General features: G+C 48.3%; 196 protein-coding genes, 1 pseudogene, 2 riboswitches and 3 other annotated features. Of the genes and pseudogenes, 58 read left to right on the forward strand and 139 right to left on the reverse strand.

Features of this window, described 5'->3' with window-relative positions; all coding sequences use genetic code 11:
- Positions 1-155: 155 nt before the first annotated feature.
- Positions 156-389, reverse strand: coding sequence for a hypothetical protein (locus PMI05_RS11055; RefSeq protein ID WP_007721226.1), 234 nt, complete (start codon positions 387-389; stop codon positions 156-158).
- A 225-nt stretch (positions 390-614) separates the two neighbouring features.
- On the opposite strand from PMI05_RS11055, the gene PMI05_RS29970 reads away from it, so the two are divergent.
- Together PMI05_RS29970 and PMI05_RS11065 are read left to right on the forward strand one after the other, a co-directional pair.
- Positions 615-707, forward strand: coding sequence for a YjcZ family sporulation protein (locus PMI05_RS29970; protein ID WP_017250455.1), 93 nt, complete (start codon positions 615-617; stop codon positions 705-707).
- 173 nt (positions 708-880) lie between these two features.
- Positions 881-1,993 carry an aminopeptidase gene (locus PMI05_RS11065; protein ID WP_007721233.1) on the forward strand — a complete coding sequence of 371 codons (1,113 nt, stop codon included), beginning with the start codon at positions 881-883 and terminating at the stop codon, positions 1,991-1,993.
- Between the two features lie 57 nt (positions 1,994-2,050).
- Here the strand turns inward: PMI05_RS11065 and PMI05_RS11070 are convergent, their stop codons facing one another.
- Positions 2,051-2,584, reverse strand: a complete 534-nt coding sequence (locus tag PMI05_RS11070) for a helix-turn-helix transcriptional regulator (RefSeq protein WP_007721235.1) — start codon at positions 2,582-2,584, stop codon at positions 2,051-2,053.
- Between the two features lie 399 nt (positions 2,585-2,983).
- Here PMI05_RS11070 and PMI05_RS31350 point away from each other — a divergent pair.
- Positions 2,984-3,244 (forward strand): annotated as a pseudogene (locus PMI05_RS31350) (trypsin-like peptidase domain-containing protein); the annotation flags it as partial.
- A gap of 79 nt (positions 3,245-3,323) precedes the next feature.
- Here PMI05_RS31350 and PMI05_RS11080 read toward each other — a convergent pair.
- The gene (locus PMI05_RS11080; protein ID WP_007721237.1) at positions 3,324-4,397 is read right to left on the reverse strand and encodes a YheC/YheD family protein; all 1,074 of its coding nucleotides are present in this window, start codon (positions 4,395-4,397) and stop codon (positions 3,324-3,326) included.
- A gap of 201 nt (positions 4,398-4,598) precedes the next feature.
- Between PMI05_RS11080 and PMI05_RS11085 the strand changes: the two genes are divergently transcribed.
- From PMI05_RS11085 to PMI05_RS11095, 3 genes are all read left to right on the forward strand, one after another.
- Entirely contained in the window at positions 4,599-4,919 is a 321-nt protein-coding gene (locus PMI05_RS11085; RefSeq protein WP_007721239.1) for a helix-turn-helix domain-containing protein, read from the forward strand.
- Positions 4,920-5,031: 112 nt separating this feature from the next.
- On the forward strand, positions 5,032-6,483 hold the full coding sequence (locus PMI05_RS11090) for a recombinase family protein (RefSeq protein ID WP_007721241.1): 1,452 nt from the start codon (positions 5,032-5,034) through the stop codon (positions 6,481-6,483).
- Between the two features lie 22 nt (positions 6,484-6,505).
- Positions 6,506-6,784, forward strand: a complete 279-nt coding sequence (locus PMI05_RS11095) for a S1C family serine protease (RefSeq protein WP_007721243.1) — start codon at positions 6,506-6,508, stop codon at positions 6,782-6,784.
- Between the two features lie 30 nt (positions 6,785-6,814).
- Here PMI05_RS11095 and PMI05_RS31060 read toward each other — a convergent pair whose 3' ends face one another.
- Together PMI05_RS31060 and PMI05_RS11100 are read right to left on the reverse strand one after the other, a co-directional pair.
- Positions 6,815-6,961 carry a hypothetical protein gene (locus PMI05_RS31060; protein ID WP_007721244.1) on the reverse strand — a complete coding sequence of 49 codons (147 nt, stop codon included), beginning with the start codon at positions 6,959-6,961 and terminating at the stop codon, positions 6,815-6,817.
- 65 nt (positions 6,962-7,026) lie between these two features.
- On the reverse strand, positions 7,027-7,308 hold the full coding sequence (locus PMI05_RS11100) for a DUF2325 domain-containing protein (RefSeq protein WP_007721245.1): 282 nt from the start codon (positions 7,306-7,308) through the stop codon (positions 7,027-7,029).
- Between the two features lie 329 nt (positions 7,309-7,637).
- Between PMI05_RS11100 and PMI05_RS11105 the strand changes: the two genes are divergently transcribed.
- The 3 genes from PMI05_RS11105 to PMI05_RS11115 all read left to right on the forward strand — a co-directional run bounded on the left by PMI05_RS11105 (position 7,638) and on the right by PMI05_RS11115 (position 10,085).
- Complete coding sequence (locus tag PMI05_RS11105; protein ID WP_007721247.1) at positions 7,638-8,237, forward strand: IMEF encapsulin system ferritin-like cargo protein; 600 nt, start codon at positions 7,638-7,640, stop codon at positions 8,235-8,237.
- A 37-nt stretch (positions 8,238-8,274) separates the two neighbouring features.
- Positions 8,275-9,123, forward strand: coding sequence for a family 1 encapsulin nanocompartment shell protein (locus PMI05_RS11110; protein WP_007721249.1), 849 nt, complete (start codon positions 8,275-8,277; stop codon positions 9,121-9,123).
- Positions 9,124-9,266: 143 nt separating this feature from the next.
- Complete coding sequence (locus PMI05_RS11115) at positions 9,267-10,085, forward strand: alpha/beta fold hydrolase (RefSeq protein ID WP_007721251.1); 819 nt, start codon at positions 9,267-9,269, stop codon at positions 10,083-10,085.
- A gap of 56 nt (positions 10,086-10,141) precedes the next feature.
- Here the strand turns inward: PMI05_RS11115 and PMI05_RS11120 are convergent, their stop codons facing one another.
- The 5 genes from PMI05_RS11120 to moaC all read right to left on the reverse strand — a co-directional run bounded on the left by PMI05_RS11120 (position 10,142) and on the right by moaC (position 15,351).
- The gene (locus PMI05_RS11120; RefSeq protein WP_007721253.1) at positions 10,142-11,350 is read right to left on the reverse strand and encodes a PLP-dependent aminotransferase family protein; all 1,209 of its coding nucleotides are present in this window, start codon (positions 11,348-11,350) and stop codon (positions 10,142-10,144) included.
- Positions 11,351-11,545: 195 nt separating this feature from the next.
- Positions 11,546-12,016 carry a hypothetical protein gene (locus PMI05_RS11125; RefSeq protein ID WP_007721255.1) on the reverse strand — a complete coding sequence of 157 codons (471 nt, stop codon included), beginning with the start codon at positions 12,014-12,016 and terminating at the stop codon, positions 11,546-11,548.
- A gap of 151 nt (positions 12,017-12,167) precedes the next feature.
- Positions 12,168-13,349, reverse strand: a complete 1,182-nt coding sequence (locus PMI05_RS11130; protein ID WP_007721257.1) for a pyridoxal phosphate-dependent aminotransferase — start codon at positions 13,347-13,349, stop codon at positions 12,168-12,170.
- An 83-nt stretch (positions 13,350-13,432) separates the two neighbouring features.
- Positions 13,433-13,547: riboswitch (SAM riboswitch) on the reverse strand.
- 61 nt (positions 13,548-13,608) lie between these two features.
- A complete protein-coding gene (locus PMI05_RS11140; protein WP_007721261.1) occupies positions 13,609-14,865 on the reverse strand; it encodes an MFS transporter in 1,257 nt (418 codons plus the stop codon).
- A 3-nt stretch (positions 14,866-14,868) separates the two neighbouring features.
- On the reverse strand, positions 14,869-15,351 hold the full coding sequence (gene moaC, locus PMI05_RS11145; RefSeq protein WP_007721262.1) for a cyclic pyranopterin monophosphate synthase MoaC: 483 nt from the start codon (positions 15,349-15,351) through the stop codon (positions 14,869-14,871).
- A gap of 172 nt (positions 15,352-15,523) precedes the next feature.
- Between moaC and PMI05_RS11150 the strand changes: the two genes are divergently transcribed.
- From PMI05_RS11150 to PMI05_RS11170, 5 genes are all read left to right on the forward strand, one after another.
- Positions 15,524-16,063, forward strand: a complete 540-nt coding sequence (locus PMI05_RS11150; RefSeq protein ID WP_007721265.1) for a methylated-DNA--[protein]-cysteine S-methyltransferase — start codon at positions 15,524-15,526, stop codon at positions 16,061-16,063.
- Entirely contained in the window at positions 16,056-16,769 is a 714-nt protein-coding gene (locus tag PMI05_RS11155; RefSeq protein WP_007721267.1) for a 2OG-Fe(II) oxygenase, read from the forward strand. The genes PMI05_RS11150 and PMI05_RS11155 overlap by 8 nt, the downstream gene beginning before the upstream one ends.
- A gap of 12 nt (positions 16,770-16,781) precedes the next feature.
- A complete protein-coding gene (locus tag PMI05_RS11160; protein ID WP_007721269.1) occupies positions 16,782-17,600 on the forward strand; it encodes a radical SAM protein in 819 nt (272 codons plus the stop codon).
- A 103-nt stretch (positions 17,601-17,703) separates the two neighbouring features.
- The gene (locus PMI05_RS11165; RefSeq protein WP_007721271.1) at positions 17,704-18,411 is read left to right on the forward strand and encodes a molybdenum cofactor biosynthesis protein MoaE; all 708 of its coding nucleotides are present in this window, start codon (positions 17,704-17,706) and stop codon (positions 18,409-18,411) included.
- 4 nt (positions 18,412-18,415) lie between these two features.
- A complete protein-coding gene (locus PMI05_RS11170) occupies positions 18,416-19,441 on the forward strand; it encodes a ThiF family adenylyltransferase (protein WP_007721273.1) in 1,026 nt (341 codons plus the stop codon).
- 62 nt (positions 19,442-19,503) lie between these two features.
- On the opposite strand, the gene PMI05_RS11175 is transcribed toward PMI05_RS11170, so the two are convergent.
- The 3 genes from PMI05_RS11175 to PMI05_RS11185 are packed head-to-tail and all read right to left on the reverse strand — an operon-like array spanning position 19,504 to position 22,994.
- Complete coding sequence (locus PMI05_RS11175) at positions 19,504-20,562, reverse strand: cell wall metabolism sensor histidine kinase WalK (protein ID WP_007721275.1); 1,059 nt, start codon at positions 20,560-20,562, stop codon at positions 19,504-19,506.
- Complete coding sequence (locus PMI05_RS11180) at positions 20,559-21,233, reverse strand: response regulator transcription factor (RefSeq protein ID WP_007721277.1); 675 nt, start codon at positions 21,231-21,233, stop codon at positions 20,559-20,561. Before PMI05_RS11180 ends, PMI05_RS11175 begins: the two co-directional genes overlap by 4 nt.
- A 3-nt stretch (positions 21,234-21,236) precedes the next feature.
- Positions 21,237-22,994 carry an ABC transporter ATP-binding protein gene (locus tag PMI05_RS11185; protein WP_007721279.1) on the reverse strand — a complete coding sequence of 586 codons (1,758 nt, stop codon included), beginning with the start codon at positions 22,992-22,994 and terminating at the stop codon, positions 21,237-21,239.
- Between the two features lie 290 nt (positions 22,995-23,284).
- On the opposite strand from PMI05_RS11185, the gene acnA reads away from it, so the two are divergent.
- From acnA to PMI05_RS11210, 5 genes are all read left to right on the forward strand, one after another.
- On the forward strand, positions 23,285-26,014 hold the full coding sequence (acnA, locus tag PMI05_RS11190; protein ID WP_007721281.1) for an aconitate hydratase AcnA: 2,730 nt from the start codon (positions 23,285-23,287) through the stop codon (positions 26,012-26,014).
- A 208-nt stretch (positions 26,015-26,222) separates the two neighbouring features.
- On the forward strand, positions 26,223-27,404 hold the full coding sequence (gene alr / locus PMI05_RS11195) for an alanine racemase (RefSeq protein ID WP_007721284.1): 1,182 nt from the start codon (positions 26,223-26,225) through the stop codon (positions 27,402-27,404).
- 79 nt (positions 27,405-27,483) lie between these two features.
- Positions 27,484-29,076, forward strand: coding sequence for an alkaline phosphatase family protein (locus PMI05_RS11200; protein ID WP_007721286.1), 1,593 nt, complete (start codon positions 27,484-27,486; stop codon positions 29,074-29,076).
- A gap of 109 nt (positions 29,077-29,185) precedes the next feature.
- The gene (locus tag PMI05_RS11205; RefSeq protein ID WP_007721288.1) at positions 29,186-29,992 is read left to right on the forward strand and encodes a DUF2785 domain-containing protein; all 807 of its coding nucleotides are present in this window, start codon (positions 29,186-29,188) and stop codon (positions 29,990-29,992) included.
- A 72-nt stretch (positions 29,993-30,064) separates the two neighbouring features.
- The gene (locus PMI05_RS11210; RefSeq protein ID WP_007721290.1) at positions 30,065-30,388 is read left to right on the forward strand and encodes a DUF3892 domain-containing protein; all 324 of its coding nucleotides are present in this window, start codon (positions 30,065-30,067) and stop codon (positions 30,386-30,388) included.
- Between the two features lie 60 nt (positions 30,389-30,448).
- Here PMI05_RS11210 and uvrA read toward each other — a convergent pair whose 3' ends face one another.
- The 3 genes from uvrA to PMI05_RS11225 form a co-directional block, all read right to left on the reverse strand.
- Positions 30,449-32,890 carry an excinuclease ABC subunit UvrA gene (gene uvrA, locus PMI05_RS11215; protein ID WP_007721292.1) on the reverse strand — a complete coding sequence of 814 codons (2,442 nt, stop codon included), beginning with the start codon at positions 32,888-32,890 and terminating at the stop codon, positions 30,449-30,451.
- Positions 32,891-33,188: 298 nt separating this feature from the next.
- Positions 33,189-33,692, reverse strand: a complete 504-nt coding sequence (locus PMI05_RS11220) for a DUF4188 domain-containing protein (RefSeq protein WP_007721294.1) — start codon at positions 33,690-33,692, stop codon at positions 33,189-33,191.
- 9 nt (positions 33,693-33,701) lie between these two features.
- Positions 33,702-34,334, reverse strand: coding sequence for a TetR/AcrR family transcriptional regulator (locus PMI05_RS11225; protein ID WP_007721296.1), 633 nt, complete (start codon positions 34,332-34,334; stop codon positions 33,702-33,704).
- A 181-nt stretch (positions 34,335-34,515) separates the two neighbouring features.
- On the opposite strand from PMI05_RS11225, the gene PMI05_RS11230 reads away from it, so the two are divergent.
- Positions 34,516-35,481 carry an NAD(P)-dependent alcohol dehydrogenase gene (locus PMI05_RS11230; RefSeq protein WP_007721298.1) on the forward strand — a complete coding sequence of 322 codons (966 nt, stop codon included), beginning with the start codon at positions 34,516-34,518 and terminating at the stop codon, positions 35,479-35,481.
- A gap of 71 nt (positions 35,482-35,552) precedes the next feature.
- Here PMI05_RS11230 and PMI05_RS11235 read toward each other — a convergent pair whose 3' ends face one another.
- A complete protein-coding gene (locus PMI05_RS11235; RefSeq protein WP_007721300.1) occupies positions 35,553-36,299 on the reverse strand; it encodes an IclR family transcriptional regulator in 747 nt (248 codons plus the stop codon).
- Between the two features lie 218 nt (positions 36,300-36,517).
- Here PMI05_RS11235 and PMI05_RS11240 point away from each other — a divergent pair, with 218 nt between their 5' ends.
- Positions 36,518-37,264: a YheC/YheD family protein gene (locus tag PMI05_RS11240; RefSeq protein ID WP_369751199.1), complete on the forward strand. Its 747-nt coding sequence runs from the start codon at positions 36,518-36,520 to the stop codon at positions 37,262-37,264.
- A 55-nt stretch (positions 37,265-37,319) separates the two neighbouring features.
- Here the strand turns inward: PMI05_RS11240 and PMI05_RS11245 are convergent, their stop codons facing one another.
- The 19 genes from PMI05_RS11245 to PMI05_RS11335 all read right to left on the reverse strand — a co-directional run bounded on the left by PMI05_RS11245 (position 37,320) and on the right by PMI05_RS11335 (position 64,300).
- Positions 37,320-38,144 carry an aldo/keto reductase gene (locus tag PMI05_RS11245; RefSeq protein WP_007721304.1) on the reverse strand — a complete coding sequence of 275 codons (825 nt, stop codon included), beginning with the start codon at positions 38,142-38,144 and terminating at the stop codon, positions 37,320-37,322.
- A 78-nt stretch (positions 38,145-38,222) separates the two neighbouring features.
- Positions 38,223-39,860, reverse strand: a complete 1,638-nt coding sequence (locus PMI05_RS11250; RefSeq protein ID WP_007721309.1) for a hypothetical protein — start codon at positions 39,858-39,860, stop codon at positions 38,223-38,225.
- 36 nt (positions 39,861-39,896) lie between these two features.
- Positions 39,897-41,996: a phage tail protein I gene (locus PMI05_RS11255; protein WP_238543288.1), complete on the reverse strand. Its 2,100-nt coding sequence runs from the start codon at positions 41,994-41,996 to the stop codon at positions 39,897-39,899.
- A 33-nt stretch (positions 41,997-42,029) separates the two neighbouring features.
- Positions 42,030-44,273 (reverse strand): putative baseplate assembly protein, encoded by a 2,244-nt coding sequence (locus PMI05_RS11260; protein ID WP_007721312.1) that lies wholly within the window; start codon positions 44,271-44,273, stop codon positions 42,030-42,032.
- Positions 44,274-44,314: 41 nt separating this feature from the next.
- On the reverse strand, positions 44,315-47,365 hold the full coding sequence (locus PMI05_RS11265; RefSeq protein ID WP_007721313.1) for a putative baseplate assembly protein: 3,051 nt from the start codon (positions 47,363-47,365) through the stop codon (positions 44,315-44,317).
- A 48-nt stretch (positions 47,366-47,413) separates the two neighbouring features.
- Entirely contained in the window at positions 47,414-47,815 is a 402-nt protein-coding gene (locus PMI05_RS11270; RefSeq protein WP_007721314.1) for a GPW/gp25 family protein, read from the reverse strand.
- A gap of 16 nt (positions 47,816-47,831) precedes the next feature.
- A complete protein-coding gene (locus PMI05_RS11275; protein WP_007721327.1) occupies positions 47,832-48,557 on the reverse strand; it encodes a phage baseplate assembly protein V in 726 nt (241 codons plus the stop codon).
- Positions 48,554-49,669 (reverse strand): phage late control D family protein, encoded by a 1,116-nt coding sequence (locus PMI05_RS11280; protein WP_007721330.1) that lies wholly within the window; start codon positions 49,667-49,669, stop codon positions 48,554-48,556. The genes PMI05_RS11275 and PMI05_RS11280 overlap by 4 nt, the downstream gene beginning before the upstream one ends.
- Before the next feature lie 7 nt (positions 49,670-49,676).
- Positions 49,677-50,312, reverse strand: coding sequence for a hypothetical protein (locus PMI05_RS11285; protein WP_007721332.1), 636 nt, complete (start codon positions 50,310-50,312; stop codon positions 49,677-49,679).
- Positions 50,313-50,369: 57 nt separating this feature from the next.
- On the reverse strand, positions 50,370-54,308 hold the full coding sequence (locus PMI05_RS11290; RefSeq protein ID WP_007721334.1) for a hypothetical protein: 3,939 nt from the start codon (positions 54,306-54,308) through the stop codon (positions 50,370-50,372).
- Positions 54,309-54,341: 33 nt separating this feature from the next.
- Positions 54,342-54,806 (reverse strand): phage tail protein, encoded by a 465-nt coding sequence (locus PMI05_RS11295; RefSeq protein WP_007721335.1) that lies wholly within the window; start codon positions 54,804-54,806, stop codon positions 54,342-54,344.
- A 5-nt stretch (positions 54,807-54,811) separates the two neighbouring features.
- Positions 54,812-55,003 (reverse strand): DUF6760 family protein, encoded by a 192-nt coding sequence (locus PMI05_RS11300; protein ID WP_007721336.1) that lies wholly within the window; start codon positions 55,001-55,003, stop codon positions 54,812-54,814.
- Entirely contained in the window at positions 55,000-55,377 is a 378-nt protein-coding gene (locus PMI05_RS11305) for a hypothetical protein (RefSeq protein WP_007721338.1), read from the reverse strand. Before PMI05_RS11305 ends, PMI05_RS11300 begins: the two co-directional genes overlap by 4 nt.
- Before the next feature lie 86 nt (positions 55,378-55,463).
- The gene (locus PMI05_RS11310) at positions 55,464-55,895 is read right to left on the reverse strand and encodes a phage tail protein (protein WP_007721341.1); all 432 of its coding nucleotides are present in this window, start codon (positions 55,893-55,895) and stop codon (positions 55,464-55,466) included.
- 37 nt (positions 55,896-55,932) lie between these two features.
- On the reverse strand, positions 55,933-57,693 hold the full coding sequence (locus PMI05_RS11315; RefSeq protein WP_007721344.1) for a phage tail sheath subtilisin-like domain-containing protein: 1,761 nt from the start codon (positions 57,691-57,693) through the stop codon (positions 55,933-55,935).
- A 182-nt stretch (positions 57,694-57,875) separates the two neighbouring features.
- On the reverse strand, positions 57,876-58,682 hold the full coding sequence (locus PMI05_RS11320; protein ID WP_007721346.1) for a hypothetical protein: 807 nt from the start codon (positions 58,680-58,682) through the stop codon (positions 57,876-57,878).
- Positions 58,682-59,254, reverse strand: a complete 573-nt coding sequence (locus PMI05_RS11325; RefSeq protein WP_085972481.1) for a DUF4255 domain-containing protein — start codon at positions 59,252-59,254, stop codon at positions 58,682-58,684. Before PMI05_RS11325 ends, PMI05_RS11320 begins: the two co-directional genes overlap by 1 nt.
- 114 nt (positions 59,255-59,368) lie before the next feature.
- Positions 59,369-61,525 carry an ATP-binding protein gene (locus PMI05_RS11330; RefSeq protein WP_007721350.1) on the reverse strand — a complete coding sequence of 719 codons (2,157 nt, stop codon included), beginning with the start codon at positions 61,523-61,525 and terminating at the stop codon, positions 59,369-59,371.
- 18 nt (positions 61,526-61,543) lie between these two features.
- The gene (locus PMI05_RS11335) at positions 61,544-64,300 is read right to left on the reverse strand and encodes an adenylate/guanylate cyclase domain-containing protein (protein WP_007721353.1); all 2,757 of its coding nucleotides are present in this window, start codon (positions 64,298-64,300) and stop codon (positions 61,544-61,546) included.
- Positions 64,301-64,470: 170 nt separating this feature from the next.
- On the opposite strand from PMI05_RS11335, the gene PMI05_RS11340 reads away from it, so the two are divergent.
- The 3 genes from PMI05_RS11340 to PMI05_RS11350 are packed head-to-tail and all read left to right on the forward strand — an operon-like array spanning position 64,471 to position 67,988.
- A complete protein-coding gene (locus tag PMI05_RS11340; RefSeq protein WP_007721356.1) occupies positions 64,471-64,857 on the forward strand; it encodes a DUF4280 domain-containing protein in 387 nt (128 codons plus the stop codon).
- 18 nt (positions 64,858-64,875) lie between these two features.
- The gene (locus tag PMI05_RS11345) at positions 64,876-66,549 is read left to right on the forward strand and encodes an MORN repeat-containing protein (protein WP_007721359.1); all 1,674 of its coding nucleotides are present in this window, start codon (positions 64,876-64,878) and stop codon (positions 66,547-66,549) included.
- A 2-nt stretch (positions 66,550-66,551) separates the two neighbouring features.
- Entirely contained in the window at positions 66,552-67,988 is a 1,437-nt protein-coding gene (locus tag PMI05_RS11350) for a DUF4157 domain-containing protein (protein WP_007721363.1), read from the forward strand.
- Between the two features lie 54 nt (positions 67,989-68,042).
- On the opposite strand, the gene PMI05_RS11355 is transcribed toward PMI05_RS11350, so the two are convergent.
- From PMI05_RS11355 to dpaL, 9 genes are all read right to left on the reverse strand, one after another.
- On the reverse strand, positions 68,043-68,681 hold the full coding sequence (locus PMI05_RS11355; protein WP_007721366.1) for a pyridoxamine 5'-phosphate oxidase family protein: 639 nt from the start codon (positions 68,679-68,681) through the stop codon (positions 68,043-68,045).
- A 73-nt stretch (positions 68,682-68,754) separates the two neighbouring features.
- The gene (locus tag PMI05_RS11360) at positions 68,755-70,095 is read right to left on the reverse strand and encodes a YjiH family protein (RefSeq protein ID WP_007721368.1); all 1,341 of its coding nucleotides are present in this window, start codon (positions 70,093-70,095) and stop codon (positions 68,755-68,757) included.
- Positions 70,096-70,166: 71 nt separating this feature from the next.
- Positions 70,167-71,441, reverse strand: a complete 1,275-nt coding sequence (hutI, locus tag PMI05_RS11365) for an imidazolonepropionase (RefSeq protein WP_007721369.1) — start codon at positions 71,439-71,441, stop codon at positions 70,167-70,169.
- A gap of 5 nt (positions 71,442-71,446) precedes the next feature.
- A complete protein-coding gene (gene hutU / locus PMI05_RS11370) occupies positions 71,447-73,117 on the reverse strand; it encodes a urocanate hydratase (RefSeq protein WP_007721370.1) in 1,671 nt (556 codons plus the stop codon).
- A 163-nt stretch (positions 73,118-73,280) separates the two neighbouring features.
- A complete protein-coding gene (locus PMI05_RS11375; RefSeq protein ID WP_007721371.1) occupies positions 73,281-74,777 on the reverse strand; it encodes a helix-turn-helix domain-containing protein in 1,497 nt (498 codons plus the stop codon).
- Positions 74,778-74,874: 97 nt separating this feature from the next.
- Positions 74,875-75,432, reverse strand: coding sequence for a signal peptidase I (gene lepB / locus PMI05_RS11380; RefSeq protein WP_007721372.1), 558 nt, complete (start codon positions 75,430-75,432; stop codon positions 74,875-74,877).
- 100 nt (positions 75,433-75,532) lie between these two features.
- Entirely contained in the window at positions 75,533-77,314 is a 1,782-nt protein-coding gene (locus PMI05_RS11385; RefSeq protein WP_007721382.1) for a sigma-54-dependent Fis family transcriptional regulator, read from the reverse strand.
- Positions 77,315-77,388: 74 nt separating this feature from the next.
- On the reverse strand, positions 77,389-78,549 hold the full coding sequence (locus tag PMI05_RS11390) for an ArgE/DapE family deacylase (protein ID WP_007721385.1): 1,161 nt from the start codon (positions 78,547-78,549) through the stop codon (positions 77,389-77,391).
- On the reverse strand, positions 78,546-79,784 hold the full coding sequence (gene dpaL, locus PMI05_RS11395; RefSeq protein WP_007721388.1) for a diaminopropionate ammonia-lyase: 1,239 nt from the start codon (positions 79,782-79,784) through the stop codon (positions 78,546-78,548). The genes PMI05_RS11390 and dpaL overlap by 4 nt, the downstream gene beginning before the upstream one ends.
- A gap of 759 nt (positions 79,785-80,543) precedes the next feature.
- Between dpaL and PMI05_RS11400 the strand changes: the two genes are divergently transcribed.
- Entirely contained in the window at positions 80,544-81,764 is a 1,221-nt protein-coding gene (locus PMI05_RS11400) for a hypothetical protein (protein WP_039960639.1), read from the forward strand.
- A 139-nt stretch (positions 81,765-81,903) separates the two neighbouring features.
- Here the strand turns inward: PMI05_RS11400 and PMI05_RS11405 are convergent, their stop codons facing one another.
- From PMI05_RS11405 to PMI05_RS11435, 7 genes are all read right to left on the reverse strand, one after another.
- Entirely contained in the window at positions 81,904-82,293 is a 390-nt protein-coding gene (locus tag PMI05_RS11405) for a hypothetical protein (protein WP_007721391.1), read from the reverse strand.
- On the reverse strand, positions 82,287-82,730 hold the full coding sequence (locus PMI05_RS11410) for an SMI1/KNR4 family protein (protein ID WP_007721393.1): 444 nt from the start codon (positions 82,728-82,730) through the stop codon (positions 82,287-82,289). The genes PMI05_RS11405 and PMI05_RS11410 overlap by 7 nt, the downstream gene beginning before the upstream one ends.
- Before the next feature lie 662 nt (positions 82,731-83,392).
- Positions 83,393-83,806: a VOC family protein gene (locus PMI05_RS11415; protein WP_007721395.1), complete on the reverse strand. Its 414-nt coding sequence runs from the start codon at positions 83,804-83,806 to the stop codon at positions 83,393-83,395.
- Positions 83,807-83,884: 78 nt separating this feature from the next.
- Positions 83,885-84,637 (reverse strand): RNA polymerase sigma factor, encoded by a 753-nt coding sequence (locus PMI05_RS11420; protein ID WP_007721396.1) that lies wholly within the window; start codon positions 84,635-84,637, stop codon positions 83,885-83,887.
- 133 nt (positions 84,638-84,770) lie between these two features.
- Complete coding sequence (locus tag PMI05_RS11425; protein WP_039960640.1) at positions 84,771-85,628, reverse strand: putative RNA methyltransferase; 858 nt, start codon at positions 85,626-85,628, stop codon at positions 84,771-84,773.
- Between the two features lie 321 nt (positions 85,629-85,949).
- On the reverse strand, positions 85,950-86,411 hold the full coding sequence (locus PMI05_RS11430) for a dihydrofolate reductase family protein (protein WP_007721399.1): 462 nt from the start codon (positions 86,409-86,411) through the stop codon (positions 85,950-85,952).
- A gap of 54 nt (positions 86,412-86,465) precedes the next feature.
- On the reverse strand, positions 86,466-86,819 hold the full coding sequence (locus PMI05_RS11435; protein ID WP_007721400.1) for a helix-turn-helix domain-containing protein: 354 nt from the start codon (positions 86,817-86,819) through the stop codon (positions 86,466-86,468).
- Between the two features lie 263 nt (positions 86,820-87,082).
- Here PMI05_RS11435 and PMI05_RS11440 point away from each other — a divergent pair, with 263 nt between their 5' ends.
- A complete protein-coding gene (locus PMI05_RS11440; RefSeq protein WP_007721401.1) occupies positions 87,083-87,622 on the forward strand; it encodes an NAD(P)H-dependent oxidoreductase in 540 nt (179 codons plus the stop codon).
- Between the two features lie 439 nt (positions 87,623-88,061).
- On the opposite strand, the gene PMI05_RS11445 is transcribed toward PMI05_RS11440, so the two are convergent.
- From PMI05_RS11445 to PMI05_RS11525, 17 genes are read right to left on the reverse strand one after another with little or no spacing between them, the layout of a single operon-like run.
- Positions 88,062-89,021, reverse strand: coding sequence for an ATP-grasp domain-containing protein (locus PMI05_RS11445; protein ID WP_007721402.1), 960 nt, complete (start codon positions 89,019-89,021; stop codon positions 88,062-88,064).
- Entirely contained in the window at positions 89,022-90,293 is a 1,272-nt protein-coding gene (locus tag PMI05_RS11450) for an alanine racemase (protein WP_007721405.1), read from the reverse strand.
- Positions 90,286-91,458 (reverse strand): DegT/DnrJ/EryC1/StrS aminotransferase family protein, encoded by a 1,173-nt coding sequence (locus PMI05_RS11455; protein ID WP_007721407.1) that lies wholly within the window; start codon positions 91,456-91,458, stop codon positions 90,286-90,288. The genes PMI05_RS11450 and PMI05_RS11455 overlap by 8 nt, the downstream gene beginning before the upstream one ends.
- Positions 91,455-92,486 carry a GNAT family N-acetyltransferase gene (locus tag PMI05_RS11460; RefSeq protein ID WP_007721409.1) on the reverse strand — a complete coding sequence of 344 codons (1,032 nt, stop codon included), beginning with the start codon at positions 92,484-92,486 and terminating at the stop codon, positions 91,455-91,457. The genes PMI05_RS11455 and PMI05_RS11460 overlap by 4 nt, the downstream gene beginning before the upstream one ends.
- A complete protein-coding gene (locus PMI05_RS11465; RefSeq protein ID WP_007721410.1) occupies positions 92,455-93,102 on the reverse strand; it encodes a sugar transferase in 648 nt (215 codons plus the stop codon). The genes PMI05_RS11460 and PMI05_RS11465 overlap by 32 nt, the downstream gene beginning before the upstream one ends.
- Positions 93,086-94,096 (reverse strand): polysaccharide deacetylase family protein, encoded by a 1,011-nt coding sequence (locus PMI05_RS11470; RefSeq protein WP_007721411.1) that lies wholly within the window; start codon positions 94,094-94,096, stop codon positions 93,086-93,088. The genes PMI05_RS11465 and PMI05_RS11470 overlap by 17 nt, the downstream gene beginning before the upstream one ends.
- Positions 94,063-95,301: a glycosyltransferase family 4 protein gene (locus tag PMI05_RS11475; RefSeq protein WP_238543290.1), complete on the reverse strand. Its 1,239-nt coding sequence runs from the start codon at positions 95,299-95,301 to the stop codon at positions 94,063-94,065. The genes PMI05_RS11470 and PMI05_RS11475 overlap by 34 nt, the downstream gene beginning before the upstream one ends.
- The gene (locus tag PMI05_RS11480; protein WP_039960619.1) at positions 95,261-96,463 is read right to left on the reverse strand and encodes an O-antigen ligase family protein; all 1,203 of its coding nucleotides are present in this window, start codon (positions 96,461-96,463) and stop codon (positions 95,261-95,263) included. The genes PMI05_RS11475 and PMI05_RS11480 overlap by 41 nt, the downstream gene beginning before the upstream one ends.
- Positions 96,464-97,180: an NTP transferase domain-containing protein gene (locus PMI05_RS11485; protein ID WP_007721414.1), complete on the reverse strand. Its 717-nt coding sequence runs from the start codon at positions 97,178-97,180 to the stop codon at positions 96,464-96,466.
- Positions 97,137-97,952 (reverse strand): CDP-alcohol phosphatidyltransferase family protein, encoded by an 816-nt coding sequence (locus PMI05_RS11490; protein WP_007721415.1) that lies wholly within the window; start codon positions 97,950-97,952, stop codon positions 97,137-97,139. Before PMI05_RS11490 ends, PMI05_RS11485 begins: the two co-directional genes overlap by 44 nt.
- Before the next feature lie 15 nt (positions 97,953-97,967).
- The gene (locus PMI05_RS11495) at positions 97,968-99,365 is read right to left on the reverse strand and encodes a flippase (protein ID WP_007721416.1); all 1,398 of its coding nucleotides are present in this window, start codon (positions 99,363-99,365) and stop codon (positions 97,968-97,970) included.
- Between the two features lie 23 nt (positions 99,366-99,388).
- On the reverse strand, positions 99,389-100,084 hold the full coding sequence (locus PMI05_RS11500) for a CpsD/CapB family tyrosine-protein kinase (RefSeq protein WP_007721417.1): 696 nt from the start codon (positions 100,082-100,084) through the stop codon (positions 99,389-99,391).
- Positions 100,059-100,811, reverse strand: coding sequence for a YveK family protein (locus tag PMI05_RS11505; protein WP_007721418.1), 753 nt, complete (start codon positions 100,809-100,811; stop codon positions 100,059-100,061). Before PMI05_RS11505 ends, PMI05_RS11500 begins: the two co-directional genes overlap by 26 nt.
- Complete coding sequence (locus PMI05_RS11510; protein ID WP_007721419.1) at positions 100,804-101,892, reverse strand: LCP family protein; 1,089 nt, start codon at positions 101,890-101,892, stop codon at positions 100,804-100,806. The genes PMI05_RS11505 and PMI05_RS11510 overlap by 8 nt, the downstream gene beginning before the upstream one ends.
- Entirely contained in the window at positions 101,889-103,784 is a 1,896-nt protein-coding gene (locus PMI05_RS11515; RefSeq protein WP_007721420.1) for a nucleoside-diphosphate sugar epimerase/dehydratase, read from the reverse strand. Before PMI05_RS11515 ends, PMI05_RS11510 begins: the two co-directional genes overlap by 4 nt.
- Before the next feature lie 40 nt (positions 103,785-103,824).
- The gene (locus PMI05_RS11520; RefSeq protein WP_007721422.1) at positions 103,825-105,105 is read right to left on the reverse strand and encodes a nucleotide sugar dehydrogenase; all 1,281 of its coding nucleotides are present in this window, start codon (positions 105,103-105,105) and stop codon (positions 103,825-103,827) included.
- Positions 105,098-106,081, reverse strand: a complete 984-nt coding sequence (locus tag PMI05_RS11525) for an NAD-dependent epimerase (RefSeq protein ID WP_007721424.1) — start codon at positions 106,079-106,081, stop codon at positions 105,098-105,100. Before PMI05_RS11525 ends, PMI05_RS11520 begins: the two co-directional genes overlap by 8 nt.
- 192 nt (positions 106,082-106,273) lie before the next feature.
- On the opposite strand from PMI05_RS11525, the gene PMI05_RS11530 reads away from it, so the two are divergent.
- Positions 106,274-107,812, forward strand: a complete 1,539-nt coding sequence (locus tag PMI05_RS11530; protein WP_007721426.1) for a glycosyl hydrolase family 28-related protein — start codon at positions 106,274-106,276, stop codon at positions 107,810-107,812.
- Between the two features lie 56 nt (positions 107,813-107,868).
- Here the strand turns inward: PMI05_RS11530 and PMI05_RS11535 are convergent, their stop codons facing one another.
- Both PMI05_RS11535 and PMI05_RS11540 read right to left on the reverse strand, forming a co-directional pair.
- A complete protein-coding gene (locus tag PMI05_RS11535; RefSeq protein WP_007721428.1) occupies positions 107,869-108,264 on the reverse strand; it encodes a hypothetical protein in 396 nt (131 codons plus the stop codon).
- A gap of 111 nt (positions 108,265-108,375) precedes the next feature.
- Complete coding sequence (locus PMI05_RS11540) at positions 108,376-111,327, reverse strand: DNA translocase FtsK (protein ID WP_007721432.1); 2,952 nt, start codon at positions 111,325-111,327, stop codon at positions 108,376-108,378.
- A 169-nt stretch (positions 111,328-111,496) separates the two neighbouring features.
- On the opposite strand from PMI05_RS11540, the gene PMI05_RS11545 reads away from it, so the two are divergent.
- A complete protein-coding gene (locus PMI05_RS11545; protein WP_007721434.1) occupies positions 111,497-112,771 on the forward strand; it encodes a hypothetical protein in 1,275 nt (424 codons plus the stop codon).
- A gap of 64 nt (positions 112,772-112,835) precedes the next feature.
- Here PMI05_RS11545 and cysC read toward each other — a convergent pair whose 3' ends face one another.
- The 9 genes from cysC to PMI05_RS11590 form a co-directional block, all read right to left on the reverse strand.
- A complete protein-coding gene (gene cysC / locus PMI05_RS11550) occupies positions 112,836-113,441 on the reverse strand; it encodes an adenylyl-sulfate kinase (protein WP_007721437.1) in 606 nt (201 codons plus the stop codon).
- A 39-nt stretch (positions 113,442-113,480) separates the two neighbouring features.
- Positions 113,481-114,620, reverse strand: a complete 1,140-nt coding sequence (gene sat / locus PMI05_RS11555; RefSeq protein WP_007721439.1) for a sulfate adenylyltransferase — start codon at positions 114,618-114,620, stop codon at positions 113,481-113,483.
- A gap of 41 nt (positions 114,621-114,661) precedes the next feature.
- A complete protein-coding gene (locus PMI05_RS11560) occupies positions 114,662-115,378 on the reverse strand; it encodes a phosphoadenylyl-sulfate reductase (protein ID WP_007721441.1) in 717 nt (238 codons plus the stop codon).
- A gap of 15 nt (positions 115,379-115,393) precedes the next feature.
- Positions 115,394-116,914 (reverse strand): uroporphyrinogen-III C-methyltransferase, encoded by a 1,521-nt coding sequence (cobA, locus tag PMI05_RS11565; RefSeq protein WP_007721443.1) that lies wholly within the window; start codon positions 116,912-116,914, stop codon positions 115,394-115,396.
- Between the two features lie 56 nt (positions 116,915-116,970).
- Positions 116,971-117,210, reverse strand: coding sequence for a DUF3906 family protein (locus tag PMI05_RS11570; RefSeq protein WP_007721445.1), 240 nt, complete (start codon positions 117,208-117,210; stop codon positions 116,971-116,973).
- Between the two features lie 37 nt (positions 117,211-117,247).
- On the reverse strand, positions 117,248-118,864 hold the full coding sequence (locus PMI05_RS11575; protein ID WP_007721447.1) for a nitrite/sulfite reductase: 1,617 nt from the start codon (positions 118,862-118,864) through the stop codon (positions 117,248-117,250).
- A complete protein-coding gene (locus tag PMI05_RS11580) occupies positions 118,830-119,642 on the reverse strand; it encodes a sirohydrochlorin chelatase (RefSeq protein WP_007721449.1) in 813 nt (270 codons plus the stop codon). Before PMI05_RS11580 ends, PMI05_RS11575 begins: the two co-directional genes overlap by 35 nt.
- 157 nt (positions 119,643-119,799) lie before the next feature.
- A complete protein-coding gene (locus PMI05_RS11585; RefSeq protein ID WP_007721451.1) occupies positions 119,800-120,693 on the reverse strand; it encodes an alpha/beta hydrolase in 894 nt (297 codons plus the stop codon).
- A gap of 26 nt (positions 120,694-120,719) precedes the next feature.
- Positions 120,720-121,478, reverse strand: a complete 759-nt coding sequence (locus PMI05_RS11590) for an arylamine N-acetyltransferase (RefSeq protein ID WP_007721454.1) — start codon at positions 121,476-121,478, stop codon at positions 120,720-120,722.
- Positions 121,479-121,626: 148 nt separating this feature from the next.
- On the opposite strand from PMI05_RS11590, the gene PMI05_RS11595 reads away from it, so the two are divergent.
- Positions 121,627-122,508, forward strand: a complete 882-nt coding sequence (locus PMI05_RS11595; protein ID WP_007721456.1) for a LysR family transcriptional regulator — start codon at positions 121,627-121,629, stop codon at positions 122,506-122,508.
- A 76-nt stretch (positions 122,509-122,584) separates the two neighbouring features.
- Here the strand turns inward: PMI05_RS11595 and PMI05_RS11600 are convergent, their stop codons facing one another.
- The 6 genes from PMI05_RS11600 to PMI05_RS11625 form a co-directional block, all read right to left on the reverse strand.
- Entirely contained in the window at positions 122,585-123,358 is a 774-nt protein-coding gene (locus PMI05_RS11600; protein ID WP_007721457.1) for a potassium channel family protein, read from the reverse strand.
- A gap of 147 nt (positions 123,359-123,505) precedes the next feature.
- Positions 123,506-123,943: a DUF350 domain-containing protein gene (locus tag PMI05_RS11605; protein ID WP_007721459.1), complete on the reverse strand. Its 438-nt coding sequence runs from the start codon at positions 123,941-123,943 to the stop codon at positions 123,506-123,508.
- Positions 123,944-123,964: 21 nt separating this feature from the next.
- A complete protein-coding gene (locus PMI05_RS11610; RefSeq protein WP_007721461.1) occupies positions 123,965-125,206 on the reverse strand; it encodes a glutathionylspermidine synthase family protein in 1,242 nt (413 codons plus the stop codon).
- Positions 125,207-125,216: 10 nt separating this feature from the next.
- Positions 125,217-125,477 carry a hypothetical protein gene (locus PMI05_RS11615; protein WP_007721463.1) on the reverse strand — a complete coding sequence of 87 codons (261 nt, stop codon included), beginning with the start codon at positions 125,475-125,477 and terminating at the stop codon, positions 125,217-125,219.
- Between the two features lie 11 nt (positions 125,478-125,488).
- Positions 125,489-125,935 carry a hypothetical protein gene (locus PMI05_RS11620; RefSeq protein WP_007721465.1) on the reverse strand — a complete coding sequence of 149 codons (447 nt, stop codon included), beginning with the start codon at positions 125,933-125,935 and terminating at the stop codon, positions 125,489-125,491.
- A gap of 145 nt (positions 125,936-126,080) precedes the next feature.
- Positions 126,081-126,857, reverse strand: coding sequence for an inositol monophosphatase (locus PMI05_RS11625; protein WP_007721467.1), 777 nt, complete (start codon positions 126,855-126,857; stop codon positions 126,081-126,083).
- A 112-nt stretch (positions 126,858-126,969) separates the two neighbouring features.
- Here PMI05_RS11625 and PMI05_RS11630 point away from each other — a divergent pair, with 112 nt between their 5' ends.
- Positions 126,970-127,347, forward strand: a complete 378-nt coding sequence (locus PMI05_RS11630) for a hypothetical protein (protein ID WP_007721469.1) — start codon at positions 126,970-126,972, stop codon at positions 127,345-127,347.
- Positions 127,348-127,394: 47 nt separating this feature from the next.
- Here PMI05_RS11630 and PMI05_RS11635 read toward each other — a convergent pair whose 3' ends face one another.
- Positions 127,395-127,883 carry a PaaI family thioesterase gene (locus tag PMI05_RS11635; RefSeq protein ID WP_007721471.1) on the reverse strand — a complete coding sequence of 163 codons (489 nt, stop codon included), beginning with the start codon at positions 127,881-127,883 and terminating at the stop codon, positions 127,395-127,397.
- A 221-nt stretch (positions 127,884-128,104) separates the two neighbouring features.
- On the opposite strand from PMI05_RS11635, the gene ilvD reads away from it, so the two are divergent.
- The 3 genes from ilvD to PMI05_RS11650 all read left to right on the forward strand — a co-directional run bounded on the left by ilvD (position 128,105) and on the right by PMI05_RS11650 (position 131,896).
- Positions 128,105-129,781, forward strand: coding sequence for a dihydroxy-acid dehydratase (ilvD, locus tag PMI05_RS11640; RefSeq protein WP_007721472.1), 1,677 nt, complete (start codon positions 128,105-128,107; stop codon positions 129,779-129,781).
- Between the two features lie 135 nt (positions 129,782-129,916).
- A complete protein-coding gene (locus PMI05_RS11645; protein ID WP_007721474.1) occupies positions 129,917-130,519 on the forward strand; it encodes a winged helix-turn-helix domain-containing protein in 603 nt (200 codons plus the stop codon).
- Between the two features lie 120 nt (positions 130,520-130,639).
- Positions 130,640-131,896, forward strand: coding sequence for an MFS transporter (locus PMI05_RS11650; protein ID WP_007721475.1), 1,257 nt, complete (start codon positions 130,640-130,642; stop codon positions 131,894-131,896).
- A gap of 139 nt (positions 131,897-132,035) precedes the next feature.
- Here the strand turns inward: PMI05_RS11650 and PMI05_RS11655 are convergent, their stop codons facing one another.
- Positions 132,036-132,536, reverse strand: coding sequence for a C40 family peptidase (locus PMI05_RS11655; protein WP_007721477.1), 501 nt, complete (start codon positions 132,534-132,536; stop codon positions 132,036-132,038).
- 449 nt (positions 132,537-132,985) lie between these two features.
- Between PMI05_RS11655 and trmB the strand changes: the two genes are divergently transcribed.
- On the forward strand, positions 132,986-133,630 hold the full coding sequence (gene trmB, locus PMI05_RS11660) for a tRNA (guanosine(46)-N7)-methyltransferase TrmB (protein WP_007721479.1): 645 nt from the start codon (positions 132,986-132,988) through the stop codon (positions 133,628-133,630).
- A gap of 345 nt (positions 133,631-133,975) precedes the next feature.
- Here the strand turns inward: trmB and PMI05_RS11665 are convergent, their stop codons facing one another.
- From PMI05_RS11665 to PMI05_RS11700, 8 genes are all read right to left on the reverse strand, one after another.
- A complete protein-coding gene (locus PMI05_RS11665) occupies positions 133,976-134,674 on the reverse strand; it encodes a DUF977 family protein (RefSeq protein WP_007721481.1) in 699 nt (232 codons plus the stop codon).
- A complete protein-coding gene (locus PMI05_RS11670; protein ID WP_081496816.1) occupies positions 134,652-136,307 on the reverse strand; it encodes a sensor histidine kinase in 1,656 nt (551 codons plus the stop codon). The genes PMI05_RS11665 and PMI05_RS11670 overlap by 23 nt, the downstream gene beginning before the upstream one ends.
- Positions 136,308-136,385: 78 nt before the next feature.
- Entirely contained in the window at positions 136,386-137,693 is a 1,308-nt protein-coding gene (locus PMI05_RS11675; protein ID WP_007721485.1) for a CitMHS family transporter, read from the reverse strand.
- Positions 137,694-137,975: 282 nt separating this feature from the next.
- Entirely contained in the window at positions 137,976-138,842 is an 867-nt protein-coding gene (locus PMI05_RS11680; protein WP_007721486.1) for an ABC transporter permease, read from the reverse strand.
- Positions 138,814-139,776: an ABC transporter ATP-binding protein gene (locus PMI05_RS11685; protein ID WP_007721488.1), complete on the reverse strand. Its 963-nt coding sequence runs from the start codon at positions 139,774-139,776 to the stop codon at positions 138,814-138,816. Before PMI05_RS11685 ends, PMI05_RS11680 begins: the two co-directional genes overlap by 29 nt.
- A gap of 89 nt (positions 139,777-139,865) precedes the next feature.
- Complete coding sequence (locus PMI05_RS11690; RefSeq protein ID WP_007721490.1) at positions 139,866-141,041, reverse strand: anti-sigma factor; 1,176 nt, start codon at positions 141,039-141,041, stop codon at positions 139,866-139,868.
- Positions 141,038-141,637, reverse strand: coding sequence for an RNA polymerase sigma factor SigX (locus PMI05_RS11695; protein WP_007721491.1), 600 nt, complete (start codon positions 141,635-141,637; stop codon positions 141,038-141,040). Before PMI05_RS11695 ends, PMI05_RS11690 begins: the two co-directional genes overlap by 4 nt.
- 46 nt (positions 141,638-141,683) lie before the next feature.
- Positions 141,684-142,394, reverse strand: a complete 711-nt coding sequence (locus PMI05_RS11700; protein ID WP_007721493.1) for an AAA family ATPase — start codon at positions 142,392-142,394, stop codon at positions 141,684-141,686.
- A 96-nt stretch (positions 142,395-142,490) separates the two neighbouring features.
- Between PMI05_RS11700 and PMI05_RS11705 the strand changes: the two genes are divergently transcribed.
- Positions 142,491-143,915 (forward strand): L,D-transpeptidase, encoded by a 1,425-nt coding sequence (locus PMI05_RS11705; RefSeq protein WP_007721496.1) that lies wholly within the window; start codon positions 142,491-142,493, stop codon positions 143,913-143,915.
- A 146-nt stretch (positions 143,916-144,061) separates the two neighbouring features.
- Here PMI05_RS11705 and PMI05_RS11710 read toward each other — a convergent pair whose 3' ends face one another.
- From PMI05_RS11710 to tkt, 4 genes are all read right to left on the reverse strand, one after another.
- A complete protein-coding gene (locus PMI05_RS11710; RefSeq protein WP_007721497.1) occupies positions 144,062-147,379 on the reverse strand; it encodes a collagenase in 3,318 nt (1,105 codons plus the stop codon).
- 306 nt (positions 147,380-147,685) lie between these two features.
- Positions 147,686-148,036, reverse strand: a complete 351-nt coding sequence (locus PMI05_RS11715) for a hypothetical protein (RefSeq protein WP_007721499.1) — start codon at positions 148,034-148,036, stop codon at positions 147,686-147,688.
- A gap of 101 nt (positions 148,037-148,137) precedes the next feature.
- Positions 148,138-150,654, reverse strand: a complete 2,517-nt coding sequence (locus PMI05_RS11720) for a transglycosylase domain-containing protein (RefSeq protein ID WP_007721501.1) — start codon at positions 150,652-150,654, stop codon at positions 148,138-148,140.
- A 170-nt stretch (positions 150,655-150,824) separates the two neighbouring features.
- Positions 150,825-152,831 carry a transketolase gene (gene tkt / locus PMI05_RS11725; protein ID WP_007721503.1) on the reverse strand — a complete coding sequence of 669 codons (2,007 nt, stop codon included), beginning with the start codon at positions 152,829-152,831 and terminating at the stop codon, positions 150,825-150,827.
- Between the two features lie 128 nt (positions 152,832-152,959).
- On the opposite strand from tkt, the gene PMI05_RS31065 reads away from it, so the two are divergent.
- Both PMI05_RS31065 and PMI05_RS11730 read left to right on the forward strand, forming a co-directional pair.
- Positions 152,960-153,115 (forward strand): hypothetical protein, encoded by a 156-nt coding sequence (locus PMI05_RS31065; protein ID WP_007721505.1) that lies wholly within the window; start codon positions 152,960-152,962, stop codon positions 153,113-153,115.
- A 15-nt stretch (positions 153,116-153,130) separates the two neighbouring features.
- Positions 153,131-153,589 carry an NUDIX domain-containing protein gene (locus PMI05_RS11730; RefSeq protein WP_007721507.1) on the forward strand — a complete coding sequence of 153 codons (459 nt, stop codon included), beginning with the start codon at positions 153,131-153,133 and terminating at the stop codon, positions 153,587-153,589.
- Between the two features lie 63 nt (positions 153,590-153,652).
- Here PMI05_RS11730 and PMI05_RS11735 read toward each other — a convergent pair whose 3' ends face one another.
- The 10 genes from PMI05_RS11735 to PMI05_RS11780 form a co-directional block, all read right to left on the reverse strand.
- Positions 153,653-155,173, reverse strand: coding sequence for a glycerol kinase GlpK (locus PMI05_RS11735; RefSeq protein ID WP_007721509.1), 1,521 nt, complete (start codon positions 155,171-155,173; stop codon positions 153,653-153,655).
- A 24-nt stretch (positions 155,174-155,197) separates the two neighbouring features.
- A complete protein-coding gene (locus PMI05_RS11740) occupies positions 155,198-156,667 on the reverse strand; it encodes an amino acid permease (RefSeq protein WP_007721511.1) in 1,470 nt (489 codons plus the stop codon).
- 24 nt (positions 156,668-156,691) lie between these two features.
- Positions 156,692-157,462, reverse strand: coding sequence for a DeoR/GlpR family DNA-binding transcription regulator (locus PMI05_RS11745; RefSeq protein ID WP_007721514.1), 771 nt, complete (start codon positions 157,460-157,462; stop codon positions 156,692-156,694).
- A gap of 19 nt (positions 157,463-157,481) precedes the next feature.
- On the reverse strand, positions 157,482-157,946 hold the full coding sequence (locus PMI05_RS11750) for a CoxG family protein (RefSeq protein WP_007721516.1): 465 nt from the start codon (positions 157,944-157,946) through the stop codon (positions 157,482-157,484).
- A 27-nt stretch (positions 157,947-157,973) separates the two neighbouring features.
- Positions 157,974-158,813 (reverse strand): NAD(P)/FAD-dependent oxidoreductase, encoded by an 840-nt coding sequence (locus PMI05_RS11755; protein ID WP_007721518.1) that lies wholly within the window; start codon positions 158,811-158,813, stop codon positions 157,974-157,976.
- A complete protein-coding gene (locus PMI05_RS11760) occupies positions 158,810-160,225 on the reverse strand; it encodes an NAD(P)/FAD-dependent oxidoreductase (protein WP_007721520.1) in 1,416 nt (471 codons plus the stop codon). Before PMI05_RS11760 ends, PMI05_RS11755 begins: the two co-directional genes overlap by 4 nt.
- Before the next feature lie 166 nt (positions 160,226-160,391).
- Positions 160,392-162,434, reverse strand: coding sequence for a methyl-accepting chemotaxis protein (locus PMI05_RS11765; RefSeq protein ID WP_007721523.1), 2,043 nt, complete (start codon positions 162,432-162,434; stop codon positions 160,392-160,394).
- Between the two features lie 214 nt (positions 162,435-162,648).
- Positions 162,649-163,236, reverse strand: coding sequence for a DedA family protein (locus PMI05_RS11770; RefSeq protein WP_007721525.1), 588 nt, complete (start codon positions 163,234-163,236; stop codon positions 162,649-162,651).
- Positions 163,237-163,426: 190 nt separating this feature from the next.
- Positions 163,427-163,633, reverse strand: a complete 207-nt coding sequence (locus tag PMI05_RS11775) for a YqgQ family protein (protein WP_007721527.1) — start codon at positions 163,631-163,633, stop codon at positions 163,427-163,429.
- Complete coding sequence (locus tag PMI05_RS11780; protein WP_007721529.1) at positions 163,630-164,028, reverse strand: hypothetical protein; 399 nt, start codon at positions 164,026-164,028, stop codon at positions 163,630-163,632. Before PMI05_RS11780 ends, PMI05_RS11775 begins: the two co-directional genes overlap by 4 nt.
- 184 nt (positions 164,029-164,212) lie before the next feature.
- Here PMI05_RS11780 and PMI05_RS11785 point away from each other — a divergent pair, with 184 nt between their 5' ends.
- Positions 164,213-165,388, forward strand: a complete 1,176-nt coding sequence (locus PMI05_RS11785; RefSeq protein WP_007721531.1) for a tetracycline resistance MFS efflux pump — start codon at positions 164,213-164,215, stop codon at positions 165,386-165,388.
- 64 nt (positions 165,389-165,452) lie between these two features.
- On the opposite strand, the gene abc-f is transcribed toward PMI05_RS11785, so the two are convergent.
- The 6 genes from abc-f to PMI05_RS11820 all read right to left on the reverse strand — a co-directional run bounded on the left by abc-f (position 165,453) and on the right by PMI05_RS11820 (position 174,439).
- Positions 165,453-167,378, reverse strand: coding sequence for a ribosomal protection-like ABC-F family protein (gene abc-f, locus PMI05_RS11790; RefSeq protein ID WP_007721533.1), 1,926 nt, complete (start codon positions 167,376-167,378; stop codon positions 165,453-165,455).
- A gap of 456 nt (positions 167,379-167,834) precedes the next feature.
- Complete coding sequence (locus PMI05_RS11795) at positions 167,835-168,632, reverse strand: stalk domain-containing protein (RefSeq protein WP_007721536.1); 798 nt, start codon at positions 168,630-168,632, stop codon at positions 167,835-167,837.
- A gap of 99 nt (positions 168,633-168,731) precedes the next feature.
- On the reverse strand, positions 168,732-169,670 hold the full coding sequence (locus tag PMI05_RS11800; protein WP_007721538.1) for an AEC family transporter: 939 nt from the start codon (positions 169,668-169,670) through the stop codon (positions 168,732-168,734).
- Positions 169,671-169,683: 13 nt separating this feature from the next.
- A complete protein-coding gene (locus PMI05_RS11805) occupies positions 169,684-170,085 on the reverse strand; it encodes a hypothetical protein (RefSeq protein WP_007721540.1) in 402 nt (133 codons plus the stop codon).
- A gap of 749 nt (positions 170,086-170,834) precedes the next feature.
- On the reverse strand, positions 170,835-172,379 hold the full coding sequence (locus PMI05_RS11815) for a 2-isopropylmalate synthase (RefSeq protein WP_007721543.1): 1,545 nt from the start codon (positions 172,377-172,379) through the stop codon (positions 170,835-170,837).
- 65 nt (positions 172,380-172,444) lie between these two features.
- Positions 172,445-172,679 (reverse strand) — a binding site (T-box leader).
- A gap of 41 nt (positions 172,680-172,720) precedes the next feature.
- Positions 172,721-172,990 (reverse strand) — a binding site (T-box leader).
- An 81-nt stretch (positions 172,991-173,071) separates the two neighbouring features.
- Entirely contained in the window at positions 173,072-174,439 is a 1,368-nt protein-coding gene (locus PMI05_RS11820) for an MFS transporter (RefSeq protein WP_007721544.1), read from the reverse strand.
- A gap of 149 nt (positions 174,440-174,588) precedes the next feature.
- On the opposite strand from PMI05_RS11820, the gene PMI05_RS11825 reads away from it, so the two are divergent.
- Positions 174,589-175,470, forward strand: coding sequence for a LysR family transcriptional regulator (locus tag PMI05_RS11825; RefSeq protein ID WP_007721551.1), 882 nt, complete (start codon positions 174,589-174,591; stop codon positions 175,468-175,470).
- A 48-nt stretch (positions 175,471-175,518) separates the two neighbouring features.
- Here PMI05_RS11825 and PMI05_RS11830 read toward each other — a convergent pair whose 3' ends face one another.
- Together PMI05_RS11830 and PMI05_RS11835 are read right to left on the reverse strand one after the other, a co-directional pair.
- Complete coding sequence (locus PMI05_RS11830; RefSeq protein WP_007721553.1) at positions 175,519-175,698, reverse strand: hypothetical protein; 180 nt, start codon at positions 175,696-175,698, stop codon at positions 175,519-175,521.
- A gap of 21 nt (positions 175,699-175,719) precedes the next feature.
- Positions 175,720-175,950, reverse strand: a complete 231-nt coding sequence (locus PMI05_RS11835) for a YneF family protein (RefSeq protein WP_007721554.1) — start codon at positions 175,948-175,950, stop codon at positions 175,720-175,722.
- A 161-nt stretch (positions 175,951-176,111) separates the two neighbouring features.
- On the opposite strand from PMI05_RS11835, the gene PMI05_RS11840 reads away from it, so the two are divergent.
- Positions 176,112-176,900 carry an N-acetylmuramoyl-L-alanine amidase gene (locus tag PMI05_RS11840; RefSeq protein WP_007721555.1) on the forward strand — a complete coding sequence of 263 codons (789 nt, stop codon included), beginning with the start codon at positions 176,112-176,114 and terminating at the stop codon, positions 176,898-176,900.
- Between the two features lie 14 nt (positions 176,901-176,914).
- Here PMI05_RS11840 and PMI05_RS11845 read toward each other — a convergent pair whose 3' ends face one another.
- The 7 genes from PMI05_RS11845 to PMI05_RS11875 all read right to left on the reverse strand — a co-directional run bounded on the left by PMI05_RS11845 (position 176,915) and on the right by PMI05_RS11875 (position 182,471).
- Positions 176,915-177,739 (reverse strand): metallophosphoesterase, encoded by an 825-nt coding sequence (locus PMI05_RS11845; RefSeq protein ID WP_007721556.1) that lies wholly within the window; start codon positions 177,737-177,739, stop codon positions 176,915-176,917.
- 173 nt (positions 177,740-177,912) lie between these two features.
- Positions 177,913-178,542: a response regulator transcription factor gene (locus PMI05_RS11850; RefSeq protein ID WP_007721557.1), complete on the reverse strand. Its 630-nt coding sequence runs from the start codon at positions 178,540-178,542 to the stop codon at positions 177,913-177,915.
- Positions 178,543-178,549: 7 nt separating this feature from the next.
- Complete coding sequence (locus tag PMI05_RS11855; RefSeq protein WP_007721558.1) at positions 178,550-179,698, reverse strand: sensor histidine kinase; 1,149 nt, start codon at positions 179,696-179,698, stop codon at positions 178,550-178,552.
- A 13-nt stretch (positions 179,699-179,711) separates the two neighbouring features.
- Positions 179,712-180,602, reverse strand: coding sequence for a cell wall-active antibiotics response protein LiaF (gene liaF, locus PMI05_RS11860; protein ID WP_007721559.1), 891 nt, complete (start codon positions 180,600-180,602; stop codon positions 179,712-179,714).
- Positions 180,603-180,616: 14 nt separating this feature from the next.
- On the reverse strand, positions 180,617-181,195 hold the full coding sequence (locus tag PMI05_RS11865) for a class I SAM-dependent methyltransferase (RefSeq protein ID WP_007721560.1): 579 nt from the start codon (positions 181,193-181,195) through the stop codon (positions 180,617-180,619).
- 94 nt (positions 181,196-181,289) lie between these two features.
- Positions 181,290-181,985 (reverse strand): PspA/IM30 family protein, encoded by a 696-nt coding sequence (locus tag PMI05_RS11870; RefSeq protein ID WP_007721561.1) that lies wholly within the window; start codon positions 181,983-181,985, stop codon positions 181,290-181,292.
- Positions 181,986-182,069: 84 nt separating this feature from the next.
- Positions 182,070-182,471: a hypothetical protein gene (locus PMI05_RS11875; RefSeq protein ID WP_007721562.1), complete on the reverse strand. Its 402-nt coding sequence runs from the start codon at positions 182,469-182,471 to the stop codon at positions 182,070-182,072.
- A gap of 319 nt (positions 182,472-182,790) precedes the next feature.
- Positions 182,791-182,930, forward strand: a riboswitch (cyclic di-AMP (ydaO/yuaA leader).
- A 4-nt stretch (positions 182,931-182,934) separates the two neighbouring features.
- Here PMI05_RS11875 and PMI05_RS11880 point away from each other — a divergent pair.
- The 3 genes from PMI05_RS11880 (at position 182,935) to PMI05_RS11890 (ending at position 185,775) form a co-directional block, all read left to right on the forward strand.
- Positions 182,935-183,456 carry a C40 family peptidase gene (locus PMI05_RS11880; RefSeq protein ID WP_007721563.1) on the forward strand — a complete coding sequence of 174 codons (522 nt, stop codon included), beginning with the start codon at positions 182,935-182,937 and terminating at the stop codon, positions 183,454-183,456.
- 213 nt (positions 183,457-183,669) lie between these two features.
- A complete protein-coding gene (locus tag PMI05_RS11885) occupies positions 183,670-184,389 on the forward strand; it encodes a response regulator transcription factor (protein ID WP_007721564.1) in 720 nt (239 codons plus the stop codon).
- The gene (locus PMI05_RS11890) at positions 184,390-185,775 is read left to right on the forward strand and encodes a cell wall metabolism sensor histidine kinase WalK (RefSeq protein ID WP_007721565.1); all 1,386 of its coding nucleotides are present in this window, start codon (positions 184,390-184,392) and stop codon (positions 185,773-185,775) included.
- A 190-nt stretch (positions 185,776-185,965) separates the two neighbouring features.
- Here PMI05_RS11890 and PMI05_RS11895 read toward each other — a convergent pair whose 3' ends face one another.
- The 3 genes from PMI05_RS11895 to PMI05_RS11905 form a co-directional block, all read right to left on the reverse strand.
- Entirely contained in the window at positions 185,966-187,306 is a 1,341-nt protein-coding gene (locus PMI05_RS11895; protein WP_007721566.1) for a cytochrome P450, read from the reverse strand.
- A 110-nt stretch (positions 187,307-187,416) separates the two neighbouring features.
- Positions 187,417-187,980: a biotin transporter BioY gene (locus PMI05_RS11900; protein WP_007721567.1), complete on the reverse strand. Its 564-nt coding sequence runs from the start codon at positions 187,978-187,980 to the stop codon at positions 187,417-187,419.
- Between the two features lie 94 nt (positions 187,981-188,074).
- Positions 188,075-188,647, reverse strand: a complete 573-nt coding sequence (locus tag PMI05_RS11905; RefSeq protein WP_007721570.1) for a hypothetical protein — start codon at positions 188,645-188,647, stop codon at positions 188,075-188,077.
- A gap of 96 nt (positions 188,648-188,743) precedes the next feature.
- On the opposite strand from PMI05_RS11905, the gene PMI05_RS11910 reads away from it, so the two are divergent.
- Positions 188,744-189,109: a hypothetical protein gene (locus PMI05_RS11910; protein WP_238543286.1), complete on the forward strand. Its 366-nt coding sequence runs from the start codon at positions 188,744-188,746 to the stop codon at positions 189,107-189,109.
- 117 nt (positions 189,110-189,226) lie between these two features.
- Here the strand turns inward: PMI05_RS11910 and yhfH are convergent, their stop codons facing one another.
- The 3 genes from yhfH to PMI05_RS11925 all read right to left on the reverse strand — a co-directional run bounded on the left by yhfH (position 189,227) and on the right by PMI05_RS11925 (position 191,670).
- Positions 189,227-189,388: a protein YhfH gene (yhfH, locus tag PMI05_RS29990; RefSeq protein ID WP_007721579.1), complete on the reverse strand. Its 162-nt coding sequence runs from the start codon at positions 189,386-189,388 to the stop codon at positions 189,227-189,229.
- A gap of 181 nt (positions 189,389-189,569) precedes the next feature.
- Complete coding sequence (ilvA, locus tag PMI05_RS11915) at positions 189,570-190,817, reverse strand: threonine ammonia-lyase IlvA (protein ID WP_007721582.1); 1,248 nt, start codon at positions 190,815-190,817, stop codon at positions 189,570-189,572.
- Between the two features lie 99 nt (positions 190,818-190,916).
- Positions 190,917-191,176: a binding site (T-box leader), on the reverse strand.
- A gap of 152 nt (positions 191,177-191,328) precedes the next feature.
- Positions 191,329-191,670: a hypothetical protein gene (locus tag PMI05_RS11925; protein WP_007721585.1), complete on the reverse strand. Its 342-nt coding sequence runs from the start codon at positions 191,668-191,670 to the stop codon at positions 191,329-191,331.
- A gap of 345 nt (positions 191,671-192,015) precedes the next feature.
- On the opposite strand from PMI05_RS11925, the gene rlmD reads away from it, so the two are divergent.
- Together rlmD and PMI05_RS11935 are read left to right on the forward strand one after the other, a co-directional pair.
- Entirely contained in the window at positions 192,016-193,398 is a 1,383-nt protein-coding gene (gene rlmD / locus PMI05_RS11930) for a 23S rRNA (uracil(1939)-C(5))-methyltransferase RlmD (RefSeq protein WP_007721587.1), read from the forward strand.
- Positions 193,399-193,557: 159 nt separating this feature from the next.
- The gene (locus PMI05_RS11935) at positions 193,558-194,673 is read left to right on the forward strand and encodes a GTP pyrophosphokinase family protein (protein ID WP_007721589.1); all 1,116 of its coding nucleotides are present in this window, start codon (positions 193,558-193,560) and stop codon (positions 194,671-194,673) included.
- Between the two features lie 213 nt (positions 194,674-194,886).
- Here the strand turns inward: PMI05_RS11935 and PMI05_RS11940 are convergent, their stop codons facing one another.
- The 4 genes from PMI05_RS11940 to PMI05_RS11955 all read right to left on the reverse strand — a co-directional run bounded on the left by PMI05_RS11940 (position 194,887) and on the right by PMI05_RS11955 (position 197,524).
- Positions 194,887-195,468 (reverse strand): type 1 glutamine amidotransferase family protein, encoded by a 582-nt coding sequence (locus PMI05_RS11940; RefSeq protein WP_007721591.1) that lies wholly within the window; start codon positions 195,466-195,468, stop codon positions 194,887-194,889.
- Positions 195,469-195,574: 106 nt separating this feature from the next.
- Positions 195,575-195,907 carry an AzlD domain-containing protein gene (locus PMI05_RS11945; RefSeq protein WP_007721594.1) on the reverse strand — a complete coding sequence of 111 codons (333 nt, stop codon included), beginning with the start codon at positions 195,905-195,907 and terminating at the stop codon, positions 195,575-195,577.
- The gene (locus PMI05_RS11950; RefSeq protein WP_007721596.1) at positions 195,898-196,632 is read right to left on the reverse strand and encodes an AzlC family ABC transporter permease; all 735 of its coding nucleotides are present in this window, start codon (positions 196,630-196,632) and stop codon (positions 195,898-195,900) included. The genes PMI05_RS11945 and PMI05_RS11950 overlap by 10 nt, the downstream gene beginning before the upstream one ends.
- 82 nt (positions 196,633-196,714) lie before the next feature.
- A complete protein-coding gene (locus tag PMI05_RS11955) occupies positions 196,715-197,524 on the reverse strand; it encodes a TrmB family transcriptional regulator (RefSeq protein ID WP_007721598.1) in 810 nt (269 codons plus the stop codon).
- 195 nt (positions 197,525-197,719) lie between these two features.
- Between PMI05_RS11955 and PMI05_RS11960 the strand changes: the two genes are divergently transcribed.
- From PMI05_RS11960 to PMI05_RS11995, 8 genes are all read left to right on the forward strand, one after another.
- Positions 197,720-198,427: a DNA alkylation repair protein gene (locus PMI05_RS11960; protein WP_039960633.1), complete on the forward strand. Its 708-nt coding sequence runs from the start codon at positions 197,720-197,722 to the stop codon at positions 198,425-198,427.
- Positions 198,428-198,644: 217 nt separating this feature from the next.
- Entirely contained in the window at positions 198,645-199,349 is a 705-nt protein-coding gene (locus tag PMI05_RS11965) for an ABC transporter ATP-binding protein (protein WP_007721603.1), read from the forward strand.
- A 2-nt stretch (positions 199,350-199,351) separates the two neighbouring features.
- Positions 199,352-201,676 (forward strand): ABC transporter permease, encoded by a 2,325-nt coding sequence (locus PMI05_RS11970; RefSeq protein ID WP_007721605.1) that lies wholly within the window; start codon positions 199,352-199,354, stop codon positions 201,674-201,676.
- Between the two features lie 145 nt (positions 201,677-201,821).
- Complete coding sequence (locus PMI05_RS11975; protein ID WP_007721607.1) at positions 201,822-202,262, forward strand: hypothetical protein; 441 nt, start codon at positions 201,822-201,824, stop codon at positions 202,260-202,262.
- A 158-nt stretch (positions 202,263-202,420) separates the two neighbouring features.
- On the forward strand, positions 202,421-202,813 hold the full coding sequence (locus tag PMI05_RS11980) for a DUF1259 domain-containing protein (protein WP_007721609.1): 393 nt from the start codon (positions 202,421-202,423) through the stop codon (positions 202,811-202,813).
- A gap of 148 nt (positions 202,814-202,961) precedes the next feature.
- On the forward strand, positions 202,962-203,762 hold the full coding sequence (locus tag PMI05_RS11985; RefSeq protein WP_039960635.1) for a TatD family hydrolase: 801 nt from the start codon (positions 202,962-202,964) through the stop codon (positions 203,760-203,762).
- Between the two features lie 509 nt (positions 203,763-204,271).
- The gene (locus PMI05_RS11990) at positions 204,272-204,802 is read left to right on the forward strand and encodes an RNA polymerase sigma factor (protein ID WP_007721613.1); all 531 of its coding nucleotides are present in this window, start codon (positions 204,272-204,274) and stop codon (positions 204,800-204,802) included.
- Complete coding sequence (locus PMI05_RS11995; RefSeq protein ID WP_007721616.1) at positions 204,789-205,868, forward strand: hypothetical protein; 1,080 nt, start codon at positions 204,789-204,791, stop codon at positions 205,866-205,868. The genes PMI05_RS11990 and PMI05_RS11995 overlap by 14 nt, the downstream gene beginning before the upstream one ends.
- 99 nt (positions 205,869-205,967) lie before the next feature.
- Here the strand turns inward: PMI05_RS11995 and PMI05_RS12000 are convergent, their stop codons facing one another.
- The 4 genes from PMI05_RS12000 to PMI05_RS12015 form a co-directional block, all read right to left on the reverse strand.
- Positions 205,968-206,429, reverse strand: coding sequence for a GNAT family N-acetyltransferase (locus PMI05_RS12000; RefSeq protein WP_007721618.1), 462 nt, complete (start codon positions 206,427-206,429; stop codon positions 205,968-205,970).
- Positions 206,430-206,469: 40 nt separating this feature from the next.
- On the reverse strand, positions 206,470-207,213 hold the full coding sequence (locus PMI05_RS12005; protein WP_007721620.1) for a suppressor of fused domain protein: 744 nt from the start codon (positions 207,211-207,213) through the stop codon (positions 206,470-206,472).
- Between the two features lie 174 nt (positions 207,214-207,387).
- Entirely contained in the window at positions 207,388-208,584 is a 1,197-nt protein-coding gene (locus tag PMI05_RS12010) for an MFS transporter (RefSeq protein ID WP_007721622.1), read from the reverse strand.
- Positions 208,581-209,408, reverse strand: coding sequence for a MerR family transcriptional regulator (locus tag PMI05_RS12015; RefSeq protein WP_007721623.1), 828 nt, complete (start codon positions 209,406-209,408; stop codon positions 208,581-208,583). Before PMI05_RS12015 ends, PMI05_RS12010 begins: the two co-directional genes overlap by 4 nt.
- 115 nt (positions 209,409-209,523) lie before the next feature.
- Here PMI05_RS12015 and PMI05_RS31785 point away from each other — a divergent pair, with 115 nt between their 5' ends.
- The 4 genes from PMI05_RS31785 to PMI05_RS12035 form a co-directional block, all read left to right on the forward strand.
- A complete protein-coding gene (locus tag PMI05_RS31785) occupies positions 209,524-209,895 on the forward strand; it encodes a GNAT family N-acetyltransferase (RefSeq protein ID WP_157230882.1) in 372 nt (123 codons plus the stop codon).
- A 39-nt stretch (positions 209,896-209,934) separates the two neighbouring features.
- Positions 209,935-210,726 (forward strand): nucleotidyltransferase domain-containing protein, encoded by a 792-nt coding sequence (locus PMI05_RS12025; protein ID WP_007721626.1) that lies wholly within the window; start codon positions 209,935-209,937, stop codon positions 210,724-210,726.
- 32 nt (positions 210,727-210,758) lie between these two features.
- Positions 210,759-211,727 carry a phosphotransferase family protein gene (locus PMI05_RS12030; RefSeq protein ID WP_007721627.1) on the forward strand — a complete coding sequence of 323 codons (969 nt, stop codon included), beginning with the start codon at positions 210,759-210,761 and terminating at the stop codon, positions 211,725-211,727.
- 121 nt (positions 211,728-211,848) lie between these two features.
- A partial coding sequence (locus PMI05_RS12035; RefSeq protein WP_007721628.1) for a GNAT family N-acetyltransferase occupies positions 211,849-212,288 on the forward strand: 440 nt, incomplete at its 3' end.

Below are 212,288 nucleotides of genomic sequence, written 5' to 3' on the forward strand. Positions count from 1 at the left end.
GTTCCGACTGGGTAGGCGTTGTCAAGGTCTACGAGCCCTGTGCTTTTTCTTCTCACCAGCTTTATTGGCACATCGGTACCTTACTAAAAAATGAAAGAAAAAAGACGATGCCAACAAGCAGCATCATCTTTCTTTTAACGATCAAACTTTCAATCTCACGCATAGATGGCGTTTACTTTTTCACAATGCGGACAAACAGCGACTTTCCCCGCTTTTCCGTCTTCATCTTCTACACGGTAGCCGGTAATTTGCTCGGAGAAACAAAAGAGACACTCTGTATTGAAGTCCATATCGTACTGCGCTTTCCACACAATGGATTTAAATTCTTCTCCAACATTAATCGTAATTTGGACCAGATCATGCTGCAGGCTCGATAATGATCTTTGCATCACATAAACATCCTTTCATACTTGCAAAGTCTTTTGGTATCCTCTAGCTTTTCCTGCTTTTCAGAATAATAAACATCGAGAACTGCAAGAGTATGAAAAAGAGAGATTCCCCAAACAATTTTCTTAAAAATGGGCGGATGCCCGGTTCGGTCCTATGCCATCACCCATATGTTGTAGATGTAAGCACAAGAGGCTTAACACACATATGAGGAGGATGTTTATTCGATGAGCGGCATCTTTAATGGAGAATTCGACGGATTCACTCTGGTTTTGATTCTTTTCATCCTGCTGGTTATTATCGGGTGCAGCTGCGACTAATCTTTCTTCCCCGAAGATATAGCCATATTTAGCAGGCCGTTGCATATACATGAAGTACCGAATCCTTCAAGCGCGTTTCCTCCGCAAGCTACCCTCGCCAGTGGGTAGCTTTTTTCTGTTTGAGTTGTGTACAATGGAAAAGAATGATATGGAAAGCGAGGGATCCCCTTCCTATGAAAGATCCACGAATTGAAAAACTGGCTGACGTCCTCGTCAATTATTCGGTGACTGTCAAGCCAGATGAAAACGTTTTAATTTACTCCATTGGCAACGTTACCGATCTGACAAAAGCTGTCATTACCAAGGTATACGAAGCTGGGGGAAATCCGTTTGTCCAACTGATCGACCAATCCGTTCAGCGCGAACTCTTGATGGGTGCCAACGAAACACAATTGGGTATCATGCGTGAAGCAGATGTGGCTTTCATGAAGCAAATGGATTGCTACATTGGCATCCGCGGCGGAGACAACATCAGTGAGCTCTCTGATGTGCCTGGAGACAAAATGCAACTGCACTCCAAGCTGCTAGCGCGTCCTGTACTGGATATTCGTGTACCGCATACCAAATGGGTCGTGCTTCGCTATCCAAATGCCTCCATGGCTCAGTTGGCTAACATGAGCACCGCCGCTTTCGAAGATTTCTATTTCAAAGTGTGCACGCTTGATTACGGCAAAATGGATAAAGCCATGGACAGCTTGGTCGAGCTGATGGAGAAAACCGACAAGGTACGTATCGTAGGGCCAGGCACCGATCTGACCTTCTCCATCAAAGATATTCCGGCAATCAAATGTGCAGGTGAAGCCAACATCCCTGACGGAGAAGTATTTACTGCTCCTGTCCGTGATTCCGTCAATGGTACGATCGCGTACAACACGCCATCTCCTTACCAAGGCTTTACATACGACAATATCAAGCTGACCTTCAAGGATGGCAAAATCGTCGAGGCAACTGCAAACGATACAGAGAAGATCAATGAAATCTTTGATACAGATGAAGGTGCCAGATTCGTTGGGGAATTTGCGATTGGTGTGAATCCGTACATTCAAAACCCGATGAAAGACATCCTCTTCGACGAAAAAATCGATGGAAGCTTCCACTTTACACCAGGACAGGCTTACGATGAAGCATTTAACGGAAACAAATCCTCCGTGCACTGGGATCTGGTTATGATTCAACGTCCTGAATGGGGCGGTGGAGAAATTTGGTTCGACGATCGCCTGATCCGCAAAGACGGACGTTTCGTTGTACCTGAGCTCGAATGCCTCAATCCAGAAAACCTTAAATAAATGAAAATAAGCGAAGGGCTCATTGTTCATAAGACATGAGCCCTTCGCTTTATGTGGCTAAACGGAATAAGCTGGTTGTTTCAATAAGGAAGTCATTTTTTGTTCCATAAAGGAAATCGTTGACTCCAGATGATGAATGGTATACTCCCAGCAAAAACGTTGATATTCGTCAAAATTCATTTCCAGCTTTTTATAAGAGGCCTTACTTTGTTGGAGCAATTGACGTTGTGTATCCAAACAGCCCTCTAACAAATCCTTTTGTTCGTCGATCGAGCGGCTCTTGCCGAAGAAAATCTTAACCAGCATGTCTGAACGCAATACTGGCGGCAAGATAGGCGTCTGGATTTCTTGACGGAAAGATTGTTTTCCGGCTTCTGTAATACGGTACAAAATCTTGTTAGGCTTGCCAGACTGAATGATTTCTTGCTTCGTTACGAAGCCTTCTTCCTCCAGTTTGCGCAATGCTGGATAAATAGCACCAAAGCTAGCGTCATAAAAGAATCCAATGCTGTTTGTAAACGCTTGCTTAATATCGTAGCCACTCATTTCCCCATAGCTCAAGAAACCCAGTATGATCGTTTTAACATCCATCTCTTCGCATCCTCCGTTACCGTTCTTTTTCTCTCTCTAGCGGCTAGGACTTAGCCTTTATGTTCAAAATATTCTTTAACTACATGTTATTATAAAGGCATTCAAATAATTATACCAATGCTATTTCTTTATTATATCAATCAAAATTAATGATATATCGATACACTCGACTAGAAATTGGGCGTCCCTTCCCCCTCCGCTCCCCATAAGATGATACATACCTATCTGCTGTAGGGGGAGAGATCGGTGAAAAGTAAAAAATGGTCCCAATATACGCGGGTAAAGTACCCTGTGAGCAGCAGCAGTCTGCACCCATTTAATTTCTTCGTTCCCATTGTCGAGCGAGTTCAAGAGGGAGTAGTCTCCATCGTGACCGAAGATGCTCCCCATTCCAAAGACGTGGATTCGTTAATTCGCAGCCTCATTGATCATGAAGATAATTCTCCACCCACGGAACGAAGCTTTGGCTCCGGATTTCTTTTTCATCCGAAAGGGTATATCTTGACGAGCGAGCATGTCATCGGCAAATCCAAAAACATTTTCGTGAAGCTATATAACGGTAGAGTGTTTGAAGCCAAACGCATTATAGCTGATCGAGTCCGGGATTACGCCGTCATCAAAATTGATGCAGACTGCAAGCTATATCCGCTGCCACTAGGCAACTCCTCTCATACAAAAGTAGGAGAATGGGTCATTAGCGTCGGATCTCCACCTGTGTTCAAAGAGACAAAAAACAAGCCTAGTTCCGAGCCAAATACAGCGCAAATTGAACGGGACGAGCTATCGCCTTTTTGTATAGCGCCATGTCACCCATCTGGCGAAAAACCTCTCTCCCCGGCTTGGGGTTCACTTCGATTAACCACGCACGTCCGTCCACATCCACCCCAATGTCCAGTCCGAATTCCATCATGCGGCCGAAATAGTCCTCGAGCGTGTTTGCTACATCAAAAGCAAGCCGATAACATTCCTGTTTGATCAGCTCTCCCCGCTCCCCTCCAAATCGCCTGGACATAAACCAGTCAAAGGGAATCGCATTGCCTCCCCCATGCAAATTGGAAGTAGCACTGCCGTTCTCTCCCATGCGTACTGCACAGCCTGTCACCGCCCACTCCCCACGCTCGTCTTTTTGAATCAATAGCCGTACATCGACGACATGCTTGCGTAGCAGTCCCAGATCCAATCCTTGCTGCACCAGGAAATTACCATCGCGAATACGCTGTTCCTCCACCCACGTTTTGACCCATTTTTCCACGCCTTCCACCGTAGCAATCCGGGCCACATGATGCTTATGCTTTTTGTCACGTCCAGAGAGGCTATACTCCTTGCCGATGCTCTTCACTCTGAGGATGCTTCTTCCCCCTGTGCCATTGCCTGGCTTGATATAGACGAGCCGATGGCGTGCGAGCATGTTTCGGACCAAACCTTTGTCGTAGACATGCGTCTCCGGAATCCAGTGTTTGACGCGCTCATCGGAAGCGAGCAGATTCGTCACCCTCCATTTCTTGCTGAACGGACTGTTAGCAAAGAAAAACAGATCGCTATTTCGCAGCCGGATATACTCCTTTACCCTGCGTCGGTACCTATCGATTACAACTTCTGGCCAAGGGAATGATTTACTCATCCAGCCCCCATTCTGTTTAGGGATGTAGCCCTTGATCTTTCTGGCAGGAACATTGACGTCCTGATGCGAAAACAGGTAGATTTCTGCGCCTAGCTTTCGCCCTGTTTGAACCAGCCTTCGCAAATAATCCGGTTCCTCAAAGCGTACACCCTCCCGCCAGGTTAAAATGCCGATTACCCGTTTTGGAAGCATCGTAACACCCTCTTCGCTTCTTTTCTTTCGCGATTAGTGTATGTGTGGACACCTTATAGGGAAACATTTGTCCATGAAAACGGGCTTGATTTCTCGGCCATTGACAAAGTGTCATTCCAACTTTTCGTTACTTACTTTTTTCAAGCTTATCTGTTAGAATAAAGGGCAACAATAATGCTGCTAGATAGAGGTGACGCCGATATGAGTCAAGATTATTCTGGCGAACACATGTGTCCAAAATATGAATGTGCAATGAACGTCCTTGGAAAACGCTGGACCGGCCTGATTATTCATGTGTTGCTACGCGGGACTGTACGATTCAAAGATATCCGAGAAATGGTTCCACATATGAGCGACAAAATGCTCTCTGAAAGGCTGAAGGAGCTGGAGGAGCTCGAGATTTTGGAGCGCAAAGTGTACCCGGAGATTCCGGTTCGCATTGAATACGAATTGACCAAAAAAGGAAAAGCCCTACGTCCTGTTATTGATTCCATTCACGAATGGGGCCAAAATTGGATGTAGCATAGCCCCACTTGTCCAAGACGGATAAGCGGGGTTTTTTATTTGCGGTCAGGCATAAGCTCCTCCCTTTTGCTGTAGACTCTAGCAACCCGAGATGAAGGGAGGACGGGCGATGCGAACGGCCGTCTACATTCGTGTCAGTACGGAAGATCAGGCACGTGAAGGATTTTCGATCCCTGCTCAAAGGGAAAAACTGCTCTCGTACGTTCACTCCCAAGGTTGGGAAGTCCATGCAGTTTACGCAGATGAAGGCGTAAGTGCCAAAGATACCAATCGCCCCGCACTCGGTCAGCTCCTGCAGGATATTCGAACGGGGGAAATCGATGTCGTCCTCGTCTATCGACTCGATCGGCTCACTCGCTCTGTCCTTGATCTGTATCAGCTCCTGCAGGAGTTCGATCGACATGCGGTACACTTTAAAAGCTGTACCGAGGTATACGATACGACTACGGCAATCGGACGACTGTTTATTACACTAGTGGCTGCCCTCGCACAATGGGAACGGGAAAACTTGGCGGAACGGGTCAAGCTGGGCATGAGCCAGATGGCAAGAGAACGAAAACGACCAGGAGGACCTGCACCATTTGGATACAATCTGGTGCGAGGAACGCTAGTCGTGAATCAAAGGGAAGCAGATGGCGTACGCGGCATGTTCGAGCGCTATGATCGAGGCGAATCTCCTCGCCAAATCGCTGAATGGGCGAATCATTCTGGATTGCGCGGCAAAAATGGCGCTTCATGGAGTGCAAGTGCCGTGCTTCGCTTGTTAAAAAATCCAGTCTATCATGGCGCGTTGCGTTGGAATTACACCGACGCCGATCAACAACGCAATGACCCGGAGGAATGGATTATCGAAGAGGCAACTCACCCGGCCATCATCGATCAGCCATGTTTCTCGCGGGTGCAGGAGCGGATGAGTACTCGCGGCACAAGCCATCCCCGCGTTCTCAGCTCCCGCTACCTCTTTTCCGGATTGTTGTACTGCTCGCGTTGCGGCTCCTCTATGCGCGGGAAAACAACCACAATCACGGGAAAAGGGGAAAAACGTTACACGCACCGCTACTACTTATGTAAAAACAAGCTGGCTGGTACGTGTGAGGCTCCTGCCATACGTGAGGATCGCTTGGAAAAAGCCATTGTGCACGAGCTGATGCACCATTCGCCAGAGTCAATCGCTGCGTTGAAGGAAGTGTATCAGACTGTGTTGCAGACGAATTCCCGCGCTCCCACGAAAGAAACCGAGCAACAGCTGCAAATTCGAAGGCAGCGCTGGGAACAAGCTTATGAAGAGGGATTCCTTACTCTCCCTGCCTTACGAGAGAAAATCAGTGGGTTGGAGCTGGCTGCAAAAGAACGGGAACGGACTTCCTCTGCTTTTTCAAAAGGACAACCGCTTGATCTAGATGTGCTTTCCAATTGGCATCTCATTTGGACGCATGCAAATGAAAAAGAACGGCGAGTACTCGTGTGCACACTCATCCAACGTATTGACGCGGAAGCAACTGACGCTGCCTCTGGTCAGAAAAATCGAGAGGTCTGCCTGCATCTGTTGTCTTTTCACTGAAATCGCCCCTAATTTTGCCTGTATGGCGACAGGTGGTTCCCCACTTGGTTTGGAAAATTCTGTGACAGCGGGGATCATCAGTGCCAAAAACCGCCGCTTACAGGTTGCGAAGCGAATGTACGAAGAAATTTTTCAGACGGATGCTGCCATTAACCCAGGAAATAGCGGAGGTCCACTCATTAATTTGAATGGGGAAGTCGTTGGTCTCAATGCATTCATCATTCAATCCAGCCAATGCTTGGGCTTCGCCATCGGAATTGACGCCCTCAAAATGCAATTGGAGCAATACGTATTCAAGTGAGAAGCACACGTTTCAATAAAAAAACCCCGTCTAGGAGGACGGGGATTGCTTCTCTAATGCAATAAGATATACATTTGGACCTTCTGTGTTGATTTGTTCTTCTGCCTGTTTTAATTGTTGCAGCTGAGCGGCCGTAAGCTGTGCGATAGGCATTTCACTCAAACGATTCTGTTCCATACGCATCATTCCTCCGTTGGTGTCAGACTCACGATCGTAGTCTGCCCTACCGGGAGAGTATGTATTTACGCAGTGAGATCAAAAGCTTTGGCAATCGCAGAACACGAACGCTTGCAGAAAACGATGGGTAGCTCGCGATCTTTAGCTTGGTTTTTCACGGTTTTGGCCAAGTTGTGATTGACGAAATCAGTTAACACCAGAATCATGTGGATACCAGCTGGAATTTTCACCCCGGTTTGCGAGCTTTTCCGTCCAGTTACGTGGTGAATATCCTTGAAGCCTTGCCCTTGCAGAAATTCGATAATATTGCCCAGGCGATCTCCGCCAATTACTAAAATGGATGACATAACTTGTTACCTCCTTAAATTTAGGTGATTGTAGAATTTATGTTTTCTTCTCAGAATGCTAATTGATAATGAATATCACTCTTATTGATAAATATTATCATTCCCAATAGCCTTTGACAATACTCTCCATGATAACTTTTTTGTCAAAAAACAAAACTAGAAACGAAGCCGATAGGCAAAGCCACGACGCTCTAGCGTTCCCGCCCTCTTTTCCAAATTACACCGCACCATATTCTTCGTAATCATAGGAAATTGTACATAGGTGTTGCCCGGGTGTTTTTTCCAACGGTATAATGAAAAAATAGATTGTGAATGAGGAGGTGGCGTAGGTGCAAGAAATTACACAGCTGCACGCCATTTTTGATCGCACCAAAGGTTATATCAACAGCTTCATGGGCGTTATCCAGCCGATTATCGACGCGGCAACGGACGAGCATACTCGTCTTTACTACCATCACATTTTGGAAGAAGAAGAACAGCGCATGGATCGCTTGCAGGAATTGGTTCCTTACCTGGAGAAGCTATCCTCAGGAAAAAGCCTGGATCAGCTAAGTGATCGCGACCTCTCGCAAATGCTGTCCGATGTGAATCTGGAACGTTTTGGACTGCACAATTTCCGCGAGCATCTGGAGCTCTCTCTGTATGAGTTCAAGGATGACGAAACACGTCAGCTCCTGGATGGCATGCGTGAAAAGACGCATACAGACTATTTGACTGTCAAAGAGATCATGGCGAACATGAGTCAGCGATTCTCTGATGCGGCTCATCCTGATCTCACTGATCACGATGAGGGGCACGACATTCACCAGGTAGATCATTTGAAAGCTTCGGCTTCCGCTCCTCACGGTGTTGCTTCCGTGATCAAGCATTCCGCCCCTGCAGCTTCTGGCAAAAAAGGGCTGACAGTTGGTAGCTTGAAAGGAATGTAAAGAACCGGAAATCCTGAAATGACATGGAGGTTACACTATGGACAAGCTTCGTAAATACCCAGACTCTCCCTTGACGACTGAAGAATGGAACCAGCTGGACGCAACTGTCGTTGACATGGCTCGCCGCCAGCTGGTAGGACGTCGTTTTATCGATATTTATGGACCATTGGGTGAAGGCATCCAAACCATTACCAACGATGTATATGAGGAATCTCGTTTTGGCGGTCTCTCCCTGCGTGGAGAATCACTGGAAATGACACAGCCTAGCCGCCGTGTCAGCATGACGATTCCGATCCTGTACAAGGATTTCATGCTCTACTGGCGCGATGTTGCCCAAGCACGCACACTGGGCATGCCTTTGGACATGAGCGCGGCTGCCAATGCAGCTGCTGGCGGTGCACTGATGGAAGACGATCTGATCTTCAACGGTGCTGCGGAATTCGACCTCCCAGGTCTGATGAACGTAAAAGGCCGCCTCACTCATCTGAAGAGCGATTGGATGGAATCTGGCAATGCATTTGCCGATATCGTGGAAGCACGCAACAAGCTGTTGAAAATGGGCCACAGCGGTCCGTATGCACTGGTTGTTTCTCCTGAACTCTACTCTCTCTTGCATCGCGTGCACAAAGGCACCAACGTGCTTGAGATCGAGCATGTTCGCAATCTCGTTACAGATGGTGTCTTCCAATCTCCTACCATTAAAGGCCGCTCCGGCGTATTGGTAGCGACTGGCCGCCACAATCTCGACCTGGCGATTGCAGAAGACTTCGACTCCGCATTCCTCGGAGACGAGCAAATGAACAGTCTGTTCCGTGTATATGAGTGCGTTGTATTGCGGATCAAGCGTCCAAGCGCAATTTGCACCTTGGAAGAAACAGAAGAATAGGAAGTCCTTTGACACACCCATTGACGATTCTCGTTGTGGGTGTGTTTTTTCATCCTTGTAATATTTAACATATGACATATAATAAGAACGTACGTTCCAAACTTTCGAAACAATCTGACACAAATGTCGTTGGGGGGCTTTTTATGAGATGCGAGGTCAATGGCGTCAACCTTTATTATGAGGAGATCGGAAGCGGTTTTCCTGTCGTGATGATTCACGGTTTTTCACTTGATCACCGCTGCATGACTGGTTGTCTGGAACCAATTTTTGAGAAACGCTCAGGATATCGACGACTTTACATAGACCTGCCTGGAATGGGACAAACGGAAAACTATGAACATATCCACACCACGGACGATATTCTGGAAGTTGTCCTTGCGTTCATCGATCAGCTCATTCCAGGTGAGCCCTTTTTCATTGCAGGTGAATCATACGGCGGATATCTTACACGAGCAGTTATCGAGAAGCGCCGGGATCAAGTGAAGGGCGCCCTTCTCATCTGCCCGAACGTCATTCCTGATAAAGATAAGCGCACACTGCCGGATAAACCCATCTTAGTAAAGGAGCCTTCTCTCTGGGAGCAGTTGAGTGAGACGGAACGAGCGGAGTTTGAGTCGATGGCGGTAGTAGCTACCGATTATACGTGGAATCGCTATAAAAAAGAGATTGTCGACGGCTACATGCTGTCTGACCCTTCTTTCCTCAGTAAAATCAGACAGTCATACGGCGTGTCCTTCCCATTGGATACGGCCCCCTTCCCCCATCCGAGTCTTTTTGTTGTGGGCAAACAAGATCATTCTGTCGGCTATCGCGATATTTGGCATATCATCGAAGGCTATCCCCGCTCTTCATTTGCCGCACTCGATTGTGCCGGACACAACTTGCAGATTGAGCAGCCGCTTCTGTTTACAGAGCTTGTGAATGAATGGCTAGATCGGGCACAAAGAGAGCATTCCCTGTAAGACATAAATCAAAAAAGACAACCAGCTCAATGGCAATGGTTGTCTTTTTGCTACTATTAAACATTTGTCACCAGAGATTCGCTGTACGCGTGGAATGCTTTGCCCAGTCGTGAAATCGCAAGCTCCGTGTCTTCCCTGTTCAGAAGTGTATAGTTCAAGCGCATCGTATTCACTTGCGGCTCAGCTGCATAAAACGGCTTCCCTGGTACGAATGCCACACCTTCCTGTACGGAACGGGCCAGCAGCTTCTCAGCATCGATGTGCTCAGGAAGATTCACCCAGAGGAACATCCCGCCTCTTGGTTTTTCCCACTGTACGCCCTCCCAGTTTTGCGCTACCAAGAGCTCATGCATCCATTCCATGCGCGCCTTGTAGGACTCGCGGATTTTATCAATGTGGCGCTCCAGATCAAAGCGGGACAAAAGCTCATACAGCGCGTACTGGTCGATTGTGCTCGACTGCAAATCAATTGCTTGCTTCGCCTTCACCATCATTTGAATCACGCGTGTATCTCCAATGGCCCATCCGGTACGCAAGCCTGGCGCGACAATTTTGGAAAAGGTACTGGTGTACACCACACAGGAATCGGTCGGATGCTCATCCAGTGAGAAGATCGAGCGATACGGTGCTTCCCCATCGAATTGGATCTCTCCATATGGATCGTCTTCCAGGATGAGAATGTTTTGCGCCTTACATTGACGAAGCAAGCCGAGACGGCGTTCGAGGCTCCATACCTTTCCTGTCGGATTGGCAAAGGTAGGAATGACGTACACCATTTTCGGGCGATACTGGGCTATTTTTTTCGCCAGATCGTCCATATCCATCCCATCAGCATCACCGTCTACGGGAATCGCTTTGATTCCCCGGAATTGGAACAACTGAACCGCTGCCAAATAAGTAGGGTTTTCTACGAGAACGACATCGCCTTCGTCTAAATATACACGGCACAACAAGTCTACTGCTTGCTGAGAGCCCGTAGTGATGATCATATTATCTACACCGACGTTCATATGCTTTTGCTTCATGCGGGATGCAATCCACTCACGAAGCGGCAAGTATCCATCAGTCAATCCGTACTGAAGAGCTTTTGCTCCTTGTTCGAATGCGCGGTTGAACGCTTCGCGCATCTCTGCGATTGGAAAAGAATCCTCTGCTGGCAGTCCACCTGCGAGCGAGAGCACTTGATTGCCTTGGGTCAGCTTCAAGATTTCCCGGACAGCCGAGGAGGATAGTGCTTCAACAGCTTTTGAAAATGAGTACTCCATGTTCCGTTCCCCCTTGATTTTGCTTATCCTTGTTTTATCACTCTCCCTCTCGTAAGTCCAATCCTTGGTAGCTATGAGCGGATAGGTTTTGACTATGTCGAGCGGTTGTTCAATCGTTAGTCTTCGCACACTGCATGCAAAAAACCCCTCTTCGTATCAAACGAAAAGGGGTCCATATGTATGGGCTATATCTTCCTAGGCGATTCGGAACACACGTGGTTTCTCTGTGTGTGGGAGAAAAGAGAGGTCTACATGCGTGGACGCTTCTTCCATGCCAATATCACTTGCCAACAGCAATGCCTCTTCTTGGAAGGTTGGCGTACAGCTGCCTTCATTTAGTTCACAGAGACGCTTCAACCGCTTCAATCTCTCTGCGGATTTCTCCACTCTCATGCATTCGTTCGTCAGCTCACAAACGTTGACGTGACGAGCATCAGCGATCATGCTGATATCATTCACATGGACAATCAGTCTTTTGCCTTCTTCTGTAACAAATCCGATCGAGCAAAAATGCGCACCTGACATTTCCAAACGAGTGAGAACAGCATTGGCGTAAATTTCTCCCGTCCGCAAGCGAATCTGGCCTGCTTCAATGGCTCCGCCGATTTTTCGCTCGTTGGCGATCACCGTATACATATCCGTGTAACCGTTAATCTGATAGCGCATGGTACCCTCCCGCTCTTGCTGAGACTAATTATCATTAACAATGTCATCGTATAATGAAAATCATTATCTGTCAATAATGAGAATGATTTTTATTCTAGAATAAAAAAGCCACACTCCATTTGTATGGTAGTGTGGCCAAATTGCCTCGCTTTTATTTTGTTTTCGTAAACAACCCCAACCGCTCAATCCGTTGGACCGCTTCTGCGAGACGATCTTCATTGGATAACAAAGCCGCTCGCACATAACCCTCACCTGTCGGACCAAAACCATTTCCCGGCGCTACGACGACATGCGCTTTTTCCAAAAGCAGGTCAGAGAACTCCATAGATGTGAAGCCACTTGGAACAGGAAGCCAAGCAAAAAACGAACCTTGAGATGGTGGTGCCTGCCAGCCAATCCGATGCAAATTGGAGTACAAGGCATTGCGGCGGCTTTCGTAAACAGCGACGAGATCGCGAACGCACTGCTGCGACTCCGTCATCGCTTTGGCTGCCGCCATCTGTATCGCTCCGAACAGACTGACGAAGTAATGATCCTGAATGAGATTGATCAGACGAACCAGCTCGCGGTTTCCTACCATGGCACCAACACGCCAGCCTGCCATGTTGTATGTTTTGGACAGGGTATAAAATTCTACGCCCACTTCTTTTGCTCCCGGGACCTGCATGAAGCTGACCGGCTTTTTCCCGTCATAGCTGATCGCCCCGTAGGCGAAGTCATGGCAGACGACGATTTCATGTTTTCGGGCGAAGCGAATCGTTTCCTCATAAAACTCGAGTGGTGCGTTGACCGCTGTCGGATTGTTCGGATAGTTGAGAAACATCAGTTTCGCTCGATCCAAATCAGCTTGGGAGAGCTGGCTGTAGTCTGGCAAGAAGTCATTTTCCGCCTTCAGCGGCATCATGACCATCCGTCCGCCTACGACTGCAACCCCCGACCAATAATCCGGATAGCCTGGGTCTGGAACCAGTGCAACATCGCCTGCGTTCATGAGTACTTGGCAAATCTCTACAAGACCGGTTTTGCTGCCGAACAATATCGCTACTTCTTCCTCCGGATCGAGGTCTACATCAAATTCTTGCTTATACCAATGAGCCACTGCCTGCTTCAGTTCCACGCGTCCCTGAAAAGGCGGATATTTGTGATGGAGTGGTTGTGCCGCTTGCGCCTGTAATTCTTCAATAATGTGCGGCGGTGTCGGCAGATCGGGATTGCCCTGCCCCAGGTTAATGACGTCATGGCCTTGCGCAATGACCTTGTTTACTTTTGCCACCAGGGTCGCAAAAAACTGGGTAGGGAGTCGATCAATCATGTCGGAGGGTTGAATACGCATCTTTCTTCCATTCCTTTCTTGGGCCCAATACAGTAAAACCCCCTTTTTCCATACAGAAAAAGGGGGAGATCAGCTTGGTCACGTCCTTATCTGTCAGGAAAAAATCCTGCTGGAATTGGCACAGCATCTGTCCATCACATGGAACAGATCCGCTGCCGGGCTTCATAGGGCCAGTCCCTCCACCTCTCTGAATAAGTCAAACACACGGAATATACTGTTTTTTCGTCTATATCATACTAACTTGAGCACGTAAATCGTGTCAAGATGCTTGATTCTGTACCGGCACTTGATGCCTTCTTTTTTGAAAAGAGGTGTGGAAGGCAAAGAATGCCACAGACAACAGACACAGGCCTGCCATCACAAACAATAGTCCTTGCGCATGAATCGATTGGAAAATGAAGGCGCCCAGCAGTGGTCCGAGCATCCGCCCTGCTGATCCAGTTCCTGCAATCAGACCTTGAATGAAGCCTTCTCGCCCCTCTGGCGTAAACTGTGCAGCTACTGCCGGTACCGCTGGCCACACGAGCATTTCTCCTAGCGTCATGACGAACATGCCTGCCACAAAGCCTGCATAAACGGTTGATTGCGACAGAATCAGCATCGACAAGGCAAAAATATAAGCGCCCAAGAGCATTTGTGCTTTTAGCGTACGGGCAAAGCGTCGAATGACCCAAGCAATCAATGGCTGACCAAACAGGATCAAACCTCCGTTCAGCGTCCACAACAAACTGTATTGACGGAGTGAAATGCCCAGGGATTGCATGTAGGTCGACAGCACCGTCGTCCATTGTACATAGACAATCCAGCTAATTAATAGCCCCCCGCATAATAGCAGCAATGCTCCCCATACAACCTTTGGCTCTTGCTGTGGTAGTTGCAGCGCATCACCAGTTGCTTGCTCAGACATCCTTTGTCCAGTCGTCGAGTTTTCGCGTTGTTGTTCTAGCATTTTTAATTGACGCGGCAAAATGAGCATGAACATGGCGAGCACAATCAGTTGCGAGATCGCATTACCGAAAAACGTCCAGGCAAACGAAACACTTGCCAAGAAGCCGCCCAGCGCAGAACCGGCAGCTACCCCCACATTGAGGGAGACATAAATCAGATTGATTCCTTTACGCCCTCCGTCCGGCCATAACACTACTGCCAGTGCATTCATCACAGGAGAAAGTGTTCCGTAAAACAATCCATTCAGTAGAAGCAAGACAACATAAATCGTAAAATCTTGCGTAACACCTAAGCCGATCGATATCAGAATAACGCCGATGGAACCGACAATGATGGTGCGCATTTTTCCCCAGCGGTCAAACATCATCCCGCCAACAATACTCCCGATCAAGAATGCGCCTTGATTTAAAAGCAACAAGAAGCCGGCTACAGTCAGCGGCTTTCCGAGATGGTTGTGAATATAGATCGTGACTAGCGGCCAAATACACGCCATTCCTGTAGAAAAAATGACGGCAGCAATCGCCAATAAACGAATGCTGCTCGGATAGGATTCCCACTTTTGCCTCATGGCTTACTTCTCTCCCCGATGGAAATCGCCGCTTTTTCCGCCTGTTTTGGATTGCAGACTGGTTGGACCGATTATCATTTCTTTATCCATGGCTTTGCACATGTCATACACCGTCAAAGCCGCTACGCTGACAGCGGTCAAAGCCTCCATCTCGACGCCTGTTTTCCCTGTCGTCTTCACGGTTCCTGTAATCGCAAGCGTCGTTTCATCTACAAAAGCAAATTGTATGTCGATGCCAGTCAATGGCAGCGGATGACACATCGGGATGATTTCCCACGTCTTTTTGGCAGCCATGACACCTGCTACCTGCGCAACTGCGAGTACATCGCCCTTTTCGATCCGACCTTCGCGGATTCGGGCGAGTGTTTCGGGTTTCATGCTGATTTGGCTCTCGGCTAAAGCCACCCGTTTTGTGACGTCCTTCTCAGACACGTCCACCATCCGAGCTCGATTTTGTTCATTAAAATGTGTTAATTGATCAGTCATACTAGTATCGTTCCTCCTCTATCTCCTCCTACCTTACTCCCGCCGCTGGATAAAAGCAATGGGAATGTAGATGACATTGTTTCGTTATCTTGCTCATCCACTCTTAAAAACGTACGAAGAACAGGTGCTGGAGGTATACTGTGCGTACACAGCTCAAAGGAGGCGTATAGAAATGGAAACGAGTAAGGATCAGACGGTACGTTGGTCAATGCTGAAGCATGGTGATTGGGCCATTTACTTGGCTGCAACGGCTGCCGGGCTTTGTTATGTTGGCTCGGTCAACCAGCCTTTTGCTGAATTGGAAGCGTGGGTTGAAAAGCATCGTCCACAAAGTGCACTGGTGAAAGACGATCCATGGCTAAAGCCTTTTGCAACAGAACTGATGGAGTATTTGCAGGGAACCCGCGAGCATTTTTCCATGGATTGCGACCTATCTGGAACGCCTTTTCAGCTCGCTGTCTGGGAGGCACTACGCCAAATCCCATACGGTCAAACGGCATCGTACACCGACATTGCGAACATCATTGAAAAGCCCGCTGCTGTTCGTGCCGTCGGTGCTGCAATCGGTGCCAATCCGGTTCTCATTACAGTCCCCTGCCACCGCGTTGTCGGTAAAAACGGTTCACTGACTGGCTATCGTGGAGGACTGCCCATGAAGACAACTCTGCTTGATCTGGAGAAAAAGACAAATCGGGGTGTGAAGCATGGCTAGTTCACTGACAGAAAGGATCGCTGCGCTTGACTGGCATTCCATGCAACAGGAGCTGGACGAACAAGGGTATGCTGCTTTTCCTTCCTTAATAAGCGCGGATGCGTGCGACGAATTAATCGCTACGTATGGACAAAATGACTTTTTTCGCAATACGATCCAGATGGCACGGTACCGTTTCGGCGAAGGAGAGTATCGTTATTATCAGGCTCCCCTTCCCTCGCTTTTGCAGGAGCTTCGCGAAGGCATTTATCCGATGCTTGCGCAGACTGCGAATCGGTGGCTGGAAATGCTTGGGCGTGAAGCCATCTATCCCGCTACCCTCCCTGAATTTTTGGCGCAATGTCACGATCAGGGTCAGCTGCGCTCCACTCCATTGATTTTGAAATACGAAACGGGTGGCTATAATTGTTTACACCAGGATATGTACGGCGAGGTGTTCTTCCCGTTTCAAGTTGTTTTTGCCTTGAATCAAAAGGAGAAGGACTACAGGGGCGGAGAATTTCTGCTGATGGAGCAACGACCGCGCGCGCAGAGCCGAGGACATGTGATAACCTTGGATCAGGGCGCTGGCCTGATTTTCCCAACATCCTATCGTCCTGTACAGGGAACGCGAGGCTACTATAAAAACACGCTGCGCCACGGTGTCAGCACGATTACCTCAGGCACCCGCTATAGCCTCGGGATTATTTTTCATGATGCAAAGTGAGGAACGCCCAATATGAAATGCATCCTTTCCTATAAAATGCCGAAAACCCTCCTCAATAAAGGAAGCGGATTTCTTGCGGATTACACCCACTCGCTCAATCCGTATACAGGCTGTTCTTTCGCCTGCTCCTATTGCTATGTTCGGCAAATGCCTGTCTCTTTGTTTCGCAACGAGCAATGGGGCACGTGGATTGACATTAAGCAGCAAGCTGCCGATTTATTACGCAAGGAGCTAATGCGGGCAAAGAAAAAAGGAAAGGTGACCATCTTCATGTCTTCGAGTACAGACCCGTACCAGCCCATTGAACAAACGGAAAAGGTAACGAGGTCTTTACTCGAAGTCATGGTAGAGAATCCACCCGATTTTTTATTGGTGCAGACGAGAAGCCCCTTGGTGTGGCGGGATGCCGATTTGTTGCTCCTGCTAGGTGATCGCGTCCGCGTCAGCATGACCGTCGAGACCGATTTGGAGGAGATTCGCAGGCACTTTAGCCCGCAAGCTCCCCCCATTCAAGCGCGGCTCAAAACACTCCAGCGCTTGGCGGAAGCAGGCATCCCTACTCAAGCAACGATTGCACCTGTTTTGCCAAGTAGTGAGTCATTCCCGGAGATTTTGCGCCCCTTGGTCACACGTGTCTGTGTCGACGATTTTTATATGGGAGATGGTAGCGGCGGTAAACGAACGAAAAGAAACGGCATTCCCGCTCTCTATGAACAGCTTGAACTGGAACAATGGTATGATCCTTCCGCCTATCGGATCGTCTATGATCGGCTATTACGTGTTTTTCCCCCGGACCAGATCTATTTGAGTCAGGAAGGCTTCGCCCCTTAGAATCAACTGCTGATTGAAACACCCCATTCATTGGCAACTTTGATCGGTTTATGATATCGTCTAGCCTAGAGAGTAGTATCATCCAGGGAAATGAGGAATTGTCTTGACCATTACGATCTTGTTATTTGCCGGACTCGCTGAACGTGCGAATGCCCGGGAAGTACAGTTGACCCTATCTGAAGGCGCGACCGTTAGCGATCTTCTGCAAGCAGTGGAAAAAGAATATCCTGCGCTCTCTGCGCTTTTGGGCAGTTGCTTTGTCTCCATCAATCATGAATATGCGGCGAAAAATCTGGTCATTTCAGCCAACGACGAGATTGCCCTCTTACCTCCTGTAAGCGGCGGAGAAGAAGACCCGCGCTTTGCCATTACCGAGGAGCCCATTTCTGCGGACAAGCTGGTTCGCCTGGTGAGCAACCCGCATGCAGGCGCGGTCCTTACTTTTGTCGGAACTGTTCGGGAATTTACTCATGGTCAGCGCACGGTGTATTTGTCCTATGAAGCTTATGCCCCTATGGCTGTTGAAAAAATGAAGCAGGTCGCAGCAGAGATCGAGGAACGCTGGCCGGGAGCGCAAGTCGCGATGCACCATCGTATCGGTAATTTGGCTGTGGAAGAGATTGCGGTTGTTTGTGCCGTTGCAACAGCGCATCGCAATGAATCGTTTGAAGCAGGCCGTTATGCCATCGAGCGACTCAAGCAGATCGTTCCCATTTGGAAAAAAGAAATGTGGGAAGATGGAAGCGAATGGAAGGGGCATCAGCAAGGACCGTGGAATCCGCTTGCGATGCCAGAAGGAAAGGTGGAGTAACGCCTTGGATACTCGCTATTCCCGTCAGATATTGTTTCATCCAATCGGGCGCAGTGGACAAGAAAAGCTCGGGCAAAGCCGTGTAGCGATCGTCGGCATGGGAGCGCTCGGAACTGTTCTCTCCAATCATATGGTCCGTGCTGGAGTAGGTTTTGTCCGCATCATTGACCGCGACTTCGTCGAGCCGAGCAACCTGCAGCGTCAAATGCTCTACGACGAATCCGATGCAGCCGAACATTTGCCAAAAGCCATCGCCGCTCACGCCAAGCTGACAAAGATCAACTCAGCCGTCACCATCGAACCGATTGTCGCAGACCTCACCGCTTACAATGCGGAGGAATTGCTGGCAGATGTCGATCTTGTTCTGGATGCGACGGATAATTTTCAGGTGAGATACCTCGTGAACGACGTTTGCGTAAAGCATAGTATCCCGTGGGTGTACGGTGGCGCAGTGAGTGCGACCGGAACATTTACCGCGATTCGTCCGGGAATCACGCCTTGCTTGCGCTGTCTTTTCCCTGAAGCGCCAAACCCGGGTGAGATGCCTACCTGTGACACGGCTGGCGTCATCGGACCAATCATTCACATCGTCGCCTCCTATCAGGCAACAGAAGCATTCAAGCTGTTAGTGGACGCAACCGGTGAGCTCAATCCGAATTTGGAGCACTTTGAGATTTGGCATAACCGCCATCAGCAAATCAAGGTGGTCAATGCCCGCCGAGACGACTGTCAAACATGTGGGCACAAGCAATTTTCGTTTTTGCAGCCGGATACCCAGGATGGACAAGCCGTTTCGCTTTGCGGTCGAGACACCGTACAAATCTCGCCCGCCACTGCAATGACACTTGATCTGAATACATTGGCTGATAGACTTTCCCCTTTGGGACAAATCGAGCAAAACAAGTTTTTGCTGCGTTTCCGTGTCGATACGTACACGCTCGTCATTTTCCCAGATGGTCGCGTCCTCGTGCAAGGCACAGATGACATCAGCCTGGCACGTTCGCTCCATGCCAAGTATATCGGCGCGTAACTGGTTTACTCGTCATGAAAAAAGCTGTCCCAGACCGTCATCGGTACGAAGGGGCAGCTTTTTTATGCTGTTTGAACAAATGTAATCGTAAACGTGGTACCTGTCCCTACTTCACTCTCAACGGCGATTGTGGCATGATGCAAATCGATTATTTTTTTCACGATTGCCAGTCCCAGGCCACTGCCCGAATTGGCTCGGTTCCGCGATGGGTCCGCCTTGAAAAACCTTTCGAAAATGCGCTCCTGATTTTCCTTGGATATCCCGATACCCGTGTCGATTATTTTCACGAGCAATTCTCCGTTTACCCTCTCTAGCTTTACGCTGATTTTCCCGCCTGCCTTCGTGAATTTGATGCTGTTGCCAAGCAAGTTGGTCCAGACTTGACTCAGCATATCTTCGTCAGCGACGATTTCGACTTTTTCCAAGTCTATGTCCATTTCAATCTCTTTCCCCATCCATTGCGGCTCGCATGCGAGGATGATTGCGCGTAGCTGCGTGTCCAACCGATACCGCTTCCGCTCTAAATCATGCTGGATGCCCTCTAGCGCAGTGAGCTTAAGCAGGTTGTCACTGATCTTGGACAGCCGCTTGCTTTCCGACTCGATAATCTCCAAGTAACGATGACGCTCTTCTGAGCTAAGTCTTTCATTATGCAGGGCACGAGCAAACCCGCTGATCGACGTCAAAGGCGATTGAATTTCGTGGGAAACATTGGAGATGAACTCCTGCCGTAGCTTCTCCATCTCATTTAATTGCTCCGCCACGTGGTTGATGCCATCCACCAGCTCCCCCCATTCGTTTGCCAGCTTGATATCGAGATTAACCCGAAAATCCCCCATGGCAATCCGTCTGAGCGCATCAATCAATGGTTGAAACCTGCCCCGATGCCTTGGCATGGTGAAGAAAGATATGATCATGCCTACCCCGATGAACAGCATGCAGTTCAAAACGGAATGGACCAACACTTTTACAAAATCATTGGGATGATAGCCCATATAGCCATAGAAGAGCGTGGTAATCCCGTATGCACCTAGTCCGCACAAGGCAAAAACAGCACATATGCCCACCACGCCTACGAGTTTCAGCAAAGCATGGGAATGTTCTTGTCGCCTCTTTTTCATACGACAATCTCCAATCGATAACCAAGTCCCCGGACCGTTCGGATCAAAAAGCCGTACATCGCTTCTGGAAAACGCTCCCGCAAGCGGTTGATATGCACGTCTACCGTACGCTCATTTCCTTCAAAATCATAGCCCCATATTTGTTCGATCAGCTGCTCGCGGGAAATGGTCTGTCCGGGATAGCTGGCCAGCTTGAACAACAGCTCGAACTCCTTTAGTGGAATGGTCCATGTTTTCGTGCCACTGGCGACTGCAAACGTTTTACGATCAAGCAACAGTTTCCCTGCATGAACCTGATGCGAAGCGGCAATCCGGTAACGCTTGAGCAGCGCTTTTACCCGAACGACCAGCTCCTGCGGATCAAACGGCTTCACCAAATAATCGTCTGTCCCTAGCTCGAAGCCTTTGATTTTTTGCGATGTCTCACCCTTTGCAGTCAGCATGAGCAAGGGAAAATCATAATGCTTGCGAAGCTTTCGACACAGCTCCCAGCCATCCATGTTCGGCATCATGATGTCAAGAATCACCAGTTGTGCGGCAACCGATTCCAGTTTGTCCAGTGCCTCCTGTCCGTCTGTCGCTTCCACTATCGTAAAGCCTTCATTGCGCAAGAAGACGCTGACGAGCTCGCGAATATGCGGATCGTCGTCGACTACCATAATCGTGGTCACGTTCTACACCCTCTCTTTTACAAGCAATTGCTGACTAGCCAATTCGCGGTACATCTCATGGGTTTGAAAAAGTTCTTCATGTGTACCCATACCTGTGATTTTTCCCTTTTCCAAAAAGATGATTTGATCTGCTTCCACTACAGTCGACAAGCGATGGGCAATCACGAGGGTGGTACGTCCCTTCATCAAATTTTGCAACGCCTTCTGGACGATCATCTCGGAATTGCTGTCCAAACTAGAGGTCGCTTCATCCAGCATCAAGATTTGCGGGTCCCGAAGCAGTGCACGAGCAATGCCGATTCGTTGGCGCTGTCCACCCGATAGCTTCATGCCTCGCTCCCCTACTTCTGTCTCATAGCCATTCGGCAATTCCTCAATAAATTGATCGGCATAGGCCATCTTTGCCGCCTCTTTCAGTTCCTCCTCGCTAATCGTCCGTGAAATCCCGTAGCAAATATTTTCTCGGATGGTTCCGGCGATCAATGGACTTTCCTGGGACACGTAGCCGATTTGACTTCTCCATGACTTCAAGGAAAAATCCGTGATGGGATCATTGCCCAGCCTGATTTCTCCACTTAGTGGCTGGTAATACCTTTCAACCATTGAAAACAACGTCGTTTTGCCGCTGCCACTCGGTCCAACAATCGCATTTACTTTTCCGGCCCCAATCGTAAAGCTGACATCATCGAGAATCGTTTCCCCGTTCTCATATGCAAAGCTCACATGGTTCAAATGAATGGACAGGCCAGCGTTTTCAAGCGTTCGTCCTGTCAAAAGATCTTCTTCTTCGGCGTCCAGAGTTGTAATGATTCTTTCTGTTGCCCCCATGGCTTTTTGTAAAGAGGTGAAAAACTGTGTGAATTGCCCCAGCGGTATGACGATTTGCACTAGATACAAAATAAACGCGACGAGTTCACCAGCTGTCAATGCTCCTGAGGACACGCGCATGCCACCATAGCCGATGACAACCACGAGCAGCACCATCAGGATAAAGGACATTAACGGTCCAATGACGGCTTGGACTCTTCCTTCTTTCAGCCCGAATCGGAACAAATTCCCGATTGCCTTTGTTCCCATCCCCAGTTCGTGTGTTTCGGCATTGGAAGATTTGACGAGCCGCATCTCTTGGAGCACTTGATTCATAATCGTCGTAAAGCTGGCGGTCTCATCTTGCAGTCCTTTCGAAATTTTGTACATCTGACTGCCAAGCGGAATGAGAATCCCGACGCACAGCGGCACAGCAACGAGCATTGTTAACGTCATTTGCCAATCGAGGTATAGCAAAGTCACCACAGAACCAACGATCGTGATCAATCCTGTGAAAAAGCTGGACAGCTGATCACTAATCAGGCTTTTCACGACGCCTGTATCGTTGGTCATTCGACTGATCGTCTCACCCGTCCGGTTGTTATCGTAATAAGAAATCGGCAGGACGAGCAGCTTTTTCCAGAGTCGTTCACGGAGTGAGGCCACCACACTCTCGCCGACATGATTTAATAAGTAGATGGACAACCCTCCCACAATGGCTTGTGCGATAAAGGCAACGATCAATAAAATGATTTGTGGTGTCGTGATCGTAGATAGGGAAAAGCTGTCCACCAAATCTTTCGTAAACAGCGGAATCACTAAGCTAACCAGTGTGGTGGCGATGCTCATGAACAACGCGACACCGATTTTTAGTTTGGATGGCTTTGTTTCCCTTATTAATCGAAAGAAAGGTCGCCAGTTTCCCCATTTCGCTACGCTATTGGTCTGTTCCATTCGTCATTTCTCCCCTTTTTCCTCCACTCATTTTCACTTGCAAGAGATAAGATACTGCATGAATGTAAACGAAATATAAACGGGATAATAATTGAAGTGCGTGCAATTTTCTTCTTTATAATAAGAAGACGTTCGTGATCCAATTTTCTTTACCTATGATTTTTGTATATAAATGATGAATTTGGGGTAGAAGCCGGGAAACAAATCGTATATAATAGGTTCGTAATGAAGAAACGAAACAAGGTTTCACTAGATGAAACTCCAAGTTATTACTAGGGAGGTTGTATACATTGGCTAACAAAGATGCTTACAAAGTAAAGTCTTCCCTGCAAGTAGGCGACAAGTCTTTTGCTTACTATCGCCTGCAAGGGTTGGAAGAACAAGGATTGGGCGATGTTTCCAAACTGCCGTTCTCCATTAAAGTTCTGCTCGAGGCTGCTGTACGTCAGTTCGACGGCCGCGCGATCACTAAAGAACACGTACAACAATTGGCGACCTGGACAAAAGGCCGCGACGTAAACCAAGAAGTACCTCTCATGCCAGCTCGTATCGTTCTGCAAGACTTCACCGGTGTACCGGCTGTAGTTGACTTGGCAGCGATGCGCATCGCTATGAAGCGCGCTGGTGGAGATCCAAAACGAATCAACCCATTGGTTCCAGTTGACCTCGTTATCGACCACTCCGTCATGGTTGACGATTTCGGTAACGCGTCCGCTCTGGACAACAACATGAAATTGGAATTCGAACGCAACCAAGAGCGCTACCGCTTCCTGCGTTGGGCACAAACTGCGTTTGACAACTTCCGTGCGGTTCCTCCAGCTACTGGTATCGTTCACCAAGTAAACTTGGAGTACCTCGCAACTGTAATCGCTACTCGTGAAGTAGATGGCGAATTGGTTGCTTTCCCTGACTCGCTCGTAGGTACTGACTCCCACACCACTATGATCAACGGTCTTGGTGTTCTTGGATGGGGTGTTGGTGGTATCGAGGCAGAAGCAGGAATGCTCGGCCAACCTCTGTATTTCGTAACTCCAGAAGTAGTTGGTTTCAAACTGACTGGCACACTGAATGCTGGTGCAACTGCAACCGACCTCGCTTTGACTGTTACGCAAATGCTGCGTAAAAAAGGCGTTGTAGGTAAATTCGTGGAGTTCTACGGACCAGGCCTGTCCAACATCTCGCTGGCTGACCGCGCTACCGTAGCAAACATGGCACCTGAGTACGGCGCTACAATGGGCTTCTTCCCAGTAGATGCTGAGACAATCAACTACATGCGTCAAACTGGTCGTGAAGAAGACCTCATCTCCTTGGTTGAAACTTACACCAAAGCACAAGGCCTCTTCCGTACTGACGAGACTGTTGACCCAGTATTCTCCGAAACATTGGAACTGGATCTGTCCACTGTCGTACCTAGCTTGGCTGGTCCAAAACGTCCTCAAGACCGCGTAGAACTGACTGCTATGAAGGAATCCTTCAATAACAGCCTCGTGACGCCGATCGACAAAGGCGGATTTGGTCTCTCTGAAGAGAAAATCGCAGCTAGCGCACCAGTTGCTTATGCAAACGGTGAAAAAGCTACGCTGAAAACTGGTTCGGTTGTAATCGCAGCGATCACTTCCTGTACCAATACATCAAATCCTAGCGTAATGCTGGGTGCAGGTATCCTGGCGAAAAAAGCTGTGGAAAAAGGCCTGAAAAAGCCTCCTTTCGTAAAAAGCTCCCTGGCTCCAGGTTCCCGCGTAGTTACGCAATACCTGACTGACGCTGGTCTGATTGACTCCTTGGATGCTATCGGATTCAACGTAGTAGGTTATGGTTGCACCACTTGCATCGGTAACTCCGGTCCATTGCCAGAGGAAACCAGCAAAGCTATCGCAGACGAAGATCTGACAGTTGCAGCGGTACTCTCCGGTAACCGTAACTTCGAAGGTCGTATCCATGCACAGGTAAAAGCGAACTACCTCGCTTCTCCTCCATTGGTTATCGCCTATGCACTGGCAGGTACTGTAGATATCGACCTGACTACAGAGCCAATCGGTACTGGCAATGACGGTCAACCTGTATTCTTGAAAGACATCTGGCCATCTCCACAAGAGATCGCAGCTGCAATGGACAAAGCTATGAATCCTGCTCTGTTCCGTGCTGAGTACGGCCAAGTGTTCACGCAAAACGAAGCTTGGAACAAAATCGACGTTCCAACTGGCGACCTGTACGAGTGGGATGAAAAATCCACGTACATCCAAGAGCCGCCATTCTTCCAAAACCTGGCTGGAGAAATCGCTAAAATCGCAGACATCAAAGCAGCGAACACCATCGCACTCTTCGGTGATTCTGTGACGACTGACCATATCTCCCCAGCTGGTAACATCTCGCCAACTAGCCCAGCAGGTCTGTATCTGCAAGCAAACGGCGTAGAGCGCAAAGACTTCAACTCCTACGGTGCTCGTCGTGGTAGCCACGATGTAATGATGCGCGGTACATTTGCAAACATCCGTATCCGCAACCAAGTAGCTCCTGGAACTGAGGGCGGCGTAACCAAATACTTGCCAACTGACGAAGTAATGTCCATCTACGATGCTTCCATGAAGTATCAAGCAGACGGTACTCCACTCGTTGTACTGGCTGGTAAAGAGTACGGTACTGGTTCTTCCCGTGACTGGGCAGCAAAAGGTACATTCCTCTTGGGTATCAAAGCGGTTGTTGCTGAGAGCTTCGAGCGTATTCACCGTGCTAACTTGGTTGGTATGGGCGTTCTGCCTCTGCAATTCGCTGGTGACCAAAGCTGGAAGTCCCTTGGCATCGACGGTACTGAGTCCTTCAACATTGTGGGCCTCTCCGATGATGTTCAACCTGGCCAACGCGTAAAAGTAGAAGCAACGAAAAAAGACGGCAGCACTTTCGAATTCGAAGTAATCGTGCGCCTCGATTCCATGGTAGACGTAGACTACTACCGCAATGGTGGTATCCTGCAAACGGTTCTGCGTCAATTGCTGGATGAAGGTAAACCAGTAACTGCGTAAGCAAACGAATAAAAAATAAGTTCGTATCAGCACCCACCCAACGAAAAGGGCAGACTCCGAGTATCTCGGCAGTCTGCTCTTTTTACGTTTGCAGGCCACCGTGGTCTGCTTTTTGTTATCTCTTCCTGATGGGCCACGCTTAAGTGGAAGATGCAGTGAATACGCATGGAAGAGGGAAACGTTTCCCAGAAAAAGGGAGGGATTCGTGATGAAACAGTTTTTTCGCGAAACCTGGATTGAGGTAAATCTCGATGCCATCAAGAAAAACATTCGGGCGATACGCCGACATATTCCTAAACGGACGAAGATCATGGCGGTTGTAAAAGCGAATGCCTATGGCCATGGTTCTGTTGGAGTAGCCCGCCATGCCCTCGAGTACGGGGCTACTTCCCTCGCTGTCGCCATTCTGGAAGAAGGCATCGTCTTACGAAAGGCGGGAATTGTAGCCCCTATTCTCGTTCTGGGATTCACGCCTCTTTCACGTGTCAAAGAGGCGGTTGCTTGGAATATCGATCTGTCTGCTTTCCAGACCGATTGGATCAAAAAAGCCGATAAAATTGTCAAAACAACGGCTTTCTCCAATCGTCTGAACATCCATATCAACATAGATACAGGTATGGGACGATTGGGCGTACGGACAAAATCTGGGTTGCTTTCAGCCGTGAAGGCGTTAACGTCAAGCTCTTCCCTTGCATGGACCGGAATCTTCACTCATTTTTCCACTGCAGATGAACCTGATCACACATTGACCAAAGCGCAGCATGAGTTATTTGTTCAGTATCTCAGCTATCTGAAGGAAAAAGGATTCGAGCTTCCGACCGTACACATGTGCAACACCGCCGCTTCTATTGCGTTTCCCGAATACAGCGCCGATATGATCCGCCTCGGAATCGGTATGTACGGGCTGTATCCATCCGCTTATATCCGACAGCTCCATCGCGTCAAGCTCGTTCCGGCACTCAGCTTGAAATCGCGCTTCTCCTATGTAAAGACAATGCTGACACCACCGTTTACCATCAGTTATGGTGCTACATACACAGCAAAGCGCGGAGAGGTCATCGGGACGGTTCCAATTGGTTATGCTGACGGTTATTCCCGCGCACTTTCTAACCGGGGATTTGTTCTGTATCAAGGCAGACGGTTGCCAATCGCAGGGCGAGTGACAATGGATCAGATGATGGTTAGCTTGGGAGAAGGCAGTGGAAACCAAGGCGATGAGGTCGTGATTTACGGCAAGCAAGGAAACCGCGAGATTCCTGTCGATGAGATTGCCGAAATGCTCGGGACGATCAACTATGAAGTCGTTGCCACCCTCAGTAATCGCATCCCTCGTTTGTTTTTAGAAAATGGGGTGGTTGTAGAGATCTCTCATCTGTTGCCGGAAGGTTAAATGAGGCAGACTTGGGGAATAATTTTTTTGCGAAAACAAAAAATAGGGAAAACCAAATTCGCAAAAAAGGAATGGAAACATGAAGTCGCGATTCACATACGCTATCCTTCTCCTGTTGACGCTGAGTCTGACTGTAATCAGCTGTAAGCCAGACTCAGCTTCCCAAATCCGTCAGCATAGCCTCAAGGCTCAACCCTCAGCTGAGAGAAATGAATCGCAAAAGCCTGTCCTGTTCATTCTCATTGATTCGTTAATGGACAAACCACTGCAAGAAGCGATCCGCCAAGGCCGTGCTCCCGCTTTGGGTTATTTGCTTGCAAACGGGCGCTATTACCCGCAAGTTGTGAGCTCCTTTCCCACCATGTCGGTAACTATCGACAGCACCCTCCTTACAGGGACGTATGCCAATGAGCATCATGTACCGGGATTATCCTGGTTCAGCAACAAGGAAAAGCGGATGATTTATTACGGGTATGGTCCCAAAGAAGGTCTGAAGATCGATCAGCCACAAGTGCTGCTAGATATCCTTCATCAATTGAACCTGGTCCAGCTCAATCCGCAAACGAAAACCATCCATGAAGAATTGGCGGAAAAAGGCAAGGATACTGCTTCCATCAATGCGATTCTATGGCGCGGCAAAACGCCGCACTCCTTACAAATCCCCCGTCTCATTGATTTCGGCACGCGTTTGCCTGGCGAACTGAATGTGACTGGACCAAAACTGATGTCGTATGCAGCATTTGCCCAGCTTGATCCGAATCAAAAGAGTGAAAAGCGCATGTGGCGAAAATACGGGATGAATGATGAGTTTTCCGCGCAGGAGGCTGCCTATCTCATCGCGAACAAGAAGCTCCCCCCTCTTACCATCACCTACTTGCCGGAAAATGATATGGAAGTACATAGGAAGGGACCCGCTACGATTGAAGGGATTGAAAAAGCGGATAAAGCGCTTCAAGCCGTACTCGATGCATTTGGATCTTGGGATAAGGCAATCAAAGAAGCACGGTGGATCGTCATGGGAGACAGTGCCCAGAGCGCTGTTCTGGATGATCGCAAGACCGCAACCATTGACGTGCGCAGCTTATTGACCGACTATCAAATAGCCAAAATCAGTCAGCCTGTGACCCCTACTGACCAAATCGTAATTTCGACCAACGAACGGATGGCCTATATTTATGCCTTGAACTCGCGTATTTCGTTATCCGATATCGTAAAACGTTTGCAGCGTGAACCGACGCTAGACATCATAGCAAGGAAGGAAAACAAAAAGATTGTCGTTACAGCAGGCAAGATCAACCGTGAGTTTGCCTATCAACCAAACGGTCCCTTTACCGATCCATATGGTCAAACATGGGCCTTCAGCGGTGATCCGCGTCTGCTCGATATCACCATTAACAAGGACCGGATCACGTATGGGAAATATCCGGACGCTTTGGCGAGGCTCTACGGCGCGATGAATTCGCATGAAGGCAGATATGTGGTCGTTACTGTTCAGCCAGGGCATGAGCTCATTACCGAAAGCTCTCCCACTCATATAGGGGGAGCGGCACACGGTTCCTTGCACGAGGTGGACTCACTCGTTCCCCTGCTAGTAACCGGGACCACTACGGGGCCCAAAACTTTGCGTATCGTTGACTTGAAAGACTGGCTGCTGCACCTGACAACCGAATGAGTGGAGCAGCTTTTAGAGAGGGCAGGTATCGGCAAATCTGCCCTCTTTTCTTTTTATTCCGTCGTGGCCATCATTGTTGTAAAATTAGGAAAATAAAGGAGCTGAGAAGATGTCATTAAAAGAAACCTTGCTCGCGATTCGAGCGAATAGCTTTCTGGCGCCACCACATGCTTTTGATTTGGCGCTCGAAATGGTTACGCACATCGGTTCACCCGATCCCCAACTACGTGATGAGCTCATCTATTCTACGTTCTCTCATTGGATAGAGGAAGGTGTGCTCTCCCCTGAACAGCTGCAAGAGCTGCTAGCGATTGCACTCGACGACCAGCATTTATTTTATCGCATAGGTGAAAGTGGGACTGACTCGGTATTCACGCGCTCCTTTTCCGTTTTATTGCTTCCCCTTATCCTGATCCTGCATCGGAATCATCCTTTTCTTGCCAAAGAAGCGATCCTTTACGTGAAAGACAAACTTTTCTCTTACATACGGCAAGAAACAGACCTGCGAGGCTATGTGGAAGAAAAAGGCTGGGCGCATGCTACCGCTCATGCTGCAGACGCTCTCGATGACCTGGCCCAATCCAGTGAACTGGATCAGACTGACCTGAAGCAAATTCTCGGAGTCATCCGCGAAACAGTCGCAGGGGCAAAATCAGTTTATACGTACGAAGAAGATGAGCGCTTGGTGACTGCTGTCCTTTCAGTCTGGAATCGAGATGAACTCTCCTTGGATGAGATCGATGGATGGGTTCGGAGTTTTGCGAATCGTTTGGATAGTGGCTATTCGATCGAAGCGTATACGGGGCGAATTAATGTGAAAAACTTTTTGCGGAGCCTGTACTATCGCATCCATGACCAGGAAAAGTATAAGCGGATAGCAGCGACCTTACTTCCTCTAAGTTCACAGCGAGCATAGTTCCCGGAAGCAAAAAACGAATACATGTTCTCCTCCTTTTTAGACACCCTATTAGAGGAGGAGGGATAATACATGGATCAACGGAGCTTTGAACAAATTTATGAAGCCTACAAAAATGAGGGAGAACAACAGGCGATCCAGGAAAATGATGATAACAGTCCACTGACGAATACAGGGAAAGAGCAAATCGTGGCCGTCAGAAAAAACGACGATGGAGACTTGATCGCTTTTAAAACAGACTCTGGTCGTGAGCTCGACTATATCACCGCACTCAACGACGCAAAGGCTGGCAAGCTGGCCCATGTAGACGTGTTTCACAAGTATGGGAGAGACATACTGCGGAGTGAGCCAGACGGAATCAAGGAAAACAATTTGGATCGTCTACCTGACTTTTGACGGCAAAAAGGTCGCCCACAGCAGAATCGGGGCGACCTTTTTGTATCGACGCGTATTGGATTAGTGGATAAACTTTCCAGTAATCGACTCTTTCGTGGCTGCCACTTCTTTTGGTGTTCCGCTCGCAACCACGGTCCCTCCAGAACTACCTCCTCCAGGTCCCATATCAATCACCCAGTCTGACGCAGCGATCAGTTCTGTGTTGTGCTCGACCATAATCACGGTATTTCCCGCATCGACCAATTTGCTCAAGAGTACATGGAGCTTCTCGACGTCAATCGGATGCAATCCTGTCGATGGCTCATCCAGTAGATACAGCGTATGCCCTGTCGAAGATGCACTCAGCTCCCTAGCCAGCTTCAACCGTTGTCCTTCACCACCTGACAAGGTCGTCACGGACTGTCCCCATTGCAAGTAGCCGAGTCCTACCTCACACAGCAGGGTCAGCAATTGCGTCATCTTCTTTTGCTCGCTGAACAAGGAGAGGCTCTCCTCAATACTAAGCAGCAAGATATCGGAAATGGAATAGCCTTGGTACGTTACCTCCAAGACCTCTGAACGAAATCTTTTTCCGCGGCAATCTGGGCAGACGACCTGCAAGTTGGATAGAAAATGCATGTCCACTTCCACTCTCCCCAGTCCCTCGCAGCGCTCACATCTTCCGCCCGGCGTATTGAATGAAAAGTGCTTGGCATCCAAACCACGCTTTTTGGCTGCTGGTAAGGCAGCGTATATTTTCCGCAACAGCGTATACAGGTCGACGTACGTGGAGACATTGGAGCGCTGCATGCGTGATAGCGCCGACTGATCCACTGTAATGACACTTTGAATGGCTTCAAGTCCTGTAATCGCGCGACACCCTGTTGCTTTTCCGGTTCGCTTCTCGGCAGCGGCTGCCAGCAAATCGTAGACGAGTGTCGATTTACCCGAGCCAGAGACACCTGAGACTGCAACCAGTCTTCCCAGTGGGAACGATACGGTCACATCGCGCAAATTGTGCAACGTGGCCCCTTCAATCCTGATCCACTCACCTGTTCCTTTTCGCTCTTTGGACGACAGCATTCTCTGTTCTTTCAAGTAGCGGCCTGTGACAGAATGCGGCTGGTTTAGCAATTCTTTCAGCGAACCTTGCCCGACAATTTCGCCGCCAAAACGTCCTGCTCCTGGCCCCACATCAATCACGTGATCCGCTTCTTGAATCACTCGTTGGTCATGCTCGATGAGCAGCACCGTGTTGCCTAAATCACGCAGCTCCTTCATGACCTTCACGAGTCCATCCGTGTCCTTTGGATGCAAACCCGATGTTGGTTCATCCAGCAAATAAAGAACACCAGTCAAGCCAGAGCCTAGAATGGAAGCGAGCCGCAATCGCTGTGCTTCACCGCCAGAAAGAGAGATAGCCTGTCGATCTAGGGTCAAATAGCCCAGCCCCACATGGATGACGCGCTTGATCTTGATGAGCAAATCATGGAGGACGGCCTCCAAAATCGTATCTTCTTCACGGGCAGCTCGTACATGCACACTCTCCACCCAATCCCCTAGCTCCTCCAATGAGCTCTTCGATAGGCTCGGCAACGTCCTGCCCTCTACTGTAACGAGGCGACTCTCCTCCTTTAACCTCTCACCATGGCAGTCGTGACAAGGTTGGGTAAGAAAGTAAGCAGCTTCACCCGATTGTCCATCTTTTTCCCTATAGCGTTGCCACATGCCTGTGATGACCCCTTTAAACCTTCCCTTTCCTACGGTTTTCGGGGGCTGAACAGAAGGGAAGTGTCGAGAAAACTCCTCGCTCTCCACGCCATATTTGAGCAGATCCCACTGCGCTTCGTTGTACTCGTTCAATGGCAGATTCATCGTCAAGCCGTAATGTTTTCCTGCCGCCGCAAGCACGCTAGCCTGATATTCATTAATCGCCTCGTACCAAAAGGTAACCGCTCCTTCTTGAATGCTCTTTGTTTCATCAAACACGGCTTCCACATCAATATCGACGACCGTTCCCAATCCACTGCAAGTCGGGCAAGCACCTTGGGGCGTATTAAACGAAAAATCTGCTTTGGTCAGAGGGAGATGGACATAGGCACATACCGGGCACGTGACGGCTTCTATTTCTCCGCCATTGGCAGCAGGTGCTATTGATGCGCGACACTTCTGGCAGCGTCTCTCCCCCTTCTTTTCATAGACTGTCCGCAAATAGGTATACATGTCTGTGACGGTTCCAACTGTCGATCTGGGATTACGGTTGGTCACATGTTGACTGATCGCAATGGAGGGAGACAGTCCTTCGATCGAATCCACACGAGGCTTCGCTAGTGATTCAGATGACATTCCACTGGACTCCATATACTGTCGTTGGCATTCTCGTTGCAGAATATCAAGCGCAAGCGTCGATTTACCCGATCCAGATGGTCCGGTTACCACCACGAGACGATGCTTGGGAATCTCGAGAGAAATGTTCTTCAAGTTGTTTTCTCTTGCTCCCCGAATGCGAATCAAGTCTTTCATGCAAAAAACCTCCTTCATAATTGAAATGTCAGTCCCTTTCGCTTACGAAGACTGACCTGCTTGATCAACTATACAACATTCATGCAAGTGCCAAGGTTATTCCAAAAATGCCCCTTTGACTACCGTTAGATATAAAAAACATCCCGTCATGGAGCTTTAACGTTTTTCTCGAACAAAACGGCCCTCTCTTCCTTAGACCTTGCAGCAGTTGGACAGACAATCCAATGCTGTATCGCTCTAAAAAGAAGAAAGGGCCGCTTGTTTGCGACTGGATGTATAGCTTTCGAGGTATCTTCTCTTATTGTGTAGGAGTAGGGACTGCTGGCTCGTTCTCACCGCCCAATCGGCGGCGTGCCGTCTCCCTTTTTCCAACTGCCGGTAAATGCTCACCTGCCCTGGCCAATCCCCAAACAGGCATATTTCCGTAAAGGCATTCGTATTTTCCCGCATCGACCAAGTACGTCTCGTGAAAAATCCCCACCGTTCCATCCGTTCCTACCGCTTGGTTGAACTTCCTCCACGCGCTCAGATGATTGTGGCTATTTCTCGCGTAATTTTCCAGATGCTCATAGGATCGCCAATACTGGATTTGGGTGATTTCACGCAGATTAAAATGCGAAGTGTGACTCAACAGTCCGAGCTCCGGGTGCTGATACAATTCTCGCATCATGCCTCCCATTGCATTGGCTACTGGCATCCACTTGTGAACCGCAAGCATTCGGTTGATTCGCATCCCAATGATAAATACGACGAATGATCCTTCCATTTGTGCTGTAAAACGTCCCGGAACTACTTTTGCCATCCGACTCCCCTACCTTATCAAAGATTTGAAGTGCAGCTCGTAACACGCCATATAATCAGACACATGAAACAAATGTGCAGTCAGATAGGCTCCGTAAAATATCGAGAATAACAGAATTACGGCCTCCTCCTCCGACAGATGAAGGGCAAGCTGACCATCTTCGGATGCTTCTTGCACGCACTTTTGCAATATTTGATGCAGATCAGTAGCTCTAATGGCTTCTCTCTCCTCTTCCTCAGGGAAGCGTAAATACAATTCAGCATCAGATAAAAGCGGTACACACGGGTGCATTTTTTGCTCGGCTAAAAAGCTGATAAGGCTAAGCATGATCCCAGGCTGCTTCTCGCTATCGCGCGTAACCTTGGCAAAAATATGCCGAACGGCTTCCCATCCCCGCTTGCCAGTACTTCGCAACTCAACAAAGCACTCTGCTTGCCATACGCTCATGTAATAAATCAAGAGCTCTTCCTTTTGCGGGAAAAATTTAAAGAATGTGACCTTCGACACCTCTGCTCGTTCACAAATGTCATCCACCAGTACATTTCGGAAGCTCCCGTCGCCCATCAGCTCCAAGGCAGCGTCCAGAAGGGCGAATTTGGTTTTTGCTTTCTTTTTCTCACGTAATGATAATGCTTCGGCCATCTTGTACTCCTTTTTCCATATTTCTACTTGCGTTTATCTTAGTATATAAATTAACTCGAGTAAAGTTTTTCATTCGAGTAACTAAAAATCAGCACTCTCATTCAAAAAATAAAATAGAACTTTAATCAAATCACTCCGTATAAAATAGGAAAACAGCCAAGGATAATTGGAGGGCGAAGAGATGAAAGCGATCGTATACGAGCAATACGGGCCGCCATATGTCCTGCAGCTTCGAGAGGTCACCAAGCCTGTACCAAAGGACGACGAGGTATTAATCAAAGTCTATGCTGCAACTGCCGCTGCGGGGGATTGGCGTTTACGCAAGGCAGATCCTTTCTTGGCACGTCTGTTCAATGGTCTGTGGAAACCGAGGAAAATCAAGATTCTCGGCTTCGAATTAGCCGGGGTGGTCGAATCAACAGGCAGTGGTGTTTCTAAGTTTAAGCCGGGGGATGCCGTCTATGCTGCGTGCGGAACCGGCTTCGGCGCGTATGCCGAATACAAATGCTTACCTGAGAACGGTTGTATCGCGCTGAAGCCTTCGAATTTGTCGTTTGAGGAAGCAGCTGCCGTTCCGGTCGGTGCCTATACGGCCTTGCAATTTCTCCGGAAGGGCACTATCCAGCGCGGCAGGCGCGTGCTCGTATACGGCGCTTCTGGCAGCGTCGGGACGTATGCGGTGCAGCTCGCCAAGCATTTCGGTGCGGAAGTGACCGGAGTATGCAGCACATCGAATGTGGAGCTGGTAAGATCGTTGGGGGCCGACCGAATCATCGATTATACAAAAGAGAACTTCGAGGACGACGGTACGGTCTACGATATCATTTTCGATACCGTCGGAAAGAGTCCGTTTCAGTCATGCGTCGAGCGACTGACACCGAACGGCTTCTACCTGCGTGCGGTTCATTTTAGTCCTCTGCCAATCGTTCGCGGGTTATGGACGAACATGACGAGCCGTAAGAAAGTGATTGGCGGAGCTACGAAGGAAAACGCGGAAGACTTGAGGTTTTTAAAGGAGCTGATCGAGGCTGGCAAACTGCGTCCCATCATCGATCGTATTTATCCGCTAGAGCAAGCAGCGGAGGCCCACTCCTATGTGGAGCTGGGGCATAAGAAAGGTAACGTGGTGTTAACCGTGCGACAATGAATACGTTGTGATCGTTCAAAAAATAAAGCCAATCCAAACATTTTCTGAGTGTGTTTGGATTGGCTTATTCGTTATTTCATCATTTTTCCCATCCGATAGGCTGCTTCCATGATGTAAGGCGCATATTGGCTCATTTTTTCAGGAGTCAGGCGGTTGGAAGGACCCGACGCCGCAATAGACGCTACCAATTGTCCGTTGCGGTTGAATATCGGGACGGCTACGGCTGCTGTCCCCAGCTCCCGTTCCTCCACACTAGTCGCGAAGCCTTGCTTCCTGATTTGATCCAATTGCTCAATAAAAGACTCCTTGTTCACATAGTCAGGCCAATTCGGGTCGCTGATGACTTCCTGCAAAATGAAAGGCTCTGCATATGCAACAAGTACTTTGCTGGATGCCCCCACCGTGAGTGGCATACGCGCCCCGATTGGCGCCACCCTGCGAATCGGCTGCTTGCTTTGGACTGCCTGTACGCGAATCCGCTCGTTTCCATCCCGCACGTACAGACTAACCGTTTCCTCCACCAAATCCCGCAATCGCTCCATCTCCGGCAGCAGTAATATCGCTGGATCATCGTTTTGCGACAAATTGGCGGATAACTCCCAAACCCGAAACCCAAGTCGATACTTCTCCGTCTGAACATCTCGTATTAGAAACCCTTTGTTCTCCAGCGTTGCCAGCAAACGATGCACGGTACTTTTATGCAGGGAGAGTCGACTCGCTATCTCGCTCAGGCCTAGATCCGTAGCGTCTGTAAAACAGAGCAGGATATCCAAAGCCCGATCGACTGCTCGAACGTTTGCTTTTTGTTCTTCTTCCATAAGTGTTTGACACCTGCTTCCTACTTTGTTCCGATCGTTTCATCTGATGAAACGAATATGCTACTTTTCAGTATACGAAAAAATAAAGCATAGTAAAGAGCGAATCCGAAGGCTCCCCTACCTATTTTCTGTTCACGAGGTCATTCCCACAAACGCTGAAACCAGATAGGACATACACTGACAGCAAAACAGCAACGTTTCCATTATCGATTGGGGGAATGACCTCCTTGAGCAAAAAGAGCAAATCAAAACTGACCAAGTATAGCGTGCTCCGAGCAAGTTCTGCGCTTGACTCGGCCTTACCCCGGACAGGTCGTTTTTCTAAGCAGTCTTTGTATGCTTTTCTAGATCAATACAAAAAGGTGATCGTCAAACCAGCAGGAGGAAGTGGTGGTGCTGGCGTCATGCTCGTCACACGGAAAGCCAAGAGCCGTTACCGCGTCCAGCGTGGACCTTCACAGCACACGTTGCGTGGCAAGTTGGAGACTTTCAGGTATTTGCGCCGAAAAATAACGACCCCTTATCTGATTCAGCGCGGGATCTCGCTGGCACAGTTCAATGGTTCCTTGTTCGATGTAAGAGTAATGGTCCAAAGAAGACCAGGCTCTCCCTGGGTCGTCACCGGAATGCTTGCAAAAGTAGCAGGTAAAGGCTACATCATCACCAATGTCAAAAGAAGCAAGGGACGGGTGCTGCCGATCCGCTCAGCCATTCAACGCTCTTCGATTCGCAGCGCTTCTGCCTCCACGGTAATTGCTCGCCTGCGAAGAATCGCCATACTCGCTGCAAATCGATTGGCACGCTATTACACCCGCCAGAAAGTCTTTGGACTGGATATGGGCATTGACGCAAGTGGCCGGGTGTGGATTATTGAAGCCAATCTACGACCAGACATTACCTTGTTTCTGAAGCTTGCCGACAAATCGATGTACAACCATATATGTGCCTATCGAAGGCACGTATAAGAAAAAGGGGAGCCGTTCTGTCGCGGCTCCCCTTTGATCTGAGGTGATGGTACCTTTAAAAATCAAAATGATCTGGGTCTGGCCCAAAACGCTTGTTGTCATTCAAGGCAGTGATTTTTTCTACATCCTCTGCACTCAGGGAGAAGTCAAAAACATCTGCGTTCTGGCGAATCCGCTCTGGTGTGATCGATTTCGGAATCGTGACCACTTGGTTTTCCAAATCCCAGCGAAGCACAATTTGTGCAGGAGACTTGCCATATTTTTGTCCCAATTCTACCAAGAGAGGATGAGCGAGATTTCCTTGCATCAACGGGCTCCATGCTTCTAGTTGAATTTGATGCTCTTTGCAATACGCATGCAATTCTTTTTGGGTAAGCAATGGATGATACTCGACTTGGTTGACAACCGGAACGATCTCGCTATGTTGGCGCAAATCCTCGAGGTGGTGGCTATGAAAATTACTGACGCCAATCGCACGTACATATCCATCGCGGTACAGCTTTTCCAAGGCCCTCCATGTATCGACATACTTGCCTTTTACGGGCCAGTGAATCAGGTACAAATCCAGCGTATCGGTACCCAACTTTTTCATACTTTCATCAAAAGCCTTCAGCGTTGACTCGTAGCCTTGATCCGCATTCCACACCTTGGTCGTGATAAACAATTGATCGCGATCAATCCCGGCTTGACGGATTCCTTCGCCTACGCCGGCTTCGTTGCCGTAGATAGCTGCCGTGTCTATACTGCGATAACCCGCCTCAATCGCGGACCGGACGGCCAACGTTTCGTTTCCGTCTTTTGCCTTCCAGACACCCAGACCCAGCCAGGGCATCTTCACCCCGTTGTTCAAAACGGAATGATCTGAGATATGTGTTGCCATTGGATCTCCTCCCGTCTAACGCTGATATGTACTTACAATAAGAAAGTGTAGCATAAATACAAAATGAAGCAAACCTTGCTACTCTTGCGAATCTTGATACGACTCGCCCTCTGTCCCTGCTGCCAGCGGTTTGATCGCCCACCACCTGATCCTTACCCGATCTGTCTGAACAGGTCCCTTCACCTGAACGCCGATCCGAAACGTTCCTTTCTGCGGATAAACGATGACCCCTACTGCAAAATGCGCTGCATCTGTCGCATACTCCGAATCATCAAAAACACTGCTATGCCCGTACATCACTTGCTCATGTTGGGAAAGCAACTCATCGATCACATCTGCATGAAAATCCTCGATACCTGCACTGACATACACGTTACCTTTCCCGAGGGAGTGCTTGAGCTCCTCAGAAAAATAACGATTGCCGATCTTGACCCCAAACGGCCAGTTGGATGAATAGGGCTCAATCGGTATTTCCACCACGCCAGTTGCTACTTGTTCATTTGCCTTTCCTGCTCGGGGCAGTCCAAGCTCAAATTGGTAGACAGACGCCAGATTATCGTAGCTCACATCGAATTGCGGCTTATCGCCTGCCGCGATTTCTTTCACACGCGTGGTCACCCGAAAGGAATCAGCATGGGAGCCTTGCTCGACTGGCTTTCCTTTCTGTGCACGCAACGCAAGCTTTTGCAAAAGCGCTGGTGTATACACGTACTCACCAAACGGAACAGGAACAACCTTCTCAATCACATAAGTCGCATTCATTTGCAGCAAGCAGACTTTTGCCAAATAAAGAAAAGGCTGTTCGTTCGCTTGTGTCACCTGATCCAGCTTGCGACTGTAGTAATCGGACACGAGCCGCTCTACCAGATCGTCTGTCGTGATTTCGATTTTTCCGACAGAAACGAGATCCGTGTGCACCAAGCGATCACCGAGTCGAACCTCTGCCTTGCCACCCAGCACTGCCAGCTCTACCGTACCGCGATCCCAGCCAGCTTTGATTGGAATGGAGATGACGTAATCCGTCTCTTTCGCGTCAACAGGCTCTAAAAAGGATACACTTCCGTCACTGCTTTCCATGACTGTCAGCCCTGGTGCATCCAGCTTGTATTGGAATTCCACGCGTGACGTTTGTACCGTCTTCTCGATGTGCAACTGCAATGAAAATACTTCACCCGGATTGACGTATCGTGGAGTCGCCTGCCAGATGCGCACCTGTGGATCTGCATAAAGCAGCACTCTTTGCTCTACCAGTTGAACCCCTTCGATGGAAGCAGGATGTGGTGCCTCCTCTTTGATAAAAAGCCGATATCCTTCTGCCACCCGGTTGTATTCAGCCATTTCTTGCTCGACGGTTTCAGAGACGGAGAAGACCTGTTCCTTGCCTTTTTCATCATATGCCAAGCAAACGTACACATTTTTCGCGTAATCGTTATTGCTAAAGCCTTCCATCATGGACAGCTTCAGCTTCACTGGCTCAGGAAGTACGATTTCCCTCCCGAGATAATCTAGAGCGACTCCAGCCTCAACCGAAATCTGCTTTTCGTCCACAGCGATCACTTGCAAACCGCATACCACTCCACCCCCGTGAAGTAGACGATTGGTGAGTCGACGTTTGTCATTGAAATAGCGCTGTTCTGATTCGAAATCTCTGACGGTCAACAGCTTCCCTTTGAAATACACATTCCGTTCATGTGGAAAATAACGCAGATTCTTCATCTCAAACACCTCACTTCACGTATAAATCTCGGCTTCTTACTCCAGCTCTGCATCCAGGCCAATCCTCGTGTCATAATCGATTCGTCTGCTGCGGTCCTTCCCGCTTAGCACCGTGTTGTATGGCATGGATAAATTTTGATCGAGCGTAAGGAACGACGGCTCCGTCAAATAAGAATTAATCCCCACGTAGCTATGGAGGTCGGCGTAGATGCCCGGTCGCAGAACGATGAGCTTTGCCTCTGTAAAAGCAGGCTTTTGATCTTCCAAAATCTTTTGCAGAACCGACTGCTCCCGCTCTGTTTTCGCGGATTCCTGCGAAACGATCAGGCAAAATTGATACGGATGATCCATGTACAAGGAAGAGATCAGCTCGTGCAGCTCAGGGATCGCCTTCATGTTCCTGATTTGAAAATACTCAACGATCATCGGGCGCTCCCCGGTATACAGCTCTACCATCTTTTCCAAGCCCGCACGAGTGCCCCGCTCTGCATACAGCTCCGGTGCGCGACGAATCAGCTCTCGGCGCTGTGCCTCTGTCCAATGCTCTTCCCTGTCCATCCCCAACCAGGAAGCGAGCCAGGGGACAAATTCGCCAGGTGTCGTATCAGGATCGAACAACCGCGAGATGGTATCAATCTGTTCCTCCAGCTCCAAGTAAAACGTCCCGAAAAGGGAGAGGAAGCGCTCCAAAAAATCAGCACTGGCAGGTTCACTTTGATAAGTCGCTGGCAGATACCGCAAAAATGTGTCGCGCGGCGAGTAAATCCGCATTTGCCTGAGCAACGGGGAGTGACAGTCAGTACCGAGCCATTCGATTTTGAGCCATAAATAGCGGCCTTTTGCTGAATGAAACAACGCATCTGAAGCATTTATTACCGGCTCCGCCCATAAATTGGCCGTCCGTTGCAGCTTGGTTTTCCAGTCCATGTCGGGTCTCAGCAAAAAATCATCCAGATTGTGTACGGCTCCATGAATCACATGCTCTTTTCGATCAGAAGAAAATGTCGAGATGAGTAATTGCGTTTCTTCCGGTATGTCTGCATCCAGCGTGAATTTATGCCACACCGTTTCAAATTCCGAGCTATCCAATGCACGAGAGAAGTAGATGCCCATCGGTATTCCGGTATCATCCAGGTTGGACGTCCGCGAGATGAGCCTCAACATGGTCAGAACATTTTTCTGCGCGTCCCAAACATACAAACGTTGCTGCTTGTCAAAAACGAGCTTGTCTGCACGTCCGTGGTAGTTGGTCAATGGCGCAAGTGCTTCTCCCGTCGGCCGAAAACGCAAAATGAATCGCGTATGATCATGAGCGGAATCGATGGAACGACTATCACCCACGTAGAGAATGGGACCTGGACCCACGGCAAATCCCGCGGGCTTGGTTCCTGATGGGATCGCCAAGGTGCACACATCGGAGCCTTCCGAAGAGAATCGAAACACTTGATTCGTCTGTGCCAAAAATAGATAGGCAACGCCCGCTTCGGCAACGGACAGGCGAAACAGCCTTCTTCTCCTGATTTCACGGAGTGTAGCTGTCTCTGTTACTTTCAATTCCGCATGCGTGTATGTAGTGTCTATCTTACCTGCCCGATTCAGCCGAAGGACGACGACTTGTGTTCCCGCCGCGATTTCCTTCCGTTCGTTGGCTCGATCTACAACCACGGGTGTCGTGATGTAAAGATGTCCTTCCTCATCCAGCCCTGCATCCAAAGGAAAAAGCCGCTGTCCTTCCCCATCTTCCCAGCTCCAAACACACTGGCCGTTGGCTATGGAATATGCTCCAACTTTTCGCCTTGCTTCGGGGTCGATGATGTACATGTATTCATCGTCAGCGACGAGAAACGAGTCTTTGGAAAACAACCCCCGTCCAGCGCGAAACACAGTCTCCTTGAAGTTGTTGCTGTCATCGTAATGCGTGATATGCCCGCTTTCATCCAGCCAAAGCAACGAGCCAACTCGTGCAATCGCAAAATCCAAGAGTCGAGAGTGATGTGTCGTCCCAGCCAGATGCACATGATCGATCACATATTCGGGCGATTTATTCAGCGCGATCCCCTCGTTGGAGACGTGAAGGTTATACCAGGCCCCCCGCTGCCAATCGGATGGATTGTTCAGGGAAAAGAAACGATTCATTGTATCCACGCCCACTCCTCCGTTTGTTCCCGTCTATCTTTCTCTATCCACAACGAGCTCCAGAACATGCTCTCCTGAGTACACCAGCGCATGGAGCGGAATCTGAATATCTCCACCTTCATCCCTGATAATGCCTGTGCCCTCCGCGGAAACCCACAAATCCGTCACGTACAGCACACCCTCGATCTGGTTTAACACCTCGTAGAGATCGCTTTTATAAACAGGCCGACCAAATTTCCATCCTTTTCCTTGATGAGTCGAAGAATCTTGGACATTCAATGGCGTCAAATACTGCTTCAGTGCCTGTAGCACGATCTGCTTTTTGTCTGCAAACGCAGGCTCTACCACGATTGTCGCGAAAACGGTCACTTTGATATAGGCTGGGGCAGCCACATGGACTTCTGTCGTTAGTAGCCTTCGCTGTTCCAATTGGTGGCGAACGGTCCGCAGGAAGCCTTCACTTGGCAGTGGTGTCGACTGGTCGCTGAACGGGACGATGACGACAGTCATTTGAGCGGCTGCGTTTTGCTCGGAAGCCCCCATTTCCCCTACTTTATACAGAGGGATTGCCTTCGCGCGGGCCACACGCAATCCGGGTGTCGAGAGCGCGATGGCCTCATAATCTTCTGCTGTAACGGCCCGCTGCGGTTTTTTCCATTCCATTCTCATCCTGCGTTTGGCTTGATCGATCGTTTCGCGCTCACTTCCCCTACTGGCTGGACGGGGATTTGTCACCTGCGCGGTGGTTCGTTGCCGGGCGAGCGGTAGGAAACGGGTAATTTGGCTACCCTGTACATTCCCCTTCGCACTTTGACCTGTCTGACAAGAGATGATCCGAATGCCCGCCATGCCTTCCAGCCTTTCAGGAATAGCTCCGTGTTCATTGTTGCCAAACGCAATTTCTGCCCCGTCCGAATCATTCAGCATAAAATGGCGGTCCTGTGGTCCCGATCGGTCAAAATCAGTGACCAGCGACCAATCTTCCCAGACGCGAAACGGACTGCCTTCGACCTGACGCGCCACCTGAATGATAAACGTTTCTGGCAAGATCGATTGGACATTCAGCCGAAACACTTGATGTGGCAATCCACTGCTTTCTCCAATGAAACGCTGCCCTGCAAAGTCACTCCGATAGGCGATGACCCGAATATTTCTGCTGCCTTCAGGCATTGCACTTCCAAACCGGATCATCGTTGTGCCCTGTTCTGGGTCGCGCGAGACGCGATACGAAAATGCACCTGTATCGGCTTGGTCTGGTTTATCTAGATCCCATCCACTTTGCCAATAACGCCCCTTTTTGCATTGAACCTCTACTGTGCCTTCATATGATAGCGAGCTTGCAAGGACGATCGTCTGATCCACTTGATCGGTCCCGTCAAACTCCCATACCTGACTGAGGGTTTCGCGTTGGATGACGCTCACGGTATTCAGCTCGATTTTTTCCATGCGAGGAGCCAATTCGAATCGACCTGTACGCAATGTCGCACAGAGCCAAAATCGAGGCCGATCATTGGCGGGGTAAAGCATGAGCGGCTTCATTGCCCCTTCAAGCTCGATCAGGACTCGTCCCGAAAAGGAGAGATTCATCGTTTCATCCGAGACTCGTGGCAACGGACTCCATCCCATTTCTTGCGTGCGGTCGTTCTGGCCATAGTACTCCCATTCGAGACTGGCCGATGGAACGAAAAGCGATGTTGGTGTAAGCGGGACAATTGGAACAGGATAGTCCTCAAACAGGCGCAATCCGATGGAGACTGCCTTCCCCACTGGCAGCGGTCGATCAAAGCCTAAGTAAATCTTGTTCCCTATCTTTGGTTCCTGGCCAAATGCGAAGTAGGAAACACCGTTATGCGCATTGGATGAACTCACATCCGCCGTTCCGCTTTCTGTATGAACCAGAACACGCTCCAGGCTGGCCGGTACCAGAACAAGCGAATGTTCCGTCTCGAAAGGAAGATTCCCCGCGAACAATCTCGTCTTCTCCGGAAGGATCGCTTCTTCTGACACGTCGAAAAACGTTACATCCGTCGTCGCACATGACTGGTTCTTTGGGTGTACACCCATGAGCTGTAAAAATTTGCGTTCGTTCTTTTCCGTTATCCGGTTGAGATAATATTGCTGCATTTCCGTTAACCACGCGAACATCTCCAAAAGCGTAATGCCCGGATCGTGATGACGGTGATCACCCCACTCTGGCTGCAGCTTGGGGATCGCGTTTTTTGCTTGTTCTACGATCTCTTCAAAGTGGCGATCATCCAGATTTTTGGATGGAAGCATAGCGCACACTTCCTTTTTCAATGTTTGGGTGGGAAGAAAGCCTAGCTTTTGTGAACGCGGACGCTGATTCGATGCGCACCCTCCGTGACGATCCCATGTACGATCGTTTCGTATTCAGTAGCGAGTAGTTCCTTTCGTTGCCCATTTTCCGTTCGAAATACAGCCAAGGTCAGATGATCCACAAAGCGGACGCCCTTTACGGATTTCAACAAGGCAAACAAGAGCGACGGGTGCACACGTTGTCCTATTTCCCACCCCCCACCGTGCAGATTTCCCGATATCGGGTCAAGGAAGCGCGCGAGCTTGCCGAGTGTCTCCAGCTCCACCTCTACAATTTCCTCCAAAGACCCCACTGCCAGCTCTGCCGTCACCGCAATTTCCAAGTAGACAGGCTCCCTAACATGAATCCGCTCGGGGGAGGCTACCGTCGCCGCCGCATGTGTAAGCAAGTAGTTCGTGACAGAACGCCGAAGCTCCAAAAATTGTGTGCCGAAGCATCCCGCTGCGGGCAATACGATCACAGTGACATGCCCTGCTTCTCTTTGCAGGCGGCTGTTCCGATTCGGCAAACACTTCACTTTGGGTATCTCCGGATGCGCTTCACGGACGAGCCATTCGAAATCTTCAGCCGTCACCGCTCGATAGCGATGTTTAATGGTTTGAGGACCGCGCTGCAAGGCTGCCTTGAGCATTTCCTGATCACTTCCCCCAACCGCAGGCACCGGATTGCTGACGGCTTGGACAAACGGAATCGATTGTTCCAGTTGATTCAACTGCCCAGCAGGAAGATTCCCTGCTGTTCCCCCTCCGACCTTATACGTCACTCTCACGGAACCGAGTCCGGTTTGAGGTAGATCCCTACCGTGTCGGCCATCGCCAAACAAAATTTTTCCGGTAGCGCTCTCCAAGCAGTAATGGCGATCATCTGGGCCAGAATCGTGCAGATGCTCTACTCGCTTCCACAGAACCCAACATTTTTGCTCGTTCCCTTCAGAATCATAGAGCAGTTCCACCCGATTTTCTGGATGTTCCAGCCAGCTCTTTCGTTCACTCGGCAAAAAGGAGCCTGTTTCATCTACCCATACCTCTTCGCCCATGACGGGATGTCGGATGAGTCTGTACTCGGCTTGTGGCCCCTCTGCTATCCGCTCTGCCATTTCATTGCGAATCGTCTCCTGTTGAATGGCTCGTATCGTATTCGGATAAAAGCCGCTTAGCACGGGATGTCGTGCATCCAAAGTGCCTCCTCCAAGCCGATTGTCTACGTTGACAGCGCGAATCCAATAACGCTCCCGCTCAAACATTTTGCTTTTTTCCATATCAAAAGGACCAGCGAAACGGACGGTACCACTTTCCGTAAAACCAGCGGTCTGATCAATCGTCTGCAGCTTTGCCCAAGTCGTTGTTCCTGTTTCTTTGCGCTTGTATTCCCATTGCACAACCAGAGCAGCCCCTGGGGATTCTTCCATCGGTAAAAAAGAAAAGTAGAAAGAGAGCGGTCCTTGTAATGGCGGCTGCTCAAAGCCAAAGTAGACGGCGGGATGTAGGCATTCGGACGGCAAAAACGGCTGGAAGCTAGCCTGATGATTGCCTGTACCCACGGGTTGCTGCCAATCCAAGTCGTTCTGCGTGAGAATCGCTTCCGGCTCATGCAGCGACTCTCGGTACGAGTAGGTCAGGCGCATGTCTTCCAGCCAAGGGGCCATGTATACAGGATTCGTGCCATATAAGCCTTCCACCTGAAGAATTCTCACACGAATCCAATACCCGGGCTGGGATTGCACGGTCGTCGGCTGCAAATCATCTGGACACGTAAAGGCAACCACAATCTCCTCATTCGACTCGGTGCCAGCAAACAGCTTCTCCCGATCCTCTCCTGACAGGAGCACCATCCATCCGCTGCCATTCCAGTATTCCCATACCACCTTGCTGACCGTGACGGGTGTCGTCGCAGGAGGGTCAAAGGAAGATTCCTTCATGATCCATTTCCATTTCGGTTCTGGTTGTGACAGATGTGTAGCGGGATAAGCCACCGTCTTCATCCGAAAACGAAGGGCAACCGTACTTCCCGGCTTCGTCAGCGCCTCTTCACAGGACAAAAAAAACATGCCATACGGTGCAAGCTGCTCGCCAAACGCAAGGCAGCCACTCCCAGATACCTGTACATCATTGGAGAATAGCATGTCGGGTGCAAGGCCCTCCGGATCATCTGTTGGCAAATAATCCGTCTTCATCTGGATTTGGGTCAGAGAGGTGCTCCCGCCATTTTTCATCCATTCATGAATCATGCCTGGCTTCACTCGACAACGGAGCCAACGATTTTCGATTCCTTGCACTTCACTCGATTCCCATTTTTTCCGCTGCTTTTTTTCCAAGCGCAGCCGATTTTGATCAGCCTCGATCTTGTCGAACAAAACCCATTCGCCCTCTGACAGATACGTCCACTCGACTAGCTCCGGATTCGCCAGCTTCTCTGTCAGCAAGGATTCCAGGTATCGTTCCTGATTGGAAACCATCGTGAGCTGGATCGAAGCATGATCCCCTAAACAAAACAAGTCCTCATGCCCCAAATACCAGCAATGCTCTTGGTGATTTGGCAAAGCCTTGCAGTCCAAAAGAGAGAGCGGCGCATTTGTTCCAAGCCAACTCGTTACATCAGTTAAAAAGTCTCGACTGCCATTGGAAAACAACAGATCTGTCGGGAGAGAGGGGGTAGCCAGCATAGGTTGATCTGTTTCGAAAACCACTTCATCGCCAAGGGCAGACTTACCCGAAACTTTTGTGCCAGCCGGAATCCACACTGGCTTTTGCACACCTGTACTTAATTCAAATGTCAAAAAGGTTTCTGCCGGTCGTGCCTGAGCCATTCCGACCCCGAGCATATTGAGAAAAGCGATAAAATTTCGCTCGGGCACTTGATTCAAACGCTCACGATTATTCATCAGCATGTCTGCGAAAAGGAGAAATAAAGCCGTACCCGCATCAGGATCTTCTGGAGTGAATCGCCACTCCGGGGTGTAGAACGGCACCATTTCGCGCATTTTTCGGATGACTGCCTGCATGTCCTGCGGATCGACCAAAGGTGGTTTCACGTTACCCACCTCCCTTCCTTTTTCCTTCACACGATTGTGACTCTTGCGCTATCCTCGTGGACCGAGACGATGGACAGGATGCAACAGCTGATAGCCTTTGTTTGTCGCACGTACGGTATAGCTAATCGTAACGTTCACCGTTTCGGAATGAGTCTTGTCGACCTTGGCCTCCACTTGCACATCTCGTACACGCGGTTCCCAGATCATGATCGCTTCTGCGATGTCCGACTGGAGCAAAGCCAGGCTCGTTCCGTCCGTGCCATCAAACATGAAGCCTTGCAATCCGCTCCCGAATTTCGGTCGCATCACACGCTCTCCCTTTGCTGTGGAAAGAATGATGCGAATCGCTTCTGCGATGTCATCCTCGTAGTCGGACAAACGAATACGGCCAGTAGCCTGATCCACCTGAATAGGGAACTTCCATCCTTTTTCACCGAATGGCTGCTGCATGGAATCCCCCCATGAATTAATTCAATTTGATCACCGAACCGTTGACGGCAACAATTCCGTCAGATTTGATGTTCAGGGACGCTCCTGCTTTAATCGACATAGCCCCCTGCGCCTCCAGATTCAACTGTGTGGACTTGATTGTCAGCGATGTGTCTGACTGAATAGTCACTTGTCCTTTTGCATTCAACGTGATTGTACTTGAGCCGCTCTTCACCGTAACTTCGCCCGTGCTGCCACCTTTGATGGCGATTTGGTGGTTTCCACTGCTCTCCGTAAGCACAATACTCTCATCCTTGTCCGACAGCGCCACCTGTTGTCCTTTTTTCGTGGCAATCGTGATCTTCCCGTCATTCGGATCATCACCAAAAATCACTTCGTGGCCTGCACGGGTCGTGATTTTTCGGATGTTGTTTTTCTCTGCCATTTCCGGGCCTTTATTTTCCTGATTCCAGAGCATCCCGATCACAAACGGCTCCCGTACATCTCCCCAGTGAAACGCGACCAGCACCTCGTCGCCTACCTCCGGAATAAACAGGCTGCCGCGATCTTTTCCTGCAAAGAGCGTGGCAATTCGCACCCAGTCCGTCTCCCGCTCGTTGTCAACCAGAGGCAGCTTCAGCTTCACACGCGAGAGCTTTTCCGGGTCTTCGTTGTTGGTTACAATGCCGACAATGACACCGTGGATTTTTGCCCGTTCTTCTTCTGTTATTTCATCCTGGTAGAACCAATGATCAAAGCTCATATCGTATTTCCCTTCACATGAAACGTAGTGACATAGCCAGATGCCACATCGATGGTGTGTGTGACAGATGTGATGTAATAAGGCTGACTCAGCTTTTTCCCCATGCCCTCTAGCATGATATAGCGGCCAGCACGAATTTCTGGCAGACCGACTGCCTCACAGTTGCCGTCAAGAAGGTTCATGGCGAGTTGATTCAAGCGTGCTTTGGCAACCGCTTTTATCTCCTCAGGTGAGTCCAGCTTTTTCGTAGACTCGTATTTATCAAAATAATCACCGATTGCTTTCAGCAGATCAGCGCTTGTCTTCGAATTGGTCCCGAGCTTCCCGATATCTGTGCTTGTTGCTTTTGCTTCCTGGAGCACCGTTGATTTGTCCTTGTCTACCCATCGCACCGTATAGGAGGAAGCTTGGGAAGCAATGTTGACATCAACGGAAAAGCTGCGCAAGGAAACTCCCCAGATCAAGGTAAGAACCGGCGTCATGTTGCTCAGTGGCTTACGGAAATACAAGTTCTTCCCGACGATAAAAAAATCGTAGTTGCAAATTTTTGCGAGACGATTTAAAAATTGAAAGTCAGTCTCGGAGACCGTCTTTGTAATGGTCTCGATTGTCTGAACCGTATCATCCACATGCGTCGACAAGCCGTATTTTTGTCCCAGCTCTTTCACGACATCGCTGTATTTCTTTTTATTCCAGGAGGTAGACTTGTTATCGACCATAAGCAGGAACGATTTGTCCATCCCTTTTACCGTAATGGTAGGCGTCTCCTCACATGCAAACGAAACGGCTGTAATATGCCCGTAAAAGAGACTGGACAGCTCGGTTCCGTAGCCCATCTGGATCTCGATTTCGTTACCAGGAACCAAATAGTCATCTACCCAGCGAAATTCCCACGCTGCCGTATCAAAAGCATTGGTTACCGAAAACGAGAACGTATCTGCTTTGCCTTCCAAGCTGGAGTTGATCGTCGCTTTGGTAATGGCGACACCTATCTGGCTGATCAGTTTTTTCCCTCCAACGAGTATTTCCAAGGCTGGGGAATGAAAGTTGTTGTATGTTTGGCGCAGGTCATCGAAGGAATGGCGGTCTGTCGTCAATTTCAATTCGCTCATGCCTTCGTCACCTCACAAGTGGCACATGCAGGGTAGTAGCTGGTTTTAGCAGTCTGGGATTGTCGATCTGATTGGCGTTCGCAATGTTACGCCATTTCGACGCATCATTGTACGAGCGATACGCCATCAAGTGCAGCTGGTCTCCTTGGTTAACCGTTTGTTGTGCGACCTTTTCTCTTGCAGCCCCGATATCGTCCGCGGACTTTTTCACGCTCGTGCCTTTAAACGTGACGCCTAACGTGGCTCGTACCGGTGTCCCTTGATCGAGAAACATCGTAAACCGCTGCGAAACCTTCTCGACAACACCTGTGAATTGAAAGCTGTCCCAGACGAATTTGCATAGGGGCGGCGTACTGATTTTCTTTTCTACGGCCATCAGTCCCAGTACCTGATTCGTGAATGCACGCACATCCACTCCAGCCTCGTATGTATCAAAAAACAAGTCGACAGATAATGTCTCGATATCACCGCTCGTGAACATCCCGACTGGTACCGATTGCCCCAATATCTTTTGCCAAGAGTAGTTATTGGAGGCATCTACCTTGTATTCCGAAGGATTAAAGAGAACGGAGATACTCTCCTTGAAGTCACCTTGCCCGTTGCGATCCACTAAAATTTTGGCCTTTTTCTCCTGACCCATCATTGGCTTTTGCCTCTCTTTACCGAAGAAATAGTCATCTGTGAATGCGGCGGTTCCTGCTTATAGACCTCGTCGCTGCCGCTCTTGAGTGAGGCGCTTGTCCAGCTCCTTCATCATTTTATCCATCAATCGATCCACCTCTTGTGGGGATAACGATGCCTGATTGCCAGCCCTCTCTTGCACGTGTAGATCGACTTGTCGTTGGAGTGGAAGTGTTGTCGTCTGCTGCACTGCGGTTTCTTGAGGCTGCATGCTTTTTCGCAGATACTCCATAGACGGCGGCGACTGAACGGTAGCACCAAGGCTTCCGTGGCTGTCTGCTGTGCGTAACCCTCGTCGATGAATATGGGTTGCGTTTTCGGACAGGGAGCGCTGCTCCGGTTCTCCTGGCGCTCTTTGAGCTTGTTGCAATCGTTGCAGGAGTGGAGGCAGCATTGTCATTGATGTTGAGCCTAGGTTGAATAGCCTTGGTTTTTGCAGAGGGGTGAGACGAGCGTCTCGAATCTCGACCTCCTGTGCCCCATCACTAGTTAGCCGTTTGATCGTCTGCGTCTTCTGGTTGACTGTCAGAATCTGCTCATAGTTGCTTTGTTGAGAACGGCTACGGCGACTGAACTGTCCGGAATGCAATCTGTCCAAGACAAAATCAATGGATTTTTCTCTCGCGAATGGAACGGAGCTGATTGGATGGTGGCGATAAAATGGCTCCAAGCTGTTGACTCGATCTTGTTGTTGTACTGGCTCTATTGCACGTCTTCTTCCACTCTCATGTATGATACTGTCGGGCATCCCCACGTTTTGACCATGCACAAGGCTATGGAATGGTCCCCATTGTTTCTGAACAACCATTTGTGCATCGTGACGATTTAGAACAGTCGAGAGTGAGTGATGGTTCTGGACATATGTTTCCGTCCGGAAATCAGTTAGGATAGCCTTTCTCATTTGCTCCATGACTTGAAGATAGGGGCGAGCACGTAGGGCAACGGAGTTTGTCCTCAAGCTGGCTGTCTGCTGCAAGAAGTGAGAGCGACGGCTTTCACGGGATTGACGGCTTTCTCGTAATGGATTGCTTTCGCCCTTGCGAGACCTTGACTGATCATTCGATTGCTTTTCACTTCTCAGGAGAGCTTTCCTACTTGTGCTTGTTGAGCCTACCTTTGCAAACTCGCTCATCGCTGCCAGCTTCGCGCTTTTTTGCAAGAGGATCGTGAGTCCTAATTCCGCACTCCATCCAGCAGCTAGCTGTCGCAATGAGTCCCTGTCAGAGACGTCCTCTCTGATAGAAAACGGCTTCGCAGACGTACTGTGCAATTGCTGATGATCTGGTCCTCTAAGTCCAATCCACTCTGTGGCACGAAGCGTTGCAAAACCAAAGCGGTTCAACCTGAGGAAAACGGCCTCCCGATCATGACGATGAGTATGCACGAATGCTCGACTTGTACTCCGTTCATTTTTTAGGAAGATGGAGTGCCCTATTGGTCTATGCTCGCGCTCGTGCACTTTCGAGATCGTCGTTTTTCGTTCCGGTAGGCCGAACTTTTCTTGATTCTTGGAGAAAGAGAAAGCGCGATCTGCCTGCTTGTCCCTCCCACCCTGAAACGACAGTAGCTGACGTACCGTTTCGTATGACAGCTGATAAATGTGCTTATTTCGCAGAAAATGAATAGTTGATTGGAAAAATGATTGGGAGATGCCTTCAATCAACCATCTACTAAGCGTACTTGTCGCAGGATGCAGAAATTGATTCTCCAGCTCATACGGAAGATTCCTTGGCGTATGAGTTCTAGTAACAAGGAGTTCCCTTGCTCTGAGCTGTTTTTCCGCCATCTGTTGAAGATGCACCCACGCCATCACGGACTTCCCGTTCTTCTCGTGATGAGTAGAACTTACGATACGATTTTGTAACGTCTGCCAGCGTTGGCGATTCATATGGAAGACCGGCACGAAGCGATTCCATACAAACCGTGCAGTACTAGCTATTCCAGCTGGCTCACGCTCGATTTTGTTAAGAGTTTCAAGATATTCCTTGAGCAAAGGCTGATTGGACAATCCTCGTTTTGCAAAGAAAACAGGAGAATTGGCGGGCTGCAAGCTCTGTCTCCAATAAGCAGCGATCGACTTCCTGACAACTGACTGCGAGAGAAGCGGAACTGTTTGGGAGCTATCTGTGACACGTGTGATATGCAATGGGAACGGTAGCCCCTGCATGGGGTGTAAAACGTGTAACGACAAACCCGTGCACCACTCATGCTGTAGCATGTCAAGCTGCTGATACGAAGCACGTGACACAGCTGGGATCATGCTCGTTCTGCCAAAATGAGTTTGCTCATAGCTTGATCTCGAGCGAATGGACTGCTCCCTAACAATCTCGTTCAACCTAGCTTCCTGTAATATCAGTTGTTGAAGCAACGCGTATGTCCGCTGATTCCTTGTTACGATGGATTCGAAAGGAAGCAGTTGCAACGGGTGAAATGTAATGCTACTCGGCTGCTCCTGCTCTACCCGAGATGCAAGCACGGTTGTTTGTCGCTCTCGACTTATGACAAGCTGACGCAACCAATGCGATAAGGCACTCGGCTGTTGTTCCCGCCCTCTTTCTATCTGCTTCAAGCCCTGTCGAGAACCATGTACGACATGCACAGAATTGATTTCTGCCTTTTGAATCTGTTGAGCCAAAAGAAACAGCTGTTTGGTCCGACCAGCATCCGCTCGATGAAGCATGCTTGGCAATACGGACGAGAACATCATCGAAAGCTCATTGCTATGAAGTATCTTCGGTTCCATTGGGCTAGAAGATACTTGAGGCAGTGTTTCTAGCATCCACTCGCTTTTTGCTTGCAGATATTGACGGCTTCTTGCGAAAACAATTGGCTGTAAAACACGTAGACGTGGATGCGTGGTCATCGTCCTAGGCAGCCATGTTGCTCGACTTTGCTGCCAGTACAGATTCAGGTTTTCCCACAAGCGCCCCCACAGCTCAGTCTGCTGGGAAGCTACAGACCAACGTGTACTTTCACTTTCATGAACGAATAGCCTTGCGATATCTCTACTGTCATTTCCAGCTCTCTCTGTCCTCACCGAGCGATCCCAAAAAGAACTCGCAGCCCGTCCTTCTGCTCTTTTTAGCAAAACAGGAAAAGACCAAATCCCACCCGTTGGCTCCATCACTCTGCGGATCAACTGCAAAAAGCAGCGCACTCCAGACTGTTCGAATCGGCCTGCTTCAGAACGCGTAGCTCTGACACGTGAAATCGAAATCGCATCTACTCTTGTCGCTGATTCGAGCCGTATCCGCTCACGTGCATTTTGCATGCTCCTATGTCCACCAGGATCACCCATTCGTGCCGTGTGTACCAAAAATTCTGGCAAAACATAGGGAGTCTCAGGCGTCTGGAATCTTTCACGTACAGTTTCCTTGCTGTCTGAAATAATTGTTTTCAAAAGAGGCGAAGCAAAATCGACCGTGTTTATCTGCTCTATGAACCGTCCCAACGGCAGCGATTTTTCAAGTGAGCTTGCTCGCTGAACGGAAGACTGAACAAAACTGGACGAGCGATCTCTATCTCTTCCATTTGAGACAACGGTGATCCGAGGCAGGTAAACCTTCTCGATTACTTTGGATGACTCCCACTTCCGAAAAAGCTCATGTATCAAAGTAGCTGGTTGTACTTTTCGTCCTGATCCCGATGCTTGCGTTATCACCACGCGCTCTTTTGGCCATGGGAAACCAGCCTGTCCGTTTGGTAACATTTCTCGATTCAATCCGAGGTAGGAGTCCACTTGTACTTGCATGCGCACTTGAATGAAGGTTTGATGAAAGTGGTTTTCCTGCCCTCCGATACTCGGCGAAAAATCACGATGGATCAAAGCGAGGTGGCCGGGATCGCGACCTTCCTCGTGCCGATACTTCTGCATGATGCTTTGTGCAAAGCCTTGGCTGGACGCCCTTGGCAGCAGTGTTGGACGACGCGAAGGTGGTAGCGCCTTGATCGTTATCATCGTTTCTTTTGCTCCTTGCAGACGGGATAAGGCTTAAAAATACGCTTTTAAGCCGTGGTGCACGATTTCCAATGTCTCGATGGCCACTTCTCCATTCGTGGCCCGGAACTCCGGTCCAACCCACTTGACCGGATAAGCCCCTTCAAATGCCCAAGCCCCCACATCATTTCCGTTTGGGTCCATAAGAATGATCGCCCCCTGCTTGCGCTTGCGCTTTTCTGGCGGGCCAAAGTGGAAGTCTTCATACCATCTCCACAGCTCGTTTGATCTCACAAACCCTCGTTTGAAGACCAGATTGGGAAACTTGCTGCGTTTCGGTAGCTTGTGGACGAAATGGTTCATGCCGCCCTCTTGGTACTCCTCCAGCTCTGTTTCGACAGCCAGTCCGGACACTTCACTAAATCCAGCGACCCAGATGCCATCCATCTCCAATCCAAACGGAAGAAAGTCCACACGAAATCGGAGGTTGGTGTAATACGGATTCTCATTGGCGAACACCAGAATCACCTCCGCTTGAACACATCAAAAACATTTTCGGGCTCGTCATTTTGCTTGCGGTTAATCGCGGATATCTCCTCGCACCAGCGACGCCGTTCCTTGTGTTCCATCGACATGATCTCGTCGTGAGGCCAGTGAAAATAGTAGGCGATGAAGGCGGCTTCTTCATAGATCTTGTCGACGGGGTATCCACTCATACTCCCTCCAGCGCCCCTGAAAAAGCCATGTCTACCTGAAATTCATGCTCGCATTTCGGACAAGATGTCTTGAACATCGAGCTGTCCAATTCATTGATCTGTCTGTACAGGTTTTGCAGGTACGCGAGATCCGCCGTAAACAGCCGTTCCACCACTCTGGTGTCAATTCCCCGTACATCTCCCAGCTTGGTAATCACTCTCGTCAACAAAATAATCGTCAAGTAGCCGGGATTTTGCTGGACACGCGGATCACGCATCGGCAAAATCTCGTCAGCAGCCGTCGCCAAGCGCATGACGCCCCGCTTGTGCAGGTTTCCTTCTTCATCAACATAACCGCGCGGGAGCTCAAATTCGTATTCCGTTTTAAATGCCATGGTGTCATCCTCCTCATCACCCTCGGCCAGCAAGAGTGACAAAGAAAAACCTTTTCCTTGCCACTCTTAGGCGTCGGGATCTTCTATTATTTCGTTCGTGTCATTCCTTCGTGGGCAATTTCCAACTGCTCAATAGCAACCTCTGAGGACGTACCGTTAAAATCAGGCGCCGTGTATTTGGTCGGCCATGCTTCGATGACCTTCCATGTAGCGACATCATCTCCGGCCTCATTGATGGCAATGATCGTAACCGTTTTGCGTGCGACCTTGCCCTGGATGGTGTCCTGCATCCAGTTGTACAAATCCATCGAATCCGTCACGCCCCATTTCAGCGTGATGTTCCCGTACTTCGCCAAGCCCGGGAGCTTGCGCGGTGTAATTACCTCATTGCCTTCGCGATACTCGACTACGTCCACAGACGCATCAAAGCCCGACACCTCACTGAAGCCTGCCTGCTGAATGCCGTCCATCTCTACCCGATACCGAAACTTGCGGTATGGATCCTTGCGATCTGCCATACTGTACCCCTTTCTTCACACCGTTTTTCGCCGTGAATTATTGCTGATCAGATGTTTTTTGCGTGATACGGAAGATGACGAACTCTGCTGGTTTGACAGGAGCTATACCAATCACGCAGATCAACCTGCCATTGTCGATATCATCCTGCGTCATCGTGCTTCTGCCGATTTGAATGTAAAAGGCTTCCTGCGGGCTTGAGCCCATCAGCGCTCCATCTCGCCAGACACGCGTCAGGAAAGAATCGATCGTGCGTTGGACGCGGGCCCACAGCCTCTCGTCATTTGGCTCAAATACCACCCAGTTTGTCCCGTTTTTGATCGATTGCTCGAGGAAAATGAACAGGCGGCGTACGTTTATGTACTTCCATAGCCCATTGGATGACATCGTCCGTGCACCCCAGACGCGAATTCCTTGACCCGTAAATGCGCGAATCAGGTTGACTCCCTTCGGATTCAAAATATCCTGTTCGCCCGTATTGTACTGGCAATCCAGTCCTGTGCAGCCGCGTACGACCTCGTTTGCCGGGGCCTTGTGTACGCCGCGGGTATTGTCCGAGCGCGCGTAAATACCGGCCATGGAGCCTGATGGCGGAATGTAAATATTGCGCTTGTCCAGAGGATCGAACACTTGCAACCAAGGATTGTAGATGGCAGCGTATTGCGTATCGAAAATATTGCGATGCGTCAACACATCGCTTACTTTTTTCTTATCGCGTGGAATATCGAGGATGGCGAAGCGGCTTTTCAAGTTTTCACAATGAGCCACAAGCGCTAGCTGCACATTCGGGTCTGTCACGCCAGGAATGGCCATAATGCTCACTTCGTCATTATCGATGAAGGCTTGGATTCCGGTACGTTTTCCCGGTCCATGGTCTTCCCCCATGTATTCACCCGCTGACAGATTGGCGACAGAACCGTCGCTGCCCCCTGCCAATGAGATTTGATACAGACCGAATTCCGTCTTTCCGCCCTCGGATTGGGTTTCTTCCGCCATCCCTGAAATGACGGTAAAAGGCGGGATGACTTCTGGGCTCGCTGGGGCAGCACCCGCTTCGACCTCTACAATATTGCTCTTGGACAACAGCTTGCTGACATGATTAGCAGCAGAGACATTGAGTGAGCATTTGTCGAACTCTTCTGCCTCATCGTTGTAGAAGACTTGCACCGTGAATTCGCATGTGGACAAAATTTTGACCGGCAGCAGATTGTTATCGATGACGTCTCCTGTAAGCACAGCTGTCAGCTCGATCACATTGTCTTGGGATGAAACTACTTCACTGTACTGTTTGGTTTCACCGTCATAGTAAGAAACGACATCACCTGGTTGAAAACCTGCACTGTTTTTCACACGGTACTTAGGAGCTTCGCCTAGCTGCTCGTAAATCTGCGTTTTTGCCTTGCTCGACGGAATCAAATTTACGCGGATCTGATTTCCCCATGCCCCTGGGTTTTTCGCAGTAATCCGAAGGACAGTCCCTTCGCTGTTGCCTTCATTGGAAGCCGGCTTCGCATCTGATGGTGCTACCCGCATCACATAGCAACGGGAGCCCCCATTCAGAAAGAAGTGATCCACTGCATAAGCGAGATAGCGGTATTCGCCAAACGCATTCTCAGACAAATAGGAACCGAACAACTTACGGAAATCATTGACACCTGTAATTAGCTCAGGCAACCCCGCAACGGGTCCTTTTTGGGCCAACCCGATAAAACCGGCCGTGCTCGTACTCGCTCCCTCCATGGGAACGGGGCCACTATCAAACTCCTCGACATACACCCCTGGTGATAAGTACTCTGGCATCGTAACCTGATTGGAGAGTTCCGCATGTATCAGCAGCAGAAACCTACAATCAGTCCCTCCCTCCGAATAATTTCATCACTTGCTTTACCACTTACAAATAAAACCGTTTTGATACGTGAGTCTTGCTCTATAATCAGGCAGCAGGATGTCATGGACCGACGCCAAACAACTGCCGGATCACCCTATTTGGGTCTGTTCATTTGGATGATACCTATGGATTGGGTCGTACCGGCTTGAATAGAAAGCTCAGCAAAACCAGCGGCTTCTTCCCGCCACACTTCAATTTTCATACGCGCATGAGTTTTTTCTAGAAACAACGGAAGGGCAACTACGAATTCTCCTCTGTCATCGCAATACGTTTCGAGCAGTGGGAGTAAGACAGTGCCTCTTGGGTAGGCAAAAGAAAGAGGTTCGGTCAAGGGATAAACCCGACCTTTTTGGGGACTTGCAAAACGAATGAACGTCCCTTTACATGTGGGTGTTTCGAGAAGAAAGGCGTCAGCCAAGTCGACTTGACCCTTTTTATTGGCTACGATTAGCTCCGTGGCCCCTTTGTCAGCGTCCTCGGCCAACCTCACCGGGGCATCTCGCTCATACGAGATGACAGCCTGCACAAAGGCTCCGCCAGCTAGGGAACCATCCTCCACGCAAGCTCTCCCTCGAACAAGGGAGTCTCCTGACCGGAATGGATAGGCTGGACTCGGATGCAAGTAAATGATTGACTCCGTGTAAGATGTGCTCCCAGTGATCACGGAGAAGGACACGGAGCGATCCATATACTCTCGGCTACATATGGTGAGCGTGTAAATCCCATCAGGCAAGTCAGTAAAGATATACCATCCGTCCCCTTTGCATACGGGCACTTGTGGATGATTCGCCAAGCGAACAGACAAGCTCGAGCGAAAGGGGGCTCCTCTTGTATACATGTCCACCAGACGGACGGCATACGAGAAGACGGAACGAATGCGCACCTGGAAATGCTGTTCCATTAAGCATGACCTTCCCCTCGTATGCGAATATCCCTTTCCAGTACGCGCTTCGTTGAACGAACTCGGGTTGAATCGATATGAACCGGCCCTACCGAGTAGCCGATGGATAGCTTGTACGGAACATGTGGAAAGAGTTGGATGAGTTTATCAACGGGAGGCTGCTCCACTACGACACGAAGCTCTGTATCCATGTTGGCAAGGGAGCCTTGAAGCTGATCGCCACGCAATATGGCGTTGTCGTAGAGAACCTGCATGGCACGCCCGAGGATGCGGTGCTCGTCCAGCATGCGGGTATGCTGTTCTGCTGGGGAATGGGCGGTCAATATGTAGGATAGATTGACCGTCATTGGGGGATATCGCAACTGATCAGTACCTTCACTGATCATCATGTGCTGCCTCTCCTGACTTTCCCGGATTTCGTATAAAAACAAGGCTAACGCCAAATCTCCTGGCTGAGCGGGCGAGCTTAGACCAATCAACTCGGGTTGGCTAATCGGCTCCGGCGTCATCTCTTTTCGCAAAAGAGCGAGCAGCGACTCTCCTACTTCAGCAATGGCGGTGTACTGGCTGATACCCGTTCACCTCGACATTATTTGACAGAATATCCCTATCATAACATTGAAATTAATGGTTTTACATGAATTTTTATCTAATTTTGTAAAATTACATATTTTCCTCGATACGCACTACTTGTTGGCATACTCCCCCAAATCCTCTTTCAATAGCAGCTTACCCGTCTTTTTTAACTCCTGTTTTGTAGCCGCAACCAAATGACTCATGGAAACAGGCGTGCCTTCCGATGCAGCCAAGAAAGAGGCAGCAAGAACCACATTTTTGATCCCGCCCCCAGCAATGTGCAGCTTGGACGCGAGAAACTCAAAATCGATGTCAGCAGCTCGCGGCGTATCTGCCGGAAACATACTGCGCCATATTTCTTCTCGATAGAACGGTTCGGGAAAAGGAAACTTCACCACGTAGTTGATTCTGCGCATGAAGGCCTCGTCAAAATTTTGCAGGAGATTCGTCGCCAAAATGGAGACCCCCTCGTACTCCTCCATCTTTTGCAGCAAGTAGGCCGTTTCCACATTCGCGTATTTGTCATGCGAATCTTTGACTTCTGAGCGCTTGCCAAAAAGAGCATCGGCTTCATCGAAAAAAAGAATGGCATTGCCGATTTTCGCTTCTGAGAAGATGTGGTGGAGGTTTTTTTCCGTCTCCCCAATGTACTTGCTGATCACCTGCGACAGGTCAATTTTAAAGAGCTCCAGACCCAGTTCGTTTGCCACTACTTCCGCCGACATCGTCTTGCCCGTACCCGGAGGACCTGCAAACAACATGCTGACGCCCTTGCCATAAGAGAGCTTTCGCCCAAAGCCCCACTCTCCCAAAACGACATTTCGATAGGTCACCTGATTGCAGGCATTTCGCAACAAAGTCAGTTGCTCTTCAGGTAAAATCAGATCTTCCCAGCTGTATTTGGGGCTCAATCGTGTGGCTTGCTTTTCTAGCGCATGTCTCATTTGTAGGAAGCATGCTTCATGGAGGTGCGTTTTCGTAATGGTCCTGTCTTTCGTCTGCATCGCCATTTCATTTGCTCTGTGAAGCGCCTGGTTGATTTGCCCGGCATTCAGCTTGAATTTCCCTGCTAAAACGCCTACGTCAATCTCTTGAGAAAAGCTCATGCCTGCACTGCCCGTCTCCCATAATCGCCTCCTTTCCGTTTCATCTGGACCAGGCACCTCCATTTCCAGCCAAATCCGCTTCCCCAAAGCGTTTTCCGGCTTCCATTGACTTTTCGCCACAATCGCAATAGGGTCTGAAAAGCTTTCGAGTTCATCTATCACTAGCTGCTTGCGCCCAACTGGTTGTACCTCTTCTGTCAGAAAAACCTCGAACTGGTGCAAGCATAGCACACCCTGACGCAGCTGCACCTCCCGCATGACCTGTTGTAATCTTCGTGAAAAAGCTTCCTCGCGGATCAAGCGCTCTGCATCGACGAACAGCACTGGTCGCCTGACGCGATGAAACAGATGCTTGACTCGATGCCTTTTGCCAACGCCAGTCGGACCATGCAAATGCAGGAGAAGCCCCTCTGAATCTGCTCCTGTCGCTTCCCACAATGTTTCAAAGCGCTCCTGCAAATGAATCGCGCTCTCCCCTACCAATGGTTCCAACTCTTGATCTGGCAAGCTCCAGGATAGCCAAGGCGGCAGACTGGCATCACCTCCATCCCTTGTCGTCAAAAAGTGCAGCATACGTTCATCCAGCTTTAACGGCCGAGAGAGCCAAGAGCCACTTCCGCCCACATCCCCCTCGGTAAAAAGCAGCAGTCGGCCCAACTTGCTTTTTTGCGTAAACGCTGTCCATGCCTCTAATCTCTCGGTCGCTGTCCGGCAAAATAGCTGCATCGCCAATTCGGGAGTAGGCGACTTGCACGTAATATCATCGAGGAGGTAGCCAAACAGCTTTTCGTATTTCCGATCCAGCTCGACTGCCAGGCAAAGAAATAAACATCCCAACTCGAAGCGGTTGAGTGAAAAAGCGTCTGCTACTGCCAGAATCGGTACGCTACCTGCTTCTTGCATGTGCAGGGCATGAAGGCGTTCTTCGTATGCTGCCACCCGCTCTGTGAAAGCTTCCCATAGCTGCGTTGCTGGCGGGGCTGCCTCGAGCAATTGCACGACTTCTTCCTCTGTGACAATCACCCCCCTCATTTGATCAAGCGGATAATCATCCCCCTGCTGTGCTCGGACGGCCAGCAAGCGCATCAGATGAATATCCAGCCATCGAAGCATTTCTTCGTAATAGTTCCACTGGTTGTGATTCGGTTCGGGACTAGTCATTTCGCTTTTTCACCGCTCCTACGATATTTTCAACTCGCCAGACCAATCACGTTCGGCCCCTTTTTGTGCGTATTCGTCACATAAGTAGAAATACTGTCGCGCCGCCTGATCCCAGCGGTTTTGCTTGATGACGGACAGAAAAGCGGAGCGTGCATCGTGAAACCTCCCATTTTGATACATCGCAATCGCTTGCTCAAACAATTCCTTCGTCTCATCCTTGTGCGCGCGAATCTGGGCAGTGTCCCCCTCGTAGACGTCGTACAAATGCATCGGCTGAGCCTCTCCCTCAATATGCACCCAGCCTAAATCACGATATCGGTACGGCGTGCTCTCCCCCATCTCGGCAAATAGCGAATCGGACATCAGGATGCAGGCTCCGAGCGTTTCCGCCATCTTTTCCATTTTCTCCACTACGCGGACGTGATCCGATATAATCGCAGCCTCTAACCGCGTCGCTTCGCCAATAATCCCGAGCATCAGCGGACCATGATGCAGAGCCACCCGCAATTCAATCGGATCGTATCCTTTTTCCGCCCGTTGCTCGTTATAGTCCGCTAACGTACGGCGCATCTGTACCGCCGCATCCAACGCGTCTTTCGCCTCTTTTGGATAAACGGCAAGCACGCCGGGATCGAGATATTCAGTAATCATTCCTTGATTTTCGTTCACAATTGGAGCAAACCGCTTGAGAAACGCATTGATGACGCGGAAGGTCGTCTCTGGTCGCAGACGATGAGAGATGGAATGAAACGATTGCAGACTCATCCGCATAATCGCCATTTCCCGCTCCACCTGATCACCCAGCTCCACGTCGAGTATACTTTCCTTCCCGAGAAAATGGATAAACTGCTGCGGCACAAAGCGATTGTTCGCCTCGCTCATCCTCGTGATATTCGAAATGTACTGACGAATGCGCTTAGCCATTTGGTTGAAGCTTTCTGCCAGCTTTTGAATTTCATCCATGGAGCGAACCCTGGCCACGACACTGTAGTCGCCTTTTCCCATATCGGAGACGTTCGTTTGCAGATTGCGAATGTTTCGGTATGTCAGCCAGGAGAAAAGGAAAAATAGACTCGCACAAATCGACCAGACCAGCGCAGCGCCGCGGCCGAGCTCTCGGGACATTTCGTTGTGCTGTATGCGGACCCCGTTCATTTCTCTGCCCAGCTCCAACACACCCGATAGCTTGCCGGAGGAGTTGTAGATCGGGGCCATCGCATACATCCAGTAGCCTGTCCGATCCTGTGCTTTACCGGAGACGATCTCCCGTTTCATAACCACACTGCGGAACTCGTCATCAATGGACACATTCTCAAACACTTCTGCGCTGTCATTGTCATCCATCATGAGAAACAATTCGCCATCTTTGTATTTGTAAATCGTTTTGTACAGCCCCCTGTTCACATTCACATCATCTGGGACCTCCAGTTTTTTCAGGTTGGCCTGTACTGCTTGATAGTCCGCATTCATGTAATCAATCGCTCCATTGATTCCATCCAGCTTGTCCCCTTCGATCAGCGTAGAAATAACATAGGCTTGAAGACGAAGATCGATTTGATTTTCCTGCTCCATAAACGAGAAGGTCAGCTTCGTTCCCTCCAGTTGAAGGAATACGGGGACAACAACGAGTGGAGCTATCACAATCGTTTGCTTGATAATCAACGGAATCCGGAAAAGGCGAAACAACAGAAACTGAATGACACAAAACAGGAGAATTTCCACACCCAATCCTGTCCACCAGGTCCATTCCTTCAAGCGATTTATTTCGGATACAGACGGGGAAGTGAGTTTAGTCATCACATTTCCTTGTTGATCCAAGAAGGCGAGCTGACTATCAGTGGCCACTACGAACTCATAATTGGGAGTTACAGCAAACGCCGTTAAGACACTGCTATCGCTCGACTTGATCTGCTCGAATGTTTTGGAAGGCACCATCAAGGCGATTTCATCTGGATGTGCAGGATCGAAGCGTTCAATGACATTTTGATCAGAATTGTAGAAAAGGAGACGACCTGCTGGCCCCGCTTTGACATGATTGGGGATGGTATGATTCTTTTCGGACCGTTTGGAGTGAATGTAGAGCGGACCTTTCACTTGAGCTTCCCCGCTTCCTTGGGGAATGTCGATCTGGAAAACCTCTCCGCGCTTGGTAGTGATATAGGTATGCCGCGGATCTACTCCTGTGATTTCATTTACGTATACTTCATTAGGCAATTGGATTTGATAGAGTTGTGTGGGGGGTGAATCAGAGGGTACAAATTGATAGGCAATCACTTCAGGGTGTTGATAAACATAGAAATAAAGACGATCTTTCGCAACTTGCAGGGAGCGTACCTTGCCAATTCGCTTGTACGAGCTGTTCGCTCCGTATGAATCTTCATACACGACTTGTACCATTTCTCCATCTGGCGACATTCGCACGATTCTCTCGGATACGGTCCGCAAGCCAAAGCTATCGAGCTTTGTGATCAGCACGTACGCATATCCTTCTTCGTCGATGGCTACCTCTGTGAAATTTTCCAAGCCTTCTTCTGGATTTTGCTCCAGTACTTGCTGGTACCTTAGCGACCGATCGGGGTACAGGCTCGTCAGCTTTTGGTATCCATCCGTTATGAGGACGACATCCTTTTGACTATTGACCGCGATGCTGTCGATCCCTTGAAACGGTACATCCTGCTTCCCGCTTCTATCCACGTTCCAAACGAGCAGCAAGCCGACCCCAACAAATACAATCAGCAGTCCGGTCAACAAGGAATACTTCTTGTTATTTCCCATCGTTTGCGGTTCTCCCATCTCTCGAAAACGTATTTTCGAAAATGATACCAAGCAACATTATACTAAAAATTACAAATTTCGCTATACATCTTCTCTATTTGACATTTATACTACTATACAGATTGATTTTCAATATCTTACCAGATGACATATGTAAAGGAGTTGGCTTCATGGGACAACTCGTCTGTGGAGGTGCCATGCTGCAGTGCAGCTTCGGTGCAGCTCCCAGTTCACTCATGGTGCTCCCGGTGAATCGCGTCACAACCAGTATGCCGATCGCAAATATCATGGACAATAAACCGATGGTAAACGTCCTTCCATTCGGAATGTGCAATACGATGTCCAACCCTCAGGTCGCAGCAGCCACAGCGGCGAAGCTGGGCGTTTTCACTCCTGTCCCCTGCGTTCCTGTCACTGCCGCCCCTTGGGTTCCTGGCTCCCCTACTGTTCTCGTCGCCAACATGCCTGCCCTCAATCAAACCTCCAAGCTCATGTGCAGCTGGGGTGGCGTCATCCAGATCACGAACCCCGGTCAAGCGACGATTCAGGTTCCCTGACAGATAGGGAGGAAACATATGGACAAACAACTCCAAAAGCTAACAGAACAAACGATTGTCGACCCGCTCACCAATCCGCTCAAAAAATGGGTGCAGGATTGGATAAAAAAAGGAGCCGCCCTCCCCAAGCAAGTCCTCGATTGGATCAAGAACGGCATTGCCGGACTGTTCACAAAAAAAGAAACTTCACTCAACGATTACGTGCATATCGGCCGTTTTTACATCGCCAAACGCTTTCTCATTTTGACAGGACTATTCCTCCTTGTTCTGGTCTACTTCCTGATCATCAATCCTCCCGATGCGCTTAACCGCTTTTTGCAACGTCCCATCGTCATACATCTAAAAACTCCAAATCAACAGATTTCCGACTCGGGTCTGGCTATCATCTACAACCCGGAAGGCACGATGATCTATTCTGGTCAGCTCGTGGATGGTCTGTATGACGGAAAAGGCGAGCTCTATGACGACAATGGGAAGCTTCTATACAGCGGCGAGTTCAAAAGTGGCACTCCGCAAGGCTTAGGCAAAGGATACCGGAAAGGCGTTCTCGTCTATCAAGGTGGGTTTGAAAATGGCGTTTACGCTGGTCAGGGAGCGTTGTACAACGACAACCAGCAAGTCGTTTTTCAGGGAGATTTCAAAAATGGGAAGCTGGATGGAGCCGGTCAGGAATTGTACACAAACGGCGCAATCAAATACGAGGGTGCTTTTAAAAACGGCGTGTACAACGGAGCTGGCAGGCTTTTTACGAAGGATGGAAAGCTGCTCTACGACGGACTGTTTGACAATGGCTTCTACGGCGGTGAAGGTACCGATTACTACGAAAACGGGCTCGTGCAGTACAAAGGGCAATTTGTGGACGGCAGATACAATGGAACCGGAAGTTTTTTTGATCGGGATGGCAAGCTCGTGTATGAAGGTCATTTTCGAAATGGGCACTTCAATGGAGCCGGAACCAAATTCTCGTCGAACGGCAGTATCGTCTATCAAGGTGACTTTTTTCTGGGCGTGTATCACGGGCAGGGCGAGCTTCGTGATGCAAGTGGCGTAACGCTGTATAAAGGCGGCTTTGCCGAAGGGCATTATCATGGAACGGGAGAGCTTCGTTCTGCCGAAGACACTGTGTTGTATCAAGGGCAATTTCGGGCAGGTGCCTACGACGGCATCGGGGTGCTCTACGACAAGGAAGGCTTGCCGTTGTACAAAGGGTATTTCCGCGAAGGGCGTATTTATTTACCTGGATTCATCGGCATCTCCAGAACCAAGCTGGAAGAGATTATGGGCAAGCCCGACGATGACGCGCCGAAGATTGCCGAAGGTGCTGTCCCTCCTCCTGCCGATCAAAAAGCATCGGAGACTTCGCCAACAGCGGAGGCACCTTTATCCCCAGAGAAGCTTTCCTATCGCGAAATGAATATGGCTTTTACACTTGAACCAGCACCAGGACACCCTAGCAAGCAGATTGTCACTGCCGTCCACGTATATCACCCACAGGTCATCTCTATCGTCAAAGAAGATCGGAACGAGCTCGACAGCAAATCTGCCATTTTGCCCAAGACGTCCACCACCTACTCTAACCGTACTGGAGCTATCACGAGCTATCTGGTTGACCCGTATCTGTATCTCTATTTCTATCAAGCACAGCAAAAGGAACCCGTTCAATTGGACGTGACAAAAGCAGAGGGGGTGTAAAAATGCGACGCTATGAATCTAGCAAGCCGTCTATGGATGCGACTCATGAAAAAACGAAAGCATCTGTTTCCAGGCCCATGCTCCAGCCGAGCCAGGTCCAAAGAAAGGCGAGTCACTCTTCCCACATCCTTTCTCTGCAAAAGACTCTCGGCAATCAAGCTGTGCAGCGCATGTTATCGAGGACTCCCTTGCAAAAATCGGAGAATCTATCGGCAGGCAGCGGCCGCTCACTCCCTGATTCCGTCCAATCAAAAATGGAGAAGGCTTTTCACTCTGATTTTTCAGATGTACAGATTCATCCAGAATCGTCTGTCGCCTCCCAAATCGGGGCTGTTGCCTTTGCCCAAGGGAATGACATTCACTTTGCTCCCGGCACCTATCAGCCGGAGACGCAAAGCGGTCAACAGCTACTCGGTCATGAGCTGACACATGTGGTTCAGCAAAGACAAGGGCGGGTAAAAGCGAACGTTCCGGATGCTAGCCTCCCGATTAATGACGATCCCGCTCTGGAAGCAGAAGCTGATCGCTATGGGTTACTGGCTGCCACAGGCACCATGACGGATGGTACCGGTGCGGATGCTGCTAGTTCTGTAGCATCCCCGATTATCCAAGGCACTTGGGACGAAGATGTAAAAGATGCACGCAGAATGTGGGACAAACATGTGGAAAAAACAAATAACCTGGATGAAGGAACGGTAAATGAGCTTTTTGAGCAAGTGGGCGAAGTAGATAACTACTTTGACAAAGTACGTTACGGTATCAGTCTGCACGCCAAAATTTCCGATATTTTCTCGGTTACGGGTGGGAATTATACAGAACTGGAGGAGGCACAGCGTCTATTCGGAGAAAATATCACGCCCTTTTTCGGAAAGGATAAGGACGACGATCCTGACATTGATTACACCTATTTGGAGGAGCAGCAAAACGACACGCCTGAGAAAGACCGAATGCTGGAGGAGGATGAGGATGATTCAACCATTTCATACGAGAAAAAACGCGTAGCGATGGAGATCAAGACAATCAGCTCCCATGATGATTCCCAAATTGGCTCCCGGATTCATGAAGCGATCGGTCAATTAGAGAAGCGGCGGGATACGAATCGATTTAAAGAGTATGTCATCGTCATTCAAAAGTATCATCCTGAAAACCCTTGGCCGTACACCGCTGCCGAAAATAGGGCCAGCGCCCCGCTGGGTGATCTCAAAGCTAGACTGACAGCTAGATTGGGCAATATGACCAATCTGCCAGGTTATGATATCAAGGTGATTTTCCGGGGCATTACAAAAGGAACCCCAACAGGGGGAACCGGAACCGTCGACCCGTCCTTCTTAATCCCGGAACATATACGTTATTCGAACATGCCCTCATATACTGTCGAATGCTATTACTGTGGCAGCTCCAATACTGGGTGGTTGGTAGACGATCCTATCCCTGAATAAACCGAAAACGGCAGGCTCCACAACGAATTGGGAGAACTGCCGTTTTTCCTATGCTTAGTACAATCGATTCGTATAGCTGTCTTGCAAGCCCTCTGCCACTTCTTTTGCCGTCACACCCGGAAGCTTCACATGATCCGCCAGCATTTGAGCGACATTGGGAGTCGTCCCCTCTGCCGGCCATGACTCCGGCTTCCATAGACCAGAACGCATAAATGCCTTCGCACAGTGGACGAAGCACTCCTCTACCTTTACGCCGATCCCAAGCGTAGGCACCTTCCCGTTTACCGCCATCTTTGCCAGTATTTCTTCATCGCGGATAATGCAAGCCTTGCCGTTCACGCGGAACGTCTCTTCCAGCGTAGGAATCAAAAAGATAAGCCCAATATGCGGGTTGACCAAAATGTTCGTGATGGAGTCCATCCGCTTGTTTCCTGGGCGCTCAGGGATGACGAGATGGTGATCATCGATGACATGCACAAAGCCAGGCGCATCTCCACGTGGCGAAGCATCGCAATGGCCATCTTTGTCTGCTGTGGCAATGATGAGAAATGGCGATTGGGCAATATAATTGCGGCTATGGTCATCCAGTTGGGTTATCGCCTTGTTCTGTACGAGACGACTTGGCTCTCCGACCATTTCGCGCAGATGCTGCTCTGACGTGACCACGTCACGGAATATTCCGAATCCTGACATGATTACCCCCTCTTTCCTCTGCTTGTTCGAACCTGCCCTCATCATACCATATTTGTCCATTCGCTTTTCATGATTATGGTAGAAGCAGGAAAGCTAGCGGGGTAACAAGCAGCAGCGTTAAGATCGTACGTTCTACCCAAATCACTAGAAGCTTTGGAATACTAATCGGAATCTCGGTAGACAAAATACAAGGAATCGTCGCGGAAAAGAACAGGATGGAAGAAACCGAAACAACTGCAATGACAAACTTGGTGACCAGAGGCGCTTTTACCACTAGAAGCGCGGGCAAAAACATTTCGGCAATTTCGATCGCTGACGCTTTTGCAGCCAGCATCGGCTCTGGAATTTGCAAGAGCCATGTAATCGGATAAAACAAGTAGCCAAGCCAGTCAAACAAAGGGGTAAATTCGGCCAGCACCAACCCGAGCAAACCGACCGACATGATGGAAGGAAGAATACTCATGGTCATAATGAAACCATCCCGTAAGTTCTCCCAAATGTTTCGCGTAAGTGGCAGCGCTTTTCCCGCCGCTTCCATTGCTTCCGTCCACGCCTGATGCAACCGTTTTTCCTTGATCACTTTCTCAGGATCGCCATTGTCTTGGTAATACGTATCGCTCATGTTGGACAGCGGCCAAATCCGCACCGTCACTGCCGTTACGAGAAACGTCACCACAAGCGAGACCCAAAAATAAAGATTCCAGTAATTCATCAAATCCAATGTTTTCGCGATGACGATCATAAATGTCGCAGATACGGTGGAAAAGCCTGTTGCGATAATAGCTGCTTCCTTGATCGTATATTTACCTTCTTTGAATACCCGGTTCGTGATCAAAAGACCGATCGAATAGCTTCCCACAAAAGACGCCACCGCATCTACCGCTGAGCGGCCTGGTGTTTTCCAAATTGGGCGCATAATCGGCTGCACCAATACGCCGATAAATTCCAATAAGCCGTAACCGACTAGCAACGCCAAGAACACGGAACCGATTGGGACCACCATGCCTACTGGAATCACCAGCTTTTCGAAGAGAAACGGACCCATATTCTTGTCCAGCAACCATACAGGACCCGCCTGAAAATAGATCAACAGAGCGATAGGCACACCCAGTACTTTTAGCGCAGAAAAAACGAGGTTTACTTTGCTCTGCTTCCAACTACCCGTCACAAACGGATAAATGGCCCCCAGCACAATCACAAGCAAAGCATATATCGGTATCGCACCCGGCATGATTTGCCGAACCCATGTCACGATATGATCTAGCATAATCGAGCTCGTGTCTTGAATCGTAACAGGGATAAAAAAGACGAAAATACCAATGAGGCTAAAAACAAAAAACTTCCAAGCAGGTGTGGTTGATACGGCTTGCTGACCAGGATGAGGTGCAAGATTGCTGTTCGAAATATTGCCCATACATGTCCCCCCATTTCAAAGACAAGCCGGTCTCCCCCACTTCTATCCGTTTTTCTTTGCTCTCTTTTGTATTACGCCAGTCTGCCCCCAGCAACGACAATCATTCCGTTTTTGATTACCGTGTTTACGTGGTTGATTCCGTAACGATATTGCAAGGTCATGAAATCAGGGACGTCAAAAATCGTGACGTCTGCTTTTTTCCCGACCTCAAGGCTGCCGACTTCATGCGCGCAGCGGATTGCGTGAGCAGCATTGATGGTAGCTGCCGTCAGCACCTCGGCTGGCGTCATCCCCATTTTCAGGCACCCCAGATTCATGATGAGTGGGAGCGAAACGGTTGGAGACGAGCCCGGATTGCAATCCGTCGAAATCGCGACAGCCACGCCACGATCAATCATTTTCCTGCCATTTGCTGACTCTGCCATCAGGAAAAACGCCGTACCGGGCAGTAACACAGCGATGACACCCGCTTCTGCCATCTGTTCAATCCCCTTGTCAGAGGCGCGCAGCAAGTGATCCGCTGATACCGCTCCAACTGAAGCTGCCAGCTCTGCCCCTTCATACGGTTCGATTTCGTCCGCATGAATCTTCGGCAGCAACCCATGACGGACCCCTGCTTCGAGAATGCGTCGGGACTGCTCAGGGGTGAACACACCTCTTTCGCAAAATACATCGTTAAAAACAGCCAGCTTGCGACGAGCGACCTCCGGGATCATTTCCTCGATAACCACATCTACAAATGCATCCGGATTTTCCTTGTATTCGCGCGGCACCGCATGTGCACCCATGAAGGTACTGACGATATCGATGGGATGATCCTCATGCAACTGCTTGGCGACCTCTAGCTGCTTCAGCTCATCTTCCAATGTCAGGCCGTAGCCGCTTTTCGCCTCGACGGTTGTGACCCCGTGCAGCAAAAACTGGTCGAGACGCTGCTTGCTCTGGGCAAATAGCTCTTCATGGGTCGCTGCACGCGTCGCTGCGGTGGTCGAGTGAATTCCGCCACCATTGTTCATAATCTCCATATAGGTCGCACCGTTTAGCCGCATGTTAAACTCGTTTTGCCGACTGCCCGCGTGCACCAGATGGGTATGCGGATCGATCAGCCCTGGTGCGACCAGTTTGCCCGAAGCATCGATGATTTGCGCCTCATTAGCACGGTCTCGATAGTGAAGTGCCAGCTCTTCATCTGTTCCCACTCGCTGGATAACGCCGCCTTCCAGCCAGATGCTTCCGTCCTCGATGATCGACAACTCGTTCATTTGCGCTCCTACTACAGGGGAAGAGGAGCCGCCAGCCAGCGTGGCAAGCTGACTGGCGTGGCGAATCCATACAGGTTTAGTCATGGCTTTTACTCCTTTATCATCGGAATGTGGACGCCTTTTTCCTTGGCTGTTTGAATCGCGAGATCGTACCCTGCATCGACATGTCGAACGATGCCCATGCCTGGATCTGTCGTGAGGACGCGCTCCAGACGACGTGCTGCTTCTGGTGTTCCGTCAGCCACGATGACCATTCCGGCGTGGAGAGAGTAGCCCATGCCAACGCCGCCTCCGTGGTGCACAGATACCCAGCTCGCTCCGCCTACCGCATTGATCATGGCATTGAGAATCGGCCAGTCTGCAACCGCATCGCTGCCATCCTTCATCGCTTCTGTCTCACGGTTTGGTGAAGCGACAGAACCGGAGTCCAGATGGTCACGTCCAATGACGATAGGGGCCGATAACTCACCGCGCGCCACCATTTCATTAATGATTTGACCAAAACGCGCACGCTCGCCATAGCCTAACCAGCAAATGCGGGAAGGCAGTCCCTGGAACTGAATGCGCTCCTGCGCCATGCGAATCCAGTTGCACAGATGCGTGTTGTAGGAAAACTCGCGAAGAATGACTTCGTCTGTCTTGTAAATATCCTCAGGGTCACCGGACAGTGCTACCCAACGGAATGGCCCCTTGCCCTCGCAAAATTGCGGACGGATATAGGCTGGCACAAAGCCAGGGAAACGGAATGCATCCTCCACACCTTCGTTTTTTGCCACCTGCCTGATGTTATTGCCATAGTCGAAAGTGACTGCTCCTTTTTCCTGCATGGCGAGCATGGCACGAACGTGTTCAGCGATGCTTGCTTTTGCGCGAGATTCGTACGCTTTCGAATCGCGGGTCCGGAGTTCGGCTGCTTCCTCCAGTGACATGCCGATAGGAATGTAGCCGTTTAGTGGATCATGCGAGGAGGTCTGGTCCGTCAGCACGTCCGGGATAAAGTCGCGAGCCAGCATGGCATTTAGCACTTCGGGTGCATTGCCTAACAGCCCGATGGAAATGCCTTTTTTGTCGCGCTTCGCTTCTTCCGCCAAACGGATCGCTTCGTCCAGACTCTCTGTCATCACGTCCAAGTATTTCGTGTCCAGTCTGCGTTGGATACGGGTCGGGTCAACCTCGATATTGATGCTGACGCCACCATTGAGCGATACGGCCAACGGTTGCGCACCACCCATGCCGCCCAAGCCTGCTGTTACGGTAATCGTTCCGGCCAGCGTGCCTTCAAAATGCTGGCGTGCCAGTTCTGCAAACGTCTCGTACGTTCCTTGCACAATGCCCTGGCTGCCAATGTAAATCCAGCTTCCCGCTGTCATTTGTCCGTACATCATCAAACCCTTTTTGTCCAGCTCGTGGAAATGCTCCCAATTCGCCCAGGCAGGCACCAGATTCGAGTTTGCCAGCAGCACACGCGGCGCATCTGTATGCGATTTGAATACAGCAACCGGCTTCCCTGACTGGATGAGGAGTGTTTCATCGCTCTCTAACGTTTGCAATGTTTTGACAATCGCATCGAAGCATTCCCAGTTCCGTGCCGCCTTGCCAATTCCGCCGTACACGACCAGATCCTCTGTACGCTCCGCTACATCAGGATTGAGGTTGTTCAAGAGCATACGTAACGCCGCTTCCTGCACCCATCCCTTTGTATGTAATTGGGTACCTGAAAAGGCTTGGATCATTTGCTCAACGGATTGTGTCGTCGTCATCATTTCCACCTGCTTTTCTAAAAGGATATATTTCTTAGCTCCATTGTAAAAAAGCATGGAAAGACAAAAAAGGCACCGCGCTTTCGATTTGGTGCCTCTATTTTCGATTCATTTGCAACCGCATTCATGGTTTGACGAAAAAATCTGTCTTTTCTTTCGATTTCTATCTTTTTTTCTGATTTCGTAACAAACGTGGAGTTGTCCCTGTCTTTTCCTTAAAAATTTTACTGAAATAATTGGCGTTAATGAATCCACATCGCTCTGCCACCTCTTGGACAGACAAGGATGTTTCGAGAAGCAATCGGCGCGCTTCTTTTACCCGCAACGAAGTAAGTATCTGACGAAAAGAGCTTCCTTGCTTTTGCGCGAGCAGCGTGCTGAAATAGGAAGGGCTGCGGTCGATATAGCGTGCAACCTCCTCGAGACGCAGTGCAGGATCGGTGTAACGTCCTTCTATATAGCGAATCGCCTGTTCCACGACATCTGCACGGGACTCGTCGACGGAATGATGGGCGGCATCAAGAAGCTGATTAATGAACAGTAGCAGTTCCACGACGATCCGATACAAGATCGGCGAGTAAAGAATCGTTTCAAAAACCCGGTGATACTCCTCTTCCAAAGGTGCGGAGTCAAGACCACGTGATATCATGTATCGCCTGACTTGTGCCAAAATACTCGTCAGCCGAATACGCAACAGTCCCGGCTCCGGAAAAGGCTCTTCCTTGTAAAAGAAGTGTGTGTACAGCCACTGCTTCAACTCTTCCCGATTGCCTTCATCCAGCATTTCAACCCACGTGCGCTGTTCGGCGGGCGTCAAAAATGGGTCAATCATGGTCCAATTCACACGATTATCCACGACCGTCACTTGCCGATATCCTTTGAAAAAGCGGACTTGCAGGGCTTGGCTCGCTTCCGCATACGTTTCGTTCAAGCTCTGCTCATGGTTGCTTGCGTCATACATGACCAAAAAGAGCGGCGCATCATTGTTTGCTTCCCAGTCCATCAGCAAACGCTTGCCCATTTGGTGGAGAGTAGAAGGCGAGAGCACCGCATCCGTTGGAAATACCCCCACAATGGCCTCCCCTAGCGGCAAAAGGTCCAGTTTGTCGCGAAACGGATATTCTTCAAAAAAGCGCAGCAGCTCGGGATGCCGCTTCGGATCCTCCAATTGAGCCAGCATGAGCGAATAAGACCTGGCTTGTGCATGCCCGGGGAAAAACAGGTCAAGATACGAGACATCCCTAGCATTGTCCGATCCCGTTCCCTTCTCTTCGCTCATTCGCTTCCGATCCAAGCGCTCCTGGCAGCATCTCGTCAGGATTCTCCTGATGTATTCCGGTGTCTGTGGCTTCAACCATAAATCGCGTGCAAAAAGTCCAATTCCCTGCATCGCCCGCTCAAACGTCGCCTCTGAGGTGGTCACCACAACGGTCGGACGATACTGATCCACCAGAAGCTTCAGCCGGTCCCACTGCCCACGCCCGATCATGTCCAGTTCAATACAGATCACTTCCGGTGTATGCGCTTCCATCATTTCGAAAACGTCTTCCATGGTCCCAGCACTATGCACCTTGTCATACGGAATGGCATAACTATTGACGAGCCATCCGATTCCGATTCGTTCGTTCTGGTCCCGATCCGCTATCAAAATACTGGGCATAAGCCGTCCTCCTTTTAGAGCAATCAGAAAAGTGGGACATCTTTCTCTATGAAACAAAGGTTGCCCATAAATGGACAACCTTTTCTCACTCACATTCTTACTTCTTGAGAGGATTTTCGATCATGGTTCCCATCACATGATCCAGCGGAATAAAGCCAATATCGCGAGAATCTGTGCTGTGATTCCGGTTATCTCCCATGACAAAAACATGATCGGCTGGAACCGTAATCTTTCCGTCCGCTACATATTCCATCGTTTCTTTGATGTATGGTTCGTTCAATGCCTCGCTGTTTCGATACACCTTGTTGTCTTTGAACTCTAGTACGTCACCTGGTCTTCCAATGACCCGCTTCACATACATCGTGTGATCATCGCCTTGACCTGTGACCAGCGACACCAAAGGATGCCCCACGATATCGTCCATCAAAGTACGGTCACGCTCTACCCGACTGTCGATCACGACAATATCGCCGTAATCTGGCAAATAAGAAAACGTGTGTGATAGTTTAGACACATATATGCGCTGTTCGTCTTGTAAGGTAGGGTCCATGGAATGCCCATCAACCTTGAACGGTTGAAATACAAAGATTCCGAGGACAAGAGCGAAAACGACAGCAAAGGTTATCGATCGAATCCATCCCAATACTTCTCTCATTTTCTTTTGGCACTCCTTCCATTTACCATTCTCTCTTCCAGTATCGAAACCATCATACCACATTATCCGCCCAATCCCAAAAAATCAGCCAGAAGTCAAATCAGGTGATACCGTACTCGCGCAGTTTCCGAAACAGCGTTGCCCGGCTTATGCCTAATAGCGCAGCTGCTTCTTCTTTTCGTCCGTTTCTATCCCGGATTTGTTGCATCACGGTATCGATAGCTGCTCGTTCCAGTTCTTTCAGCATAAGTCCTTGCTTTTGCCAGTCGAATGGCCCCTGACTTTCTTTTACGGAATGTGGGGAAGATTCTCGCAGCATTCCAGTCCGAATGGGCAAGCTCGCAGGCTGAACCCAAGAGGCTGCTTCCATATTGACCGCGTACTCGATTACATTTTCCAGCTCTCGGACATTTCCTCTCCAGTCGTGATGAAACAGGACGTTTTGCGTCTCTTGGGAAAAGCCGTGCAACTTCTTTCCCACCCGATTCGCATGCGCCAAAAGGATATCGTTCGCCAAAGGCAGTATATCCTCTCTACGTTCTCGCAGCGATGGCAAGTGGATGGGAATCACATGCAATCGATAGTAGAGGTCCAACCGGAACAACCCCGCGTCTACCCGCTCCTGCAAATCCAGATGGGTCGCTGCAATGATCCTTGCCGCTAAGCGTATGGGCTTGCCGTTACCTCCGATTCGGAACAGTTCCTTTTCTTGCAACACGCGCAGCAGCTTGCTCTGTAAATGCATAGGCATATCCCCGATTTCATCGAGAAACAGTGTGCCTTTTCCTGCGACCTCAAACAAGCCTGGCTTTCCACCTTTTCGCGCTCCTGTGAATGAGCCTTCCTCGTAGCCGAACAACTCGCTCTCCATCAAATGCTCAGGGATTGCGGCGCAATTAATCGAGAGGAACGGCGCGTCACGGCGCGGGCTTGCCTGATGAATGGCTTTGGCAAAGAGCTCCTTGCCAGTACCACTTTCACCTTGAAGCAAGACAGTCGAATCACTGGCTGCCACACGTCTTGCCACTTCCTTTGCCTGTACAATCGCTGGACTGTTTCCACCGATCATCCGAAAAGGGTCGGGCTCCGAGTATCCACTCACTTGCCTTGCGATTTGCACGACTTCTTGTACATCATCAAGCGTAATCACCCATTCTTTGACCGTTCCTGCTAGTAGAATGGGTTTGATGGCAAACAAAAATGTCTTGTCTTCCTGCCCGATGGACAAAACGACCTGCTTTGGCGCAGACTGCGCAGCATCTGCGCGGCGAATGGCATCTATCCATTCTGCCGTTTGACTGTCGTCGTGATCGAGCTGCAAATACTGACGGGCACGCTGGTTCGCCTGAATGATCCGATTGTCTTGATCGACGAGAAACACGGCCTTGTCCATTTCATCCATGACGACACGCAGCTTTTCTACCGTATGCAACTGCTCGACGTACAAGTAGTGCTCTTTTAGCTTAATAGCGATCAGCTCGGCCATTTTTTGCAAATATGTCAATATCGCATCCACATCCGCAAACAACCGCTCACGCTGCTCCTCATCGAAAGCGAGCAGGCCGATCACACCTATATTTTCATTGTCTAATTGTATCGGGCAACAAATCTCTCCCGTCTCCGTGCAATTTCCATAATGCATACAGGGACGACACCGCTCATCCTGCCCCGGATGCATGATCACAACAGGATGCCCGGCGAGCAAAGACTCCCGGTATATATGGTCCTCTCCTGCCATCGTCCGCAAAACGCCAGCCTCATTCTTCCCCGTCCCTGCGATCCGAAAAAACTGACTGTCCGCAATCTCTACCTCTACGCGCAGAACGGATGCAACAGCCGAAGCAATCTGTTGCACACTTTCTTGAATATCTCGCAAGGGCATCTGGCTTCCCCTCCCGTCAATCTCTTGCCTACATTATAGCGCATCACAGGAGAAGCCTGCCCTTATACCGTTTTTTACTGGCAAAAATCGCAAATCGTCTCCACCAAGATGGCACTCATGTCTACCAAGCTATCCACCTCTACATATTCGACTGCCGCATGCAGCCCCGCTCCCACTGGTCCAAACAAGACAGTAGGAATTCCCGCTTCCTGCAATAATGCCGCATCCGTCCATCCCGAAAATCCGCATACCTCTGGCGTTTTTCCCATCACGCTCTTACACGCAGCCTGAAGGGCTACATAAACAGGTTCATCCAGCCCGACTTCAAACGGCTCTCGCAAAAATGACAACTCGGCGCTTGCTCGAAACGTCTCATCTTCAGTACGCAGCTTTTGCAGTAATGCTTCCATTTCATTGGTCACGTCTGCCTCTGTCTCGCCCGGCAACGTCCTTCTCTCCCAGTCGATACGGCAATAATCTGGATAGGTGGATAGCTCCGTTCCACCCTGAATGAGTGATGCATGGACAGAAGCCGCACCGAGAATCGGATGAACCGTGCCTTGAGCCAATCTGTCCGAGAGATGCTCCAGCTCTTGCAGGACCCTGCCCGCCCGAACGATTGCATCAATCCCTTCTGCTGGACGACTTCCGTGAGCTGCCTTGCCCAGCACTTCGCATTTGACCCAGGCAAATCCTCTGTGAACGACACCAATCGCCAGATCAGAAGGCTCACAGCATATCGCCGCATCTGCTTTGTACGCCTTTACCAGCTCCTCCGTCCCGATGCTTTTATATTCCTCGTCTGCGACAAAAGTCAAAATGACATCTCCTGCCAGCGGAACTTTTGCTTGTGCGATTGCCTCTACTGCGGCGATCATGGCCCCCAGACTTCCCTTCATGTCCTGACTGCCTCTGCCGTAAATTTTGTTGTCCACAAGGGCTGGCTCAAACGGCGGAATTTCCATGCGTTTGGCGCTTACCGTATCCATATGCCCATTTAGCATCAAGGATTTGCCGCCGCCTGTTCCCCGTAGGATCCCGACGACATTGACCGCTGTGTCGTTAATAGGCGTGACATGGACCTCCAGTCCAGCCGCCTCCAGACGCTCTCGAATAAAAGTGGCGATCGCTTTCTCGCCCGGCCCATCCTCATCAAGGTACGGGTTCACCGAATCAATCCGAATCAAATCCTGCACCAATGAAATCAGTTCGTCTCGATTGATCGTCACGTTCATTTTTCCATATCCTCCTCTTCTCGGCATGCGCCTTCCCAGATGATGCGTTTGTAGATATCCCGATCCGTGTCACCTTCCGTACTAAAGCACAAGACAATTGATTTTTCATTCAAGCCAAGCTGCTCACGCTGTTGATGATACATTGGCTTGCTCATCAAGGTAGCGAGTAGCCCTACGCCGACTGCTCCACTTTCCCCGCTCACAATGGAAGAGTCGCTTCCAGTCGGTGCCGCAAGTATACGCATGCCGTTTGCCGCCACGTGATCGGCACAGCTGACGAAGAAGTCTGCATGCTCCCGCAAGATCTCCCATGCCATCGGATTCGGTTCTCCACATGCTAGACCTGCCATGATGGTTTCGAGTTCGCCAGTAGCTGCATGTGGTTGTCCGTCGTTCTCTTCTGCTGAAAGGACCATGCAATTGGCGCTATGTGGCTCGATGATCACGGTTGTTAGGTCTTTGTTTGATGACGCTGCTACGAAATGTCCCAAGACTGCGGCAGCCATGGAACCGACACCTGCCTGCAAGAATAGATGCGTCGGCTGTTTGGAATCGGTGAGGGCTAAGATTTGTTCCATTACCTCTGCCGCCATCGTTGTATAGCCTTGCATGATCCACGTGGGAATGGTCGTGTAGCCTTCCCATGCCGTATCTTGAATCACTTGCCAACCACGTTCCTTCGCCATTTGTTCTGAGAGACGCACGGCTTCATCGTAGTTTCCATTGATGACGTGAGCTTGTGCGCCCGCCTCGCGTATCGCATCTACCCGTTGCTGGGCGGAGCCTTTGGGCAAATAAACAACGGCATGCTGTCCGAGTGCCTTGGCAGCCCATGCAACAGCCCGTCCGTGATTGCCATCTGTCGCAGTGACGAAAGTGACTTCTCCGATTCGCTCTCTCATGTCTTGGGAGGACAGCGCTTCAAAGGTCATCTCTTCTGTCGATCTCCCCAGCTTCTCGCACAAGAAACGAGCCATCGCGTAAGAAGCTCCCAAAACCTTGAAGGCATTGAGACCAAATCGTTTGGACTCATCTTTTACAAGGACTTGTCCTACTCCCAGCTCACGCGCTAACGCAGGCAATGTAACGAGGGGAGTTGGCTCGTAGTTTGCGAGAGATTGGTGAAAAGCTTTGGCAAAATGGGCTTCTTTTTCAGTCAAATAGGTAGGAATGCGAGAACTCTCGCTATTTTTTCTCTTATTTTTCACAACGTAGATTGGTGGTCGTTTATCCATCGATGGTGGCCTCCTCGGGTGGTTTCATCCTACTTGATATTGCAAGAATCGCGCCAACGGTTGAGGCATGGGTGGCTTATTGTTTTGATGGTAATTGTATCAAAATGAGATTGAATCGTATCAATTTGATACTTAAAGTCTTTTTTTGAGATTCGTTATTCCAGCTGCTGTGGTGGGAGGAAACAGGAGAAAACGCTCCAGCTTCTTGGGTCACCTGCTAGGGGGATTCACTGAACGGCTCCATGGAAAAAGCGAAACCGCGTCCAAAGTAGAGGTTCAGGGGTGCTTCTCAGAGGTGGACGCTTAAAGCGTGTTTCGCTTTTTCCATTGCGCCTCGGTAGATGCCCCAAAGATCTTCGCTTTTTTCTCCTGTTTCCTTGCGAGCTGATGGGTTTTCAAGTGGCTTTTAAAGCTTGAGATTCATTGAACAGTCAAGTCAGAGAAGAATATTTCCAGTCCTAGCGACTTTCGAAGTCCAACCCAGCTTCGCAGTGATTTGCGGGCAAAAGAAATGCAACGTGCCCACGCGACGAAGCGGCTACCACTTTTGCATTTCCCCGCAAATCGCTGTGGAGCGGACAGTCTATACTTCCTAGCAGGACGTAGCCCGGAGCGTAGACTGGAAATATTCTTCTCTCCACTACAGCAACTACAAGCTCGTCTTGGCTTTCTATGCTATATTTTTATTAAGCTCCAAGGTATTGAGATGGATTGATACATAGCACAGAAGACAGGAGTTAAGAAGGAAGGATGAAGGAAATGCCAAATCATAAGCAAGTTCGTTCTCCTGCTGGTTCTATAAGAGAAGAGGGTCGTTATCCCATCGACCTGACTGGCCCTCACAGCCATACACTTGTTCGCAAGCCCGGCGTAGGCAGCCTCTCCATTGGACCGTCACAATTGGGCAATAAAACAGACCTGCACGTCGATTCCTATACGCCCATCAATTGGAACGTATTCGATTCCTTTGCCACACCAGCTGGCTCGCCATGGCCGCGAGTTCTGTACTACACAGGTAGCGACGCGGGCTTCTTCGACTGGGCCAAAGAACGCCCCATTGAAGAAATGGCATGGGTTCCGATCCTACCTAAAGACATAGACGTCGACGCGAGCCAGTCCAAATTGCACGGCTTGCATATCGAACTGGACCAGTTTGATAGCCGTTTGCATCTGAAGCTCCCGAAACGCCAGATCTCTGAATATTTCCGTCTAAGTGTAGCTGGCGATCTATCGCGTTTCTCTGTCACTGGCGACATGCCATACTCTCTGACACTGAAGCCGCGCACCAGCCGCCGCAAGAATAATGATCCCTTCTTGCTACCCGATCTGGGCGAGCTGCACCAGGTCACGAGCCTGACGCTTCGAAACGAACCGCTGGCGCAGCCTATCTCGCTGGAGTGCCTAAGTAGATTCCAGAATCTTTCATCACTGAGTTTGTGGGGGAATTTCTGCGATTTGGAGTTGCTAACTCGTCAGACCCAGTTAACGAATTTGGAGCTGCGCTTCATGCCTGATCTGGGTGACTTGCCCCCATTAAATGCGTGGCCGTTGCTTGACAGAATTATCGCCTTTAACGTGGCGGAGATTACGGGCAAGCGACTGAGGCAGCAAATGAAAGCGCGAGCTAACACCCGCCCATGGACCGGCTACGCTTCAGTGAGCCAATTACGGAAGCCTGAGTGGTGGACAACCGAGTTTGGCCGCCCATTTTCGTCCTGGCCTAAACGTCTGGCCAAGCTGGCTAATGAAGCCTATGAAATTGCACAAGCGGCTTTGGCCCAAGCCCGCAGCCTTGCTGATGCGGAGGCAGCCATTACCGCCTTCACCGTGCGTTTCAACACCCTCAAAGGTATCGAAACCAGTGAACGAGAAGACCTGGGTGAAGCTGTATGGCAACTAAGCCAGTCTGACCACCTAATCGGCCAGCCTATTACGGAGGAGATGGCTCAACGCTGGTTCGACGCAGCACGCGATTACTGAATAAAATGAAGCAATGTTGATAACAAGTTTTAAGGCCATCCTTTGCGGGACGGCCATTTTTGAGTTCACTGTATATGTTGACTTTTCAGTAAGCATAATGGTGGCTTTCATTTTTTATTGTTTGGTTTCACAGCATCGTCTATTTTTCGATAATCTCCCAGCGCAGTTCTGTGATTGTATCTGTCAATAATTGCAGGAGTGCAGATTCAACTAGTTCAATGCTTACGATGTAATGCTGAGAAAATTCACAAGCTTGGCCTCCTACGGTAAGCTCAACCAAATCCTCTTCTTCCTCCTGTAAACTAAGAAGGTTATGATTCGCCGTGTTTGTCTCAACAGTAACGATGAACTGGTGACTGCCGCCGCCGATCATGATCATCTTATCCATATGTTGAATACTGATCTGGCTGCATAGGAAGCCGTCCATCTTCCGGATGACCTCCAAACACTTCTCAAGTGATGCATGATCATGCTTAACTGTCTCCGCCATGGCTCCTGTCCGCCGTTCCTCATAAATGGTGATCACCATTCATAAAAATTTTCCTCGATCAGGACCTCGAATGAATCCGCTAATAACTTGATCTCCCCGGTATCGTGATAACAGATGAAAACCTTTCCTGCCGGATTAATGAGAATCGGATCGCCTGACCCATCCATAGAAATGACATAACTGGTTTGTAAAACCTCTGCAAAGGGAGGTTCCATGAATTGCTCTCGAAACCCCAGCGTCAAATCGACAACCGTTTCATTTCCGAGACTAGAGCCATTAGAGAATGCATATACCGCAAGACCTGCAAATGCTCCCCCAAACGTCCGGATAAAATGCACATAGTCTTCATGAAAGTTTACATTCAGCTGCTGCTGTGCCTCAGCAATTTCCTCCTGGCTCGCAGGAATGCCTACTAGTGTGCGATTATCCTCCCGATGAAGGAAAGTCTTTAATCTCTTCATTAACACATCTTTCATAGGTGACTCGCCTCCCTTGAGTTTTCTTCTTTTTATAGGTTTGTACCAGAGGTGGACGCTTTCAGGCGTGTATTTCTCCCCACTGCGGCCACTTGGTAATATTCTCTCTCTAGCTGCTGTGGTGGGAGGAAACAGGAGAAAACGCTCCAGCTTCTTGGGTCACCAGCTAGGGGGATTGACTGTACGGCTCCATGGAAAAAGCGAAACCGCGTCCAAAGTAGAGGTTCAGGGATGCTTCTCAGAGGTGGACGCTTAAAAGCGTGTTTCACTTTTTCCATTGCGCCTCGGTAGGTGCCCCAAAGATCTTCGCTTATTTCTCCTGTTTCCTTACGAGCGGATGTAGTTTCAAGTGGCTTTTAAAAATTGAGAATCATTGAGCAGCCACGCCAGAGAAGAATATTTCCAGTCCTAGCGACTTTCGAAGTCCACCCCAGCTTCGCGGGGATTTGCGGGCAAAAGAAACGCAACGTGCCCTCGCGCCGAAGCGGCTACCACTTTTGCGTTTCCCCGCGAATCGCTGCGGAGCGGACAGTCTACACTTCCTAGCAGGACGTAGCCCGGAGCGCAGACTGGAAATATTCTTCTCCCCACCGCGGCCCCGTTGATAAGAATAACCACCTGCATAAACTCTCACAGGTGGCATCTTGAGCTATAGAAGAACTCTATGCGTTTCTCTCTTCATCTTCAGCAGATGGCCATCCACCCCACAAGTGGTTCAAGTGCCCATCTGGATCACGAAATCTAAAGCTGAAGCCTCCGCCTCGCTTATACGTCATTTCCCCTACTTCGATTCCTTTGCTTTTCAACTCCTCATAAACCTCATGGATTCGGTCTACCTGCAAGGAGATGATCGGCTGGGCTTGTCCGGTCATATCGGTAAAGTCCAAACGCGGAACTTCTGGGCAACGAATAAGCCCGAGACCTACTCCGCCTACATTCAACCAAGCCTCATTGTCTCCAGGTGAAAATTCGAAAGTAAACGGAATGCCAAGCACATCGCGGTACCACTTTATAGATACCTCCAAGTTTTTGACAGGCAGCTGTACAACCGCAAAATTACGCACATGGATACTCATTTGTGTTCGCTCCTTTATTTCAAATATGTACTTTCACCCTCATGAACGAAAGAAAAAAACAAAAAGAAACGGGTAGCTCTACCATTTCTGAAAAAAATGCAGCAAATGTCCATCCGGGTCACGAACAGCAAAGAAAAGGCGATCGCCTGCTATCGAAACCTTTTCCACGCTCACGCCCTGTTCAGCGAGGCGCAGGTACGTTTGACAAATCGCATAGGCATCCCCCGCACGAAAGGCAGCCAAAAATTGCTCAAACCCTTCTTTTGATACAAATCCGGACGAATCACGATGTCCAGCTTTGTCGATTTTCTTTTTGTTGGACAGGCTTTCATCCTGTCTGGATTGCTCTGCCAACACGAACAATCGCTGACGTGCCCTCTTCACCCCTTCCTTCACTGCCCCTACGGTCGTATGCAGTAATGTGGCCGTTTCCTGCGCCGTAAACGAAAAAATGTCCATCATGAGAATCAGCACCATCTGTTTGGCATTTAGACGATCAGCGAGTTGCTCGAACACCTCTCTTTGCACAAACGCATCGGATACACTGGACTGGTGCAGATAGATCGCTTCATCAAACAGGGCGGGATGCTCATTTGCCTTCACCTTCCTGCATTGATCGATCCAAGCATTCGTAGCAATTTGCCTCAAAAATGCCTTGGTTAGTTCCCTGTCTGGAGCCCTCTGCAAGGAGCGATACACCTTCGTCAATGTTTCTTGGAGGAGATCCTCCGCATCCCAGTCGTTTTTCGTGAGGAACAAGCAATGCTTTTGGATATCCGCTAGAAAAGGTTTTACACGCAAAAAGGAAGCCTTATCCTGATCAGCCCCCATACTATCCCTCCGAGACTTTTCCGAGTATTCATACTTAGTTTCAAAAAAATAAAGAACGCTGTCAACAAAGACCATGTAAAAATATGAAAGCGACCGTCCAGAACGGATTTTCCCGCTCAAGACAGTCGCTGCTTTATTTGCTGCCGATCAACACAACCAAGTCTATCGTCATGTCCACTCCTGCCAAGTCAGACACCCGATCCAACTGCTCAGGTGTCGCCCCCCATGCCAACGGAGTCATCTCGAGCAGGGAAGAAAGACTCCCTTCATCCAGTCGGAACTGATACTGAACCCGTTCCTTGCCGATTAGCTGGAAGCTGGCTTTGAAGTGGTCGATCGTACGATGATTCGCATATTGTGTTTTGGGTGTCTCTTGATACAAGACTTCTCGTAGCTCTCGCAAATAGTTGGCCTCGGGAATGACTTTGATCATCCGTCCCTCATCAGCCAAAAGTCTATGAAACTCATCCGAATTGGATGGAGATAATAGATTAAAAATGTAATGAAACTGTCTGTCGGCAAACGGCGCCTTCGTCAAATCACCAACGCACCAAACTACTTCTGGATCGCTCTTCGCCGCGAGTATAACCCCCTCTTTGGCTAGATCGACGCCCACTCCGATAAAGGGGACTTCGCTTGATTGCTTTATTCTCTGCCGGACCTGCGTCAGATGATAGCCTTCGCCACATCCTGCATCCAGTACGTACATCTGGCTTTCCTCGGGTTCTGGCGTATGCAGGATGACTTCACTCAACACGTCATACAATGGATCAAAAAAACCTTGCTCCCCTATCGCCCTTCTCGCTGCAAACATTTGCTTGTCATACTTTGTTTTGTATGTTCGCGTAGCCAAGTGAACATAGCCGTGCTTGGATAAATCAAAGCAATGATGATTGTTGCATACCAAGCTGGTTGCAGGTACGTTGCGCATAGCGCCTTGGCAAATTGGACAACGAAAAATCCCCACATACTGGGAGATAGCTGTAGACATCAAAAAAGCACCCCATTCATTCGTATTTCGGTGAATGAAAAAAGGCACAGTCAAATAAACCCCAAGCATTTTCAAAAAATGCGGGATTACGTTGATCTGTACCTCACATTACCGTAGACGAATGAACTGGATGATCATGGTCTGTAACACTCCTGCATTTTGATTAAGTAGGCATCACGTGGACGCTCACCTGCAATTGTAGCACATTTCAGCATATACTGTTCGAAGAAAATAAAGTCATAGACTGCCGCTGTCTTGTTGAACTAATGTTCCCCGTTAGCCATACATGCAGCGCAAAAGCCTCGGTGATCAGCCAAGCAGTTAACGAACGGGCGTGTAGCGGAGCACCACGACGCCGGAGCCGTAGGATTTGGTCCCGCTCAGCTTCAGATTCAGTCGTTCACGAACTCCCCCGATAATTTTGGGGCATCCGGCAACGATTGGCTGTACCAGGAAGTGATACTCATCCACCAAGCCTAGTTGTGCCAGGGTGGCGCCAAGGCCGGGACCGTCGTTAACAACTAGGTTCATCCCTTCTGCCGTAAGCTGTGGCACCTCCTCGGAAACAGGAACCTTCAACAAGAAAGAGTTCTGCCACGACACGTGATCCAGCGTCCGTGAGAAGACGTGCTTGGGTTTCCGATCGAGCTTGCATGCGAAGTCGACCATGAATTGAGGTCCGTCGCCGCTGCTGGCAATGGTAGGCCAAGCACTTTCCATCGGCTGATAGATTTCACGTCCAAAAAGCAGGCTCGGCTTCTCATGGATTGCTAATGTGCACAATTCGGGCCCTACAATGATTGTTAAATTAGACGACCGGGTATGCCATCAATGAGCTTATCCGTTTGGGGTGCCGATCTTCTTGTATTCCATGTGATGAAAACCCCATTCACACATATCACCAAGTACCCTACTGAGCGTATGTCCGTGCTCAGAGACGAAGTACTCGACTTTGGGCGGAATCTCTTGATACACCTGCCGAATGATTAGTCCATCCTGTTCCAGCTCGCGAAGCTGGCTGGTAAGCATTCCTTGGGTAATCGACGGAAGCATCCGTCTCAGCTCTCCAAAGCGCTTGGTACCTTCATTTAATAGGATGTATAAGATAATTGGCTTCCATTTGCCCCCGATTAATTGAAGGGTAACCATGATTCCTTCTGTTAGAAAGGACTTGCTTAAATCTTCGGACATATACTTATTCCTCGCTTACTGACATTTTTCTTCGGATGTAGTCATTGTAGCAAATGCTACGGGCTTAACCAACTACTCCAAAAAACCGTACTTAGTACGGTTTACCATACCATCCTCCAGGAACTCAGGTCTGATCAATAGTACGATCAACCCGACATAGTACGGAAAAAGAGCGTACTTTACAATACTCGATGCTCCCTGAATAATAAGGGCTGTCAGGTGAGAAGCCCTGATGCCATCTTTTAAGAGAGAGGAAGATCTTCATGAAAACACTGGTAATTGTCGCGCATCCGTCCTTGGAGCAGTCCCGGGCCAACCATGCTCTTATTCAGGAACTGAGCCTCTATGATAACATTGATGTCCACAACCTTTACGGGGAGTACCCAGATGGGAACATCGACATAGAGAGGGAACAGCAGCTGCTGGACAAGTATGACCGGATCGTACTTCAATTCCCATTGTACTGGTACAGCACCCCACCGCTGCTCAAGAAATGGTTTGACGATGTATTGACGTACGGATGGGCATTTGGATCTGAAGGAGATCATCTGAAAGGCAAGGAGTTCATCGTGGCAACAACAACAGGTGCCAGTGAGCGGAGTTACCGTTCAGGAGGTAGCAACGAATACACGATCAGCGAGCTTATGAGGCCGCTTGAATTGTCCGTCAAGTACACCGGCGCTATCTACCTGCCTGCTTTCGTGGTGTACGATACCATGGAAGTTGCAGATGAGCAGTTGAAATTGGAAGCATATAAGTACATGGAACATATCCGCGCTTCCGCAGAAGAACTTATCGAATAATCGGAATATACAAGAATCAACATCAGGTGTAAAATTAACAAAATTTCGTATTCTTCGATAGAATACCGGTTAGCGTACTGAGTGGAGCCTGGGTGGGGCATCCCATTCCCGCAGTTAACACTACTGTAGTTTGCCCCACCGTGTAAAAGTTTTAATAGCTGTATTTTACTATTATGGATAAATCACAAGTTGACCCCGCGCAAGACTTTCAAATCTTAGTGCGATGTAATCATCAGTCATATCATCCTACTCCAACAATAAACATCCTATAAAAACGCTATAACATTGAACTATCCCGTTAGCTTAACCAACGGGCGCCAGTCTAATACTTCTTTTCATCTGACATCTACGGGCACATTACAATATGGGGCAGGTACGCAGTTATTGTCTTGTTTTTAGCTTACCTGCCCACTCCCGCTCCTTAAGGGAATTTTCCCCTTCACTCAAACAGCATGACCTCATCGTATTTCATCAGGATGCTTCCTTCCTTGTACTCTCCCACTTTCGGCACATTCACCAGACCCTTTATGTTTTGGAGAAGCGCATGAACGATGTTCACTCCGCTTTCGTGAGCATGCGGATACCCTCCGCCAAAACGGGGATTGATCTCCGACACAACGTACTGATCTCCGACCAAAAAACAATCGATGTCAATGGGCCCACGCGGCTCCATGACACGGATGAGTTCCTTCACTAATGATAGTAGACTCGGATCTTTTACCGCGAGGGAGCGATCCGTCTCCCCTGCTCGCATTCGCAGCTTTTTGCGGGTGAAAAGTGTCACCAGCTCCCCCGAGATCAGATCCACATAACCATCCACTCCGTACTCCTCTGCCTGTAAGAACGGTTGAATGACGACATCCTCCGTTTTTTCCATGAGCACGGGCCATTCTTGGTCATTCTCCACACGTGTGATGCCCAAACTGGCACTTCCATACCGCGGCTTGACGATCAATGGATACGTAATCTGTCCTGCAAAAAGAGCTGCTTGTACCTCGTCCATTTTTGTAAAGGTGGGAATAGCGGGAATTTGGTGCGCGGACAAAAAATCATACGTTGCCCTCTTATCCAAGCACATCTCGATTACATCCCGGCTGGACACAATCACCTCGATGCCCTGCATGTAGAAACGATCTGCATGAGCAGCCAACAGTGTCAGCTCTGGGTCAATTAAGGAGAGGATTGCCTTAATCTCGTACCGTTGGCAAATTTGCAGCAGGGCATCGAGATAACCAGGATCATCGATACGCGGCACCTGCTCGTGATGATGGGCAGCGTACAAGGCCGGGGCCGTCGGGTCGCAGTCGACTGCTATGATTTTGCCAGTGTCACCCCATTCGCGTACAAAATAGTGGAGCAGCTTGACTCGCCTGCCTACACTGGTCATAAGTACGTTCATTCAGTTCATTACCCCCTGCTTGTCAACGTGAAAACGATAAACCGATTCGGGAATGAATTGTTGGAGAGTCTCTTTTCCCCTCACAATGACCGCTTCATTTCCGTCGATGGCGAGAACCGGCGGCCTCTCCCGAATAAATGGTGGATTAAAGACGAGCGTATACGCCCCTACGTGTCCGAAGACAAAATAATCCCCGATATCAGGCAAAGGCCCCGTGTAGCCTTGAAGCAAATAATCTTTTTCCATGCACGTATACCCTACGACATGATAGCTCGCTTCGGGAACTGACTTGCGGTTGCACACAAGTCGGGCTGGCAAGAGGTGCGCGTGCATCGTCGGTTTGACATTGTGAATGCTACCATCCACGAGAATAAATCGCTCTCCTCTGTTCTCCTTGACATCGACGACTTGGCAAACGAAATCAACGGCATCTGCCACGAGTGATATACCTGGCTCCAGAATCAGCAACGGCGCATGATCCAGCTCTGCCAGCTCCTCCTTCACGACAGACGTAATCGCTTCGGCGTACTCCTCAAAGGTTGGTGCAGCCGTCATTCCGAACGAGGTCGGGAGCTCGCCATAGAATCCCCCTCCAATATCGATAAAAGCAAGCCGCTCGCCCAAATGCTCCTTCCCCAAGCGGCATAGATGGCGCGTAATTTGGCGATACACACCGACACTGCGATTGGTGGAAAAGTGTCCATGCAACCCGACTACACGCACATTCGGGGCGACAGCCAATTGGCTCAGGGCTTTTTCTAAATTGCCGTTTTCGACGCAAAAACCAAATCGGCTGACCTCGTACCCATTTTGCAGAGGACTCACTCCCCCCCTGGCCAAATCCACATTAATTCGTAGACCAATCCGAAACGTCTGCTCGGGATACTGCTTGGCGTAGGCCACCACCCACGGTATTTCCGAAAAAGAATCCAGATTGATCAGACTCCCCTGCTCCAAGGCAAGGTGAATGTCCTCTTCCGTTTTGAGCGGGCCGTTAAAAATGATGGACGCAGGATCGACGCCGAGCTTTCGTGCCAATTCGTACTCCAGTCGAGAAACGACTTCTGCATGGGCACCTAACTGATGCAGCTTTTGGCATAAAAACGGCAAGTAATTGGTCTTATACGAATACGCCACGACCACATGTTCATAGCGTCGAGTAAAAGCCCGTTGGAAACGACGATAGTTCTCGGAGAGCTTCACTGTGTCCAGTACGTAAAAGGAAGACGAGCAGAGACTACGCCATTTTTCTATCTGCTCATAGCTATACATGGCGCACCCCCTGTTCCTGATTCAAGAGGCAGTTCGTGATAACACCGATGACTCGCTCCTGCTGTTCAGCGGTCAAGCTGGAACCGGACGGCAAGCAAACACCTTGGGAAAATAGCCGATCTGATATACTCTCATCAGGTTGGTGCGAATAGTATTGGCACTGTGCGAACAACGGTTGCAGATGCATCGGCTTCCACACCGGACGGGCTTCGATATTTTCTTTGCCCAGTGCATCGATCAGTTGTGCAACAGAGATTGTCGCGTCCGCTGGATTCAGTGTCATCACGGTCAGCCATCTTGTGGATCGCCCTGTCGCAGGCTCTGGCATGAACGAAATACCAGGTAATTGTCCGAGGGCTTGTTCATAACGCTTGTAAATCCCTCGCCTTGCCTCGATTCGCTCCTCCAAAACGCGCAGCTGCCCCCGGCCAATTGCCGCCAGTACGTTGCTCAACCGATAGTTGTAGCCCATCTCTTCATGCTGGTAATGCCTGGCTGACTCCTTCGCCTGCGTCGACCAGAAGCGCGCCTTTTCGATCGCCTCAACGTCATCAGAGACGAGCATTCCACCACCTGATGTGGTCATGATTTTATTGCCATTAAACGAAAAGGTCCCAACATGCCCAAAGACACCGCTCATTCTCCCTTTGTATACAGCCCCTAACGATTCTGCTGCATCTTCCACCACGTGCACCCCGTACTGCTCACAAAGCGCAATCAACGGCCCCATATCTGCGCTCTGCCCATATAAATTGACGATGACGACCGCCTTGGGCAACTTGTCCGCTGCTGCCGCTTCCCGCAAGGCTCGCTCTAATGCCAGCGGAGACATATTCCAAGACCCTTCCTCGGAATCAATGAATACTGGAGTCGCTCCCTGGTACAGAATCGGATTGGCACTGGCGACAAAGGTGAGGCTGGAGCAGAACACCGTATCACCCGGAGTGACGCCTGCTAGCCTCAGCCCGAGATGGATAGCAGCCGTACCAGAGGACACAGCCAGTGCAGCTTTTACGCCCACATACTGAGCAATCTCTCGCTCAAAAGCATCGACGTGTTCCCCCAACGGTGCGATCCAATTGGAGGCAAAGGCGTCCGCCACCAGGTCCCGCTCATCCTCCCCCATATGTGGCGGTGATAAAAAGATCCGCTGCTTCGCACTCATTTCGACGTCCCCCCATTGCGATAGGCAGGAAAAAAATCTTGCTCGCCAGCCTGATCGACTTGTAGTTTTTGGCACAAAGCCAAATACACTTCCTCATCGTGAACTTTCTTACCCATCCAGTAAGGAAAATGATTGCCATTTGCAAACGAGGACTTGAAACGGAACAAACCATCTCCATCCAGATTTCCTCCTCCGAGGAGAAGCAGCTGTGCGCCATCCAGCTTTGCCTGCTGAATCATGGCGTCGAAGAGGAGGTGGTTGACGCCAAGCGCCATGTCTTCCGTATGGGATGCCCCTAGCTGATAATGGGCGAATTGATTTCCACTGTGCAAAAGCACTCCCGCCACCGGCCGATCCTCATGGATGGCAAGTAGAAGCCGCGGCTTGCACAACACTGTTTTTTTCATGAGTCCCACAAAAAATTCCGGTGCATAGTAGTAGATCGCCGCGGCTTGATTGCGATCCATCGTCTCCCGATGTAGCTGGATAAAAGAATGCAGCCAATCGGTTCCGCCCAATGTAATCCGGACGTCGTTTGCGGCTGCCTTCCTCATATTTCGTCCCACATTTTGCGTATAGTGGGCACGAATGTAGGCAAGTGTGGGGCGCAAATCGACCGCCGTTACCATCCTCACCAGATCCAGTCGCATTTGACCCGCAAATAGCTCCGCATTCCCCAGCAACGGATGAAAGCGAACCGTTTCCGTCAGATAGTTTTTGTACCGACAATAGACGTGGAATTGCTCCTGGAATAATCGAGCAGCCGTCTGTCCCCCCACGACGAATGGCCCTCCGTATCCTATCGAAACCAAATCGGCATAGCCGGGAATCCACTCATCTAGACGTCTGACCAAATACGGGTAGAAAACCTCGTTCTCCCCACTCTTGAAAAAAACAGCTTCTGGCGTGCCCTGCTCCATTTTGGCATACAGCTGTACGTATTCTTTCGTGTAGGACACGTCTAGATTTAAAAACCGTTGCAAATATTCGGTCCAATCATCCTGTTCCGAAAGTACGATCAGGCTCACATGCTTCCCTCCCAGCGCGCTCTGTGTTTTCACTCCCTCTGAAGTCTTCTACCGTGACGCTGCCCTGCTGATTTATGCCTGTCGATTGAAAAACGCGCTTGATCGTCAGACCGATAATCCGCATATCCAGAAAAAAGCTGCCATTTTCTACATACCAGACGTCCAGCTCGAACTTTTGCTCCCAGTCAATCGCATTTCTCCCATTGACCTGCGCCCAGCCTGTAATCCCCGGCTTTACGTCATGTCGCTTCAACTGCCGCGGCGTGTACAGCGACAGGTACTCCATCAGTAGCGGTCTCGGTCCTACGAGGCTCATTTCACCGCGAAGCACATTCCATAATTGCGGCAGTTCATCCAGGCTATACTTTCGCAAAAGTGTTCCGAATGATCCCAGTCGCTGCTCGTCAGAGAGAAGCTCTCCACTCTCATCGCGTTCATTGGTCATCGTGCGAAATTTATAGATGAAAAATGGTTTTCCGTGCAAACCTGGTCGCTCTTGTACAAACAAAACCGGAGACCCCAGCTTCCAGCGAATGAGCAGACTCACTAGCAAAATCAGTGGGGACAGAATGACGAGTATCAGGAAGGAAACGCAACGATCAAACAAGGACTTCATGCCGCACCTCCTGTTGAATCCACTTCGCTGCCGCTTCCTCCATGCTGAGGCTCTGCATGCCGTACCTCTCGCGTAACATGGTGTAATGCTGGAGTATTTCCTCCAAAAAGGACAGATTCTCTTCGATGTGATCCCCAAAATTCTCCGGATGCCACCACAGATGATACAAGCGATTGTGCTCCGCCGTATGAGTCAGGTCGCATTTGATTCTATTCATGCGCCATTTTTCCAAGCGCTGTAATCGAGGAGAATAAGGACGCAAAAAACGGCTGGATGGAACATCGACCATTCCCTCATGACTACGCTGCAATGATTCATAGTTGTTATGACCCGAGAGATTCACATACGCATCCATCAGTCGCATGGCTCGTTTGAACAATGTCTCTTCGGCAGCCCCTTTTGTGTGATACATCCAAGACTGCTCATTGCCGCGATAGGAACGGAACCCCTTTTTCTTGCACAAAGATAAATAGGCAGACTTCACCTGATTTCGTGGAAAAACGATGCTGGAAGGTGAGTATCCTTTTTTGCGAGTCACTCTATGAAAAGAATCAAGATCGGCAGCAAAAGCTTCGGGAGTCTGTCCCGGCTCTAGACAATAATAGTGGGAAAGAGTGTGGCTTCCGATGAATTGATGCGGGTAAGAGGATATCAGCTTGATTAAGGAAGGAGCAAAATGATACGGATCGACCTGCTCATGCTCTCCGATCGCATCTGTGTCCAAATAGGGATAGGGTGACAACTTTTCATCGGAATACGCCGGGAGATGCCGTGGGACGACGCCTGCTAGCTCCTTGCGCGACTCGCAAAACAAAAAACCGACAGTAGCCCAGGTGACATGCATTTCATACTTGGCAAACAGCTCCAAAAGTGCGGGGATCACTTGACGAACACCTAACAAATTTTGCTCATATGACTGAATGGTTCTCTTGTCTCGGACGCCCCAGTAAAGTTCAAAGTCTAGGGAAATGACGAATGCTCCCGTCTTGTCCAATCTTCTCCGCTGCCTCCTTTCTCCTGCCCTCTTTCTTCTCGTAGCTTACCAGTCAGTTGGGCAAACAAGGCCGCCTGCTTCGCAAGGACCGTTTGCTCATCGAAGTGCTCAAGCGCGATGCAGCGGCTGTTCTGCCCGAATGCTTCTCTGAGTCTGGAATCGATTACGAGCTTTTTTAAGGCTGCATATAAGGGACATACCTGTTTCGGTTCTACTAAAAACCCGTTGACACCGTCCCTGACTTCTTCCCGACATCCACGGATATTCGTGGCGACGATCGGTTTTGCCATCGCCATCGCCTCAATGATGGAACGAGGCAGCCCTTCGCGATGAGAGGGAAGAACAAATATATCGCTTGTGGCCATCAGCTCCGGGATGTCTGTGCGGAATCCAGCCAAAATGATTTGCGGATGCTGTCGGCAAAGCCCCACGAAGTCCTGACCTCGCTGATCGCGTTCACTGGAAGACACGTCCCCCACCAACAAGAGGCGCAGGTGCGGAAATTCACCCCCTAGCTTACGAAAGGCTTCCAACAGCTCAAAAATTCCTTTCTCCGAAACCATACGTCCTACATAGGTGATCACCACATGCTCATCCCGCAGCCCCAATGAGGACTTGATAGTCTGAACCTTCTCTCTCGTTACGTGTCGCGGGTGAAAACGGTCTGTGAGATCAACGCCGTTGCCAATGTGCAGAATCCGCTCCGTCTGGGAGGAGAAGCTATCCTTCACGCTCAACTCGTAATCCTCTCGACTCTGAAGCAAAAGATAGTCGGTCATATGCCGGGCAAACCATTTTTCCAGCCTGTAGTACATCTGATACGTACTTTTGCTCATGCCCTCATGAAAGAAGTAGCCATGCGCTGTGTAAATGACATGCGGAACTCCTGCCAGCCTTGCTGCCACGCGACCGAGAACAGCGGCAATCGGCGTATGGACATGCACGACATCATACTTCTCCCTTTTCATCAGCCGATACAATGCCCCAATTGTCACCAAATTGGAAATCGGGTCGATCTTTCGCTTAATCGGAATTCTTCTGAGCGTCAATCCCTTTGCTGTTAGGACATCAAAGCGCCCCGTATCCGAACACGCGGTATGCACCTCGTAGCCTTCACCCATCAGCTTTTCAATCAAGGGAAACAATAAGCTTTCTACAGAGCGGTCAATTGCGCATACTTGCAAGATTTTTTTCAAGCAGATCACCGCCATTTTTGGTCTGACGCGTATTGATTTCGGCTGTCACGAAATACAGCGCGAGCATGATCCAGAAAAACGTTTCGCGAATTCCGTTATGAGTGAGTCCGTACAAAATTTGGAAGGCAAGTGGATACCAAGCAACCAATCGATGCCCGCGGGCCGCCCCATAAATCACGAGAATGAACAACACCGTGCCCATTACACCGTAGGAGAAGAACAGATTGGCTAAGGTAGAATGGAGTTCCAACGAAATGCTGCTGTTAAATCGCTCGTACATCCCTTCCCCTGCTCCGAACAAAATGTACTCCGGATGGTTGGCAATCCGGTCATAGCCCCGCGCCGCCAAATTGTCATCCGAATCTTCCCCGAGTGATACCATTCGTTCTTCGATTTGTGTGTAAATAGATGCATCGCTCAGCACGTTTTCGTTGGTGTACAAATAGATGAAGAAGACAGTGAAGGACGAGACGAGCACGCACAGCAGATTCAACCAAAACAAGCCCGTTCGTTCTTTGATGGAGAGGAGCAAAAAAACGAGGTACATCCCTACCGCACTAATGATCGCTGCTTTTGACAAGGATGCTGCAATGATGCTAAACGCCGTGCCGATCGCAATAAAGAGAGGAATGGTCTTCACAGATACGAAGCGAGCACACAGCAGGCATATCCCCATGCACAAAAGCCCAAAATAGCCGAGCTGGTTCGGATTGTTGAAGAACAACGATTGCCTGAACTCTCCGCTATCCGGTGACAGTCCTGTCACGAGAATGAATGCCTGAACGAGCAAAGAAGTGGACGTAGCCAGGAAGACCCATTTGACGTACTCTTGAGGGTTGCGCCTGAACAAAATAATCAGGGCAAGCATCACGGCTCCGTTGTACAAATACCACTTGGTCGAGCTGAATACATCCATTTCCCCGCCGAGTGCAATCGACCATATGCCATTCACCATCATAATGTCGTACAAAAATAGAAGGGTAAGGAAGAGAAAAAATCCGAGTCTGCGGTTGACCCGCCCCAGGCGAAACAAGAAGCTGTAGGCGATCAGGATAAGCATAATAAAATCGGCGATTTGCGGATTGCCACTTGGGAAGAAGTAGAAAGGCTTAAGCACCACATATAGTAAAAGTAGGACCTTGTCCGGTGAGAGCTTCTCCTTGAACATCATTTACCTGTGCGCCAGATGGTTGGTGAATTGCAGGATTCGCCGATAATCCTCCCACGTATCAACCTCTGCCCAAAACAATCCCGGTGGTATTTGTGTGACATACACATTCCTTTCGCCCAAAAAAGAATAAAGGACATTTTCCCACCACAAATCATACTGCTTCTCCTGAATCAACCTTTGTAATCGACGCAAAAATATCGGCAGAAAGCTCTCTTGAAGCTTGGCAATTCCAACGTATTCGCCAGTTGTCTCTTCCAGCGAGAGCTCCTTTCCATGGCGGAGCAGCAGTCCGTTTTCATAGCCAAATTTATAATCTCCCTCAGAGCGACGGACTGGATCAGCAAACATGACGGGACACGCGGTCTCTTGCAACACGACTTCCAGTACCTTCGATTCAAAGTAAACATCGGCGTTCAATAGCAAGCAGTCGCTTCCTTGCAAAAACTCGCGGGCGAACCAGAGGGACACCATACTATTCGTCCGATCATAAAAAGGATTGTGATAAAAACGAATAGGTTCATCTTGGAGCAGATTGATAATTACGTTAGCTTGATAGCCCACCACCATCGCGATCTCTTCAATTCCGTGGCACCTTAGCTCCGCTATCGTATTTTCAATGAGCGATTGGTTTCCGATGTCCACTGTACACTTGGGAATTCCGTCAATTTGCTCGTTAATTCGTGACCCGAGACCTGCTGCCATGAGCAGTGCCTTCATCCGACTCCCCTCCTTCTTTCAGAGATGGCATGACGTATTTGATGTTCAGCTTCAGCTTGTACATCGATCTGGCCAGTCCGACGAGCAGGTGGTAGAAGGTCCATAGGAGCAAAAATAGCATTTGACCGCTGATTGCCCACAGAAATGCGGTAACCAGCACGCCCAACTGATAGCCCGTTTGGGTAAGAAAAAGGAAGACAAAAGCATCGATCCATTTGCTGCGCTTTCTCATAGAGACTGTTTCGTGAGAGATTTTCCCTTGACTGAAGACAAGATCGGAGCCATTGGTCGCCAAAATCTCTGCAAAAATCGTGAGTAGAATCAAATAGAGCAGCCACGGACCCAGCATGGCGTGATGATTCATGATGCCGTATATCACACCGAATGACACCAGGTAGAGTGCATAGTTGAGCCCGATGTCCAGCCATTCTCCTCCCTTGCTCTTCTCGTTGCGCATGCGGGCTACTTCCCCGTCGACGCAATCCGCCAAGTAGCACACCTGACAGAAGAAGCAGCCGAGCAGAAAGGATGCCGCCGTTCCGTACATAAATGCTGCAGCGCTAAGGAGTCCGGCGACTATCCCCCCGATTGTAATTGCGTTGGGGGATACTTGTGTTTTTCGGGTCAGCAACAAGCTCATGTAGATGGAGATGCGACGCGTGAAGTAGTACGACCAAAATTCCTCCCTGCTCCACGGCTTCTGCACCTGCACACGGCAATGGCGTGTCTCTTCACTATCCCAAAACATAGACGGATACAGCTCATCCTTCACGGTAAGCCACCTTCTTCATGACCTCGTCTCCTGGAGCGAGACGGAATATTTTTCGGATAAAAACGGGATATACCACGTGCGAAAACCAAAAAATTTGGATGCCCAATACGAAGCAAAAAGATCTCGACAGATCAGGCTGATTGAAGTAGCAATGGCGGCCCCGATAATTCCATACAGCGGAATGAGACAAGCGTTTCCGATTATGTTTAGTGCAGCTGAACAGACAAGAATATTGCGGGCCGTTTTTTGATGCCCGGTCATCGTCAATAAGGGGATAACACTACCTGTGCAAAAATTGACAAACTGCCCCATGCACAGAATCACAAGGACGAGGCTCTCACTCGCAAACTCTTCGCCAAAAAAAGTGAGCAACGGAACAGCAAATATCGCCACTAGCAGATTGAGAGGAGCAGAGGTGAAGAAAATGAGCCGATTGGCAAACGCAATCATCTTTTTCAAGCCGTCCATATCATTACGTGCGTACAGCTCAGAGAACTTGGGAGAGAGGATCGTATTGATGGAAATCAGCGCAAAGCCCGTCACCATTGCCAGACGAATGACCACACTGTATACTCCGACGGTTTTGGCATCCGTAAAAATGCCCAACATGATCATATCGGTCCACGTCATAATCAATTCCATCGACGCACTGAGATACATGGGCAGTGCGACTGCAATAATTTCCCTCAACCCAACACCAGGCTCTCCCGCAGTCGGCTGTACACCGATACGGAAACCTCGGCTTGTCGCATACCACTGCCCCATCCCATAGACGGCATTCAAGATAACAGCAGCTGCGAGCAGTTGAATCAAGAGCATCGTACTGGGTTCGAAAAAAGGGATAGCGATGAATAGAAACGCCAAGTGCAGAAAACGCATACCGACGATATCGACAGTGATCGAGATGACAACCCGATGCAGTGCCCGAAACGCAGATGCATACAGCCTTGCGAGTGACACAAACGGAAGCATCCACGCGACGACTCGCAGTGCCTCTGCTGGTAGCTCCCCTGCAAACACGTAGGTGGACACCTGCTCTGAGAACACATGCAACAGTATCCCAAGCACAATCGAAATGAGCGTCGCCCACAGCACTACTTTGTTGAATACTTCGGAAATCTGATAAAGCGAGCCTTTCGCGCGAAACTCTGAGAGAAAGCGGATTATGGCTGTATCCGTCCCCAAAACGGCCAGCACCATTCCGATGTTCATCAGGGTGATCGTGAGCGAATAGATGCCCAGGCTCTCGGCTCCATACTCTCTGGCAATGTAGAACTGCAAGAGATAGAGCAGCACGAAGCCAAGGAGCCGAAACAAAAACGTGAAGGCCGAGCCGCGAATCACTTCGTGAACATCGCGATCTTTATGCAGACGGTTCCATTGTCGTTGCCAAGCTAATTTGAGGGCATGCATGCTTACAAACGCCCCGCTTTCTGCTATGCGTTGTACCCATATCCGTAGTAGCCTTCTCTCTTCCCTACCTTCTTGTTGTTGAGAACAACACCGAGCAGATTGGCTCCTGCCGCTTTTAACTGCTCTACTGCTTTGACAGCAGAATCCCGCTTCGTCTTGCTTGCATCCACCACCATGACACAGCCGTCCATTTCCCGCGCCAGCACCATTGCGTCGCTTACGATTAATGGCGGGCTGTCGACAATCACAAAATCATAGTTGTGGCGCAGATAGTCCATCAATTCCAAGAGCCGTGTCGTTCCGAGCATTTCCGCAGGATTATGCGGGATTGGCCCTGCCGTAATGATCGACAGCTCTGACACCCCTGACGGTTGAATAATATCCGCAATCTGGCACATATCCGAAAAGTAAGAACTGATTCCGTACAGATTCGGCATATCAAAGGTGAAATGTACCCGCGGATTGCGCAAGTCAAAATCAAGCAGCACCGTTTTTTTGTGATCCTTTGCCATCATCAAGGACAGGTTGGCAGCGGTGATCGTTTTTCCCTCAGAAGCCCCTGGACTGGTGACTAAAATCGTTTGCATCAGCTTGTCGCCCATGGAAAACTGAATGTTTAAGCGAAGGGTACGGTAGCCCTCTACCAGCGGAGACAGCGGCTCCCAATGGGCGATCAGCTTTTGGTAACGATCATCAGGCTTCTGCCTTCTCATACTCATTCCTCACTTCCTCCACCTTGGGCTGGCGAAATGCCTTCCGCGTTTTTTTGTCAATCACCGCAATAGTTGCCAGTACAGGTAAGCCTAAATACTCCTCCACTTCTTTTTCCGATTGAAGTCGGGTATCCATCTGCACAAGCAAGAAGACGACGACCATAGACGTTGCCAACCCGAGGACAAAAGCAATCACCGAATTGAGGATCGGTTTAGGGCTCACTGGAATGGCCGCCGGATTGTTTCGGGCTTCCGCCAATATATGCACGTTGTTCATGCTAAGCATTTTGACGACTTCTCCCTGAAAGGTCGTCGCGATTGTATTGGCGATGAGTACAGCTCTGCCCTGATCCGGGTCTTCTACCGTAATGGAAATGACCTGCGAATCCTTGACTGGCTCTACCTTTGTTTGAAGCAGCAGATCCTCCATCGTAGCGCCCGCCCCGATCACTTCGAGCACGCGCTCCATTACCCGCGGACTTTCAATAATGACGCGGTAGGTCTCAATCAATTTCAGATTGGAATCAATTTCTGCGACGGATAGCATGCTCTCTACGGTTGAATCCAGCGAGCGATTCACTAATATTTCCGTCTTAGCCTGATAAATCGGTGTCAGTAAATAGAAGCTCACGAGCGCTGTTCCGATGGTGCATAAAGACGTAATCAAAAGGATCAGCTTCCATCGCTTCAACAACATCAGGAGTATTTCACGAAGATTAAGCTCCTCATTCATCCTGCTTCCCCCTTTGCCCCGCTATGCTGTCACTTCTTTCTTTCGGCAGTTGTACGGGAAGTTCGATTTGTTTTTGAAAAGTTGAAAGACTCTCGGTCAACCTCTCACGCTCTTGCGGGCTGACGATATAGTAGTAGATTCCATTGATCATTTGACCCTTTCCTTCCAAACGAATCGTCTCGACAGAGGTAACTGCCGTGCTGTAGCTTAGGGCAAGCTGTTTCATCACATCAAAGGTCATGTTCGTTTTCACGTATTTCCCCATCGTCGTAAGGACGTCATTCAATCGGGTAGGCGATGCAAGAGTTACACCTTTGTCCAGCAATGCCTTGATGATTTCCTGCTGTCTTTCGTTGCGCCCGAGGTCGCCTCTCGGATCTTCGTAGCGCATGCGAGCGTAGACCAAGGCTTGCTTCCCGTCTAGCTGGATGGGACCCATCGGAAAGGTGTAATCCGCATAAGTAAAGGCAAGCTTGTTATTGACTTCCACTCCTCCCAGCGCATCGATCACACCTGCGAATCCTTCCATATTCGCGGTCACCACGTAATCAATGGGAAATTGGAGAAACTGCTCGACGGTGTCTACTGCCTGTTGCACGCCGCCGAATGCATATGCGTGATTGATCTTATCCTGGCTACCTTTGTGAGCCATAGCGGTTCGCGTATCACGCGGTATGCTGATGAGCAACGCAGAATTCGTTTTCGGGTTGACGGAGAGTACAAGGATGACATCAGAGCGCCCCTTGTCATTCTCTCGTTCATCAACCCCAAGAAGCAGCAGTGTGATCGGTTCTTTGGGCAAAATAGCGGAGTTCTCCACTTCAGCCGCAGACGGTGTAGTTGCTTCTCGGGAATTCACGGTCGGTGATTGCCTCACAGATGCTGATTCAGTCGCTACAGGTATCTCGATAGATTTCTGCGTGCGGACAGGGAGGTACATTTTGCTGGCCGTTTCTTTTAACGACAGATAGACATACACACCATAACCACTCAAACTGATGAGACAAATCAATCCTCCCCTTCCAAGCAGCCGCTTCCACTTTAACGTGGCGATCTTTTCCTTCCATTTGCTGACGCTCATCCGATCGCCACTTGATAAGGGACTGGCGTAGACTCTTCCTTCACGTAAGAAGTCGATTGATAGCCTGGAACGATCCCTTGCAAAATCTCAATGATGGATTGTTTGTCCTCCATCGTCGCTCCCTTGTCTGCAATTTGCTCCAATCGGGCGATCCCTGCCAAGAGCTCATTCCAGGAAAAATCGAGCGGCTTCCCTATGAAGATGCGATTATGGCAAGTAGACGACAAGCCTTCTTCCTCCGTCAAAATTTCTTCGTACAGCTTCTCACCCGAACGAATACCCGTGAATACAACCGGAATATCCTTCCCGGGCTCCAAGCCTGCCAAGCGAATCAGGTCGAGGGCCATATCGACGATTTTGACCGGTTTCCCCATATCGAGGATGAATATCTCCCCTCCCTGAGCGAGTGCTCCCGCCTGGATGACGAGCTGGGCAGCCTCAGGAATGGTCATAAAGAATCTCTCCATATCTGGATGTGTAATGGTAATCGGTCCACCTGCCCGGATTTGATTAAGAAAAACAGGAACGACACTTCCCCTGCTCCCCAGGACATTTCCAAAACGAACAGCCGCAAACCGGGTAAGCCCGAAATGGTTATAACCCTGGATCAGAAGCTCAGCGATCCTTTTCGTGGCACCCATCACACTGGTTGGATTCACTGCCTTGTCCGTCGAGATCAGGATGAAATGAGAAACGCTGGTTTCCAGCGCGCATTCCGCAACGTTTTTCGTACCCAGAATGTTATTCTTCAATGCCTCACACGGGTTGTTCTCCATTAACGGTACATGTTTGTGGGCAGCCGCATGAAAAACAACGGCGGGACGATACTCATGCATAATCGAAGCAATTCTTTGTCTGTCACGAATATCTGCAATCAGGCTGACCGTCTCCTGCTCAGGAAACAAACGCGAGAGCTCCAGGCTCATTTCAAAAATGCCGTTCTCTTCGTTCCCCAAGAGAAGAAGTTTCCTTGGGCCAAATCTAGCTATTTGTCTGCAAAGCTCGGACCCAATTGAGCCGCCCGCTCCTGTCACAAGAACGACTTGCTGCCGCAAGTACCCCGTAATCTCTTCCAGATTGACCTGAACAGGCTCCCTTCCCAATAAATCCTCCAACGCTACATCCCGAATCATGTTCATCGTGATTTTTCCGCTGATGATGTCTGCTACGTGCGGCAAAATTTTGACACTCGCTCTCGTCGTTTTGCAAATGTCGAAAATCTCCTTAATCGTCTGCCGGGAAGCGGAAGGCATAGCAATCACGATGTCTGATATGGAAAGTCGTTGCACGACGCGGGCGATATCAGCCCGATTCCCTACAACGGGTAGGCCATACACGCGCAGATTTTGTTTGCTGGGCTCATCATCAATAAAAGCCACTGGACGCAGCTCCGACAAAGGCGAGGTCTTCATCTCTCTGGCTACGAGCACACCTGCGCTACCTGCCCCGATAATTAATGTGCGCCTGCGATCCTGCGTTCTTTTCTCCCGCTCTTCATACCACCACTTCCATACAAACCGAGAGCCTGTCATCCCGAGCAAAACAAAGGCCAGCGTCATGAGAAAGAGTGAGGTGGGAAATCGGATGGACCAACCAAGCAGATACGTCATTTTCAGTACCAGGTAGAGAGCTAAAACGGAAAAGCTCGTGGCTAAAATGATCGAGACCAGTTCGCGAACACTGACATAGCGGAAAACAGGTCGATAGAGTTGAGCGAAGTGCATGCCTGTCACGACGAACAGTACGTGGCCAATCATCAAATACATAGGTTGATATTCGCTTATCGATGTGAAAGAAAAATCAAATCGAACTAGGCAGGCCAACCAGACAGCCAAGCTGATAATTCCTGCGTCCGATAAGCTTAACCAGAATCTTCTCTTCCGGTAGCTCATATTCATCCGCTCCAGGTGATCGTTATTCAAACAATGGTCATCATAAACGCCACAGGCTAATTTCTGCCGGGCATGTTTCGCGATTTAGCACGCTTTTCACATCTGCGATGACACCTTGCCCCTGATACAAGAGTCCGGCAAGCTCCTCCCATCCCAGGTGCAGATATCGCTCATGTGGTACGGCCAATACGATTCCGTGGGCAGGCTGCAGGTCTTCCCACTCTCGCAATTGAATACCGTATTCCTCTCTCGTCCGCTCTGGACAAGCCAATTCATCTGTCACTTGGACCTCTACTCCGAACTCCTTTAGTTCCTGAATAATGTCGATGACCCGACTATTGCGAATGTCCGACACGTTTTCTTTAAAGGTGATGCCCATGATCGTAATTCGCGAGCCTTGAATCGCAATATTTTGCCAGATCATTTGCTTCACGAGTGAGGTCGCGACGAACTTGCCCATACTGTCATTGATCCGTCGTCCTGCCAGTATGACCTGCGGATGATAACCAACACTCTCCGCCTTGTATGTCAAATAGTACGGATCGACACCAATGCAATGACCACCGACGAGTCCTGGAGAGAACGGCAGGAAATTCCATTTGGTCCGAGCTGCCTGGAGCACATCTACCGTAGAAATGCCCAAGCGGTCAAAAATAATCGAGAGCTCATTGATCAAGGCGATATTGATGTCGCGTTGCGTGTTCTCAATCACCTTGGCTGCCTCAGCCACCTGAATCGAGGGCGCTTTGTGAATACCCGCCTCTACAATCACCCCATACATCTCGGCAATCGTTTCACACGTCTGGCGATCTTGCCCTGAAACGACCTTGACGATCTGGGACAATCTCCGTTCCCGATCCCCTGGATTAATTCGTTCAGGTGAGTAGCCGACAAAAAAATCAATCCCCGCCAGCTTTCCGGACGCTTGTTCCAATACAGGAATACAAATTTCTTCTGTTGCCCCTGGATAGACTGTCGATTCATAGACGACGATGGTCCCTGAAGTCAGATGTTGCCCAACGCTTTTGGACGCGAGAATGAGTGCCCGCATATCGGGCCGTTTCGCAGAATCGACAGGAGTGGGCACCGTTATGATGATAAAATCACACGCTGCGAGACTTGCGGAGTCATCTGTATACGTGATGTTGGCTCGCTTTAGCTCATCTGTAGACATCTCTCCTGTTTCATCCATTCCGCTTTCCAGACTGCGTATGCGTCTTTCATCTATGTCGAAACCCACCACTGGAAGCACTTGGCCAAAGGCAATCGCGACAGGCAGTCCTACATATCCAAGACCTACAACTCCCACTTTTTTACGCATGGGCGACACCATAATAGCTAACGTACCAGTCTACAAAGCGAGATATCCCCACATCGACTGGTGTTTTCGGTCGAAAACCTGTCGCCTCATACAGAGCTTCCACTGACGCATAGGTGGCAGGAACATCCCCCGGCTGGATGGGCAAATAGTCGCGAACAGCCTTTTTACCCAGCTTCTCTTCCAAAATCGAGAGAAACGTAAGCAAATCGATCGGCTGGTGATTCCCGATGTTGAACACCTCATGCGGCGCCTTATCCCCCTCCCTTCGGGGAATTCGATTCATCAGTCTCAGGATCCCTTCGACGATATCGTCCACATACGTAAAGTCCCTTGTCATGTTGCCGTAGTTGAAAATGCGGACAGGCTCTCCCGACAAAATCGCCTTAGTAAACGTATAGAGCGCCATATCGGGTCGGCCCCAAGGCCCATATACCGTAAAGAAGCGAAGTCCCGTCGCAGGCAAGCCGTATAAATGACTATAGGTATAGGCCATCAGTTCATTGGCTTTTTTCGTTGCTGCGTACAAGCTGACCGGCTCATCTACGGGATCGTACTCCGCAAATGGTAGCTTTGTATTCCCTCCGTAGACGGAGCTTGAGGATGCGTAGAGCAAATGCTTGACTCTCGACCGTCGGCATCCTTCCAAAATGTGCAGAAACCCGGTGATATTGGAAGTCGTATAGGCATGAGGATTTTCCAGACTGTACCTGACGCCCGCTTGAGCGGCCAAGTGAATGACAATCTCCGGCTCCATTTCTCGGAACAACTCGTCCATTTTGCTCTGATCTGCAATATCCGCTTTGAAAAAACGAAAGGTTGGATACGCTTGGAGGATTTCCAGTCGTTTGCTCTTCAAGACCGGGTCGTAATACTCATTGCAATTATCTACCCCCCACACCGTCTGTCCTTGTTCCAAAAGCCGTCGTGCTACATGAAAACCGATAAATCCAGCTGCGCCTGTCACCAAAATCGACATACTATCCACCTCTTTGCTTATTCATACGGAGGTTCTAGGACAAATATGCCAGTGGTTGCCCAAAGTTTATGGAACACATTTTTATGTAGTCCATGCCCTTTTTACTAAATGGTTGTCAACATTTGAGAAATGGTTGAATGAAATGAAAAGAAGACAATCTTGTCTACCCATTTTTTGGAGGAGAATGCTTTTATGTGGATTGATGTAAAAACGTACGGAGCAAAGGGGGATGGAGTGACCGACGATACCCAAGCAATCCAGACTGCATTAACTGCTGCTCTGAACCTACAAATTCCATTATTTTTCCCTGCTGGCACCTATATCATTGAGCCAAACAGACTGGAGGCCATCCTAGGAGCAGGAAAAAGCCTAGTGATGCAGGGAATCGGTCCTTTTTCCGTGATAAAAAGGAAAGCTAATTCAACTGCCGCAGATTGGCGCTGGCTGTTCTCGATTACGTCCTCGGGTGGGGATGCTGATTCTTTTGTGGTCTCCAACCTGAAGATTGATTCCAATGCAAGAGCAAACCCGCTGCCACCCGACCCTTACGATTACGAGCATAGCACCGACTTCTACATTCGAGGTGGCGGTCCTAGTAGCTATATCAATTACGTAGCGCTACAACAAGTATGGTGTACGGATGGGGTCGCCGACCATTTTTACTTTGCCGGGGAAACGAACTGCTATGTCCGCACTGTGCAAATTACCGATTTTTACAGCGACAACCGCAAGCGTACACGCTCAGATATTACCGTGACGGGTGGCCTAGAGCGGCTGAATGCAGCGAATGTAGCGTGTGATCGTTTTGAGGTCGAGCTCAATCAAGGGTACGACGGAGCCACCCCCATGTTCGTAAACCTGAGCAATATCTCTTGCCGTCAACAGCTCGACTTGGAAGGAGATTTGTCCTCCCCAATGGTCGTGCAAGGTAGTAATCTTGTTTCGCTCGCCAGCTTCAGTCTTACTGGCATGACAGGCTGTATCAGCTCCTCGGTTTTTTATACAGCACCTGATCAGAAAAATCGAGTGAACTTTATGAAAAACATGACGTTCAGCAATTGTCGCTGGGTATTGCATACAACCGCACAAGGAAGTACCAAGACGGTTGGTACTGGTCTAACCGTGGATTATTCAGATGTAGGACTTGTATTTGATGGCTGTAGCTTCGAGGCCAATGATACAGCGACCTCCATCGGTGGCTACGCCTTGAGCTTGGAGCCATGGGAAGTGCTCGCCGAGAGACAAGTTACTGTGAGAAATTGTTCGTTTGATCCTCGACTGACCCAAAACATTTCGTTGAACCGCTGCGGAAATGTCTCCCTCATAAACAACCGTTACTCCGGGTCCGATCACGTCATCATGCTCTACGGCACTGGAACGTACCCATTGGTAGTCACCGTGGATGGAGGCGACTTCAGCCAAGTTACTGGAAAAATGTTTTATCACAAGTCTTCGGATAAAATAACCCTCTCCATGAAAAACCTCCCTGTTCCTGTTTCCCTCACTAGCGGCTACAAATCCGAAAACTCTTCCTTTACCCCAGTTGTTTCCATCAACGAACGTGTTGTGTATGTCGCAACAGCCCCTAGCGCCTCCGTCAAATATGGCGGTATCAAAGGCGATACTCTGCGCTTGATCACTCCTGTAAACAATCAACCCTGTGAATGGATTGCGACTACGACAAATAAGACTGCCTGCACCTGGTTAGTGACCAAAACGGCCAAAAGCTAAGGGAAATGAAAAACATCCATCTGGCCCCTCGTTGTGGGATAGATGGATGTTTGTTATTAGGCAATACGCTCCAAATCCGGATTGTACCGTTTCACATAGGTATAAATTTCTTCCCCAAGCAATTGCGTTCTCACTAGCCCATCTGCCTGCTCACTCAAATGCTGGGTGAGTTGATTGGTTCCATTTTCGATGCGTCTTTTGGCAGCCTCAGGCAATGTCAATACATGCGGTACGAGCAATTGCAGGTACCAAACGCCCTTTTCTTCCTCGGAGACATCGATCTCCAGTTCCATGTCCGGACTGTCGAAATCATACAGCTGGTTAAAGAGCGACTCTTTTTTTTCCAACGTCATTGCGGCAATGTCGATTTTTTCCACGCTCAAATAATACTCTTCATTGAACAAGACAATTTTGTCGTCAATTTCCTGATACTTTTTCGCCAGCGGATTCATCGTCATCGATCCTTTCCATCTCACATCTATCCTATAGCATACTACCTTACTGAATATTTAGGCAACTCATCCGTGTAGAAAGGGCCTTGCTCCATGCAAGACCCTCGTTTTTTACAGGAGTGTCGATCCCTCCACTACGGCTTGTGCGTCCTCCTTGGAAATAAGGACTGCGCGAGCCTTACCGCCGCTTTGTCCTGCGACGTACCCATCTCCCTCCATCATTTCGATGAGACGGGCAGCACGGTTATATCCGACGCGGAAACGGCGTTGCAATCCAGAGGCAGAAGCTTGTCCTTGCTCGGCCACGAACACGAGCGCTTCCAGATACAACGGGTCATCTCCGCTGTCAAACGATGCAACCTGCTGATCCAAATCTTCTTTGCTGAAAATGTACGCAGGCTTTCTTTGCTTTTTGATCATGTGTGTGATTCGCTCGATCTCGTCATCCGAAACGAAGTTCCCTTGCAGACGAACCGGGGTCGTGCCGCTCTCAAGGAACAGCATGTCCCCTCTCCCCAGCAGTCGTTCTGCCCCAGATTGATCGAGAATCGTACGCGAGTCAACTTGGGAGAACACAGCAAAAGCAAGACGAGTCGGTACGTTTGCCTTGATGTTTCCGGTAATGACATCCACGGATGGGCGCTGTGTCGCCAAGAGCAAATGAATACCGCAAGCACGTGCCTTCTGAGCGATCCGGATAATGCAATCCTCCACATCTTGCGGCGAGACCATCATCAGGTCAGCCAACTCATCAATAATGATCACGATATAAGGCAGCTGATCATCTGTCGTCTGATTGTAGCGGTCAATATCGCGAACACCCGCATCTACGAATAGCGCATAGCGCTTCTCCATTTCTTCCACGGCCCATTTGAGAGAAGCCGTTGCCTGCTTGGCCTCTGTCACGACAGGCGTAACCAGATGCGGCAAATGATTGTAAGGGGCGAGCTCTACCATTTTCGGATCGATCAAGAGCAACCGCACCTGCTCAGGAGTCGCCTTGTACAGCAGACTGACGATGATAGAGTTGATGCAGACACTTTTACCCGAGCCTGTCGAGCCGGCAATCAAACCGTGCGGCATCTTTTTAATATCCGCAATAATCGGCTCTCCGCCAATGTCCATACCGAGTGCGACCGCCAGAGGAGATGAATGCTCCTGAAACTTGTCTGAGCTGATAATCTTCTCGATTAATACAGGCTGGCTGGACATATTCGGGACTTCGATTCCGATGGCATTGCGTCCTGGAATCGGCGCCTCGATACGAATATCTTTGGCAGCCAAATTCAACTTGATATCGTCAACCAATCCCGTAATCTTGTTCACTTTTACGCCGGGAGCCGGTTGCAACTCAAAGCGTGTCACGGATGGGCCTTTGACAATCCCTACGACCTGAGCGCTGACGTTGAAATTCGCGAGCGTCTCTTCCAATAACAGCTTTTGAATTTGAGTATGCTCATCGTCGTCATCACTGACCGGTGGACTCGGATTCAGCAGTCCCAAATCCGGCAAGGCGTATGGCGGCTGTGCTGACTCTGCTCCTTGGTCAGCTTCATTGGACGAGTCTTTTACCGGAGCTGACGCAGGCTGCATCGCCACAGATGCCTGAGACATGTTCACGGGCTGTGCAGCGGATGAAGCAGGAACAGGGATTGGCACGGTTTCTGGTGCGGTTTCTGCAACTGGTTCTACAATTGGTTGAGCAATGAATTCAGGCTCAGTTGGTTCTGCTGGTTCTGTTGGTTCTGTTGGCTCTGTTTCCTCTGACGTATCTTCGGAAACCGAACCCATTCCTGCTGAACTGAGCTCCTGTGGTGAATCTACTTCTGCTCTCTCTAGCAAACGGCTAATTGCAGATGCATAGGCAGGCTCTTCGACGCCATCGCTTTCTAGCTCCGTTTCGACTTCTTGATTCTCCTCCCCAACAGAAGGAGACTCCACGTTATCGCCATCATTCTCGCTCTCTACCTGCACAACCGCACTGCTTGTAGTGATCAGTCTATGCTCTGCTTCCTCATGGTCTAGCTGCTCTTCCATCGTTTGAGAGTAGTCTGTCGGTTCTGGTTGCCCAATAGACTCCGATTCCTCTTCTTCTTCATTCTCTTCAGCTACAGTCTCTTCGACTTTCGGCTCAAAAGCATCAGAATCAGAATCTTGCAGATCCATAGCTTGCGATTCCGTATCCATCATTTTTCCTTCTATTTCTTCTGCTACCGTCTCTTCCATTTGTACGGAAGCAGCAACCTCTCGTTCTGAATCAAGAGCTTCTGCCACAGCAAACTCCGAAGCAGTCTCTTCTCTTTCGTTATGTACAGATTCATCTCCAATAACAACATGCTGCGGTTCATTTTGCTCAAAAGAAGCAGTCTCTTCCTCCTCTGGAAAATACCGCTCGCTAATCTCTTGTTCCCACTGCTTCATCTGCTGCAAATGCTCTTCTTGCTCCAGACGCGGATAAATGATTCCCGCAGTCGTATGGATTCGATGCTCTGCCTCCCGCGTCGCCGAGGTTATCTTCCCATAAACAGGGGAAACGATTTCAGACGGCTGGTAGGCACGCTTTTCCTCAGTAGAATAAACGGGTCTCGTTACTTTTTCCGCTTCTTTTTGTGGCGTACGGTTTGGACGCTGCGGTATCTCGATGTTGTTCTTGACAAGCTCAGGTTTCTTTTTCTCGAAAACAGGCTCTGCCTTTGTTTCCAGCACGCGTTCATTTGCTGGCCGCACCGTTTCACGCTTGGGTTCGAATCGCTCCCGAGGTGCCTGCTGGCGACTGCGTTTATTCGATTCGGCAGTATTTACGCTATGATTACGCTTCTTCTCCAAATAGTTATCCGGGACAACTGGAAAACGAAATTGACGCTCTCTTCTTTGACGCACATTGTCTTCTATATCTCGATTGTCTACCCGTTCTTTTGGGTATATGCTTTTTGTTTTCGCCTGAGGCTGACGGGGAGCGAGATTACCTATTGGGTTACCGGTACCTGCTGGACGGCCATCTTCTACTATTTCTTCTCTTTCTCCCTGAAAAAAGTTCATCAGCTTTTGAAGCCACGACCACATGTTGCAACGCCCTTTCTTCACTAACCATCTTTTCCCCTTCATCTTACCACGAAAATGGGGCAGAATTAGCTGGATTGTGATTTTTTTCCGTTTTTGCGAAACCTTTTCTCTATTTGTGCGTAGAACAAAGGGGGAATAAAAAATAATATACATAGGGGAGGAACACATCATGTGGAAAAAAGGTAGCGCCCTTCTGGCAGCAGGTACGATATTGCTGACCGGTTGTGCGGGCGAGGCATCCCTGGTGCGTGATTCTATCGTAGCGACAATTGACAAGCCAAACTATGATTTTGAAGGCTCCTTGAAGCTGACAGGCGACGTTGAGAAATTGCCTGAGGCATTCGGAGAAACAGCTGACAAAGAAAGTACAGCGTTGTTGTCCGCTTTGAAAGCAGGCGTAACAGTAAAAGGCTCCCAGCTGGATCTGGACACTGTGAAGTTTGAAGTAGAAGTAAAAGACGACAAGCTCCTGCGCGACAACAAGCTCTGGACAGGTGACAAAAAAGCATCTGTTGAAACAATCGTTGACGAAGATAAAGTCTACGTGAAGTCTCCACTGGACAGCAAGTACTTGGTAATCGATTCGAACTCATCCAATCCTTTCATGGCTGAGCTTGGCGGCTCCGATGCTGCTAACGCTGCGAAGCTGAAAGAATACCAAGACAAAATGAACGACCTTACTTTCAACTTTGTGAAAAAGTATGTAAGTAAATACGGCTATACATTGGCAGACGCGAAAAACCATGGTAAACAATCCGTTACATTGCCAAACGGTGATAAAGTAGAAGCGACTCACGTAACTGTAAAAATCGACGCAAAAGAACTGGTGAAAATGTTCTTCTTCACAGCTAACGATGCAGTAGCTAGCAAAGAAGTGAAAGATTTTGCGGTCGATATGATGGTACTGACTACTTCCATGACAGAAGATCTGTATCCGGAAATGGGCGCAAAAACTACAGAAGCTGAGAAGCGTGCAAATGCAGAAGCAATGATCAACGAGAGCATGGCTGAAGCGAAAAAATGGCTGGATGAAACAGGCAAAACATATACACCTGAAAAAATCGTAGAAGAAATGAAAAAAGAAGGCTTCCACAAGCTCGCTTGGAACCTCGACTTCTACATCGACAGCAACAAAATGCCTGTAAAACAAACAAGCGATCTGAGCGTAACTTTCCAAGCTCCTGAAATGAAGCAAGCTGTAACAATCGGTCTGGCTGCTGATCAATATGCATACAACTTCGGAAAAGCAACCAAGTTCACTGCACCAGCAAAAGATGCTGGCCTGACTGTAGAACAGCTGGTGAAAGATGAAAAAGCAATCAACAGCTTTAGCGACAAAGGCTTTGTTCGTCCAATCGCTGAAAGCATGGTTGATCAACAAAAATGGATGGAAGAAATGGCTGAGGATCTGGAAGCTGAAGAAGCAGCGACCACTACGAAGTAATATTTTTCCTCACGAAGAAAAGCACGGCGCCCCTCGCGTCGTGCTTTTTTACCTATCCATAAAACTAGAGAATCTTGTGCTCTTCCAGGTATGTAAGGACAATCAAGACAGATTCTTCAATCGTCTGCTTGTCGCTTTCAATGACCAGTTCCGCTTGAAGAGGCGCTTCATACGGTGCTGAAATCCCCGTAAACTGACCAATTTCTCCGTTTCTCGCTTTTTGGTAAAGCCCCTTCACATCCCGGCGCTCACACTCATCCAATGAACATTTTACATATACCTCGATGAATTCTCCCGCCTCTACCAGATTACGCGCAAGCTCCCGGTCTTCCCGATAGGGAGAGATAAATGCCGTCAAGGTAATCACACCTGCATCTACGAATAGCTTCGCGACCTCGCCAATTCGGCGAATATTTTCTTGTCTATCCTCTGCCCCAAACCCCAATCCGCGATTTAAGCCGTGACGTATATTGTCACCATCCAGTACGTAACTGGCTAGCCCTCTTTGATGCAGTTCGTGTTCGACTGCATTGGCCAATGTCGATTTGCCAGCACCAGACAGCCCCGTAAACCATAAGACACAGCTTTTGTGGCCTGCACGCTTCTGACGGTCTTGTTTGGTTACCGTCGTCGGATGCCATACGATATTCACGGTGCCCTCTCTACTCATCGTCTCTCCCCTCTCTTACAACTGCTTTCTTCTAGCCGATTATACGGACACCGGTCGCAGCCCTTCGATCAATACCTGCGCGACCTCAGGACGGCTAAATTGAGGTGGCGGAGCCTCCCCGCGCGCCAGCATTTCCCTCACCTTTGTCCCGGACAGCGCAACATGATGCTCACTATCATGCGGGCACGTTTTGGTAGAAGCCATGTTTTCGCAGCTCTTGCAATAAAAACTGTTCTCGAAAAATAACGGCGTAATCCCTAGCTCCTCTGGCTGGAACTGGCGGAAAATATGCTGGGCATCGTACGTCCCGTAGTAGTTGCCAACACCCGCGTGGTCCCGGCCAACAATAAAATGAGTGCAGCCGTAATTCTTCCTCACCAATGCGTGAAAAATCGCTTCCCTCGGTCCTGCGTAACGCATGGCAGCCGGGAACACGGCCAACTCTACCCGGGTAGCCGGATAGTATTTTTCCAGCAATACCTGATAACTGTTCATCCGCACATCAGCAGGAATGTCATCTGCCTTCGTTTCGCCCACGAGAGGATTCAAAAAGAGACCGTCGACGATTTCTAGAGCTGATTTCTGGATGTATTCATGCGCACGGTGGACTGGGTTGCGTGTCTGAAAGCCGACAATCGTTTTCCAGCCCTTCTCAGCAAATCTTTCTCTCGTTTGTGCCGGATCGAAGTGATAGCGGGCAAAGCGACCTTTTTCGGTGCGCTTTACCAACGTAATTGGGCCAGCCAAATAAACGGCGGGACGCTCCAGCAGCTTTTTCACCCCTGGATGATTCGTATCATCGGTGCCATAGACGAGCCGAGCTTCTCGCTCCTTGTCAGGTGAATAAATATCGGTGATCGCAAGAATGCCATGGACCGAACCTTGATGGCTCAACCGCACCTTGTCTCCAATCTGCAAGGCACCTGCGACAGTGGTCGAGACCGGAAGCGTGATCGGAATGCTCCAAACGGTACCATCTGCCAGTCGCATCTGCTCTACGACAGAAATATAATCCGCCCGATTCAAAAACCCCTCAAGCGGACTGTAGCCCCCAATCCCGATTAACTCCAGATCTGCGAGTGCAAATGTATCTATCTCTACCTCATGCGTAGTCACCGACAGGTCTGCCTGTGGATCAAAACGGTTTACTAGCTCTCCCCCGTGAGGTTTCCCTCTCATACAAAAGCCCTCCTATCCTTGGTTTGTTCTTCTCTTTCTCGTTACCTTGCGAGATGCAGGCCACATTCCGTTTTCCCTGCTTGCCCCCAGCGCCCTGCTCTCGAATCCTCGCCCTCTTTTACAGGACGAGTACAAGGAGCACAGCCGATACTCGGATAGCTCTGGTCGTGGAGGGGGTTGTACGGCAATTCAAATGCCCGAATGTACTGCCATACTTCCTCCGACTTCCAATGAATGAGCGGGCAAATTTTTAGCGACTGGAATTTTTCATCGCGATTGATAAACTCGACATCTGCTCTTGTGGCAGACTGCTCTCTGCGTAGTCCTGACAACCATGCAACCGCTCCGGTCAGCACACTTTCCATCGGCTGTACTTTGCGGATATGGCAGCACATATCCGGCTGTTTGCTCCACAATTCTTCGCCATGGAGGTCTGCCTGCTGTGCCAGCGTGATGTCCGGCTGCTTGACCGTTATCCGTAATGCCGGATACCTCGCTCTCACCTGCTCAATCAAGCTGTACGTCTCGGAAAAGTGAAGATTGGTATCCAAAAAAGTGACCTTGGCATCCTTTTTCACATCGCTGATCATATCGAGCAGCACCATGGCCTCGGCCCCAAAGCTACAAGAATAAATCAAATCATCTGAAAACGTTTTGTAGGCCCATTTGATGACATCTATGGTGTCGCCCTTTGCGAGACTATTATTGATGGAAGCGAGTTGTTCCTCTGTAGCTGACGCATAATTCAGCTGGCTCATGTGCCCCCTCCTTGATCATTCAGCGTACGATCCTTCCTGCGAACCAGTCGTCGACAAGACAAGCCTCTGCCCACGCTTGGCATGGTCACGCCACGTGATGAGCTCATTTATACGGATCGCGTTATCTGTATGGCTGCTTACGGATTGCCAGCCCATTTCTCTCGCTGCATCTGCTGTTTCCTTTCCGACACATACGATCGGTGTCTTTGACCAGGCATCTCCAGCGAATTGCGCCAGAGCCGACAGCGTATGGGCGTCACCCGTCGCTAGCCAGTCAAATGACAATCCTACCTCTTTCGCACCGAGGTGCTTCTCATCCCATTCGACCGTGCCCGCTTGGATCACTTGAATCACCTTGCCGTGGTCCAGCGTGATCCTTTGTGGCTTCCTTGCCCCTACGTAAAGCACCTGCTCTTCTTTTTCCAAGGCAAGCAGGTCAGGGAATGCCAGCAGTGATGTGCTTTCATCCAGCACCAAGTCCGGATATATCCCCCATTTCTCGAAAGCCTCAAATGCCCGTTGTCCACAAACAGCCAGCTTGCTCGTCAAGCGTCGTACATCATAACGCTGTTGTCGCAAGGCAGAAGTAAAAAAGGATACTTGCTGCTCATTCTCGAAGACGAGCCAACGATAAGTGGCAAGCGCTGTAAATGGTGTGTCAAACGTGCAGCGTTCGATCAAAGGAATCGGCATGACTTCGGCGCCCAACTGCTCCAAGGCAATCACGAGCTCGCTATTTCCTTCATCGCTTGCTCTTCTTGCAACAGCTACTCGCTGTCCGAACAAGGGGCGTGATTCGTACCAGTTCAACGATTCCCGCAGACGGACGACCTCCCCTACGATAATGATAGCGGGTGCGGCAAACCGGGCCTGCTCTACTTCCTTATCTATCGTTCCAAGCTTGCCGATCAACGTCTCCTGCTCACGCACCGTCCCCCAGCGCACGAGAGCAACGGGCGTAAGGGCGTCTTTTCCCTGCGCAAGAAGGCGCTCCCTGATGCGAGGCAGATTTTTCACACCCATGTAGATGACCAACGTTTCCATCGAGGCGAGGGCAGCCCAGTCCGGCTCCTTTCCCGCATTTTTTTCACACAAGTGACCGGTGACAAAAGCGACGGATGAGTTGTAGTCACGATGCGTTAGCGGAATACCCGCATAGAGCGGAGCCGCCATCCCAGAAGTAATCCCTGGGACGATCTCAAACGGAATAGAATGGTCGCGGCACATCTGCGCTTCCTCTCCTACCCGCCCGAACATGCTCGGATCTCCGCCTTTCAGTCGAACGACGTATTTCCCTTTTTGAGCTTCCCGAATGAGCAGGAGGTTGATCTCTTCTTGCGGCAATGTATGATGATCGGCCTCTTTCCCGCAATAGATGAGTGTGGCTCCCTTTTTTGCATACGAGAGAAGCTGCGGGCTTGCTAGACGATCGTACACAATCACATCCGCTAGACGAAGCGACTCCATGCCGCGAATCGTCAGCAGCTTTGGGTCACCAGGCCCTGCTCCGACAAAAACAACTCTACCTGTGTTCATTACGAATCCGTCCTCCTTGCTGCTTTGTTCCTTCACAGGAAGAGTCTTGGCCGTATTTAAGCAAACGTTGAGGTTTCCACGACGTACCCGACTCCTTGGCGTCCGAGCGGCTTCTTTTCCACCAGGCTCAGCTCTTTGATACGGGGTGGCGCTATCGTATGTCGCAAGAGATTGTTCTCGGCTGAAGAGAAGGCTCGCTCATCCGTTTGGGCGATCACCACAACCGTCAGTAACCGCCCTTCCTCTAGCACAGCTTCCAGCTTGTAAAGGTAGCTCTCTGTTTGTTCCTCTGCCATGACATGTCCCCCTAACCTGGCTATACCCGCACAAGCATTACGCTGGTTGCAGAATGGCGTCAACCTGTGCTTGGATATGGGAAAGTCCTACCCGCTCCACGTAGCGCCAGTATGGTTCGCCTTCCTGACGATCTGCCTTGTACAGTGTGATCAATTGGGCAAGGAACGGACCGAGTCTATCCACAGTAATCCGCGCGTTGAGCTTGCGGTTGAATTGCGGTTCCTCCAATGTCCCGCCTACGTGGATGTCAAACGCCTCTACCATCCCGTTTGATGTCTTGACCAATGCGCCTTGCAGGCCGATATCCGCAATTTGTCGCTGACCGCAAGAATTCGGGCAACCAATCATATGAATACGCAGTGGCGTTTCGAGAACGACCGTATCATCCAAATATTGAGCCAGCGAACGCATCCGCTCCTTGGTCTCCACGATAGCCAGATTGCAATATTCCGTACCTGTGCACGATACGGCATACCCGACAAACGTATTGGGCTGCAATTTGAAGCGGTTCACAATCATCGGCTCATTGCGGAAAGCTGTGACCTTCGCTTCGGGAATGTTTCGAATCAGGACATTTTGAGTGTTACAGGTACCAATCGTCCCATCGCCATATTCGTTCGCCAGACGGGCAAGTTCATTTAGCTCCCCTGCATTCATCCGCCCAACGGGAACAGACAAGCCTGCGTAGTATAGTCCTGCTTGGCACTGCTCGTGAATGCCGTAAAAATATCCGCCATTCCAGCCCGAGGTTAAATCGATACCACCCGGCTCAAGCTCGCCCACCAGCTCCAGTAATTGTTCCTTGAACTTTTCCGGTCCCCAGTCAGCGACCAAGAACTTAAGACGTGCATGCGTACGTTTTTGACGGTAGCCGAAATCGCGGAACAAAGTCGTAACACCTGCCGCTACTTTGACGACTTCTTCTGGTCGCACGAACACATCCAGTTGCTTCGCCAAGTATGGCTTCGCTGACAAGCCGCCACCTACCCATACATGAAAGCCGATTACTTCCTCGCCAGCCATAACTTTTTTGGCCGGAGTGAAAGCCAGATCGTTGATTTGCGCATGCGCGGCGTTATGGATATTGGCAGAAACCGATATTTTATACTTGCGTGGCAGATTGGAGAAGTCTCGATTGAGCAAGAAAAAATTTTCTACCTCCTCTACGATGGGACGCGTATCCAGCACTTCATGAGGATCAATGCCTGCCAGTGGGTTCCCCATGATTTGCCGCGGGCAGTCTCCACATGCTTCAAAAGAGGAAAGTCCTACCGATGCGAGTCGATCAAAAATGTCAGCGAGCGATTCTACCGTGAGCCAGTGAAATTGTACGGCCTGACGTGTGGTCACATCCACCAGATCACGTCCATAATCTTCCGCTATGTTGGCGAGCACCCGAGCTTGTTCACTGTTTAAAATGCCTCCAGGTATGCGCACGCGCATCATGAAGTGGCCGTCCTTTGGTCGCTGCTGATAAACGCCTGCCCATTTAAATCGATCCATATCAGAAGATTCAATCGATGCGAAGCCTTCTTTGGAATAGGTGTTTACGATCGTTTCGATGACATCCAGTCCGTCTTTTTCCAGCTTCGTAAACTCCATTTTGTTGAGGGAAGGATCAGCAGCCCACTTCCACTGCTTTCTCTCTGCCATGCTCGTACATGCTCCTTTGTGTGAAGATGTCAGTTACCAATGCCATTCGAATCGATTGGCTCATCCAGTCCGCAATCAGTGGGTGGGGCAAGTACGCACTGCCCTCATAGCGATAAGCCAAGCCCGCAAGTCGTTTCGGGATTGCTTGTCGCGTGAAGTAGCCCTGGCTGACGAACAAAGGAAGCACGAGGACATCCCCTTTTTGCGCCAGTAAATAGGCTTGATCGTACAGTGTATCGGGCCTCAGTGTCGCATATCCGGCAGCGGCAAATGCATAGCGGTTTTGCAAGCGGAATGTCAGACGCAAGAGCAGCTTTTCCCAGCGCTCATGACATCCAGGCAAGTCACTGCCGTGCCCGACGAGCAACAAAGCCTCCTGACTAGGCAAGCGTGATAGACTTGCGATTCGCTCTGCCACGATCTGCTCGACGTTTCCGTGATCCTCCAATGGCGGACACCAGAGAATTCTTGCCTGAACCGGAACGCGAATCAGGTCTGTCTCTCCTGTCGGCCATGGGTCTAGTCCAAGCATCGCGCGGATTTCCCCTACGTGATTACTCCCTGCCGTAGCGAATAGCGGCACGACGACAATCGTTGTCGCTCCTGATGCTTCCAGACGTTTCACTTCATCGCTGATGCTTCGTCCTTCCACTCCTCCCAAGTAAGCTACCCGAATTGGTAAATCAGTGCGGCACTGCCAAACGGCTGATTCCACCAACGCCAACCAGTCAGGATCGGGTGAACCGTGAGCAATTACCAAAACCGCTGTTTTCGCCATCGGATAATCCCCTTATCCAAACTTATTTAGTAATTCATATATGTTTACTCGGAATTATAATTGGGATGGATTGCCTCGTCAATAACAAAATCAATATTTCATTTGAATATAGTAGCAGCCGCCTTAACCCAGGCGGCTGCTTGCAAAGTGGAGTTTTTTATTTTTTTGTAAATACATCCTTTAAATAATTCGAGACTTGAGTACGCGCTTGAACCGCTTTATCCATAATCCCTGCCATCCAAAAGAAGCCATGAATCATTCCCTCATAACACTTGTATTCAACGGGAACCCCAGCTTCCTTTAGACGCTTGGCATATGCCGCATTATCGTCTCGTAAAGGATCGTATTCTGCCGAAATAATCAGGGTCGGTGGTAAATTCTCCAAGTCATTGTTCAATATAGGTGAAGCCAGTAAATTATATCTGTCAATTTCGTCACGTAAATAGGTTTGAGTTGCCCAGAAAACGCTCTCCGTCGAAAGCAAATAGCCTTCTGCATTGTCACGGTATGACTGTGCCTTGAAAGTCAAAGTAAGATCGACCACGGGATAGACTAATACTTGAGCCGCGAACGAGAGATTGTTGAACTTTTGTACCTTGGTAGCAACTGCGGCTGCAAGATTTCCACCAGCGCTGTCTCCGCCAATTGCTATTCTTGTTTTATCTGCATTCAGCGTCGAATAATTTTCGGCGACCCATTTGGTGGCTTCATAGCAATCCTCAAGTGGGATCGGGAACTTATGCATAGGAGCTTTGCGATACCCTACTGAAACAACGACGCACTCCGCTTCATGTGAGATGTTACGGCACAAGGTATCCACAGCTTCGATATCTCCTGCCACCCATCCACCGCCATGTAAATAAACAAAAACAGGCAATGAATCCTTCTCATTTGGCGTATAAACGCGAACTTTGATCTCACCGTTCTTTACAGGGACATAAAAATCTTCTGCTTTCCATACGGCTTTTGCTTCGCCGTGCTCCTCCCCTGCCAGGGTATTAAGATTGCCCCCTTGTTCAAGAAACTTTTTGGCTTGTGGATCTAAAGTCAAACATTATCCCTCCCTACTTTGTTTTATCAAATATTGATCTGAAAGTAGCGACGAACAGTTTCCTCAATTTGATGTTCTTCCATCTTTTCTTTTGTTTTCTCTTTTCCGTTGACGATGATCAACGTGTTTCCCAGCAGGGTGATACGCCCCGTTTCCGTCACTCTCGAAAGGAAATACACTTTGTTGAACATGGACTCAGGGGATGTTTCCGTTAGCACACAGATTGGATGGATATTTTCAAAGTTCCATTGATTGGAGGGCTCTTCAAAACGATATTGGGTTTCCCACTCCTCATCGGTCTTCTTTTGCATGTAGTAGAGTGCATCGGCTTCATTCTTATAGACGCGGTAAATGCCATCACTATCAACAACTTCATCTCCACTCAGTGGAACAGGTAGCCGTGGTGAATTACCGCCAAATCCTACATCCACCAAGTATGGCTTGTTATCCAGCGGTACGATGTTGAACATATGGGCGTTTTCGAGAGCCCAGACTCCATTTCCTACGTAGACGGTTCCTGCCATCAGGTAAGGCTCAAAACCCAATTCCTTTAGCAAAAAATAAAAGATTCCGTTTAACTCGTAGCACACGCCGCCCTTCTCTGCGTGGACAATTTTTTGATATAGATCCTCTTCACGCAAAGAGAGAGGTTTACTTGCAAGAATGTCGAGATTCTCAAAGTGAACGTTGAGCACATGCTGTTTTTGAAGATGGGACAAAAAAGCGAGATTCAGCTCACTTTGGCTCTGCGCCTGAATACGTTCTAAATATTTTTGGGTGTCCATCTATCTCTTACCTCCATTTATATACTTAATTGTTTATAATGTTTTGATTCGTATTTTCATTGTAAGGTTGATCATTGATAAATAAAAATATATATTTAATTATCATATTAATAACCCTGAATATATCAATATGAGGTGGAAACGTAAGATGGAATTGCTCCAACTCAAGTATTTTCAAGCAGTTGCTCGTACGGAACATATGACAAAAGCAGCACAGGAGCTCCGCATAGCCCAACCAGCTCTCAGTGTTACCATCGCACGTTTGGAGGAAGAATTAGGGGTACCGTTATTTGATCGTGTCGGGCGACAAATCCGCCTGAATGTTTTCGGAAAAGCTTTTCTCAAAAAGGTAGATATAGCTCTTGGGGCATTAGAAGATGGGAAACGCGAAATTTCAGACCTGGCTGGATTGGAACGTGGAAGTGTTTTGTTGGCTACAACAACCTTGAATCGAGTATCTGAATTGCTAGCACCTTTTCTATCCTTATATCCTCACATCAGCTTTCGCATTACCCAAGCAACTACAGAGGAATTGAAGGTTCAACTGCTCGAAAAAGGGGAAATCGACTTTTGCCTCACTTCTTCCTCGATTGATCGGCCGGGAATCTGTAATCTATCCTTATTGACGGAAGAGATCGTACTGGCTGTGCCGAGTACACATCGTCTCGCAGGCCGCAAGCGTATCCATCTCAGTGAAGTAGCAAACGATCCGTTCATCAGTCTAAAACCGGGGTACAGCTTCCGTGAAATTACTGACGCTTTCTGTCGAGAGGCTGGTTTTATACCCAATATCGTATGTGAAGGGGACGAACCTGCCGCCATCAGCGGCTTGGTACGAGCTGGTCTTGGTGTTGCTTTTATCCCCATCGACGCCAAAAAGGAATTGCCACCGCTTACGCTCCTTCATATTGAGGAGCCTGTTTGCCAATGGACTCCTCATTTGTTGTGGCATGAAAAACACTACTTGTCACTTGCTGCACAGGCTTTTCGTGAATTCGTAGTGCAGCATTATGCTCAAGCAAAACAATAAGTGTGTATCCTGCGTTCGAGGCACTCACACGAAAAAAGCTGCCAGGTCTAATGCCTGACAGCTCTCCCCTTATTCCTCACTCTTTTTCCTCACTCTTTTTCCTCGTTCGACGATAAAGCAAATCCATACTTTCTTTGAGCGTCTCATACTCGTGCTCGGTCAAGTTTTCAATCTGCTGTATATTTGTGATCGTCTGCTTTTTGATCTCTTCGGTTAAGCGATCTTTCTTATCCTGGCTTTTGCTTTCATGTGTCTCTGTCCAATGCGTAGCAAAATTCGCCGTCAAAGCTCCCAGCATTCCGATACCCGTTATCATCAAGATCGTCGCCATGATCCTTCCACCTGACGTCACAGGCGAAATATCACCGTAGCCGACTGTCGTGGTTGTCACAATCGACCACCACAACGCATCCGAGAAGCTTTTGATGTTCTCATTTACACCGTATTCAAGCAAATAAATAGCAGTCGAGCTCCACAGCATGATGATCGTGACCACACCAAATACTTGACGCATCGGGCCTGATCGAATGATTCCCAGCAAAAACGGCGAAGCACGCACGATGCGCACCAGCCGAAGCACACGCATGATTCTGGCTAAATACAAATACGAGTCCAATGGAATCATTGCGATCAGATCGAACCAGTTGGCAAAAACGAATTTTCGCTTGTCTTTCGCCCTCCATAGCCGGAACAAATACTCGGCAATCAGCATGATGATCAGCCCATTGTCTACCTTGTCCATCAGTTCATCAGTCAGCAGAGGGTGATTAGAGAAGTCTGCAAACAACAGGATCGCATACGTAATCACTAGCATAATGATAAAAATCTCATACATGACGCGCCAGAACAAAAAGACTCCTCCCTGTGCTCATAAGTGCCTGTTCAAAATATGATCTGTTTCGCATCGAAAAAGAGGCGAGAACCTGAAGCGGGAGGAGCCAAATGTAGAGAACCTACATGAGCACCAGACTTCGAAGGTGAACGCCTCTTTCCATGCTTAGTAGCTGATCAGCGCAGCCATCAGCAAGCCCGCTGCAATACTCAACCGCGAAGCGAAAATACCGACGGATACGTTCCCGTTCGGAATTTCAGACACGACTTTAAATGGTGTGACCCATTCGAACAAATAAAAAATGATGACTTGAAATACCATTCCTACAATACCCCAGATGACCAAATCCCACAAGTTAACAGAGTGATATACAGCCGAAGCGAGGACGATTGCCAAACCGATGATTTTCCCTCCCAAATCGTGCGCGGCTGCTTTTGCCGCTGCCATTTTCTTCGGATCATCAGTCTGTGCTCCCTGCTTGATCAGATCAAACTCCTTGTAAGGAGTCGTGATTGTAAACACAAAAATACCCACAGCCAATATCGGAATGGTCACTGCCAAATACGCTAAAAAGTTTAATACGTAATCCAATTGTCCCAACATGTAAGTTGTCCTCTCCTTTCGCTACTTGTCTATGCCGATCGGCAAATAATAAGATAGGTTGTTTGTAATCGGTCCCCCGACACGAGCTACAATTGCTGATGCCTCTGTGCCGATCCAAAAGGACCCCCAGAGCAGCCGTCCAGCATACGCTCCCTTCATCGTCTGAACCGTTATCTGTGGAAGCTCTACCCGTTTCTGATAAATCATCGGCTGCTCCCAGTAAAACTCTTCCTGATCCTTCTCTTGCAGCGTACCATCTGATGCAAACAGCGTGACACCGCCACCTTCCCGCCCAAAAATCGGCTTCGTGACGTAGTCCTCCTTGCCTGCAAACCGATTTTCAAAATAAGTCGGCAGCATGTAAGCTTCGATGATCGCGTGCTCCTCTTCGGTAAAAAACTCATTCGCCTCATGCAAGTTCCAGATGAGCGCCTGCAAAGCCTTCGTCTGAATGAGAAACGCAGAAGGAGGATTAATAATGGCCAGCTTTTTTTGTGCAATCAACGAAAGCACATGCTCACCAGTCGGATAGCCATCTTCATCCTGTTCTACCGCTAGCTTTTCCAAAGCATGCAGACGGTACAGCACATCGACTGGCAGTAGCTCCTCATTCTCCTTTACATAGAGACGATCTTGCCAAACACGCAAATCATCCAAAGCGGCAAACCGAGCAGACAGTCCCGATTGGTTCAGTAAGTACACTGTCGTTCCCTTGTCTTCCTCATGCCAGTCGAGCGAGCTAAACCAGACCGAATCCGTATCATAGCCTTGCGCCCGATATGCGTCGACCACCTTGCTGAACGCTGAACGCAACTGCCGCTCCATCCCTTCATTCGGGTCCTCCCGCAGGAAATGGCGACAAGCACGACCGTTCACATAAAAAGCCTCGACGATTCCTGTAGGGGTATCGCTGTTGCACTCAAGCATCTTCAATCCTTCTGTCGTCTGGGCAAAATCAAAGCGTCCAATCACAGTTGGCACTGTTTGGGAAACGACGATCCTGACTGCCTGCAAAGCCTGCTTTGGCACTCCTAGTTCCAACAACAGGGAGTCTTCTGCACGCTGCAATACTGGAACGACTTTGGTAAAGATTTGCCCAAGTCGCTCGGTTGCCTTCGCGATTTCCTCGCGAAAGGCGGGAGTGATCAGGTGGATATCATAAAGAGCATATTCCTCGCCATACATCCAATCCCAGGTAAATACACCCTCTTCCCGGATCGGGCCGTACAGCGCTTCTCGTTCTCGTCGGTTATGGTCTTCCACTTCCCTCACCTCACCCGGAGCTGGAATAGCCCGAGCTGCCGATACCGCCCTTGGAGCTGCTCGTGCTTATCCCACTCGATACTCCAGATTTGCTCTTGTAAGACCTGTAAGTAGAGCTCGAACCCCCACTGCTACTGCTCTCATCACAATAGCCGTCATTGTCGTTGTCGTAGCAATCATCATCATAGTCGTCCCCGGAAGAACAGCCGCTGATAGCAAGTGCAGCTGCGACGAACAGACCGACTACTTTCTTCGATTTCGTTTGTGCCATTTTTCTTCCTCCTACACTGGCTTCGCGTAGTAAACATAAACCTGCCGATCCTCATCCACCTCGGCCGATGTCTTCTCCCATTCGCGTCCATTCACGTACAAATAGTCGCTTTGCAAATGCAAGAGAGCATCGTCATCGTCCTTGAAATAAAACGTGTGTACGAGCGGATAAACGCCTGCATTTTCGTGATATTCACGCATTTCGATCTGGATGCTGCCCCAGCGTGCAGTCACAGCCTCCGCGTAATCGACAGCTTGCTCATCTGTTGAGCGCTTGACGTAAATGACATACGTGCCGTTTTCGATTGCACAGGACGTCTTTTCATAAACGACATGCCCCTTCACCAAATAATCGCAAGCGAAACGCAAGGAGACCTCATCTTTGTTCACGTTGTCGTAGTAGAACTGAACAGGGAATCCCTTCGCCTCATCTAGCAGTCGATATTCCATTCGTGCCATTTTTCTCACCTCTTTTACCTATCACAGAATAACAAATCATTCGCAACAATTTTATACGTGCATCGAAACATTTGGTTGCCAATAAATGCAAAGAAATCCAGAAGAGCCATAAACCGCTACATAAGTCCTACTTCTTTTGTACCCGTTACTGTCGAATCATACTGCGAATCGTTTCATGCAAATGTCCGTTACTCGCCACTAATGAAGGAGTGTGATCTTGTTGGAATGGCTCATGCTGATACGGTTTTCCAGACCAGTCTGTAATCGTTGCACCCGCCTCCTGGGCGATAACAATTCCGGCGGCCACATCCATAATATTGGATCGTTGCATCACGATATAATCGAGCCATCCGTTTGCCAACAAGCACCAGTCCAGTGCAGGCGCAATATTTCGCATGAGACGCTTGGTCTGGAATACAAACGGTTCCGTAAACGCCATCTCTTCTTCCTTCGTTACCGTGTCGCGCCCACGGATGTACGTACCGACTGCACGTGTGAGGTCTTGGCGGTTATTAACATTCAATCGTTTTCCGTTCAAATAGGCACCTTTTCCTTTTTCCGCCCAAAACATTTGACCCGCTACCGGATTGTAGACGACGCCCAGCACCAGCTCACCCTTGTGCTGCAACGCGATCGAGATCGAGAAATACGGATAGCCAATAAAATAGTTATTCGTTCCATCTAAAGGATCGATAATCCACAGATACTCTTCCTCGCGGGAAACCATTCCGACTTCTTCAGAAAAAATGGTATGTGTCGGGAAGTGGCGATGCAGGACCTCGATGATGCGTTTTTCACTGCCTTTATCCTCTGGCAGCTTCACATCGTTATGTAATTCCTCATCGGGCACGAGCTGTTCGAGAAAACGTTCCTTCAAAAACGCACCCGCGACACTTGCTGCTTCTTTTGCAATTTCGATCATGTCATTTCGCTCCTTTATTACGTTTGGAACAACCTTTTTGAACAACCTTCCACTTGCACTTGTATAGGAAAGATTACTATCATAGAAAGACACCCGAAGGAGGGGGATAAAGATGAACACCGACTTCATTCGGCTGAAAAATATGGAAGGTGAACTCAAATTCACCCAAATGAACAATAGCTACGGCTTCTCTGTCACCACAAAGGAGCTCATTTTTTTCAAGCCACACATGACCTACCATTTGTTTTTGCAGGATATCATCAGCATGGTTCCGATGAAGCTGGGCGCTAGCCCTATCACGTTTCGGCATCAGAGTGAGACAATTCATGCCTCATTTGGTTCCGATTACTATAAGCTGACCGCCAAATGGGCGCGGATTGTTTCGCGATCCGGTATCGTCGAAAAAGAAAACATGGAGTTTATCGTGCCGCTTTCCACCAAAATGCTCACTTATATTTCGGAATACAGCGGTCTCGTTGTCATCAAATAGCACCGTCACCCCTCGCTCTCACCTTTTTGGTGTGGAGCGAGGGCTTTTTATTTCCGATCATTTCTGGATAGCACAATGAACGTTCCTGTACCATGGGCGATCCGTCTGTCCCGATCATCATAGACACTGCCCTCCATGACGACCAACGTATGTCCGCGATGCAAAAAGCTCGCTTCTGCGCGCAGCCGATCCCCTATTCCCGGAAGCAAATAATTGACCTTCAGCTCTGTCGTCACTGCATACTGATTTGGTGGCAAGGACCGATTGATCAAGGAGCCCATCGCTGAATCGATCAAGGTCGCAAGAATTCCTCCATGAACAACTCGCCCTGAATTGTGCATAAAAGGGGTCAGAGGCAATTCGAAGCGATACGACTGTCTTTCCCCGTCTATGAAGTCTCCCTTTAATCCAAGAAACCCAGAGATAAACGCGCTATTCCGTTCCCGCTTCTGGTGAATTGCAGCAACAGCCAGCTCGAGAATGCGGCGCTCCTCGTCATTCCCGTCCGCCCAGATGTTTTTTAACTCATCTAACATTTTGTTCACTCCAACCGAAATAGAATCGATTCTTCTATTTTATCCCAAACAAGCTGATTTCGCTATGATTCCTAAGCGTATGGCAATCGAGACCAGTTGTCTGAACCATTCGAGACTGAGCAAATGTTCAGACTTTTACAGTTGTTTCTGTTATTAAAAATTGATAAGATAGTTCAAAATATAAGACAGGCATTATCCGTATTGGAAGGGAGTTTTTCAAATTGACCAGACAACGAAGTGACATGATCAAAAAAGGATTCGACCGCGCACCGCACCGTAGCTTGCTTCGTGCAGCAGGTGTAAAGGATGAGGATTTCGATAAACCGTTTATCGCCATTTGCAACTCGTACATCGACATTATTCCAGGTCACGTGCACTTGCAGGAGTTTGGAAAACTGGTCAAAGAAGCCGTTCGTGCTGCTGGCATGGTTCCATTCGAATTCAATACGATTGGAGTTGACGACGGAATCGCTATGGGGCATATCGGGATGCGCTACTCCCTCCCGAGCCGCGAGATCATCGCAGACAGCCTGGAAACAGTTGTCGCTGCTCACTGGTTTGACGGCATGATTTGTATACCGAACTGTGACAAGATCACGCCTGGGATGATCATGGGTGCGCTTCGTGTCAACATTCCAACCGTCTTTGTAACCGGTGGTCCTATGAAAGCCGGAAAAACGAGTGATGGCCGCTCCATCTCACTTTCCTCCGTATTCGAGGGTGTCGGAGCTCACCAAGCAGGCTTGATCAACGACCAGCAACTCGAAGAGCTGGAGCAATATGGATGCCCGACTTGCGGTTCCTGTTCCGGTATGTTTACAGCGAACTCGATGAACTGTCTGCTCGAAGCCATCGGTTTAGCTCTGCCTGGCAATGGTACCGTACTCGCTGTCTCTCCTGAACGTCGCGAGCTGGTACAATCATCTGCTGAAAAACTGAAAAATTTGATTGAACGCGACATTAAGCCACGCGACATCGTGACACTCGAGGCAATCGACGATGCATTCGCACTCGATATGGCGATGGGTGGGTCAACCAATACGGTTCTCCATACACTGGCTATCGCACAAGAAACAGGCATCGAATACCCAATCGAGCGCATCAACGAAGTAGCGAAGCGCATTCCGCATATTTGCAAGCTGGCTCCTTCCTCCGACTATCATATCGAGGATTGCCACGAGGCAGGCGGCGTATCAGCTGTTCTGAAAGAAATCGCGAAAAAAGCAGGCGCGATCCATCCAGACCGTATCACTGTCACAGGCAAAACCCTTGGCGAAAACATCGCTGACGCTGAAATCAAAAACGATCAAGTCATTCGTCGCCTGGACAACCCGTATAGCGCTTCCGGCGGTCTCGCTGTTCTGTTCGGCAACCTGGCGGAGCAAGGCTCGATCATCAAAACAGGCGGTGTCGATCCTTCTATTAAAAAGCACGAAGGTCCAGCCATCTGCTTCGACTCCCAAGAGGATGCTCTGGCAGGAATCGCAGCTGGCAAAATCAAATCCGGTCATGTTGTCGTCATCCGCTACGAGGGACCTAAAGGCGGTCCAGGCATGCCAGAAATGCTGGCTCCTACCTCGCAAATCGTGGGTATGGGCCTCGGTAAAGAAGTCGCTCTCGTTACAGACGGACGCTTCTCCGGTGCTTCCCGCGGGATCAGTATCGGCCATGTCTCTCCAGAAGCGGCAGAAGGCGGTCCAATTGCCTTCGTACAAGACGGAGATATCATCTCGATTGACCTCGAGGAGCGCACGATCCAGCTACAGGTGGATGAAGCCGAGCTGGCTCGCCGCAAAGAAGGCTGGAAAGAATTCGAGCCAAAAGTAAAAACAGGCTATCTGGCTCGTTACTCCAAGATGGTAACGAATGCGAGCATGGGTGGTATTTTGAAAATCTAGTGTTACAAGTAAAGGTAAACCCTTCCTCTGTGAATCACCTTCACTCAGGAAGGGTTTTTGTATTGACTTTTCCAGCTATCCCCTTTTACAATCAAGTTAATAAATTTTAACTGGTTAAAAGGATTGTGATGGATATTGGAGCAAAAGTCGATTTTTATCATCGAAAACTACGATCAACTAAAAGTGATCAGTGACCCGTTACGCACGAAAATGCTGATGCATCTGGTGGAAAAGCCACACACGGGGCAACAGCTCTCCCAACTTTTTGGACTGTCCCGCGCAAAGATTCTCTACCACCTGCGTGAGCTGGAGAAGCATGGCATCATCCAGTTGGTTAAAAAAGAAGAAAAGGGCGGCAACATTCTCAAATATTATCAGGCGGTGGCAAGAGGCTTCATACCCGCTGATCATCTGCTCACGTATACGGAGTCGAAGGAGGCAACCAGGCAATCCTATGTCGAAGTGTTGCAACGCGCAAAAACAAGAGCACTCAGTGCTCCTGAAGAGGCCTTTGCACTAACGTCATCGGAAGTCGAGAATTGGCCGCGCATATCCCTGCAGTCTGAAGTCAGAGTCAGCGAGCAGGCGTTTGTGTCCTTTTTGCAAAAATACCGGAACCTGCTCCACGAATTGCAGCAAAGCTCCCTAGATGACCCATCTTCGAAGCAGGATTACTACCTGATGATTACAGGATTTCAAATTGATGAACCATTATTCAAAAAGGATGGACAAGAGTAACAAAGGAAAATGTAAGACCATAAGTCCACATGTGTATGAAAAGCCTATTCGAGTAGGTTTTTCTTTCGGACATGTAGTTAATATTTTTTAACCGGTTAATAATAAGGAGAGTGAATTTCCATGGAAGCTGTCCCCAAGCAATCTAGCCTTCCCTCAGCGGATACATCCCGCTTGTTTACGAAACCTTTTACCCTTCTGTGGTTGTCCGCCCTTTGTTCCGGACTCAGTATCTCACTCTTTCTTTTCTCGCAAACCTGGTATATCATCCAGGTTTTATCTCAGGAGGCCTCATTAGGCCTCGTATTTATGGCGGCAACGATTCCCAGAATCGTCTTCATGCTGATAGGCGGAACGCTCGCTGATCGGATGAGCAAAAAGAGAATCCTGTCGATCACAAGCATGCTGAAAGCATTTTTGATGCTGTTGCTTGGAGGAATCATCTGGTCGGGGTATTCCTCGCTTGCGCTGTTTGTTTGGTTCGCTCTCTTCTTCGGTACCATTGATGCCTTTTATTGGCCAGCTCAAAATTCGTTCATACCGTCAATCGTACCCTCTTCTTCCCTTTTGCGAGCGAATTCTGTGCTGCAAACGACAATCCAAACCTCACAGCTCCTCGGTCCTGTTCTTGCCGGTTTTGTGATTGAGTGGGGAAGTTACCCCCTTTTATATGGCTTTGTTGGCTTGCTTCTTCTGGTTGCAAGTGTATCTGCATGGTGCATGCCGAAACAAGAATCAGCCGTTCTTTCCAAACCACAGCAAAAGCTCAAGGAATCTATCAAGGAAAGCTTCTGTTATGTCAGACAATCGGATTTCCTTCCATTGCTATTGACCTCCATCATCTGCCTGAACGTATTTTTGATGGGCCCCTTATACATCGGCTTGCCGATTTTTGTAGATCAGGTGTTGTCTGGCTCTACCCTGCAGTACAGCTTTTTGGAAGGGGCACTCGCTTTTGGCATGCTTGCCGGGGCAATCGTGCTCGCATTCACGACACTGGGTCAAAACAGGTTGCAGATCGCCTTTCTTTTCATGATGATGCAAGCGCTTGTCTTCTTTGCTTTTAGTCTCACCGAACAGTTCTGGCTCAGCTTGCTTATTCTGTTTACCCTCGGCGTCACGTTTTCTCTCATTAATATTCCGATTCTCTCTTTTGTTCAGGAAAAGGTGCCACAAGCCTCGTTAGGGAAAGTCATGAGTTTGGTCTCGCTCTCCTCTTTAGGCTTGCAGCCGATTTCACAGGCGATGACGAGTCTATTGATCGCATACGGACTTACGGCCAAGGAAGTGATGCTGATTGCCTCCATCCCCCTCTTTCTTGCTTCCTGTTTCTTTTATTGGCGGCAAAGGTACGCTCGGCCTGCAAAGAGATCCGATTGAGTTTTGCGCGAAAGCAAAAAGGGATGATCTGCAATGGATCATCCCTTTTCCCTATAGTATTTACAAAACTTGCATATTCGCTCATCGCAACTTTACAGTGTGCGAGACGTATTAGTAAGTAGAGAGCCAAACGAGTAGATTACAAGACTCGCCGTGCCGAAACAAAGCGCTTCTCCCAGGACGTGCCTTTAAAGGTCGAATACGTCACTCCTGGTTTTCCATATGTATGTAAGAGTTTGTTGTTGCCTGCATAAATCGCCACGTGTGTAATCCGTTTGGACGTCGTCGTTGTACTCGCCTTGAAGAACACCAGGTCTCCTTTTTTCAGGTTCGACTTGGACACACTCGTTCCTACCTTGGCTTGATCGCGAGAAGTGCGAGGTATGCTCTTGCCCACTGCGACTTTAAATACGCGCTGTGTAAAGGAAGAGCAATCAAATACGGCTGTGGTACTACTGCTCGCACCGAATTTATAAGGCGTACCCATATACTTTCTTCCCGTGGCAATGACCTTGTCCGCCTTGGATTGCGTCCATGCAGCCTCGGCTACATTTTGCTCTCCTGGCAGTGGAGCGACAATCGCTGTGACTCCCAATGCTACTCCCATTACGATTCCTATGAGGGCTTTATGTAATTTCATGCTGTTCATCCTCCCTTTTCTTGTGAAAAAGATCCCTTCTCAACAAGGGACCATTTTATGCAAAGTTTGGCTGACCTCTCACTTGTTCTCTACTTTACCAAAGCTCACCCTCTATGAAATTACCAAAAACTTACCAAAAACTATTTTTTCAACTGGATACGATTACCGCTTGACGCCTTCGTGCTTGATTTAACAGGCATTCCTCAAATTTTCAGTCTATTTTCTTGCCATAATGTCCCTCTCAAATTGGCAAAATTTATCCAGCCCCAATTTGTTAAAATCCGCGTCCCGCGCGACTTTCGTCCTAGTTCCTTTTACAAAAAACCCCTTTTCCCTCTTTTTTCACGTAATCTGCATTTGGAATCTCTCTTCCCTTTCTTCTCTCTCTACTTGCAACTAGCAGGGAGTCATCGTAAAGTAGATAGGAGTTCGTTTTGAAGGAGGCACATATGCGACTGCGTAACATTCCAGGTGCCGAAGCGGCCCTGAGAGAATATCCGACGTTCGTAGACAATCCCCTTTCCTATAAAGGAAATTGGAAGGAACGCTTCGGGAATAACAATCCGATTCATGTGGAGATCGGCTGTGGAAAAGGACGTTTCATTAATACATTGGCCGAGCGTCACCCTGACATCAATTTCATTGCGGTTGAACTAAAGGCGGAGGTCGTTCTGCGCGCTGTCCAGCGTACGGAGTACAAAGCTATTCCGAATCTGGCTTTTGTCCAGTACGACGCTTCGAAGTTGACCGAGTTGTTTGCCGATCACGAAATTTCTCGCATCTATCTGAACTTTAGTGATCCGTGGCCAAAAACCCGTCATGCGAAACGCCGTCTCACTTACAAAAGCTTCTTGAACACCTATCGTCAGGTGCTTGTGGCAGACGGTGAGCTTCATATGAAGACAGATAATGAGAAGCTTTTTGAGTTTTCACTCAACCAATTCGCTGCCGAGCGCTTCCAAATGCGCAATATCACCTTTGACCTGCACCAGTCCAAGCTGGCGGCAGATAATGTGATGACGGAGTACGAGGAACGCTTTTCTTCTCGTGGGCAGCGCATTTATCGGGTGGAAGCGAGCTGTGTGATTAAGTAAATGTTTGAGTCAACATAGTGCAGGAGAAGAAAAAGCACAGTTCTCTTCGACTCTGACACGCCCGCAAGGGGGATTCACTGGCCGTCTCCATTTCAAAAAGGGGACCGTCGAGCCAAAGCCACCCTACGGGCGGAAGTTTCTCAAGGAAGAAGTGTTCGACAAGCGTGGCCCCCTTTTTGTAGTTCCGACTGGGTAGGCGTTGTCAAGGTCTGCGAGCCCTGCTCTTTTTCTTCTCGCCCAGCTTTGTTGGTTCGTCGGCATTTTCTAAATGCCTATCTAATACAAAAAGACCCTCCGCACTCCCAAGTAGGATTTGAACCTTACTTGTGAGCACGGAGGGTTTTATTATTCTTTTTGCCGCCCGACGCTCTTGTATACGCGCTCTGGACGTCCGACGACACCGTACGAAAGGTCTGCGATGGCGTCTCCTTTGGCTACTAAATATTCTAGGTATCGCCTTGCTGTTGAACGGCTAATGCCTGTTTCTTTGCTGACCAAATCCGTCGTAGCCTCCTGTGTCTGCATGAGAAAGCCTGAAATCTTGTCCAACGTAATTTGGTCGATCCCTTTGACTGCCCTGGTCTCGGTTGTCTTCTTTTGGCCTGTCCGGGCAATGAGCTCATCGATTTGGGCTTGGCTGATCTGATCGGTGTCTTTTTTCCAATCACTCACCTTTTGTCTGAACTCCTGATAATTCCGTAACGTTTGTTGCAGGCGTGCAAAGATAAGTGGCTTGGTAATAAAATCGAAAACACCATAGCGGATCGCCTCTACAACCGCATCCACTTCTTTGGCTGCTGTCAGCATGATGACATCCGTTGTAGGGAACTGCTCCTTTATGATCGACAAAAAATCGAGGCCGTCCATATCCGGAAAATAAATGTCGAGCAACACGAGATCAGGCTGCAAAATTTCCATTTGGTCCTTGGCCTCTTGCCCATTCGTGGCAATGCCAATCACCTCGTACCCCTCCACTTTTTCCACGAAGCGTCGGTTTACCTCTGCAATTCTCAGGTCGTCTTCAATAATGAGTACCCGTATCATCTATAACGGCCTCCTTCCGTTCTGCCGTGCGTGCATCCTTTGGTATCGTCACAGTAAAAATCGTTCCGCCTACCGGATTTCCCGTATGTGTAATATTGCCGTGTACATGTAAAGCAGCTTGTTTGACTAAGTGCAGTCCGTAGCCATGATTCGGCTGTTGTTTGGTAGAGAAGCCCAGCTCAAAGATTCGTTCCGCATTTTCTTCGGAGATGCCTGGCCCTCTGTCCTCTACCTCTATGAGCAAGACCTCTTCCATATTGAGCAAAAAGATCGTGATTTCTGGTGCAAATGCACCTGGAGCTTTTACAGCGTCCATCGCATTATCTATCAAATTACCGAGTATGACAATCAGCTGTGAGCGATCAATCGAGGCAGGAATGTCACGGAAGTTGCTTTCTGGATCAATTTTCAATTCCACTTTTCGTTCGTTGGCTTGATTCAGCTTCCCGAGCAACAAGCCACCTATCAGTGGGTCGGGGACTTCTTGCATAATAAACGTCGTATTGTGAACATGCACATTTAACTCAGAAGAGATCGTTTCAATGGCTTCCTGATACGATTCAAGCTGGATGAGTCCTGATATGAGATGCAGTTTGTTGGAATACTCATGCGTCTGGGAACGGAGGACTTCCGCATACTCCTTCACTCGTGACAGCTCCTGTGTGACCTCGAACAGCTCGGACCGATTGCGAAAACTCGCTACCGCACCCATAACATGGCGCTCCTTATCCATAATCGGGACCCGGTTCACGACTAATACGTGCTTGTCCACATTCGTTTCGCGGTCAAATTCGGCTTTCCCTGTCTCAATCACCTCATGAAGGCCCAGCGAACGAACCAGCTCGTCCTGTTTGTCCATGATACTGTCTTTATCCTTCGCTTGCCCCAGCATATGGAGAGCCGTCTGATTTGCGAGCGTGATCGCCCCTTCCTTATTGACTGCCACAATGCCTTCGCGAATCGATTCCAGCACGGCTTGATTTTCCTGATACAATCGTCCGATTTGTTCTGGCTCCAAACCAAATATGGCTTTCTTTACATTCTGCGAAAGAATAAGCGTAGCCACCACACCCAAGAGCAAGGTGACGATGCCGATGACGAATATTCGATTGCGATACGATTCGATCGTCTCATTTATATCCTCAAACAAAAAGCCGACAGAAACGACCCCCATCACCTTTCCTTCCTCATCATAGATTGGAGTCTTTCCTCTCAATCCGGGGCCAAGCGAACCGACTGTCTCAGAGATGATGGATTGCCCCTCAAATACTGCCTCATTGTCGCCTCCCACCATCTTTTTGCCAATCTGCTCTGGATCAGGATGTGAATAGCGGATGCTTTGCAAATTTCCTACGGTTATAAATGCCGCATTCGTATCCACGCGTATTTTTTCCACGATTGGATTGATAATCTTAGCTGGATCTTCTGCGTCAAACGCCTGTTTGATCTCGGACATCTGTGCGACGGTCTTGGCGGTATGCAGTGCGCGTGTTCCGATCTCATGCTCCAATACACCCGCCAGCATCTGTTCAAACATCGTACCAAGTATGACAGTCACACCAAAAAGGAGCGAGCAAATAATCAACATCAGCTTGCTGTGAAAACGCACATCGTTCCCTCCTCTTCTTCTCATTGTATCTCATTTCGCTCGATGACGAAAAAAGAGGCCATGAGCAGGCCTCTTTTTTTATTTCTTCCTTCTTTTAGTTGACTAGAATGAGATGACTCCGGTAAGAAGAGCAAGCACAATCATCACGATCGATGTTCCAAACGCCCATTTCAGGATGAACTTTTGGGTTTCCGCATAATCGACCCCAACCATTCCGATCAACAGGTACTGTGCTGCAAACAACGGGCTGAGTACATGCAACGGTTGACCCAGGATCGAAGCGCGACCAATTTCCGCCGGATCGATTCCGTAAGCGGCTGCTGCATTCGCCAGGATTGGAACGATTCCGAAGTAATACGCATCGTTCGACATGAAATACGTGAATGGCATGCTTGTTAGCGCTACGAGTAGAGGCATATGGGAACCAAGTGAATCTGGAATCCAGGAAACGAGTGTGCTCGCCATCGCATCGATCATTTTCGTTTCAGTCAGGATGCCTGTAAAGATTCCCGCAGCGAAAACCATGGACACCGTAGCCAGTGCGTTAGCTGCGTGGGCTGCAATCCGTTCTTTCTGATCTTGCATTTTCGGGTAGTTAATAAACAGGGCAATGGCAAAAGCGAGCATGAACATCGTCGGCAGTGGCAAGAAGCTCGTAATCAGACCAACCATCAGGGCTGCTGTCAACAACAGATTGAACCAGATCAGGTGCGGTCGTTTCAGTGCTGCAGTCTCATCCGTCGCCGCCACTTCTTGTCCTGCAAGCGATTGCAAATCTTCATCTGGTATCTCAATAATCCCTAGACGCTTACGCTCTTGTTTGCCCAGAATACAGGCTACGATCATCACCCACGCAATTCCGCCAATCATCAAAGGAATAACAGGGACGAAAATCTCGGAAACATCCATATGGAGTACACTCATAACACGTGCTGTCGGTCCACCCCAAGGCGTCATGTTCATAACACCGAGTGAGAGCATCGCCATAGCTGCCAAAATCATCGGTCTGATTCCCAGCTTGCGATACAAAGGCAGCATCGCTGTAACGGTAATCATATAAGTCGTGGTTCCATCTCCATCCAGTGCGACCAAGGTAGCGAGAATCGCTGTACCTACAATCACCTTCAGTGGGTCACCCTTTACAATTTTCACGATTTTTTTAATTAATGGATCAAACAGACCTGCATCCATCATGACTCCAAAGTACAGAATGGCGAACAGCAGCATGATTCCCGTAGGGGCAATTTTCTTGATGCCTGCAAGCATCATGTCGCCAATTTCTGTACCAAATCCGCTAATCAACGCAAAAACAACAGGAACAACAATTAAAGCAACTAATGCCGAAAGCCGTCTCGACATAATCAAGTACATGAAAACGGCTACCATGAGAAATCCAAGTAATGCCAGCATACGCTAGTTCCCCCTTGCAAGAATGCGCTTACAATGATGTTGTAGCAACCATGACGAATGCGCTTTCATATTGTGCTGTCATTATAACAATGTTCGTAAAAATCCGAATAGAATATGCGCATAAACTGTTTTAACCGCATTTCCTCTATTAACATCATAAAAATCATGAAATGCGCATATGGTGATCGGAGCATGCAAGTACATAAAAAAGAGGCCTTTCGTGAAAGGGCCTCTTTCCATTAAGAAAAAGAACGGCACGAATCAGCCGCTCTCTTGTTTTTCTTATACATCTCGCTTTTGAAACACACGAATGGACAGCCCCAGCGCCACGATGCCATAGAGAATAGTGTAGATGAGCATGGCAGTACTCGGAGGAGAAGTCGTACCGAAAATTCCTTGTGAAGCAAAGGACAGCGGATCGTCAGCCGAATCAAATAACGAAAGTGTCGCTTGCCTGAACAATGAATCGGCAGGAAAGAGCAGACTGGAAATAATCCCGATATTGGTTAGCGAACTATTGCTAAAGACCGCACCAAGCTGCTCAATGAAGCCGCCAACGAAGCTGATCCCGTACAGAATGATCAGGATAATACCGCCCGTCACTGTGGTGGTGATACTGCTTAAAAGCATAGCTACACAGACAAGAATGATCGGCATACTAACGAAGAAAGCAGCTGCTTTCAGAATTTGGCTAGCATCCACCTGAACAGCCAGCATACCTTCCCCCACCCATTGGTTGATCGCCAATAGTCCGGTAAACATCAGGAGTGCATACAACCCCAGCATACTCGCCAACCCGAAAAATTTCCCCAGCACATATTTGTAGCGAGGAAGTGCTCGTGCCAGCCACGTATCGATTTGATGGCTTTCGATTTCAGAGGCAATGCTTCCTACACTGCTCAAAATTGCCAGGAGTGCCGTAATGACAGAGCCAAAGTACAAACCCATGCCCAGCATCTGCGTGGAGAGAACCTGCTTTTCCAACATTCTCTCCACGCCCACGTCTCCTAACATATCCTTCATTTCCTTGACCGCATAGCCTGTGGCAAGTCCAAACAGCAGCAGGAAGGCCATCGACATGATCAGCGTAATCGTGAAAATACGCTTGGAGATCATTTCTCTATACGTGATTTTGATGATCGGCCACATGTCGTTCCCCCTCCTTTCTCTGCACCCAATACAGGAATACGTCTTCCAGTGATTGCTGCTTGCGCACGACTTCATGTACCCCAGCCCCGGATGCAATCAACTGTTGCAACAGAGCGGGTACCCGATTGTCCTGATCCAGCGTCATTAACCATGTATCACGGTCTTCCTCTTGTCTTACGAGACGACTCTCTGTGACGAAGGAAGGAAGCTCGTTAGGAAAACCTGCGCTATCCTTGTCCACTGTCAATTCAATTTGTGGTTGGACGCTGCTCAGCTTGCGCCAGTCGCCATGTACGACCAGTTCACTGCGGTGAATGATCCCGACGTAGTTGCACACGCTCTCCATTTCACTCAGTAGATGACTGTTGAGAAAAACCGTCTTTCCTTGGTCACGTAGCCGCGCGATCAGTTCACGTACTTCTTTTCGCCCGATTGGGTCCAGTGCGGAGGTCGGCTCATCGAGGAAGATCAGCTCTGGATCGGATAAGAGGGCGCAGGCAATCCCGATACGCTGCTGCATGCCTTTGGAATAGCCCCGGATGCGTTCACGCTCACGTCCAGCCATTCCGACCAGCTCAACGACATTTTTTATCACGGAATTGCTCTCGCGAAGTGTTAATCCACACAACTCGGCATGATGCTCCAAGAGCTGTTGACCCGTCAACCAATCAGGATAGCGAAACAGCTCTGGCAAGTACCCTACCTTTTTCCTTGATTCTACACTGCCAATCGGCTGCCCAAGCATTACCGCTTTGCCATTCGTTGGGTGCAATAACCCGAGCATCGTCCTGACAAAGGTACTCTTACCCGCTCCATTTTGCCCGAGGAAACCAAATACGGAGCCGCGCGGTACTTGTAGCGTAATATTTTTGCAGCCAGCTTTACCGTTATATTGCTTGGTCAACTCCCAGGTCTCTATCACATAATCTGACATCGCTTACCTCACTTTCTCCATTGCAAACGGGACAAAGCAGAGCCCTCCTTTTTCAGGAAAACTCTGCCAATGCCCCACTATTTGTTTACTTATTTCAGTTGTTTTGCAAAATCCAACAGCCCATCAGCGCTCTTTTCGCTACCTTCCAGCATGTGAATCTGTCCATCCTGCTGCCACATCAGATGTGCATTGTATTCACCTGTGATCAGCATTCCGTTTTGACCGTTCACTTTCACTTCCTTCATCTTGCTCTCGCCGTCTGCCATGTATGGCACAGGAAGAGTATGCTGCCAGTCTTCAATGCTAATCATCTGTTTTTTCACTTGATCCGGAATGAACGGCAGGGCCAAGAGTGTCTCGCGAAGCTGTGCCAGATCAACTCCCTCTGGTGCGCTTAGCTCAGGTGCGTTTACGACAAAGTAGCTAATATTATCTTTTCCGACAAGCATCCTGACCTGCTGCATCTGTGGAATCTTCAAGGAGAAGCGTTTGCCACTCAGTTTTTCATCAAAGCGCGCCTCTACCTGCAATTGCGCCAGTAGCTTGTTTGCACGATCGGCATCGATCTCCATGTGCATGGTAAAAGGAGATTGGATGTCTACACTATCCACCGTGACGTCCTGCGGCAGCTGTGGCAACTTCACGCCAGCCTTTTCCGCGGATTCCTTGTTGTTGTAATAGTAGCTTCTTTGCTCAAGTTTCTCTTGATCGTTTTTATCCATCCAGATTTTTCCGATCCCAGGCAGTTCCGTCTCGCCCCAATTGCCGTTTGCGATCCATTGTTCCAGCTCTTGCATATCTTCTTGCGTCACTTTGACGAATTCAACTTTATCCATGCGGAAAATGGACAGAAAATCATTCGCTGCTGCTTGTACTTGGGGGAAAGACAGGGACACAGCCAATACTGCTGCTGCCGAAGCACCTGTCACCCATCTTTTTGTTTGTTTGTTCATCTGATTCCAGCTCCTTCTAATTGTTGCTCGATTGGTTATCATTTGTCGCTCTTGTGCATATGTGTCAGTCGATTTCTCGATCGTTTGCGAAAATCGCTGCCATGCTGCTTCTGTATTGACCTTCACATCGTTGGTCTCGGAAAAAGCATGCTCCATCTTCTCACGAGTCCAGCTATCCAAAGCGGACAGTTCGTCCAGCTGTGTACGGCAGGTTTCACAGTACTCCAGATGAAGCAGGAATTGCTCACTTTCTTTTGAGCTGCACTCACCGTCTAAGAACGCCTGGATAAAGCCTGTATCGGCACATTTCATTCCTCTTCCCCCCTCATCCGGCCATATATGGTACGAAATTTACTTTTCGCTCTCGCGAGGAGTGTTCCCACCGAGCTGATCTGCGTGCCAGTCGCTTTAGCCAACTCCGCATAAGGAAATCCGGAATATTTCATGACCAGCAAGGTTCGTTCCCGCTCGTCTAGCTCCTCTAGCACATCGCGAACGATACTCTGGGACTCTTTTGCAAGCCACATCTCTTCTGTAGAAGGGCTGACGTGCTCTTGTTCGGATGCACTTCGCTCTTGTCTTGCGTACCTGCGTTTTTCTGAACGAAGATAGTTGTACGCTGCGTAGAGCGCGGACTTGGACAGCCATGCCGGGATATTTTCGATCACCGTGCGATCCGTATGGTAAAAGGAGAGAAATACATCCTGTGCAATATCTTCTGCCGTTTGTTGCTCTTTCACAATTCGCATGATCTGTCTGACCACAAACGGATAATAGGTCGTAAACAATTCTTGAAAGGTATCTGCTTGATCCTCTACTCGAGCATGGTTCATCACCAGGTTTGCTTGCACCTCCACTGGATTCCTCCTTCCTGCGTCATTGACGAATGCCTCTACTGCTTCGTTCATCTAATAGAAACCGCCAAGGCATTTTTTGTGACAGGAAGAATGAAAATTATTTTTCATCTAAAAATAGATCTGGCTTCTCCAGGAAACGGCGGGTCAATTGATAGTGCTCCGTATCGCGATATTTCACCTCTTGTACCGGCGATTCGTCAAAATTGAGGATAGTCGCTCCGGGATAGCCCAATAGAATCGGCGAGTGCGACGCAATGATAAATTGTGCTCCTTCTTCCACCAAATCTCGCATCAAGTACAAAAAAGCAATTTGACGCTTTGGTGAAAGAGCAGCCTCGGGCTCATCCAGCAGGTAGATGCCCCTGCCGTTGAAGCGATTGGCAAATAGTGAGAAAAAGGATTCTCCGTGTGATTGCTCATGCAGCGAGCGTCCGCCGTAATGTTGATAGCTTTGCGGGCCCATCTCATCGATATGGCTGGCAAATTGATAGAAGCTTTCCGCTCGCAGGAAAAAGCCATTCGTTATTTTGGGCAGCCAGGAAAGACGTATGTAGTCACCCAGAATCGCCTCCGAGCGATGCACCTCATAAAAGTTGTGACGCGATCCTCCAGCCGTGTTAAAACCGCATTGATAGGCTATTGATTCCAATAAGGTCGATTTGCCCGAGCCATTCTCTCCTACAAAAAAAGTGACACTGCTCGCAAGCTCGATCTCTTCCAGCTTGCGCAAGGAGGGCAGGTGAAACGGATATTCTTTCGCGTTGGGAAATTTTTCTCGCAGCAGCTTGATCGTTCGTAAATAAACCATTTTTGACCTCCACTCTCATTATTTTCCCGACTCACGCCGATACATCCTTATAAGGGCGCCTTTTTGAACGCTCATTTATTTGGGGGAGAAGTATCCGTGGACAAGGTTTCCTTTCTTCAGGAAAAAAGTACATTTCATATGAAATATCCGGATCAGAGCGACATCGCCTTTTACCGGTGGTATACGACTCAATATCCAAACGAGGCGATCGGTTGGTTTCACCTTGGTCAAGAACGAGAAGCACAAGGAAACTCGGAACAGGCTCTCGAAGCGTACAGGCGTGGTCTCGTATCCAAGCAAGGCCCGTATTACAACGAGACGCGTGACGGTTATCAACGACTGCTGCGGGAGCGACAGCGCAATTCCTTGGGCAATCGAACACGTTTACTCTTGGCTTCGCTCTTGTTTCTCTATTTTCAATTCGCTTTTTCGCCAGGACCGTTGAGAGATGCGTCCTCCAAGACAACGCCGCAGACTGCCAAACAGCCCGTACCGACAACAGCTCAAACGCAGCCACATGTCGAGGTCATCGCAGTTCCTCCTACACTCAATGCCCGTGAGCTATCTGAACAGGTCCGGCGCTATGTAGAGTCAAGGCGTCCTGCTCTTACGCAGCCTTTTACAGTGATGGTTGTCCCAGAAGTACCTGGTTCACCGCTATTCCGTCCCTTGCTGTTTTATCAGCCGCGCGAAGTCCGAGGCATCTTGCGTTACAATCCGACGAGTCGGACTGTTCTCAGTGAAAAATGGTGGGATAAACCTGTGCAGTTGGAACGAGAACCGACACTTGCCACAGGTAAGGCAGAACTCACGGATGAGCAGCTAACCCTCCAGCATGTACTGATCTTGCGAAATGCCTTGTACCGCTATTATCAGCAAACGGGTGCGTTGCCTGCCCAGCTGTCTGATCTGGCTGACGCTTATCCAGGCAATTATTTGCCACAAATTCCAGTACCGCCAAAGAGACTTTTGTTAAAAAGCTATCCGTATCATCCCAAAGCCTTCTTGCCAGAGTCCGCATGGGACAGCTTGCGCAATGTGCTGCCGCTTCCCGGCTATCCGGAGCCAGTGGCGCCTTTCGAACCGTTACAGCTTCACTTGACTACCTCGACACATACGATGAAGCTCATCAGCGGTTCCCATTTGGTACGCAGCTATCCCGTCGCCATAGGTAAAAACGGTTCTACACCCGAAGGCTACTATACCATTCAACAAAAAATCAATCAGCCCCGCGGACATGACAATATTTATGGAACGAGGGGCATGGTCTTTCAGGAGAAGGGGTATGCCATCCACGGGACTAATCATCCCGAGAGCATCGGCTCATCTGTTTCGCTCGGATGTGTTCGGCTGTACAATACCGCTGTCGAGGAGCTGTACACCTTTGTTTCATTGGGGACAGAATTCATTATCTCCAATGCCCCGTCCTCTGCCCAGCCTTGGAGCAATCCTGTTCCATTCGTTCTCCCGGCTGGCCCTGAGGAAGAGACGCCACAAGTCATTTACAATTGGCTCCATTGATGATTCTTTGGCTACGTAAAGAAAAGACGTGCGGAACGCCATACCGTTACGCGCTGATTTTTACCAGACGCTTATCAAACGAAAAAAAGCCCTTCTATCCCTTTTTTAAAAAGGGGTGGAAAGGGCTTTTCCATTGAATGGGGAGATTACTCTGCGTTCACGATAACTTTGTACGGAATCTTCGTGTTGTTATTATTGTAGACTAACAAGTAATATTTCCCTGGTTTCGCCTCAAATTCTCCAGTTAGGTTCTTACCTGCGTTTTTGGGGTAGGCGAAATACGTTTCGAGATCATCCTCATGGAACACCACCCAGTTTAAGCCTTCGTCCTTCTCGCTACTTACCGTAACTTGAACGATCCCTTCCTCTTCAACCTGAATGATGTACGTGTCCTTGTCATCTGTACGATCGGTTTGACCACTTATCTCTTCGCCCAACTGTAGCGCATTAGCCTCATCGAATGAATTGTTCGGCTCCGTTTCGGTTGGTTCTGCTTCTACTTCTGGCAATTCCGCTGTTACTTTGTATGGAATGGTTTCACCGTTAAAGTTGTAAACGGACAAGTAATAGGTACCCGGAGATGCTTCAAACTCACCGGAGAGCGTTTTTCCTGAGGTTTTGGGGTATGCGAAATAATTATTCAGATCATCCTCATGATGAACGACCCAGTTCAAACCAGTATCATGCTCACTCGTTACGTTGATTTTCACCGTTCCGTTGCCCAATACCTTCAAGGCAAAAATGTCCTTGTCGTCTTGTTTGCTTGTTTGACCACTCAGCTCCACATTGCTTTTCAACAGATTTGCCTCTGAAAAGCTGTTGTTTGGCTCTTGTTCCTTTTCCCCGATTTCTCCACCCTGCTCTTCGATCGTGATCGTAATCGATTTCGCAGTAACCGCTCCTTTGTCATCCGTTACTCGTAGCTTTACGGTATATTCTCCCTGATTTTCGTAGACATGCGTAGGATTGGCATCACTGCTGCTTGTGCCATCTCCAAATTCCCACAGATAAGATACGATGCTGCCATCCGGATCGGAGCTTCCGTTACTGCTAAACGTCACTTCCTCGTTTACGGCTGCTTTTGACGGGCCGTTCATGACAATAACAGGCGGCTGGTTCTCTCCATCTCCCTGTTCTGGAAGTACTCCATGGAAGGTGACATCATATTCAAACTGATTGGACGCATTTACTCGGTAGTTGGTAAAGTAAGCGGTTACGGTTTTGTAGCCGTTCCATGGATGGGAAGTAAGCGTGGTTAGAAACTCGTCAGTGATGCGATTCATCGTTTCCCAGTCTTGCTTCTCCCCTTCTGCCTGCGTACCTGTGTACGTGCCTGATAACGTAAAGGTTTGGAAGAACTCTGAATCGTGCCTGTTTGTAGATACATTTTGCAATCCGGTGACATCTTCAATTTCCTGGAAGATTTCTGCACTTGCTTTGGGGTCTGGCGTTACCAGATAATCATCCGACACCAGCGGCACGGTCAGATCAGGATAGCTGTCTACCAACGATTCCATTGTACCGTGGTAATCCCGATTCAGCTCTGAATCATTGCTGAGCGTACGGATTAACTGGTCATAACCATCCACGTTATTGGCCTCTATGTAGTCCATGATATCATCGAGTTTGTTCCAGTCCTCTTTCATCATGTGATACTGCAAGGCGTATGAATACGTATAAAAGTCCCATGTACCGTAGCGTGCGTGCAAAGTTTGAGACGCTGTATACCAATTATTCTGTCCAAAGCGAATCAGATTGTTGACCATGGATTTTCGAGGCAGAACACCTGTTGTTCGCGTGGAGCCTGCAAAGAGTTCCGCTCCCCCTTCTTCAAACCACGACAGTCTCTCGTCTCTGTAAATCGGGCCTTCATTCCATAAGCCAGGTATGGCGTAACGCCCTTGTAAATAGTGCGTGAATTCATGGCGGAACAACTCTTCCAGTGTGTACGTACTCTGCTGCGGTGTGCGCTCGTAGGTGAAGAAAGTTCCTTTCCCCTCGATATACATGCCCCCGTTGTCCGTTTCATAGCCGTACAGGGGGTTGTTCATCTTGTACTCTGAAGGACTATTGTAAAGGACAATGGTCAAAATATCGTCGGGGTTCCCTTTTTCCATCGGTTCATCTCGCCCTGCCATCCGATGAAACTGCGCTTTTACCTCTTTTGCCGCCCAGTATAACCGTTTGACTTTTTCTTCTGTGACATCCCCGCCTGTTTTCATGACGATGCTTCCGTCATCAAACGTATATTCTTTGGGCAGATACTTTTCCATGGCATCCTCACGAATCTTGTTGAACTGGATGTCCCTTCCCTGCGCGTCTTTTCCGCCATAGACCGTCTGGATCAGCTTCGCTACCTGCATATACTGAAGTCCCACATAAGGATAAAGCTCTAACGCTTCTGTGAGGACCTCGTTACCCTTATTCGGATTGGAATGGTATTCTCCCAAATACGCACTGTGATAAAACCCATTGTCGAGGACCCATTCCTTCGCTTCATCTGTATCGCCATGCAAGGCGAGTTTTCCCAATTCGTTCAGATACGAATCGATTTTGCCGTAAAACTCCTGTCGCTTGGTTGGTTCATCCACTTTCCACATCAGAATGAAGCTAACCTGGCTCATGATACGGAATACAGCATCTCCCGCACTCCGCTGCGAGATGAAAGTATCCATTTGTTCTTCGTATTGACGGATGATCGGGGCAGCTTTTTCCACAAGGGAAGCGCTTACAAAAGTGTTTCCGATAAGTCCACCAAAGGCACCTACTACCTCATTTTGAGCATCTGTCCCTAATTTGAAATTCGGATTATCTGCAATGGCATGCAGAGCAGGGAACACTTTTTGATGCTCGCTTCTCTGATTGAGATAGGATAATTCCTGATGGTAGTAGCCGAGGTAATATCCAGAGCGAAGAACCTCAACCAAGGTGTCAATTCCTTTAGAATCGCTGCTGGAGTATTGTGTGCCTCTGACTTGCAATGCGTCAATAATGGCCTGAACACGCTGACGATCGTTGTAAAAGGCATACGAATCGGGTGTAAAATCGAATAATTCAGGAATCTGCTCCCAATTAATCGTCACCAGTACATTGACTAATTCGTCGTAGCTGAGCTTATTCAAATCGGACATCGCGTACTTTTCGACATTTGCCTTCATGCTCCGCTGCTGTTCGGTAGAAGACTCTTGCTCCTCTACACTCCAGGTCGGCTCCACTGGATGCGGATATTCTCCTGCTTCGTCTCTGGATTGATGCTGAAACGAGGTGATCGGGTCCAGCTTTCTCTCCACATATTTTCCAGAAGGCGGAACGTTTTGACTCCCAGCCCTACCGATCTCACTTGAATAATCTTTGACTGCCAAGGCTTGGACAGGAGTACCAACCGTCCCCAATAGAAATGATGTCGAGAGAAGGACACCAGCCATCATGCGGCCTTTGTGTACTGTGTGACTCTTTTTCTTCATGAATGAGCAATCCTCCTTTGATTTTTAACCGTATTTTCGTTTGTTGCGAGGAAGCCGTATTTTGTTTTGTGCAGATTCACCTTCTCTCCATTTGGAATGTAATAAAGTACACGCTGTTAGAATTGCAATTATGGTGCCAATGCATATAGCAGTAAAGAAGAGTAAGAATGTATACATTTTTTTACAAAAATTCATAAACATGTATGAAATATTGGACACTGTTAACTATAAAGGCGAGCTTTGCTTAGCGCACGCAAAAAAGCGCGTTCCCGCAAATGGGAACGCGCCATGTTTTTACAATCACATTTATTTTTCTTCTTCCAATTCTCTCATCGATTCTTCTTGCTCTTCTTCCGGGTTCCAATAATCGAGCACTTTTCCTTGCAGAACCTTGCCTTGAATGAATTCTACCTGCTGCTCACTGAAATCCTCTGTCCACTCAATACCCAATTGTTCAGCTAGACGTACGACGGTCAACAATTCTGACCAAGCCACGTAACGTTTGTACCAGAAGAACTGTGGCTGCTCGTTCATGTATGGGTAAAGATCATCGAAATCGGTGTGTTTACAGTCAAGAGCTCGCTCAAAATTCACCTTGGTTTGGCGTAACTGTTCTTTGAAAAATGTGGGTAGATCTCTTTGTGCGTAGCCAGACATGGACTGTCCCCCCTGTCTCCCGATTTACTGGTATTGTACCACGCGAAAGAAGCTGTGCAAATAGTCGAATCGGTTTTGAATCGTTCTTGCTGGGCTAATCTTTAGCCGTTTGATGCATCTGGGAACTGGTTCTGCCCCTCCTCTTGTGGAGGTGGCGGTAATTGGATTTCGTTGGAGGAACCATTTGTCTGACTAGGGTCTGGATTCACGATATCCGGTGGTACCTCACCTGTTCCCTGATTTGGCGGTTGGCTACCATCTCCATTATTTGTATGCTCACCATTTTCTCCGGTACCTTGGTCAGGTGGAATTTCACCGTTTCCATTTTCGGTACCCCCCGGATTCTGCCCCTGATCGTTACCTTCCTCGTTATGACCTGGATCTTGATTAATTATATTCTCCAGCTTCTTGGAGTCGATTGGGACTTCTTTTGAAGGTGTGCCTTCCTCGCCTTGCGCATTTCTCGGAACGACTTGATAACGATATTGTCTTGGACTATCCAGCAAATCTACGAACGAGGTTTCCTTCATACCCGCAGAGATGAGTTGTCTTTCGCCGTTTTCGCTAATGCGGTACAAATCGTACGTACCACCTTCAGCTCCGCCAATCCAGCTGAGCACTACCTTCAATTGGTTATTATCCAATGTCATGTCTGCAGCCAATTGGATTTCTGGTTCAACTTCCTCTTGTTTATGTTGTACCGTGCCTTCTGGTCGAACGAAGTCCGATGACGGCACACCTTTTAAAGCTGTTGCCAACACTTTGGAGAACATTTGCGCCGTCATGCTACTTCCTTGAAGCATCAAATGCTGTTTGTCCTCCGGATCGAAGCCCATCCAAACGGCACCGACATATTCCGGTGTATATCCGACGAACCAAGCATCCTTGTTTGCTCTGCTGTCGCCTGCTATGGATTGGGTCGTACCGGTTTTACCTGCAACATGGCGGCCAGAGATACGCGCTGCCTTCCCTGTCCCTTCCTGAACTGCTTTCTCCAGCATGGTGTGAATCTCCCAAGCTGCTTCCGGCTTCAGCGCCTCAGATTGTTTTGGCTGGTATTCACGAACAACACCCTCGTCCTTGTTCTCCACCTTCGTAATCGAGTGCGTCTCAGACACAACCCCTCCATTGACAAAAGGCGTGTACGCCTGAGCCATTTCCAGCGGGGATGTACCTAAACTCAAGCCCCCGAGGGCAATTGCCAGGTTTCGATCGTTCGGAGTCAGCTCAATGCCGACTTTCTTGAGGTATTCCAAGCTTTCTGATACGCCGATTTCATTTAATAACCATACTGGCGGGATATTCGCAGAGTCGATCATCGCCCGGTTCATGTTCATCGTTTCCGTGTAACGGTTATTGTAGTTGCGCGGCTCATAGCCATTGAAGCTCTGCCTTTTGTTGCTCAGCTGCGAATTCGAGTTCCATTTGTTAATATCTTTATTTACCGCCGGAGCGAACACCGCAATCGGCTTAAAGCTGGAACCCGGCTGACGCTTCATGTCTGTCGCATAGTTAAAGCCTTTTGGCGCATAGTTGCGTCCGCCCACCATCCCGGCAATTCCGCCCGTTTTCGCGTCGATGACAATCATCGATGATTCTACACCGCGCTTGGCGCCGTCTTTCGGGAAGTTTTTGGCATTCGCATATTCCTCTACCATGGCATCCTGTACTTTCGGATCGAAGGTCGTGTAAATGTTCCAGCCTCCGCGGTACAGTTCTTCTTCTGTCACGCCGAACGTGGCTTCGGATTCTTCTACCATATTGTCAAAAAACGCGCGATAGCCTTTTTTCAAGCTGCCACCCGCCACTTCATGCGGTTCTTTCGGCAACGGCTCTGCTTGAGCTGCCTCTTTTTGCTCATCGGTAATGATTCCTTGCTCATGCATCAGACGAATAACGGTGTCTCGACGCAGTTTCGCTTTTTCTGGATTGTTAAAAGGTGAATAAGTAGTCGGTGCTTTTGGAATAGCCGCCAGCATCGCTGCTTCCGCAACGGTAAACTTATCATCGCTTACCGACTTGCCGAAGTAATACTGGGCAGCATCCTCTACCCCAAATTCCCCTTCGCCCAAATAAACGCGGTTCAAGTACATCTCTAAAATTTGATCCTTGGAGTACTTGCGCTCCAAGCCAATCGCGATACTCATTTCTTTTGTTTTACGCCAGAACGTTTGGTCTAGGGTGAGAAAGACGTTTCTAGCCAGCTGTTGGGTAATGGTACTTCCCCCTTCAGCTAACGATCCTTTTTTGATGTCATTGACGATGGCGCCGCCGATCCGAACCATATCGACGCCTTTGTGCTCATAAAAGCGCTTATCCTCTACGGCGAGGAAGGCATCGATCAGAGTCTTTGGCATTTCATTAATCGGTTTGTATATACGGTTCTTCTGACGAATCAGACTCGTCATTTCTTTCCCGTTTTTGTCGTATATGACAGTTGGTTCTGCTTTTAAGTCCTGTAGCTTTTGTATGTTTTGCTCAATCATCCGGTCTCCCGCATACAACAGGGCGAAGTAGCCCCCAATCACACTAAGGAAAAGGAATATTGCAAACGATACGGCAATCATCAGCAAGTTGTTCTTTTTCTTCCTGACCTTCTTCTTGGCCTTTGCTGCCATTATTTACCTCCTGGTCTTCTCTCTCTCCCCCACATCTTATATAGACGGTCCCATTTCAAAAAAGTTTCTGTTTTGGGTTGTAGTCTATCATTCCATACAAAATTCCGTTTGTCACTGGAAAAGCCTATCTCCTGAAACAGAAGATAGGCTTTTTCCTAAAGGTTTACGATTTATTTCAGCAGTTTTTCTGCTTCAGCCACTACATTTTCTACCGTGAAGCCGTATTCCTTCATGATGCGCTCACCTGGTGCAGATGCGCCAAACTGATTGATTGCGATGACCGTACCGCTATCGCCAGCGTAACGCTCCCACCCCATTGGAGAGCCCATTTCTACCGCCACGCGTGCTTTTACAGCCGGTGGAATCACAGCGTCGCGATACTCTTTCGGTTGACGCTCGAACAGGTTCCAGCTCGGCATAGAAACAACGCGTGTTTCAATACCTTTCGCGAGGAGTTGCTCACGCGCCTGCATCACGAGGGATACCTCAGAACCAGTTGCCAACAGGATGAGTTGCGGGTTGCCGCTAGGCGCATCTGCCAGAACATACGCACCTTTGCTCACGCCTTCTGCCGCTTTCTCAATAGTCTCAGGCAGGACTGGCAGGTTTTGACGAGTCAGCACCAGTACAACTGGCTCATCTGTACGGGATACAGCATATTTCCAAGCTTCGTTCGTTTCTACTGCATCAGACGGACGAAGAATGGTCAAGCCTGGCATCGCACGCAAGGAAGCGAGCTGCTCAATCGGCTCATGCGTCGGTCCGTCTTCACCAACTGCGATCGAGTCATGTGTAAATACGTAGACAACTGGCTGCTTCATCAATGCAGAGAGACGAATCGCCGGACGCACGTAGTCGGAGAACACGAAGAACGTACCGCCGTATACTTTTACGCCACCGTGGAGAGCCATACCGTTGAGGGCTGCACCCATCGCGAATTCGCGAACACCAAACCAAATGTTACGGCCATCATAAGAACCTGGCAGGAAGTTGCCCGCTTCTTTAATCACCGTGTTGTTGGAATGTGCCAAGTCAGCAGATCCACCCAAGAAGAACGGAACGCTGTTTGCCAATGCATTGATCGCATTACCGGAAGCAACGCGTGTCGCCAGCTTTGCGCCAGCTTCATACGTCGGCATATGGTTGTCCCAACCAGCAGGCAGATGACCTTCTTCTGCAGTCGTAAATTGCAGCGCCAGTTCTGGATACGCTTTTGCGTAAGCAGCAAACAGGTCGCGCCAAGCCGCTTCTGCTTTTTCGCCAGCATCAGCCAAGCCTGCGTAGAAATCAGTCACTTCTTGTGGTACGTGGAACTCATTATCATGGTTCCACTCGTAGTTTGCTTTTGTCAGCTTCACTTCGTCTTTTCCAAGCGGAGCGCCGTGAGAAGAGCTGGAGCCGCCTTTGTTCGGGCTTCCGTATCCAATGACGGTTTTTACTTCGATCAAGGTAGGACGATCCAAATCTTTTTTCGCTTCTGCGATAGCCGCGTCGATAGCAGCCAGATCATTGCCGTCTTCTACGCGAATGTATTGCCAACCATACGCTTGGTAGCGACCCGCTACATTTTCAGAGAAGGAACGGGAAAGCTCGCCATCCAGAGAGATATCGTTCGAATCGTAAAGCACGATCATTTTGCCCAGTTTCAGGTGAGCAGCCAGAGAAGAAGACTCGCTGGATACACCCTCCATCAAGTCACCGTCGCCGCAGATCACGTATGTGTAATGGTCAACGATGTCAAAATTGTCGCGGTTGTAAACAGCTGACATGTGCTTTTCAGCCATCGCCATACCGACAGCCATCGCGATCCCTTGTCCCAGAGGACCCGTTGTCGCGTCAACACCTGCCGTGTGTCCGAACTCAGGGTGACCAGGCGTTTTGCTGCCCCATTGACGGAAGTTATGTAGGTCTTCCAGTGAAACATCGTATTTCATCAGATGCAACATCGAGTATAATAGCATAGAGCCATGTCCTGCTGAGAGGACAAAACGGTCACGGTCAATCCATTTTGGATTGCTCGGATTTACTTTCATAAAGCGGCTCCACAGTACATGTGCCATAGGGGCTGCACCCATCGGCATTCCCGGGTGACCGGAATTCGCCTTCTCGATGGCATCAATCGCCAACGTGCGGATGGTATTAATGGATAGCTGATCAACAGACGTATGCTGAGTCATCTCGCAAAATCCTCCCTGCGTTTTCTAGAAATTACTACCGAGAATCAGGTAAAAACACACTGTGCCATTATAGCATAGTTCCCATTCATAATCATGTTCGCTTTGCATGAATTAAGGAGGTCTTTTCAATGAATTGGCTGTATCTTACTATCGGGATCGTTTTAGGTGTTGCTGGAATTGGTATGCTACTCTTTGCCATGACTAGCTCTCCTATTTTGAAAAAAAACAGAATGGAACGTCGTAGACAAGCTGCTGAGAATCATCGTCCGGAAGAATATCATTAATAGAGGAGAATCCGCATGCAGAAAGAGCGCTTCGCGATGCAGGTAGCCGTTCACCTTTTCCTGGTGAAGGGTGCGCAAGTCTTGTTATTACGCCGCTACAATACCGGCTACCAAGACGGCAATTACAGTGTTCCCGCTGGACATCTGGACGGGAATGAAGAAGTAAAGACAGCCGCGATCCGCGAGGCCAAAGAAGAATGCGGAATTGACATCGATGCAGCGAGCTTGGAGATGGTAGGCGTCATGCATCGTCGCTCCAATGATGAGCGCATCGATTTTTTTGTCGCTGCCACTGAATGGCGCGGAGAAATTATCAATGCCGAGCCGAATAAATGCGATGAGCTTGTATGGGTGGACATGGATAAATTACCCCCGAACGTCATTCCTTATGTGAGACAAGCTCTCTCGAACTATAGGCAAAAGCAGTGGTTTGACAGCTTTGGCTGGGAGCCTGCATTCGAGTTAAAGAAGTAATAAAAAGCAACCAATCCGCCAAAAGCATTGTGCTCGCTTTGGCAATTGGTTGCTTTTTTTATGTTACCCTTCGCTTATTTGTAACAAGAGGTGAACCGCCTTGTTCCAACGAGCACGCAGTCTATTTCTCACCTCTTCGTCCATCTGCGGCTCATAGCGACGCCCTACCTTCATTCGCGCTTCCAAATCGTTCACCGACCACCAGCCGCACTCTTCCCCGAGCAGAAACGCAATCCCCATCGCTGTTGTTTCATTGATCTCAGGAACCTCAACCGGAACACCCAGCAGGTCTGCCTGAAACTGCATCAAATACGGATTGTCCGTCAAGCCGCCATCTACACGCAAGACGGAAATCTTTTGTCCGACTACCTGTTCCATTGTGACAAACACATCCGCTACACGGTGAGCGATCCCTTCCAGCATCGCTTTTGCCATCAGCGGTCGGTCAGTATGCTGGGAGAGTCCGAGAAACACTCCTCTCGCCTCCGAGTTCCAGTATGGCGTGCCGATCCCATTCAATGCTGGGATAAATAAAAGATTGGTTGGGGCTTCTCCCTTGTGCAGCTCTTCATACCACTGCTCCGACCATCGTTGCAGCTCGTCTATATCCTGATACAGCCCAAGCTGCTCCTTTCCCCATTCGACAGCAGACCCCGCCGCATAAATCGCTCCATCAAGCGCATAAGTATGTTGCGCCCCGCGTTTCCAGACAAGCGTCGTCAAGAGTCCGCTCTCTTTCGTAGCAGACGGCTCGTTTCCCACGTTCATGTATGCGAAGCAGCCCGTACCATACGTGCATTTGGACATACCCGGCTCTATGCAGAGATGACCGTAAAGGGCGGCTGGTTGATCCACCTGACTGACGAGAATCGGTGCTTGAATGCCGCAAAATGTAACCGGATCTGTACGGCCAAACGAGCCAACTGTTGGACGAACTTGCGGCAGCCAGTCTTCCTCTATCTCCAAATACCGCAATATTTCCTTATCCCAATTCCCCTGCCGATGAGCAAACAACAGTGTTCGGGCAGCGGTGGAAGCATCGGTTACATACGAGGTGCCTCCTGTCATCTGCCAGATCAGCCAAGAGTCAAGCGTGCTGCAATAAGCCTGCCGCTGTCGGATCTTTTCTTGCACCAGAGGCACTTCCTCCATCATCCATCTAATCTTGGTCGCAGAAAAATACGGGTCAATCAAAAGTCCGGTTTTCTCGGCTACCTTCTGTGCCCACGCACCATCCGCCTTCCAACGCTCGGCGATTTGATCGGAGCGGCGGCACGACCAGACGACAGCCGGATAAAGCGGCTCTCCTCTGACCGAATCCCAGAAGAGGACCGTTTCCCCCTGATTGGCTAGGCCTACCGCTTCCACCTGCTCAGGTTCGATACGTCCCTTGAGCAGCACGTCAGCGACTCCCATCAAGACCTTTTCCCAGATCTCCTCCGGATTATGCTCCACCCATCCGGATTGTGGATAATATTGCGTGTGCTTCTGATAGCTTTCGGCAGCAACCCGTCCATGGTGATTTACCAGCAGCACCTTGGTCCCAGTTGTTCCCTGATCGATCGACAGCAAATACTTCTCCATACAGCAGACTCCTTTTTCATTATTCTAGGCTGAATGATCTTCTTTCTCTTCATCAAATCGGAATGTTCTGTCTTTAATGCCGATACGGCCCTCCATAATCCCTTTTCGGAACAACAGATGATACAAAATGACGCCAACAGCCAGCAAAGTAGCTGCCACGATCGCTACGCTATGGAAATTTTCCGGAATAGTTAAGATGCCAATTTCAAAGATCAACCATGCGATAGCAAGGAAAGTGAGCGGTGTGCGCCACTTGCCCAGATCAAAGTACTTCGATTTGGGCAGTTCCTTGCGTTTCCATGCATAAGCAGCAATCGTTGTCAGATAGAGAAGTGCTGGCAGAACCGAGGTGGCCCCTACCAGAAGGGTCAGGGAATCTGCGAATAACACAGCGAGTATGCCTAGCACTAAAACGAGTAAAACTGCGTTTGTTGGTACGGAAGTCTGAGGTGATACCTTCTTGAAGATGGAGGAAGCGAAGAATACATTGTCGCGTGACAACGCATAAATGAGTCGGGAAGCGGAAGCCATGATGATCAAGCCGCACGCGAAGATGGAGATGAGGCAAAGCACCAGAAAGAAGCTGGATACAGCAGAGCCAAGACTTGTTTGCAAAATGTACGGAATCGGATTCGCTGCACCGAGCACAGTCGGCAGATCCGTGATGGCAACAGAAATGACGATCAACAGCAAGAAACCGATCACACCACTTAGTAATACGGATAAAATCATGGCACGAGGCACCGTTTTTTTCGCATTGATCGTCTCCTCAGAGAGATTCGCAGCAGCCTCGAACCCTACCAACGTAAAGGAACCCATCAGGGCAGCCATGATAAAAGCGCCTAGGTACGAGCCGTCTGATTGAGTCGCAGCGGTACCGATATCGGTCAGCGTGCTCCAATTTGCCCCGTTGTACATCACAACTGCCCCCAGCACCACAACGATCCCAACCATACCGATCACTTCAGTGTATACGGCGATATCATTAATGCGAGTAGCCAGTTTCACTCCATAAATGTTTAATAAAGCTTGTACGACCAGCGTGCCAATCACGATCCAGACCAGCGTCTTGGAGCCTGTATCCCAGCCAAACATCTCGGCAATGATGGGCGCCAGTGCATAGTCGACGGTAGGAACCACGATAACGAGAAAGCAAAAGGCAATCCAGCCAGCAAACCAACCAAGCCCTGGGTTGGCAAGACGTGTCACCCATTGATAGGAATAACCGCTCAATGGAATTCGTCCAGCCAGCTCTGCAAAAATAATGGCAACTAATAAATGTCCAATGGTTACAATCGGCCAGGTCCAGATACCAGCCGGCCCTGCCGTACTAAGCACAAATCCATAATTACTAAAAATGCCTGTGGTAATGGAAATGAAAGAAAACGCGACGGCAAACGAACTGAACAGTTTTAATGTCCGTCTCAATTCTTGCTTATAATGATACGTTTGCATATCTTGCGAATCATTTGCTTGTACCGATTGTTTCACCATTGATTGCCTCCCTCACCATTTGCTTTACACGGATGTCTTAGCAACGATGACTTGCAATCCTTCCTGAGCGAGTCGCCCAGCAAGTGATTGGGGTAGTTCCTCATCTGTAATGACTACGTCGATGTCGGATAGCTCTGCCACCTTCATGAAGGCGGTTACATTTACTTTGGAATGATCAATCAGTGCATATGTTTCTTTGGCGTTTGTAAGCATCAGCTGCCTGATGTCTGACTCGCCCACATGGTAATCCGTAAAACCAGTTTCTGCTGCCAATCCCCCTACACCAATAAACGCTTTGTCCACAAACAACCCCTCGAGGCTTTTCCTGGCTATCGGTCCGGACATGGCCAGATCCCCTGCTCGCAATTCACCCCCACTCATAATCACCTTTGCATCCGGGTGATAAGATAGTTCCAATGCCACCAGTAGCGCATTGGTTATCACCGTAATTCCTTTTTTATGGTAAAGGTGTTTGGCGAACAATTGTGTCGTCGTGCCCAAATCAATATAGATTGCGTCGCCGTCCTCCACCAAGGAGGCGGCGGCGACCGCAATCGCCTCCTTCTCCGCCAAGTTTAATCCACTCCGTTTGGCATAAGGAGGCTCCACGTTGGTTTTATTCAGAATAGCGCCACCATGCACCTTCTTGAGTAGCCCCTGCTGCTCCATTTCATACAAATCACGCCTGATTGTTTCGCGCGTCACCATTAATCGGCTGCATAGCTCTGCAATTCGAACGGATTGATTTTCTTGTAGCATTTGCAGGATCAGCTGCTGTCTTTCTTCTTGTAGCATGGATGATCACCATCTTCTCTTAATTGTAAATCTCCTGACTAGACTGGAACAAGGTCTGGACGTTCGTCGCAAATTCTTCTGCCTTTTTCTTCACAGTCCCCTTCATTAGTATATCTCCTAATGATGCCAGTCGTCCTGTCATTTGCATATCCATCTCGTATTGCACCCGTGTGGTTCCCGGCTGCTCCTCTTTTAGCTGAAGGTGCAATTGATTGCGGAACAACCCTGCCAACGCTACCGGTTGTCCGGTCATCTCCACTTGCAGTGCTTCTCCTTCTACCGCTTCTTTTAATTCCCCCGTGACGCGAAATTGAATCGTCATAAACTGTATTTTCACTTCCATGTTCGCTTCATAACGAGTGGGGCTGCTCATTTTTACTTCTTTGCAGCCTGGTACGCAGCCTGAGAGCTTTTCCACATCCATAAAGACGGACCATACATCCGCTTTGCTTGCCTGAATCGTAAACGAATCGGATAGCTTCATCGTAAACTCTCCCTTCTGATGATCGCTTTAAAAGAGATGCTTGGCTGTTTCTTTTGCCAATTCCATCGAATTGATGTGATCATCGTCGCCAAGGCAGGTACAGCTCCCTGCGGCGTAAATATCTGGCAGATTCGTTTTCCCCGTGGCATCTACGATAATGGCATCGTGATGATCTCGCTCGATTGGCGTTCCTTTCAAGAAAAACGTGCAGGGCACCCGACCTTTTGCAAAAATGAGCGTATCGCACACCACTTCGTCTACCTCATCCGTCATCCGATTCCGCAGCTGTACTCCTTCTACACGGGACAATCCCTTGATAGAGGTAAGCTCCCAATCTGACTCCGCATATTTGACCAGATTGCTCGTCTCTTTTTCCAGAAGGGTCGCTGTACTGCGAGAGATTCGGCCATTCTCGATCAACACAATCTTGCGGCCTGGCTGATGTCCTCGCTCTATCAGCTGCATCGCCATCAGCGGGGTCATGACACCTGCCGGACGTGTCCCCGGGATTTTGTGCGCCTCACGCGGTTTTTCCAGTGAGCCTGACGTGATCAGTACCTTTTTAGCCTCAATAGAATAGGTGCCCATCGGCGATTGGACATACAACTGGTGCAGTTGACCGTTTGCCCCTGGGAAAAAACCGACGACTGTTGATTGTTCGTGAATCTCGTAGGGAAGCGACGACGCTTTTTCCAGCAGCCCCCGTTCTGGAGCAAACTCGTCAGAGCTCCAATACGGTAAGGTGAAGCCACCTCTTCTCTTCTGGTAATCGATCATCAGAACAGAGCTGACTCCTCTCTCCCACGCTGAAAGGGCTGCCGTCAATCCCGAGATTCCTGCTCCAATGATCACCAATTCATACATCATGCCTGCTTCTCTCCTTGTGATACAGCTAGATAAGAGTCTCGTACTCCTTTTAAAGGCTGCTTCCCGGTCTGTTCAGGATAGGTCTCGGCCATAACATCGATGATTTTGGGAATACAGCAGTTTCCTTGGCATTCTCCTAAGGTGGCGCCCGTCCGCCGCTTCACTCCATCAATGGTCTGCGGGGTGAGTGGACGCTTTAAGGAATTGACGATCTCACTCCGGGTAATGGAGCGGCACAGACAAATGATTTCTCCTGTTTCCTGCTCTTCTGAAAAGAGGTCCGGCAGAGCATGCTGTGCCTGTTCGTTTGCTTGTAGCTCAAGCCCGGCTTTCTGGAGCGTTTCCGCTACCAGCTCTGCTATGCCAGGGGAAGCAGAGAGTCCGGTGGAACGAATCCCGGCGGCATGAATCATGCGTGACTGTACAACGGATGGACGGATGACAAAATCTCCTTCGCTGCAAACTGCCCTGACACCAGCAAACTGACGAATCGTCGAAAACTTCCGAGAGTCGGGGACCAGTTTCTCACAGCCTGCCAGCACCGATTCCATGCCGACCTGTGAGGTGGAGCGATCCCATTTGTCCTCTTGATCCTCCGCCGTTGGCCCAAGCAGAAAACCGCCGAACACCACTGGCGAAACCAACACGCCCTTGGAGGTTTTCGTAGGAACAGGCAAGATGATCGAGGAGATAGATATCGCCTCTTCGGTCAGGATAAACTGGCCTTTTCGTGGTGAAATCGAGAAGCTCTTATCTCCCACCATCCGGGCAATTTCATCGGACCATAATCCAGCCGCATTCACCGCATATCGGGTCGTAACCGTTTCACCATTTTCCAGCGTAAGGCGCAAGTCCTCTCCATCCGATACAGTCTCGATGTGGGAGACGCCATGCCCAAGCACAACCTCCGCGCCGTTTAGTACTGCTATCTCTCCGAAAGCTCTGGTGGCCCAGAATGGATCGCAAATCGCTTCACCCGGTACTGCCAATCCGCCTGTTACCTTGGCTGTCACAGCGGGATTCATCTCCAGAATCTCCTCAGCAGACATCCAGTGAACATCTACGTTATTCGCCTTTGCATTGGGAACATAGGTGGTTTCGATGATCTGCTTTTCTTCTTCGTTGGTCGCCACCATTACGGCGCCGCACGGAATGAAGGGGATTCTCAGATTCTCAACCAACATCGGCCATAAGCTGCGGGACCGGCGAAGGCACTCTGCCTCAACCGTGCCTGGCTTTGCATCAAACCCAGTATGAACAATCCCACTGTTCGCCTTGCTTGTCCCTTCACAAACGTCAGGCTGCTTTTCGATTAAAAGCAGTTTCAGTTGATAAAACGAGAGGGCGCGTAATATGGCTGTACCGACTACTCCACCACCAATCACCACAACGTCATACTTATGGTTATGCATTCTGTTCCACCAGCCTCGGATTTTTGTTTGCAAAATATTGCTTTTGTTTGCTTTGATTTGTATTCATTATATTCTGACTTGTATTTTTCTGTCAATAAACGAACTGCTCCCATCGTATGACAGCAGCAGTTCATCATTTTGCATTTTTTTGCAAACAAACAAGTGGTTAGAGTGTGAAACGGTTGATCATTTGCTGTAATTCTTTTGCCATCTGGTTTAGCTGCTCTGCGGATGTAGAGAGCTGATTCATCGAGATGCGCTGCTCTTCCGTTGAAGCAGCCACACTCGATGCACTTGCGGCAGATTCCTTTGCAATCGAGGACAACTGCAAAATGGATGCCGTCACCTGTTCCGTTGCCGCTGACATTTGCTCTGCAACGGAGGAGATCTCCTGAATCTGATCTGATACATCCTGGGTAGAATCCATGATCCGGCGGAATGCTTCCCCTGTCTCATGGGCAATCTGGATTCCAGTTTCGACCTCGCGGGTTCCCTCATCCATGGCTTGTACCGCTGAAGTCGTTTCCCTTTGGATTTCGGTAATCAGGTTGGCAATTTGGTTGGCCGAGTAGTTGGACTGCTCTGCCAGCTTTCGCACTTCATCCGCTACCACAGCGAAGCCTCTTCCCTGTTCACCTGCACGCGCAGCTTCAATCGCCGCATTGAGTGCCAACAGGTTCGTCTGGGATGCGATGCTTGCGATTACTTCCACGATCTGTGAGATTTCTGCTGAGCGGCTATCCAGCGAACGAACGACATCGGCCGAATGGCTTACGGATCGGTTGATCGAATCCATCTGTCCTGACACCTTTTCTACGGATTGGTTGCCCGCCACCGCTTCGTTTGCCATATGTTTCGATGATTCTGCCATCGTGGAGGAGGCTTCGGCAATCCGCTGAATACCGATCGCCATTTCTTCCATGGCACGCGCACTTTCTTCAGCACTATGCTGTTGATTCTCTGTCCCTGTTGCTACCTCTTGGAACGACGAGGCCACCTGACCAAAGGCAAGTCGTGCTTCATGAGCCTTCGTTGCGGAGGTTTCCGAGACTGTTCCTACTTGACCGGTATAGCCGCTAATATTTTTCATCATTCCGTGCAGATCTTCAATAAATGCATTTACTGCTGTCGCTACGTCGCCAATCTCATCCTTGCGCCGGATTGGGATCGTCTGGGTTAAATCCTTTTTTTCCACCAAGTTGACGATGCCTGCTTTCAGTTGCAACAGTGGACGTGCTACCTGTCGATTGACGAACCAATACAAGATCACGAGGAAAATACTGATGGAGACACCAAAAATAATCAGGCTGATGTAAAAGTATTGGGTAATCGGTCCGTTAATCTCTGCTGCGGGCATGACAGTAGCTAACGTCATGCCTGTTTCCCCGATCGGAGCGAAGGTGACGTATTGATTTTGTCCATCTATGGTTGCTTGCGTCATACCCGTTGCGGTTGCTTCTGTTATTTGATTGGCAATGTCCCGCAATCCCGTTTCAGACTCGTCCGTAATTTTCACCTGCAAGTTCTTTTGTGCATCGCGATGGGAAACGTAAATACCCGACTTGGAAACGATAAAACCATAACCTGTTTCGCCAACCTTCAGATTTTCGATGCTTTTGTTAAGCTCCGTAAGCCCGATATCCAATGTCGTCGTACCACTGATCTTTCCTCCCACTTTAATGGGCGCAATTGCTGTAACCATAGGAACTTTGGAAATCGGGTCGGCATACGGCTCAGTCCACACATATGGTTTGTCAACCATCCCCGCCTTGTACCAATCCTGTGCGAGATAATCATAGCTGCCATCGCTGTAAGCCGGATCGAGCTCTACTTTGTCATTATTGCGGATAGCGTATCTGCCGTATAGCTTTTGCGAGCTGTCGAAGTTGTATGGCTCCATCCAAAATCCACCGCCCACAATCAAAGGCTCAGACGCTACGACATCGACTAGCGTCCCTTCGATATGCTTGATTGTTTCCTTGGAGCCATGAGAGACAGAATAAGTGAGTGTTTCCGAGAGCTTGCCTGTCTTGTCCAGCATACCATTCAGATAAGCCGCCTCTTTGGCTACCTGCATTTGTAGCTTTGCTTCTACTTCATTCGAGATAATTTGCTCAAACTGGAGAAAACCAAACACTAGCTGAAGAATAAAAATACCGATGGTGATGGCAGCCAAAATGGTTACCAGCACATTTTTTATGCTCCTCATGCAAAAGCCTCCAATCACACAAATTTTTAAAAATGGAACTTCATTTCACGACGACATTTGGTAATCTACCCCATTATTACCATATGTAAACTTTTTCTTTACAAACTTTTAAAAATATCAGAACATAACGATAATAAATCCGCATAACAAAAAGGCGTCTGCCATCCGAAAAGCTCGTGGATAGTAGACACCGCACTCTAGAAATTCGTATCGATTACGAAACAGGTGGTTGCTTATTCGTTCGAGGTTCTTTCATTCCACCAAGACGCTGCAACTGGCGAATCATAAGGAACGAGAACCCTGCGAAACAAACGATCGTCAACGTAATTTTGCTATATTGATAAACTCCCGCAACCATTATTTCCAGTTGATCGGAGAACCAATAGCCTGCCACAAAGTAATGCAAGGTCCAAACGATACTGCTCGGTAAAAAGAATAGGAGGAACTGCCGAAATGGCATTCGGCTGACACCGGCGAGGATAGGCACGATATGACGAATAATCGGAAGAAAGATACCAAAAACAAGCAGCCAGCCCATTGAACCACGCAATGCCGACAGTAAATCAGCACGCAAGCCCAGCTTCCGGGTCATCCAGCCAAATGCCTTCGCTCCCAGTAAGTACCCCGCGCAAGAAACGATGAAAAAAACGGGGTATATGACGGCAAATGCTGTAAAAAAGTCCGCTCCTGTATTGGCAATCTGCGCCCCTACAGTCATGACTGTAATCTCATCAGGAATGAATTTTCCCAGCATGCCTGTAACCATCTCCCAGAATAGCTCGTAATACCCTGTAAACTCCACCTGTGCCGCCTCCTTTCTCTCTGCACTCTATCCTAACGGGTAAACCTTTCAAAAGAAGACAGAAATCCTTAAGAAAAGGATAAGTATTTCTGAAGAATTTCTTACAAAATAGAATTCGAGATTCCCAAACAAAAAAAACGTGTTCACCAACTACCGCATACACACGGCTTGGCAAACACGTTCTTACTCTCTATTCTCTTCCGTCGGCCTTACGCTTGCTGCGCAATGCTGACATGGCTTCAATGAACTCTTCCTTGTCAATGACATTCAGCTCATATAGCTCCCGAATTTCATCTTCTATCAACAGCAAATCTCCTTCAGGATCACCTGTATAAATAAATAATCCGAAACGGTGCAGAAACGCCTTCAAATCGAATTCATTCGGGTTTATTTTCAATGAGCTCCCTCCAGATCGATTTCCATCCTTGCGAGGACGGCATCGTAATCAAACTCGACAGCAAAGCCGGTAATGACGATGATCTTCGCGTGTGGATACGCTTCTTGCCACGTCTCCTCCTCTTCTGGTTTCAATCCGACGATATACAAAGGGTCCGCGGACAGCTGTGGGTGTTCTTGACACAAGCGTAAAAACGCCTTGCATCTCTCCTGTTCGACAGCCGCATTCAGAACGAGGACAGCTCGCCCTACTTCTCCGGACTCTCTTTGTTTAGCCAGCAACTCAAACGTTTTGACCGAAGGCACAATGGCATTGATTTCAGGAAAACGATCGAGCACTTCATCTAGCCAATCATCTTCATGCCAGGCCAGGTAGTAAAGCATCGCAGTAGACATGTAACAAACACCTCATGGATATATACTTGACAATATAGGTAGCCATTCTTATTTCTTTTCTATTATAGCACGTCTTGCCATAACTGCCCACGTTGCTGGCTTGACTTCGTCTTTTCCTTCACGTAAGGTGGAAAAAGCAAACAATCCGCTTAAATAGATTTTTGTGCGAAAAGAGGTAGACGTAGTGAATAAGAAGCACCTTGCCCTCTTGTTCTTTATTGCTTTTTTCATCATGCTCGGTTTTGGCATCATTATCCCCATTCTTCCCTTTTTCGCGGAAAAATTGGGTGCGACTTCGTTTCAAATCGGCGTGCTTTTTGCCAGCTACAATATTATGCAGTTGGTGTTTGCACCGATTTGGGGAGCACTTTCAGACAGAGTCGGGCGAAAGCCACTCATATCATTCGGGCTGTTCGGCTTTTCCATCACCTTTATCCTGTTTGGACTAGCTGACAGTTATACAGAAATGCTCCTGTATCGCATTTTGGGTGGAATCGTCTCGGCTGCCGCATTACCAACCGTAACCGCTATGGTGGCGGATCTCTTCCCTTCAGAAGAACGGGCAAAAGGGATGGGGGTCATTGGCGCCGGGATTGGACTTAGCTTTGTCTTCGGTCCGGTAATTGGTGGACTGCTCAGTGAATTCGGCTTTGCCGTTCCCTTCTACGCTTCGGGTATCGTGGCGTTGCTTACGTTTTTCCTGATCCTGTTTGCCTTGCCAGAGAGCTTGCCGAAAGAAAAACGGGCGAATCTGCAAAAAGAACAGCGGCAAAATCCGCTTGTCTCTTTGTTCGGTTCCATGTCCTTGCTGTACGGTATTTTGTTCACCGTCTCCTTTGCTTTTTCCGGACTAGAAACGACTTTTGCCCTGTACATAAGTGATTTGTACGGTTTCACCTCCAAAGACCTCGGCTACATGTTTCTCGTCATGGGCTTGATCGCTGCCGCAGTACAAGGCGGGCTTATCGGAAGAATGGTCAAACAGCTAGGGGAAGCAAGTGTCCTAGTCATTGGGATGATTCTTTACGGCATTGGCTTTTTTGCCATTCCACTGTCGGGTAACTTTTGGGTGCTGGCGCTGATCCTCTCGTTATTCGGAGCAGGACAAGGAATGATCAGAGCGACAGCTACAGCAATGATTACCCAACGGACGACGCAAGGCCAAGGCGTGACGAGTGGGGCAATCAGCTCGATGGACAGCCTTGGACGCATCTTAGGTCCATTAGCTGGTGGAGCGGTTTACCAAGTCTCCCACAGCGGTCCGTTCTTCCTCGGCGGGGTCTTGATGGTATTGCTCCTCCTTTGGTTCGTCAGCAGCCATCGTCGCTTGCCAGAACCAAGCACACAAGTGCAATCGTAAGCGATACAAAAGGAAGCACCGCCAGCATTCAACACTTTGCTGGCGGTGCTATTTTTATTGCAACCTACTGTTCCTGTAACTCCATCCAAGACGAAAAAGTTACCTCTATCTCCTGCTGCACCTGATCAATCGCTTGTTGCCAAGCCACTAACTGCTCGTAATCTGCGCCTTCGCTCTGGAGCAAGGACGTCAGTTCACCTTTTCTTCCTTCTAATGATGCTATTTTTTGTTCAAGCTCTGCCAGCTTATATGGATTCGGACGTTTGGCTGTCGCATTCGTCACGGCCGTCTCTTGAACTTGCTTGATGACTGGCTGCTTTCGCTCTATTTCCTCCGGCTTACTGGCATGAGCAGCGATCCTCTGTTTTTGTTTTTCCCTTGCTTCCTCATAGGAACCCACATCGTGAACCAACCGCTTATTTTCCACCCAAAACACACCATCTACCATCTTTTGCAGGAAATAGCGATCATGAGAGATGATAAACAACGACCCGCGAAAATCGGCCAACGCTTCCTCCAATGTTTCTCGCGCTTCGATATCCAGATGGTTGGTCGGTTCGTCCAGAATGAGCAGGTTGATTTCCTGATGCATCATTTGCGCCAATCGCAGTCGCATTCGCTCTCCACCGCTCAACTGCCCGATCCGCTTGAAAACTTGTTCGCCGTAAAACATAAACCGTGCCAGCAAATGTCGTGCTTCCGGCTCCGTCACTCTGGCTACTTCACGGAAAACGTCAATCAGCCGCTGGTTTTGATCCCCTTCCAAAGCTTGCTGTGACAAGTAGCCTACCTTAACGCTGCTGCCTATTTTGAGCGTACCTTCGTCTGGCTCAACCTCTCCCAGCAGCATGCGAATCAGCGTAGATTTACCGCAGCCATTTGGTCCAAGCAGCGCTTTTCTCTCACCAAAGCGCAATAAAAAACTAGCGTCCACAAACAACTGTTTTCCGCCAAATGTTTTCTGTACCCCCGTCGCTTTCAGCACATCCTGCCCGCTTCGGTCCGTTTTCATAAACTGCAAGCCCATGCGATCCGCTTCCATTTTCGGTCGCTCGATACGCTCAATCCTCGCCAGCGCTTTTTCCATGCTTTTTGCCCTACGGTGAAAAGCCTCGTTCGGCGGATTGGAGCGATTGCCCCACTCCTTGAGCCGTTTGATCGTCTCTTTCATTTTCTTAATCTGCTTCTGCTGCTCCTGATAAGCGGCAAACTGGCGCAGCAAGCGTTCTTCACGCTCCGTAGCGAACGCACTGTAATTGCCGATATAGAATTCGGCTTCTCCTCCGTCCACATGATAGACAGACGTGACGACCGCATCCAAAAAATAACGGTCATGGGAGATGATCAGGATCGTGCCCTGATAATTTTTTAAAAACTCCTCTAGCCACTCCATCGACTCCACATCCAAATGGTTGGTCGGCTCATCCAGGAGTAGAACATCGCTTTGTTGGCAGAGTAGCTTTGCAAGACCAGCCTTCGTCTTTTCCCCACCGCTGAGTTGGGCAAAAGGTGTTGCTAACAGTTCTGAATTAACTCCCAAGCCCTGTGTCACCTGGGTCATTTTCGTCTCCCACTGATAGCCATCCAGTTGTTCAAATTCATCTTGCAGCTTTTGATAGCGCAGCATGAGGCGGTTTAGCTCTTGTTCATTTTCGTAAAGCAATCCCATCTGTTGCTCGAGCTCGCGCATCTGCTCCTGCAGCTTGATAACATCTGCAAAAGCGCTGGCTACAACATCCGCCCCCGTCCACTCAGCCGGATACTTCGGTGTTTGCGGCAGGTACGCCCATATCGTTCCTTTTGCCCGAAAAAGCTCACCAGAATCGGGGCCTTCGATACCAGCCAGCAGCTTGAACAATGTAGTTTTACCTGCTCCATTCGGTCCGACGATCCCGACGCGTTCTCCTACTTTGATTTCCAATGTGATATCTTGTAAAACCGGATCTGCTCCGTACGATTTCTGCAATTGCTGTGTCGCGACAATAATCATGATTATTTCCTCCTTGAAAAGTTGGTAACGGTTCAAAATAATGGACTTCCTGGTGGCCCCGGCACAATTTTTGAGACCACACCGTACATGCGAGTGGACGCAAAAAAGCCGCAGGCCATTACCTGCGGCATCGTGAAAGGGACCGACCTTACGTCAGTTACCCATTATAGTCAAGAACAAACCGCCCCTGATCGATGCATGGTACGCCTATGGAAACTCCGTTCAGTTGTATGCGCAAAAAAGGACAGACTGGTCCCGTTGAATGCAAAATCATGCGTCATACTGGAAGTTTCTACCACAAACCATGCTTGCAGAGTTCCGAACACGTACACACACCTCCGTTTCTCAAGGGATAGGAAATCACAACCATATCTTACATCAGGAGTCACACAAAAACAAGAGGGCCTGCTACGTGCTCCTCACTAGCAGGCCCTGTGCGTTTTTTACCCGATTTTCTTATCGACTTCCGTTGCCCTCTGTGGCAAACAGCGGCTTCTTCGTCTCTGCATCCAGAAAGACAATCGTCGTGTAAGGTGGCAGCTTCACTTTTGCCGCCAAATACGGATAGGAAATCACTTGCGGGTACATTCTACCCGGATCAGGCAGCGTTTGTTTGACATATACAAAAAGCTGCTCCCAGCTCTGCTCGACTTTTGTTACTTGCAGTCCGTAGCCAGGATTCGGTGAGGACCCACGTGCGATGACATAAAGGTCTCCCTGCTTGTGAATGCCTTGCTGTTCTTTTACCGAGTCAATAAACGTGCGTTCCTGTTCTGTCAGTTTATCGGTATCGACAAGCGTAAAGGCACTCTCTTCTCCAGCCATCACAATTTCCACCGCCTTTTTCTCGGCATTCCACGTGATTTGATGTCCGGCCTGCTCTGCCATCCATCTCAACGGCAAATACACTTGCTTGTCACGCACGATTGCGCCCTGTCCATCTAGCAGCCACTTGCCATTCAACGCTACTTTTCCTGTAACGAGTTGGAACGTCAGTGTCCCTTTTGCCAGCTTCATTTCTCCATTCGTTGCATCTTGTTTCCAAGTGCCTTCTAAAATCCGGCTCGCATCCTCGGCAGATACATAGGTGCGCTGCTGGACGAGAATCGGTGCTTTTGCCAAGGAAGATTGCTCTCCGTTTACCAGTATCGCATTTGTCGTTGTTTGTGGTGTGCTAGACACTGCCGCCTGCACAGGATAAGCCGCCAACACTTGCAGTGTCAGGGCAACAGCCAAAATCGATTTGCCTTTCATTGTTGTTCCTCCATCCCTAATCATCATTTTCGTCATTCTTTACTTGTTAGACATAGGTTACCTCTGATTCGTTTCACTATGACTGAGATTGGCGAGAGATTAGTGCAAAAGCCAATTTCCCATGACCAGAACAACGGGGATCGACAAGAGCGCCAACAAGGTGGAACAAACCGTCGTCATGGCACCCATCTCCTCATCCGCCGCATAGCGCCCGAACAAAATCGAGGCCAATGTCAGAGTAGGCATTGCTACTTGTACAAGGGAAACGCTGACGATATCGCTGTCGATTGAAAAAACGGACAAAAGAAACGCCGTCATCAGCGGAAAAACAACTAATTTAAATGCGAGTGGCATACTCAAAAGCTTCAATGATACTTGCGGTTTGTTGCGCAAAAACATAGGCAAGAGCATACCAATGTACATCATGGCTAACGGAGAGGCGAGCTTGGACAGCGTTCCAAACAGCTGCTTCACAGGCTCAGGCGGCACAAATCCGATGATGGCAGAACCAAGTCCAAATACGATCGCAACCATCGGAATGTTGATGAGTGTCTTGAGCCCTTTTAAGGAGAAGCTTCCTTTTTCCTGGAGCATCATTACACCCACTGTCCATAGCACGACATCCACACCTGCGTCGAAAATAGCCGCCAAGAGCGCCCCTTTTGGCCCAAACAATGCTGCACAAAGCGGTAAACCAATGAAGCCTGTATTCCCCAAGCCGGACAAGAGCGCAATCTCACGGCGTTTTTTCACCGGGAGCGGAAGTGCACGCGCACCTAACCAGCCGATAAAAATGCCCAAGCAGTTTAGGATAATCGAAATGAAGAATATTGCAAAAATTTGGTATAAAATTTGTTGATCAATGGTTGTCTGAAAGATCCCGTCTAAAATAATGCACGGCATGGCTACATTTACAATAATCGTGATGACGAGTTGGCGAGAGTCCGCAGTCAAGGGTTGCCGGTAGCCGATTAAGCTACCGATCCCAATGATGACGGCCATGATGAGGATGGACTGCTGCAACGTTTGTAGTTCCATGCTGCCCTCCTGCCTACATTTCTACCGGAAGCCATTCGAGTTCGGTTGGCTCCCCTTTTTCACATGTTCTTAGCAAATCCCCGCACAAAGGAACAACCCGCTCAAGCGGAACACACCAGGAAAGGGGAAAGGCAACTTCACTACCCTCGATGACGAGCGTGGACATCACTGCCGATTGTTTGTCTGCCGCAAGGACAAAGTGCTGCTCAACCGGCTCGTGTTCTTTCCATTGTACCAATACTTTGCCGTTGTTCCCGCCTGCTACGACCAAATCCACATGGTCTCCATACGCTGCGTGAACCAACGTCCGCGTTACTCCATCCAATTGAGCGATTTCCTTCAGCACTTCATGCCAAGCTACATGCTTTTGCTCCATTCCACTTCCATCTGTATACATACGCCAGTCGTTTAACATGTTGATTGACTCCTTTTGTCGGTGTGCTCTCCTATGAAGAACAAGCACGTAATTGCTTGTAGGCCTTTCAATTCGTACTAATTGTACGCTTCTTGACGAGGAACCTCAACCACTACTTCTGCGCCAAGTTTTCGTCTCATGCACATAGCCACCGTATGAATGGAGAATCTTAAAAGGGATAAAAAGTGTAAACGTTCTGTAGTGGTGTCGAGGAAACAGGAGAAAACGCTCAGCTTCTTGTCCCACCCGCTGTGGGATTGACTGCCCGCCTCCATGCAAAAAACGAAACCGCGTCCAAAGTAGTCGTTTCAGGATGTAATTCAGAGGTGGACGCTTAAAGGCGTGTTTCGCTTTTTGCATTCCGTCTCGGTCGGTGTACCAAAGATCTTCGCTGTTTTCTCCTGTTTCCTCTACGAGCTTTCCGTGTTTAAACATGCTTTTAGAGATTTAAAAGAATGGAAGAAATGTCATCAGTTACGACAGAGAAGAATATTTCCAGACGTAGCGACTTGTGGAGTCCTACCGAGCGGAGAAGGGATTCGCGGGCAAAAGAAACGCAACGTGCTCGCGCTACGAAGCGGCTACCACTTTTGCGTTTCCCCGCGAATCCCTTTGGAGCGGACAGTCCCAGCCCTCAGCAGGACGGAGCCTGGAGCCTAGACTGGAAATATTCTTCTCCCCACTACAGCCATAAGCACGTGATGAGTCAGCCTGCAAACATCTACAGGCTGACTTTTTATAGTTGACTCTTAGTTAGCCCCAGCTGTTACAGCTTTGGCCTGATGATCACGCACCGCCTGATTGCTCGCTGCCATAAACGCCTGCGCGACCGCCATCAGTACATCTCGATGCTCGGCAACTCCTTTAAAATGACTTCCGTTGGCGCTGACCGTCACGATCGCTTCGCCTGTCGCATGCTCTCCCGACGACAATGAATACAGCTCCATGTCCGTAAACTCCACGTTGAACGACAGTGCCTGCTTGATGCCTGCCACCAATGCCTCAACAGGTCCTTCTCCGGTGCCAGAGTATGCTTGTTCTTCTCCTGTCACATTATTCGTAATCGTGCAGGAAGCCATACGATGTCCGGATGTGCCGGTGAGCACTTGCGCATTGACCAATGTAAATGGCTCCAGTACCGCGTTCACGGTTTGTCCTACCAGCTCAAGCAACTGATGATCCTGGACAACTTTTTGCTTGTCAGCCAGTTCTTTAAATTGGACGTACAGTGTTTCCATCTGCTCATCGGTCAGCTGTATCCCGAATTCGTTTACGCGGTGCTTGATGGCATGGCGCCCGGAGTGCTTTCCGAGAATGATCATGTTGCGAGGCACACCCAAGCTCTCCGGATCCATGATTTCGTAGGTGCTGCGCTCTTTTAGGAGACCGTCCTGATGAATTCCCGCTTCGTGCTGAAAGGCATTGCGACCCACAATTGGTTTGTTGAAAGCAATCGGGAAGCTCATGGCACGGCTCACCTTTTGTGAAGTGGTGTAAATGTGCTCTGGTCTGATTCCAGTCTCGGCATCCAATGCTTCTTTACGCGTCTCAATTGCCATCACCAGCTCTTCCAAGGAGCAGTTCCCTGCTCGCTCACCTACCCCATTGACCGTTACTTCGACTTGGGTGACCCCCGCACGAATCGCAGCCAAACTGTTTGCAACCGCGAGTCCCAGGTCATTGTGGCAGTGTGCACTGAACTCTACCTTGTCGCTGCCACGAACGTTTTTCATGACACGAGTGAACATGGCCCCGTATTCTTCTGGAAGTGCGTACCCTACTGTATCAGGGATGTTGATAATAGTTGCCCCTTCTTCAATTGCCGCTTCGATCATCTCAAACAAAAACTCATCGCCTGTACGAGTCGCATCCATCGGAGAAAATTCGATCCGGTCTACAAACTGTTTGCCGTACGCAATCATTTCACGGGCAATCTTAATCACTTGCTCTCTCGACTTGCGGAGTTGGAAGTCCAGATGAATGCTTGAGGACGACAGGAACATGTGTAGTCTGCGACGCTCTGCCGCTTGTGTAGCCCGAACGGCAGCATCGATGTCCTCTTTCACTGCACGAGCAAAGCCACAGATCTCCACGCCGTGCACCTCTTGTGAAATACGTTGCACCGCCATGAAGTCACCGGGGCTGGAGATTGGGAAACCTGGTTCAATGACATCCACGCCGAGGTCTGCCAAATGCTTCGCTATCACGATTTTTTGCTCAGGCGAAAGAGACGCTCCTGGCGCTTGCTCTCCGTCACGCAGTGTCGTATCAAAAATATGGATTCGTTTTGTCATGGGTAATGCCTCCTCAATTTTTGGTCGTTTTTTTCCGTAATAAAAAAAGCCCGCCGTCTCCATATACAAGAGACGACAGGCTTTTGGCTGCCGCGGTACCACTCTCGTTGATCCCCTCTTTTTACAAAAGAGAATCCACCTCGCTGTCCCGATGACGTGGGACGATCCGTCAAGGTCTACTGTATGTTTTCAACCTTGCCGCTCCCGGGTGAGATTCGAGCATTTCCTGACTGCGTCGCACCTACCCGCAGCTCTCTGGACAAGAAATTCGCTTTACTAGCTCCCGTTCTTCGCGTTTGCTCTATGTCGTTGTGAAAATCAAAAAGGCCTGCCGTCTCTATCGAAGAGACGACAGACCTTGTCTATCGCGGTACCACTCTCGTTGACCCCAGCTACTCGCCAGAAGTCCACCTCATGTACTGATCCTAGTCGATCAGCACAACCCGATCACGGAGGTTAACCGTCAGAACTTACTGCTCGATGCAGCGCTACATCTTGTTCAGTCCTGCCGCTCCCGGGCGAGCTTCACTGGCTTCTCTGACTGCGTTGCACCATCCCCGCAGCTCTCTAAACAGATCAGTCCACTTACTGTTCCCGTTCTTCGCGTTATTGTTATTATTGTTTGAAATTTTATTCGGTTTATATCTGATTGTCAATGGAGGCTATCAATAAAAATAATTTTAATAGCTCAATTAATTGAACCCTCTCACTGAGCTGCGGCCGAACTGTCTGTAATAAAGGCAGGCGAGACCCAGTATCACGAGCACTAAAGCGGAGTAAATATTGCTATAGACGGACGCTCCTGGATAGCTATTGAGCAGATTCCAGCTCACAGCAGCTCCTCCATCAATCGTTTTGCCGTACAAGGTAGCTGCAAGTGCACCTGCAATAAAGTTCAGCATGGCCATCAGTCCCATACCGACGCCGATCTGTTCCTTTGGTAGTGACTGCGAGATTGCGTTTGACATCGAAATCATCATAAACGATAGTCCGACATTGCCAAAAATCAGAAAAACGGCAATGAGGAACGGGGATACTCCCGCAAAGGAAGAGAAGAGGACAAAGCTGCTCAAAAGTAGCGCAGACGCTGTGTAAAATAAATACGAATTCCCTTTCTTATCTGCAAGAATCCCGGCCTTTTTCCCCAAAAACGCGGTCACAATTGCTCCCGGTACCATGACAAAGCCAATGAGCCCCGGTGCCAGATGATTCACATTTGCCAACAACTGTGGACTAAGGAAAGCGAACGAATAGCCACTCCCTATCATCAAAAAGGCAATGACCAGCCCGAGCGAATAGCGTTTGCTCCGGAATAAGCCAGGGCGAACAAAAGGTTCTGCGGTCGTCCGAATTCTTACCCAAAATAGAAGGAATGAGAGGATGTACCCCAGTGCGAGCAACAAGCTCTGATTCGTAATAGACAGCAGAAGCAACGCAATCGTTATGGCGAGAAGCCCACCACCGATCCAGTCCATTTTCACAGCTTCCCGCTCCTCCTCCTCCAAATACTTACGGAAAAAAGGCACGGCAAAAAGCGTGAACAACGGCATGCAGAACAGCCATCTCCAATCGAGCAGACTGACCAGCAAAGAGGAAAGAACGGGACCTAATGCGCTACCGATTGCCATCCCGGTCATTGAGATCCCTAGAGCTCGCCCCCTACTCTCTGCTGGAAAATAACGCACCGGAATAATGGAAGACGTCGCTGGAACAACTGCCGCTCCTGCTGCTTGCACAATTCTCCCAAAAAGCACCATGCCATAATTATGGGCGAAAAAACCGATAACGGAGCCGATGGCAAATAGAATCAGTCCGAATGTAAGCAAATGTTTGAGCTTGTAGGAATCGGCTAGCTTTCCGTACATCACGGTTCCAACCGCATAGATTAACAAAAAGGCAGACGTCACCCAGCTTACTTGGCTAAAAGATAAATGAAATTCTGCCCTGATTTGCGGTAACACGATATTGAACATCGTAGCACTCATCACCGTAATCATGAGAGTAAACACGAGTACGCGAAGAACTTTTTCAGCAGATTGTTGTTGTGGTTCGGTTTGCATATTGGAAAGACACCTCTCGTTATCACCGATTTCTTCCCGGGAAGGTGATTGTTGGCCTTGCTAGATGTAGTTTATAATGATTTTAAAATAAACGAAAATATATCTTTTGACATGTAGTTGATATACCTGAGTATATGGAGTTGAATCGAATGGAATTGTTGCAATTGCACTATTTCCGAACAGTGGCCAAGTGGCAGCATATGACGAAAGCCGCCCAAGAGTTGCGGATTGCTCAACCTGCTCTCAGCAAAACCATTGCTCGGTTGGAAGAGGATGTCGGGGTTCCGTTATTTGACCGCGAGCGAGGACGTATTCGGCTGAATACATTTGGGAAGGCGTATTTGGAGCGGGTAGATAAAGCACTGAACTTGTTGGAGGAAGGGCAAAAAGTCGTATCGGATATGGCCGGAATGGAGCATGGTCGTATTCATCTGGCAACGTCGACCTTGGATCTGTTATCAGAACCGTTGGGCAAGTTTCTCGCCCTCCATCCTGAAGTACACTTCCAGATCACGCAAGCCAGCATCGAAGAAATGGCAACCCTCTTGGAGTCAGGCGAAGTGGATGTTTGCTTCACCCATTTACCGATCAGGGTGCCGGATATTTTGACTACGCCTGTATTGAAAGAAGATATTCATGTAGCTGTCCCCCGCACACATCACTTAGCTAAGAAAACCAGTATTCGACTAAGCGAGCTGGCTGAAGAGTCCTTTATCGGATACAGGGAGGACTTTCCCATCCAAATGCTGTACGATCAGTTCTTTCAAAAAGCAGGGATTACCCCCAAATTCGCTTGTCGGGTAGATGATCCCGGCTCTATCCAAAAGCTGGTCCGCGCAGGTCTTGGCATCGCCCTCTATGGCTGTATCAGTCGAGACGAAGACCCTCACCTTGTCATGCTTCCGATCGAACACCCGATCTGCCAGCGACATTTTCAAATGATTCGGCACGAAAAAAGATATCTCTCCCTGGCAGCACGCAAGTTCTGTGATTTTATCGTCCAATATTTTGCTGAGTCTCTTAAAAAATAAGCCCTTTCCAACAGAAAAAAGCCTGGCATCATTCGCCAGGCTCTTCCCCTACTCTTGTTTTCTTTTTTTCATACGTAAAATAATGCCGTCAATGAGCAGTCCAATCCCCGCTCCGTAAAAAGGGGCCGCAAACCGAGTTCCTTCGGCAAGCGGCAGGTCTTTCAGATACACGATAAACACGCCGAGAATAAAACCGATCATCGTGTAGCGCAGCCGGGTCGCCCCCATCAAACGACACTCCCTTTCACGCTACTTCCCGAATTTATTTGGCATTTTCATGTTTTTCATCGTACGGCTCATCTGTTTGAGCTGCTTTTGGTTAAGATTCATCCCCATCGAACGGGCCATGGCTTGAAGCTGCTTGTCGTCCATTTGCATGTTGGACATTTGTTTTTTCAAGAAATAAGTCCCTCCATAAAATCCACCAGCGAGACCGATTAACAATGTAACAATTGGAATTACCCAGTTGTACCAAGCCATCAATACATTACCATCCTCTATACGTAATTATGAACTCTTTTATTGTACCATAGTTGGGCTATCTTCTGTAAATTGTGATTAGAAAACTTGGAAAATGAGAACACTGCCCTCAACAATATCTTTGTTTCAAGCATATTCTAATAGCAAGAGGTGAAACAACTATGGCTCCAATTGTGATTCTGGACGCTGGACACGGTGGCAGCGATCCAGGTGGAGGAAACAACACGCAATTTACCGAGAAAGATATGAATTTGCAAATATCGCTCTACCAATATAATCGCTTTTTGGCTCTAAATATTCCTGTCGCTATCACACGGACAACCGATGTGACTCTGACAAGTGAGGCTCGGACTGCTCTGGTTCGAAACAGCGGTGCTCGCTACTGTATAGCGAACCACATCAACTCAGGTGGCGGCCGAGGCTCCGAGGTCATTTACTCCATTTACGGCACCCCAACCTTTCCCCAATTGATCCAGGATGCCCTGGCAGCGGAAGGGATGCCGAATCGACGCATTTTTACGCGGACACTGCCTGATAATCCGCGGCTCGATTACTACTTCATGCACCGGGAGACTGGCAGCGTGGAGACGGTAATCGTCGAGTATGGCTTTGCCGACAATACTTTGGACGCAAATAAACTGCAACAGGATTGGCGAGATCTCGCGGAAGGGGTAGTCCGGGCATTTTGCACGTACGCTAAACTTCCCTACCAGCCCCCTACGACTCCTACTTCTACTCCAAAACCTACTACAGCACCGACCCTTGCTCCCACCACTTCTCCTGGAAACGGAGAAGGAAATGTGCCTAACTGGAAGCAGGAAGCCGTCAACTGGCTGTATGATCAAGGCTTATTAACCGACGAACAATGGCGTCAGCAGCCTGACCAACCTCTGCCGCTCTGGGCACAGGCTGTCATCCTGAAGCGTTTATTCGAAAAGCTCAAAACGTAACATAACGTCTCCGTTTAATCGTCTGCCTTAAAACGGGTCAGCGGCGTATCCGTTAAGCCCGAATAGTTTCTTTTTGCTGGCACACTCACTAATTCGTCCTCTGGGTAGCGGTAGGCGGTTAGCATTCCGCCGAACACACAACCTTGGTCGATGTTGATGGTGCCATTTTTTCGTTTTGGTTCTGGATGCGGATCATGTCCCCATACGATTATGGGCGAAGTCACTTTTCGTTCTTTTGCCCATTCTCTACGGATCGGGCGCCCATCCGGTCCCGTCCCTGCCACATCACCATATCGGCAAAACGTGTAGACCGCAGGCGAATCCATTCCTATATAATCATCGCGAATCCCCGCATGAACGGCGACCGCTACTGTTTTTTCATTCTGTTTGATGATCATGTGCGAAGGAGAAGAAAATAGCAATCTGCGACTCTGCTCTCGCAGCAAGGAGGCCTTCTTCGGTCCGTATTCTTGCTGATACAGCCGAACCTCCTCTTCTACCTTTTCATCTCCGTGTGCCAATGTCACTGGTCTGCCATCCAACCAACGTGCTACTTTCCACCCGTGGTTACTATCCACCATCTCAGCCAGGCCTGCCGTGACATGATGGTGAAAAAATTGCAGCATTTTGATTGAGTAAGGTCCACGACTCGTGATATCACCGAGGGAAAGGAGCTTTCGGCCGTGGGGATGGCGATATGTACCGTCTCGGGTTTGTTCATATCCCAAGCGTTTGAGCAATTCTATAAATTCGTCGTAACAGCCGTGAACATCGCCGACGATATCCACACCATTGTCAGCCGAAAGCACCTTGGAGCGCGTTTGAGGTTTGTGCCTCATAGCGCGTCCCTCCTTTCCGTTATCTCTCATTCGTTACTTACTATCTTTACCACATCTGCGAAAAAAACTCACGGGTTGTGTACAAGAAAACTGTTTAACAAGTAAACGCGCGAAAGAGCCCCTGTTTACCGAGGAGCTTTTTGGCGCGTTTACCTATCCATGATGCTATGTGATTAGCCTAAGCTATGCGTATGCACGTAAATGGCCGCTTGCGTGCGATCCTCCACGTTCAGCTTGGCAAGAATGTTGCTCACATGAGTCTTGACCGTTTTGATCCCGATAATCAGCTCATCTGCAATCTCCTGGTTGGACTTGCCCTGACCGATCAGCTTCAAAACCTCCAACTCGCGCGGCGTCAGTTGCTCATGGGGATGGGACTCTTGGCCGTGACGGAAACGGGCCATGATTTTTCCTGCTACCCTCGATTCCAAAACTGGCTCACCCGCCGCAGCAGAGCGGATTGCCTTTGCAATCTCAGCTGCACGCGAAGTCTTCAGCAAATAGCTGAATGCCCCCGCTTCAATGACCGGATATACCTTTTCGTCATCAATAAAGCTGGTCAAGACAATAACCTTACTGGATGGACAGCTTTCACGAATACGCCGAGTCGCTTCCACACCACCGATGCCTTCCATGACCAAATCCATCAGAACGACATCTGGGCGCAGCTCTTGCGTCATCCGCACCCCTTCTTCTCCACTGCCTGCCTCTGCTACGACTTCAATATCGTCCTCCGTAGACAAATAAGCAGCCAGACCCATCCGAACCATTTCGTGATCATCTACCAGTAGTACCCGAATCACCGAGCCTTCACCCTTCCCGTTCCGTCTGTGACATTAGAGGAATACGCACCTCAATTTGCGTCCCCTTCCCAATTGCCGAGTAAATCTCCATGGAGCCTCCGACCTCTGCTACGCGCTCTTGCATGCTGCGCAAACCGTAGGACGTCATTTTCTCCCCATCCGGATCAAAACCAACACCGTCATCCGTTACTCGCAGGCGAACCTGCTCTTGCAGTGTAAACAGCTTTACTGTAATCTGGGTAGCTCTGGCATGCCGTAATGTATTGGACAAGGACTCCTGCAAAATGCGGAACAAATGATCCTCAATTCCACTCGGCAAGCCTTCGACGTCTTCAATCTCCCAAGTCAGCTGTATAGTATTTTTACGCGTCAGCTCATCTAAAAGTTCCAGAATGGCTTCCTTCAATGACTTGTTTTGTAACGTAGCCGGACGAAGATGCAAGAGTAATGCTCTCATCTCCGCTTGTGCAGCTGCTGCCATCTCTTCGACCAATTCAATCTGTTGTGCTGCACGTTGTGGATTTTTTTCTACTAGCCGCTTCATCGCCGCAGTCGTCATGGCGATGGCGAACAGCTGCTGGCTGACTGCATCATGCAGTTCTCTCGCCAATCTCTGTCGCTCCTCTGTTACCGCTGCATGCTTCAATTGTTCTGCGAGAGCCGCATTGTGGTTCGACAGCCGCTGCAAAGATGCCACTTGCTCTTCCCATTGTGAAGCCAAACGATTGATCTGCCATCCTAATTCGCCGACTTCATCGACGCCCAATTCGGGAACACGATACGACAGCATTCCGCGCCCAAGCTTCATGGCAGCTTCCCACAGTACACTAAGTCTCTTTTTCAACAAATTGCCAATGATATAGGAAATGATCAATGCCACTAAGACACCTGCAGGCAAAGAGACAACAAAAGCAGCAAGCTGAATCAAGCCCTCTGGATCAGCAGGCAGATTGATGCCTATATATTCTTCAAGCCACCACACGAGGTTGCGGTCGCTAATCATTTCGTTGTACCACCGATGAATCCCAGGGTGATCTTTCCATAAAAAGTATAGCCAAAAGAAACAAATAAACGCGGCAGTAATTGCACTGACGGCCAGTAACATGCCATAGCGCACGTATTGCCACTGAATACTTGCCAATCGCTGTCGACGCATCCGCCAGTACCTCCTAGATGTACTTGACTTTTATATCGCCGACAAGCAGCGAGATATGCAAGTTTACTTTTTGCAATGCTTCATCGTACTGATCAGAACGAATCTTAACACTGCGATTGATACCTCCCTGACGGTGGCTTAGCACCTCCAGGTCACCAATACTCAACCCTGCCGTTACCGATACAGGAAGATCGACAGGCACATAAATCGTCACATCGCCTACCCAGCCCTCTACGACTAGAACTGCCTCATCTCGCATCAACACTGCCCGGGAAAGATCAATCACAACATCCCCGATTCCATGCCAGACATGCAAGTGATTGAGTTCAAAACGCCCCGAGGTCAGGTGATAATCTCCAATCAGAGAACTGCGGGAATCTTTTGGCAACGTGTCGTCAGGTGATGAAGACATTCCTTCGTGATGAGGAATTTTGCCACCAACTTGCTTCCATTTATTCCAGCTGTCTAACCAAGGACGTTCCTCTGTTGAAACCTTCATGTCACTCGGAACACTCGCATCACTTGTCATAATCGTCTCCGCAGCAGATGGGGTCCCTGTATCGCCCAAAGATTGATTCACACGGTGATCTCTTCTGCTGTTCTTGCCCCGAATCAATTGAAATCCGAAATAAATAAACACGATTGGCACTGCAATTTGGAACAAATCATCGATCCCGACACGAAACCACATATCCATCGCGATAATGGTCCCCAGGGAGAATAGAATCCCTCCGCCAATCCGATTTTTCTGCCCCCACAAACGAAGGCCGAAATAAATAAGAACCATCGGCCACAAATCAAAAAGACCGAACGAAATGATACCCAAACTGTCTAACAAAAGGCCGATTCCCGTAAAAATAATCAGGATACCAGCCAACATTTTGTGCAAACGGGACAGTTTCACAAAAGTCTCCTCTCTCACGCCCCATGCTGATCGTTTTCACTTTGACCATTACGACATGTATAGATGAATGCAGGCGGAATGTTCAACAGGGTAAAGTCGATCTTGACCCAGGAAAAACGATCCTGCAACTCAGCTTGGAGTTGTAGCGAATATTGGAATGTAATAAATAGGCCCCCTGGCTTCAGTACAGATTGAACTTCGTCCAGAATTGCTGCCCTCAGCTCTTGTGGAAAGTTGGCGAATGGCAGACCTGAGATAATGACATCTGCACCTGCAAGGTTCTGCTCCTCCAAGTAAGACCTAAGTTGAGTCGCTTCCTCCCTGATAGGAAGATCGGGAAAACGTGATTGAAGCATAGAGCGAAAATGGGAATCTCGTTCCACAAGCACATACTGTGTGCCGGGACGCAAGCGCTGATAGATCGTTTGGGTAAATGCCCCTGTACCAGGTCCCAGCTCCAGGATCACATCGGTTGAAGCCCAATCGACGCTTTTCAACATTTGCTCACATAAAAAACGAGAGCTGGGGATTATACTACCGACGCGTCCAGGCTCAGCGATAAACCGCCGCAAAAAGACCAAGAAGTCCTGCAAGAATCGTACCTCCTAGGGGAAAAGCAGCCTGATGTACACAGGCTGCCAAATTGACACAATCTATTCTACACCCAGTCCCCCAGTTCCTGTCGAATTAGGATTGTACTGGTTTTGCTACCGGTGTTTTTACTTCATTAATGGATGCTTTGATGCTGGCAAGTTCTGCATCGAGATCATCCTTTTCCAGTTCAGACAAAGCGTTCTCCCAAGCGCGGTCTGTTTGGCGCCATTGTCCACTCATTTGCGCTTCTGCTTCCATGCGCATGACTTTTTCTTCCATGCGGGCGAAGCCACGGCCTGCGGACGGATTACCGATACCGACAACTGCTTGATTGACTTGCTTTTGTGTACGAGCTACTTGTGCACGTGCCATCAGTGTGAACCTTTTCGCACGCATTTTATAGAACTCTTCCTTCAGCTCAGCCAGCTTCTCGCGCATTTGCGTGGCTGCCTCGGATGCTGATAGGTAGAGAGCTTCATATTCCGCTGCACGACCTTCGTACTGCTTCTTGTCAGCGAGTGCTCGACGAGCCAACTCGTCTTCTCCCTCAGTCAAAGCGAGCTTGACTTGACGATCGCGTTTTTCGATCAGAGCATTGGCTTCGTCCAATTGCTGGCGGAATTTCTTCTCCAGTGCAACCTGACGGGCAACTGCTACTTCAACTTGTCCGATTTCTACTTCCATATCACGCATATATTGATTCAGCATTACTACCGGATCTTCCATCGAATCCAATGCATCATTTACCGAAGCTACTGTCAGGTCACGCAAACGTTTAAAGATACTCATTATTTTTTCCTCCTCATCATATCACATCATATTGTTCATCCAAAAGACTCTTGCGACACAGTGTTATTGCGGTTACCAAAACGGTTATGGTCGTTTGGTTACGTTTCTCTCCCAAGCGTCTAGCGTATCTTCTTTTAATACTTTTTGGGCCCATTCACGCTCCCAAGCAGGTGGAGCTTGTTTAGGTTCTTGACTGGGACGCAGTAAGCGATATCCCAGATAAATCACCCCAATGGCCAGAAGTGCGTGAAATAGTAGGTCAAGCTTGCCAATCAACATCAGGAACCCGAATAGGAAGACTAGGATTCCCCAAAAGCGTGAACCGGTTTGTCCCATAATCTTTTTGGCACCGTATATCATGATCACACCGGGAATGATGAACCCGAGCAAGTCTCCGATATCGATACCCACCAGATCTAGAAGAACCAACCCACCGACTAGCAGCAGAACCAGCCCGAGTAGAACTTTGCCAGACCGTTCGCTCATTACTCGCTTACCTCCATTCGTTTTGCATGTGGTGCTTGTGGAACGTTATGCCCTTATTGTAGCCCTCGGTATAGGCTTCCCATAACGGGCGTGCGGTTGGTTTTTCCCTCCGTCCTTGGACGGAGACAATTTCCTGCCCTAATCGGACGAGCTGTCCCGCAAGGCAGAACAAGCGCGCGTCGAAAGGCGTCTTGCACTGTTGAACGAAAACGTTACAGCATTTGACGGTATTTTTGTGACGAATATGTGAACAATCGGATGAAAAAGAAGGAAAAGAAAGACTGACGTAGAATCTTCGTAAGAGTGCGTGTAAAAAAACATCGAAAAATAGCCGAATTCCGCTTGGCGGAAACGGGGGAACCACGTTTTTGGGGTGAATGGTTGCTACTCCTAGCAGCCTAGGGCGTCCTTTCGACCGAACCCTTCAGCTAACCTCGTAGGCTCACGAAGGGAGCAGTTTCTTTTGCGCAAGGTAGTTTTATCTTTATTTATGGCTGGAATGCTTGCTATGGGGGCAGGCGCTGCACATGCTGCTGAGGAGAATTCTCTCAATGAAGTAGTCAGCGACTTGTACGGTACCCCTTACAAATCTTCCGGCTCGTCCAAAAAGGGCTTTGACTGCTCCGGTTTCACGCGCTACGTATTTGATGCGTTAGGTGTAGACCTGCCTCACAATTCTGCTTCTCAGTACGAATTAGGTACAGAGGTAGCCAGAAAAGATTTGCAGCCAGGCGATCTCGTGTTCTTCAATACGAACGGTCGCAGCATTTCTCACGTGGGTATCTACATTGGAGACGGCACATTCGTGCACTCGGAATCTGGTCGTGGAGTCGTCAACACTAAGTTGAGCGATCCATACTACTGGAGCAAGCGTTATGTAGGCGCCAAGCGTCTCGGCGCTCCTGTTCTAGCGAAAGCAGAAACTCCGAAAAAGGAAAAAGCGGTGCAAGCTGCATCGTTGCCGGAAAAACCAGCTCAAAAATAGTCGTTCGGCAAAATAATAAAAGCCAGGGACACTACGTCTCTGGCTTTTTCTGACGAAACTTAGTACCTGGTCTAAAGAGGTACCCTCATATATTAGAACAACTTAATAACTTACGGGGTTTCTTCCCCTGATCAGGTCAAAGCATGTTATGATAGACAAGACCCATTCTTTGAATGGTATTCCTTATTAATAGAAGTAACTGGGGGTTTTCCGGTGAAAGATCACATTTTAATTGTCGATGACAATCTGGAGATTATTGAACTGCTAGAAGACATTTTGGAGAACGAGGGCTTCACCGTTTCCTCTGCAGAGAGTGGAGAAGATGCACTCTCCCTGCTCAGTCAAGGAGAGCGACCCAACCTGATCCTTTTGGATATTATGATGCCCAACATGAGTGGCTACGAGCTCTGTTCTCAAATTCGCCGTGAGTGGGATTTGCCTATACTGTTTCTCAGTGCAAAAGGAAAAGCGGTAGATAAGGTAGTCGGCTTCGAAATCGGCGCAGACGATTACATTACGAAGCCATTTGATACAGAAGAACTGCTCGCTCGCATTCGTGCCCACCTGCGTCGTTATGAGCGCATTCGCAAGCATACGGAGGAGCAGCCTGAGAAGGAAACAGCCTCTTCTCCGATTACGGTTTTGAAATTCAAGGACCTAGAAATTCATAAAGAAACGTATTCCGTTTATGTATGTAATCAAAAAATTGAGCTCTCTACCAAAGAATTTCAACTGCTCACATTCCTCGCAGAAAATGCGGGCATCGTCTTTACAAGAGAGCAAATCTATGACCGTGTCTGGGGATATGGTTATGGCTCGCTCAATACAGTGACCGTCCATATCAAAAACCTCCGTGAAAAGTTGGAAACAGAGCGTCAGTTCATTAAAACACAATGGGGGACAGGCTACGTATTCATCGGGGAGAAGCTTTAAATGAGCTTACGTAATAAAATTTTTCTCTCCTTCATTGCCTTGATCACACTCAACATCTTGTTGTTTAAATTTGTTTTTCAAGACATTATTGTCGCTCAACTCAAAAATGATCGGCATAATCAGTACCAGGCTGAGAAGGAAGCCGCAGAGAAGGTCATGCTCAATCAATTGCTTCTCGTCAGTAATTTCAAGGACCCAATCGAACGTTTGGAGCTTGAAAAGCAGTTGCCAGACGACGTGATGTACCGCATGCTCGTGAAGGATGCCAATGGAAACACCATCTACAGCAAAACATCACGCGCCTATAATTTGAAAATGCCTTCTCCCTCCTCATCAAACCGTGGCGATTCTGCCAAGCAAAATGACCTCAAAGTGGTAGCTGAGTACCATTTTCAGCAGGAGCCACCGCGTACAGGGGAGATCGTTGTTTATTTCTACACAGATGATTACGACATAATGGCTACGACAGGGGTTTCCATGATGCTTTGGTTTATTTACGGAAGCATTAGTCTGGTAGGATTGGTTCTACTCGCTTTGTTCGTTCGCTGGATACTACGGCCCGTGAACGAATTATCGCGCGTCACCCAAGAAATCCAGGAAGGGAAACGGTTAGTGACATTTACGTATCGATCGCATGACGAGTTTGGACAACTCTTTCGATATTTCGGGGATATGGTTGATGAGCTTCGCTTAGCGGAAGAAAGACAGGCTGAAATGATTGCTTCGATCGCCCACGACTTCCGCACACCACTCACCACGATCAAAGGGTATGCGTCATATATCGGCTCCGGTCGTGTGACGGATATGACCAAAATACAGAAACAGATGAGCAAAATCGAGCTAAAAACGACGGACTTGGAAAAGCTCCTGGATGAGTTGCAGGACTTCACCACCCAAAGCTCCGAAGTCCGACTCAACATTAACCGCATTCATGTCAAAGGCTTCTTGAGAGGAATTATTGAGGACTATTTGCCAAGAATCAAAGAAGCAGGCCTCACCTTTCAATGGAAGCTGCGTATCTCAAATGAACTGCACATCGAAGCGGATGAGACCAAGCTGCGACGTGTCATGGAAAACTTGTTGAACAACGCCATTCACTACAATAAACCGGATGGCTCCATTTACCTTACTTGTGATCAGCGAGAAGGACATGTCCTTTTTACTGTGATCGACAAAGGAGAAGGAATCGCCTCTGAAGACTTGCCGAAGATTTTCACCAAGTTTTATCGGGCGGAAAAATCACGAAATCGCAACAATGGTGGTACAGGCTTAGGCTTAACGATTTGCAAGAGCATCGTCCGGCTTCACGGCGGAGATCTGATGGTAAACAGTGAATTGGGAATGGGAAGCAGTTTCTCCTTCACCATCCCCTTCTTCCACGGGTAGCTTTCACAAGCTACCCTTACTTTATATAGATTTATTGCCAGTTAATTATTTCTTTATATTTTGCTAGTAAAATAATTTTTGTAAGCATGTTGCTTTCAGTGATAAATAACCCCCAGTTCGGTATCTGACACAATCGGCGAAACCGTAGTGATAAGATGCCTCTTTTTTTGCCCTCTATTTCCATTTTTTTCTATCTCTTCTCCAAACGCATCGGCAGTCCGCTTTTGGGACGCAAGGTGACCAACGGCTCGGGCTCCACTGCCTGATTCGGTTCAGCCAGGCGTAGTCGATATCGCTGTGCGATCGTCGCCAATAGCAAACCCGCCTCCATCAAAGCAAAGTTGTTCCCGATACAAACACGTGGCCCACCGCCAAACGGAAAATAAGCATAAGCTGGATTTCTTTTTAAGAGGTCGCTGTCAAAACGCTCTGGAATGAATTGTTCAGGCTGCTCATAATAGCGTGGGTTACGGTGCATGACATATTGGCTCATCATCAGTGTTTCGCCAGGCTTGTACGTGTGACCGCCGATCTCAACCTCTTCTACCACTTCCCGGTTAATCGTCCAGGCCGCAGGATAGAGCCTCAGTGTTTCCTGTACAATGAGATTCGTATACTTCAGCTGGGGAAGATCCTCGACTGTCGGCAGCTTTTCACATAGCACCGTTGACAGCTCGTCATGCAGCTTTTTCTCCACCTCGGGATGAGTAGCCAGCAAATAGAAAATCCATGACATGGTATTCGCAGTCGTCTCATGGCCAGCTACAAAAATGGTCATGACCTCGTCGCGCACCTGCTCGTCTGTCATTCCTTCCCCATCATCTTCATCACGTGCTGCCAAAAGCATCTCCAACAAGTCCTTGTGCTCTTCTCCTTCGCTATTACGACGAGCTTCGATCAAGGAATAGATTGTTTTGTCCAACAGCTCACTCGACTCCAGGAACTCCCGATTGCTTTTGGTAGGTACGGACAAAGGAATGTCGATAAAAGAGGAACCTTTATTTGCCACGTATTTCAAACCGACATCAATGGCATGTCCAATCTGATCGGCGCCTTCCTTGACGGTTTTGCCAAACATCGTCTCCGTAATGATCGCAAGAGTTACTTTCATCATGTCCGAGTGAATATCGCGCAGCTCCCCGGTTTTCCAATCCGACATGAGATCAACTGCTTGTCGGACCATCACATCTCCGTAGGTGGCGATACGATCTCGATGAAAAGCTGGCTGCATAAGCCGCCGTTGTCGCAAATGCTTTTTTCCTTCACTAGTAAGAATTCCATCTCCTACAACAGGTCGCGCAGCCTGTAGTCCTTTCCCTTTTCGAAAATGCGCCTGTTTGCTGACCAAAACCTCTTTGATGTGATCCGGATTCGTTAACAGGTAAACATGGCGGGAAGGACCGAAACGAAAATGGACGACTTCTCCATGCTCTTCTGCAGCGTCGCGGATGAACTGAAGCGGCGATCGGCGAAATGCCATCAAGTTCCCTGAGATCGGAAGACCTTTTGGGCCAGTGATCGTGATATTCATACGTCTCCTCCTTTTTACATGCAAAATCCTACCGATAGTATCCGGCACGATAAGGAGATTATGCGAAAAAAAGCCACCCGAACTTCGGATGGCTTAGAAAATCATTTTGATTATCGTGTAACAGGTTGATCTGAGCGCAACAGACGAGAAGCAATCAGTCGTTCGCGTACCTTGATGCCAATCAGAGAAGCCAGAACTGCTTTGACAACCCCTACAATGAGGAAAGGAGTTGTACCAAAAGCAATAGCTTTATCCCATGGAATGTCCATGACGTATTTGAGCTGTACAGTACCAAAAGCGAGTGCGACAAACATGCCAATGATATTGGCGATGATGGCGTTTTTCAGGTTGAATCTTGTTTTCTCCAAGTAGAGCCCGGTCACATAAGCGGTTGCAATGAACCCAAATATGTACCCGCCGGATTTGCCAACCAATATTTGCAATCCGCCTTTTGCCTCGCTGAATACAGGCAATCCAACTGCACCGAGCAAAACGTAAATAACCAAAGCCAGTGTCCCGTATCGTCTTCCCAAAATGGTCGCCGTCAGCCCTACTGCTAACGTCTGCGCGGTAATCGGAATCAACGGCAAGGGAATAGTCACCTGCGACAATACCGCTGTCATTGCGGCAAAGATGGCAGAGAGCAACAGCCATCTCAATCGTTCGTTTCTCATGCGTACTAGCCTCCGTTTTGTTAACTAAAGGTGTTATAAGGTTAACAAAATAATAATACGCATCTGCCCTTTTGTAAATCCCCGTTCTGTCCGCTTACCTTTTTGCTTGTTGATCCATGTATAACTGCAGCTTTTGAAGTGACTGAACCGTATGATCGATTAATTCGTTCAAGTCATCGATGTTGCCTTCATCAATTTTCCGATGAAAGTCCAGCGTCACCTGATTGGTTATTTGCTTCGGCGGCCAATCGATTCGATGCTCCTCTAGCTTAGCCGATACTTTCTGTGTAATATAAGGTCGCTGACCCCAGATGTCATTGAGAATCGATGTGATTTCTCTCGCTTCTGCGGGCATATCTCTGTAATTTTCCATCTGCATGAAAAAATGGATACAAATCGTACATCCGATATGATCTGTCAACGGCTGTTCTAGCTGCTCGGCTGCAATATCAGCTAACTGGGTACGAAGCTGCATCTCAGCACGGACAGCTACGGTATGATCATGTTGATCAGCCAGCTTGAACTCGATCTGAAACTGTCGATGGAACGTAGCCATATCCATGACATCCGAACGGTTCGTAATCGTGATTGCTCCTTCGAAGTCCCGGTCGTATACCGCACCTTCCAACACAACTCTGATATTGTCAAAAACAAGCGGATGAAACATCTCGCACCCTCCTTTTCCCACACAATCGGGCCCTTTCTATTTACAGTATATAGCATGCCTGCTTTCTACTTGTTTTGCAAGCAGACCCACTTCCCCATGGCGGCGCCTTCAGGAGAGTGGTACCATGAGAGTGATCCAACCTTTGAGGTGACAGCCATGTTTTTAATCGGAATTCTAATCGTTGTTGCAATCCTTGGTGAAATTATTCATCGCTTGAATCCATGGAAAAAGCCGGAACCAGCCTATGAGGATCTCGTCGCCCAAATAAAACAGACAGACTGGTACCAGGAGTTGTCTCGTGATCAGGCGTGTCGTTACGTTCTGGACAACGATCCGCATGTCCAAGCCTATTATGCGAGTACGTATGAAGCCAAACGTCTCCTTACACAGGAAGGCTTTCAATTGGGGCTGATTGATTACGTCAAGCAGGAAGCTGCGAAGCACGCCGATAAACCGCGCTGACATGCGAAAAAGCCGTTGTTATGGAACAGCGGCTTTTTCTTTGAATCAAAAAACAGGTATACCTCCCATGGCTCATGCCCTGTGGTACACCTGTTTTATCCAGTATTCATGTTCGACCTAGCGTTTTTGATGATAGTACTTGTAAGCGTCAAAGGATGCTTGCTCTTGGCAAGGTGCGCATTCTGTTGCATACGATTCAGCTTGTTCATGGATCATCTGACCGCAAGCAGCACAGCATTTTGCTTCGAGATTGCGAAAGAAAGTAGTGATCGGCGTCATGATTAAACCCCCCCGTGTGTTATTATCTGTATTGTATTACAACAGCATCTGTTTTATAAAAGTTTGTTATAATACATTACGCCGATTTATCTTTCTCTCTCGCTCAATCTCTCTTCATTGCTCCTTTTTTCGCTGTATTCATACATTTTTGTAAATTCCGCATCTGTTGTAACACAAGGGATTAAATCAGCAAATTGAACAAATACGGATCATGCGTAATCTCTACATAGCGGATACCATGCTGCTTCATCCGACTGACTAATGGCTGATAGTCATCTTGGCATTTCATTTCAATACCAACCAGCGCTGGACCATTTTCTTTGTTGTTCTTTTTCGTATACTCAAAGCGTGTGATATCATCGTGCGGCCCCAGTACTTTTTCCATAAACTCTCGCAAGGCTCCGGCACGCTGTGGGAAATTGATAACAAAATAGTGTTTCAAGCCCTCATGCAGCAGGGAGCGTTCCTTGATCTCTTGCATCCGGTCAATGTCGTTGTTTCCGCCACTGATGACACAAACTACGTTTTTCCCTGCGATTTGATCCCGGTAGTAATCGAGAGCGGCAATCGACAGGGCACCTGCAGGTTCTACGACGATGGCATTGCTGTTATACAACTCCAAAATGGTTGTGCACACCTTGCCTTCTGGCACCAGCACGATGTCATCCAGCAGCTCCTGACAAATACTCATCGTTAGCTGCCCCACTTGCTTGACGGCTGCACCATCGACAAACTTGTCAATTTCATCTAAGGTGACAACGTCGTGTTGTTCCAGAGCGGCTTGCATCGAAGCTGCTCCTGCCGGCTCCACACCAATGATCTGTGTGTTCGGGCTGATGCCTTTTACGTACGTTCCCACACCCGCTGCCAAACCACCTCCGCCGATACTCATAAAGACGAAATCAGCTGGTTCTTCCATGTCATTCATAATCTCCAGACCGACTGTTCCTTGTCCAGCTACCACCAATGGATCATCAAACGGGTGGACAAAGGTCCGATCTTCCTGAATGCAATACTTCATCGCCTCTGCGAATGAATCATCGAAGGTATCACCGATCAATACAACTTCTACATAGGGGCCGCCAAACAGCTTGACCTGCGATATTTTTTGACGTGGAGTGGTCGCTGGCATAAAGATCGTGCCCTTGATTTCCAAATGGTTACACGAATAGGCTACACCCTGCGCATGATTGCCCGCACTCGCACAGACGACACCACGCTCCCGCTCCATTGTGGAAAGATTCCGCATAAAATGATAAGCACCGCGGATTTTGAAGGAACGAACGACCTGCAAGTCTTCTCTTTTCAAATACACATTGCAGCCGTAGCGCTCAGACAGTACTTTATTTTTTTGTAATGGAGTCTTCTCCACCACGTCTTTCAATGCGTGATTGGCTACTACGATGTCTTCCACTCTAACCGTATGCATATATATGTTCCTCCTAAGTAACTTCTCTGTTGTTGTAGAGACCAGACCAAATCAAAAAGCCCCCGCCCCAAACCAGCTACGCACAATTGGCGCACGGCTGGCTGAGGCGAGGGCATCGCGGTACCACTCAGCTTCTCTGTCTTCCTCACGAAAAACAGACTTAGGAAGTTCACTATGAAACTCCCGTCCGATAACGAGGACGAATTCGTTGTCCTATACTCACTGGCTAAGCAAGCTGATTTTCCAGGACAATGCTCCAAGGTGATTTTCAAAACAGGCTGGCGGCCATTCTTTCAGCACGGGGAACGGCTCTCTGCACGCTGCTTACTGTTTCTACTCTTCCTTTTCAACGCTCATACATACGAACTATTCGAATTAGTTAAACATTCTACGCCGAAACCCACAAGTTGTCAATCTTCTTGTTATTTGGCAGGAAAGCAATGACAAAAAAACGGGTTCCCTTTCGAGCTTTTACACTCAAAACGGTACCCGTTTTTCTATTCGCTACATCCTATACTGCTTCGTAAATCGCTTCGTAACGCTTGCCGATTTCTTCATCAGTCAAACCAGCTTCACGCAGACGGCCAATCAGTGCATTCGCCCAAATCTCAGTGCGCTGTGCCATTTTTGCGTATTTTTTCGCTTCCTTCACTTTTCGTTTGGAGCGATCTTCACCGTTTGACTTGAGATTGTCGAGGATGAACAGCATGTGCATCGTATCTTCCTCGTTCAGCGTTTCCCAGCTATCGTTTAGAAACGCAGTTACCTTTTTGTAGTAGCCATCAAACTCGTCAAAAGAAATCTCAGTATCCATATTGAGATATTCTTTCATTTTTTCAAATAGATCTTGCATCTAGCGTCACAACTCCCTCATTATTCTCCGCACTATTTAATACGAGTTCAAAAAGTCGTCTTTTCAGCACCGAGAAAGTGGCGAGAACCTGAAGAAGGAGGAGCGGAGTGTAGGGGAACCTACATGAGCACCGGACTTCGAAGGTGAACGCCTCTTTCGACGTCGCATTAGCCCTCAGAACTACTTCGTGATCAAAAGACGACTTTTTGAACAACCTCTATTATAACAAAAACAAAGCTGGACAGGAAGTTGCCATTATCTGTGAGACCCTCTCGCAAGCATGCAACCTCTCTCGTAATGCTCTATAATAGGGAAATACTGAATTGCTTGAGGAGAACGGAACAGATGACAACGAATAAAAAAGAACAAGACGCCAGCATCCGTGTCGGCCAGCAAATGACGCTCACGATCAAGAGCTTGGGCATTAATGGCGAAGGGATCGGCTATTTTAAAAGAAAAATCGTTTTTGTAGAGGGTGCCCTCCCTGGAGAGGTCGTCCATGCAGAGGTAACCGAGGCAAGAGAAAAATACGCGACCGCGCGTCTTTTACGAGTCGTTGAAAAATCAGCATCTCGCACAAAGCCCCCCTGTCCGGTCTATGCGGAGTGTGGCGGATGCAGCTTGCAGCACATGGATTATGCGGCACAGCTCGCGAGCAAGCAGGAAATCGTCATCGAGTCACTGCGCAAGTACGCTCGACTGAATCAGCCACCAGTCTCCCCTACGATTGGTATGGATAACCCGTGGTCGTATCGAAATAAAGCACAGTTTCAGGTGGGCAAGGAAAAAGGCAAGCTCATCGCTGGACTGTATCAAACAGGCAGCCACAAGCTCGTCAACCTGGAAGGCTGTCAGGTACAGCATGAAGCGACAACGAAAATCGTCCAATCAGCGAAACAAATCATCGAGGAGCTCGGAATTCCGGTCTACGACGAGAAAAAACAGACGGGCGTCATCCGCACGATCGTAGCTCGTGTCGCTTTTGCTACGGGTGAAACGCAATTAACGCTTGTAACGGCTACTCCAGAAATCCCACGGGTGAAAGAGCTACTTTTGGAGCTCCGTACGAGACTGCCAGAGCTGGTAGGAATCGCACAAAATGTAAACACGCAAAAAACATCGCTTGTTTTCGGTGACAAGACAGTATCGTTGTGGGGTAAGGCCTCCATTGCTGAAAAGCTGGGTGAGCTGTCCTTCGATTTGTCGGCTCGTGCCTTCTTCCAATTGAACCCCGAGCAGACGCAAAAGCTATACAATCAGGTAAAAACGGCTGCTGGACTAACCGGAAAAGAACTCGTGCTCGATTTGTATTGTGGTACAGGGACGATCGGTTTGTGGCTCGCTCCTTATGCTCGTGAGGTTCGTGGAATCGAGCTGATTCCTGAGGCTGTCGAGGATGCCAATCGAAATGCAGAGCGTAACCAAGCGGCGAATGCCAGCTTTCACGTGGGTCGCGCCGAAGTCTTGATGCCAAAATGGGCCAAACAAGGGACTCGACCGGATGTCGTCGTAGTCGACCCTCCACGGACTGGGCTGGATGATGCGCTGATTCGTTCCTTGTTGGATGTGCAGCCGAAGAAGATTGTGTATGTGTCTTGTAATCCTTCTACGCTGGCGAAGGATGTTGGGAAGCTGATGCAGCGTTATGAGTTAAAGAGCGTGCAGCCGGTGGATATGTTCCCGCATACGGCGCATGTGGAGAGTGTAGCAGTATTAAATAGGAAATAAAGAGAAAAATCCTGAGTAATCAGGGTTTTTTATTTTGCGTGCGTTGGGAAACTAAAAATACTACGATCATATATTGACCATAAGTTTTTGAAGGTTTTTATAATCATTTGTAGAAATATGTAAAAAATTGAAGAATAGCATATAAGGTGGTGACCATTAGTGATTGCTACAAAAGTAAAAAATATTGATGAGGCAATTAACTGGTACATTGATAAAAGACCAGTATACTTAAATCTAGCCAAAAAAGTTGAATCTATTATTAGAGAAGTCTTGAATGCTAATGGAGCATCCTATTACGTAATTTCCAGTAGGGCAAAAGAAATTGAAAGTTTTTCTGAGAAGGCTAAAAAAGAAAAATATAGGGATCCAATTAACGAATTAAAAGACCTAGCAGGTATTAGGGTTATTACTTACGTTAAATCAGAAGTGGATACTTGTTGCCAAATAATCAAGCCTTTGTTTAATATTGATCAACAACATAGTGTAGATAAGGCAAAGGAACTTGGTGACGATAAAGTTGGCTATCGATCTATACATTATGTTGCTGAATTAACAGATGATCGGTTAAAACTACCTGAATATCGGATATTCAAGGGTATGTGTTTTGAGGTGCAGATTAGAACAATTCTTGAGCATGCCTGGGCTGATATTTCACATGATCGGAATTATAAATTTAAAGGAGTGTTACCGCCTGATAATGATATAGAGAGGCGGTTTTCTCTAGCAGCTGCTACGCTTGAATTAGTTGATAGAGAATTCAATGCTATAGCCAAGGAAATTGATACATATAAGGACTCAGTTATTAACAATACCTCTAAAGGAAATCTAGGCGAGATAGATATAAATAGTACTTCTCTTGAAGAATATTTAAAGATAAAATTTGCTAAATTTATTGAAGATACTAGTATAGAAGCCAGCTTTAAAGGCGGTGAAAAAGATATAATAAAAGAATTAAATTTGTATGGCCTAAAATCACTATCCGATATTGATGAAATTATAGGTAGTGATTTAGTTAAGTTTACTGTTTGTTCAGCGACATTCTTAGGGTTATTAAGAGATGCTATGGTTTTACATGATGCAAACAAATATTTTTCAAATGCATGGATAACTAAATGGGTACTTGACGACCAAACTTATAATTTCTATAAAAATAATAGAGTAAACATCGACGAGATGATTGAAAAATACAATATTAAGTTTGAGGAAGATGATCTAGATGAAGATGATCTAGATGACCATGATCTATATGTGGATGATCTAGATGAAGATCTATAAAATATTTACATCAAATTAACGGCGGTTGCTGATTGCATAGTGCATAGTTTGCTAAATAGAGCAAATGCCATTCCCAAGTTAAGGTTTGTACTCCCTGTCACCTCAACACATGTGGAGAGTGTGACGTTGCTTCAACTTAAATAAGCATCTGAATAAAATATAGGAAAGCACCCAAGCGTGTATGCTTTCGTGCTTTCCTATCAAACCAAACTATTATGAGGAAAAGTAGCCCTTTTTAAATAACTCGTACCATTGATTCAATTCCTCGCCTTCCAAAACGCCCAATCTCTCCAAAATATGTCTTGAAAACTCCAATGCACCGCTTCCATTCGCAGTGATGAGATTCTCGTCACGGATTGACTGACCCTCTACATAATGTTGATCTCCTCTGTAGTTCGGAGCTCCTTCCTTCAAATAAGCTAGGGTATTGCCTGTATGTCTATGATTGTCCAAAAATCCATGATTCCCTAAAAAAGTCGTAGCATCACAGATGGCAGCGACAGGAATATCCTTGCTCACACAATACTCTACCACTACTTTTGCTTGCTGATTCTTTTCTTCTCTCCATCCCGTTCCGCCAGGTATGATTAACATGACGATATCCAAATTCGGATTGAATTCGTTTACTGTATAATCCGGAAGGACCGTTAAACCACCCATTGAAACTTTAGGTTCCTGATCAATGGCAATTGTCTTTACTCGATATCCTGTTCCTGGCTTGTTTAGTTCGGAACTGACGTAACTTGCCTCCCAATCAGCAAAACCATCCGTAATAAAAATGAACACTTCCTTCAAAGTGATTCCCTCCCTGTAGCGTCATGTACAAATGAATTGTAAAACAACTTCACTGACAGTTATGGTCAGGAAAGAAAACGGAAATCACATGAACATCTTGAAGCGATCAAGATGGAAACAAAAAACGTAATACCATCACAACAATAATGCCTACAAGTACAGTTACCAATAAACTACGTGTTTTTATCGCAATGAAAAAGGTTGGTATGGCCGCTAAAAGTTCAACGTTATTCATAGAAAAAGAAATCTTATCACCATGCTTAAATATCTCTTGCGCTACTAAAGCAGCCATAACAGATATGGGGACATAGCTTAACCATCGTATTGCCCACTCTGGTAATTGAAAACGGCTCAGCACCATAAGAGGAAGGACTCTAGGGATGAATGTAACAATAGCTGTCCCTACAATGATCAAAAAAACATCCCATCTTACTTCCATTTTTCCATCACCATCCCTATCGTTGAAGCAAAAATTGTAGCAACAATAACTCCCATACTGGCAGAAAAAACTGAACTGGTTCCCACAGCAATAACAACTGCGATTATCGCAACAATCACATCACGTTTAATTTTCCTTCGACTTAACATCGAAAGTACCAGAAGCCCAATAAACATCGCTGTCAAAGCAAAATCCAAACCTAATTTTTCAGGATTTGAAATCCATTGTCCGAAGAATGCTCCGGCTATATTGGCTATACACCAGTTTAGATAAGCCGTTATATTTAGACCGTGCATCCATTTTTCACTAATGTAATTCTTTTTTGCAGCTTCGTTGATAGCAACACCAAACGACTCATCGGTAAGTAGAGACCCTACTAGCATGTTTCTAAGCGGAGAAAGATGCCGAAAATATGGTGCTAGGGCTGCACTAAGTAAAAGATGCCGAAGATTAACAAAGAAAATCGTAATAATAATGGTGGTAATCGAACTGCTTGCTGCCATCATTCCGGCAGCGATAAATTGGGCTGAGCCAGCATAAAGAATTAAACACATCAGGGCTATCTCAGCTATACTCAGACCCGCTGTCCTTTCGATAACACCAGCAGCGAATCCAATGCTTAAATAACCCAGTAACGTAGGGACACAATCCTTTACACCTTGGCGAAAAGTATCCTTATCTCTTGAATCTGCTACCGTTTCGATTTGGTCATTCGCTAAACCCATTTTATCCCTCCTTAGCCTGATTTACATTCAGGGAGTTATTGCCATAACTACTATGAAAAAGTGAAAGAAAATACGGTTCAAATTACTTGAACCGTTTTCCTGTAACCACATGGAACAGGTCAGGATGGTTAATCCAGACAGCTTCGGCTTTCTCGGGGCCAATTTCCTTAACTAATTGTGCAAACATAATGTCGTGCCTGATGTACTCCATTGCTACTAATACAAGTGCTGGGTCTTGTGTTTTTATAGCCCATGCAGCGGTATTTGGAGCGAAATTTGCTATTAATACTTCTTCGTTGTCTCGGGAGACAATGGTTAAACGACCACTCATACGTTCCTCTGCTACTTTAGGAGACATGTAATCATGATGAGTGGTTGCACCTATCTCGGTATCGGGTGCTCCAAACAAAATGGAAAATACAGGGATACCTTCTTTTACCCGCTTATCTGCATCCTGTTTAATAAATGAAACCTGTGGTTGCCAAATCGATAACCATAGTTCTTCTCTGGCTTTGTTTATCATGTCAACCATTTCAGTGATAACCAGTTCATCACTACTAATCCGTCGAACCACGTCTACTTGCTGTTCACTTTCTAAGGCAGATAGATTTTTTTCAAGATAATCAAATGATTGCTCAAAGGAATTACGCAATCGCGTGATTAATTCTTTAGCTGGCAAAGGAGAGTAGGTCAGCGGTTCAGAAGGTACCGTATAAACTGCTCCTTTATCTAACAATTTCCCTAATACTTCATAAATCATGGAACGAGGTACACCTGATCTTTTACTAATCTCATATCCAGTTATAGGAGACTGCTTTAAAAGCCCTATATATGCTTTGCATTCATATTGTGAAAATCCTAATTTCTGAAGTTCTTTATAAATTTCATCCAAAGAAAACCACCACCTTGAATACTTATCTTTAGTGATTATTGCAATAACCTCTAATTCTATGGTAGTTATTATAATAATCACTAATAATATAGTCAATCATTTTAAACGGGTACCCCTGATATCGAGACTCATGAGTCATGGATTTGATGGTTATAATCTTAAGGAAATACCCGTCAATGAAAGAAGTGATATACGATGGATTTAAAAATGGTCATGCAAGAGCTTGAAGCTCTCGGCAAGGAACGAACCAAGAAAATTTATCTATCCAATGGCGCTCACGAACCACTTTTTGGCGTGGCTACAGGCGCTATGAAGCCAATGGCGAGAAAAATCAAGATCAATCAACCCTTGGCTGAACAGCTTTACGCTACCGGGAACTACGACGCCATGTACTTTGCCGGAGTGATCGCAGATCCAAAAGCAATGACCAAGCCGGATTTTGATCGGTGGATGGATTCAGCTTATTTTTATATGCTGTCCGATTATGTGGTTGCAGTAACCTTATCTGAAGCAGATATTGCCCAAGAAGTTGCTGATCACTGGATCATAAGCGGCGAAGAGCTCAGAATGTCTGCGGGCTGGAGCTGTTACTGCTGGCTTTTGGGTAATCGCCCAGATCGTGAATTTACCGAAAGCAAAATTGCCAATATGCTTGAAACTGTGAAAAATACGATTCACGATTCTCCCGATCGAACGAAATATGCTATGAATAATTTCATTTACACCGTGGGGACTTCCTATTTGCCACTCCACGATAAGGCGGTCGAAATCGCAAAAGCAGTAGGGCCTGTAGAAGTCCAAAAAGACAAAGCAAAAAGCAAGTTCCTAAATGCTTTCGATAATATTCAAAAGGCAGTAAGTAAAGATCAACTTGGCTTCAAACGGAAACATGTGAGGTGTTAATCCCCCGTTGGTTTCTCGTGAGGAAATAGTATGGACACGGAGTAGCCCTTTAGAGGCTGCTCCGTTTAAAGGCGATACTGGTCGTGTAGAGAACACGCGAGATCAAACTCCTACTGGAGACCGATGTCAAAATACATCGACTGCGGGATGTAACTACTCCCACTTGGTATATTATGGTATTTAAGTTTCAAGAATAAGATCCGAGGAGATGTAATCCGTGAAGACGTTAATCGAATTCAAAAAAGTATCGAAAGAATACAAAATCGGAGAAGTGCCAATCAAGGCGCTTAATGGTGTTGATTTTTCCATCGCAGAAGGAGAATTCGTCGTTATTTTGGGTGCCAGTGGTGCTGGTAAAAGTACGATTTTGAATTTGCTAGGCGGAATGGATACGGCTACCTCAGGTCAAGTATTTGTTGGCGATCAAGAAATCACCCGGTTCAACGAAAAAAAATTAACGCAATACCGCGGTGAGAAAGTTGGTTTTGTCTTTCAATTCTATAACTTAATTCCGAATTTAAACGCTCTCGAAAATGTTGAGTTTGCCACGGAAGTATGTAAAAACCATCTGGATGCGAAAGAGATTTTACATAAAGTTGGATTACAAAATCGTATGAAAAACTTCCCTTCTCAGCTCTCTGGTGGCGAACAACAAAGAGTTGCAATCGCGAGAGCTGTTGCCAAAAATCCTTTGCTTTTACTATGTGACGAACCAACCGGAGCATTGGATTATGTGACAGGTAAGTCCGTCTTAAAGCTTCTCCAGGATTTGAACAAAGAAACGAAAAAGTGCATCGTATTGGTCACACATAATTCCGCCATTGCTCCTATGGCTGACAAAATTATTAAGGTGAAAAGCGGAATGATTGAAAGCGTTACCATTAATCGTGAAAAGCACAGTGTGGAAGGGATTGAGTGGTGAAGATGAAATTATTTTTAAAATTAGTAAGGGATATCAAACAATCGATCGGGCAATTTATCGCCTTTGTTTTGGTTATCGCAGTAGGAGCCTTTTTCTATGGGGGGCTAGTCACTTATAGCAATAATCTTAGTGCTTATACAGAAGGTTATTTTCAAGAACATAACTTAAGCGACCTGCATGTATTTTACAATCAAATTTCCATAAATGATGTCGCTATTTTAAGTGAAATAGAAGGCATTAAAAAAGTGGAAGGACGCTATACCTTTGATGCCACACAAGCCTTTGAAGGTGATAAAGCTTCTTTGAAAATTCATTCCATCCCTGTCAAAAACGAAATAAACACGATTGCTATAATTGAGGGCAGAATCCCGTCAAAAAAGAATGAGATATTATTAGATTCTCGATATGCAAAAGAACATCTTTTTCAAGTCGGCGATGAAATCAGTATTAACGCGAATGAAAGGAATTTTACGTTTACCATTAGCGGCTTGGGTGAGAATGTCGAACATGCAAAAAAGAATGAAATACAAGACCATAAAACCTACGGAGTCGCTTATATTGCCGAAGAGACAATCCCTGAAATCTTAGGTGGTCTTTCCTATAATGAAATCATGATCGATGCTACAGAAGGTTACGATATTGATAAATTGGGTCAATCCATTGAAGGACAATCCAAACACCTTTCTTATGTAAACCAAGTAAGTAAAGAACGGACTTTCAGCTATTCGAAAATAAATGAAACGATCCAGAATAACAAATTGATGAGTATGGTTATCCCTTTCGTTCTCTTTTTGATTGTAGCCATTATCCTGTTTCTTACCATGTCGAGAATGATTGACTCTCAAAGAAACCAAGTAGGTATTATGAAGGCTTTAGGTGTCAAAAACAGAAACATCATGCTTCATTACATGGGATACCCTGTGCTGGCAGGTATCATAGGCTCAATCATCGGTTGTGTTATTGCCTCTCTCGTATTTGTTCCATTCGTAACTGCATCGAGTGCAAGAGCCTACTCTCTGCCTGGCATTACATACTCCCTTTCTTTTTATTCTTTCATTCCTCCCATTATTTTCTCCAGTGCTTTTGGAATCCTAGCATGTTACTTAAGTGGTAGAACCCTATTAAAAGAACGTGCGGCTCAGGCTATGCGTCCTAAACCGCCAAAGAAGATGAAAACGCTATTGATAGAAAGAATTCCGGGAATTTGGAGTCATATTTCCTATAGCTACAAGCTCATTTTGAGAAATATTTTCCTCAATAAACAAAAAGCTTTAGCGAGCTCAATTGGCGTTGTTGTAAGCACGGTCTTATTAATCACTGCTTTTGGTACTCAATCTGCCTTGCAAAAAGTAGCTAGCCAAATTGAAGATGTCTATACGTATGATTTACGAGTAGATTATTCGATGGAAACATCTACTGATACGGTAAAGCTCCCCTCCGGTATGAAAAATCATTATTATTTATCCACCTTTCCTGTTGAATTCATAAACGGTGATGAAAAAGATAATGCCACTCTCGTAGTTACTGAAAAAGAAAACACTCTCATCCATTTCTTTGACAAAAATGAAAACCGGATCACTTTAGGTCATAATGGTGTGCTGGTACCAAAATCCTATGCCGACAAATATCATATTTCAGCAGGAGATATCATCCAAATAACGTTCCAAGCACCAGAGCTTAAAAATAAATCTGTTGAAATGAAGGTTTTACATATTTCTACGCAGTATTCGAATCCTTCGTTTTATATCACTCCAGACTATATAAAGAGCTTTGGCATAGACTACAGCCCAACCTCGCTTTTCGTTCAAGCAAATAGCTCTGTAGATCTTACTAGCGTTCGTAACTTCTTTGAACAAGATCCTCATGTAGAAACCATTTCAGATAGAGATGATCTAAAGAAAACCGCTGAATATATTTTGAAACAAAACAATTTTGTATTTATCATGTTTATTGTTTGCGCCGTCATCCTCTCTTTTGGCGCGATATACACAATCTCTTCCATCAACATTTATGAAAGGAATCGCGAGCTTGCAACACTTAAGGTATTAGGCTATCAAAAACATAAAATAAACAGACTTATCTTTTTTGAAAACATGATACTCACTACATTTGCGATCCTTGTAGCTCTGCCGATAAGCGGTTACGTTTATTCCATGATTGTCAAGGCACTGTCTAGTACCCATCAGCAGATCCCGGATCAATTAACTATTCCTATCCTATTGGTTTCTATTATTCTTGCCTACTTGCTTACGATTCTGTCCAATCTACTGCTACGGAGAAAAGTAACCAACATCAATATGATTGAATCATTAAAAGGAGTAGATTAAAACGATCGACTCTATGTTAAGAGACGAGCTGTGTGATTTATTCAAAAATATGGATTCATCTGTTTTAATTCCCTTTTATTTCTATTATATTATACATATCACCAATATTTTACATTTACCAACAAAGAACAAGAGGAGGATTCATATGATTAACAAAAAAGCCATGAGCGCAATGTTCCTAGCTACAATGGTAGCAACAGGAGTAGTGAGTTATACAGTACCTACAGCAGCAGAAGCAAAGATAAGTGAATCTACAAGTCATTTAAACCTTTATCCAGCGGGAGTATTTCCTTACACACCAACACCAGCGGAAGAAGCGCAATGGGGTTACCGATGGGCCTTTTTGGATAAAGAACAGACTCTTAGAAAGTACGTTTATAAAGAACATGCATTGATGCAATACAATCAATATGGACCCGACTCTGATTGGAAAGGCTCAAACAAAGGAGTGTTTGCGTACAAACCAACGCCAGAGGAAGATGCACAATGGGGCTATCGTTGGGCGTTTATCGATAAAGAAGGCAAGGTTCGAAAGTTTGTAAAGAAAGAGAATGCTGATCTGATTTATAAGCAGATTTTTGGTTGAGTAATAGAAAATCTTTCACTTTGGGTGATAGGCAAAAGGATGGAGCCGTCTCTGACGCTCTGTCCTTTCTCGTTTCATACACCGTAGAATAGGCCATCATCCGTTTCCATCCTATACCTGTCTTCATACGATAAACAAAAACAGGGAGGAAACGAGGAATGCCAAAAAAAGTCTCACTTTGTGAGCAGTTCTCCAGAATTATCAGGGGGCAATTTGGCTTTGCTGGCGGAAAATGCGTTTCGACCATCAATCGAAATCAAATAAAAGCGATCATTTTGGGGAAAAGATTTCGCGTAACGTCTTCTTTTTCATTTGAATCCTTGAATCCAAAAACGGGTAAGGCCCTTTGTTTAGGGAGAGCTGCGTTCTTGCAGAAAGAAGTCAATCCGTTCATTACAGCCATTCGGAATCAAGGCATCAAAGTCTCGTCTGTCCGTAATGAATGGTTATTCGATCGTCCCCGCTTGATATATGTAAATATTGAAGCAGTTGATAAACCTCTTGCTTTCGCAAGGAAAGTAAGGCGAGCATTAGATGCCATTCCTTCATGAGAATAGAAAGAAACGATTCCTCTCTGTCACCGCAGGGAGGTTTTTTCGTCTCTAGAACATCACAACTCGATCAGCTATAATGAAACACAACCAAAAATAGGAATTTCAGTGAAAATCAGTACGTACTCATACCTCTTACTAGGAAGGATTGATTCTCTTGAATACACAGATCATCGATATAGGCGTAAACCTGATGCACCGCTCCTTTCACCAAGATCGCGATGAGGTCGTTGCCAGAGCAGAGAAACAAGGAATTTATCCATTAATTTTGACAGGGACAAGCTTGAGAAACAGTATGGATGCCTCACGATATGCGAGTCGCTCCAAAGGAAAGCTGTACACTACGGCAGGGATTCATCCTCACGATGCAAAAAGCTGTGATGAATCGACGATCATGAAATTAAGAGAACTGGCATCTCTTCCCCATGTGGTAGCGATTGGAGAATGCGGGTTGGATTATAACCGTGACTTCTCCCCGCGTGATATTCAAAGAAAATGGTTCATCGAACAAATTTCCCTGGCCACAGAACTTCAACTGCCGTTGTTTTTACATGAACGCGATGCTCACCTTGATTTTGTCTCGATCCTTAAAGAGCATCGTCAAAGTATCACTCGTGCGGTTGTACACTGCTTTACCGGAACCTCCAAGGAACTGGAAACCTATTTAGAAATGGACTTTCATATCGGGATTACGGGATGGATTTGTGATGAACGACGTGGGAAGCATCTTCGGGAGCTTGTCAAAAAGATTCCCTTGAATCGTTTGATGGTTGAAACGGACGCGCCATTTTTAACCCCTCGTGATTTGAAAGAAAAGCCTGTGGATGGTCGGAATGAGCCCATGTATTTGAGACATATACTGCACGCAGTCGCGCAATGTATGGGGTTGAGCCCTGAGGAAGTGGCCAGCGCAACTACCAAGACTGCGAAAGAATTTTTTAATGTATAGGTAGTTTTCGCATGAGGGACTCGTGCCCTCTTTTTCATTTTGTGACAAGACAATGAATATAGAGCATTTCACAAAAACGTCGTTTTGCGATTGTTAAAAATATATTTAAATTACAAATAATGGATGAAAATAAAAGAAAGGTGGCTTGTTTATGCTTAAAAAAAGTATGGCTTCAAGTCTAGGTCTCTTCTTAGTTGTCCTGATGGATCAGGTATAATCAACAGATTCCAGCGGGCTGGGTTGTTACCGATCGCTTTAACACGCGAATTCAAATCACATTTATGGGCTAAATACCGCTACTAGAGTGGGACGCAACTAATCTGCGTCCCGCTTTTACGAGAGGTGATCCAAGTGGCTACCATCCTAATTGTCGAGGATGAGATTCCAATCAATGATATAGTAGAGCGAAGACACCTGACTGATTATCCGGGGTGTCTCATTTTTTTTCATGAAAGTGAAAGATTGTCAGCAGCTACTCCGTCTATACAGTGATAAGGAGGTGGAACACAGTGGATGATCATTTTGGCGCACGAATCGAGCAATGGTTTCTCACATACAGCCAAGATGTATATCGATTTCTCGTTTATTATACGGGACGAACAGACATCGACGATCTGGTTCAAGAGACCTTTATTCGTGCCCTCAAAGCTATGCAGGGAACAGAGGTTGAGAATCCAAAAACGTGGCTGTTTGCCATAGCACGAAACGTAGCAATCGATGAAAGACGCAAGACAAAGCTAATCAGCTGGTTGCCGGATATCTTCTTACAGCACCTCGTGTCTCACGACAAAACACCGGAAGAGTCGCTGATGTTAAGTGAAAACAAGCGTCTGCTCTATGAAATGATCAATCAGTTAAAGTCTTCTTATCGGGACGTGTTGATACTCAGAGGAATCAAGGGATTATCGAGCAAGGAGACTGCGGAGGTTTTGGGATGGACGGAAGCCAAGGTCAATCTTACTTTGCATAGAGCAATAAAAGCGATTCAAAACAAAATGCATGTTTCGATTGCGGAGGTGATGAACGATGCCATCACGTGATGAGCAGATCATTCTGGAAGAATTGAATCAATTCCCCGAGCAAATCCTTTCCCGAGAACGAAACCAAGCAATATTAAAGGGTGTGCGAGAAGAAGGAGGTAGACTTCTAAAAGTGAACAAGCGAAGAATGTTCTATGGATGGATGGCAAAAGGGCTGATCACCTGCGGCCTGTTGTTCGGTTTTTTCTGGATGAAACCATTTTCTGCACCAGCAGAATCAACGAGCAGTGCAGCAGCCTTGTCTCCTGAAGAACAAACGTATTTTGCTGCTGCTCAAAAAGCCGTACAAGATGCGAGTGGCATTCAGAAGACCTTCCCATTTAGAGAGATTGAGAAAGACGCAGACTCCTATAGTGTACAAGCAAAGGATCAAGAATCCAGAGAAGCTATCGTAACTTTTAAGCCTGGTACCACAGAGGTTCTTACCGTCTTCGCGAAGTTTGCGATCAACGAATTACCGAAGCCCTATCATAAATATGTAGAGACTGCACGAGAAGCATTTAAGGATACGAAACAACAGGTTACCTTCCAAAGTACCGGTTTTTTCAAAAGTGAGAATCAGGCATATTTTTCCTTTTGGACAGAACACAAACAGTACGTCAGAGTCGATTTCCCAACAAATAAAGTGTCTGGTTTCACATTGAATTACAACCTAGAAGACGTCGACCAAAAGATCATCTCCATCGCGCAAACAGCCTTGATGCGTTTATCCAATGAAAAAAATCTTTCCTTTACCCAAGCCCAAAAACGCTCAGACGAAAGTGAAGATAAATGGTTGCTCATGAATAAACAAAAGAAATATGAGGTAATGATCGGAGCAAATACAGGTCAAGTGTATGAAGTGAGCCATGTAACAGATAACTATAAAATCAAAGCATTAAATGAAGTCATTCCCGTAACCAAGCCACTTATTAAAGACATTTTCGGCATAGATATCTCTGGGTATACGGCTTACGGCGGCCGGGACTGGGGCGGCTATATTTTGAGAAGTCCGGGGAAACCAAGTTTCTCCATACAGCTTGGTAATTTGGATGTTGGTGATATTAATCGAATTGAAATCGAATAGGCAAAGACAACGTGACTGACTTGGTTCGGTCATTGCCGAGTAGCAACGGGTTCTATATTACGTATATGGAACCCGTTTTCCTTCTCCATCGTACTTTTGTTAGTCGATCGTCAGCTTCATTTTCAGCCCCTCATGCGTCGCTTTAAATCCTAATCGTTCATAAAAGCGCAACGCATCTTCGCGTTGTTTATCTGTCGTTAGTTGAAACAGATGGCAGCCTCGATCTTTCGCCCGTTGTATGGCCCATTCGATTAACTTGCTCCCAACTCCTTGCCCCCTTTCCGTAGATGCAGTCCGAACCCCCTCAACCGTCGCTCTCCAGCTACCTTGATGTGTCAGATAAGGAGTAAACGTAATCTGAAGCACACCAATAATTTCCTCATCACGGCACGCCAAAATCAATTCATTATTAGGGTCTGCATCAATGGATTCAAACGCTTTTATGTAGCTTTCTGGTAGCGGAGTTTCGTAACGCTCTCTCGTCTTACCTAATTCATCATCCGCAAGCATTTGAACAATTCTATTCAGGTCTTTTGCTGTTGCGACTCGAAAATGGATCATCGTTTGCCTCCAATCGAAGGGGTGGGGAATTCGTATATTTTTACTTGCACGTATTTCTTCTATTCGGATTCAGAATAAGCGCGTCATCTTCCAGCTCAAACAACTTATCCAATAGCGCATCCATGCCATGCTCCAATTTATATTCCATCTCTTCTTTATACAAAGGAATTAAGAAATAGGCATGAATCTTGTTTCCGTCCTTGGTGGGAATGACACTGATCTCCTCGGATAGCTGAAACAAAACGACTCCATTTAAACCCGTACCATCCGCATATGGTTCATATTCCTGATAATTCGGTATCGTATGTCCGTATCCCAACCATGTATTGTACTGATGAGGAAACCGTGCCAGCTGCTTCATTAGTCTGATTGGCCAGTAGTTATTTTCATCCTGTAGCGACTCTTGTGTCAGCTCCCAGGAAGCCGGCAAAAATATCATCAGTTCTGCTCGCTCGATATTCTCTTCCATCTGCTCCTGTATTTCATCCGGGATCGTCATCGGTAAGTCACTCATCCCATTCGTATACAGAACCCAAAATGGTTCTTCTTCTGTAGGGCTCATCACATTCACATCGATATGGATCGTATCGGAAATAATTTCGTGAAAAACACTGCTCTCTCTTCCCGCAAATGCTGTTTCAAAGTGGTTCCCGATTTCTTCTACATATTCCATAGGAGCTGGGGGTTCATAAGTTGCCTGCTGGTCATATGTGTAAATTGTAGTGCCGTCCTTTGCCTTTTCTCCGTTGTTCGTGCCACCGAATAGCTTTTTGAAAAAGTTCATCGCAGATCCTCACCTTCTTATCATTCAGACGCTTGGTCCTCTCTCTCTTTGTATCGGCATAAGATACATCCAAGTTTTACCTCATCTTTGTATTTCTTACAAGAGAATTTCGAATCAACTTGCACAAAAAGAGGGGGGTATTTGACGCATAAGGAGAGAGTTGTTGGAGAATTCTTACTCTGTATAGACGCTTCTGTTGTCATTGTTTCTCGCTGCGTGTCCGGTTTTTTTATCGTAAGCAAACAACCAGGCTGCCAGTAGAAGCGCTAGCAAGACCAATGCAAATCCTGCCAAGCCTAGATTGTCTATAGAGGAACTGCTGATCATCAATCCCCCAATTCCTGAGCCAATAGCAAAGCCGAATTGGAGAAACGAAGTATTGACGCTTAAAGCAATATCCGGTGACTGGGGCACCAAGGTAACCAAATATAACTGCTGTGCCGGGGAGGTCATCCATGTGGCAGCCATCCACATCATGATCAACGGGGTGACAACATAGATCAAGCCGTCTGACCAGGTCAGCAACAGTAGCGTTCCAGCTTGGAGCGACAGTCCGGCATAGATTGTGAACTTGGACCCTTTCGTATCCGCTGCGACGCCTCCGATTTTGGAGCCGGCAAAACTGCAAATCCCTGAAAGCAGCAAAATGCCGGAAAGGGCCGCCGCAGACAGTTCGGCATTCGATTGCAAGAAGGGTGATATATACGTAAACAGTGCAGAGTATCCTCCTATATAGAAAAGCGTAATGAGAACCGCAAGCACAATCTTTTTATCCTTCAAAATTGAAAGCTGCATTCCGAGCGTAATGGCTCTCTTCTCCGTAATGGAAGGGACTCTGAGGAAAACCGCAAGCAGCGGAATTACCGTCAGCGACCCAACGATGACGAATAAGGTTCTCCACCCAAGCGTTTCGCTTAATAACGTGCCTACAGGTACGCCTAAAACAAGCGAACTGCTTAACCCTATCAGAATAGTGCCGATTGCACGACCTCGATTACGCTCTTCAACCAAACGCGTTGCGACAGCCATTGCAATCACCGTGGCAGCCCCTCCGCTGAGCCCCTGGATTATTCGAGTCATTAGCATCATCTCAAACGAAGGACTAAAATAGACCAGGATGCTGCTTAAAATAAAAATGCCGAGCATCATAAGCAGTATTTTTCTTCGGTCCACCCGGATGGTTGTAGCGATCACGACGGGGGAGCCAATTGCTGCGGCAAGGGCGAACGCTGTGACGAGCGTCCCCGCTGCGGATGTCGTAATCCCAAGATCTGCTGCTACTATGTGAAGAATTCCGCTTATTATATATTCAATCGTCCCAATTAGAAACACCGCCAGTGCAAGCGAATAAACGACCCATTTATTGTTCATGAACGTTCCTCATTATCTTCAATTGGAATTTGGATTTCGATGAGATTAACACCCGGATTTCCAGGTAGTGGAACATAGAATTCTCTACCGGGCTGGTCGCCCCTTATGTGAAAGCCTTGCTGCTCAATCCATTCAGCAAGGTTTAAGCATGCCGTCTCTGAAAATCCTGAATCCGAACGGAATAACATCGTGGCCATCGTCACCGAGGGCAGGGAACGGAAATGAAGATGTTCGGGCAGCCTAAGGGCTTCCGATTTCACGACATAACCGGCCTCAAGCTCAAACTCATGGGCCGAGCTGCCGGATACGTTCCATAACACCGTTCGCGGGCCGGATAAGGCAGATCGGATTCGGCTATCAAGCAGGCCATCGAAGATATCGAAAAGATTTGGGATATCGTCAACCGTGCCCGTGGAAGCGTAAGTAACCATGTGCATGAATTCAACGTGCTTCACAACGATTTCTTGTTCTTTATCCATCTTTCCCTCACACTCCACAAGCTGCATTCGTTCTTTTATCCGGGAAAGCTTGGAGAGTTCGATATTTAGATTGCGCTCGATCTCACTCTCTTTGAGCTTCAGCATACCGCGAATCTGTTCAGCTGATATATCTTCATGAAATAGCTTCGAGATTTGCTGCAACGTGAATCCCAATTCCTTAAAAATCACAATTCGATTGATCTTCAGCAGTTGTTCCGCAGAGTAGTACCGATAACCGCTCGATTCGTCGGTCTTGGCTGGTTTTAAGAGTCCGATTTGATCGTAGTAACGTAGAGTTTGCAGCGGAATACGGCTCAGCTTGGAGAATTCGCTGATTTTAAACAATGTTTTCACCTTCTCTTCTGATTTTGTCGTTTAGATTCTACACTCTCCAGTTGAGTGTAAAGTCAAGAGCATTATTTCTCGTAGGAACAGGCGTTTCTAGCAAATCGACGTCATCTTGCGAGAAAATCAAAAACCAAGTAAACTTTATTTCACTTACTGGGGGTATGAAAATTATGGAAATCGCTTTTCAAAAAAATCCGCCACTTACAGCAGAACAAGTTCTGAATATCTAGAGGAGCTCGTCGGCTTTTTGCGTGCCATGACTGATCATACATTTGATTGTTATATAAACGACTTGGCGGTACATACAAATTACCAGAAGCTTGGGATCGGAAAGCACTTACTCAACCACCTTACTGAGCTTTTAGGCGATGGCGTTCTCGTATTCCTTATATCCTCGCAAGACGCGACAAGCTTCTATACAAAAATCAATTTCACAGATGAATTCGAGAAAGTTGGGCAGCCAATGTGCATGATTACAGGATGAACATCAAGCTAGCATTGATAACCAAAAAGGAGTTTCCTTATGAACACGAGAATCCCGGAAAGCGTTAGACCTTTATTACACGACTATACGCAACGACTCATGGCAGAACTGCCTGATGTCATCTATGGTGTGTATTTGTATGGTTCGATTGCTCTGTCAGGCTTCGAGGAAGATAAGAGCGATATTGATTTTGTTACACTCTTGCATAGAGGGTTAACGAATGCCGAAAGAGAAACGCTCAAGAACATTCATCATGCTCTCCAAAACGACAACTCACTCGCTAAAAGAATGGACGGCATGTATATCAAGCTGGATGACATCGGAAAAACCAATCCCTCCTTGGAGCCTTATCCTTACGTTGACAGTGGGACATTCAAATCATCCGGTCACTATGATATCAATCATGTGACGTGGTGGATCCTCAAGAAACAAGGCATTGCCGTTATGGGGAAAAGTGTTGAAGAATTACACATCCCTACCCAGTGGTTTGATGTCGGGGAAACGATGAAATACAATATACATGATTATTGGTCGCCGAAAGGAAAAAGCATGGTGAAATTCATGCTCGATGAGTGGGTAGAATTCGCCGTTTTCACCTTATGCCGAATCTATTACGCTCTCACCCATGAGAGCATTATTCCGAAGAGAAAAGCCGTAGAACAAGCCCTGCAAGAACTTCCCAGTGAATGGCATCTTTTACTGAAAGAATCCTTGCGAATACGCTACCAATCAAACGAACCATCTTTATTTTCGAACAGAATCAAGCGGGCAAAGGAAACCCAGAGATTTATACGCTATATTTGCGAGCTGTCACCTAGTACGATGGAATAACAGCAAAATCGTCTATACGAGGAGGTATTTTTATGGATGGTTCAGTATTTTCAGCAAGGAACAAACCCGTACATCCTCCCACTTTTACAACTTTGCAAGAATACGTATTGTACAGTAACGACACCAGCTTCTGGATGCCTTACATTGCTGACATTCTGAAACGTCATGACCTGTTCGAAGCAGATCAAGAGCTGGTGGCCGGGATTGGCGGGACGTATCCTACCTTTCTATACGGCGATGTCGTAGTCAAACTATTCGGATACTTACAACCATGGCGTAAGAGCCATTCTGTTGAACGTGCTGCACAGACCTTGCTCGCCAACGACCCGGAAATTGCTGCACCCAGACTGCTTGCCAAAGGGTACCTATTCGATGATGCCAACCATCCATGGCCATACTTGATTACCACACGCATGTCTGGCGTCTCCTGGCAAAATGCCAAGCTACCTTGCGAACAACAGCTCTTTGTCGCTGCCGACTTGGGAAAACAAATGGCGAGAGTCCATGCGCTACCTCCAATCGGGATCGCTACACACGCAGATTGGGCGGACATGGATGTGATTGCTGCTGCAAAAAAGAGCTCGTTGCCGCCGCATTTGATCTCCCAAATTGACGACTATCTTGCGAGACTTGGTCCGCTTGATCCTGTCGTCGTCCACGGTGACTTGATGTTCCGTCATGTATTTGTGGAGAATGGCCGTCTCAGCGGGATTATCGATTGGGGCGATATGATGGTGACAGATCGACATTATGAGTTCGCCAAGCTGCACTTGGATTTGTTCGATTGTGACAAGACCTTGCTGAAATTATTTCTCGAGGCAAGCAATTGGCCGCTAACCACCGATTTTGCCCACAAAGCGATGGCGCAAGCCCTCTATCGTCAAGCACACGGGCTTACGCAGCACTATGCCATGGACGTTTTCTACATGCTTCCTGATCGTTTGCCTTTGCAAGATATCCGCACACTCGAGGAACTCGCAAACGAGCTATTCGCTATTTAATCTTGGATGACACTGGAGGAGATAATGGCTCATCCCAAGACTCCACCTTGGACCAAAGAAAGCGTACAGCGAGCCGAAGCTCTACGGCAAAGCCGCTTTGCGTAAAGAAGGAGATTTATTTATGAAGATCATGGAGCATTTGCACCTTGAGCATTTTAGACAAATGGAACAACTCGAGCTTCAATATTATGATGCTGAATTTATTACACCGTACCAAGAGAGCTACAATTGGTATTTGTTTCGTCCCGATTCGGTTGTTGCGATCGAAGAGAATGGGCGCATCATTGCTTTTATGAACCTGCTTCCCGTCAAGCCGCATATCTACCTGCAAATTGCGCAAGGGACGTTTAAAGACAGCCTGATGACGACTGCGGATATCGAAGATTTAACTACTTCTCCCGAGCAAGTCTATTATTTTCTGTCCTGTGTCGTTGTCGATCAATCTTATCGGAAAAGCCCTGCCTTGCGCATGATGCTGCATCATTATCTCGATGTGCTGGCTCATGTTGAGCAGAGTGGCTGCCGCATCCAATCGATCATCATGGATAATATCACGGAAGC

The organism is Brevibacillus sp. BC25, from assembly GCF_000282075.1.
In the GTDB taxonomy this organism is placed as follows: domain Bacteria; phylum Bacillota; class Bacilli; order Brevibacillales; family Brevibacillaceae; genus Brevibacillus.

Coding starts and splice junctions, on each gene's coding strand:
- PMI05_RS11055 (WP_007721226.1), bottom strand. CDS start 389: ATGCAAAGATCATTATCGAGCCTGCAGCATGATCTGGTCCAAATTACG.
- PMI05_RS29970 (WP_017250455.1), top strand. CDS start 615: ATGAGCGGCATCTTTAATGGAGAATTCGACGGATTCACTCTGGTTTTG.
- PMI05_RS11065 (WP_007721233.1), top strand. CDS start 881: ATGAAAGATCCACGAATTGAAAAACTGGCTGACGTCCTCGTCAATTAT.
- PMI05_RS11070 (WP_007721235.1), bottom strand. CDS start 2,584: ATGGATGTTAAAACGATCATACTGGGTTTCTTGAGCTATGGGGAAATG.
- PMI05_RS11080 (WP_007721237.1), bottom strand. CDS start 4,397: ATGCTTCCAAAACGGGTAATCGGCATTTTAACCTGGCGGGAGGGTGTA.
- PMI05_RS11085 (WP_007721239.1), top strand. CDS start 4,599: ATGAGTCAAGATTATTCTGGCGAACACATGTGTCCAAAATATGAATGT.
- PMI05_RS11090 (WP_007721241.1), top strand. CDS start 5,032: ATGCGAACGGCCGTCTACATTCGTGTCAGTACGGAAGATCAGGCACGT.
- PMI05_RS11095 (WP_007721243.1), top strand. CDS start 6,506: ATGGCGACAGGTGGTTCCCCACTTGGTTTGGAAAATTCTGTGACAGCG.
- PMI05_RS31060 (WP_007721244.1), bottom strand. CDS start 6,961: ATGGAACAGAATCGTTTGAGTGAAATGCCTATCGCACAGCTTACGGCC.
- PMI05_RS11100 (WP_007721245.1), bottom strand. CDS start 7,308: ATGTCATCCATTTTAGTAATTGGCGGAGATCGCCTGGGCAATATTATC.
- PMI05_RS11110 (WP_007721249.1), top strand. CDS start 8,275: ATGGACAAGCTTCGTAAATACCCAGACTCTCCCTTGACGACTGAAGAA.
- PMI05_RS11115 (WP_007721251.1), top strand. CDS start 9,267: ATGAGATGCGAGGTCAATGGCGTCAACCTTTATTATGAGGAGATCGGA.
- PMI05_RS11120 (WP_007721253.1), bottom strand. CDS start 11,350: ATGGAGTACTCATTTTCAAAAGCTGTTGAAGCACTATCCTCCTCGGCT.
- PMI05_RS11125 (WP_007721255.1), bottom strand. CDS start 12,016: ATGCGCTATCAGATTAACGGTTACACGGATATGTATACGGTGATCGCC.
- PMI05_RS11130 (WP_007721257.1), bottom strand. CDS start 13,349: ATGCGTATTCAACCCTCCGACATGATTGATCGACTCCCTACCCAGTTT.
- PMI05_RS11140 (WP_007721261.1), bottom strand. CDS start 14,865: ATGAGGCAAAAGTGGGAATCCTATCCGAGCAGCATTCGTTTATTGGCG.
- moaC (WP_007721262.1), bottom strand. CDS start 15,351: ATGACTGATCAATTAACACATTTTAATGAACAAAATCGAGCTCGGATG.
- PMI05_RS11150 (WP_007721265.1), top strand. CDS start 15,524: ATGGAAACGAGTAAGGATCAGACGGTACGTTGGTCAATGCTGAAGCAT.
- PMI05_RS11155 (WP_007721267.1), top strand. CDS start 16,056: ATGGCTAGTTCACTGACAGAAAGGATCGCTGCGCTTGACTGGCATTCC.
- PMI05_RS11160 (WP_007721269.1), top strand. CDS start 16,782: ATGAAATGCATCCTTTCCTATAAAATGCCGAAAACCCTCCTCAATAAA.
- PMI05_RS11175 (WP_007721275.1), bottom strand. CDS start 20,562: ATGAAAAAGAGGCGACAAGAACATTCCCATGCTTTGCTGAAACTCGTA.
- PMI05_RS11185 (WP_007721279.1), bottom strand. CDS start 22,994: ATGGAACAGACCAATAGCGTAGCGAAATGGGGAAACTGGCGACCTTTC.
- alr (WP_007721284.1), top strand. CDS start 26,223: ATGAAACAGTTTTTTCGCGAAACCTGGATTGAGGTAAATCTCGATGCC.
- PMI05_RS11200 (WP_007721286.1), top strand. CDS start 27,484: ATGAAGTCGCGATTCACATACGCTATCCTTCTCCTGTTGACGCTGAGT.
- PMI05_RS11205 (WP_007721288.1), top strand. CDS start 29,186: ATGTCATTAAAAGAAACCTTGCTCGCGATTCGAGCGAATAGCTTTCTG.
- PMI05_RS11210 (WP_007721290.1), top strand. CDS start 30,065: ATGGATCAACGGAGCTTTGAACAAATTTATGAAGCCTACAAAAATGAG.
- uvrA (WP_007721292.1), bottom strand. CDS start 32,890: ATGAAAGACTTGATTCGCATTCGGGGAGCAAGAGAAAACAACTTGAAG.
- PMI05_RS11220 (WP_007721294.1), bottom strand. CDS start 33,692: ATGGCAAAAGTAGTTCCGGGACGTTTTACAGCACAAATGGAAGGATCA.
- PMI05_RS11225 (WP_007721296.1), bottom strand. CDS start 34,334: ATGGCCGAAGCATTATCATTACGTGAGAAAAAGAAAGCAAAAACCAAA.
- PMI05_RS11230 (WP_007721298.1), top strand. CDS start 34,516: ATGAAAGCGATCGTATACGAGCAATACGGGCCGCCATATGTCCTGCAG.
- PMI05_RS11235 (WP_007721300.1), bottom strand. CDS start 36,299: ATGGAAGAAGAACAAAAAGCAAACGTTCGAGCAGTCGATCGGGCTTTG.
- PMI05_RS11240 (WP_369751199.1), top strand. CDS start 36,518: ATGACCTCCTTGAGCAAAAAGAGCAAATCAAAACTGACCAAGTATAGC.
- PMI05_RS11245 (WP_007721304.1), bottom strand. CDS start 38,144: ATGGCAACACATATCTCAGATCATTCCGTTTTGAACAACGGGGTGAAG.
- PMI05_RS11250 (WP_007721309.1), bottom strand. CDS start 39,860: ATGAAGAATCTGCGTTATTTTCCACATGAACGGAATGTGTATTTCAAA.
- PMI05_RS11255 (WP_238543288.1), bottom strand. CDS start 41,996: ATGAATCGTTTCTTTTCCCTGAACAATCCATCCGATTGGCAGCGGGGG.
- PMI05_RS11260 (WP_007721312.1), bottom strand. CDS start 44,273: ATGCTTCCATCCAAAAATCTGGATGATCGCCACTTTGAAGAGATCGTA.
- PMI05_RS11270 (WP_007721314.1), bottom strand. CDS start 47,815: ATGCAGCAGCCATTCGGTGAAAAAGGATGGAAGTTCCCTATTCAGGTG.
- PMI05_RS11275 (WP_007721327.1), bottom strand. CDS start 48,557: ATGAGCTTTGATCATTGGTTCTACCAGGATGAAATAACAGAAGAAGAA.
- PMI05_RS11280 (WP_007721330.1), bottom strand. CDS start 49,669: ATGAGCGAATTGAAATTGACGACAGACCGCCATTCCTTCGATGACCTG.
- PMI05_RS11285 (WP_007721332.1), bottom strand. CDS start 50,312: ATGATGGGTCAGGAGAAAAAGGCCAAAATTTTAGTGGATCGCAACGGG.
- PMI05_RS11290 (WP_007721334.1), bottom strand. CDS start 54,308: ATGATAACGATCAAGGCGCTACCACCTTCGCGTCGTCCAACACTGCTG.
- PMI05_RS11300 (WP_007721336.1), bottom strand. CDS start 55,003: ATGAGTGGATACCCCGTCGACAAGATCTATGAAGAAGCCGCCTTCATC.
- PMI05_RS11305 (WP_007721338.1), bottom strand. CDS start 55,377: ATGGCATTTAAAACGGAATACGAATTTGAGCTCCCGCGCGGTTATGTT.
- PMI05_RS11310 (WP_007721341.1), bottom strand. CDS start 55,895: ATGGCAGATCGCAAGGATCCATACCGCAAGTTTCGGTATCGGGTAGAG.
- PMI05_RS11315 (WP_007721344.1), bottom strand. CDS start 57,693: ATGCCAGAGTACTTATCACCAGGGGTGTATGTCGAGGAGTTTGATAGT.
- PMI05_RS11320 (WP_007721346.1), bottom strand. CDS start 58,682: ATGGAACAGCATTTCCAGGTGCGCATTCGTTCCGTCTTCTCGTATGCC.
- PMI05_RS11330 (WP_007721350.1), bottom strand. CDS start 61,525: ATGACTAGTCCCGAACCGAATCACAACCAGTGGAACTATTACGAAGAA.
- PMI05_RS11335 (WP_007721353.1), bottom strand. CDS start 64,300: ATGGGAAATAACAAGAAGTATTCCTTGTTGACCGGACTGCTGATTGTA.
- PMI05_RS11340 (WP_007721356.1), top strand. CDS start 64,471: ATGGGACAACTCGTCTGTGGAGGTGCCATGCTGCAGTGCAGCTTCGGT.
- PMI05_RS11345 (WP_007721359.1), top strand. CDS start 64,876: ATGGACAAACAACTCCAAAAGCTAACAGAACAAACGATTGTCGACCCG.
- PMI05_RS11350 (WP_007721363.1), top strand. CDS start 66,552: ATGCGACGCTATGAATCTAGCAAGCCGTCTATGGATGCGACTCATGAA.
- PMI05_RS11355 (WP_007721366.1), bottom strand. CDS start 68,681: ATGTCAGGATTCGGAATATTCCGTGACGTGGTCACGTCAGAGCAGCAT.
- PMI05_RS11360 (WP_007721368.1), bottom strand. CDS start 70,095: ATGGGCAATATTTCGAACAGCAATCTTGCACCTCATCCTGGTCAGCAA.
- hutI (WP_007721369.1), bottom strand. CDS start 71,441: ATGACTAAACCTGTATGGATTCGCCACGCCAGTCAGCTTGCCACGCTG.
- hutU (WP_007721370.1), bottom strand. CDS start 73,117: ATGACGACGACACAATCCGTTGAGCAAATGATCCAAGCCTTTTCAGGT.
- PMI05_RS11375 (WP_007721371.1), bottom strand. CDS start 74,777: ATGCCCAGTATTTTGATAGCGGATCGGGACCAGAACGAACGAATCGGA.
- lepB (WP_007721372.1), bottom strand. CDS start 75,432: ATGAGAGAAGTATTGGGATGGATTCGATCGATAACCTTTGCTGTCGTT.
- PMI05_RS11385 (WP_007721382.1), bottom strand. CDS start 77,314: ATGCCCTTGCGAGATATTCAAGAAAGTGTGCAACAGATTGCTTCGGCT.
- PMI05_RS11390 (WP_007721385.1), bottom strand. CDS start 78,549: ATGAACGTGACGATCAATCGAGACGAACTGATTTCATTGGTGCAGGAT.
- dpaL (WP_007721388.1), bottom strand. CDS start 79,784: ATGGATAAACGACCACCAATCTACGTTGTGAAAAATAAGAGAAAAAAT.
- PMI05_RS11400 (WP_039960639.1), top strand. CDS start 80,544: ATGCCAAATCATAAGCAAGTTCGTTCTCCTGCTGGTTCTATAAGAGAA.
- PMI05_RS11405 (WP_007721391.1), bottom strand. CDS start 82,293: ATGGTGATCACCATTTATGAGGAACGGCGGACAGGAGCCATGGCGGAG.
- PMI05_RS11410 (WP_007721393.1), bottom strand. CDS start 82,730: ATGAAAGATGTGTTAATGAAGAGATTAAAGACTTTCCTTCATCGGGAG.
- PMI05_RS11415 (WP_007721395.1), bottom strand. CDS start 83,806: ATGAGTATCCATGTGCGTAATTTTGCGGTTGTACAGCTGCCTGTCAAA.
- PMI05_RS11420 (WP_007721396.1), bottom strand. CDS start 84,637: ATGGGGGCTGATCAGGATAAGGCTTCCTTTTTGCGTGTAAAACCTTTT.
- PMI05_RS11425 (WP_039960640.1), bottom strand. CDS start 85,628: ATGTCTACAGCTATCTCCCAGTATGTGGGGATTTTTCGTTGTCCAATT.
- PMI05_RS11435 (WP_007721400.1), bottom strand. CDS start 86,819: ATGTCCGAAGATTTAAGCAAGTCCTTTCTAACAGAAGGAATCATGGTT.
- PMI05_RS11440 (WP_007721401.1), top strand. CDS start 87,083: ATGAAAACACTGGTAATTGTCGCGCATCCGTCCTTGGAGCAGTCCCGG.
- PMI05_RS11445 (WP_007721402.1), bottom strand. CDS start 89,021: ATGAACGTACTTATGACCAGTGTAGGCAGGCGAGTCAAGCTGCTCCAC.
- PMI05_RS11450 (WP_007721405.1), bottom strand. CDS start 90,293: ATGTATAGCTATGAGCAGATAGAAAAATGGCGTAGTCTCTGCTCGTCT.
- PMI05_RS11455 (WP_007721407.1), bottom strand. CDS start 91,458: ATGAGTGCGAAGCAGCGGATCTTTTTATCACCGCCACATATGGGGGAG.
- PMI05_RS11465 (WP_007721410.1), bottom strand. CDS start 93,102: ATGAAGTCCTTGTTTGATCGTTGCGTTTCCTTCCTGATACTCGTCATT.
- PMI05_RS11480 (WP_039960619.1), bottom strand. CDS start 96,463: ATGATGTTCAAGGAGAAGCTCTCACCGGACAAGGTCCTACTTTTACTA.
- PMI05_RS11485 (WP_007721414.1), bottom strand. CDS start 97,180: ATGAAGGCACTGCTCATGGCAGCAGGTCTCGGGTCACGAATTAACGAG.
- PMI05_RS11495 (WP_007721416.1), bottom strand. CDS start 99,365: ATGCATGCCCTCAAATTAGCTTGGCAACGACAATGGAACCGTCTGCAT.
- PMI05_RS11500 (WP_007721417.1), bottom strand. CDS start 100,084: ATGAGTATGAGAAGGCAGAAGCCTGATGATCGTTACCAAAAGCTGATC.
- PMI05_RS11505 (WP_007721418.1), bottom strand. CDS start 100,811: ATGAATGAGGAGCTTAATCTTCGTGAAATACTCCTGATGTTGTTGAAG.
- PMI05_RS11510 (WP_007721419.1), bottom strand. CDS start 101,892: ATGAGCGTCAGCAAATGGAAGGAAAAGATCGCCACGTTAAAGTGGAAG.
- PMI05_RS11515 (WP_007721420.1), bottom strand. CDS start 103,784: ATGAGCTACCGGAAGAGAAGATTCTGGTTAAGCTTATCGGACGCAGGA.
- PMI05_RS11520 (WP_007721422.1), bottom strand. CDS start 105,105: ATGCGTAAAAAAGTGGGAGTTGTAGGTCTTGGATATGTAGGACTGCCT.
- PMI05_RS11525 (WP_007721424.1), bottom strand. CDS start 106,081: ATGTCGATTTTGGTGACAGGCGCAGCTGGATTTATCGGTTTTCATGTA.
- PMI05_RS11530 (WP_007721426.1), top strand. CDS start 106,274: ATGTGGATTGATGTAAAAACGTACGGAGCAAAGGGGGATGGAGTGACC.
- PMI05_RS11535 (WP_007721428.1), bottom strand. CDS start 108,264: ATGAATCCGCTGGCGAAAAAGTATCAGGAAATTGACGACAAAATTGTC.
- PMI05_RS11540 (WP_007721432.1), bottom strand. CDS start 111,327: ATGTGGTCGTGGCTTCAAAAGCTGATGAACTTTTTTCAGGGAGAAAGA.
- PMI05_RS11545 (WP_007721434.1), top strand. CDS start 111,497: ATGTGGAAAAAAGGTAGCGCCCTTCTGGCAGCAGGTACGATATTGCTG.
- cysC (WP_007721437.1), bottom strand. CDS start 113,441: ATGAGTAGAGAGGGCACCGTGAATATCGTATGGCATCCGACGACGGTA.
- sat (WP_007721439.1), bottom strand. CDS start 114,620: ATGAGAGGGAAACCTCACGGGGGAGAGCTAGTAAACCGTTTTGATCCA.
- PMI05_RS11560 (WP_007721441.1), bottom strand. CDS start 115,378: ATGAGCCAGCTGAATTATGCGTCAGCTACAGAGGAACAACTCGCTTCC.
- cobA (WP_007721443.1), bottom strand. CDS start 116,914: ATGAACACAGGTAGAGTTGTTTTTGTCGGAGCAGGGCCTGGTGACCCA.
- PMI05_RS11570 (WP_007721445.1), bottom strand. CDS start 117,210: ATGGCAGAGGAACAAACAGAGAGCTACCTTTACAAGCTGGAAGCTGTG.
- PMI05_RS11575 (WP_007721447.1), bottom strand. CDS start 118,864: ATGGCAGAGAGAAAGCAGTGGAAGTGGGCTGCTGATCCTTCCCTCAAC.
- PMI05_RS11580 (WP_007721449.1), bottom strand. CDS start 119,642: ATGGCGAAAACAGCGGTTTTGGTAATTGCTCACGGTTCACCCGATCCT.
- PMI05_RS11590 (WP_007721454.1), bottom strand. CDS start 121,478: ATGGACACCCAAAAATATTTAGAACGTATTCAGGCGCAGAGCCAAAGT.
- PMI05_RS11595 (WP_007721456.1), top strand. CDS start 121,627: ATGGAATTGCTCCAACTCAAGTATTTTCAAGCAGTTGCTCGTACGGAA.
- PMI05_RS11605 (WP_007721459.1), bottom strand. CDS start 123,943: ATGTTGGGACAATTGGATTACGTATTAAACTTTTTAGCGTATTTGGCA.
- PMI05_RS11615 (WP_007721463.1), bottom strand. CDS start 125,477: ATGGCACAAACGAAATCGAAGAAAGTAGTCGGTCTGTTCGTCGCAGCT.
- PMI05_RS11620 (WP_007721465.1), bottom strand. CDS start 125,935: ATGGCACGAATGGAATATCGACTGCTAGATGAGGCGAAGGGATTCCCT.
- PMI05_RS11625 (WP_007721467.1), bottom strand. CDS start 126,857: ATGATCGAAATTGCAAAAGAAGCAGCAAGTGTCGCGGGTGCGTTTTTG.
- PMI05_RS11630 (WP_007721469.1), top strand. CDS start 126,970: ATGAACACCGACTTCATTCGGCTGAAAAATATGGAAGGTGAACTCAAA.
- PMI05_RS11635 (WP_007721471.1), bottom strand. CDS start 127,883: ATGTTAGATGAGTTAAAAAACATCTGGGCGGACGGGAATGACGAGGAG.
- PMI05_RS11650 (WP_007721475.1), top strand. CDS start 130,640: ATGGAAGCTGTCCCCAAGCAATCTAGCCTTCCCTCAGCGGATACATCC.
- PMI05_RS11655 (WP_007721477.1), bottom strand. CDS start 132,536: ATGAAATTACATAAAGCCCTCATAGGAATCGTAATGGGAGTAGCATTG.
- trmB (WP_007721479.1), top strand. CDS start 132,986: ATGCGACTGCGTAACATTCCAGGTGCCGAAGCGGCCCTGAGAGAATAT.
- PMI05_RS11665 (WP_007721481.1), bottom strand. CDS start 134,674: ATGATACGGGTACTCATTATTGAAGACGACCTGAGAATTGCAGAGGTA.
- PMI05_RS11670 (WP_081496816.1), bottom strand. CDS start 136,307: ATGAGAAGAAGAGGAGGGAACGATGTGCGTTTTCACAGCAAGCTGATG.
- PMI05_RS11675 (WP_007721485.1), bottom strand. CDS start 137,693: ATGCTGGCATTACTTGGATTTCTCATGGTAGCCGTTTTCATGTACTTG.
- PMI05_RS11680 (WP_007721486.1), bottom strand. CDS start 138,842: ATGTGGCCGATCATCAAAATCACGTATAGAGAAATGATCTCCAAGCGT.
- PMI05_RS11685 (WP_007721488.1), bottom strand. CDS start 139,776: ATGTCAGATTATGTGATAGAGACCTGGGAGTTGACCAAGCAATATAAC.
- PMI05_RS11690 (WP_007721490.1), bottom strand. CDS start 141,041: ATGAAATGTGCCGATACAGGCTTTATCCAGGCGTTCTTAGACGGTGAG.
- PMI05_RS11695 (WP_007721491.1), bottom strand. CDS start 141,637: ATGAACGAAGCAGTAGAGGCATTCGTCAATGACGCAGGAAGGAGGAAT.
- PMI05_RS11700 (WP_007721493.1), bottom strand. CDS start 142,394: ATGGTTTATTTACGAACGATCAAGCTGCTGCGAGAAAAATTTCCCAAC.
- PMI05_RS11710 (WP_007721497.1), bottom strand. CDS start 147,379: ATGAAGAAAAAGAGTCACACAGTACACAAAGGCCGCATGATGGCTGGT.
- PMI05_RS11715 (WP_007721499.1), bottom strand. CDS start 148,036: ATGTCTGGCTACGCACAAAGAGATCTACCCACATTTTTCAAAGAACAG.
- PMI05_RS11720 (WP_007721501.1), bottom strand. CDS start 150,654: ATGGCAGCAAAGGCCAAGAAGAAGGTCAGGAAGAAAAAGAACAACTTG.
- tkt (WP_007721503.1), bottom strand. CDS start 152,831: ATGACTCAGCATACGTCTGTTGATCAGCTATCCATTAATACCATCCGC.
- PMI05_RS31065 (WP_007721505.1), top strand. CDS start 152,960: ATGAATTGGCTGTATCTTACTATCGGGATCGTTTTAGGTGTTGCTGGA.
- PMI05_RS11730 (WP_007721507.1), top strand. CDS start 153,131: ATGCAGAAAGAGCGCTTCGCGATGCAGGTAGCCGTTCACCTTTTCCTG.
- PMI05_RS11735 (WP_007721509.1), bottom strand. CDS start 155,173: ATGGAGAAGTATTTGCTGTCGATCGATCAGGGAACAACTGGGACCAAG.
- PMI05_RS11740 (WP_007721511.1), bottom strand. CDS start 156,667: ATGGTGAAACAATCGGTACAAGCAAATGATTCGCAAGATATGCAAACG.
- PMI05_RS11745 (WP_007721514.1), bottom strand. CDS start 157,462: ATGCTACAAGAAGAAAGACAGCAGCTGATCCTGCAAATGCTACAAGAA.
- PMI05_RS11750 (WP_007721516.1), bottom strand. CDS start 157,946: ATGAAGCTATCCGATTCGTTTACGATTCAGGCAAGCAAAGCGGATGTA.
- PMI05_RS11755 (WP_007721518.1), bottom strand. CDS start 158,813: ATGATGTATGAATTGGTGATCATTGGAGCAGGAATCTCGGGATTGACG.
- PMI05_RS11760 (WP_007721520.1), bottom strand. CDS start 160,225: ATGCATAACCATAAGTATGACGTTGTGGTGATTGGTGGTGGAGTAGTC.
- PMI05_RS11765 (WP_007721523.1), bottom strand. CDS start 162,434: ATGAGGAGCATAAAAAATGTGCTGGTAACCATTTTGGCTGCCATCACC.
- PMI05_RS11780 (WP_007721529.1), bottom strand. CDS start 164,028: ATGTCTACTGCGATGCTTTACTACCTGGCCTGGCATGAAGATGATTGG.
- abc-f (WP_007721533.1), bottom strand. CDS start 167,378: ATGATTATTGTCGCGACACAGCAATTGCAGAAATCGTACGGAGCAGAT.
- PMI05_RS11795 (WP_007721536.1), bottom strand. CDS start 168,632: ATGAAAGGCAAATCGATTTTGGCTGTTGCCCTGACACTGCAAGTGTTG.
- PMI05_RS11800 (WP_007721538.1), bottom strand. CDS start 169,670: ATGGAACTACAAACGTTGCAGCAGTCCATCCTCATCATGGCCGTCATC.
- PMI05_RS11805 (WP_007721540.1), bottom strand. CDS start 170,085: ATGTTAAACGACTGGCGTATGTATACAGATGGAAGTGGAATGGAGCAA.
- PMI05_RS11815 (WP_007721543.1), bottom strand. CDS start 172,379: ATGACAAAACGAATCCATATTTTTGATACGACACTGCGTGACGGAGAG.
- PMI05_RS11820 (WP_007721544.1), bottom strand. CDS start 174,439: ATGCAAACCGAACCACAACAACAATCTGCTGAAAAAGTTCTTCGCGTA.
- PMI05_RS11825 (WP_007721551.1), top strand. CDS start 174,589: ATGGAATTGTTGCAATTGCACTATTTCCGAACAGTGGCCAAGTGGCAG.
- PMI05_RS11830 (WP_007721553.1), bottom strand. CDS start 175,698: ATGGGGGCGACCCGGCTGCGCTACACGATGATCGGTTTTATTCTCGGC.
- PMI05_RS11835 (WP_007721554.1), bottom strand. CDS start 175,950: ATGGCTTGGTACAACTGGGTAATTCCAATTGTTACATTGTTAATCGGT.
- PMI05_RS11840 (WP_007721555.1), top strand. CDS start 176,112: ATGGCTCCAATTGTGATTCTGGACGCTGGACACGGTGGCAGCGATCCA.
- PMI05_RS11845 (WP_007721556.1), bottom strand. CDS start 177,739: ATGAGGCACAAACCTCAAACGCGCTCCAAGGTGCTTTCGGCTGACAAT.
- PMI05_RS11855 (WP_007721558.1), bottom strand. CDS start 179,698: ATGCGTCGACAGCGATTGGCAAGTATTCAGTGGCAATACGTGCGCTAT.
- PMI05_RS11870 (WP_007721561.1), bottom strand. CDS start 181,985: ATGAGTATCTTTAAACGTTTGCGTGACCTGACAGTAGCTTCGGTAAAT.
- PMI05_RS11875 (WP_007721562.1), bottom strand. CDS start 182,471: ATGAGCGAACGGTCTGGCAAAGTTCTACTCGGGCTGGTTCTGCTGCTA.
- PMI05_RS11890 (WP_007721565.1), top strand. CDS start 184,390: ATGAGCTTACGTAATAAAATTTTTCTCTCCTTCATTGCCTTGATCACA.
- PMI05_RS11895 (WP_007721566.1), bottom strand. CDS start 187,306: ATGAATATCACGATCACTGGCCCAAAAGGTCTTCCGATCTCAGGGAAC.
- PMI05_RS11900 (WP_007721567.1), bottom strand. CDS start 187,980: ATGAGAAACGAACGATTGAGATGGCTGTTGCTCTCTGCCATCTTTGCC.
- PMI05_RS11905 (WP_007721570.1), bottom strand. CDS start 188,647: ATGTTTCATCCGCTTGTTTTTGACAATATCAGAGTTGTGTTGGAAGGT.
- PMI05_RS11910 (WP_238543286.1), top strand. CDS start 188,744: ATGGCGGCGCCTTCAGGAGAGTGGTACCATGAGAGTGATCCAACCTTT.
- yhfH (WP_007721579.1), bottom strand. CDS start 189,388: ATGACGCCGATCACTACTTTCTTTCGCAATCTCGAAGCAAAATGCTGT.
- ilvA (WP_007721582.1), bottom strand. CDS start 190,817: ATGCATACGGTTAGAGTGGAAGACATCGTAGTAGCCAATCACGCATTG.
- PMI05_RS11925 (WP_007721585.1), bottom strand. CDS start 191,670: ATGCAAGATCTATTTGAAAAAATGAAAGAATATCTCAATATGGATACT.
- rlmD (WP_007721587.1), top strand. CDS start 192,016: ATGACAACGAATAAAAAAGAACAAGACGCCAGCATCCGTGTCGGCCAG.
- PMI05_RS11945 (WP_007721594.1), bottom strand. CDS start 195,907: ATGGAAGTAAGATGGGATGTTTTTTTGATCATTGTAGGGACAGCTATT.
- PMI05_RS11950 (WP_007721596.1), bottom strand. CDS start 196,632: ATGGGTTTAGCGAATGACCAAATCGAAACGGTAGCAGATTCAAGAGAT.
- PMI05_RS11960 (WP_039960633.1), top strand. CDS start 197,720: ATGGATTTAAAAATGGTCATGCAAGAGCTTGAAGCTCTCGGCAAGGAA.
- PMI05_RS11970 (WP_007721605.1), top strand. CDS start 199,352: ATGAAATTATTTTTAAAATTAGTAAGGGATATCAAACAATCGATCGGG.
- PMI05_RS11975 (WP_007721607.1), top strand. CDS start 201,822: ATGATTAACAAAAAAGCCATGAGCGCAATGTTCCTAGCTACAATGGTA.
- PMI05_RS11980 (WP_007721609.1), top strand. CDS start 202,421: ATGCCAAAAAAAGTCTCACTTTGTGAGCAGTTCTCCAGAATTATCAGG.
- PMI05_RS11995 (WP_007721616.1), top strand. CDS start 204,789: ATGCCATCACGTGATGAGCAGATCATTCTGGAAGAATTGAATCAATTC.
- PMI05_RS12000 (WP_007721618.1), bottom strand. CDS start 206,429: ATGATCCATTTTCGAGTCGCAACAGCAAAAGACCTGAATAGAATTGTT.
- PMI05_RS12005 (WP_007721620.1), bottom strand. CDS start 207,213: ATGAACTTTTTCAAAAAGCTATTCGGTGGCACGAACAACGGAGAAAAG.
- PMI05_RS12010 (WP_007721622.1), bottom strand. CDS start 208,584: ATGAACAATAAATGGGTCGTTTATTCGCTTGCACTGGCGGTGTTTCTA.
- PMI05_RS12025 (WP_007721626.1), top strand. CDS start 209,935: ATGAACACGAGAATCCCGGAAAGCGTTAGACCTTTATTACACGACTAT.
- PMI05_RS12030 (WP_007721627.1), top strand. CDS start 210,759: ATGGATGGTTCAGTATTTTCAGCAAGGAACAAACCCGTACATCCTCCC.